Annotated in this window: 191 protein-coding genes, 3 pseudogenes and 1 riboswitch (1 of these 195 running past the window's edge); of the genes and pseudogenes, 125 read left to right on the forward strand and 69 right to left on the reverse strand. The window is 37.9% G+C overall.

Annotated elements, in window-relative coordinates; genetic code table 11:
• The first annotated feature begins 1 nt into the window (after position 1).
• A complete protein-coding gene (locus AC2G3J_RS06050; RefSeq protein ID WP_483770802.1) occupies positions 2–256 on the forward strand; it encodes an SMI1/KNR4 family protein in 255 nt (84 codons plus the stop codon).
• A 290-nt stretch (positions 257–546) separates the two neighbouring features.
• Here AC2G3J_RS06050 and AC2G3J_RS06055 read toward each other — a convergent pair whose 3' ends face one another.
• On the reverse strand, positions 547–1,083 hold the full coding sequence (locus AC2G3J_RS06055) for a DUF4189 domain-containing protein (RefSeq protein ID WP_336951620.1): 537 nt from the start codon (positions 1,081–1,083) through the stop codon (positions 547–549).
• Positions 1,084–1,564: 481 nt separating this feature from the next.
• Between AC2G3J_RS06055 and AC2G3J_RS06060 the strand changes: the two genes are divergently transcribed.
• From AC2G3J_RS06060 to phnX, 8 genes are all read left to right on the forward strand, one after another.
• A complete protein-coding gene (locus tag AC2G3J_RS06060; protein ID WP_419328575.1) occupies positions 1,565–1,840 on the forward strand; it encodes a hypothetical protein in 276 nt (91 codons plus the stop codon).
• A gap of 178 nt (positions 1,841–2,018) precedes the next feature.
• The gene (locus AC2G3J_RS06065; RefSeq protein WP_410549091.1) at positions 2,019–2,753 is read left to right on the forward strand and encodes a UTRA domain-containing protein; all 735 of its coding nucleotides are present in this window, start codon (positions 2,019–2,021) and stop codon (positions 2,751–2,753) included.
• Between the two features lie 149 nt (positions 2,754–2,902).
• The gene (locus AC2G3J_RS06070; protein WP_483771064.1) at positions 2,903–3,904 is read left to right on the forward strand and encodes a putative 2-aminoethylphosphonate ABC transporter substrate-binding protein; all 1,002 of its coding nucleotides are present in this window, start codon (positions 2,903–2,905) and stop codon (positions 3,902–3,904) included.
• A gap of 72 nt (positions 3,905–3,976) precedes the next feature.
• Positions 3,977–5,170 carry an ABC transporter ATP-binding protein gene (locus tag AC2G3J_RS06075; protein ID WP_483770803.1) on the forward strand — a complete coding sequence of 398 codons (1,194 nt, stop codon included), beginning with the start codon at positions 3,977–3,979 and terminating at the stop codon, positions 5,168–5,170.
• Positions 5,164–6,879: a putative 2-aminoethylphosphonate ABC transporter permease subunit gene (locus tag AC2G3J_RS06080; RefSeq protein ID WP_483770804.1), complete on the forward strand. Its 1,716-nt coding sequence runs from the start codon at positions 5,164–5,166 to the stop codon at positions 6,877–6,879. The genes AC2G3J_RS06075 and AC2G3J_RS06080 overlap by 7 nt, the downstream gene beginning before the upstream one ends.
• 114 nt (positions 6,880–6,993) lie before the next feature.
• Entirely contained in the window at positions 6,994–8,148 is a 1,155-nt protein-coding gene (locus tag AC2G3J_RS06085; RefSeq protein WP_483770805.1) for a TIGR03364 family FAD-dependent oxidoreductase, read from the forward strand.
• Between the two features lie 55 nt (positions 8,149–8,203).
• Positions 8,204–9,337 carry a 2-aminoethylphosphonate--pyruvate transaminase gene (phnW, locus tag AC2G3J_RS06090; RefSeq protein WP_483770806.1) on the forward strand — a complete coding sequence of 378 codons (1,134 nt, stop codon included), beginning with the start codon at positions 8,204–8,206 and terminating at the stop codon, positions 9,335–9,337.
• 195 nt (positions 9,338–9,532) lie between these two features.
• Entirely contained in the window at positions 9,533–10,348 is an 816-nt protein-coding gene (gene phnX, locus AC2G3J_RS06095) for a phosphonoacetaldehyde hydrolase (RefSeq protein WP_483770807.1), read from the forward strand.
• 293 nt (positions 10,349–10,641) lie between these two features.
• Here phnX and AC2G3J_RS06100 read toward each other — a convergent pair.
• Both AC2G3J_RS06100 and sbmA read right to left on the reverse strand, forming a co-directional pair.
• Positions 10,642–10,822, reverse strand: a pseudogene (locus AC2G3J_RS06100) (3-oxoadipate CoA-transferase); the annotation flags it as partial.
• Between the two features lies 1 nt (position 10,823).
• Complete coding sequence (sbmA, locus tag AC2G3J_RS06105) at positions 10,824–12,020, reverse strand: peptide antibiotic transporter SbmA (RefSeq protein WP_419328584.1); 1,197 nt, start codon at positions 12,018–12,020, stop codon at positions 10,824–10,826.
• 1,173 nt (positions 12,021–13,193) lie between these two features.
• Between sbmA and AC2G3J_RS06110 the strand changes: the two genes are divergently transcribed.
• Positions 13,194–14,162: an esterase/lipase family protein gene (locus AC2G3J_RS06110; protein ID WP_483770808.1), complete on the forward strand. Its 969-nt coding sequence runs from the start codon at positions 13,194–13,196 to the stop codon at positions 14,160–14,162.
• Between the two features lie 304 nt (positions 14,163–14,466).
• Here the strand turns inward: AC2G3J_RS06110 and AC2G3J_RS06115 are convergent, their stop codons facing one another.
• The gene (locus AC2G3J_RS06115) at positions 14,467–16,650 is read right to left on the reverse strand and encodes a solute carrier family 23 protein (RefSeq protein ID WP_336951602.1); all 2,184 of its coding nucleotides are present in this window, start codon (positions 16,648–16,650) and stop codon (positions 14,467–14,469) included.
• A gap of 983 nt (positions 16,651–17,633) precedes the next feature.
• Here AC2G3J_RS06115 and AC2G3J_RS06120 point away from each other — a divergent pair.
• The 8 genes from AC2G3J_RS06120 (at position 17,634) to AC2G3J_RS06155 (ending at position 25,938) form a co-directional block, all read left to right on the forward strand.
• The gene (locus tag AC2G3J_RS06120) at positions 17,634–18,977 is read left to right on the forward strand and encodes a putative bifunctional diguanylate cyclase/phosphodiesterase (RefSeq protein WP_483770809.1); all 1,344 of its coding nucleotides are present in this window, start codon (positions 17,634–17,636) and stop codon (positions 18,975–18,977) included.
• Between the two features lie 560 nt (positions 18,978–19,537).
• The gene (locus AC2G3J_RS06125; RefSeq protein ID WP_419820207.1) at positions 19,538–20,518 is read left to right on the forward strand and encodes a quinone oxidoreductase family protein; all 981 of its coding nucleotides are present in this window, start codon (positions 19,538–19,540) and stop codon (positions 20,516–20,518) included.
• 11 nt (positions 20,519–20,529) lie between these two features.
• Positions 20,530–21,378: a TauD/TfdA dioxygenase family protein gene (locus tag AC2G3J_RS06130; protein ID WP_483770810.1), complete on the forward strand. Its 849-nt coding sequence runs from the start codon at positions 20,530–20,532 to the stop codon at positions 21,376–21,378.
• A 64-nt stretch (positions 21,379–21,442) separates the two neighbouring features.
• Positions 21,443–22,495, forward strand: coding sequence for a beta-keto acid cleavage family enzyme (locus AC2G3J_RS06135; protein ID WP_483770811.1), 1,053 nt, complete (start codon positions 21,443–21,445; stop codon positions 22,493–22,495).
• A 117-nt stretch (positions 22,496–22,612) separates the two neighbouring features.
• Entirely contained in the window at positions 22,613–23,956 is a 1,344-nt protein-coding gene (locus AC2G3J_RS06140) for an MFS transporter (RefSeq protein WP_483770812.1), read from the forward strand.
• Positions 23,956–24,609, forward strand: coding sequence for a DsbA family oxidoreductase (locus tag AC2G3J_RS06145; protein WP_483770813.1), 654 nt, complete (start codon positions 23,956–23,958; stop codon positions 24,607–24,609). The genes AC2G3J_RS06140 and AC2G3J_RS06145 overlap by 1 nt, the downstream gene beginning before the upstream one ends.
• Complete coding sequence (locus AC2G3J_RS06150) at positions 24,606–24,935, forward strand: Rieske (2Fe-2S) protein (protein ID WP_336951588.1); 330 nt, start codon at positions 24,606–24,608, stop codon at positions 24,933–24,935. The genes AC2G3J_RS06145 and AC2G3J_RS06150 overlap by 4 nt, the downstream gene beginning before the upstream one ends.
• Positions 24,928–25,938 carry a YeiH family protein gene (locus AC2G3J_RS06155; protein WP_336951586.1) on the forward strand — a complete coding sequence of 337 codons (1,011 nt, stop codon included), beginning with the start codon at positions 24,928–24,930 and terminating at the stop codon, positions 25,936–25,938. The genes AC2G3J_RS06150 and AC2G3J_RS06155 overlap by 8 nt, the downstream gene beginning before the upstream one ends.
• A 112-nt stretch (positions 25,939–26,050) precedes the next feature.
• On the opposite strand, the gene AC2G3J_RS06160 is transcribed toward AC2G3J_RS06155, so the two are convergent.
• Positions 26,051–27,103, reverse strand: a complete 1,053-nt coding sequence (locus AC2G3J_RS06160; protein WP_336951584.1) for an AraC family transcriptional regulator — start codon at positions 27,101–27,103, stop codon at positions 26,051–26,053.
• A gap of 641 nt (positions 27,104–27,744) precedes the next feature.
• On the opposite strand from AC2G3J_RS06160, the gene AC2G3J_RS06165 reads away from it, so the two are divergent.
• The 11 genes from AC2G3J_RS06165 to AC2G3J_RS06215 all read left to right on the forward strand — a co-directional run bounded on the left by AC2G3J_RS06165 (position 27,745) and on the right by AC2G3J_RS06215 (position 39,615).
• Positions 27,745–28,335, forward strand: a complete 591-nt coding sequence (locus AC2G3J_RS06165) for an RBBP9/YdeN family alpha/beta hydrolase (RefSeq protein WP_483770814.1) — start codon at positions 27,745–27,747, stop codon at positions 28,333–28,335.
• A 192-nt stretch (positions 28,336–28,527) separates the two neighbouring features.
• Positions 28,528–30,354 (forward strand): DUF1302 domain-containing protein, encoded by a 1,827-nt coding sequence (locus AC2G3J_RS06170; RefSeq protein ID WP_419328597.1) that lies wholly within the window; start codon positions 28,528–28,530, stop codon positions 30,352–30,354.
• A 732-nt stretch (positions 30,355–31,086) separates the two neighbouring features.
• Positions 31,087–31,422, forward strand: a complete 336-nt coding sequence (locus tag AC2G3J_RS06175) for a hypothetical protein (protein WP_336951578.1) — start codon at positions 31,087–31,089, stop codon at positions 31,420–31,422.
• 886 nt (positions 31,423–32,308) lie between these two features.
• Positions 32,309–32,845: a Csu type fimbrial protein gene (locus AC2G3J_RS06180; RefSeq protein ID WP_336951576.1), complete on the forward strand. Its 537-nt coding sequence runs from the start codon at positions 32,309–32,311 to the stop codon at positions 32,843–32,845.
• Between the two features lie 60 nt (positions 32,846–32,905).
• Positions 32,906–33,460 (forward strand): spore coat protein U domain-containing protein, encoded by a 555-nt coding sequence (locus AC2G3J_RS06185; RefSeq protein ID WP_336951574.1) that lies wholly within the window; start codon positions 32,906–32,908, stop codon positions 33,458–33,460.
• An 11-nt stretch (positions 33,461–33,471) separates the two neighbouring features.
• Positions 33,472–33,978, forward strand: coding sequence for a Csu type fimbrial protein (locus AC2G3J_RS06190; RefSeq protein ID WP_483770815.1), 507 nt, complete (start codon positions 33,472–33,474; stop codon positions 33,976–33,978).
• Positions 33,979–33,997: 19 nt separating this feature from the next.
• On the forward strand, positions 33,998–34,798 hold the full coding sequence (locus AC2G3J_RS06195) for a fimbrial biogenesis chaperone (protein ID WP_336952127.1): 801 nt from the start codon (positions 33,998–34,000) through the stop codon (positions 34,796–34,798).
• Complete coding sequence (locus AC2G3J_RS06200) at positions 34,799–37,309, forward strand: fimbria/pilus outer membrane usher protein (protein ID WP_483770816.1); 2,511 nt, start codon at positions 34,799–34,801, stop codon at positions 37,307–37,309. It begins immediately after the preceding gene.
• Entirely contained in the window at positions 37,306–38,340 is a 1,035-nt protein-coding gene (locus tag AC2G3J_RS06205) for a Csu type fimbrial protein (RefSeq protein WP_336951568.1), read from the forward strand. Before AC2G3J_RS06200 ends, AC2G3J_RS06205 begins: the two co-directional genes overlap by 4 nt.
• 399 nt (positions 38,341–38,739) lie before the next feature.
• Positions 38,740–39,330, forward strand: a complete 591-nt coding sequence (locus AC2G3J_RS06210) for a recombinase family protein (protein ID WP_336951566.1) — start codon at positions 38,740–38,742, stop codon at positions 39,328–39,330.
• The gene (locus tag AC2G3J_RS06215) at positions 39,331–39,615 is read left to right on the forward strand and encodes a hypothetical protein (RefSeq protein ID WP_336951564.1); all 285 of its coding nucleotides are present in this window, start codon (positions 39,331–39,333) and stop codon (positions 39,613–39,615) included. It begins immediately after the preceding gene.
• A 529-nt stretch (positions 39,616–40,144) separates the two neighbouring features.
• On the opposite strand, the gene AC2G3J_RS06220 is transcribed toward AC2G3J_RS06215, so the two are convergent.
• Complete coding sequence (locus AC2G3J_RS06220) at positions 40,145–41,641, reverse strand: CoA-acylating methylmalonate-semialdehyde dehydrogenase (RefSeq protein ID WP_419820212.1); 1,497 nt, start codon at positions 41,639–41,641, stop codon at positions 40,145–40,147.
• Positions 41,642–41,672: 31 nt separating this feature from the next.
• Positions 41,673–42,833 carry an iron-containing alcohol dehydrogenase gene (locus AC2G3J_RS06225; protein ID WP_336951561.1) on the reverse strand — a complete coding sequence of 387 codons (1,161 nt, stop codon included), beginning with the start codon at positions 42,831–42,833 and terminating at the stop codon, positions 41,673–41,675.
• Between the two features lie 304 nt (positions 42,834–43,137).
• On the opposite strand from AC2G3J_RS06225, the gene AC2G3J_RS06230 reads away from it, so the two are divergent.
• On the forward strand, positions 43,138–44,526 hold the full coding sequence (locus AC2G3J_RS06230) for a GntP family permease (RefSeq protein WP_336951558.1): 1,389 nt from the start codon (positions 43,138–43,140) through the stop codon (positions 44,524–44,526).
• Between the two features lie 401 nt (positions 44,527–44,927).
• Here the strand turns inward: AC2G3J_RS06230 and AC2G3J_RS06235 are convergent, their stop codons facing one another.
• Together AC2G3J_RS06235 and AC2G3J_RS06240 are read right to left on the reverse strand one after the other, a co-directional pair.
• A complete protein-coding gene (locus tag AC2G3J_RS06235; protein WP_336951556.1) occupies positions 44,928–45,704 on the reverse strand; it encodes an IclR family transcriptional regulator in 777 nt (258 codons plus the stop codon).
• A 258-nt stretch (positions 45,705–45,962) separates the two neighbouring features.
• Entirely contained in the window at positions 45,963–47,321 is a 1,359-nt protein-coding gene (locus AC2G3J_RS06240) for an amino acid permease (protein WP_483770817.1), read from the reverse strand.
• A 631-nt stretch (positions 47,322–47,952) separates the two neighbouring features.
• On the opposite strand from AC2G3J_RS06240, the gene AC2G3J_RS06245 reads away from it, so the two are divergent.
• The 3 genes from AC2G3J_RS06245 (at position 47,953) to AC2G3J_RS06255 (ending at position 51,924) form a co-directional block, all read left to right on the forward strand.
• Positions 47,953–49,377 (forward strand): APC family permease, encoded by a 1,425-nt coding sequence (locus tag AC2G3J_RS06245; RefSeq protein ID WP_336951552.1) that lies wholly within the window; start codon positions 47,953–47,955, stop codon positions 49,375–49,377.
• Positions 49,378–49,404: 27 nt separating this feature from the next.
• Positions 49,405–50,760, forward strand: coding sequence for an aminotransferase class III-fold pyridoxal phosphate-dependent enzyme (locus tag AC2G3J_RS06250; RefSeq protein WP_336951550.1), 1,356 nt, complete (start codon positions 49,405–49,407; stop codon positions 50,758–50,760).
• 219 nt (positions 50,761–50,979) lie between these two features.
• On the forward strand, positions 50,980–51,924 hold the full coding sequence (locus tag AC2G3J_RS06255; RefSeq protein ID WP_336951548.1) for a helix-turn-helix domain-containing protein: 945 nt from the start codon (positions 50,980–50,982) through the stop codon (positions 51,922–51,924).
• Between the two features lie 163 nt (positions 51,925–52,087).
• Here AC2G3J_RS06255 and AC2G3J_RS06260 read toward each other — a convergent pair whose 3' ends face one another.
• Genes AC2G3J_RS06260 through AC2G3J_RS06270 form a run of 3 tightly spaced genes read right to left on the reverse strand, consistent with a single transcriptional unit; the run spans position 52,088 to position 54,595 of the window.
• Positions 52,088–53,278 (reverse strand): MFS transporter, encoded by a 1,191-nt coding sequence (locus tag AC2G3J_RS06260; protein WP_483770818.1) that lies wholly within the window; start codon positions 53,276–53,278, stop codon positions 52,088–52,090.
• Complete coding sequence (locus AC2G3J_RS06265; RefSeq protein WP_336951544.1) at positions 53,275–53,427, reverse strand: hypothetical protein; 153 nt, start codon at positions 53,425–53,427, stop codon at positions 53,275–53,277. The genes AC2G3J_RS06260 and AC2G3J_RS06265 overlap by 4 nt, the downstream gene beginning before the upstream one ends.
• A gap of 46 nt (positions 53,428–53,473) precedes the next feature.
• Positions 53,474–54,595 (reverse strand): histone deacetylase-like amidohydrolase, encoded by a 1,122-nt coding sequence (locus AC2G3J_RS06270; RefSeq protein WP_336951542.1) that lies wholly within the window; start codon positions 54,593–54,595, stop codon positions 53,474–53,476.
• A 358-nt stretch (positions 54,596–54,953) separates the two neighbouring features.
• Between AC2G3J_RS06270 and AC2G3J_RS06275 the strand changes: the two genes are divergently transcribed.
• Positions 54,954–55,721, forward strand: a complete 768-nt coding sequence (locus AC2G3J_RS06275) for a TorF family putative porin (protein ID WP_483770819.1) — start codon at positions 54,954–54,956, stop codon at positions 55,719–55,721.
• A 103-nt stretch (positions 55,722–55,824) separates the two neighbouring features.
• Positions 55,825–57,426, forward strand: a complete 1,602-nt coding sequence (locus AC2G3J_RS06280; RefSeq protein WP_483770820.1) for a GMC family oxidoreductase — start codon at positions 55,825–55,827, stop codon at positions 57,424–57,426.
• A gap of 104 nt (positions 57,427–57,530) precedes the next feature.
• Here AC2G3J_RS06280 and AC2G3J_RS06285 read toward each other — a convergent pair whose 3' ends face one another.
• A complete protein-coding gene (locus AC2G3J_RS06285; protein ID WP_483770821.1) occupies positions 57,531–58,349 on the reverse strand; it encodes an IclR family transcriptional regulator in 819 nt (272 codons plus the stop codon).
• Positions 58,350–58,528: 179 nt separating this feature from the next.
• On the opposite strand from AC2G3J_RS06285, the gene AC2G3J_RS06290 reads away from it, so the two are divergent.
• The 11 genes from AC2G3J_RS06290 to AC2G3J_RS06340 all read left to right on the forward strand — a co-directional run bounded on the left by AC2G3J_RS06290 (position 58,529) and on the right by AC2G3J_RS06340 (position 69,820).
• On the forward strand, positions 58,529–60,073 hold the full coding sequence (locus tag AC2G3J_RS06290; protein WP_483770822.1) for an acetolactate synthase large subunit: 1,545 nt from the start codon (positions 58,529–58,531) through the stop codon (positions 60,071–60,073).
• Between the two features lie 10 nt (positions 60,074–60,083).
• Positions 60,084–61,571: an aldehyde dehydrogenase family protein gene (locus AC2G3J_RS06295; RefSeq protein ID WP_336951532.1), complete on the forward strand. Its 1,488-nt coding sequence runs from the start codon at positions 60,084–60,086 to the stop codon at positions 61,569–61,571.
• Positions 61,572–61,663: 92 nt separating this feature from the next.
• Positions 61,664–62,458: an SDR family NAD(P)-dependent oxidoreductase gene (locus AC2G3J_RS06300; protein ID WP_336951530.1), complete on the forward strand. Its 795-nt coding sequence runs from the start codon at positions 61,664–61,666 to the stop codon at positions 62,456–62,458.
• Positions 62,459–62,470: 12 nt separating this feature from the next.
• On the forward strand, positions 62,471–63,508 hold the full coding sequence (locus AC2G3J_RS06305) for a WD40/YVTN/BNR-like repeat-containing protein (RefSeq protein WP_336951528.1): 1,038 nt from the start codon (positions 62,471–62,473) through the stop codon (positions 63,506–63,508).
• A 13-nt stretch (positions 63,509–63,521) separates the two neighbouring features.
• Positions 63,522–63,974, forward strand: a complete 453-nt coding sequence (locus AC2G3J_RS06310; RefSeq protein WP_336951526.1) for a VOC family protein — start codon at positions 63,522–63,524, stop codon at positions 63,972–63,974.
• A gap of 11 nt (positions 63,975–63,985) precedes the next feature.
• Entirely contained in the window at positions 63,986–64,588 is a 603-nt protein-coding gene (locus AC2G3J_RS06315; RefSeq protein WP_336951524.1) for an amino acid synthesis family protein, read from the forward strand.
• A gap of 57 nt (positions 64,589–64,645) precedes the next feature.
• Positions 64,646–65,485 carry an alpha/beta fold hydrolase gene (locus AC2G3J_RS06320; protein WP_419820220.1) on the forward strand — a complete coding sequence of 280 codons (840 nt, stop codon included), beginning with the start codon at positions 64,646–64,648 and terminating at the stop codon, positions 65,483–65,485.
• Positions 65,486–65,518: 33 nt separating this feature from the next.
• Complete coding sequence (locus AC2G3J_RS06325; protein ID WP_483770823.1) at positions 65,519–67,132, forward strand: bifunctional 3-(3-hydroxy-phenyl)propionate/3-hydroxycinnamic acid hydroxylase; 1,614 nt, start codon at positions 65,519–65,521, stop codon at positions 67,130–67,132.
• A complete protein-coding gene (locus tag AC2G3J_RS06330) occupies positions 67,114–67,875 on the forward strand; it encodes a 2-keto-4-pentenoate hydratase (RefSeq protein WP_483770824.1) in 762 nt (253 codons plus the stop codon). Before AC2G3J_RS06325 ends, AC2G3J_RS06330 begins: the two co-directional genes overlap by 19 nt.
• A gap of 76 nt (positions 67,876–67,951) precedes the next feature.
• The gene (locus AC2G3J_RS06335) at positions 67,952–69,412 is read left to right on the forward strand and encodes an NAD-dependent succinate-semialdehyde dehydrogenase (RefSeq protein ID WP_336951516.1); all 1,461 of its coding nucleotides are present in this window, start codon (positions 67,952–67,954) and stop codon (positions 69,410–69,412) included.
• A gap of 21 nt (positions 69,413–69,433) precedes the next feature.
• Positions 69,434–69,820, forward strand: coding sequence for a carboxymuconolactone decarboxylase family protein (locus AC2G3J_RS06340; protein WP_336951515.1), 387 nt, complete (start codon positions 69,434–69,436; stop codon positions 69,818–69,820).
• 73 nt (positions 69,821–69,893) lie between these two features.
• Here the strand turns inward: AC2G3J_RS06340 and AC2G3J_RS06345 are convergent.
• A pseudogene (locus tag AC2G3J_RS06345) lies at positions 69,894–70,811 on the reverse strand (IS5 family transposase); the annotation flags it as partial.
• A 127-nt stretch (positions 70,812–70,938) separates the two neighbouring features.
• Here AC2G3J_RS06345 and AC2G3J_RS06350 point away from each other — a divergent pair.
• From AC2G3J_RS06350 to AC2G3J_RS06365, 4 genes are all read left to right on the forward strand, one after another.
• On the forward strand, positions 70,939–71,391 hold the full coding sequence (locus AC2G3J_RS06350) for a hypothetical protein (RefSeq protein WP_336951511.1): 453 nt from the start codon (positions 70,939–70,941) through the stop codon (positions 71,389–71,391).
• A 514-nt stretch (positions 71,392–71,905) separates the two neighbouring features.
• Positions 71,906–73,279 carry a hypothetical protein gene (locus AC2G3J_RS06355; RefSeq protein WP_336951509.1) on the forward strand — a complete coding sequence of 458 codons (1,374 nt, stop codon included), beginning with the start codon at positions 71,906–71,908 and terminating at the stop codon, positions 73,277–73,279.
• 98 nt (positions 73,280–73,377) lie between these two features.
• Entirely contained in the window at positions 73,378–73,995 is a 618-nt protein-coding gene (locus tag AC2G3J_RS06360) for a TetR/AcrR family transcriptional regulator (protein ID WP_483770825.1), read from the forward strand.
• A gap of 151 nt (positions 73,996–74,146) precedes the next feature.
• A complete protein-coding gene (locus tag AC2G3J_RS06365; protein ID WP_483770826.1) occupies positions 74,147–76,102 on the forward strand; it encodes an alkyl/aryl-sulfatase in 1,956 nt (651 codons plus the stop codon).
• A gap of 674 nt (positions 76,103–76,776) precedes the next feature.
• On the opposite strand, the gene AC2G3J_RS06370 is transcribed toward AC2G3J_RS06365, so the two are convergent.
• On the reverse strand, positions 76,777–77,016 hold the full coding sequence (locus AC2G3J_RS06370) for a DUF2171 domain-containing protein (protein WP_336951503.1): 240 nt from the start codon (positions 77,014–77,016) through the stop codon (positions 76,777–76,779).
• Positions 77,017–77,291: 275 nt separating this feature from the next.
• Here AC2G3J_RS06370 and AC2G3J_RS06375 point away from each other — a divergent pair, with 275 nt between their 5' ends.
• The 5 genes from AC2G3J_RS06375 to AC2G3J_RS06395 all read left to right on the forward strand — a co-directional run bounded on the left by AC2G3J_RS06375 (position 77,292) and on the right by AC2G3J_RS06395 (position 81,918).
• Entirely contained in the window at positions 77,292–78,308 is a 1,017-nt protein-coding gene (locus AC2G3J_RS06375) for an acyl-CoA dehydrogenase family protein (protein WP_483770827.1), read from the forward strand.
• Positions 78,296–79,072, forward strand: coding sequence for a PIG-L deacetylase family protein (locus AC2G3J_RS06380; RefSeq protein WP_483770828.1), 777 nt, complete (start codon positions 78,296–78,298; stop codon positions 79,070–79,072). The genes AC2G3J_RS06375 and AC2G3J_RS06380 overlap by 13 nt, the downstream gene beginning before the upstream one ends.
• Positions 79,050–79,664 (forward strand): class I SAM-dependent methyltransferase, encoded by a 615-nt coding sequence (locus AC2G3J_RS06385; protein WP_483770829.1) that lies wholly within the window; start codon positions 79,050–79,052, stop codon positions 79,662–79,664. Before AC2G3J_RS06380 ends, AC2G3J_RS06385 begins: the two co-directional genes overlap by 23 nt.
• Entirely contained in the window at positions 79,661–80,320 is a 660-nt protein-coding gene (locus AC2G3J_RS06390) for a glycosyltransferase family 2 protein (RefSeq protein WP_336951495.1), read from the forward strand. The genes AC2G3J_RS06385 and AC2G3J_RS06390 overlap by 4 nt, the downstream gene beginning before the upstream one ends.
• 398 nt (positions 80,321–80,718) lie before the next feature.
• On the forward strand, positions 80,719–81,918 hold the full coding sequence (locus AC2G3J_RS06395; RefSeq protein WP_336951493.1) for an MFS transporter: 1,200 nt from the start codon (positions 80,719–80,721) through the stop codon (positions 81,916–81,918).
• A gap of 86 nt (positions 81,919–82,004) precedes the next feature.
• Here AC2G3J_RS06395 and AC2G3J_RS06400 read toward each other — a convergent pair whose 3' ends face one another.
• Both AC2G3J_RS06400 and otsB read right to left on the reverse strand, forming a co-directional pair.
• A complete protein-coding gene (locus AC2G3J_RS06400; protein ID WP_336951491.1) occupies positions 82,005–83,441 on the reverse strand; it encodes an alpha,alpha-trehalose-phosphate synthase (UDP-forming) in 1,437 nt (478 codons plus the stop codon).
• Positions 83,434–84,294, reverse strand: a complete 861-nt coding sequence (gene otsB / locus AC2G3J_RS06405) for a trehalose-phosphatase (protein WP_336951489.1) — start codon at positions 84,292–84,294, stop codon at positions 83,434–83,436. Before otsB ends, AC2G3J_RS06400 begins: the two co-directional genes overlap by 8 nt.
• 767 nt (positions 84,295–85,061) lie before the next feature.
• Between otsB and AC2G3J_RS06410 the strand changes: the two genes are divergently transcribed.
• From AC2G3J_RS06410 to AC2G3J_RS06420, 3 genes are all read left to right on the forward strand, one after another.
• On the forward strand, positions 85,062–85,679 hold the full coding sequence (locus tag AC2G3J_RS06410; protein ID WP_419361528.1) for a TetR/AcrR family transcriptional regulator: 618 nt from the start codon (positions 85,062–85,064) through the stop codon (positions 85,677–85,679).
• 213 nt (positions 85,680–85,892) lie between these two features.
• Complete coding sequence (locus AC2G3J_RS06415) at positions 85,893–87,278, forward strand: MFS transporter (RefSeq protein ID WP_336951485.1); 1,386 nt, start codon at positions 85,893–85,895, stop codon at positions 87,276–87,278.
• Positions 87,279–87,785: 507 nt separating this feature from the next.
• Positions 87,786–88,766, forward strand: a complete 981-nt coding sequence (locus AC2G3J_RS06420) for an IS110 family RNA-guided transposase (RefSeq protein WP_483770084.1) — start codon at positions 87,786–87,788, stop codon at positions 88,764–88,766.
• Between the two features lie 479 nt (positions 88,767–89,245).
• Here AC2G3J_RS06420 and AC2G3J_RS06425 read toward each other — a convergent pair whose 3' ends face one another.
• Positions 89,246–89,854, reverse strand: a complete 609-nt coding sequence (locus AC2G3J_RS06425; protein ID WP_336954068.1) for a biliverdin-producing heme oxygenase — start codon at positions 89,852–89,854, stop codon at positions 89,246–89,248.
• Between the two features lie 157 nt (positions 89,855–90,011).
• On the opposite strand from AC2G3J_RS06425, the gene AC2G3J_RS06430 reads away from it, so the two are divergent.
• From AC2G3J_RS06430 to AC2G3J_RS06460, 7 genes are all read left to right on the forward strand, one after another.
• Complete coding sequence (locus AC2G3J_RS06430) at positions 90,012–90,560, forward strand: sigma-70 family RNA polymerase sigma factor (RefSeq protein ID WP_336954066.1); 549 nt, start codon at positions 90,012–90,014, stop codon at positions 90,558–90,560.
• Positions 90,550–91,533: a FecR family protein gene (locus AC2G3J_RS06435; RefSeq protein WP_336954065.1), complete on the forward strand. Its 984-nt coding sequence runs from the start codon at positions 90,550–90,552 to the stop codon at positions 91,531–91,533. The genes AC2G3J_RS06430 and AC2G3J_RS06435 overlap by 11 nt, the downstream gene beginning before the upstream one ends.
• Before the next feature lie 466 nt (positions 91,534–91,999).
• Positions 92,000–92,602: a fimbrial protein gene (locus tag AC2G3J_RS06440; RefSeq protein ID WP_336954064.1), complete on the forward strand. Its 603-nt coding sequence runs from the start codon at positions 92,000–92,002 to the stop codon at positions 92,600–92,602.
• Between the two features lie 88 nt (positions 92,603–92,690).
• On the forward strand, positions 92,691–93,287 hold the full coding sequence (locus AC2G3J_RS06445; protein WP_483770830.1) for a fimbrial protein: 597 nt from the start codon (positions 92,691–92,693) through the stop codon (positions 93,285–93,287).
• Positions 93,288–93,373: 86 nt separating this feature from the next.
• Entirely contained in the window at positions 93,374–93,970 is a 597-nt protein-coding gene (locus AC2G3J_RS06450) for a fimbrial protein (RefSeq protein ID WP_336954062.1), read from the forward strand.
• An 89-nt stretch (positions 93,971–94,059) separates the two neighbouring features.
• The gene (locus tag AC2G3J_RS06455) at positions 94,060–94,656 is read left to right on the forward strand and encodes a fimbrial protein (protein WP_483770831.1); all 597 of its coding nucleotides are present in this window, start codon (positions 94,060–94,062) and stop codon (positions 94,654–94,656) included.
• A gap of 184 nt (positions 94,657–94,840) precedes the next feature.
• On the forward strand, positions 94,841–97,429 hold the full coding sequence (locus tag AC2G3J_RS06460; RefSeq protein WP_419360534.1) for a TonB-dependent hemoglobin/transferrin/lactoferrin family receptor: 2,589 nt from the start codon (positions 94,841–94,843) through the stop codon (positions 97,427–97,429).
• 261 nt (positions 97,430–97,690) lie between these two features.
• Here the strand turns inward: AC2G3J_RS06460 and AC2G3J_RS06465 are convergent, their stop codons facing one another.
• Positions 97,691–98,509, reverse strand: a complete 819-nt coding sequence (locus AC2G3J_RS06465) for a sulfite exporter TauE/SafE family protein (protein WP_419327823.1) — start codon at positions 98,507–98,509, stop codon at positions 97,691–97,693.
• 96 nt (positions 98,510–98,605) lie between these two features.
• On the opposite strand from AC2G3J_RS06465, the gene AC2G3J_RS06470 reads away from it, so the two are divergent.
• From AC2G3J_RS06470 to AC2G3J_RS06480, 3 genes are all read left to right on the forward strand, one after another.
• On the forward strand, positions 98,606–99,385 hold the full coding sequence (locus tag AC2G3J_RS06470) for an AraC family transcriptional regulator (RefSeq protein ID WP_483770832.1): 780 nt from the start codon (positions 98,606–98,608) through the stop codon (positions 99,383–99,385).
• A gap of 211 nt (positions 99,386–99,596) precedes the next feature.
• Positions 99,597–101,699 (forward strand): TonB-dependent siderophore receptor, encoded by a 2,103-nt coding sequence (locus AC2G3J_RS06475; protein WP_336954058.1) that lies wholly within the window; start codon positions 99,597–99,599, stop codon positions 101,697–101,699.
• Positions 101,700–102,079: 380 nt separating this feature from the next.
• Positions 102,080–103,468: a methylenetetrahydrofolate reductase C-terminal domain-containing protein gene (locus tag AC2G3J_RS06480; RefSeq protein ID WP_483770833.1), complete on the forward strand. Its 1,389-nt coding sequence runs from the start codon at positions 102,080–102,082 to the stop codon at positions 103,466–103,468.
• Between the two features lie 22 nt (positions 103,469–103,490).
• Here AC2G3J_RS06480 and AC2G3J_RS06485 read toward each other — a convergent pair whose 3' ends face one another.
• Entirely contained in the window at positions 103,491–104,153 is a 663-nt protein-coding gene (locus AC2G3J_RS06485; RefSeq protein ID WP_483770834.1) for an epoxyqueuosine reductase QueH, read from the reverse strand.
• 377 nt (positions 104,154–104,530) lie between these two features.
• On the opposite strand from AC2G3J_RS06485, the gene AC2G3J_RS06490 reads away from it, so the two are divergent.
• From AC2G3J_RS06490 to AC2G3J_RS06525, 8 genes are all read left to right on the forward strand, one after another.
• Positions 104,531–105,445, forward strand: a complete 915-nt coding sequence (locus AC2G3J_RS06490; protein ID WP_336954055.1) for a LysR family transcriptional regulator — start codon at positions 104,531–104,533, stop codon at positions 105,443–105,445.
• A gap of 465 nt (positions 105,446–105,910) precedes the next feature.
• A riboswitch (guanidine-I (ykkC/yxkD leader) is annotated at positions 105,911–106,012 on the forward strand.
• Positions 106,013–106,042: 30 nt separating this feature from the next.
• Entirely contained in the window at positions 106,043–106,798 is a 756-nt protein-coding gene (locus tag AC2G3J_RS06495) for an urea amidolyase associated protein UAAP1 (protein ID WP_483770835.1), read from the forward strand.
• Positions 106,799–106,809: 11 nt separating this feature from the next.
• Positions 106,810–107,478, forward strand: a complete 669-nt coding sequence (locus AC2G3J_RS06500; RefSeq protein ID WP_483770836.1) for an urea amidolyase associated protein UAAP2 — start codon at positions 106,810–106,812, stop codon at positions 107,476–107,478.
• 2 nt (positions 107,479–107,480) lie between these two features.
• Positions 107,481–111,086 carry an urea carboxylase gene (uca, locus tag AC2G3J_RS06505; protein WP_419820237.1) on the forward strand — a complete coding sequence of 1,202 codons (3,606 nt, stop codon included), beginning with the start codon at positions 107,481–107,483 and terminating at the stop codon, positions 111,084–111,086.
• Between the two features lie 320 nt (positions 111,087–111,406).
• Complete coding sequence (locus AC2G3J_RS06510) at positions 111,407–111,532, forward strand: hypothetical protein (protein ID WP_419360523.1); 126 nt, start codon at positions 111,407–111,409, stop codon at positions 111,530–111,532.
• A 4-nt stretch (positions 111,533–111,536) separates the two neighbouring features.
• The gene (locus AC2G3J_RS06515) at positions 111,537–111,971 is read left to right on the forward strand and encodes a CopG family ribbon-helix-helix protein (RefSeq protein WP_336954051.1); all 435 of its coding nucleotides are present in this window, start codon (positions 111,537–111,539) and stop codon (positions 111,969–111,971) included.
• Positions 111,972–111,983: 12 nt separating this feature from the next.
• Positions 111,984–113,795 carry an allophanate hydrolase gene (atzF, locus tag AC2G3J_RS06520; RefSeq protein WP_483770837.1) on the forward strand — a complete coding sequence of 604 codons (1,812 nt, stop codon included), beginning with the start codon at positions 111,984–111,986 and terminating at the stop codon, positions 113,793–113,795.
• On the forward strand, positions 113,792–114,814 hold the full coding sequence (locus tag AC2G3J_RS06525) for an ABC transporter substrate-binding protein (RefSeq protein ID WP_336954049.1): 1,023 nt from the start codon (positions 113,792–113,794) through the stop codon (positions 114,812–114,814). Before atzF ends, AC2G3J_RS06525 begins: the two co-directional genes overlap by 4 nt.
• Before the next feature lie 610 nt (positions 114,815–115,424).
• On the opposite strand, the gene AC2G3J_RS06530 is transcribed toward AC2G3J_RS06525, so the two are convergent.
• From AC2G3J_RS06530 to AC2G3J_RS06555, 6 genes are all read right to left on the reverse strand, one after another.
• The gene (locus tag AC2G3J_RS06530) at positions 115,425–115,757 is read right to left on the reverse strand and encodes a DMT family transporter (RefSeq protein ID WP_336954048.1); all 333 of its coding nucleotides are present in this window, start codon (positions 115,755–115,757) and stop codon (positions 115,425–115,427) included.
• A gap of 16 nt (positions 115,758–115,773) precedes the next feature.
• The gene (locus AC2G3J_RS06535) at positions 115,774–116,661 is read right to left on the reverse strand and encodes a hypothetical protein (RefSeq protein WP_483770838.1); all 888 of its coding nucleotides are present in this window, start codon (positions 116,659–116,661) and stop codon (positions 115,774–115,776) included.
• Entirely contained in the window at positions 116,658–117,662 is a 1,005-nt protein-coding gene (locus AC2G3J_RS06540; protein ID WP_483770839.1) for an isopenicillin N synthase family dioxygenase, read from the reverse strand. The genes AC2G3J_RS06535 and AC2G3J_RS06540 overlap by 4 nt, the downstream gene beginning before the upstream one ends.
• A 78-nt stretch (positions 117,663–117,740) precedes the next feature.
• Complete coding sequence (locus AC2G3J_RS06545; RefSeq protein ID WP_483770840.1) at positions 117,741–118,622, reverse strand: ABC transporter ATP-binding protein; 882 nt, start codon at positions 118,620–118,622, stop codon at positions 117,741–117,743.
• The gene (locus tag AC2G3J_RS06550) at positions 118,622–119,566 is read right to left on the reverse strand and encodes an ABC transporter permease (RefSeq protein ID WP_336954044.1); all 945 of its coding nucleotides are present in this window, start codon (positions 119,564–119,566) and stop codon (positions 118,622–118,624) included. The genes AC2G3J_RS06545 and AC2G3J_RS06550 overlap by 1 nt, the downstream gene beginning before the upstream one ends.
• 444 nt (positions 119,567–120,010) lie before the next feature.
• Entirely contained in the window at positions 120,011–120,244 is a 234-nt protein-coding gene (locus AC2G3J_RS06555) for a hypothetical protein (protein WP_004724652.1), read from the reverse strand.
• 277 nt (positions 120,245–120,521) lie between these two features.
• Between AC2G3J_RS06555 and AC2G3J_RS06560 the strand changes: the two genes are divergently transcribed.
• From AC2G3J_RS06560 to AC2G3J_RS06605, 10 genes and pseudogenes are all read left to right on the forward strand, one after another.
• On the forward strand, positions 120,522–121,133 hold the full coding sequence (locus AC2G3J_RS06560; RefSeq protein ID WP_336954043.1) for a LexA family protein: 612 nt from the start codon (positions 120,522–120,524) through the stop codon (positions 121,131–121,133).
• A gap of 348 nt (positions 121,134–121,481) precedes the next feature.
• Positions 121,482–122,282, forward strand: a complete 801-nt coding sequence (gene rutD, locus AC2G3J_RS06565) for a pyrimidine utilization protein D (RefSeq protein WP_336954042.1) — start codon at positions 121,482–121,484, stop codon at positions 122,280–122,282.
• A pseudogene (locus tag AC2G3J_RS06570) lies at positions 122,279–122,866 on the forward strand (malonic semialdehyde reductase). Before rutD ends, AC2G3J_RS06570 begins: the two are co-directional and overlap by 4 nt.
• A 371-nt stretch (positions 122,867–123,237) precedes the next feature.
• A complete protein-coding gene (gene rutA, locus AC2G3J_RS06575) occupies positions 123,238–124,353 on the forward strand; it encodes a pyrimidine utilization protein A (protein ID WP_483770841.1) in 1,116 nt (371 codons plus the stop codon).
• Between the two features lie 20 nt (positions 124,354–124,373).
• A complete protein-coding gene (rutB, locus tag AC2G3J_RS06580) occupies positions 124,374–125,135 on the forward strand; it encodes a pyrimidine utilization protein B (RefSeq protein ID WP_483771065.1) in 762 nt (253 codons plus the stop codon).
• 82 nt (positions 125,136–125,217) lie between these two features.
• Positions 125,218–125,601, forward strand: coding sequence for a pyrimidine utilization protein C (gene rutC, locus AC2G3J_RS06585; RefSeq protein ID WP_336954038.1), 384 nt, complete (start codon positions 125,218–125,220; stop codon positions 125,599–125,601).
• Positions 125,602–125,692: 91 nt separating this feature from the next.
• The gene (gene rutF / locus AC2G3J_RS06590) at positions 125,693–126,262 is read left to right on the forward strand and encodes an NADH-dependent FMN reductase RutF (RefSeq protein ID WP_483770842.1); all 570 of its coding nucleotides are present in this window, start codon (positions 125,693–125,695) and stop codon (positions 126,260–126,262) included.
• A 24-nt stretch (positions 126,263–126,286) separates the two neighbouring features.
• Positions 126,287–127,645, forward strand: coding sequence for a pyrimidine utilization transport protein G (gene rutG, locus AC2G3J_RS06595; protein WP_336954035.1), 1,359 nt, complete (start codon positions 126,287–126,289; stop codon positions 127,643–127,645).
• A 471-nt stretch (positions 127,646–128,116) separates the two neighbouring features.
• On the forward strand, positions 128,117–128,356 hold the full coding sequence (locus AC2G3J_RS06600; protein WP_336954034.1) for a hypothetical protein: 240 nt from the start codon (positions 128,117–128,119) through the stop codon (positions 128,354–128,356).
• Positions 128,357–128,682: 326 nt separating this feature from the next.
• Positions 128,683–129,435, forward strand: coding sequence for a class II aldolase/adducin family protein (locus AC2G3J_RS06605; protein ID WP_483770843.1), 753 nt, complete (start codon positions 128,683–128,685; stop codon positions 129,433–129,435).
• An 80-nt stretch (positions 129,436–129,515) separates the two neighbouring features.
• On the opposite strand, the gene AC2G3J_RS06610 is transcribed toward AC2G3J_RS06605, so the two are convergent.
• Both AC2G3J_RS06610 and AC2G3J_RS06615 read right to left on the reverse strand, forming a co-directional pair.
• The gene (locus tag AC2G3J_RS06610; protein WP_483770844.1) at positions 129,516–130,205 is read right to left on the reverse strand and encodes a pirin family protein; all 690 of its coding nucleotides are present in this window, start codon (positions 130,203–130,205) and stop codon (positions 129,516–129,518) included.
• Positions 130,206–130,377: 172 nt separating this feature from the next.
• A complete protein-coding gene (locus AC2G3J_RS06615; protein WP_336954031.1) occupies positions 130,378–131,607 on the reverse strand; it encodes a L,D-transpeptidase family protein in 1,230 nt (409 codons plus the stop codon).
• Positions 131,608–132,216: 609 nt separating this feature from the next.
• On the opposite strand from AC2G3J_RS06615, the gene hemE reads away from it, so the two are divergent.
• From hemE to AC2G3J_RS06635, 4 genes are all read left to right on the forward strand, one after another.
• Complete coding sequence (gene hemE, locus AC2G3J_RS06620) at positions 132,217–133,290, forward strand: uroporphyrinogen decarboxylase (protein WP_336954030.1); 1,074 nt, start codon at positions 132,217–132,219, stop codon at positions 133,288–133,290.
• A gap of 21 nt (positions 133,291–133,311) precedes the next feature.
• Positions 133,312–134,118 carry a DUF817 domain-containing protein gene (locus AC2G3J_RS06625; RefSeq protein ID WP_419327836.1) on the forward strand — a complete coding sequence of 269 codons (807 nt, stop codon included), beginning with the start codon at positions 133,312–133,314 and terminating at the stop codon, positions 134,116–134,118.
• A gap of 143 nt (positions 134,119–134,261) precedes the next feature.
• Positions 134,262–134,732 (forward strand): DUF3015 family protein, encoded by a 471-nt coding sequence (locus AC2G3J_RS06630; RefSeq protein WP_336954027.1) that lies wholly within the window; start codon positions 134,262–134,264, stop codon positions 134,730–134,732.
• Positions 134,733–134,899: 167 nt separating this feature from the next.
• Positions 134,900–136,816, forward strand: a complete 1,917-nt coding sequence (locus AC2G3J_RS06635; RefSeq protein WP_483770845.1) for an Lnb N-terminal periplasmic domain-containing protein — start codon at positions 134,900–134,902, stop codon at positions 136,814–136,816.
• Positions 136,817–136,890: 74 nt separating this feature from the next.
• Here the strand turns inward: AC2G3J_RS06635 and AC2G3J_RS06640 are convergent, their stop codons facing one another.
• Both AC2G3J_RS06640 and AC2G3J_RS06645 read right to left on the reverse strand, forming a co-directional pair.
• Positions 136,891–137,283 (reverse strand): hypothetical protein, encoded by a 393-nt coding sequence (locus AC2G3J_RS06640; protein ID WP_483770846.1) that lies wholly within the window; start codon positions 137,281–137,283, stop codon positions 136,891–136,893.
• 172 nt (positions 137,284–137,455) lie between these two features.
• Positions 137,456–137,725 (reverse strand): hypothetical protein, encoded by a 270-nt coding sequence (locus AC2G3J_RS06645; RefSeq protein WP_336954023.1) that lies wholly within the window; start codon positions 137,723–137,725, stop codon positions 137,456–137,458.
• A gap of 304 nt (positions 137,726–138,029) precedes the next feature.
• Here AC2G3J_RS06645 and eat point away from each other — a divergent pair, with 304 nt between their 5' ends.
• From eat to AC2G3J_RS06665, 4 genes are all read left to right on the forward strand, one after another.
• Positions 138,030–139,460, forward strand: a complete 1,431-nt coding sequence (gene eat / locus AC2G3J_RS06650; protein WP_336954022.1) for an ethanolamine permease — start codon at positions 138,030–138,032, stop codon at positions 139,458–139,460.
• A gap of 2 nt (positions 139,461–139,462) precedes the next feature.
• Positions 139,463–140,845 (forward strand): ethanolamine ammonia-lyase subunit EutB, encoded by a 1,383-nt coding sequence (locus AC2G3J_RS06655; protein WP_419327840.1) that lies wholly within the window; start codon positions 139,463–139,465, stop codon positions 140,843–140,845.
• 15 nt (positions 140,846–140,860) lie between these two features.
• The gene (gene eutC, locus AC2G3J_RS06660; protein ID WP_483770847.1) at positions 140,861–141,676 is read left to right on the forward strand and encodes an ethanolamine ammonia-lyase subunit EutC; all 816 of its coding nucleotides are present in this window, start codon (positions 140,861–140,863) and stop codon (positions 141,674–141,676) included.
• 473 nt (positions 141,677–142,149) lie between these two features.
• A complete protein-coding gene (locus tag AC2G3J_RS06665; protein WP_419327841.1) occupies positions 142,150–143,019 on the forward strand; it encodes a metal-dependent hydrolase in 870 nt (289 codons plus the stop codon).
• Between the two features lie 174 nt (positions 143,020–143,193).
• Here AC2G3J_RS06665 and AC2G3J_RS06670 read toward each other — a convergent pair whose 3' ends face one another.
• From AC2G3J_RS06670 to AC2G3J_RS06710, 9 genes are all read right to left on the reverse strand, one after another.
• The gene (locus AC2G3J_RS06670) at positions 143,194–143,940 is read right to left on the reverse strand and encodes a hypothetical protein (RefSeq protein WP_336954017.1); all 747 of its coding nucleotides are present in this window, start codon (positions 143,938–143,940) and stop codon (positions 143,194–143,196) included.
• A gap of 158 nt (positions 143,941–144,098) precedes the next feature.
• Positions 144,099–144,458, reverse strand: coding sequence for a cupin domain-containing protein (locus AC2G3J_RS06675; RefSeq protein WP_336954016.1), 360 nt, complete (start codon positions 144,456–144,458; stop codon positions 144,099–144,101).
• A 76-nt stretch (positions 144,459–144,534) separates the two neighbouring features.
• Entirely contained in the window at positions 144,535–145,083 is a 549-nt protein-coding gene (folE, locus tag AC2G3J_RS06680; protein WP_171064926.1) for a GTP cyclohydrolase I FolE, read from the reverse strand.
• 126 nt (positions 145,084–145,209) lie between these two features.
• Positions 145,210–145,911, reverse strand: coding sequence for a Smr/MutS family protein (locus AC2G3J_RS06685; protein WP_419327842.1), 702 nt, complete (start codon positions 145,909–145,911; stop codon positions 145,210–145,212).
• Positions 145,912–146,103: 192 nt separating this feature from the next.
• Positions 146,104–146,910 carry an indole-3-glycerol phosphate synthase TrpC gene (trpC, locus tag AC2G3J_RS06690; RefSeq protein WP_336954013.1) on the reverse strand — a complete coding sequence of 269 codons (807 nt, stop codon included), beginning with the start codon at positions 146,908–146,910 and terminating at the stop codon, positions 146,104–146,106.
• An 18-nt stretch (positions 146,911–146,928) separates the two neighbouring features.
• Positions 146,929–147,975 (reverse strand): anthranilate phosphoribosyltransferase, encoded by a 1,047-nt coding sequence (trpD, locus tag AC2G3J_RS06695; protein WP_336954012.1) that lies wholly within the window; start codon positions 147,973–147,975, stop codon positions 146,929–146,931.
• Between the two features lie 18 nt (positions 147,976–147,993).
• A complete protein-coding gene (locus AC2G3J_RS06700; RefSeq protein ID WP_004724599.1) occupies positions 147,994–148,578 on the reverse strand; it encodes an anthranilate synthase component II in 585 nt (194 codons plus the stop codon).
• Positions 148,579–149,122: 544 nt separating this feature from the next.
• On the reverse strand, positions 149,123–150,028 hold the full coding sequence (locus AC2G3J_RS06705; RefSeq protein ID WP_336954011.1) for a DMT family transporter: 906 nt from the start codon (positions 150,026–150,028) through the stop codon (positions 149,123–149,125).
• Positions 150,025–150,603: a TetR/AcrR family transcriptional regulator gene (locus tag AC2G3J_RS06710; RefSeq protein WP_336954010.1), complete on the reverse strand. Its 579-nt coding sequence runs from the start codon at positions 150,601–150,603 to the stop codon at positions 150,025–150,027. Before AC2G3J_RS06710 ends, AC2G3J_RS06705 begins: the two co-directional genes overlap by 4 nt.
• 395 nt (positions 150,604–150,998) lie before the next feature.
• On the opposite strand from AC2G3J_RS06710, the gene AC2G3J_RS06715 reads away from it, so the two are divergent.
• Entirely contained in the window at positions 150,999–151,481 is a 483-nt protein-coding gene (locus tag AC2G3J_RS06715; protein ID WP_483770848.1) for a hemerythrin domain-containing protein, read from the forward strand.
• Positions 151,482–151,903: 422 nt separating this feature from the next.
• Here the strand turns inward: AC2G3J_RS06715 and AC2G3J_RS06720 are convergent, their stop codons facing one another.
• Entirely contained in the window at positions 151,904–152,170 is a 267-nt protein-coding gene (locus AC2G3J_RS06720) for a hypothetical protein (protein WP_483770849.1), read from the reverse strand.
• Positions 152,171–154,231: 2,061 nt separating this feature from the next.
• Between AC2G3J_RS06720 and AC2G3J_RS06725 the strand changes: the two genes are divergently transcribed.
• The 3 genes from AC2G3J_RS06725 to glnA all read left to right on the forward strand — a co-directional run bounded on the left by AC2G3J_RS06725 (position 154,232) and on the right by glnA (position 157,690).
• Positions 154,232–155,173 carry a hypothetical protein gene (locus AC2G3J_RS06725; RefSeq protein WP_483770850.1) on the forward strand — a complete coding sequence of 314 codons (942 nt, stop codon included), beginning with the start codon at positions 154,232–154,234 and terminating at the stop codon, positions 155,171–155,173.
• Positions 155,174–155,307: 134 nt separating this feature from the next.
• Positions 155,308–155,841, forward strand: coding sequence for a GTP-binding protein (locus AC2G3J_RS06730; protein ID WP_336954005.1), 534 nt, complete (start codon positions 155,308–155,310; stop codon positions 155,839–155,841).
• Positions 155,842–156,274: 433 nt separating this feature from the next.
• A complete protein-coding gene (glnA, locus tag AC2G3J_RS06735; protein ID WP_336954004.1) occupies positions 156,275–157,690 on the forward strand; it encodes a type I glutamate--ammonia ligase in 1,416 nt (471 codons plus the stop codon).
• Positions 157,691–158,032: 342 nt separating this feature from the next.
• On the opposite strand, the gene AC2G3J_RS06740 is transcribed toward glnA, so the two are convergent.
• The 5 genes from AC2G3J_RS06740 to AC2G3J_RS06760 all read right to left on the reverse strand — a co-directional run bounded on the left by AC2G3J_RS06740 (position 158,033) and on the right by AC2G3J_RS06760 (position 161,380).
• The gene (locus tag AC2G3J_RS06740) at positions 158,033–158,440 is read right to left on the reverse strand and encodes a DUF3106 domain-containing protein (protein ID WP_336954003.1); all 408 of its coding nucleotides are present in this window, start codon (positions 158,438–158,440) and stop codon (positions 158,033–158,035) included.
• Positions 158,430–158,756 (reverse strand): hypothetical protein, encoded by a 327-nt coding sequence (locus AC2G3J_RS06745; RefSeq protein WP_336954001.1) that lies wholly within the window; start codon positions 158,754–158,756, stop codon positions 158,430–158,432. Before AC2G3J_RS06745 ends, AC2G3J_RS06740 begins: the two co-directional genes overlap by 11 nt.
• Positions 158,749–159,363: an RNA polymerase sigma factor gene (locus AC2G3J_RS06750; RefSeq protein WP_336954070.1), complete on the reverse strand. Its 615-nt coding sequence runs from the start codon at positions 159,361–159,363 to the stop codon at positions 158,749–158,751. The genes AC2G3J_RS06745 and AC2G3J_RS06750 overlap by 8 nt, the downstream gene beginning before the upstream one ends.
• 155 nt (positions 159,364–159,518) lie before the next feature.
• Positions 159,519–160,295: a TrmH family RNA methyltransferase gene (locus AC2G3J_RS06755; RefSeq protein WP_483770851.1), complete on the reverse strand. Its 777-nt coding sequence runs from the start codon at positions 160,293–160,295 to the stop codon at positions 159,519–159,521.
• A gap of 110 nt (positions 160,296–160,405) precedes the next feature.
• Positions 160,406–161,380 (reverse strand): class 1 fructose-bisphosphatase, encoded by a 975-nt coding sequence (locus AC2G3J_RS06760; protein ID WP_314338101.1) that lies wholly within the window; start codon positions 161,378–161,380, stop codon positions 160,406–160,408.
• A gap of 175 nt (positions 161,381–161,555) precedes the next feature.
• On the opposite strand from AC2G3J_RS06760, the gene AC2G3J_RS06765 reads away from it, so the two are divergent.
• The 3 genes from AC2G3J_RS06765 (at position 161,556) to AC2G3J_RS06775 (ending at position 162,422) form a co-directional block, all read left to right on the forward strand.
• The gene (locus AC2G3J_RS06765) at positions 161,556–161,741 is read left to right on the forward strand and encodes an NF038105 family protein (RefSeq protein WP_483770852.1); all 186 of its coding nucleotides are present in this window, start codon (positions 161,556–161,558) and stop codon (positions 161,739–161,741) included.
• A 75-nt stretch (positions 161,742–161,816) separates the two neighbouring features.
• Positions 161,817–162,005 (forward strand): hypothetical protein, encoded by a 189-nt coding sequence (locus AC2G3J_RS06770; protein ID WP_483770853.1) that lies wholly within the window; start codon positions 161,817–161,819, stop codon positions 162,003–162,005.
• Between the two features lie 51 nt (positions 162,006–162,056).
• Positions 162,057–162,422, forward strand: a complete 366-nt coding sequence (locus tag AC2G3J_RS06775; RefSeq protein ID WP_483770854.1) for a hypothetical protein — start codon at positions 162,057–162,059, stop codon at positions 162,420–162,422.
• Between the two features lie 163 nt (positions 162,423–162,585).
• Here AC2G3J_RS06775 and pal read toward each other — a convergent pair whose 3' ends face one another.
• The 8 genes from pal to AC2G3J_RS06815 form a co-directional block, all read right to left on the reverse strand.
• Positions 162,586–163,155 (reverse strand): peptidoglycan-associated lipoprotein Pal, encoded by a 570-nt coding sequence (gene pal / locus AC2G3J_RS06780; RefSeq protein ID WP_004822680.1) that lies wholly within the window; start codon positions 163,153–163,155, stop codon positions 162,586–162,588.
• A 51-nt stretch (positions 163,156–163,206) separates the two neighbouring features.
• A complete protein-coding gene (gene tolB / locus AC2G3J_RS06785) occupies positions 163,207–164,490 on the reverse strand; it encodes a Tol-Pal system beta propeller repeat protein TolB (protein WP_483770855.1) in 1,284 nt (427 codons plus the stop codon).
• Between the two features lie 276 nt (positions 164,491–164,766).
• Positions 164,767–165,213 (reverse strand): hypothetical protein, encoded by a 447-nt coding sequence (locus AC2G3J_RS06790; protein ID WP_483770856.1) that lies wholly within the window; start codon positions 165,211–165,213, stop codon positions 164,767–164,769.
• 66 nt (positions 165,214–165,279) lie between these two features.
• Entirely contained in the window at positions 165,280–166,728 is a 1,449-nt protein-coding gene (tolA, locus tag AC2G3J_RS06795) for a cell envelope integrity protein TolA (RefSeq protein WP_483770857.1), read from the reverse strand.
• A gap of 3 nt (positions 166,729–166,731) precedes the next feature.
• Entirely contained in the window at positions 166,732–167,181 is a 450-nt protein-coding gene (gene tolR, locus AC2G3J_RS06800; RefSeq protein ID WP_336953996.1) for a protein TolR, read from the reverse strand.
• Positions 167,181–167,879: a protein TolQ gene (gene tolQ / locus AC2G3J_RS06805; protein WP_336953995.1), complete on the reverse strand. Its 699-nt coding sequence runs from the start codon at positions 167,877–167,879 to the stop codon at positions 167,181–167,183. The genes tolR and tolQ overlap by 1 nt, the downstream gene beginning before the upstream one ends.
• Positions 167,880–167,903: 24 nt before the next feature.
• A complete protein-coding gene (ybgC, locus tag AC2G3J_RS06810) occupies positions 167,904–168,311 on the reverse strand; it encodes a tol-pal system-associated acyl-CoA thioesterase (RefSeq protein ID WP_004724526.1) in 408 nt (135 codons plus the stop codon).
• An 853-nt stretch (positions 168,312–169,164) separates the two neighbouring features.
• The gene (locus AC2G3J_RS06815; protein ID WP_419327933.1) at positions 169,165–170,574 is read right to left on the reverse strand and encodes a short-chain fatty acid transporter; all 1,410 of its coding nucleotides are present in this window, start codon (positions 170,572–170,574) and stop codon (positions 169,165–169,167) included.
• A 920-nt stretch (positions 170,575–171,494) separates the two neighbouring features.
• Between AC2G3J_RS06815 and AC2G3J_RS06820 the strand changes: the two genes are divergently transcribed.
• Positions 171,495–173,684 (forward strand): TonB-dependent receptor domain-containing protein, encoded by a 2,190-nt coding sequence (locus AC2G3J_RS06820; protein WP_483770858.1) that lies wholly within the window; start codon positions 171,495–171,497, stop codon positions 173,682–173,684.
• Between the two features lie 224 nt (positions 173,685–173,908).
• On the opposite strand, the gene ruvB is transcribed toward AC2G3J_RS06820, so the two are convergent.
• The 4 genes from ruvB to AC2G3J_RS06840 are packed head-to-tail and all read right to left on the reverse strand — an operon-like array spanning position 173,909 to position 177,542.
• A complete protein-coding gene (gene ruvB / locus AC2G3J_RS06825; RefSeq protein WP_262086242.1) occupies positions 173,909–174,910 on the reverse strand; it encodes a Holliday junction branch migration DNA helicase RuvB in 1,002 nt (333 codons plus the stop codon).
• A gap of 17 nt (positions 174,911–174,927) precedes the next feature.
• Positions 174,928–175,530, reverse strand: a complete 603-nt coding sequence (gene ruvA, locus AC2G3J_RS06830; RefSeq protein WP_154130120.1) for a Holliday junction branch migration protein RuvA — start codon at positions 175,528–175,530, stop codon at positions 174,928–174,930.
• Positions 175,531–175,539: 9 nt separating this feature from the next.
• Positions 175,540–176,202, reverse strand: a complete 663-nt coding sequence (locus AC2G3J_RS06835) for a hypothetical protein (protein ID WP_483770859.1) — start codon at positions 176,200–176,202, stop codon at positions 175,540–175,542.
• Positions 176,202–177,542 carry a deoxyguanosinetriphosphate triphosphohydrolase gene (locus tag AC2G3J_RS06840; RefSeq protein ID WP_004724400.1) on the reverse strand — a complete coding sequence of 447 codons (1,341 nt, stop codon included), beginning with the start codon at positions 177,540–177,542 and terminating at the stop codon, positions 176,202–176,204. The genes AC2G3J_RS06835 and AC2G3J_RS06840 overlap by 1 nt, the downstream gene beginning before the upstream one ends.
• A gap of 491 nt (positions 177,543–178,033) precedes the next feature.
• On the opposite strand from AC2G3J_RS06840, the gene AC2G3J_RS06845 reads away from it, so the two are divergent.
• The 3 genes from AC2G3J_RS06845 (at position 178,034) to AC2G3J_RS06855 (ending at position 183,620) form a co-directional block, all read left to right on the forward strand.
• The gene (locus AC2G3J_RS06845; protein ID WP_419360493.1) at positions 178,034–178,774 is read left to right on the forward strand and encodes a hypothetical protein; all 741 of its coding nucleotides are present in this window, start codon (positions 178,034–178,036) and stop codon (positions 178,772–178,774) included.
• A 185-nt stretch (positions 178,775–178,959) separates the two neighbouring features.
• On the forward strand, positions 178,960–182,793 hold the full coding sequence (purL, locus tag AC2G3J_RS06850) for a phosphoribosylformylglycinamidine synthase (RefSeq protein ID WP_483770860.1): 3,834 nt from the start codon (positions 178,960–178,962) through the stop codon (positions 182,791–182,793).
• Positions 182,794–183,494: 701 nt separating this feature from the next.
• On the forward strand, positions 183,495–183,620 hold the full coding sequence (locus tag AC2G3J_RS06855) for a KGW motif small protein (protein ID WP_336953986.1): 126 nt from the start codon (positions 183,495–183,497) through the stop codon (positions 183,618–183,620).
• A gap of 152 nt (positions 183,621–183,772) precedes the next feature.
• On the opposite strand, the gene AC2G3J_RS06860 is transcribed toward AC2G3J_RS06855, so the two are convergent.
• Positions 183,773–184,222 (reverse strand): hypothetical protein, encoded by a 450-nt coding sequence (locus AC2G3J_RS06860; RefSeq protein WP_483770861.1) that lies wholly within the window; start codon positions 184,220–184,222, stop codon positions 183,773–183,775.
• 23 nt (positions 184,223–184,245) lie between these two features.
• Here AC2G3J_RS06860 and AC2G3J_RS06865 point away from each other — a divergent pair, with 23 nt between their 5' ends.
• Positions 184,246–184,653, forward strand: coding sequence for a hypothetical protein (locus tag AC2G3J_RS06865; protein WP_483770862.1), 408 nt, complete (start codon positions 184,246–184,248; stop codon positions 184,651–184,653).
• Between the two features lie 137 nt (positions 184,654–184,790).
• On the opposite strand, the gene gltP is transcribed toward AC2G3J_RS06865, so the two are convergent.
• The 5 genes from gltP to AC2G3J_RS06890 form a co-directional block, all read right to left on the reverse strand.
• On the reverse strand, positions 184,791–186,080 hold the full coding sequence (gene gltP, locus AC2G3J_RS06870; protein WP_262086234.1) for a glutamate/aspartate:proton symporter GltP: 1,290 nt from the start codon (positions 186,078–186,080) through the stop codon (positions 184,791–184,793).
• Between the two features lie 277 nt (positions 186,081–186,357).
• On the reverse strand, positions 186,358–187,467 hold the full coding sequence (locus AC2G3J_RS06875; protein ID WP_419327941.1) for an ABC transporter permease: 1,110 nt from the start codon (positions 187,465–187,467) through the stop codon (positions 186,358–186,360).
• Positions 187,460–188,593 (reverse strand): ABC transporter permease, encoded by a 1,134-nt coding sequence (locus tag AC2G3J_RS06880; protein WP_419327942.1) that lies wholly within the window; start codon positions 188,591–188,593, stop codon positions 187,460–187,462. The genes AC2G3J_RS06875 and AC2G3J_RS06880 overlap by 8 nt, the downstream gene beginning before the upstream one ends.
• Before the next feature lie 2 nt (positions 188,594–188,595).
• Positions 188,596–189,852 (reverse strand): HlyD family secretion protein, encoded by a 1,257-nt coding sequence (locus tag AC2G3J_RS06885; RefSeq protein WP_483770863.1) that lies wholly within the window; start codon positions 189,850–189,852, stop codon positions 188,596–188,598.
• Positions 189,853–189,865: 13 nt separating this feature from the next.
• Complete coding sequence (locus AC2G3J_RS06890; RefSeq protein WP_483770864.1) at positions 189,866–191,359, reverse strand: TolC family protein; 1,494 nt, start codon at positions 191,357–191,359, stop codon at positions 189,866–189,868.
• 196 nt (positions 191,360–191,555) lie between these two features.
• Between AC2G3J_RS06890 and AC2G3J_RS06895 the strand changes: the two genes are divergently transcribed.
• The gene (locus AC2G3J_RS06895; protein WP_483770865.1) at positions 191,556–191,861 is read left to right on the forward strand and encodes an SRPBCC domain-containing protein; all 306 of its coding nucleotides are present in this window, start codon (positions 191,556–191,558) and stop codon (positions 191,859–191,861) included.
• A 189-nt stretch (positions 191,862–192,050) separates the two neighbouring features.
• The gene (locus AC2G3J_RS06900) at positions 192,051–192,647 is read left to right on the forward strand and encodes a LysE family translocator (RefSeq protein WP_483770866.1); all 597 of its coding nucleotides are present in this window, start codon (positions 192,051–192,053) and stop codon (positions 192,645–192,647) included.
• 40 nt (positions 192,648–192,687) lie between these two features.
• Here the strand turns inward: AC2G3J_RS06900 and AC2G3J_RS06905 are convergent, their stop codons facing one another.
• Positions 192,688–193,500 carry an AraC family transcriptional regulator gene (locus AC2G3J_RS06905; RefSeq protein WP_336953977.1) on the reverse strand — a complete coding sequence of 271 codons (813 nt, stop codon included), beginning with the start codon at positions 193,498–193,500 and terminating at the stop codon, positions 192,688–192,690.
• 349 nt (positions 193,501–193,849) lie between these two features.
• On the opposite strand from AC2G3J_RS06905, the gene serC reads away from it, so the two are divergent.
• Positions 193,850–194,929 carry a 3-phosphoserine/phosphohydroxythreonine transaminase gene (serC, locus tag AC2G3J_RS06910; protein WP_336953976.1) on the forward strand — a complete coding sequence of 360 codons (1,080 nt, stop codon included), beginning with the start codon at positions 193,850–193,852 and terminating at the stop codon, positions 194,927–194,929.
• Between the two features lie 869 nt (positions 194,930–195,798).
• Here serC and AC2G3J_RS06915 read toward each other — a convergent pair.
• On the reverse strand, positions 195,799–196,728 hold the full coding sequence (locus AC2G3J_RS06915) for a hypothetical protein (protein WP_483770867.1): 930 nt from the start codon (positions 196,726–196,728) through the stop codon (positions 195,799–195,801).
• Between the two features lie 245 nt (positions 196,729–196,973).
• Here AC2G3J_RS06915 and AC2G3J_RS06920 point away from each other — a divergent pair, with 245 nt between their 5' ends.
• From AC2G3J_RS06920 to AC2G3J_RS06950, 7 genes are all read left to right on the forward strand, one after another.
• A complete protein-coding gene (locus AC2G3J_RS06920; protein ID WP_336953975.1) occupies positions 196,974–197,474 on the forward strand; it encodes a YaiI/YqxD family protein in 501 nt (166 codons plus the stop codon).
• Between the two features lie 203 nt (positions 197,475–197,677).
• Positions 197,678–198,586 (forward strand): DMT family transporter, encoded by a 909-nt coding sequence (locus tag AC2G3J_RS06925; RefSeq protein ID WP_483770868.1) that lies wholly within the window; start codon positions 197,678–197,680, stop codon positions 198,584–198,586.
• A 717-nt stretch (positions 198,587–199,303) separates the two neighbouring features.
• Entirely contained in the window at positions 199,304–200,695 is a 1,392-nt protein-coding gene (locus AC2G3J_RS06930; protein WP_336953973.1) for an LLM class flavin-dependent oxidoreductase, read from the forward strand.
• Between the two features lie 329 nt (positions 200,696–201,024).
• A complete protein-coding gene (locus AC2G3J_RS06935) occupies positions 201,025–202,275 on the forward strand; it encodes an SfnB family sulfur acquisition oxidoreductase (RefSeq protein WP_483770869.1) in 1,251 nt (416 codons plus the stop codon).
• A gap of 32 nt (positions 202,276–202,307) precedes the next feature.
• Positions 202,308–203,564, forward strand: coding sequence for an acyl-CoA dehydrogenase family protein (locus AC2G3J_RS06940; RefSeq protein ID WP_419327951.1), 1,257 nt, complete (start codon positions 202,308–202,310; stop codon positions 203,562–203,564).
• A gap of 182 nt (positions 203,565–203,746) precedes the next feature.
• Positions 203,747–204,574, forward strand: a complete 828-nt coding sequence (locus tag AC2G3J_RS06945; RefSeq protein WP_336953969.1) for an SDR family oxidoreductase — start codon at positions 203,747–203,749, stop codon at positions 204,572–204,574.
• Positions 204,575–204,720: 146 nt separating this feature from the next.
• Positions 204,721–205,671, forward strand: coding sequence for a LysR family transcriptional regulator (locus AC2G3J_RS06950; RefSeq protein ID WP_336953968.1), 951 nt, complete (start codon positions 204,721–204,723; stop codon positions 205,669–205,671).
• Positions 205,672–206,128: 457 nt separating this feature from the next.
• Here the strand turns inward: AC2G3J_RS06950 and AC2G3J_RS06955 are convergent, their stop codons facing one another.
• Entirely contained in the window at positions 206,129–206,749 is a 621-nt protein-coding gene (locus tag AC2G3J_RS06955; protein ID WP_004822589.1) for a TetR/AcrR family transcriptional regulator, read from the reverse strand.
• A gap of 322 nt (positions 206,750–207,071) precedes the next feature.
• On the reverse strand, positions 207,072–208,493 hold the full coding sequence (gene cysS / locus AC2G3J_RS06960; protein ID WP_419360475.1) for a cysteine--tRNA ligase: 1,422 nt from the start codon (positions 208,491–208,493) through the stop codon (positions 207,072–207,074).
• A gap of 197 nt (positions 208,494–208,690) precedes the next feature.
• Here cysS and AC2G3J_RS06965 point away from each other — a divergent pair, with 197 nt between their 5' ends.
• From AC2G3J_RS06965 to AC2G3J_RS07005, 9 genes are all read left to right on the forward strand, one after another.
• The gene (locus AC2G3J_RS06965; RefSeq protein WP_483770870.1) at positions 208,691–209,683 is read left to right on the forward strand and encodes a KpsF/GutQ family sugar-phosphate isomerase; all 993 of its coding nucleotides are present in this window, start codon (positions 208,691–208,693) and stop codon (positions 209,681–209,683) included.
• A 3-nt stretch (positions 209,684–209,686) separates the two neighbouring features.
• Positions 209,687–210,226, forward strand: a complete 540-nt coding sequence (locus AC2G3J_RS06970) for a KdsC family phosphatase (protein ID WP_004822583.1) — start codon at positions 209,687–209,689, stop codon at positions 210,224–210,226.
• Positions 210,227–210,265: 39 nt separating this feature from the next.
• Positions 210,266–210,811 (forward strand): LPS export ABC transporter periplasmic protein LptC, encoded by a 546-nt coding sequence (gene lptC, locus AC2G3J_RS06975; protein WP_336953964.1) that lies wholly within the window; start codon positions 210,266–210,268, stop codon positions 210,809–210,811.
• 10 nt (positions 210,812–210,821) lie between these two features.
• The gene (gene lptA, locus AC2G3J_RS06980) at positions 210,822–211,364 is read left to right on the forward strand and encodes a lipopolysaccharide transport periplasmic protein LptA (protein ID WP_336953963.1); all 543 of its coding nucleotides are present in this window, start codon (positions 210,822–210,824) and stop codon (positions 211,362–211,364) included.
• Complete coding sequence (lptB, locus tag AC2G3J_RS06985; RefSeq protein WP_336953962.1) at positions 211,364–212,107, forward strand: LPS export ABC transporter ATP-binding protein; 744 nt, start codon at positions 211,364–211,366, stop codon at positions 212,105–212,107. The genes lptA and lptB overlap by 1 nt, the downstream gene beginning before the upstream one ends.
• Positions 212,108–212,717: 610 nt before the next feature.
• Positions 212,718–226,844 carry a BapA/Bap/LapF family large adhesin gene (locus tag AC2G3J_RS06990; protein ID WP_483770871.1) on the forward strand — a complete coding sequence of 4,709 codons (14,127 nt, stop codon included), beginning with the start codon at positions 212,718–212,720 and terminating at the stop codon, positions 226,842–226,844.
• Positions 226,845–226,957: 113 nt separating this feature from the next.
• Complete coding sequence (locus tag AC2G3J_RS06995) at positions 226,958–227,554, forward strand: IMPACT family protein (RefSeq protein ID WP_419327734.1); 597 nt, start codon at positions 226,958–226,960, stop codon at positions 227,552–227,554.
• Positions 227,547–228,164, forward strand: a complete 618-nt coding sequence (locus tag AC2G3J_RS07000; RefSeq protein ID WP_336954403.1) for an acyltransferase — start codon at positions 227,547–227,549, stop codon at positions 228,162–228,164. The genes AC2G3J_RS06995 and AC2G3J_RS07000 overlap by 8 nt, the downstream gene beginning before the upstream one ends.
• A gap of 127 nt (positions 228,165–228,291) precedes the next feature.
• Positions 228,292–229,134: a universal stress protein gene (locus AC2G3J_RS07005; protein ID WP_336954404.1), complete on the forward strand. Its 843-nt coding sequence runs from the start codon at positions 228,292–228,294 to the stop codon at positions 229,132–229,134.
• Between the two features lie 378 nt (positions 229,135–229,512).
• On the opposite strand, the gene AC2G3J_RS07010 is transcribed toward AC2G3J_RS07005, so the two are convergent.
• Both AC2G3J_RS07010 and AC2G3J_RS07015 read right to left on the reverse strand, forming a co-directional pair.
• Positions 229,513–230,178 carry an O-methyltransferase gene (locus tag AC2G3J_RS07010; RefSeq protein WP_336954405.1) on the reverse strand — a complete coding sequence of 222 codons (666 nt, stop codon included), beginning with the start codon at positions 230,176–230,178 and terminating at the stop codon, positions 229,513–229,515.
• 199 nt (positions 230,179–230,377) lie between these two features.
• Positions 230,378–230,686 carry the end of a Rieske 2Fe-2S domain-containing protein gene (locus tag AC2G3J_RS07015; RefSeq protein WP_483770872.1) on the reverse strand. Its footprint extends 744 nt past the window's final position, so only the last 309 of its 1,053 coding nucleotides appear in the window; its start codon lies beyond the right edge, outside the window; the stop codon is at positions 230,378–230,380.

A 230,686-nucleotide genomic window follows, 5' to 3' on the forward strand; every position in this document is an offset into this window, starting at 1 on the left:
ATTGACTGCTGGACTTTCAGCCGTAGCGCCAGTCTTATCAAACTTCTTATATGGTTACGAATATGGTCAGCCTGAAAATAAGCAAGCAAAAGAAAAGGAGAAAATAATGCGAGTTTATGATGATAACGGACAAGTATCCTTAGATATAATACATGAAGTTGAGAGTAGTTTAGGATATAACTTTCCGATGAGTTATATTAATTTAATAAAAGATCATGATGCTTTAGCCCCAGTTGAAAATGTTTTTTATTTTTAAAATATTTATAAAAAGAAGATGAGCGAGATTTAAATTTTTTAAGTTTTAAAACTGATCGGTTGGATTGGTTTTTATTTTAAGTTGTTAAAAAATAATTTTATGTTAGACAGTATGAAGCGCTTCCGCCAAATATTTAAAAAGCCCTTTTGATACAAGGGCTTATTTTAATTTATTCAGAAATTTGTCTAAAAGAGATGAGGTAATTGTGTGATTCATCGAGATCGTTTTAATCTGGCGATTTCTAAATCTATTTCATAATTTGTATTTTGAATACGTTCATTTTTTAGTATCTAATCTCCAATACTACAACCAGAATATACAATACGACAAGGCTGTAAATTTTCACTTAAACAAAACACTAATGCACCTTTTTTAGCACCATCCTCTGAAAAATCAAGTAAAATTTTTGATTTTTGACCATCATTAATTGGATCAGCTATAGCAACACAGCGATTAGAATAAGTTTTAGATACTTCACATTTTTGTCCGCCATCCTGTTGACACGCTTTTAATGCTTTTGCTTGTGCCTCATCTTTAGATTTAAAATTTCTTGTAAAACCAATTGGACGCCCTTTTAAGCCTTTACTTTTATCCTCTGCAATCGCACCCCATAATGTTTCAATCTGAGGATACAACGTTGGATTTTGATTTGTATATCCACCACTTCCTCCGCCTGAAATAGGTGCGCAACCTTGAACACCTTGTCCACCTATAGGATAATAGCCTGAAGGACAATTCCCTTCAGCATGTGCATTCTCAATAGTTAAATAAATGATAAGAATAAAGAAAATGGATAAATAAAAAAACTGATTATTTGTCAATATCATTCTTTAAGCCCTTTTAAAATCAGAAATTAATGATAAAAATACTATGAATTTTTTTGTATGAGTTTTATATTTTAAAATAATACTAGGTTCTCTTGTGTTTTTAAATGTCAGTGTATTCTCGGTAGAAAGTATAGTACCTAAAATTTTTAGTTCCGTCTTTTAATGCAATAATTTAGCGAATTGATGTGGCATTAAAATGAACATTGGCTTTCTTTTTTATAGAAAAAACAAATCGTTCGGAAAACCCCCATTTTGAGTTGATTGAATGAGTAGAACACCAAAGTACTTATACTGTGATCATATGCTGCAGATTGTTTTATAAAAGCTCATATAGTTTTGGCTGACTAAAATATCATTTTCATGTCACTTTAAAGTTTGGCAAATTATTTTATTGTAAAAGTGAACAAACTTAATCTGAGAGAAACTCATGAGAAATGTACTTAGTCGAAGTGTAAAAGCTTTAATCTGTATGGGTGCTTTAATGACCACAGTTCAAACATGGGCACATGAGGATGAAGACAAAGTATTGACTAGAACAGTCGATGAACAGCCAATAGACAAAAAACAAAAGAAATGTGAAAAAAATTGTAAAACAAACAATGATCCTAAAACTCAAACAAATAACTCAACGCAACATCAGCATGGAAACGCTTCAGAAATGTCACAAATGGATCATTCAAAAATGACCAATATGCCTTCTTCGATGAGGGATATGAATCATTCAAATATGGAGATGCCAAACAAAACAAATAAGTAATTCTTTGAGAAAAATCATGAGTCTTTTTGACTCAACACATTTCATTGTGATCTCCAAAAGCTCATCAAAAGATGAGCTTTTTAAAACATAAAATTTGTGTATGAACTATGCTTATTTTAAAAATGTCATCGCTTAGACACGATATTTGAGTATATTAGAAGAAATTTTCACAAAATAAATGTGTATGCCTGTTCAAGAAACGACTTCTCCACGTATTCCCAAATATATTGCCATTCGAGATGCTATTGCCCATGAGATTGAGTCTGGGCAATGGAGTGCCAATACCAAACTCGCTTCAGAGCGTGTGTTGATGGAACAATTTGCTACTACACGTGTCGCAGTTCGAGAAGCATTATTGGCTTTGGAAATGGATGGTCTGATTTATCGTTTAGATCGCCGTGGTTGGTTTGTTCGTGCGCCACGAATTATTTACCGGCCGCAATCGACTAAAAGTTTTAACCAATATGTGACTGAGCAAGGGGGTGTACCAAGTACGGAATTGATTTCTGCGGAATTGCTGCAAGCGACCTCTTGGGATGCAGCACATTTAAAAATTTCGGTGGGTGATGATATTTATTCGATGTGGCGACGTCGTAGTATCAATGGTCGTCCTGCGGTAGTTGAACATTTACGTATCAATGCAAGTTTATTTCCTCAATTCTTAGAACAACAATTAGAAGGTTCTATTACGACTCTGATGGCAGAGCATTATCAACGGCAATTGACCCGAGCGCATATTAATCTTTATCCAACGGTATTGTCAGAACAACAAGCCAAAGCTTTGCATGTCAATGTTGGTAGTATGGGGTTATATATTTGCCGTACCAACTGCGATCAAAATGGAGTGATTACCGATGTTGACCAAGAATATTGGTTACATGATGTACTCGATTTACATTTTGAAGCGTCATAATATAGAATTAAAATAATTAATCTGGTTTAAACCAGATTAATTAAATTGTCATAAACTTTTGTTGAAATACAGGCTATCAAGAAGCAGCATTCGTTAGGAATGTCATAATGAGCCCGTATCTGAAACAGCAGCAAAAAAAGCTCTTCGCCATGGGCACAAGTATTCTCTTTGCTTGTGTCAGCACAGCATGCACCATGTCTTCAACCTCGAATGATGTTGAGCAAATCACAGTCTATACCGCGGTTGAAGCGGATCAATTAAAGCGTTATCAATGGGAATTACGCAAAGTACATCCTGAATTAAAAGTAAAATGGGTGCGTGATTCGACAGGTGTGATCACCGCAAAATTATTAGCAGAACAAAAGAATCCACAAGCCGATGTAGTGATGGGACTTGCTTTGACCAGTTTATTGGTCATGGAAAAAAAAGACTTATTGCAACCGTATCGTCCGAAGCATATCGAACAACTTAAAACTGATTTTTATAGCCAAAACGACATTCCAACATGGACAGGCATGACTGCTTGGGAGTCAGCTGTTTGTGTCAATACTGTTGAATTGGAAAAGAAAAAACTTCCGATTCCGCAAACATGGCAAGACCTGACTAAACCAATTTATAAAGGGTTAATCGTGATGCCAAATCCGGCATCGAGTGGCACAGGCTATTTGGATGTGACTGCATGGATGCAAATTTTTGGTGAAAAACAAGCTTGGCAATATATGCAGGCACTCGATAAAAACATTTCTCAGTATGTACATTCAGGCTCGAAGCCTTGCAAGTTGGCGGCTCAAGGTGAAACGGTCATCGGAATTTCGTTTGGTTATCCGGGCTTTAAGCTGAAATCACGTGGTGCACCTTTAGAAATTGTCTATCCGAAAGAGGGGCTAGGTTGGGAAATGGAAGCCTCAGCCATTGTCAAAGGTTCGAAAAAACTCAGCAGTGCAGAGAAGTTTATTGATTGGAGTGTTAGCCAAGCTGCCAATGAAGCTTATGCACAAAACTTTTCAATGGTGGCACATCAAAATGTTCATAGCAAAAACCAAGACTTCCCAAAAAATCTCGCGCAGCAATTGGTGAAGAATGATTTTTATTGGGCAGCTGAACAGCGTGAATCAATTCTAAAACAATGGTCAGCAAAATTTGAAAAGTAATTGAATCATATACACACAAAAAGCTATTCAGAATCAGTTATTCAAAATTAACGATTAAAAACTAGGTGCAGTATGCAAATTCCATCGCATTTACAAAATAGTAGGACAGGGCAAGACATGCCAAACTCGGCAGGGCATCTGCTCTCAACTTTAAGAACGTTTAAAATGGCAGAATCAAAAACAGTGCTTGAAGTGATGGATATTCAAAAATCTTTTGGTTCAAGCCGTGTCTTGGAACACATTAACCTTGACTTGAAAGCAGGTGAATTTGTTAGTTTTTTAGGTCCATCAGGTTGTGGTAAAACAACATTGCTACGCATCATTGCTGGGCTTGAACAGCCTGATTATGGCAAAGTGATTAAACAACAAATTGATATTACCCATTTTAATACTGCAAAACGTAAATGTGGCATTGTTTTCCAAAACTATGCACTCTTTCCAAACTTAACTGTGGCGGAAAATATTGCATTTGGTTTGCATAAAAAACACTGGTCAGCGCAAGAGATTCAATTTCGTATCAATGAATTATTAAACTTAATTGAATTGCCCAATATCTCAGAAAAATATCCCAATCAATTGTCAGGTGGTCAGCAACAGCGTGTGGCTTTAGCCCGTGCAATTGCGCCCAATCCTGATGTTTTATTGTTGGATGAACCTTTGTCCGCTTTGGATGCTTTGGTACGTTTAAACCTCCGCCAAAAAATTCGTACCATTCAATGTCAATTAAATTTGCCTGCGATCATGGTTACGCATGATCAGGAAGAGGCGTTAAGTATTTCTGACCGTGTGGCGGTGATGAATAAAGGTGTGATTGAACAACTCGATACGCCACATAATATTTATTACAAACCGCAAACTCGTTTTGTAGCACAGTTTATTGGTTCGATGAATTTTATACAGACAGTAGTGGTCGATACGCATCATTTAAAAATCAATGAGCAATCTTTTATTGAATTTCCACATTTAAGCTTTGCCCAAGATGAACATTATGAAATCGCTTTTCGACCTGAAAATGTCAAATTAGTTGCTGGAAATGAACCTTCTACTGAATATTTAAATTTAGCTGTACATATTGTCAATACTGAGTTTTTAGGTGCTAAACATCGTCTATTTTGCGTGATGCAAAACCAAGATCAGGCAGATGACAATATGTTGCAAGTTGATGTGGATCATCAACATATGGCGGTGGTGCAAGATGGAATGTATCTGCAAGTGCCGATTCGTGACTTACATGTGTTTGATTCACGAGGGCATGCGAGATGTTAAATCAGTCTGCCGCAGATGCTTTATTAAGTAGTCAAACAGCACATCGTTTTCGTTATTCATTGCGTTCAAGTGCAGTGTTGTTTGTCGCAGCAATTCTATTCACCATGAGTTTGATTGCACCCTTAATCGTATTGATGCAAAGCGCATTTTTAAATGAACAGCATCAATTTGTCGGGTTGGATAACTTTACAGCTTATTTTTCCAATCCGGCCTTAATCTCATCGATTTTTAATTCGATGTGGATTGCCATTACAGCCATGTTGATTACGGTGAGCTTGGCAAGTGTTTATGCTTTTGCATTGATCAATTGCAATATTCGAGGCAAAGCTTTCTTTAAAACCGTGGCATTTTTACCGATTCTTGCGCCTTCACTTCTGCCTTCATTGGCTTTGGTATATTTATTTGGTCAGCAAGGTGTTTTTAAGGGCATGCTGGGAGAGGTGGAAATTTATGGTCCACTAGGCATTTTGATCAGTTATTGCTTTTGGCTATTTCCTGCCATGGTCATGTTGATGATGGGTGCATTTCGCCATATTGATCAACATTTGATTGAGGCTTCTCATGCTTTAGGAAAAAATACACTACAAACTCATTGGGCTGTGACTTTTCCTGCGATTCGCTATGGTTTAGTCAGTGCCTGTCTAGTGGCATTTACTTATGTCATTACCGATTTCGGGATTCCCAAAGTGATTGGAGGGTCATTCAATATGATGGCGTTGGATGTATATAAGCAGATCATTGGTCAACAAAATATGAACATGGGTGCCGTCATTTCGATTCTGTTACTCTGTCCTGCGGTGTTGGCATTCATTTTTGATCGATACCAAAGTCGCCATCAGGAACGCTATCAAAATTTCCAAATTCAGCCTTATCGTTTGCGTGCCAATCCTCGAATTGAAAAAGCATTAACTGTATTTTGTGGGGTGATTTCAGGCGGTATTTTACTGATTATTGTGACTGCGATTCTCGCATCATTCATTCGCTATTGGCCCTATGATTTGTCAATGACCTTAAATCATTATCGTTTTGACTATGTTGATGGTGGTGGTTGGTCAAGTTATTTTAACTCAATAAAATTGGCATTGTTTAGTACAGTTTTCGGTACGATGATAATTTTCATCATTGCCTTATTTAGTACCCGTTTTAAAGCACATCCTTTGCTAAAAAACTATGTAAAAGCCTTGGTGTTATTGCCTTTGGCTGTGCCGGGCTTGGTGTTGGGTATTGCTTATATCTTGTTCTTTAACGCACCGCAAAATCCTGTATCTTTCGTTTACGGTACGATGACGCTGTTGGTGATTTCAACCATTATTCATTATTACACCGTGCCACATTTGACCTTAACGCATGCGATTCAACAGATCCCGAATCAACTTGATCATGCTGCACAAAGTTTAGGATCTTCACATTGGACAATGTTCCGCAAAGTATATTTGCCTTTAACCTTTCCTGCGCTGTGTGATGTGTTGGTGTATTTATTTGTCAATGCTATGACAACTGTTTCAGCTGCGATTTTCCTTTATTCTCCTGATACCAATTTGGCATCGGTGGCGGTGCTGAATATGGATGATGCAGGTGATACCGTGGCAGCTGTGGCGATGAGTATTTTGATTTTACTCACCTCATGTGCAGTCGAGTTGCTGCATTGGTTATTCACTCGGAAAATGATGGTATCGACACAACGTTGGCGTGAGCAAACACATTCATAACAAATTGATCTTTCAGTCAATCTTTTTAATTAACTAAATCATTTGAATTGAACGCTTTCTTTTAGGCGCTGGGGATTTTGCGTCCTAAAAAAGGTAGATAAGGTGGAAAAGACAATGAATACAGCACAATTTGACTTAATTATTGTCGGTGCAGGCATTTTAGGATTATCGGCTGCAATCCAAGCGGCAGAGCAAGGTTTAAAGGTGCAAGTCTTTGAAAAATATGCACAACCTATAGGTGCGACTCGCCGTAACTTTGGCATGGTTGGGACTTCGACTCTAAGCCGTCCTGATGCGAAATGGCGTGAATATGCTTTGGCGACCCGTGAATTTTATCAACGGATTCAGGCACAAACCGATATTTCGTTTCAACAGCGAAACGGCTTGTATCTCGCCAATACTGAACTTGAATGGCAAGTATTAAACGAGTTTGCTCAAGCTGCAGCTGATTATCAGATTCCTGTAAGTCTATTGTCTAAGCAGCAACTGTTTGATCAATATGCTTATTTAAACCCAGAAACTGCGCTACGTGGCGGTATGGTGTTTCATGAAGATTATTCAGTTGAGCCACATTTGGTGGGATTGCGTTTGTTGCAATATGCCGAAAAACTTGGTGTACACATTCATTGCAATGCTTCTGTGGTACTGACGAACTTTGATCAAGGCATGGCGCATATTCGCTTGGCATCAGGTCAAACATTTACCGCAAATAAAGTCATGATTTGTCATGGTGAAGAGACACAATCGTTGTATCCCGAGCTCTTACAACAAAAAGGTTTATTACGTTGTACTTTACAAATGGCATTAACCAAACCGCTAAAAGTCAATCTTAAAGCTTCGATTTATTCAGGATTGTCGATCTCTCGTTATCCCGCTTTTGAGATTTGCCCTAGTCATCAAGATTTACGCAATGAATCACAAATCGGTTTAGTTGAAAAATACGGTATTCACATCCTGATTAAACAAAATGAATTCGGACAAATTATTTTGGGCGATAGCCATGAATATTATCCGATTGAAGACATACCACAATTTAATCAACGTGAAGAAATTAACCAATTCATTTTGCAATATTGCAAAGAAAATATTGGCTTAGAACTACCTGAAATTGAATCTCGTTGGAATGGTTACTATCTGACTCATCCTACGGAATTGGCATGTGTGATAGAAGCTGAAACCAATATTTTCCTTGTTAGTGCGATTGCAGGCAAAGGCATGACCACAGGCGCAGGATTTATGAAAGAAATGTTAGAAAATTATATTTTGTAATCTGGTTTAAACCAGATTTGTTTATACTGTATGAAATTGAACAAGGTTAGGCGAAATGAACGCACAAATTGAACTTGCAAACACAATTGAAAACGATGTTGAAAATAAATACTTACTGTTGACACCGGGACCATTGTCTACCTCGAAAAGTGTGCGTCGTGTGATGCAACGTGATTGGTGTACTTGGGACAAAGAATATAACGCATTGGTTCAGGAGATCCGCAGTCGTTTGGTGGCGTTGGCAACTGCAAAACCTGAACAATATAGTGCTGTGTTGATGCAAGGCAGTGGGAGTTTCTCTGTAGAAGCAGTGTTAGGTTCGGCGATTCCAAAGGATGGTAAAATTTTAATTATCAATAACGGGGCATATGGTGCACGCATGGTGCAAATGGCTCGATGTTTAAAAATTGACGTGGTGGAATTACGCTACCCTGAAATGCAAATCCCTCAACTGGCTGATATCGAAAAAGCACTTGAAGATGACAATATCTCTCATGTGTCATGTGTGCATTGCGAAACCACCACAGGTTTATTAAATCCAATTCAAGCGATTGGACGCATTGTCAAAGCCAAAAACAAAGTGTGGATTGTCGATGCGATGAGTTCTTTTGGTGGTGTACCAATGGACATTGCAGAGCTTGAAATTGATTTCTTGATTTCAAGTGCCAATAAATGCATCCAAGGTGTACCAGGCTTTAGTTTTATTTTGGCAAAACGTGAGCAATTACAAGCGTGCAAAGGTTTGGCTTGTTCAGTCAGTTTAGACCTATATGACCAATGGAACACCATGGAACAGCATAATGGTAAATGGCGTTTTACTTCACCCACTCATGTGGTGCGTGCTTTTTATCAAGCACTTTTAGAATTAGAACAAGAAGGTGGAGTAACCGCTCGTTATCAGCGTTATTTCCATAATCAACAACGTTTAGCTGCAGGTATGCAAGCGCTTGGTTTTGAAATGGTCTTAGATCAAGACGCACCACAATCTCCAATTATCACTACATTTTTATATCCAAATGAAGTCGATTTTAGCTTTCAAGCCTTGTATGAAAATCTGAAACAAGCAGGGTTTGTGATCTATCCCGGCAAAGTCACCGATTTAAATTGCTTCCGTATCGGCAATATCGGAGAGATTTATTTAGATGATATTGAACGACTTTTAACAGCGATTGAGCACTATCGAATTTGATTGGAATTCACAACTTCATTTTTTGCGCCATTTATGGCTCAGGAAGGAGGTTTGGATGGGGGGAGATTATAAATCCTCTCCCTAGCTATCTCTTTTGAAAGGAGCGGGCGCTTCCATTTGAAATTAAATATTACGCAAAACTCAACTTACGCAAGATAGCTATTTTTAACTTTGAGAAATGAATAGGACAAACTTATGAACACTTCAACTTCAGCATTACAAGCCGTGGTTTTTGATTGGGCAGGTACAACAGTAGATTTTGGTTCACGTGCACCAATTTTAGCATTTATGGCCTTATTTTCAGATAATGAAGTTGAAATTTCAATTGAAGAAGCACGTGCGCCAATGGGTTTGGAAAAACGCGATCACATTGCGGCAGTTTTGAAAATGCCACGTGTTGCAGATGCGTGGAAACAGGCACATGGTGCTGAAGTGACTGTGGCGGATATTGACCGTTTATATCAGGACTTTATTCCATACCAATTGAAAAGCATCCCAAGCTGCTCAAAATTGATTCCGGGGGCATTAGAGGCATTTGCTGATATTCGTGCCCGTGGTGCAAAAATTGGCAGTAATACTGGTTATGCTTCGATGATGATTGGTCAATTGATGCAAGATGCAGCTGATCAAGGCTATGTGCCTGACTGTACTATCACAGCCAGTGATGTGAAACATGGTCGTCCATATCCTGAAATGTTGTGGAAAAACTTAATCGAACTTGATGTGTTAGATGTTAAAAATGTGGTGAAAGTGGATGACACAGTGGTCGGCATCGAAGAAGGTTTAAACGCTGGTTGTTGGACTGTGGGTTTGGCCGTTAGTGGGAATGAAGTGGGGCTAAGCTTCGAAGAATGGTCTGCACTTTCAGCGTCTGAACAACTAAGTTTAAAAGAAAAAGCATACGCAAAAATGAATGCTTCAGGTACACATTATGTGATTGATAGTATTGCTGACTTACCTGCGGTATTGGATGCGATTGAACAGCGTTTAGCAAATGGTGAAAAGCCTTAACAGATGATGAATACCAGTCTTTATGACTGGTATTTTTTTAGTGCTGAAGTATCAATTCTTTTTTTAATTTCCTCATGCTGCATGAAAATGATGAATCCATGAGAAATTGTTTAATTAACTTGAGTGTTTGCTTGGTTGTTTGTGGTAGACCAAGCTATGAGTTAAATCGATTTTATAAGGAAGTGAGTACGGTTTTCCAAAATTATGCTTATAAAACTTATGTTGCCTAATAGCTTCCATCCAATGTTTTGCAATTTAAGTTACCCCCCTTTCATGAGGGACGAAGGGAGGTTTTATATAGTTACATCAATCAACTTCGCATCCAGTTATCGACTGCAATTCGTCAAAGCTTAAACCGTCTACATTTTCAATGACTTTCACACTTTTTTCAGCCACATCAATCACACAAAGATCAGTATAAATACGATCAACACATTTCAAAGCTGTTACAGGAGAAGATAATTTAGTCTTAATGTTATTTATCTAAAATTGATTCAAAAGCTTTTAAGCGTTTGTGAATGGAAAGTAACTCTATAATTGTTTTCCAAGAGTTAATCAAATATTGAAAAGATTGACGTACTTGATCAAAAACGTTGGTAATTTGGGTAATGAGTCCTAATGTCATTTTTCCAGCTGCAATGGATGGAAATAAAACGAATAAGCTAAACAAAATATCTAATTGAATATACCAGATGCTTGCTAGGTTAAAATAGGTGTAATGAAAGTACAATCGGAAATAGTTTTGCCGAACACTTCCAAATAGTGCTTTTAATGTTTTAGGTTGTGCCCGTTGCTCATGATCCTCTCCATAAACCAATTCTTTGCGATAAGCCGCTTCAACCTTTTGATTATTAAATTGTAGACCGGGTAATTTAATCCCGACCAGCATAAGTAAAACTGTACCGAATATTGCCCATATGATTGCTGCCCAGACTAAAGAATGATCAATATTTCCAACCAGTGGTAATTCTGTTACTTGTTTAGAAAGTTCAAATAAAATAGGCAGGAAAGCAATTAGGACCATGATCGCCTTAATAAAATTTACACCAAGGTCTTCTAAAATTGTTGCAAAACGCATGGTATCTTCTTGAACACGTTGGGAAGCACCTTCTACATGACGTAGTTCTTGCCAGTGCTTGGTATAATATTCATTCATAGCTGTGCGCCAACGAAATACATAATGGCTGGTAAAAAAAGAATTGATTACAGCTAAAGTAACTGCAACTAGAGCAATCAATAAGAAAGTAATTGTTCCCATATAGAGTTCTTTAATATCACCTCCACCATTTTCTAACATGTTTTGAATAAGGTTATAGAATGGTTGATACCAAGCATTGATTACGACGCTTACTTGAACGCCAAACCAGATATTAAATAGAATAAATGATGACCCCCATACGGACCATCTTTGCCAACGGTTATCTGATTTTAAATGCCAAAAACCTGCAAAAATAGATGTTGAGATGAAGAACCATAAATAAAACCATATAAAAGAGAGTGACCAGAAGCGACTAACGCCTATGGGAAGTTCTAAATTTGCATAACCTTTGGGTAAACCTAAAAACTCACCCCAATGGCTTCCACCAGAGTTCCACAAAAATAAATTAATAATGAACCAAGTAATTAAAGATAAAAAAAACCACTTTGGATTGGGAAAAAACGACCTAAACATGTAAAAAATGCCCTGTGACTTAAAGGAACGCAGTTAATGAGATTATTTAAATGTTATGTTATAACATAACAATAAGTGGCATTCAAGTGCATTTCTAATGTTGAGTTTTCATTTCATCTGAAATTTAAAAAATAAAAGCTGAATGTGAACTTATCGTTCTGTACTAAATGACTTTTTGGGATAGTTACAATCGAAATTGGCCAACAAAATTAGCAGTTATCATTTAACCAATGTACTTTAAATCATAAGAGAAATCTGAGTTTTGCCTTGTATCGTTTGAGGTGTATTTTCAGTAAAATTTTGATTTATAGAAAAATTTTTAAAAATAATGAATTTAAAACGGACAAGTTAAATCAATATTTAAGTAATGGAATTGTTTTTTGTAAAAGTATTTAAGCAGGTTGCAAGGGAATGCAGTGGTAATTTTTGAAAAATGTAAGGTTTTTATAGTTAAGTAATTAAATGCCATACTAATAAACAATGATGACTATTCACATCTATCTGTTTAGGTGGTATTTAGCCAACTGGACGATTTTCTTGGCTTTACACAACATCTCTAAAGTGATATCTCAGTTTTTTCAGTAAAATGAACTGATGAGTTACTTTTCGTTCTGTTCATATCCTAAGCAACGAAGTCATCAACGCCCCGTAATATAATTCAGGAATATTTTAAATATTATCAATGGGCTTCTTTAAATTTAAGCCAGCTACAAAACCTTTTCCTTCTAGCTGAGGAGCTTAGTGATCTAACTAGAACAGTAGGCGACTTACAATATTTAAACAGTCAAGTAAATAAACGTGATAGATCATAAAAATCTTTCAACTATTGAGCAAGCTGAAAACTGGAAAATAATTTAATGTACTTTTAGAAAGGCAGAAAAGAAGAAACTCAGTGACAGTCAAAACTAAAAGATATTAGGACACTGCGTGATTTAGCCAAACAAATCCAGTCACCTCATTTATGCAATCAACTAAAATAAATGGGTCTGCAGAATTTTAAATATATCCATGATTAAGGAGGGTTAATAGCATTCAGTAAATAAGGATTGTAGATGGCAACCTTATTTAAACAGGAATACTATGCAAAAAACAAAAAATGCAAGGTTATAGAGGATTTATAACGTGAATGATGCTTATTTCTTAATAAAAGAAATCAAGATAGCAGGGAAATATATGAAACAGACTTTACTCACCGCTAGTATTGTGGCTTTGGCCACATTGGCTATGCCAGTTTTTGCTTCTGGTTTAAACAGCGTCAGCAGCGACTATGTGGCTTCTGATTATGCAAAAACCAAATATCCTGTTGTATTTAACCATGGGATGTTTGGTTTTACTCGACTCGGTCCGACAGCTTTTGGGATGGATTATTTTTATCAGGTGCTTCCTGATTTGGCACGTAATGGTGCGACGGTTTATGCAACCCAGGTTTCTCCACTAGAATCCACCGAAGTTCGTGGCGAGCAGTTGCTACAACAAGTAGATGAAGTTTTGGCACTCTCGGGAAAGTCAAAAGTTAATCTGATTGGTCATAGTCATGGTGGACCGACCATTCGTTATATTGAAGCGATTGCACCTGAAAAAGTTGCTTCACTCACTGCTGTTGCTGGAACGTTTAAAGGGTCCAAAGTGGGAGATGACATGTTGGATAATCCTGCTGAGAAATTTTTATTTACCGTCTTAGGACAGTATATCGTTGCTCCAGTGGAATTACTCCTACAAGGTAATCCTGATTTGCCGATGAGTCTAGATCGCTCATTAAAATCATTAAGTGAAAAGGGTTCTGCAGAATTCAATGCAAGATTCCCAACTGCAGCAATCCCATCTGATTGTGGTAACGGTCAGAAGATTACCAGTAATGGGGTATATCATTACTCGTGGACAGGTAAAGCTCAAGCAACCAATCTACTTGATGTCATTGACGTTGCCATTTCCACCATGGCACCAAGATCTTATAAAAATAATGACAATGATGGCTTGGTTAACCGTTGCAATGCACATTTTGGACAAGTGATTAGAGACGACTATAATCAAACGCACCTAGACGAAATCAATCAGATTTTGGGCTTAAAAGCATGGTTTGGACCAGATCCTGTGTCACTTTATCGTCAACAGGTCAATCGTCTTAAACTTGAAGGGCTATAAGCAAATATTTAAAGAAATAGACCTAATATTTTCAAAATTAATATCAAGCGCATCATAAGGGAAGGGAGTCTGAATATTCAGGCTTCTTTTGTTTTGTTGAGAGTATAGTGATGGGCTTTCAGTTTAATTTTTACTAAAGATTTAGATTCTTTCATTTATGAATAGAAAGCTGATAAAGATTTATTAGAGATCCTTGCAAAAGGGGCGAAGATGACATCCATGTCGATCACTACACTTGCCTTTAAGATCAGCTTTATGCTGATATCCTTATACAGATCACAATGAGATTATACTGGTATCGACTTTATAAAAAATCTACTTTTCCAGTTTTTACATCATAAATACCACCTGCAATGCCAATTTCACCTTCTTCGACCATCTTTTTCAGTACTGGGCTATTTCTTAAGATATAGGCAATATTATTTTGTACATTTGCAATAGTCACCGCTTGAATGAAATTACTGGTGAGTTGGTAATCAGTCATTTCTTTATGTACGTTTTCAGCTGCCTGCATAATCGGTTTCAGGAAATATTGTACATGTGGGGTTTCGCTCAGTTGAGTGATATCCTTTTTTTGTTCATACATCTGACAAGCAGCAGTCACAGCACCACAGTCTGTATGTCCCAATACTAAAATTAATTTTGAGCCCTTACTCTTACAGGCAAACTCTAAAGAACCTAATACTTTTTCACCCGCAATATTTCCAGCGATTCGTAAACTAAATAGGTCACCAATTCCGACATCAAAAATCCGTTCAGTTGGCGCACGTGAATCCATACAACCTAAAACAGTTGCAAATGGATGCTGTCCAGATTGTGCAGTGACCTGAATTTGACGAGCAATATTATGATAAATACGTTCATGGTTAACGAATCTTTGATTACCTTCTTTGAGTAGCTCAAATACTTGCGAAGGCGTAAGTTGTCGTTGAATTTCCTGAGTACTGACATCAATATCCAGTTCTTCTTCTTTAATTTCAGGATAATGTATTTTAAATCCAATAAGTTTTACATCAATCCCATTTTCTGTAGCAGTTTCATCTCTAAAGTCTTTAATCACTTGATATACATCAGGATCGATGTAGTAGGTATTTGATGCATCGATCACTACGGTATCACCACTGACTATTTTCTCGAGAGCAGAAACCAAAGCCGAACGATTTAAAAAACTAATATTGGGTGCTAGTTCAATACGGGTAATATTTCCATGCAAATGTGCTTCATGAATGATACGAACTCCACGGAATAAATTATTTTTTAATACAATAATAAAGCTAATCAACAACCCCAACAAAATACCGATCAGCAGATCAGTCGCAATAATTGCAATAACCGTTACAATGAAAGGTAGAAATTGTTTCCATCCTTGACCATAGATCCGTTTAAAAAGTGAAGGACTTGCTAATTTCACGCCAGTTAAAATTAAAATGGCGGCAAGGGAAGATAATGGAACAACATTGATTAATGGTGTTAGAAATAAAACTGCAATAATCAATAAAATACCGTGAAAAATTGCAGAGAATTTAGTCTTTGCGCCACTTGCTGCATTGACTGAACTTCGAACAATCACTGAAGTAATCGGCATACCTCCAATTAAACCAGACATGGTATTTCCGATACCCTGAGCAACCAACTCTTTGTTCGGCGGAGAGGCCCGCTTTTGCGGATCCATTTTGTCCGCTGCTTCAAGATTTAATAGCGTTTCAAGCGAGGCGACGATTGCGAGTGTAATGGCGCCTGTATAAATAATAGGATTATTCCATTGAGTGAAGTCAGGGAAACTGATAATTGATTCAACACCTGAAAAGATATTGGGAAGATTGACTAAATGTTCAGTGCTGACTGCGAGGCTGGAATTTGTATTGATAAAAAAATAATTTAATAACCCAGCAAAAATAACCGCAATAAGCGCAGAGGGGATCACCATTTTTTTTAAAGGTGTTTTATCCCACAATAAAATAATGAATACACTAGAAATACCAATGATTGCCGCACCATAATCAAGGTGTTGTAGTAGGCCTATCCCTTCGTTCCAACGTTGTTGAAGAATTTCAGTTTTGATCCCAAAGAGCAGAGGAAGCTGATTGATGATCAATATTAACCCGATGGCAACAAGAAGCCCCATAATCACATTGGTTGGGATAAAATTTGAATATGTTCCTAAGCGAAATAATCCAAAAAATAATTGGAGGAGACCTGCTAAAACCAAACAAAATAAGAAAGCTTGATAATTGCCTTCAAGCTTATCCAATTGCGTTAAAACAATAGCAGTAAGTCCAGCAGCAGGACCTGAGACACTGATATGAGAACCACTCAAATAACCTATAACGATTCCACCAATAACACCTGCAATAATGCCAGAAATTAATGGTGCACCTGAGGCACTGGCTATACCTAAACAGAGCGGTAGAGCGACTAAAAAAACAACTAAACCTGAGAGCAAATCATTTGTATAAAACTTTCTTTTGGGCACTAATTCCTGTTGCATAAATATTCTCGGCAAATTTATAAGTTTGATATGCATCTGGAGACAGTCTATTTCATGCTGTACACCAAACTTGCCTAAGTTAGATGAGAATGTGTCCTTAGACTTTGATAAAGACCAAATGACAACAGATTATGAAAGAAACTCTATATCAGCTTTACAAATGATAAATTTTTCTGAATATTAAAGAAATTCTTAAACATTAATTCGAAAAATTAGCTAAATTATAAATATTTTAATACGTTAATTTTAATTTGATTTTTAAAGTTATAGGCTAAAAAGTGCTGATTCAGTCTATATAAATTATTGCTTGAGTAATAGAGAATGGTGATGTATTTGTTTTAAATAGGTAAGTTTTACTTGGGGACATGATATGTTTTTCCAAAAAATTATTCAGATGTAAAACTTATATTTTTTTTATATTGGGTTTTGTAGGGTTTATGAAATATTTTAGAAAATATGTTTTTTCACGTGAATTTGGTTGTTTATTTGAGTGGGTGAAAATGAGTATTGCGTTGTTTTAACTACACAATGCTTGTGGATATTTATTTTATCTACTCATCTGTTGGCGCCGTAACATGTGAAAAAACATGGTATATTCTGTTTTTGTCTAAGATAGTTTTTCAATTAAAGCTATCTTTTTAATACAACTCACTTAGCAGGATGCTGGAGCATATACAATTTCATTAAAAAATACTTTTTACCTTTATGACTATTTTTAATATTATTCACAATATTGATTTTGAACACTTTTGAGCTATAAATGTCAAAAAATATAAATTGATCGATTACTAGACGGATAATTATTTAAAGGACTAAATTGAAAACGACAGTCGTTTTTTAAAGCTAATCAAGCATGTTAACAAGTCAGATATTTATAATTTATAAGTATTTTTAATAGCTTAGTGTTTATTGATGTGATTCTGAAATTGTATATAAAAACAATGTGGATACTTGATCAATAAATATTTGTAATGGAGTGATTTATGGTCGTTTTATCCTATTTAAAAAACCAAAATAAATATTTCAATGCCATAAAAAACCAGCAAATAACGATTGCGGCTAAAGCAAATATTGCTATTTGTATCGCTTTTTGCCTATTTTGGACCATATATTTCAGCTTTGCAAAGATGTGGTTCATTGTTTGTATTGATATTTTTTTTACAACAATGTCTATCTTCAGTTTATTTTTGATTTATATACATCGGATTTCAGCGGGTATATTGCTTTCACAAGTCGTCCTCTTTATTTTTCCTGTAGTTTTTTGCTTAATATTTGATGTGGCCACACTAGACCATCCTAGAGTTTCACATTTATTTCTTCCAGCAGGAGCAATATTGGGATATTTGAATTATCGAAGAGATCCCAATGCTTTACAGTTGATTTTAATTATCTTATCGATAGCTGCTTTTATCTTTTTTGGTGGAAGTGCTTTTACTTTGGATGCGGCAATACCTTTATCTGAAAGTATTCGGGCTTATGGTGGTTGGATTGCAATATCTGTTGCCACGCTTATGATGTGTATATCAATTTTTGTCATGCAATTGGAATTGCAGATAGAAAGTAAGCTGGTACATGATCTACGCTTGGCACTTTCAAAACAACAGTTTGAGCTCTTTTATCAACCTCAAGTAAATTCTTCTGAAAAAATTATAGGTGCTGAAATTTTGCTACGTTGGCATCACCCGACGCTTGGATATATCCCAGCAAACGACTTTATTCCTGTCGCAGAAACTTTGGAGTTAATGCCTAAAATTGGAGATTGGATACTGATTCAGGCAACTAAAGTATTACAACAATGGAGTAAAAATGAATCTACAAAAGGTCTTACACTTTCAGTCAATATAAGTGCTGATCATTTCATGCAAGAGAATTTTGAGCAAATCATTACGTCCATGGTGCAGAAAAATGGAGTTTTTCCATCCCAACTCATATTAGAAGTAACTGAAAGGGTTGCGTTAAATAATATTGAAAGTGTTATAGAAAAAATGAGTTTGCTGAATAAAAATGGAATTCAGCTTTCTTTAGATGATTTTGGTACAGGTTATTCATCATTAAGCTATTTGCAGAAAATGCCCATTAGCCAGATCAAAATTGATCAGAGTTTTGTACAAGCGGCTTTAGATGATGAACGCTGTAATAAATTGGTCTATGGAATTGTTAAAATTGGCCTTGATTTAAACTTGCGTGTTTTAGCTGAGGGGATTGAGACCTATGAGCAATTTAATCGCTTTCAAGAAAATGGCTGTACTGAATTTCAAGGCTACCTATGGGGATGTCCTATGCCTTTAACGGATTTTATGCATAAAGTAGCTGAGGAAAAGCATTAATGTTTCCGAGAAAAATCATAAGAATAAGAAATAGGCTGTTTTAGATCTATCTTTGATTCAATGGTTGTATTGTGAAAGCCTTTAAGAATTAAATGGGTTTAAATTAAATATTTTCTAAGTTAGCTAAGTTTTGTGATAAGTCGTTAGAGGTGGATCATTCTAGTTTTATTGAAAGTTAAAAATGAATTTTAAATTGTTCAGAAGTCTCAACCTGTTTAAAAATTAAAACAATAAGTGAAATGATTTATTTACTCTAAAGACTGATTCAATTCTAGAATTTCCAAGAAATAGGCTTACAGCTAAAATTTCCCATACCAATTGGGTGGTCACAGATATACAAGTATAAGTTTTAAAAAAACAACATAGGTGATCTGTTTTTAAAATCATAAAATAATTTAAAAACAGTGCCTTACTCAACTAGCTTACAATTTTAAAAACAAGCGTGTCGTAAAATGCTAAGTCAGTGTCGTGTTATGTAAAGTGAGCTGCATCTGCTGTGTTGTAGTTTTAATCATGATTTTTAAATATTGATAAAAATACGGCATGGATAGGGAAATGGCATGAATAAAGCAATACGGTTTTATGAAACAGGAACACCAGATGTTTTGCAATATGAAGACATTGATGTTGGTGAACCAGCAGCAGGGCAAGTGCGTCTGCGTCATGTGGCAGTTGGATTAAATTATGCTGACACTTATTTTCGCGATGGTACATATAAAATTCCACTGCCAAATGGTATGGGCGTAGAAGCGTCTGGTGTAGTCGAAGCTGTGGGTGAGGGGGTAGATCATATTCAAGTGGGTGATCGAGTCACTTATACCGGCTTTTTAAATACTTTAGGTGCTTATAGCACTGCACGTTTAATCTCGGCTGATGTATTAATCAAACTACCTGAAGAAATCTCTTGTGAAACAGCCGCAGCAATGACCATGCGTGGTTTAACCTCGGCTTATTTAATGCGTCGTATTTATGACTTTAAAAAAGGGGACAGCATTTTATTACATGCCGCCGCTGGTGGTGTGGGCTTGATTGTTTCTCAATGGGCAAAGTTACTCGGATTGATAGTGATTGGTACAACCTCTTCAGAAGAAAAAGCACAAATCGCCCGTACATATGGCTGTGACCATGTCATTAATTATAGTTATGAAAATGTTGCAGAACGAGTACGAGAATTAACCGATGGGGTCGGTGTAAATGTGGTCTTTGATAGTGTCGGTAAAGACACGTTTATGGCATCGCTTGATTCGTTAAAACGCCGTGGCTTATTGGTTTGTGTAGGGACTGCTTCAGGTGCAATTCCAGAATTTAATCCGGTCTTATTGGCAATGAAAGGCTCTTTATATATGACCCGCCCAGCACTAGCAGATTTCATTGTCGATCCTTTAGAAAAACAAGAACTTGCCAATGAGTTATTTGATCATGTCCGACATGGACGCATCAAAATTGAAATCAATCAACGCTATGAACTCAAGGATGCAGTTCAAGCTCACCGTGATCTAGAAGCACGTAAAACCACGGGATCATCAATTTTTGTAATTTGAAGGGATGTCTTATGCAAGTTGAACAATTAAGTTGCAATATCGGTGCAGAATTGTTAGGTGTAAATCTGGCTGATGCGATTTGCGATGATGGGTTATTTACTGAAATTCATCAGAATTTGTTAAAGCATCGGGTTTTATTTTTAAGAGACCAAGACCTAAGCCGAGCAGAACATGTGGCATTTGCTGAGCGTTTTGGACAACTAGAAAGTCATCCTGCTGTCGGAAGCCATCCAGAGCATCCTGGACTGGTACAAATTTATAAAAGCCCAGAGAGTCCAATTGATCGTTATGAAAATGCTTGGCATAGCGATGCAAGCTGGCGCAAAGTTCCGCCAATGGGGTGTGTGCTACGTTGTATTGAATGTCCGACAGTGGGTGGCGATACCATGTGGACAAATATGGTGATGGCCTATGAAAATTTACCTATAGAAATCAAAACAAAAATTGCAAATTTACGTGCCTATCACAGTATTGAAGCCAGTTTTGGCGCAATGATGCCGATTGAAAAACGTTTGGCATTAAAAGTACAGTTTCCTGATGCAGAACATCCTGTGGTACGTACTCATCCAGAAACGGGTGAGAAGATTCTTTATGTCAACGCGTTTACCACTCATTTTAGTAACTACCATACCAAAGAACACGTTCGTTTTGGACAAGACGCCAATCCTGGTGCAACCGATTTACTGCGTTATTTAATTACCCAAGCCTATATTCCAGAGTACCAAGTTCGTTGGAGTTGGAAACCGAATAGTATCGCAATTTGGGACAATCGCAGTACCCAACATTATGCCGTAATGGACTATCCACCATGTCATCGAAAAATGGAACGGGCAGGCATTATTGGCGATGCAACTTACTAAGCGTAGCAGTAGCAGTTAAAGATTTTATCCAAACCCTAATTCTAAAATACATATGGAGATGTTTATGCAATTCTTTGATGACTCATTACACCCTGAAAACATGGACAAAGTGGTGATTACGGTAGCGCCTTATGGGCCTGAATGGATGCCTGAGGATTTTCCTGAAGATATCCCCTTGACCATGCAAGAACAAATTCAAAAAGCGGTAGAGTGTTATGAAGCAGGTGCCTCAGTCCTCCATTTGCATGTTCGAGAACTAGATGGGAAAGGTTCGAAACGTCTGTCTAAGTTCAATGAACTCATTGCCGGTGTGCGTGAAGCGGTGCCTGATATGATTATTCAAGTGGGTGGATCAATTTCTTTTGCTCCAGAAAGTGAAGGTGAGGCTGCAATTTGGTTAAGCGATGATACGCGTCATATGCTGGCTGAATTAATGCCAAAACCAGACCAAGTAACCGTGGCAATCAACACCACTCAAATGAATATTATGGAGTTGCTCTATCCTGAATATTTAGAAGGCACTTCTTTGTCTCATCCAGCAATTCAGGCTGCTTATGCTGAAATGACTGTACCAGCAGGCCCAGCATGGGTAGCAGAGCATTTAAAGCGTTTAACTCAAAATGGCATTCAACCGCATTTCCAGTTAACTGGGATGCATGGTTTAGAAACGCTGGAACGTATGGTGCGTAAAGGGCTGTATAAAGGTCCGTTGAATTTAACATGGATTGGAATTGGGGGCGGTTTTGATGGGCCAAATCCTTTTAACTTCTTTAACTTTATTCATCGCGTACCTGATGGCTGTACTTTAACTTCAGAGTCTTTACTTAAAAATGTTTTGCCGTTTAACACCATGTCAATGGCAATGGGCTTACATGCACGTGTCGGAAATGAAGACACCATTATCGATCATCAAGGGCAACGTTTTTCTTCAGTACAGCAAATTCAACAGACTGTGCGTATTGCCCATGAATTAGGTCGTGAAGTCGCATCAGGTAAAGAAGCACGTGAAATTTATCGTATTGGCGTGCAATACGACACGATTGAAGAAACCTTGTTGGAAAATGGTATGGCGCCCAATCGTAAAGCTGGTCAAAAGGGTGTTCCACAGCGTAAATAATGTTTTGAGTCTAAAGGATTTTTGATTCAAACAGTGAGAACAAGAGGATTACGTTACGGTGAAGTCGCGTAGTCATCAAAAAAATCAATGATAAATTATAAAACACAAGGAGAACGTATGGATGCGCATCAATATTCAAGTCCTACGGGCGGTGTAGATACTTCGGTTGGCATACCACGTAAATATGCATGGTTGGTTTTTGCACTCACATTTGGTTTGTTGATTTCTGACTATATGTCACGGCAAGTCTTAAATGCAGTGTTTCCATTGGTCAAAAGTGAATGGGCTTTAACAGACAGCCAACTCGGATTATTAAGTGGGATTGTGGCGTTGATGGTGGGTTTATTAACTTTACCTTTATCGATCTTGGCAGATCGTTTTGGCAAAGTAAAAAGCTTAACTTTGATGGCCGTATTATGGAGTATGGCAACCTTAGGCTGTGCAATTGCTGAAAGTTATCAACATATGTTTATTGCCCGATTTATGGTGGGTGTTGGCGAAGCTGCCTATGGTAGTGTCGGGATAGCTGTTGTTGTAGCAGTTTTCCCCCGTGATATGCGTGCAACTTTAGCAAGTGCTTTTATGGCAGGTGGTGTATTTGGTTCATTCTTAGGCATGGCTTTAGGTGGTGTCATGGCTGAGCATTTTGGTTGGCGTTGGGCATTTGGTGGAATGGCTGTTTTTGGGCTGATTCTGGCATTTTTATACCCTATTGTGGTTAAAGAAAACAAGATAGGAAGCATTCAGCGAAAAATTAAGATCCAACAGAAACAGGATAAGTCGATAAGTCCTTTGAGATCGATTTATTCAAGTCGGTCTGTGATCGCCACTTATATTGGCAGTGGCTTGCAATTGTTTGTGGGTGGCACGGTCATCGTTTGGCTTCCCAGTTATCTCAATCGATATTACGGATTGGGGACAGATAAAGCTGGGTTGGTCGCAGCAATGGTTGTACTCAGTAGTGCAGTTGGTACGATTTTATGTGGGATGTTATGTGATCGTTTAGGACGAGATCGATCAGACCGAAAAGTCAGTTTGGCGATTGCATTTTGTTTGATCGGTTGTGTGTTGCTATTCATCGCTTTTGCCATGTCTGTCGGAAATGCTCAATTGATCATGATTTGTATTGGGATGTTTATCGCTTTGGGTACCAATGGACCATCCAGCGCAATGGTTGCCAACCTGACACATCATTCTGTACATAGCACAGCATTTGCAACTTTAACTCTAGCAAATAATTTTCTCGGCTTAGCTTTAGGACCTTTAGTGATTGGGAAGCTATCTGATCTAATCGGTTTACATCACGCTTTTCAATTGATGCCACTGATGAGCATTGTGGCTGCTGCCGTATTCTTCTATGCAAAACGCCATTATGCCAATGATATTAAAAACTTTAATGTACAAACAGCACGACAAGGTCAAACAGTACAAGCACAGTCATGCAATATGGGTAATCAATAATGACGCGTAAAATGAATATTGAAGTTTTTTTTGATTTTATCTGTCCATGGTGTGTGATTGGAAAACGTCATTTACACACTGCGATTCAAAAATTAAAACAAAGTGATCCAGATGTTGTGGTCAATATCCAATGGCGTGGTGTACAGCTTTTACCCCATATTCCGTTGTTGGGGGTTCCTTTTGGTGCCTTTTATTTACAAAGATTAGGCAGTTCAACAGCGGTTCGAATGCGCCAAACTCAAGTTCGTCAAGCCGCGAAAGCGGTCAATGTCGATATTGATTTTGATCAGATTCGGCGTATGCCAAACACAGCTATGGCGCATCATTTTTTTGCAAATATTTCAAAAGTATATCATTCAGATCAAAGTGAGCGATTTTTAGATGCGCTATTCACAGCCTATTTTCATCATTCGGAAAATATAGGTGAGTTAGCAACATTGCAGAAAATAGCCATGTATTGTGGTTTTGCGGATGAGGTAGTTGAAAGTATTTTAGCCAAGCCATTTGTTCCTTTTATCTCAGCAGATACAGGGGGTAAAGGGGTGCCGTATTTTGTTTTTGATGGAAGTTTTGCAATGGCTGGGGCACAACCTGCAAGTGCACTTTATCAAGCAATGTTGGATACGCTTCAAGCACAAGGACAAATGGTATGACCTTGCGTTTTCAAGTTCCTCAAGAAAAAATCCCAACTGTAGGCAATCGATCCTTTTTGATGATTGGTGACCAATCCCTGATTTTATTTAATATTGCTGAACAATTTTATGCGATTGAAGACAGTTGCCCACATCAAGGTGCTTCTCTCCTCAATGGAAAATTGGAAGGCAAAGTGATTCAGTGTTGTGCACATGGTTTACGTTTTGACGTAGTAAATGGTTATTTACTCAATTCAACACAGCTGAAAGTACAAATATACCCAGTAGAGGTGATTGGAGAAAATATCTTTATTGGTTTAGATTCGGGAGCCGCGTTTGATGAGTAAATTAGCTCCTATTGTTTGGCGACAACGTCTAAGTGAACTCATGCCAGGATTTATTGTCAGTACTGTTGTTGCCGCAGCGGCCTGTTTTTTATCTGAGCATTATGGTGCGCCAGTGATGTTATTCGCTTTGTTGCTCGGGATGGGTGTGAACTTTCTTGCAACAGAAGGAAAGTGTAAAGCGGGTATCGAATTTACTGCGCGAGAAGTACTGCGTTTTGGGATCGCTTTACTCGGAATGCGAATTACCCTTGAGCAAATGACTGCGCTAGGTTGGCAACCCCTTGTTTTGGTGATTTCATTAGTTGTTATTACCATTCTAGCTTCAGTCATTACAGCCAAAGTGCTTGGATTTAATAAGTTTTTCGGTATGCTGACAGGAGGAGCGACGGCCATTTGTGGGGCTTCCGCAGCATTGGCCTTATCTGCTGCTTTACCAAGTCATCCTCAAAAAGAAAAAGCAACCTTATTCACGGTGATTGGGGTGTCCGCACTATCAACTTTGGCAATGATCGTTTATCCGATGATTGCGCGATGGTTAGAATTAACCCCTCAACATGCTGGAATTTTTTTAGGTGCAACTATCCATGATGTCGCCCAAGTGGTAGGGGCAGGCTATAGCATGTCTACAGAAGCAGGTGATACTGCAACAGTGGTGAAATTGATGCGCGTTGCCATGCTTTTACCCGTCATCATTTGTGCAGCCATGATTACTCGTAGGCAAGGTTCGCCGTCTACTGGGAAAAGACCACCATTGTTGCCATGGTTTGCAGTGGGATTTTTGATTCTCGCATGTATTAATAGTACTGGATGGGTGCCAACACTCGTTCAAGGTGGAATAAATGAATTATCTCGTTGGTGTTTGATTATTTCGATCAGTGCTTTAGGGATGAAAACACAATTAAAAGAGTTAGCAACAGTCGGTATAAAACCGATACTGCTGATGATTGGAGAAAGTATTTTTCTGGTATTGTTGGTATTAAGCCTGATGCATTGGTTGTTTTAATTGGTCATTCATTGAATAAAAGTTTTGCAAGGCGCAATAAAAAAATTTGCTAGGTGCAAAACTTTTGTTTTGATTCGTTTTTAAGTTATTGTTTTGAAATAAATACCAAACGTCAGTAGCTCATTGGTTTAATTTTTATCATATTCGCATCGATGATCTCGGTTTTATTGTGGGTACGCCAAGCATTCGGTGTTATGCCAAATTGACCAATAAACCATCGGGTAAAAGAGCTTGGCATAGAGTAACCAAGAATATCTGAAACTTGTGCCAATGAGTAATTGATATTTCTTAAATAGCGAAAGACCAAATTTTTGCGTACATCATTCATTAATTCACTAAAATTTGTTTGTGCGGCTTCTAGACGACGTTGCAACGTTCTAACATTGACCTCATGCGTTTGAGCAACTTGATCAATTGTAGCTCGTCCCATCGGTAAAAGCAGATAGATACTTTTACGGATATCAAAAATAAGTGATGACTCATTATCTTTTTGTAAGATGTCGAGATCTAAATAGCGCTGTGCATGGTCTGCCATTGCTGTATTTGCTTGTGGATTGATTTTATCAAGTTCAGATGATGAGCAGACAATACCATTAAACTCACTACCAAACTCAAATGAACTCCCAAAGATACGTTGATGCACAGATAAGTCATGTGGTGCATCATGCGTAAAATGAATGCTTAATGGTTGCCATTTTTGAGCTGACAATGTAGCACAGAATCGCTGAATAATCCCCAAAGCTAACTCAATTGCTTGGCGACTATATTTTACTGAAGCGGAAATAACTTCCACGCGAATAATCACTGTTTTTCCAACTTCTTCAATATATATTTCAAGCGCGTTATTGATGATATTTCTGTATTTTACAATTGTTTTTAAGGCATCACCTAAGGTTTGCTGATAACTTAACAATAGGCTAAGTTTGCCAAAATCAGCAATTTGTCGTTGTTCTGCCATATGTAGACCAAATACTTCGCAGCCACTGATTTGAGCAGAATGTTCTAACAATGTAATGACTTTATCGACCGAAATACGTTGTTTTGAATCATTTAATTGAGCAGAATAAATTCCAGCATCAGATAATAAATGGTATGGATTGAGGTCTAACTGTCGACTAACATCTAGATAATTTTTGAGTACGGCTGTATGTGCAAGAGGAATCAATTTCCAATCTCCTTATTTTTTTATTAACCATCCTGGTCAATACATTATTGTTTACAAACTTTGCTAATAAGCACTATAAAAATTTCTAGCATTTTTGCAATCTCGACAATTTTATCAAAATATCTTAAAAAAAGTATCTCAATTGAGTACATATTCAGGTGATAGAAATAAATTATCAAATTTGCTTAGAAACATGAGTGTTTTAAAAGGACTGAACTTTCTTGAGTAATCAGCAGCTTTATAAGCTAAGTTGGCTGTGCAAAGTCATTCGAATAGTACATCAACTCTATAAATCTGATTCATTAAAATTTCCCTGTAGTTCACTTTTTATGGTTTCAGTGGAATCTTTCTGAAACACGACACCATTATTCAAGCAGGTCTTCTTTAAAGCAATCTCAAGTACGTTATAAACAACATTTAGAATTTATTAACAGATATTTAAATTTTAAAATATAAAAATAAAATCAATACCTTATGTTTTTGATTGCTTATGTTTGAAGGATTTTTTGATAGGTAATTTGTCATCAAATGAAAAGAAGTTGTCATGAAATGTGCATCAGCAAAATCAACTAAATCGTATTGTGAATAAGCAATTTATAGAATTCACATTCATTCATTCACTCATAATTTAAGGTAGATCAATGGAAAAAATACAAACAAAGGCAACTGTTTTAATTGTCCCAGGTTTACGTGACCATGTCGCTGAACATTGGCAAACCTTATTGGAAGAAAGCCTGGTCAAGGTACGATCTGTCCCTCCGCTGGAAACAGACAAAATCAACTGCATAAAAAGAGTTAAAGCGATCCAAGCACAACTAGAAGAAATCGATGGTCCTGTGATTTTAGTTGCACATAGTGCAGGGGTATTAATGATCGTTCATTGGGCAGCTAAATATCAATACAAGATTCAAGGAGCTTTGTTGGTGACACCACCTGATTTATCAGCCAAATGGCCTGAAAATTATCCAAATTCTGCAATGCTAAAAAAACTAGGATGGGATCCTTTACCCAACAAAATTTTGCCATTTCCAAGCATTGTGGTTGCAAGTACCAATGACCATTTAGCCAGTTACAGTGCAGTTACGACAATGGCAAAAACATGGGGCAGCCGATTGGTGAATTTAGGCGAAGTGGGGCATCTTAATCCAGCTGCTGGCTATGGCTATTGGGCACAAGCTGAACAATTTATTCAACAATTAGACCGAGTGGATGAGTCTATATGTATCGCTTAGTTTTAGATATTTATAGTGGAATGGTTTTAGAGATTGCTTGTTTAGTATACACGCCGTTTTAAGACAGCATTGCTCATAGGCTAGTAGTATTCGTAACAGATTAAACAATTAAAAAAAATGCATATTTCAAAACAGTCAACATGGCTACTTATGAAATTAAATCAAATTAAATCATGTCGATATGGAGATCGAATGATGAAAAATTATTTATATAATAAACACACTGTTATTTTTACTCAAAAATTTGGTGTCTTTTTAATATTGTGCTTAAGCCTTTCAAAAGTATCTGCGACAAGTGTTGAGATTAATGATGATTGGAAATTTGAAACCAATACGATGTTCAGCTTAGGTGCAAATTGGAGTATTCAAGATGCTTCAAATCAGTTGGTGTATAAGCCTGATGCAAATCATATCGGTAAGAATGGTTTAAGCATAGATGTGAATGGCGACGATGGACATTTGAATTTCAGTAAAAACGATAATATTTCTCAAATTGCAAAAGGGCTGACCGAGTTTCGTTTAAAAGGAAAACAACAAGGTGCAGTACTCAGTGCTAAATATTGGTATGACCATGCTTATGAAACTGGTCGTGGAGATTTAAAAGCCTTTGATGATTCTAGATGGCCTATATTAGCCAAATTTAAGGGTATTGATCTTTGGGATACCTATATCTGGAAAAACTTTACTTTACAAAATGGTCAAAATGCCAATCTAAAATTAGGTAAACATAGCTTAAATTGGGGGAAATCGCTGTTTTTCCAAAATGGTTTAAATTCAGTCAGTGCCTTGGATTATGCTGCAATCAATCGGCCGGGAGGGGAAGCAAAAGAACGAATAATTCCTGTCGAAATGTTTTCATTCGAGGCTGGAATAACGCCAAACCTTAAATTAGGTGGTTTTTATCAGTTTAAGTTTAGACCTTCTATTGTGGACGGTTGCGGAACATTTTTTGCAATTTCTGACTTTGTTCCAGAAAATTGTGGGCCAATTATTTTGACCGTTACACCAGGAGATAAGTTGTCTGAAAGTGCTTTAGATGCAAAGACCTATATTCCACGTTCAGAAAGTCGGTATGCTGGAAATAGCGGACAATATGGATTCTCTTTAAAGCAAAGCTTATTGGGTTGGAACAATGCTGAACTTGGCTTATATTTCGCAAATTATCACAGTCGTAATGCTAATTTTGACGGTACAGCAGTGACAGCCTCCGGACCTGCACATTTTAATACAGCCAGATTTTTTTCAGTTTATCCAGAAAATATCCAAATGTATGGATTAAGTCTTGCGGGAAAATTGGGTACTACGTCTGTTTTTAGCGAATTAACACATAAAGCAAATCAACCTTTGCAATTAAATGGTACAGATATTGTCTATGCACAAGTTCTAGATAAAGATACTCCGCTCACTCCACCTGGGGTTGCAGCTGAATTTGGACAATATCTTGAAGGTTATGTACGAACACCAGTAACGCAATTTTCAGTAGGTGCAAGTGATCATCTGAATAATATATTGGGTGCAACTACGCTGAATTGGGCGGTAGAAATTGCAGTCAATCATATTGCAAATATCGGTAATCATCGCTTTGGGCGAGTAGGGGCTTTTGGGCGGAGTGAGCTTTCATCTGGTGCCTATAATCCTGAAACTGAGGAATACAAATGTACGCTTTATGGCACAGCACACCTTGCAAATGATGTAGTTGATCGTATGAATGAGCGCTTTTGTAATAAAGATGGTTTCTTTACTGAATGGTCTTACGGCTATCGTTTACGTGGAGTGTTAAGCTATCAAGATATTTTACCAGCAGTTGTCATTACACCTAGTTTTATCTTTCGCCATGACATAACAGGATCTAGCCAAAATTTTCAAGAAGGTCAAATGAGTATCGCAGCTACTATTTCAGTAAGCTATCAGCAAAAATATACTGCTGAACTTGCATATACCAATTTTTTTGGTTCGAATGATTTTAGTACAATCGATGACCGAGATTTTGCTTCATTGATATTTAAAGCTAATTTTTGAAGTTGGGAATTTAAAAATTGGATGCTATGTTTATTGGATCGTTGGTGTCAAAAAAAGCTCATCTTTTAATCATAAATATTTAACTTATTTATAGATCAAACGGCTATATAGCTTTGGGAAAAACTGATTTTTCTATTGTTGAAGGTATTAAATTATTCAAACTTATTGATATGGAAGCTGTTAGATTCTCTAAGGATATTGATTGTGATATGCTTTTTAATCATTATAAGAATGGGCATATCCCTCTCAATATTTAATCATATTTGCCAAGGCGAGGTGATCAGAATAAATGCTCAATAACTTTATAATTAGTAAGCTCACCGAAAATAAAAAATATAGATTTAATAATTAACGTCATATTAATTCACTTCCAATCAAAACTAAAATTAAGCAATACAGAAGATAGAATAAGGATAAAAATTATTATCAATAGTATCTGTTAAATTGGCCTAAAATTAACCTGTTGTTTGGTGGTGAATTACATGAAATATGCATTAAATTATAATAATATGAACACTATTACAAGCTGTATTTTAAAAATAATATAAATTTAAATATTTGTTTTTAAATTATATTTTTAATAAGCTATGTATTTAATTATAATATAAAGAAGTGTGAAAGTTTGCAAAACAAGGTAGGTGGTGTTAAAAAATGTGCATTATCTGAATAGCTTAAAGTGTTCTAGCAGATATATTGAAGAATAGAAATATGAATGTTGGATATAAATAAATAATGAAAATTTATGAAATGGTGTTTCATAAAGGTATAGATGAAAGCACTCATTTTTTTTATAGTGAAAATACCTATGCTTCACGTCAGCATTTTATTGAATTAATACGTTTAGATATTGATGCTGAACTGAGTAATTTTAAATTGGCATGTCTAAGTGATGATCAATATGATTTAAAAGCATTATTTGAAGAAGTTCATAAAGAAAGCCATTTCCATGTAGATAGAATGGAAGCTGAATTTCTTCGTGATGCAATCGCTACAATTGACCAATGCATTTGTTTAAGAGTTAAAGAACGAGATGTTCTTCAGCCAAGTGGAAATACTTATCATCTTTAGTCACCCTCTAAATTTTATAGACATTCGTATAAATTTTTGATTTTCGGTCGACATGTTAAAGTGTCATATCGGATCCCATTCTTCACCCCAGAACGAATGGGATTTTTTTTGATGAATAGATAAAATAACGTTTAAGTCTTAATATTTATTGATAAAATCGTAGTTTAACGAGGTCTCTATGACTAATTTGTAGTCTCTTAATAATGATGGTTCTATCCATACAAAACAAATACGAGCAACGATTGGAAAGGTTAATATTAGTTGCTTTTCTTTGGATAATATCAGGGTTACTCTGTCCTCATATTTTTAATACATAAAATCAGATGCAAGAATATTTATTTTTTGTAAATGTAAGTGTTGAAAATAAAAGATATTCTAAAATTTTTTAGGTGTAAAACTTAAAAGAAAGATGGGAGTAATAAAGTATCCTAAAAAAGAATATTTAATATTATAGAAAATAAAGAGATGTTTAAGCTTGTAGTTATTGTGCTAAATTAGATTTAATGTATAGATTTTTACTTATTAATATTTTAAGTATATAATTTAATTATGTTTTTTGAAATGAGACCCACATATAATCCGACATGCATAAGCGGAATTTGAGCTCTGAGATCGGCATATTAATCTTTATGTTATTTGAACAATAATTAAATTAATTTTAACTTTATTAATCTATCAAATGAAATGTATTTATTTATGTTTTAAATGTAATAATAATTTAATTCCAATGTCTAAACATAATCTAAAGTAAAAACAATTTGATAGTGTGGTTTTGTGCTGTTAATTAGGGTCATTATTGAACACTTATTCGTCACATGTGATTATGTAAATGCTTTCACACTTCTTGTGTAAAAGTTAATAAATAATGCATATCACTGGACATAATATGAATATTTTAACAAAACTAACGCTAACTGTATTGTTAGGTACAGGATATATCGCGACTGCACAAGCTGCTGTTACTGGTCAAGTTGATGTCAAGCTGAATGTTTCAACAGGTTGTTCTGTTGAAGGTTCTGAAGTTGCTGGAGCTATGAACCAATTTGGTAGTTTGGATTTTGGTAAAACTTCTGGTACTTGGACCAACGTTCTAACTGCTCAGGTTGCTTCAGCAGGTACAGGTAGTCACCTCGCTGTAAAATGTGACAGTACAGATCCTGTTGCGTTTACTGTTGCAATTGATGGTGGTCAGCGTGCTGATCGTAGTCTTAAACATACCACTGCTGCAGACGTGGTTAGCTATAACGTCTATCGTGATGCAGCACGTACCAATCTCTACGCAATCAATACACCTCAAGCTTTCACAGCTGCGAGTGGTGAATCTCAAGAAGTCCCAATCTTTGGTGCAATTGCTGCAAACAGTGGAACTGCAAAAGCACAGGGTGACTATAAAGACACTTTGTTGGTAACAGTTAATTTCTAATCAGTATACGTAACAGTAAACAGGTTTGTTGTTGAACAAGCCTGTTTTAAGGAGGAACGTATGCACCTGTTACTTAAACAAAGCGTTGGATTACTACTTTGTAGCCTTTTTTCGTCACTCTGTAGTGCTGGGCAGTTAGCCGCTAAGTTAAATATCCAACTTGAATTAGAGCCATCCTGCAAGATTAACAATCAGTCTGTAAATAACGAAACAACTGGCTTGAATTTTGGTCAGTTAGATTTCGGGGAAACTACTGCTGCATTTAATCGTGTGATTGAGACGAGTTTAAGTAATGCTTCTGCATCGGGTTTGACCATTCAATGTCCTGGCAATTCTCCGATAAAAGTTACTTTTGGTGCAGGACAGAATGACAGCAAGGTTCCAGCCCCTTTTAGTGCAAATTATTTCCGTGCTATCAGTAATGGTACCGATTTCCTTGCCTACAACATCTTATATGGCACTGCTCGGGAAGCATTAAAACCGAATCAAACCATCACTTTGACCAACAATGGTCAGCCACAGACGCTTAATATCATAGGTCAAACTGTTAATAATGGTCGGTCAGTCTCGCTTGGACAATATACCGACACTATTCCAATTACCATTGAATTTTAAAGAACAAAATCATGAAAAAAATAGGTTTAAGTGTTCTGCTTATGTTGGCTGGGCCGTGCGTATTTGCTGGAACAACAGCGAATTTTAAAGTGCAGGCAACCATTGAAAATGGCTGCAAACTCAGCAATGTTGAGCAGCGACTTGATTTTGGTCGTCATCCTGTTGTGGGACAGGGAAAGTTAACTGGGTCAGTCGTCAATACTGCACAAAGCTGGAATATCCAGTGCACTGCACGGTTACCAGTAAAGGTCATGTTGAATGGTGGAGATCACTTCTCAAATAATTCTCGACGGATGAAACATGCGCAACAGAATGAATTTGTGTCCTATCAGCTTTATCAGAACAGTAATTTGCAGAATGAATATACCAGTGGGAATAGTTACTCACTGACGTCAACCACTACATCGAATACTCTACTGGGTTTTTCAGTTTATGGTGTTGCAGATTTGAATAATAACAATCAACCACGATCAGCAGGCCTTTATAAAGATACGGTCGCAATTACGATTACATGGTGATTCTATGAGCTTAAATAAAATGAACATATGGTCGGGCAGGACTTTCTTTGCAGCCGCAATATTGATGATGACCTCACCTGTATTCGCACAGGCTACTTTTTTAATCTGGCCAATTTACCCTAAAATTGAAGAAAACGAAAAAGCCACTGCGGTATGGCTACAAAATACTGGTAACTCTGATGCCATGGTACAGATTCGGGTATTTAAATGGGATCAGAATCATCAGCAAGATGCTTTTGAGGAGCAAACTGAGATTATCCCAAGTCCGCCGGTGGCAAAGATCAAAGCCGGTGAAAAGCATATGTTGCGTTTAACTCGGGCAACCTCAGTACCAGATACAAAAGAACTTGCCTATCGAATTATTGTTGATGAACTGCCGATCAAGCTCAATCCAGAAAACGATAAAGAAGCCTCGACAGTCAGTTTTCAGATGCGTTATTCAATTCCCTTGTTTAGCTATGGCAAAGGACTTGGCAGTGGCTTGACTGAGCTTTCACAAAAAACCAATGCGAAAAATCCTTTGGCTAAACCGATATTAAGCTGGTGGGTCAAAAATAATGAACAGGGGAAACCTGAACTTTATATTCAAAATACCGGTTCAAAATTTTCACGACTTTCAGGAATTAAATTGACTCCAACTTCAGAACAAATGGCTTTTGGCAAAACTGCCTTTGGTTATGTGTTGGCAAACAGCACCATGAAGTTTGATCTGGACAGCAAGATACTCAACAGCCTAAGTGGTCAAACAAGCTTGTATGGAATCGACAGTTCAGGGGTACAACAGGAGTTGATTGAGATTAAAAAACAAGGAGGGAGATAAATGGGTTATTTATCTGGTTTAAATTCACCTTCTTTTTTATGCAAAAGCCTGACCTTTATATTGATCTCGAATATCCCAATGTTGAGCTGCAATGTGTATGCAAATGGCTTACCTCCACCACCGAGAGATGTTTCAGAAGTGAATAGCTTATTTAAGCTCTATCTGGACTTGGTGATCAATCAATATTCGACGCGACAAGTGATCCCCGTCATTGTCAAAGGAGATCATTATTTTATCCAGCAATCAAAACTGGATGAATTACAGATTAAGCTACCTGCAGATGCCCTACAGCAACAGACCGAAAAAAACCTGACTGATCTGGATGTATTTACTCTAGGCTTTTCGGGCAAGGCCTTGGATTGGGTCAGCCTCAATCAGATTCCCGAATTGAAGTATGAATATAATTCAGCACAACAGTATTTTAGTCTAGATCTTCCAGCCAGCTGGATGCCGGTGCAAATACGTGGATTAGACTCCTGGTATCAACCTGAAACAGCACAGTCGGGTATTGGTTTATTAAATAACTATGACTTTTATACCTACCGCCCAGAGAATGGTGGCTATAGCAGTACGCTATTTACAGAACAACGCTTTTTCTCACCTTATGGGGTACTGAGAAACTCTGGGGTCTATAGCAAAACAGATTTTAATTCTGTTGGAAAAGACTCAAATCAAAATAATGATGGCTACCGTCGCTATGACACCACTTGGCAATATGATGACCCAGTCAGGGTATTTTCATTTTTAGCGGGTGATGTAATTACCGGAAGTAAAAACGCATGGGGAAGTTCAGTGCGTTTAGGTGGATTACAACTCCAGCGTAATTTTGGTACTCGCCCAGATTTGATTACTTATCCTTTACCGCAGTTTAAAGGACAAGCGACCTTACCAAGCACCGTAGATTTATTGATCAATGGACAGAAAGCCAATTCAACCGATGTACAGTCAGGCCCCTTTATTCTTAATAATGTTCCGTTTATCAATGGTAAAGGCGAGGCGGTGATTGTCACCACGGACAGCGTGGGTCGTCAGGTGGCCACCTCAGTGCCATTTTATATTTCGAATACTTTGCTTAAACCTGGATTATTGGATTATTCGGTGTCGATGGGGCAAATCCGCGAAGATTATGGAATCAAAAACTTTTCATACGGCAAGTTTGCTGGTTCAGCGGATGCACGTTATGGGATCAATGATTGGCTCACCGCTGAAGGGCGGGTTGAACTTTCAGATTCAATTCAGTTGGCTGGACTGGGTTCAGTACTCAAGCTGAATCAGTTTGGTGTGTTAAGTGGTTCGGCAACTCAAAGCTGGGCAGACCGTGAATTTAATCGGATCAATAGTCAAAACATGAAGGGAAATCAATATACTTTAGGCTATAGCTATAACCAGCAACGCTTTGGATTTAGTCTCAATCATACCCAACGCGATCAGGACTATTATGATCTTTCGCGTTTACAATATAGCAATTTGATTTCAGCCAACAGTCATAAAAGTTCGGTTGCCAATACTTATTTTGCCACAGATAAGTCAGGTACTTTTGGGGTGGCCTATATTCAGACCCAGAACCGCGACATTAAAAATAAACTGATGAACTTGTCTTGGGCACCAATACTACCGTCCTATCTACGTGGTGCAACAGTGTCTTTAAGCGCTAATCGAGATTTTATTGAAAAAGAGTGGAGTGCTGCATTTCAGTTGTCAGTTCCATTTTCCAAGAGCAGATCTACAGCCAGTCTAGGCTACAGTCAAGAATCAAGTGGTGATTATGGTTATGTTAATTATAACCGTAGTGCTCCATTGGATGGTGGTGTTGGTGTTGATTTAACTCGACGTTTTAATGAAAAAAGTGATGATTTTAATCAAGCACGAATAAGCTACCGTAACCAATATTTTAATACCGATATCGGCATGTCGGGTAGCAATGACTATAACTACTGGTTTGGACTTTCTGGTTCAGTAGTGTTGATGTCAGGCAATGTCTTTGCTGCCAATCGATTGGGTGAGTCTTTTGCCTTGATTGATACTAACAAAGTTGCAGATGTTCCTGTGCATTATGAAAACAGCCTTGTGGGGCGGAGTAATGCCAAGGGTTATGTTTTTGTACCGTCAGTGACCCCGTATTACGCAGCCAAATACAGCATCAACCCGATAGATTTACCTTCTAACTTTAATGCAACTCAAGTTGAAAATCGGATTGCGGCAAAACGCGGTTCAGGTGTAGTGATTGGTTTCCCAATTAAACAATCTTATGCGGCAAATGTGTCTTTGGTACAGAGTAATGGGCAAGCGGTTCCAGTGGGTGCGGTGGTACATCGTACAGATCAAGAATCGAGTTATGTAGGGATGGATGGAATTGCTTATCTTGAAGATCTGGCGGCAGAAAATACAATTCGAGTGCAACTGCCAGATCAGCACCTATGTGAAGCAAATTTTTCGTTAGATTTAAAAAAAGCGCAACAACAGATCGCAGTGATTAAATCGGTTGTTTGTCATGAGGTGGTTAAACCATGATTACTTTGAAAAAAATAATACCCACAGGCCTTTTATTCTCTGGGTTGATATTGATTACTGCTCAGAGTTATGCAGATTGTGAAGTTAGCACCAGTGGCAATACTTCGATTGGGAAGATTCCTTCAATTACATTAGCCGAAACGGGGATACAATCTACAAAGTTTAATTCAGGGATGAGTTGTCAGGCATTTTTGACTGTATTAACAACGAATTATTTATATTATCGAATAGATCAAATGCCAGTCAACTATATAAATAATGCGACAGGTGAGCGCATTACAGTAAATTATTTAGATACGAATAACAATGTAATTAAAGTCGGATCTGAAAGAGATTTAGGTGGATTTTCACTTGTGAACTTATTTAGTGGACCCGGTGGTTCCTTACAATTTATTGCAAATGTTAATCCAGGCCAAGCCGTATCACCTGGGATATATCAAGCTGAACAGCCATTCAAACTAAAATGGTGGTATTCAGTAGCAGGTTTTGGGATTGGAGCATTTTCTACCAAATTTGAAAGCCCTGGTTTTAGTCGAGGATATTTAGGATTTGGTCCTGATACTTGGGGAGGTTCTTGGGGGAGTGGTAGAGATTCTGCTTTTGACTTAAGCCTTGAGGTTCTACCTGATTGTCGCATATCAACTAGAGATGTTAATTTTGGAACGGCTGCTTTTGCGACAGCCTTTGAGCCTGTTCAAACTTCAATGGGAGTACGCTGTTCTGTAAAAACGCCTTATAATGTGGGATTAAACAATGGGTTATATCCACAAAGTGGTAATCAACGTGCGATGAAGGCGGTCAATAGCAATAACTTTCTACGTTATGAAATATATAAAAATTCAACTACTGATCGTTGGGGCAGCAACGGAGCTGAGAAATGGTCAAGCAGTAATGCAACCACAAATGCTGGTATTTATGATGCAAAAACTCAACAGGGTTATACCTTCACAACAAAAATTCTTGAAAATAATCCTGACAATTTACCGGCTGATAAATACAGTGATACTGTGACTGTACAGGTTGAATTCTAGTAATACTGATAATGACATCATGATAAAAAATTATGATGTCATAAAAATAAACATATAAATAAATTATAAGACTTAATGTAAATCATAAATTTATCTTTAATATAAATTACCGTTCATCGTTTTTCTTAATTGAAAGTATTATTTTAAATTTTTTGTTTGTAAACATTTTGTTTTTTGAAGTGAGAATATAGAGTGTTTTATAAATTTAAAATTTAAAATGTAAAAGAAAAAATTCAAATTAAGATATTATTTTTTTATACGCTTGTATTTTTATTTATTTTTATGGGTGTGTTATTTGAAACGTTTGTAGTGTTTAAAACATAAATATAATTTTCAACAGGTGTTTTTTTTGTGAATTAAATATTATAATATTTTTTTTAAATGAAAAGGTTATCTGTTGTGCGTGTCTATGCATATTGTAGAGTTGACAATATATCTATAAATAAAAATATTTGTGTTGATTTTATTTCAAATGCGGGTTATGAAATACCAGTTAAGAGAATCATTGTGGAAGAAGTAGAAGTTGGTATATCATTAAAGCACAGAAATAAATTTATTAATTTAGTTAATTATTCTATGGAAAGTGGAGATATATTATTAGTTAATGGAATTGATTCATTAGGTGGGAATTTTAATGAAGTTTTTTCAAGTGCTAATTTAATATTTAAAAAAAAAATTAAATTAATTTGTTTAGAGTTTTCAAAGAACGAAATCTCAGGAGACCTTAAGAAATTTTTTATACACTTTTTGAAGCTATGTGCTGATTTTGAAGGAAAAGCTAATATTTCAAAAAAAAGTGTCCTCAATAAAGCAAAAAAGCGTGTTGGTCGTCCTGAAATTTTAAGCGATAAACAAAAAAAAGAAGCTTTGGAGAATTTTAAAAAAGGTCACAGCATTTATTCAATCGCTAAGCATTATTCAGTTACTCGAACTGTAATCCAACGCTTAATACTAAAATCCTCTGATGTCATTAATAGTGACGACCAATAGATGAGGAATAAAAAACTTGATAAGAATCATATAAGCAGGTTTGCAATTGCTCAAAAAAAAACTGATGTTAAGAAAACAATTATTGTGCAATTGGTTTATGTGTTACGACAAGCAAATCATAAAAAAGCAAAAAATTTGATCAGTCAGTATAGTATTGAAATTAAGTCGCTAAATGGTTTGGTCAACTATAGAGTTCAAGGAATTAAGCATGGAGGAAAAACCATTATATTTTTATATGGATCAAGTCTATATGTTGTGGATTTAACAAAATCATTATTTAAATAGATTTTATAATTTTTTAATGCAGGTATGGGTTTTTGCTATTAACTTTATAAGTTTAATAGTAAGTTAAATGATTGAGTTAAATCAAAAATATACATCTATTTATATTTTTAAGTTATGTTTTTAATTTTTTTAATGTTGGTTATTTGAAAGTATGGCGATGGTAATTAATATATTATGCAAATAAAAATTTTTATAAAAAATAGAATTTTATAGTATTATTTTATGCTAATTTACTCATGTAAATAATATGATTGATTTAAATAGTATAAATAACAAGTATTTAATTTTGTTTTTTAATTAATGTTTTGATCTAAGAGACTATTTTTTTTGAATTATGTGATCTTAAGAAACATTCAATTAAAATTATTTGTAAAGAGAGAATTTATATGTGATTTTATTAAGAGAAATTATAAATTTATTTTAAGGAAGCCGATATCGAAGAATTTGGGAAATATCAAAAAAATGTTAGATACTTCCCAAATCGCAATAGTAAATCGATAAATAAATAAACTGTGTTAATTTAAAAATCTTAATTTAAAGTGGGCATTGAAAATTGTTTATTTTCACGGATGTTCGCAGAAGGCCAGCGTTGAGTAATCGTTTTTCTGCGTGTATAAAAACGGACACCATCTGGACCATATGCATATAAATCACCAAATAGTGAGCGCTTCCACCCCCCAAAACTATGATAAGCGACAGGTACAGGCAAAGGAACATTGATGCCAACCATCCCCACTTTAATATGATCAGAGAAATAACGTGCTGCTTCTCCATCACGAGTATAGATACATGTACCATTACCATATTCGTGATTATCAATCAGATCCATAGCTTCTTGCATAGTCTCTACCCGCATGATTTGTAAGACTGGACCAAAAATTTCCTGCTGATAACTATGCATGTTTGGTGTAACTTGATCAATTAAGGTCGGTCCCACAAAGAAGCCATTTTTATAGTCACCAACGGTTGCTTGTCTACCATCCACGACAATTTTTGCACCTTGTTGCTCAGCACTGTCGATAAAACCAACCACTTTAGCTTTATGGTCTGCTGTGATTACAGGCCCAAAATCATTATTTTTATTGGAAAAATGTCCAAATTTTAATTTACTGATTTCATTTTGAAGTTTTGCAATCACGGTATCCGCAATCTCATCACCGACTGCAACAGCAACAGAAAGTGCCATACAACGTTCACCTGATGAACCAAAAGCTGCACCAAGTAGAGAATTAACCACATTATCTACATCAGCATCTGGCATGATAATCGCGTGATTTTTTGCACCACCTAAAGCTTGACAACGTTTACCCGCAGCTGTTGCCGTTTTATAAATATATTCAGCGATTGGAGTTGAGCCGACAAAGCTTATGGCTTGGATACGTGGATCGTTTAAAAGTGTATCTACAGCAACTTTATCCCCATTGACCAAATTGAAGACACCATCGGGAAGACCTGCTTCTTTTAATAATTGTGCGATATATAATGTTGAGGATGGATCACGCTCGGATGGTTTTAAAATAAAGCAGTTACCACAGACAATTGCCATTGGGAACATCCAAAGCGGCACCATCACTGGGAAGTTAAAAGGGGTAATCCCTGCAACGACACCTAAAGGCTGAAATTCACTCCAAGAGTCAATATTGGGGCCTACATTTTTTGAAAATTCACCTTTTAAAAACTCAGGGGCACCACAAGCATATTCAACATTTTCTATACCGCGCTGTAATTCTCCTGCAGCATCATGACAAATTTTTCCGTGCTCTAAACCAATTAGCTCACAGATTTTATCTGCATTCTTTTCAAGTAACTCTTTAAACTTAAACATGACTCGCGCACGTTTGATGACGGGTGTGTCGCGCCATGCAGGAAATGCATTTTCTGCTGCTACTATTGCTTCAAGTACCGTTTTTTGGCTAGCAATGGCAACTTCGGAATTTGATTCACCTGTTGCTGGGTTAAATACTTTTTGAGTGCGGCTTGCTTCAGTTGAGAGTTGTCCATTAATGAAATGCCCGATGGTATTCATTGATATCTCCTTGTTTATTTTCGTTGAAAAATTAAGACCATAATTGTTGATAAAGTTTTACGATTTCTTCTTTCGTCGGTAGACGAGGGTTATTACTGGGTGAGCCTGAAGCAAGTGCCTGTTCTGCCATAGTATTTACAACTTCATCAAAATATCTTTTATCTGCTCCAAAAGCTTCCAAGGTTGGCACTTGCAGTGATGAATTAATGTCTTTTAATGCTTCAATTAACTTAGCATTGGCAGATTCAACAGAATCAGTTTGCTGCGCTGCGCCAATGGCTTTTGCGCAATCAGCATATTTTTCAGGTTCGGCCGGAATTGAATATTCGATGATCATGGGCAATAACATGGCATTCGATAAACCATGTGGGACATGGAAAAATGCGCCAATAGGTCGGCTCATACCATGAACTAAAGCGACCGAAGCATTATTAAAAGCCACACCTGCCAATGTTGCACCAAGCATTAAAGCTTCTCTGGCACCTTTATCACTTGGATCTAGATAGACTTTTTTTAGATTGGGTCCAATTAAGCGCATTGCTTCCAATGCTTGGGTATCACTATATAAATTGGCTTTTTTACTGGTATAGGCTTCAATCGCATGTGTTAAGGCATCAATCCCAGTATCCGCTGTGGTACGAGCAGGCAAGCTTAAAGTAAGTTCATAATCCACAATTGCAGCGATCGGCATAAAACCAGCACCAACACAAAGCATTTTTTCATTGCTTTCATCATCGGTAATGATGGTGAATTTGGTTGCTTCGGAACCTGTCCCTGCAGTTGTTGGAACAGCAATAATCGGTAAGCCTTGTTCATTGACTTGCCGAGGAAATTTGTAATCTCTGATTTTTCCACCATAGCGACCTAAGATACCAATCGCTTTTGCGCTGTCAATTGGACTCCCACCACCAATGGCAATAATTGAATCATATTGTTTTGTTTGAATAAATTTGACTCCAGCCTCAATAGAACTTGATGTTGGTTCTGGAATAGTTTGATCAAAATAGTCTGCTTCAATATGCTCATTTTTGAGAATATTTTGAATATCAGCGATATAGCCCAATTTCACCATCATTTGATCGGTAATGATCAATGGTTTATGGCAGCCTAAGCTTTTTAAAATTTCAGGGATTTTTTTTCTAGCATTTTTTCCAACTTCAATAAATCGGGGCAATAAAATTGTATGTGACATAAGCGAACTCCATTTTAGTTTCATTCCATTTACATGCATTTTTCATTTGAAAATGATGAGTTTGCATGCTGTAGATTAGTTTTATAATACTTGTATATTGATATGTATCGTATCAATATAAATTAATATGTAAATAGGCGTTTTATGATTTTTACTCAAATAAAAATATTTATATTTAAATAACAATATCTTGAGTAATTTTTTAAAGTGGAAAATATTTTTATCTAGCTTCATCATTAAAAATTGGATATACATGTATATCGATACAATATGTATCATAATAATTAAATAAATGGAGTTTAAGATGTTAGGACTATTTGGAATAGTAGTTTCTTTGATTTTGCTGATGTATTTAGCTTATAGAGGCTTTAGTGTCATTATTTTGGCGCCTGTACTTGCACTGTTTGCAGTCATTTGGAGTGGAATGACACATGAATTATTAGGATTTTATTCGCAAGTATTTATGAGTGGTTTAGGTGGTTATATTATCAAATATTTTCCACTTTTCCTTTTAGGTGCAGTCTTCGGAAAGCTCATGGACGATAGTGGTTCGGCCCGTACGATTGCAATTTTTTTTGTTGAACGTTTAGGGCATCACCGCGCGATGTTATCGATCGTTATTTCCTGTGCGATATTAACTTATGGTGGTGTTTCACTTTTTGTAGTGGGTTTTGCAGTATTTCCCATTGCTTCGGCATTATTTAAAGAATTGGGTATTCCTAAACGATTCATTCCAGCTGCAATTATGCTTGGTGCATTAACCTTTACCATGACTGCTTTACCTGGAACTCCCGCGATTCAAAACGCAATCCCAATGCCGTATTTTAAAACGGATCTATATGCGGCTCCTGTTCTTGGCATCATTGCATCAATTTTTATGTTAATTACGGGGATGTGGTGGCTAAATAGAAGAGTCAAGCATTCAATAAAACAAGGTGAAGGGTATGGTAATCACATCGAAAATCATAAAGAAATTTTAACCCACTCAGATCCGAGTTTGCTGATTGCAATGATCCCGATTGTATTGGTTATTTTATCTAATTTAATGTTATCTAAAGTAATTTTTCCAAATATGGATACTTCATATTTGGCAACTGCTCAATTTGGTAATACAAGTTTGAATTCAGTGATTGGCCTTTGGTCTATTATTACGGCATTGGTCATCGCATGTATTGCCATTATTGGTCTAAATTGGAAGCGAATTAACGATATTCGAGACAGCATTCAAAATGGTGTTTCTTCTTCTTTTTTACCGATTTTTAATACTGCCTCAGAAGTTGGATATGGGTCAGTTATTGCTTCCTTAGCTGGTTTTGTCATTTTAAAAGATTTTTTAGTCAGTTTAGCACCCAGTAATCCGCTGGTTTCAGAAGCAATTTTGGTCAATGTACTGGCTGGCATCACCGGCTCTGCTTCTGGTGGCTTGAGTATCGCATTAAATACGATGGGCGAAACCTATATGAACCTAGCGCAAGATTTTGGTATTTCACCAGAATTAATGCACAGAGTCGCTTCTATGGCTTCAGGTTCTTTAGACTCACTTCCACATAACGGTGCGGTGATTACTATTATTGCACTTTGCGGTCTTACACATAAACAGTCCTATTATGACATGTTTGTTGTCGCAGTTATTTTCCCCCTGATGGCACTGATCGGAGTGATAACGCTTGGAACATATTTTGGATCATTTTAACGACTGAATTGTTGAGACTAGATGCTTGTGCATGTTGAGTAGTTCTTATGCCTCAGTAAACTTTATAAATTATGCAACTTATACTCTTCCATAGAAATGAATATGTTGGATTTAAAAGCTTGTAATACACTCTTTACAGTTAAAGTTTACATAGGGGATGCCAAACCTTGCGCTGCAAACCAAGCTATGCTTTTTTTGCTCATATTAGTTGAGAGGTACGTCCTGTACCTCCACATGTACACGCGTTTAGGGGCGAATTCTAAGTCGCAACATTATAAACGATTACGTGTAATTCATTAAATTATCAGCAAGCCATTGAATAGACAGGCTAAAATAGGGATCGGTATTCAATGCTCAATTTTTTGACTAAAACAACAAGTGTAATCACGAGCTCTCATCTTTTAATGGATAGAGTTTTTGATATAAGTATTTAAATCTGTGGCTGCATCTCTTAATGCATCTTGATAACTGATTAAGTCATCTAAAGATTTTCGAATGCTTGGTGCATGGGTATATAAGCAAGCAATGATTTCACCGTTGGGGTGGAGTATAGGAACTGAGCAAGCCACCATACCTGCTATAAACTCTTCATTGTCTGTACCTAAATTTGTTACGCCAATGCGCTGAATTTCAGATTCAAGCAAATTAGGATCTGTAATGGTGTTTTTTGTGTACTGTGTAATTGGGATATTTTTTAAAATATTTTTCCTTTTCTCTGCTGATAAATGGCTTAGAAAAAGCTTACCACTTGATGTACACCAAACAGGTACTGTTGAACCGACAGGTAAATATACCTGTAATGGCCAGTTCGTCTGTATACGGTCCACGTATAGCATATGATTATCTTGTAGTATGGCAATACCACAGGTTTCGCCAATCTTATTTGACAGCTTTTCTAAAATAGAAAATCGCTCAATTCTAAATTTTTCATTTTCCCAAACATTGAATAATAAGTGTTTGACTCTTCCACCCACCAACAAGCCACCGTGTAAATCTACTTTGACATAACCCTCTTTTTCTAATAATTGAATGAGTCGATGAATACTGGGTTTTGGAATATCAAGTGCTAAAGAGAGATCAAGTGGAGAAGGGGGATGTTTTGCTTCACCAATGGCTTCTAAAATCTCAAGTACTCGTGTGATCGATGAACCTTTATTTCGTTTTGTATCTTGCGTCATAAAATTTTCCAAAAGAACATGCTTCATTCATAGCAACTTGAGTTTATGAATATTATCACTTGAAAGTTGTAGATATGAAATTTTTATCAATGCTTTATCGTTGTAGATTTGGACTTCTCAATGTAAGAAATTCTACGTCAATCATTCGAGCTTTTGTGAAAAAAAGTTTTTAGATACTTTAACCAAATTCTGGTTATGGAACGCTGAGCATATCAGAATCATTAAAGGCCTATTCGGTTCAATAAGCCTTTTTAAATATTAGCGTGACTTGTTCCAGCTTAAAATTTTAAATAATCCAAACATCACCATAATCCAGATAGGAATCAAGATGACAGACTCCTTAAAGTTTTGTTTCCACATGATATATAGAATCATACTAATAAAAACTAAAACAATATAATTACTAATAGGTGAAAAAATTGAAGGGAATTTTACGGTTTTGCCTTCCAATTTCATGGCTTGCTTAAATTTTAAATGAGTAAAGCTAATAATTGCCCAGTTTAAAACCAAAGCAGCAACAGCCAAATACATCAGGTGACTTAATGCTTCTTCAGGCACAAAATAGTTCAGTAACACACAGCCAAAAATTAGAATAGAAGAAAATACCACAGCAGATATTGGAACACCTTGTTTGCTCACTTTTGCAAAAATCTTCGGTGCATTGCCTTGTACTGCAAGCCCATACAGCATACGGCTATTGGCATACATACCACTGTTATATACTGAAAGTGCCGCAGTCAAAATAATAAAATTGAGTAAATGTGCTGCCCAGCCTAAGCCCAGTTGGCTGAAAATCATTACAAAGGGACTTTTATCTAAACCACCCAGATCAAGTTGATTCCATGGGATTAATGACATAATAATGGCAAGAGAAGCAATATAAAAAACTAAAATGCGGAAAATCACGCGATTGACTGCTTGTGGTATGCTTTTTTCAGGATTTTCTGCTTCAGCAGCGGTCATCCCAATCAATTCAATGCCGCCAAATGCAAACATTAAAAAGGCCAGCATATAAAACAGCCCTGAAAAACCATGTGGGAAAAATCCACCATGTTGCCATAGGTTTGCCATAGTTGCAGTTGAATCAGCACCAGCTGTGAGCAAAAGATATAAACCAAATACAATCATCGAAATCACAGCAACAACTTTGATAATGGCTAACCAAAATTCTGATTCACCATAAAATTTAACATTGCCCAGATTAAAACCAGTCACGATGACAAAGAAAAATAAAGCAGAGACCCAAGCGGGGATATGCGGCCACCAATAATGCACATATTTAGCTACCGCTGTAAGCTCAGTCATGGCGACTAAAATATACATGACCCAGTAATTCCAGCCAGATAAAAAGCCAGGAAATTTTCCCCAATATTTTTGTGAAAAATAACTGAATGAACCTGCAACAGGTTCTTCTACAATCATTTCACCCATTTGGCGCATGATTAAAAAGGCAATCAAACCGACGATGGCATAGCCTAAAATAATCGAAGGGCCAGCAGATTGGATGACTTGTGCAGAACCTAGAAATAATCCTGTACCCACAGCGCCACCCATAGCGATCAATTGGATATGACGATTTTTAAGTCCACGTTTTAATTGGGAAGATGAGCGATTCAAAATATGCTGTGCTGAATAAAAGAAGCTATTGTAATTGATTGGTTATAGATAACCTAGTTTGAAAATGATATTGCAGCTGGAATTTTAAAAGATATTGAACTCTGGAATATTAGAGCGATTTTATCAATCAATAAAGCTCATGTTGAGTACATCATATCGCTATTGAATGAGGCTTCTCCCAACGGGAGAAGGCTAGCATGAGAGGGATATTAATCTGTACTTTAAAAAAGGCTTATGAAAAAAGCCGATTAAGATTGTTTCAAAGTGCACAATGGATGTTTGCCCTCAAACATACCGATGAATGGGGGGAAATGAGTAACGAACCAAGGCTTGAAGTTCAGGAGAAATCGACCTGACCGTATCTTTTTTTTGAGCGGGTATTATAGGCGCGCTTGGTCTACTGCCCTTTATGAGCTCTATAAGAAATTAAGTTAGATTAGAAATGATCAGATCTCACATTTACTCTTACTTATCTTTCTAATCATTAGTTTTATCTACTATGTTTTCAAGAATAGGGCTTATCCCTTCCTAGTATCTCTATCAGGATTGATCGCTAAAATTGCCATATTTTGATAACACTCAATAGTTCTTCCTTTATAGACTCAAGAGATGATCAAGGAAGGAGATCAGCATGTCAAAAGAATATAAATTAAAAAAAGGAAGTTTAGGGCTATGGTACGTTGTATTTTTTGTGGTCGCCGCAGCTTCACCCTTAACTGGTGTGGTTGGAGCATTGCCTGTCGCTTTTATGGCTGGTAATGGAGCTGGGGTAGCAGGTACTTTTATTATTGCAGGTGCGCTATTACTCATTTTTAGTTTCGGTCTTGTAGCAATGAGCCGTCATGTTGTCAATGCAGGCGCATTCTATTCTTATATTGTGCAAGGACTGGGGCTTACCTGTGGTTTAGCGGGATTCAATGTTGCTTTACTTGCTTATGCTGCGATGCAACTTTCATGCAGTGCAATGTTTGGTTTCTTTACTGAACTCTTTGTTACGAGACACTTGGGTAGCAGTTTGCCTTGGTGGGCATATGCAGCATTGATGCAAATGGTGGTCATCGGACTGGGGATTGCCAAAGTTGAAATTGGCGGAAAAGTCCTTGGTGTACTCATGCTACTTGAGATTGCAATTGTTTTGCTGATGGATGCAGTCTTTATGGCTCGACCAGTGACTTGGGAGTTTAGCTCTTTTCAACCCAGTACGGTTTTAAATGGTAATTTTGGGATTGCCATGGTTTTTGCGATTTGTTCTTTTATCGGTTTTGAAGCAACAGCAATTTATGCTGAAGAATGTAAAGAACCCAAAAAAGTTGTGGCTAAAGCAACTTTTACTGCTGTGATTTTAATTACGCTTTTTTATGCCTTAACTGCATGGGTGTTGGTGCAATATACAGGTGCTAGCCAAATAGCTACTGAGGCAGCGAAAGATCCAGGTGTCTATGTTTACAGTGTCGCTGAACAATTGCTAGGGGGGTGGGCTGTTGAAGTCATTTCAATTCTATTGATCACCAGTTTATTTGCAGCAACTCAAGCGTTCCATAATTCGTTGTCACGTTACTTATTTACCATTAGCCGTGATGGTTTGTTATGGTCCAAATTGGCCAAGACACATGCTGTTTATAAAACTCCTTATATTGCCAGTATCGTCCAAGGCATTTTTATGATTGTCGCTTTAGTAACTTTCGGGCTGTTTAAACTTGATCCAATGATTAATATTTTTGCATGGGCATCTGTACTCGGAAGTATGGCAATTTTGGTATTACAGATCGGCGTTTCTTTCGCAGTAATAAAATATTTTCGACAACGCAAAGCGTTACCTGTCTCGATCTGGAGCCGTTTGATTGCACCGATTATTTCAGCACTCGGTATGTTGGTCATACTGTATGTGGTGATTGCAAATCTGGAAATGTTGAGTGGGTCATCTTCTCCAGTCGTGCTGTTTTTACCTTGGCTACTGCTGGCTTGTATGGTCATTGGCATGATCACAGCCCGTGTGTTGAAACATATCAATCCACAAAAATATGAAGATGTCACAAATATTGTTATTCATTCTTAACATCAAAATATACAAGGAGCTTATTCTATGAATAGCCAAATGGTTGCAAAAAAAGATTATCAATTCTGGCATCCTATGACTCATCCCAATAATTGGGTGGATAAGACCCCGTTGCGAATCGTCAAAGGAGATGGGCTTTTTATCTGGGATGATAAAGGTCGTAAAATGCTGGATGGCTTTGCGGGTTTATGGTGTGTCAATGTTGGGCATAATCGTGCTGAAGTTAAACAAGCGATTAATCAACAAATGGACGAGCTGGCTTACTATCAGTTATTTGATGGTGTGAGCCATCCAAAAGCAGAAGCTTTGTCAAACAAACTCATTGAAATGACTGCTCAGGAAAATATGGCACGAGTGCTATATGGGACAGGAGGCTCGGATGGTGTTGAAACAGCTCTAAAAGTAGCACGTCAATATTGGATTTTAAAGGGACAATCTCAACGGACTCGCTTTATTTCATTGAAAAATGCTTATCATGGTGTGCATTTTGGCGGGACTTCAGTGGGTGGTTTGTCTATTTATCGAATGAACTATGGTCCTGTTTTGGAGGGCTGTTCACAAATTGAATCGCCATGGTTGTATCGCAATCCTTGGAACTGTGATGATCCTGAGCAATTAGGACAGTTAGTTGCTGAACAGCTGGAACGAGACATTTTATATTATGGTCCCGACAGTGTGGCCGCATTTATTGCAGAACCCATTCAAGGTGCAGGGGGGGTGATTGTTCCTCCTGCCAATTTCTGGCCTTTAGTCCGTCAGATTTGTGATAAATATGGAATACTCTTGATCGCGGATGAAGTGGTGACCGGTTTTGGTCGTAGTGGTCATATGTTTGGTTCACGAGGCTGGGGGGTAAAACCTGACATTATGGTGTTTGCCAAGGCTTTAACCTCTGGTTATATCCCGCTTTCAGCAACATTGATCAATCATCGAATTGAAGAAGCCTTTTTACAAAACAAAGATCATCGAGGTATTTTGATGCAGGGTTATACCTATGGTGGGCATCCATTAGGCTGTGCAGCAGGGTTAGCCGTCCTTGATATTGTCGAAAAAGAAGACTTGCCTGGCAATGCAGCCAAAATGGGTGATACTTTACTGAACCAATTAAAAACCTTTGAAGAAAGATTTCCATCTGTTGGTAATGTACGTGGTAAAGGTTTGATGTTAGCAATTGATCTGGTTTCAGATAAGAAAACCCGTGAATCGATTATGCCTGATAATAATTTAGCTTGGCGTATTACCGAAGCTTGTCGTGATGCAGGTGCAGTGGTTCGCCCTGTCGGACCAAAAATTGTAATAGCCCCACCGTTGGTGATTGATCAGGCGGGTTGTGAGTTATTGGTCAATGCATTACAGACAGCATTTGAACAGGTCGATGTATAACTCGACAAATTTGTGTTAAAAACAGGATCAAGTGTCTGCGCTATGCGGCACTTTGATCCTGTTTTATTTGTTAAAAAGCTTGTAAAGATAATATTGGAATATTTACACTTAAGGGCTTGTGAAATAAAGGATTAGTTTTACAATAAAAGGTGAGTTTTATTTTTCATTTAAATCTAAGTGTAAGATTTTTTTTGTATTTTTAGGTAAAGCGAGGCACGGATGTTAGTCGTTGAACCAAGTGTAAATACAGGTTTGTTGCATGCCTTTCAAATACGTGAGTCTTTACAACATACCCAAATTTTAAAAGATTGGTCTTTATCCTATGACCAACTTTCTTCAGGTCATTTTGAAAGTCATTTAAATGAACTTTGGCTAGATGATATTCAAATTTATGAAGAACAAATCAGTCCTGCAATTTTTCAAAGTGGAGAAGGAAAGGCGGACTCACTGTGTTTAGGTGTTTTTTCAAATTTATCTAACTCCGCACTGTGGATGGGACAAGTATTACAAGGCGCAGAAATTATCTCATTATGCCAAGGTGGTGAAATTATGATGCGAACCCCAGAGCAATCGTCCTTTTTATCTTTAAGTTTACCCATTTCTTTATTGGGGGAGGCGGGAGAGATTCCACAAGGTGCAAGTATGTTAATTGATCAACACTTAGCACAAGAAATTTATTCTAAGCTCTCAACTTTATTAAATAACCTCTCTAAACTTCCTGACAGCGTAAATTTAGTTAGTATGCAGCAGGCAAAATCTGAGATTTTGGATCTAGGTTTTCAATATATTCAAGCTTTACAGCAACAACGACATGTGATTCGTGTATCAACCATTAAAGCAAGAAAAGTAGTCCAACGCGCATTAGATGCGATGTACTCTTGTCAGAATAATCCTTTGACGATGGACGAGTTGTGCCAGTTAACCTTTACCTCACGCCGTACCCTACAGAACTGTTTTGAATTGATCACTGGAGAAAGTCCCGCACAGTTTTTAAAACATCTACGTTTAAATGGTGTAAGGCGTAGTTTTATTCAAAATGCTGCATCCACTTCAGTAAGTGAAGTGGCCAGCGATTGGGGCTTTTGGCACTTATCGCAATTTGCGACAGACTATAAGAAACTGTTTGGTGAATCACCATCGCAAACATTGGCAAAGTGCAAATAAATGCTGATGAGTCATGGATGATAAAATTTATCGGATTGTATAATTACGAGTGATTCATTATGAAAAGATGAGGTAATTTTTGCTCAAAACTTTCATTCAAAGGGGTTGCACTAAAACATCAAAGCCAGTCTTTTGACTGGCTTTGATGTTTATGGGGATAAAATCAATGTACTAAAGTTTGCGATTGATCCTTATTTTTGTGTTTATGGTATTTGCTATTTAATAAAGTCACTAAAATTAAAGAAATGATGAACATCGACATGGCATACATTACAAGTGTATTAAAACTTGCTGTATGTTCGATAATTTGACCTGAAACACTAGGGCCCACCCCCATACCAATTGCAATCATCAAGCTGACATACTTCATAATACTGCCTGTGTGATCCATGATCGCTAAACTGGCGAGTATAAATGGGAAAGTAAACATCCATGCAAATTTAAAAACAATAATTGCTGTCATAAAGGTTGAAGCCGCAATTGTGCCTAATAATAAGTAAAGTGAAACAAAGAACAGCCCAAAGCCAATGAACACAACAATCATTCGACTGATCTTATGTCCAATGAGCGTCGCAATAAAGCAGCCAATAATTCCAAATAAAGTGGCGAAGGATAAATAGCCATTTATAGATGCTTCAGGAATTTTTGAGTTGAGACCAATGCTGGTGAGAAAGGTCCAGATACTACTGATGGACATAAAAAAGGATAGAACCGACGCAACTCCGATGATACCCCATATGATGGATTGGTTTGAAGAATTATGGGCATTTGGTTCAATTTGCTGTGATGCTTGAGGTATTTCATTGCTGAGTTTTTTATAAAAAGGTGCTGCAATTAGCATGAGGGCAATTAAAAGCACAAAGAATGCTTTTAAACCAAACTGTGCAAACAAGTGGGGTAAAATCAAGATGGCTAAGGCACCAAAAAGTGTTTGTCCGAGTAACCATAAGGCAAACGTGCGAGCAGGCTTGGAGGTCATACTGCATGACGCCATGGTGACAATCATGATACTGCCTGCGGCAAAGGCTGCGGATGAGCGTGTAAGCACCAGTGTAGTCAGACTATCTGCAAATAAAGATAGAAAATTTCCCAAAATAAACAAGCCAATAAAAAATTTCATCACTTTCTGTGGTGAATAGCGTTTCGCCCAATAAATTGCAGGCAATGCCGCAATGCCCATAAATATTTGCTCATAAAAGAAAAATGTTCCGACCTGTGAGGGCGCAAACTGCCATTCAGTTGAAAGTTGATAAGCGAGCACTGGGGTGGTCATCATCACCAAGGGACCAATAGCTGCAAAGAAACACAGCGCAAAAATATGTCCTTTTGAATCAAAAAAAGCCTGAGTATTCATTCTTGTTCTCCCATGGTTTTTATTTTTTTGTTAAGCCAATTCAGTTTGAATTCTCTGTAATGAACACTCGCTAAAAAATATAGCCATGCAATACCGTATTGAAAATGTTCATCTGAAATCTTCCATCCAGCCCATATCCGATCTAACATAATCTTCTCCTTGAAGTCATTTTCTTCCATGCAATGAATTGTTGAGTTATGAGTTTGAGTTTATTTTTTGAGCGAGTTGATCAATTAATTGCTTCTGAAACTGATTAAAGTGTTCACTGGGTTGTTGTAATTTGAGTAGTTCTATACACGGATCTTGTACCTTAGTTCGAATATCACAAAGTGTTTCAACGACAGCTAAACCACAAAACGGAACATAAGATTCGGCATAACCACCCTCATGAACCATAACTAATTTGCCTTGACATAACCGCTCTGCTGCCTGTTTGGTGAGTTGTGTTAGACGTCGAAAGGTTTCACTATGTAGTAGAAGACGAGCCAATGGATCGAAAGCATTAGCATCATAACCGCAGGCCACAATGATCATGTCTGGTTTAAACTTGTCCAAAGCTGGCAGTACAATGCTTTCAAAGGCATAAAGGTAAGCTTCATCACCACAGCCCGCCAATAGAGGGATATTGATGTTATAACCGTGCCCCTGATTTTCTCCTACATCTTCAGCACCACGATAGCCTGGCGGGAAACAATGCTCCTGATGTAAGGAGATGGTGAGCACATCATTGTGTTGATAGTAGATTTGCTGCGTACCATTACCGTGATGAACATCCCAATCAATCACTGCAACTTTATTTAAGCCCAATTTAGCTTTAGCTCGTTCAATGGCAATGGGAATATTGGCAAGAAAACAAAAGCCCATTGGTTTATCTGGCAAACAATGATGACCTGGTGGACGTGATAGTGCATATGCATTGTTTAATTCACCTAGAAATACTTTTTCGACTGCTTCACAAGCAAGCCCAGCTGAAATTTTGGCAATTTCATAACTACCTGGGCCAATGGGAGCATGCTCATCGAGCAATCCGCCTCCTTGATCACTTAAATTTTTAAATTTATTCAGATAATGTTCGGGATGAATACGGAGTAAGTCTTCCTCTGTGACCGGAGAGGCTGAACGGTTATCTAGGTGTTTGGTTAAACCAGATACATCCAATAAATTTTTAAAACGGCGCTTTGATTCAGGTGATTCAGCATGCGCTGCACTTGCAGGGGGTTGCACCCATCCGCCTACAGGTAATACTGTGGCGTGTAGCCCTGTAGTGTGCCAGAAACACCATTCATCTGAGAAAAAGCCTGTTTGTTTGAGTATCATAATTAAATTCCATTTACAATAAAATCCCTTAATATGGGATATATATTACTTTTTTAAGCGATAAACAAGAGTTAAATTATAAAAAATCTTTTATTTTGAGAAAATCTTAAAAAATACATTTTTTAAATTTGATGAAATTATGCAGTATCCTTTTGTATTTTATTTAAAATTAAATAATAAAAAATACCGTAATGTGAAAATATTTTAAAAAATATGTTGTATTTATTCTATTTTGAATATATAAATCCCGTAATAAGGGATAAAAACACTAAATAATGCCTATTTAGGCATCATCTCATCTACATTCAAGTTGAATGTTGTGGTGGGCAAAACAACAAGGACGAAAGGAGAGAACAATATGAAACATTCAGTTTTAGCGACTATGCTGCTGATCGGATGTGGACAGGCAGTACAAGCAGATACATCAACCTCAAAGCCAGCAACATTTATGGATCAATTTTCAGTGCATGGAACCTTAACTTTATCCTCAGATTATCGTAGTCGTGGTTTTTCCAAGTCAGATCAAAAACCATCAGTTCAAGGCGGCTTGATTTTAGCTCATCAGTCGGGTGCTTACTTGATGTTATGGGGAGCAAGTGCTACTACACCGAATGGTGGAAGCATGGAGGCAGACGCAATCTTAGGTTATACATGGCGGATTGATGACAAAAACAGTATGGATTTCTTTTATGCAGATGTAAATTATCCAGGAGGAAATTTTAGTCCAAATGGAAAATCTGCTGATTTTGGTGAGTATGGTGTGATGTACAAACGCACTGGCACATTGGTTGCTCAGGATAATTTTAATGCCGCCGTTTACTATTCACCGGATTATGTTTTTGGTTCAGGCAATGAGTATTACTTTAGTAGTGAATATAGCTTCCCAGTTATTGAAAATGTACAACTCTTTGGTTCAGCTGGCTATACCAAACAAGACAGTATTGGTGAATTTCAGCTAGGTTCTGTTCCAGATGGTAAAAAAGACAGTTACGTTGATTATAAAGTCGGTGTTCGCGGTGACTATAAAGGGGTAACCACTGAATTTGCGTGGGTTGGTAATAATATTGATAGCCAATTCGATATGTATGATGACCGTTTGTATTTCAGTATAACCAAAAACTTTTAAACGATCGCATTCGTCTTGCTGAAGTGGGTCTTGTGGTGTTCAACTTGACTATTTTAGAAGGTGAAATATGGTTTAAAATTCTTATGTTATCAAAGGAGTGACCATGCAAGTTAAGGAATTTGACTATATTATTTGTGGTGCAGGGTCGGCAGGCTGTGTGGTTGCAACACGTTTGATTGAGGAGAACAAAGGCTCTGTTTTATTGGTTGAGGCAGGTGGTAGTGATCAGGGTTTTAATTATAAGATTCCTGCGGGTATTCCAGTGGTGATCAATGCCACCTGGAGTTATACCACTGAGGCTGATGTAAGAACTAAGCAACGAGAAATGTCTTGTGCACAAGGAAAAGTCTTAGGGGGGAGTAGTTCTGTTAACGGTATGATTTATTTAAGGGGGCAGGCGGAAGATTATGATGAATGGGCTAGCCATTATGGCTGTATAGGTTGGGATTTTCAGTCTATATTGCCTTATTTTAAAAAAGCAGAAAATAATGAAAGTCTGTCAGGTGAATACCATGGAGGTCATGGGCATTTGTCGGTCAGTGATACCCGCCTTAAACATCCTTTAACTCGTGCCTTTATTAAAGCAGGGCAAGAGTTTGGCTTAGCCTATGTAACTGATTTTAATGCGCAGTCTCAACAAGGCGTAGGTTTTTATCAACATACGATCAAGAATGGTGAAAGAGGAAGCACGTCAAGAACTTATCTAGCCTCAGTGCGGCAAAGTCACCAATTAACAGTGCAATTGAATACTGAGGTAGATCGAGTTTTGATTGAGCATGGAAAAGCAACGGGTATCGAATGTCGGATAAAGGGTGTAAGTACTCGTATTAAAGCAAAAAAAGGAGTGATATTAAGTTCTGGCTCTATTGGGTCAGCAAAAATCCTATTACTTTCTGGTATTGGGCCTAAAACGCATCTTGAAGATATTGGTATCGAAGTACAAAAAGATCTTCCTGTTGGAAGAAACTATCACGATCACTTACATACCTCTATTAATGCCACGATTAAAAACCCGATCTCTTTATATGGCGAAGATAAAGGAATCAGACGTTACAAGCATGGTTTGCAATGGCTGTTATTTCGAGAGGGTGTGGTTGCCTCAAGCGTATTAGAAGGCGGGGCATTTAAGGATACCAACCATGAGGGCCGTCCAGATGTGCAGGCAATGTTTTTACCTGTTTTAGATGTATTTGATGATCCAAGTGGTCAAGGTAAAAATTATATGCATGGTATTACCCTAAAGATGTGTCATTTACGGCCAAAGTCTAGGGGACAATTATATCTTCAGAGTAAAAATCCAGAAGACCAAGTCAGAATTGAAGCCAATTTTTTGGAGCACCCTGATGATCTACAAGGTTTAATTCGAGCAACTCAATTTGGTCTGGACTTACTTCAGCAACCCGCATTGTTCAATGAGATTGATGAAATTTTTGCACCAGATCACGCCGTAAAACGGGATGATGTGGTCGCATTAGAGGCCTTTGTAAGAGAATACTGTAAAACCACCTATCACCCTGTTGGAACTTGTCGGATGGGACTAAATCCACAAAACTCAGTGGTTGATTTAAATTTAAAGGTGCATGGTATTGATCGGTTAAGTGTTATTGATTGTTCAGTGATGCCATCTATACCCAGTGGTAATACCAACGCACCTACCATTGCTATCGCTGAAAAAGGGGCAGATCTATTGATTCAGTCTCGCTAGATCCTAAATATTTGTGATTCATTTAAAATTTGAATGTACGGTCATTATGCTGTTATAGCGATAATGCCGTATATTAAAATGAATGATTATTTCACATTCTTTGCTTATTCTAGATGTTCAACCTCTTCTCTTTGAATTTGGACTTCATCAATTTCAATTGGTGTATGGATTGATTTTGGGGATGACACAATCGATTGAGTCAAGTTTTTGGCAGTTTCTAATAAAATCTCAATGATGGTTTCTTGTCGTAATAAATTAAATTGTTGATCGGAGCCCACTACACAGACGCTATGTGTCACTTCTTTTGAATCAAAGTCTGAAAAAATTGGGGCTGCGATCCCGATATTGCCTACATTTAATTCATTGTTCGTCGCACAATAGCCATTTTTACGGATATTCTTGGAAATTTTTAATACGTCTTCAAGTGAATAAATATTTTGTGGGTCTTTGGATATTTGATTTTCATAAAGCTGTTTAATTTTTTTTATGCTTCTATAGGAAGTCAACACTTTGGCTTGAGCCCCTCTAAATAGGGGTAAAGGTCTTCCACGTCCAAAACTGAAATGCATTTCGTTGTTTGGACTTAAAATAAAGGTGTTGATAATTTTACTATCATAAAAAGCACTGACAAAAACAGTGAGCCCAGTAATTTGGCTTAAGTTTTCTAGATACGGGCGACCTGTACTTAAAACTGGATCATATTTTCTCATCATCCAGTCCAGCTCAATAACACGAGGACCTAGGGCATAACCACCGGGTCCCCGCTTTACAATGAGTCCAGCATCACATAATTCTTTGATATAGCGATAAGAAGAAGTTCTAGATAAATCAAACTTTTGTGCGATAAGTTCCGCATCAATTTCTAATTGTTCAGGACCAAATAGGTTGAGTACATTGAGTATTCTGGCCAAGCTGCTATTCATATTTTCTCGATTAAAACTGCAAATTACTTTTCATATCTTTCACGAGTTATGCATTCTGGTCAATTGAAATATTAAAAATGTAAAAAATCCCGTATTATGAAAATAACTCTTGAAATAATAAATTTAATGTTCTATAAATCTCTTAATAAGGGAATAATTTAATTTTTCTGGTGAAAAATATGATCGGTGCGGAATATTTTGTAAAAACAGCAGCTCAACTTGGTTTTGAATATTGTTTTGCTAACCCTGGAACAACAGAAATTCCTATGGTTGCAGTGATGGATGCTGAAACAACAATCAAGCCCATACTTTCTCTGTTTGAGGGAGTCTGTTCTGGAGCTGCTGATGGATATGGTCGTGTAGCTGCAAAACCAGCTTTAACCCTGACGCATTTGGGGCCTGGCTTTGCCAATAGTATGGCAAATTTGCACAATGCTCGCCGTGCCAATACGCCAATCGTTAACATTGTTGGTGATCATGCGTCATGGCATGTGAACTATGATCCACCATTGGCCAGTGATATCGAAAGTATGGCGAAAACGGTATCTGGTTGGGTGCGTATGACACGTAATGCCAACAGTATTGGTGATGATTTACAGGATGCAATGAAAGCGGCTTGGCAAGCAAAAGGACAAATTGCCACGCTGATTTTACCCATGGATTTTCAAGCACAACAAATTCAGGATGTAGGGCAGCATTTTCAAGCCACAGCACCACAACGTCACTTTATTGCGAGTAAGGTTGAACGGATTGCTCGCCAGTATCAGCAAGGTAAATCTCTGGTGTTTATTGTGGGAGACACTGGTGTAAATGACGAAGGATTAAAAGCAGCAGGGCGTTTGGCACAACTACCCCATGTACATATGTTTGCTGAGACATTCCCACGGATCAGTCATCGTGGTGGTGGCTTGCCGGATTTGGATCGTTTGCCCTATTTTCCAGAAAAGGCGATTGCGGTGTTGGAGCAATATGATTATGTGGTGTGTGCAGGCGTCATTGATCCGATTAGCTATTTTGGCTATGAAGGGTTGCCATCGCGTTTGGCTGAATCAGATCGTTTGCTTTATCTGGCTGAGGTAGGTGAGGATGTTCCTGCGGCACTCAATGCACTGGCGGATGAACTGAATGCACCAGCCTTTGTGCCTGTTGTAAGCAAAGCGATAGAACTACCACCAGCTCAAGCAGTATTAAGTCCAGCATCTATTGCTAAAGTTCTCTCTGCAAGCCTGACTGAGGACTGTATTGTTTCTATTGAGGGTGGTACTTGTGGTTATCCATTTTTTACCGCTTCGAATGATGGACTAAAACATCGGGTCATGACCAATACAGGGGGAGCAATCGGGCAAGGGATTCCAGCAGGTTTTGGTGCGGCATTGGCTGAAAAAGGCACACGGGTATTTTGTTTACAGTCTGATGGTAGTGCTCAGTACACCATTCAAACCTTGTGGAGCATTGCGCGTGAAAGTTTACCAATTACGATTTTAATTGCTGCTAATCACCGCTATGCCATTTTACAAAATGAATTAAGGCGTTTTGGTGTAGAGAAGCTTAGTGAAACAGCATTGTCCTTAACCGAAATCAATCAACCCAAAATAGATTGGACTGCTTTGGCAAAGGCATATGGATTAGAGTCTACAGTCACTCGAACCAATCAAGAATTACAAACTGCATTGACCCGAACCAATCAATCAATGCAACCCCATCTAATCATAATGGAAATATGAGGTGTATCACATGGCTTTAAATGCGATTTTTCCAGAAGTACGCAGCTTTTTAGCTCAACCAAAACAATTGTTTATTGGCGGTCAATGGATAGATGCAGTCAGTAAACAGACATTTAATGTTGAAAATCCAGCAACCCAAGAAGTTATTGCCCAAGTAGCAAAAGGTAGTGCTGCAGATGTTGATTTAGCAGTTAATGCTGCCAATTTAGCATTTAAGACATGGCGTTACGAGATTCCTGCAACCCGTGCCAGATTGCTGTATCAATTGGCAGATTTAGTTGAAAAACACACTGAAGAACTGGCGCAAATTCTAACTTTGGATAATGGTAAGCCTTTATTGTATTCACGCCATGAGTGTGGCGGAGCTGCTCATATTTTGCGTTATTTTGCGGGTTTCGCCACAAAAGTTGAAGGTCGTCAGGTGCCTATTTCAGGTGCACCTCATGGCACATTTTTAAACTATACCTTGCGTGATCCTGTGGGTGTTTGTGGCTTGATTGTACCTTGGAATTTTCCGCTTACCATGTGTATCTGGAAACTTGCACCAGCAATGGCAGTAGGATGTACAGCAGTATTAAAGCCTGCTGAACAAACACCTTTAATTGCTGTGCGTTTAATGCAACTTTTTGAACAAGCAGGTTTCCCAGCTGGAGTGGTAAATTTAGTGACAGGTACAGGGCGTGAAGTGGGTGAGCCGCTGAGTGCACATATGCAAGTCAATAAAGTGGCGTTTACGGGTTCAACAGCAGTGGGTAAAGCCATTGCTCAGCAAGCAACATCGAATATGAAGCGTGTCACTTTAGAGTTAGGTGGTAAATCACCCAATATTATTTTACCTGATGCTGATTTGAGCAAAGCTATCCCTGGCGCCGCACAAGCAATTTTTTATAACCAAGGGCAAGTCTGTACAGCGGGTTCCCGTTTGTATGTTCATGAAAAAGTCCTTGATGAAGTGTTAGATAAATTATCTAAAGAAGCACAAGGCATGAAGATTGCAAATGGTTTAGATGAAACGTCTACGATGGGACCATTGGTGTCGGAGCGTCAGTATGCAACGGTCAATCGTTATATTGAGCAGGCATTAGCTGACGGTGCGGAATTGTTGACTGGCGGTAAGCGTCCAGACGGTTTTGATCACGGATATTTTATCGAGCCGACCATTTTCCTTGATCGTGAAGAAAAAGCATGTATTGCCAAAGAGGAAGTTTTTGGGCCTGTATTAACCGTGATGAGTTGGTCAGATACAGATGAGTTGATTGAGCGTGCCAATAACTCAATTTATGGTTTAGCTGCTGGTATCTGGACACAAGATCTATCTCAGGCGCATCAGATTGCAGCCAAGTTAGAAGCCGGATCTGTTTGGGTGAATTGCTATAACGTGGTTGACCCAGTTTCTCCATTTGGTGGCTATAAACAATCAGGTTGGGGCCGTGAAATGAGCCACGATGTGATTGAGGCCTATACTGAAACCAAAAATGTTTGCGTGAATTTATATTAATAAAATTCCTCCGAACTTCTCTTGATGAAACAGAGAGCTTTCCCGCTACAGGCGGGGATGAGGGGGATTTCTAACTCAAAAAGGACTAAAAAATGGATTTGGAATTAAAAGATCGAGTTGCAATCGTTACAGGCGGTGGGATGGGAATAGGTAAAGATGTTGCCCGTCTTTTATCTCAAGAAGGCTGCAAAGTCGTGATCTGCGCGCGTCGTATGAGTTACTTGGAGGAAACAGCCAGAGAGATTTTTGCTGAAACCGGAAATGAGGTTTTGCCATTATTTTGTGATACCACGGATATGAAAGCGGTACAGTTTATGGTTGATCAAGCCATGCAGCATTTTGGACGAATTGATATTTTAGTGAATGGTGCGGCAGCGCCTTCAGGTGTAGTCCGTAATGATATTGAACATGCAGAAGACCACGAGCTATTGGGGGATTTAGATACCAAGGTTATTGGATATTTTCGTTGCATCAAAGCTGTCACCCCCCATATGAAAAAGGCTGGTTTTGGGCGAGTGATTAATATTGGTGGTTTAACAGGTCGTGGCAGTAAGGTTATGTCAGGGATGCGTAATCTTGCGATTGCCCATCTGACCAAGACCTTATCAGACCAACTTGGTCCATCGGGTATTACTGTAAATCTGATTCATCCTGGCGTTGTTGATACACCACATATTCAGGAGCTTTATGAACGTGAAGGCGTGAAGCAGGACAAAACTCCTGAGCAAGTGCGTCAGGGTTATATCGACAGCACACCAATTCGTAGAACACTTGCGCCTATCGAAATGGGTTACTTAATCGGTTTTCTTGCCTCCCCTAAAGCAGGTGCGATTACAGGTGAGTCGATTGGGATTGATGGTGGTTTGACCCGTGGCATCTTTATCTAAGGAGTAAGCATCATGTCAAATGGAACATTATTAGTAGCTACAGTTGGGCAAGCGGTAATTCGTAGTGGTGATGATGGCAAGTTATGGCACCGTTTAGGGGTTGGGCAAGATATAGAGTTTGATGCGATAACCCGTTCTTTATCGCAAGATCCTGAACAACCTAATGTGATCTATGTGGGAACTGATATTGGATTATGTGTCAGCCATGATTGTGGTGGCACGTGGCAACGTTTGGATACACCTTTTAATGGGCAAACGGTTTGGAAAGTTGCTGTTGACCCTCAAAATCGTCAAAGAATTTTTGTTGGAACAGGAGCCCCGTCACGTGCTGTGCTTTGGCGTAGCTTAGATGGTGGTCAGACTTGGGATGCTGCACCTGTTGAAATTCCAGAGTTTTGTGCAGGGGTAAGTCGCCCACGATTGCTGGCTTTTGCTTATGATCCAACGGATGCCAATAAAATTTGGTTTGGTTTAGAAGAAGGTGGACTATTCCACTCACAGGATGGCGGTGAGACTTGGCAGCGACTAGATGATCGCTTGCTTTGGGATTTTAATTCGGATGTTCACGCGATTACCGTCTTGCCAAACCATGGTCAGAAAGTGGTGGTGGTGGTTTGTGTCAATGCCGTTTATCGCAGTTTTGATGACGGGCAGACATGGACAGGAATTATTGCTAAAGAAACATTTGGTTTGTATTACGTGCGTGCGATGTCAGCACATCATCAGACTCAGGATACAGTCTATATCAGTATTTCAGATGGGACACCGGGTACGACCAGCAAGATTCTGGTATCGAAGAATGCTGCTGCAACATGGGAAATCTTGCCTTTACCACAACAACCAAATTCATGCATTTGGGCGATTCAGCAAAACTTCAATAATCCTGATCAGATGATCGCTGGAACTAAGTATGGTCATCTGTTTACCAGTGAGAATGGCGGAAATAGCTGGATTAAACATTGGCGTGAATTTAGTGAAATTGCAGATGTTCTGTGGAGTTCAGCCATTACTGAAATTAAGGCATTACATCAATCTGTGATTGAAAAATAAAGCGAGGAAAAAGATGAAAGTTAAAATATTGCGTACCCATCTTTCACTCTTCGTCAGAGATCCCGAGCTGTCTGCTCAATGGTATACCGATGTTTTGGGGATGGTAGAACATGCACGAGGCCCTGCATGGATCATGATGAGTTTTGGTGTAAAACATCATGATATTGCTCTGATCAAAGCCGCACCTGATGCACAGCAAGGTGGGCTTGGCTTGCAGCACTATGGTTTGGAAATTGAGGGAACATTTGAAACCCTGCAAAAATTACATGGCATGCTGATTCAAAAAGGCGTAGAAGTGGTCAAAACCACAGATCATACCGTAGGCAATGGCCTATATTTCAATGACCCTGATGGTAATCGTCTAGAATTTTTTTTAGAAACGATTCATGACGATAGCGAGGCAATTAAAGCTTTTCATGATACAGGTGCGCCAAGTAATCCTATTGAAATTAAACCTATTTTTTAAATGGTTCTGATATGAAAAAAGCAAATTTTGAACATTACCATATTCGTAAATGGTACAGCTTTGTAGAGGAAACACTTGCTAATGAAAGCGGTGTGTTGGCAGATGGTGAGCCAATTTATAAATATGCGGTTGCTGTTGCGATCCATAATCCATTTGCTGGTCAGTTTCAGCAAGATCTCAATGCGCTGATTGAAAAATCACCTGAACTGGGGAGTGAGTTTGGTCGCCGTATACAGGCTTTGGCTCAAGGACGTGTTATTGAAAGTTATGGCAAAGCCATTTTGGTAGGAATGAATAGTGAATATGAACATGGCAACGCATTTCTCACCAATCCAGCAGCGAACCCTGTACGTGAAGCGATTGGAGGCGGTAAATCATGGGTACCCTCTACAGGTAAACGTGGCGTTGCCGGGACGATTATTGATGTTCCTCTAGCTCACAAAGATGCGCTTTATGTACGTTCACACTATGACACCTTTTCTTTATCGTTTAATGATGCACCGAATAGTGATGAAATTATCGTGATTTGGGCTTTTGCAACCCGTGGACGCTTACATGCCCGTTTAGGTGGTTTAAAGGCTTCTGAAATTAAAGGTCAGGATGGTTTGAATTAAGTTAGCGATAACGCACTCAATTTTAAGCATCGCAGATAAATACAAGGATAGGACATTATGCGCATAGGGAGCCATTTTTTTAAAAACCGCAGTGGCCTTGGACTACATTATTTAAGTTGGGGCGATCCGGAGCAACCCGTCATAATCATGCTGCATGGACTACGTTCCTATGCTGCAACATGGCACATGCTTGCACCACTGCTTGCAGAGCATTTTTATGTAGTCGCATTAGATCAGCGTGGTCGCGGACAAAGTGAATGGGCGGAATATTCAAGTTATCAAACTGAATATTATGTGCATGATCTTGAAGATCTGATTGCTGAATTAAGGGTAAGTGAAGTTATCTTATTAGGTCACTCTTTAGGCGGAGCCAATGCACTTGAATTTACCCGTTTACATCCTGAACAGGTCCGAGCATTGATTGTTGAGGATATTGGGCCAGGTTCATCAATCCAAGGTGATGGCGCATTGCGTATTCGACATGAAATGCAAACCACACCTTTGTCCTTTGCTTCATGGGATGAGGCCACAGCATTTTGGCAAAAGCTTCGCCCATTGATTGATGAGCAAGGTATTCAATCGCGTTTGAAACATACCTTGGTGGAAAAAAATGGGCAGATTTATTGGCGACATGATCAAGAAGGTATTGCTAAAGCGCGTTTGAGTTTTCCATCGATAGATCTGTGGCCTGCGGTTGAAAGTTTGATTTGTCCTACGCTATTTATAAAAGGTGGTTTGTCAGATTTTTTAACCACTGAAATGCTCAAACACATCAAGATCAAAAAAAATGATGTGAAAACTGTGGAAATTGCGGATGCATCACATTATGTCCATGATGATCAAAGTGAGCAGTTTAATCAGACTGTACAGGATTTTTTAAATCAGTTTGTTGAGTGAGATAAGAAAGTAACAAGGAAGGGAGCAATAGGCATGAAGCAAGAACACACACAAGTTGTGATTGTAGGTGGTGGCCCAAATGGAATTGCATTGGCACACTATATGGGAATGTATGGGGTTCAAGCCATTGTTCTAGAAAAAAATCTTGATATTTTACCATACCCTCGTGCAGTGGGAATGGATGATGAGGCATTGCGTGTCTTGCAAACCATTGGTGTGGCTGATGAAGTTGTGAAAGACATGATCCACAATGTGCCATTGCGTTATTACAATGCACGTGGAATTTGTTTTGCTGAAGTAAAACCATCTGTTGCCGACTATGGTTGGCCGATGCGTAATATCTTTATGCAACAACTTTTAGAAAAATCCATGCGGGAAATGTTGCAACATTATTCGCAGATTGAATTACGTTCTGGGCATGAAATGCTTGATATCACTCAGAGCAATGAGTTGGCAAAGGTTGAAGTCAAAGATCCTGATGGGAAAACGTACCAAATCACAGCCAAATATATCATTGGTGCAGATGGTGGGCGTTCTTGTGTACGTAAGAACGCTGGGATTCAGCTTGAAGGCTTAACTCATCCACATAAATGGATTGTTGTGGATACTGCACATGATTCTCTAGATGCGCCGTATACAGCTTTACATGCTGACCCAAACCGTCCATTTGTTTGTATATATTTACCTTATCAGCAACGCCGTTGGGAGTTTATGTTGTTTGATGGTGAGGATGAAGAAAGCATGTGTAAGGAAGATAGCATTCGCCAACTGATCCGTAACCATATTGGTGATAGCGTTGATGAACTGGAAATCATTCGAATTCGTGCCTATACCCATAATTCACGGGTTGCCAACCGATTTATTGATGGACGGATCATCTTGATTGGAGATGCGGCACATATTACTCCACCTTGGGCGGGGCAAGGTCTAAATTCAGGTATTCGTGATGTTGGGAATGTTGCATGGAAATTGGCTGCAATATTAAAAGGTTATGCTTCAGAAAAAATTATGGACAGCTATGATGATGAGCGTCGTACGCATGCTACAGAATTAGTCGCCTTAGCTGACAATATGGGCATGGTATTGGGTTTGACCAATCCACTGATGGCTGGAGTGCGCGATTGGCTATTTCAAGCTTTTAATAATGTCGATGCCTTACGCAGCCATTTAGTTGAATTTAAATTTAAACCTAAACCCTTTATTCATAAGGGGTTGGTCTATCATCCACGTCCTCACATTAAAGAAAGTGATGTTGTTGGAAAAATATTTATTCAGCCTTACGTCGAAGATCTTCAAGCCAACAAGGTGAAATTTGATGAGATTCTTGGTCAATGGTATGCCGTAATTGCATTCCGAAAAGACCCACTTCAGCATTTATCAGAGCAGACTCGTGAATTTTGGCAAAGTCGGGAAACTCGTTTTATTCAGATCAATCGCGCTAAAAGTGGTCTAAATCGTAAGCAACCTTTAAATGCTTCTGAGCAGGTGATTTGTGTAGAGGATGTGGAGCGTAAACTAGAAGACTGGTTTGATCTTGCCCGTGATGAGGTGGTGATTGTACGTCCTGACCGTTTTATTGCAGCCACATGTGCTTTGGAAAAGCTTGAAGAAACATTGGAGAAATTGGCATGTCAGTTGATCAACTAACCGAATTACAACATCGCTTATTAGATGCTCGTATTGCGCGACATGTACTGGATGCCAATGAGTTTGACTTTATTGAACACGATCAGGCTTATCTCAGTCAGGCTAAAATAATCCAACACTATTGTCAGGAAACAGAAAGCAAACTCTCGGGCTGGAAAGTGGCACTTTCGGGTGCACCTGCTCAAGCAAAATATGCTTTGCAACATCCTGTTTATGGGCATCTTTGTGTAGATATGCAATTGGAAAATGGTAGTTGTATTGAGCTCAGCCAATTGTATCAACCTAAACTGGAAGTTGAATTGGCCTTTACTTTAAAAGAAGCCATTTCGAGCAGGGATTTAACAGATGCTGAATTGTTGGCGAAAGTAGGAAAAATTCGTCCAGCAATTGAAATTGCAGATACACGCTGGCAAAACTGGCATTTTAATCTAGATCAATTTTTGGTCGATAATGCGGCAGCGCAATTTTATCTACTTGGCAATGAGGTGGAGATATCTATAGAGGATTTAGATATCCACCGACTCATTGAGCATAGCAATATAGATGTAACAGTGACAACACAGCCACAAGATCAGCCAATTCGTAATTATCTATGGTTGGTACGGACTGTCATGGAGCAGGCTAAAAGTTTGCAAGCAGATGATGTGATTTTAACAGGTTCAATCATTCGGCCCATGGATTTAAAAGTGGGGGAATATCAATTTAAGGTACTTGGTCAAAACCTTTCACTACAAGTAATTTAAATCGACAAATACATTGCTAAATATGTGAAGCATTTGATGTTTCGCAAAAGATTTTAAAAAATAGGAAAACAATAAAATGGCACAGCTTAATGATGTTGGTTTATTAAAGTCTCAAGCATTGATCAATGGGCAGTGGCGAGCTGCTTACTCTCAACAAACCTTCAATGTAACTAATCCTGCCACGGGTGAAATCATTACCAGCGTGCCAAAAATGGCGAAGCAAGAGGCTTTGGATGCAGTTGCAGCAGCTGAGCAAGCATTACCCTTATGGCGTAAGAAGAGTGCCAAAGAACGAAGTCTGATTTTACGCTCATGGTTTGATTTAATCATGCAGCATCAGGATGATCTTGCATATATTTTAACATTAGAGCAAGGGAAACCGTTCAGTGAGGCCAAGGGAGAAATTGCTTATGGTGCAGCTTACATTGAATGGTTTGCAGAAGAAGCCAAACGGATTTATGGCGACATTATTCCGTCAAATGCTACTGATCAAAAAATTTTAGTCAACAAACAACCCATCGGCGTTTGTGCTGCAATTACTCCATGGAATTTTCCCAATGCCATGATTACCCGTAAAGTTGCACCTGCATTGGCGGCAGGTTGTACCATCATTGTCCGTCCAGCCTCACAAACTCCATTATCTGCCTTTGCGATTGCAGAGTTGGCACAACGCGCAGGTATTCCAGCAGGTGTATTCAATGTCATCACAGGGAGTTCTAGCGAAATTGGTCAAGTATTGACTACTGATGAGCGTGTGCAGAAGTTTAGTTTTACGGGTTCAACTGAGGTGGGTAAAAAATTGATTGCACAGTGTGCATCAACAGTGAAAAAGGTATCGATGGAGTTGGGTGGGAATGCGCCTTTTATCGTATTTAATGATGCTGATCTTGATGCTGCTGTGAAAGGTGTGATTGCAAGTAAATTTCGTAATGCCGGACAGACTTGTGTATGTGCCAATCGTATTTATGTGCAATCAGCGATCTATGATTCATTTATTGAAAAATTATCGGTGGCGGTAAAACAGCTTAAGGTCGGCAATGGAATGGATGCTGGCGTAGATTTTGGACCCGTCATTGACAGTATGGCGATCCGTAAAGTGGCAGAACATATCGAAGATGCAGTAAGTAAAGGTGCCCAGATTGTATTGGGTGGAAACCCACATCCATGCGGAGAACTGTTCTTTGAACCAACTATTGTCAAAGATGTTACTGCTGAAATGAAAGTTGCTAAAGAAGAAACTTTTGGCCCTTTAGCACCTATATTCAAGTTTGAAACTGAAGACGAGGTCATTGGCTATGCCAACGATACTGAGTTTGGTTTAGCATCTTATTTTTATACGCGTGATTTAGCTAGAGCAATGCGTGTTTCTGATGCTCTTGCATATGGCATGGTGGCACTAAATACTGGAATATTGTCCAACGAAGTGGCGCCGTTTGGTGGGATAAAGCAATCTGGATTAGGACGTGAAGGATCTAAATATGGAGTAGAAGATTATTTGGAAATTAAATATGTATTGTTGGGTGGATTAAGCACCTGATTAATGATGAGGATCAAGCAAATGAGTAATGAAATATTTGAAAAAGGACTGGCGATCCGTAAACAAGTACTCGGCGAAGAATATGTTAATCAATCTATGAAAAATGCTGATGATTTTAATTTGCCATTACTAGAATTAGCCACTGAGTATTGTTGGGGTGCAGTTTGGGGACGTGATGGATTGACTAAGCCTGAACGAAGTCTGATTAATCTGGCTATGATTTCAGCACTTAACCGCCCAAATGAGCTGAAACTACATGTGAAAGGTGCTTTACGTAATGGAGTTCCCAAAGAAAAAATCAGAGAAGTCCTGTTACAAGTCACAATTTATTGTGGAGTGCCTGCTGGTGTGGATAGTTTTCGTATTGCGAAAGAAGCGATTGCGGAATATGAAAGAGAAAATGGTTAGTGTTTATTTTGATCTATAAACGGCTTTGTTGCATAAAGAGCTGAGAGATAGAGTTCCCCTAATGGACTTAAATTTAGGATGCAACTTGGGTATGAGGTCGGCCTAATTCTGTAAATTTATTGAGTACGGCTACGCATGCATGAATCTCATTCACCTGACTAGGAAAGTTCCTTGCCGTTAATTTATCGCCTAATAATTTGATGCAATGCATCTTGGCCTTGACTAAACTGCGTCGATGGTACCCAGACCACTTTTTCCAAATTGATCTTCCTAAACGTTTGACTGTTTTCAATAATTCATTTCTTTCTAAAGATCATAGTTTTTTGTCACGCCATAGTTTTGCATTTTTTCTTGGCGGAATCACCGCATGTGCTTGACGATCTGAAATAAACTGTCGGCACCATTTCGTGTCATATGCTCCATCGGTATACACTGACTCTGTGTGTTCGTCTTGTGGGATCTGATTCAATAAGTCGCTAAGCACTTGTGAATCACCACGTTATTTGTTGTTATCTGAACTGCGCGTATTTTTAGGCTTTAGCATCCATTGCAATATGTAATTTACGCCATGGTCTACGATATTCAGGCTAATGTTTCTTACATTTCCATTCCTCCTTCGCCTAAAAATTTCAAACCTGTAGAATCAACTAATAGGTGACGTCCATCACTGCTTTTTTGAGAGCCAATGGCAATATTAAGATATTTTGTCGCCTACAAATCGTCGTATAGTCTGGGGCGCAGTCAAACTCAAACCACAAAGTTTAATCAGACTTTGTACGAAGCCAGTGAGCATACGTAGAGATAAACGAAAGAGAGATTTAATCATTAAAGAGCACTGAATCGCTGTATCTGAGTAGATTTGATTTCTCCTTTGTTTGTCTTTTGACTCGGCATACGATTGAATTTTAGGATTAAACCATATCATGATGTTTCCACGATTGATTAAAGCTTGGTTATAAGAAGACCAATTCGTTGTACGATAGGTTTTAGGTGCAAGCTATATTACTGAATAAGCCTTTAGAGATAGGTTTGTGCAACAAAGCCTAAAGGAGATAAGTGTATAGATAGTGCACCGGTAATACTATTGTTTCATTTGGGAAAAGAGGATACTAAAACTAATGGCAAAGAAAATCAGAAATATTAACTTTAAAGTAAAAAAAAATGATGGTTTGTGTGGAGGGCTTTGTATGCAAATTATTCCTTCAAGTATTGAAAATAATAGGAGTTATTTAAATTCTATTGTGATTGGCGAAACTGCTTTTTCTTTAATCGAGAGGTTCTTTTTTGAAGACGAAGATAAATGGGCGCATTGGAGAGATATTTATCTTGATTCAAAAAAGGTAGAAGTGATAATTGGGAGATTAGAAGCTTATAGAATGTATTTGGATTCTAAAACAGTAATAAATGAAAATGATGATATTCGTTTAATTTTTAATGAAAGTAAGTTGAATTTTATTGAAAATTTTGAATTATATAAAAATTATGCTATTGAAATGATTGATCAAATTGTTAATTTTTTAAAAAAAATTTTAGAAAACAAAGTAGATGGAATAACTGTGATAGGCGTATGACTTTGTTGACTTCGAATAAAAATAAAGTTTCCCCTTCTTGAAGGCTTTGTTGCAATGGATTTTATATCAAAAAAATTCCGCTTGAACTTGAGGGAATGCTATATCCGGAATCATTACCAAAGCAGCATAATTCAACAGAGTATAATGACTACTCGTTTGTCAAAAACAAGACTGCTGGAAGGAACGATGCTGTAGCAGATATTTGTTAAATACATCTATAAACTTAAAATGTGAAAAATGAGAATTATAATAATTTTATTAATATAATTCATGTATTTATGTTGGTTATCCTTATTTTTAATAGGTTGAATCCCAGACCATAATAATGACTAAAGGATATGGGGAAGTACTATTTTTTCCCATCAAAAAAAAACGCTTGAAAATTAATCTAAGTGGATTATTATATTTAATCTAAGTGGATTAAAAAACAATCCATTTAAATGATCAATTAAAATTAAAATGAAGTCGCCATCGTTCTAGGATCGAAGTACATGGTGTAAAGGAAAAGTAAGTTATGGAAAAAATGAATAAATTAAAAGTAGGGATACTGCTGACGACGGTTATGGGTTCAATCACTTTAAGTGCTTGTAACGACAATGATGATGAGGAATATCTAACCCAACCGCCTAAAGCAGAACTGACAGATTGTATGTGGCAAAATGCGGTTTCAAGTAAGGATGGAACCGGTGGTGCCAATCCTATGAATTATGCGCTTCCAGACTCCAATGTAAATTATTGGTCGAGTGAATTTACAGTGCCAGAAGGTGCAAAAGTTTTTATCGATGGTGATTATCCTTATGCTCGTCACACTTCTCTGGTTAGCTATACAGCTAAAGGAGAACGCGTTAACTCTTTGGTAGATGTCAATATTAAACCCAATCACGGTGTGACCAATCCCTTTATTGTGGGGAATAACCGCTTAAATAAAGAAAGAGGATTTAAAGCTGAGTTGGTCTTGGGGGATCTACCTGCATTGCCTCAAGAAAATACTTTATATGCACCTAAAACAGACAGTAATGAAGTGGCGTTAATCTATCGTGTTTATGTGCCGAATAAAGGCTTTAATGAGAAAGGAGGGGTTAATTTTCCTCGCTTTAAAGTGCAGTTAGCCAATGGTGAAATCAAAACAGGTGCAGAAGTTTGTACGGTCCTTAAAGTGAAAGAAAAAGCTTTGGATAATGTGCAAACGCCTTTGAACTTAATTTTAAGTTTGTATAATAAACAGCCTTACACGGGTTTCCCTGCGCAATTGACCCCAACATGGTATACCGCCTATAACGGGCCTGCGAATATTAGTTGTATTTATAAATATAACTTAGCTCAGTGTGAAGGATTTAAAACTGAACGTAAGCTGAATCAATGGGCTACACCAGATAATGAATATACCTTTTCTGTGATTAGCCGTAAGCTCGGTAAGGTGGTTGTGGTGAAAGGTAAACTGCCACAAATCGCAGCAACTTCTGGTAACGAAACCACTTTAGGGAAAGGTGATATTCGATATTGGTCAATTTGTAGCAATGAGCTGATCTCGACAGCAACTAACTTTTGTATCTATGATGAGCAAATAAAGCATACAGACAAAAATGGCTTTTATACTCTCGTTGTATCTCTACCAGAAGATCGACCAAAGAATGCAACAGAAGAATGTGGAATTGCGTACTTGCCTTTAAGTCCACGTGGTGATGGGTATACTGGTCCAGATGCGGTGGAAAAAGGGCATAACGATGTTGGTTTCCTGATCATGAGAAATTTATTACCGTATTCAAACTTTAGTCAAGCAATCCAGAACACCAAAGTTTGGGGAGATGAAAAGACAGTCATGGGTGATTATTTACCAGACTTGAACTACAGCTCTAAAGAGGAATTTGAAGCCAAAGGTTGTTCATAGTTCATCTGTCAAAAATAAGCCAGTCGATTGGACTGGTTTATTTTTTATCATTTTTGATATAAAAAGACCTCTCTTTTTATTTTTCTCTATGGAATGTGATGAGTAATCAAACCAAAGAAAAGCTTATCGAGGCTGCGATTGTTCTCTTTTCACAGAACAATATTGAAACTTTGTCTGTACAGAAAATTAATGAAACTGCAAAAGTAGCAAATAAATCAGCTTTATATTACCACTTCAAATCTAAATGGGGATTGGTAGAAGCTGCGCTTGATCATGTCATGACACCTTATGTTACAGACAGCCTCACGCTCTTAAATGCGATTCAACCTGAACATGTACAAGTTTCTGATGTTGTAGATGCCTTGATGAAACCGATGGTGAAGATTCTTTTACAGGAAAATGGGATTCATTATATAAAATTCTTTTCTAAGACGATTAGCGCAGGAGACGAAGGGCGGATCATTGTTGTAAAGACACTGGTACCTATTTCAGATAAAGCAGTCTCTTTATTACAACTGGCTTTACCAGATTCTGAACCTGACGCGATTGCATTAAAAGTACTTTTTACCTTCAATACGATACTCAATGTGGTCAGTGATATTGGTCTTGAACACTTTTGGCCGACCAAGGTAAAAGATCACAAACTGTTGGGTAAATACTTAAAAGACTATATTGAAGGTGGCATTCGATTCAAGGTAAATCAAAGTTATGATTGATCAATAAAATCACCAATTGAAAGCGGGGATGAATCAAATTGTAGAAGGAAGAGGATTTTATAGCGGGATATAAGACAGGGTTGAATGCCAGATGAAAATAATGCACAAATCATAAAACCCAAAAATATGGATGTTTTTAAAAGGAAAGACAATGAAAATTAAATTTTTGACGGTCTCATTGATGTTTATTTTACCATTTTCTGTTTTTGCAGCAAATGCAGCGGTAGAAAAAGCAGTCATTGAGTCAAATAATACCTATAAGAATAAATATAATTTAGATGATATGACTGAGTTTAATTATGCGCAAAAAGGCTTTATTGCCAAGCCGACGGGTCAAATTAAAAGTGAGAAAGGCAATGTTATCTGGGATTTTGATGCGTTTAATTTTTTAAACGATCAAGCTCCAAATACTGTTAATCCGAGTCTATGGCGACAAGCAAAGTTAAACAACAATGTCGGTCTTTTTAAAGTTACAGATCGAGTTTGGCAAATTCGTGGTTTCGATTTGGCAAATATGACTATTATACAGGGTGATACTGGCTGGATTATTGTTGATACATTAACTTCTAAAGAAACAGCTGAAGCTGCACTCAAATTTGCTAGACAGCATTTAGGTGAGCAAAAAATTTCAGCCATTATCTTTACCCATAGCCATATCGATCATTTTGGTGGGGCATTAGGTGTTATTTCTACCGAAGAAATTAACGCAAGAAAAACGCCAATTATAGCGCCACAAGGCTTTATGGAAGAAGCGACCAGTGAAAATGTGATGGCAGGTTCAGCCATGCTACGTCGTGCCAGTTACATGTATGGAACTTTTCTACCGAAGAATGCACAAGGGCTGGTAGATACAGGTTTAGGTAAGGCAGTTGCTGTTGGGAAAATGGGAATCCTTGAGCCTACACAACTGATTACTCAGGCGGAACAGAAAATGACCGTTGATGGTCTAGATTTTGTGTTTTATAACGTGCCGGGTTCAGAAGCGCCCGCAGAGTTAACCTTCTCTATCCCATCACTCAAACTTTATAATGGCGCGGAAATTCTTTCGCATACCATGCATAATCTTTATACCCTTCGAGGTGCTAAAGTACGAGATGCCTTAAAATGGGTGGGTTATTTAGATCAGGCAATGCAACATGCCAAAACATCGGATGTGTTGATTGCACAGCATCATTGGCCAGTATGGGGCAATGACAATATTCAAGATTTTATTAAAACGCAGCGAGATGTATATAAGTTTACCCATGACCAGACGGTGAGATATATGAACTCTGGTTTAAATGGCGCTGAAATTGCTGAGAAAATTCAGCTTCCAGCGGCACTTGATCAAAAACTATATGCTCATGGCTATTATGGAACCCTAAAGCATAATGTAAAAGCGGTATACCAATATTATATGGGATGGTTCGATGCCCATCCTTCCAATTTAGATCCATTGCCACCTAAAGCTGTTGCAAAAAAATATATTGAATTAGCAGGTGGGGAGAGCAAAGCGTTGAAAAATGCGCAAGATGCCTATGATCAAGCTGATTATAGATGGGCTGCTGAGATTTTAAAGCATATTGTGTTGAATAACCCTCAAAACCAACAAGCGAAAAACTTATTGGCAAATACTTATCGTCAATTGGGCTATGCTGCTGAGGCTTCAACTTGGCGTAATTTCTTTTTAGTCGGTGCCCAAGAGCTACAAAATAATCTACCTTTGCAAAATACATCTGATCCAAGTGACTTATTGATTCACACGCCAACAGAAAGATTTCTTGAAGCCATGGCAACCAATTTAGATGTAGAAAATTTAAAAAGTGAAAACCAGTGTCTCAATCTGGTTTTATCGGATACCAAAGAGAATTTTTCATTGTGGGTTGAAAACTCAGTCATGCAATTCAAGCGTTATGATGACAGTAGCGCTTTGGCATCGGATTGCCCAACATTAACCTTAACCAAACCCTTATATCTAAAAATGATTACAGGACAAATAGAAGGGGTAAAAGTCCTCCTTTCTAGAGACAGTAAAGTCAAAGGCAATCCACTGAAAATTGGAAAATTCTTTGCAATGTTTAAACGGCCAGATTCAATTTTCCCAATTGTGACTCGACCAAATGGCTAAAGTTACAAGGCTAGGCTCAAATAAATAGAGCCATAAGCTTAAATCAGTAGATCTAAATATAGATGGGCGAACTTATCAACTTAGTTGTCCCACTCTTATCGCAGGCAATAAAAGAAATCATTTCTTGTAACGGTATTCAAAATTAAAAGTAAACGATAAGGATTTTAACCCTGTTGCTACTTTGTTAAATATTTTTTGAATTTTATAGCGTATTTTCTAGGGAGGGATTTTAATTGGTAACTTGTTTAAAAAAATGTTTATTTTTATATTAATTTACTCATAAATAATAGCTTTAAGCGATATTTTTAACTAAAAGGTAGATAAAATATTGTGAAATATTTTTTATTAAAAATAAGATTTTATTAAAGATGACTTGATTGTGTCATTTTTTTAATATATTGAGTAAATATATAGGTCATGTTGATCGTATCAATATTCGATAGTTTAAGAGCTTAATCTTGATTTTATCAACCTTATATTTTTATATAGTCAGCATAATTAAGAAACTTATTTTGTAATACCTACGGGTTGATTTTCCTTTTTGAGAGCCTATATTTACATAATGCACTTGTTACGCTGTTGTAGGTGTTGGTGAGTTCGATTAGCTTGCACTTTGTAAATATCTACAAATAGCTTAAAGCGCAGCCAAATAAGTATGACTGCGCTAGGTTTATTTATATAGCTTTCCACTGATCACGGACTTCTTCTGAGTTTTTATTCAGGATAACTTGATCACCCTTAACATCACTAATCCAAGACGTTGGAATTAAATGATGTTGACCATTCGGATCATCATCACGAGTTAATTTTAGCTGACTATCGCCTTCGAGATGATCAACTGTTCCAACTTGTGTGCCACAAGATGCAATAACATTCGCGTGCTTTTTAATATCTTGAATATTGAAAGTAGTCATTTCAGCCTCTTCTTTATTAAAAATAAAACGATTTAGAGTATTTAGATTACCGTGTATTTTGGATTTATTATTTAATTTATAATAATAGTTACAGAACAGTCTTTTAAAATAACTTAACTCACGTTATTCAATAACAACGTCACAAAATGAAATGATATTTTATCTGCTTAATGTGAGTTGTTTGGCAATTTCCTGTTTTTTTACAAAACTTAAATTTAATATATTAATTTTAAACGATAGATTAAATTTTAAAGCTTATGAAAAACTAAATTAAAATGAATCTTCAAATCCAAATAAATAAGTCCATGAAACAGGTATTAGCAGATTTTGATTCGGCAACTTTCGAATATAAAAATCAGCAGCGTATATCTGTATTTCGCCAATTAACCCTTTTATCTGAGAATTTACCCTTTCCCGCACAAGGGCAAACCTATGCACGTTGGCAGTGTTTTGCTGAAATAGCGGGAATTGATCTAAGTTTGGCAAAACTATTTGAATCACATTGTGATGCACTTAGTATCTTGTACGAATTAGGCGATTCGACAAACATACGTTCTTCAGAGATATGGGCTGTATGGGCTGCTGAAGGCGGTCCAGCGCCTCTACAGGTGGCAAATAACCATTGTACTGGAACTAAGTTATGGTGTTCTGGGGCTGCCTTTGTACAACGAGCATTAATGAGTTATAAGAATGAACAAGGTCAATCTCAGTTGTGCATGGTTCAATTAGATCAGCCTAAGATTTCTATAGATTTTAGTCAGTGGCAAGCAGTGGGTATGCAACATACCCAAACAGCGAAAGTTCATTTTCACAACTGCTTAATTCGGCTTATCGGGCAACCTGATCAATATTTACAACGTCCAGGTTTCTGGCATGGTGCAGCAGGCATAGCAGCGTGTTGGTATGGAGCTGCTGCACGTTTGATGCATTTTTTACAACAGAGTTGTCAAGATAGTCCAAATTCATTTAAGTCTATGTATATGGGTGAGCTGGCTCAGCAGTTGGCAGTGACAAAAGCATTTTTTCAATATACAGCCAAACTTATAGACACACAGCCTCATGAGAATCATGAACGTGTGATTCGAATTTTGCGTGCGCAAACTGAGCAATGCTGTCAAGCTGTCATGGATTTGGCTGGTAAAGCTTTAGGGGCAAGACCATATTGTGAAGAGGGTGTTTTTGCTCAATTAATGGCTGATCTACCTGTATTTATTCGGCAAAGCCATGCCGCATTTGATGATGTGCAAATTGCTGAACGATGTTTACAGGAGCATATGTCATGGGAACTTTAAGACATCCTCTCGTTGAAGATCGGATGATTCAGGGTGAGGGCACTCAAAAGAGTCAATGGTTACAGGTATTTGAAAAACAGCCGTTGCCACCACTCGATCTTGAGCAATTTCGTTCCAAAAGGGTGGTGATAATATCACCGCATCCTGATGATGAGATACTGGGTTGTGCTGGCTTAATGCAACAGCTTATGCAATTAGATTGCAACATTGTTGTATTGGCAGTTACAAATGGTACCCAGAGCCATCCACAATCGAAAAAATACACACCCGAACAGTTAAATCAATTGCGTCCACTAGAAAGTTTGGCTGCCCTAGAGTGTTTAGCGATTGCTAAACATACCCAACGTATCGGATTGAATTTGACTGATGGACAAGTTCATTTACAAATCAATCAACTTTGGTCTGGATTAGATCAGACCATTCACCCAGAAGATTTTTTAATTTGCACCTATAAATACGATGGTCATCCAGATCATGAAGCAGTAGGTAAGACCGTTCAGTCATTCGCAAAAGTACACCAATTGCCCTGTTTGCAAGTTCTGATCTGGGCTTGGCATTGGGCAATTCCTCAGGATCCCCGAATCCCATGGCATCAAGCCTACGCTTATTGCTTGACTGATGAGCAAATTAGCCAAAAACGTCAAGCCATTTTACAGTTCAATTCTCAAACCCAAGCAGATGAGAGTACGGGACAGAATGCTGTTCTTTCGCCATCAATCATTGAGCGTCTGCTCATGCCTTATGAGGTCTATCTCTGTGAATGACTATATCGATGTATTTGAAGAATTGTATTCAAAAAGTGAGGATCCATGGGGGTATGATCACCGTTGGTATGAAGCTAGAAAAAAGCAAATTTGTCTGGCGTTATTGACGCGACCACACTACATAAATCTTTTAGAAATAGGTTGTTCTAATGGCCATCTAAGCGAACATTTGGCACAGCGCGCTGATCGAGTCTTATCAATAGATGCTTCCGAAAATGCTATTCAATTGGCTTCCAAACGTTTGCACGGCTATAAACATGTTAAGGTAGAACAGAGAAGAATACCCAACGCTTATCCTTCTGGACATTTTGATCTCATTGTAATGAGTGAGGTCGCATATTATTTGACCTCACAAGAATTACATCAATTAATTCATCATTTAACGCATAGTTTAACGCCACATGGAGAAATTCTGTGCTGCCATTGGCGCCATGAGATAGAAGGTTTTGAGCTAGATGCGCAACGGGTTCATGAAAGCTTGAGGAATCAATTGCCATTTCATCATTATTTAACGCTGAGTGATCCCGATTTTATCATCGATCTTTGGACAGTTGGCGCTTCTTCACTGGCACAACAGGAGGGAAGTATTTGAAAATAGGTATCGTTATTCCGGCCCATAATGAAGAACAGTACTTATCGGCATGCTTGCAAGCTGTTCAAAAAGCAATTGAACAAATTAAGCACCATCAAGTTGAAGTTTTAGTGGTATTAGATCAGTGTAATGATCAATCCTTAAATATCGTAAAAAACAATCATATACGTTGGCTTACATGTAGCTATCAATGCGTAGGGCAAGCACGTGATTTAGGAATTCGGCATTTAATCGCGCAGGGTGCGACTTGGATTGCATGCACAGATGCGGACAGTTGTGTAGATTTAGATTGGTTATATGCTCAAATACAGCATCAACCCACTGATGTCATTTGCGGCGTGGTGCAGCTTGATGATTTTAGCCATTTGTCCCTAAATGCTCAGCAAAACTATTTGATCCATTACAAAGATCGTATGAACCATCAGCATATTCATGGAGCTAATTTAAGCTTTAGTGCGCAAGTATATCTACAAGTGGGTGGTTTTGAAGCGATTTGCTGCCATGAAGATGTTGGATTGGTACAAAAATTTATTCAACACGGATATCAAATTACTTGGACTAATCAAGTACGCGTGAGTACAAGTAGCCGTTTGGATGCACGTGCGCCAGAGGGCTTATCTTATTTTCTCAGTCGGTTGGAAAATGCTGAGCTATAAATAATCATGGATGAACCTATCTTTCTTAACAGTCATCATAAAGATATAAAACGTAAAGCGTTCAACTCAATATAAGATTTAAAATAGTTTATGCTTTGGCAACTGGAGATAGGATAATTCAACCCCATGTTTGCGAATTACTATAAAGTTAATTAAATCTAAAAATAAAAAAACGATATATATTAGTTATATAGATTTAAGTGGGAACTGCATTGTCTATGTTACAAATTTCTAGAGAAAACTCAAAAATAAACAATGACAGCATTTAAAATCTGAGTATAATTTCGCCAAATACCCCTTGTTCATTTGTCAGTTTTACATGGCAAAAGACAAGGGGTTTTTCTATGGATTGTGGTTTTGTAAGGAAATGCCTAAATTTTTTGTGAGTGGCATCGTAAATGTTCATTTTTAAAACAGCTGTATGGGATCGTACGAACCCCATCCATAGTCAAATTTTAGCAACTCAGCTTAGTTTTTTTAGCTTGGGTTTTGCGACAGCAGCATGGGCGCCATTAATTCCATTTGCCCAGCAACGCTTGTATCTGAATCATGCAGATTTTGGTTTACTTCTGCTTTGCGCAGGTATTGGCTCATTTTTATCTATGCCTGCCACGGGTGCTTTAATCCAAAAGTTGGGGTGTAAGTCAATTATTGGTTTTACGCTATTGGCTATGCTATGTATTTTGCCCTTTCTAAGTATATGCAATACTGCTTTATCTATGGCCATTTTATTGTTTGTGTTTGGCACGATGGTAGGAAGCTTGGGCGTTGCTATTAATATGCAAGCAGTCATTGTTGAGAAAAATAGCCTAAGCAATAGAATGTCCAGTTTTCACGGCATGTGTAGTTTAGGGGGCTTAATGGGTGTGGCATTGGTCAGCATCTTATTGGCTTTAGGTGTTACACCATTACTTGCCGCACTGAGTATCAGTTGTATATTGTTAAGCATTGCATTTTTTGCCATACCGCTATGTTTGACTCGAATAGAGAACATAGAGCAAGGCACAGTAGTAGAAAATAAGCCAGAAAAATTAAAGTTAAAAGAATTGATGCATCCCACTTTACTTCTGATCGGTTTGGTATGTTTTATCAGTTTTTTATCTGAAGGGGCAGCAATGGACTGGAGTGGGATATATCTGGTAAAGCAATACCACTTAGATCCTACTTACGCTGGTTTTGCCTATACTTTTTTTGCAATCGCTATGACAGTAGGGCGGTTTTCAGGCAGTGCTTTGTTACGATGGTTTGGTGCCAAGCAGGTAGTATTGTATGGCGCCATTTTGGCTGCTTTGGGCTTAATGATTATCGTATTTGCTCCTCACTGGTCGGTAGTATTGTTAGGATATTGCTGTTTAGGTTTGGGGAGTTCTAACATTGTACCAGTGATGTTTTCTCGGGTAGGAGAGCAAAATTTAATTCCCAAAGCAGCTGCATTATCATTGGTTTCAACAATTGCTTATAGTGGGGCTTTACTTGGCCCTGCACTGGTAGGCTTTTTAAGTGAAGTGATTGGATTAGGCTCGGTATTTATTATCATTGCACTGCTGTTGGCAATGATTGGCATCGTCAACAGATACACCCAGATACAAGCAAAATAGAATCACACGGGGTTACAGCAATTTGCTGTAACCCTTGCTGGGCAGATTAAAATTGAAAGCAGCACATTCAAGTGAATAGGAGCAAACTAGACCTTAAATATTGAAGCCCGAGATGAAATCCCTGCCTTGTGCATATAAATTGGTTCATCTATGGGTTGCTGTAAGTCATGTAAAAATGCATTACGCCAGTCATTGATATCAAACTGCTCGATGCCCAGCATCAGTTGTTGATAACGTTCAATACGTTCTTCTTTCGACATAAACAAAGCAGTTTCAAGGGATTTAACCATCTGCTTTTCATTATTTGGATCGACCAGCACCGCTTCGGTCATTTGCTCTGCTGCACCTGCATATTTAGAGAGAATCAACACCCCAGGGTTATCAGGATCCTGTGCTGCAATATATTCTTTGGCAACTAAATTCATCCCATCTTTTAACGAACTAACCCAGCAAATGTCGGCATACTGATAAATCTGCATTAATTCATCATGCTCTACCACGTCCTGAGTGCAGTTAATGGGCGTCCAGTCAGCAGTAGCGTAGTCTTGATTGATTTGCTTAATTTTGTCCATGAAAGATAGATAAAAATCTTGATATGTCGTAATGTCCATGCGAGATGGGCCCGCAACCTGTAAATCCACAATATGCTGATGATACTCAGGATGCTGTTGTAAAAAGCATTCAAAAGCTCCAAAACGCTCAAGTAAACCTTTTGAGTAATCAATACGGTCAACACCGATAATAGTTTTATACAAAGGATTATCTTCAAAATCGAATATCGATTTCATGGTTTGATTCTGACGTTGTGCTGCCTGTTGTATCACTTCAGGATTAATACCAATAGGGTAGCATTTAATGCGGGTTTGTTGATCAGGTTGAATCAAAAGATCATCTTGTACGCGGCTAAATTTCAAACTATTTTGGCAAAGCTGCATACATTTTTGTTGGTCTAATTGAGTCTGTAAGCCTAATACATCATATTGAGTTAAATCTTGCAGTAAGGTGCGAGCCTCCGGTAATTTTTCCCATATTGAAGCACTGGCAAATGGGATATGTAAGAAAAAACCGATACGATTACGCATTCCAAGTTTTCGACAATAATGCGCTATACTGAAAAAATGATAGTCATGTACCCAAATTAAATCATCAGGTTGAGCAATCTCATACAGCTTTTCGGCAAAAAATTGGTTAACTTGTTGATATGAAGCATATTCTTCGGATTTAAACTCAATTAAATCGGCACGCTCATGCATAGCAGGCCATAAGGTGTTATTGGCAAAGCCACAGTAATATTGTTGGTATTGACTCTGCTGTAGTGGGCAGGTAATAAATTCAATATTATCTTGCTGTATATGTTCAAACTTTACCGACTTATGATTGTCAATTTGTTGACCATTCCACCCCAACCATATTCCACCAATATCATGTAGTGCATCTTGCACAGCCACTGCTAGACCACCTGCTGAGTTATTCGAGGGATCGGGTAAGCTGACACGATTTGATAAAACAATTAATCTAGACATGAGTATTCTCCAAGCGTTTTACCGAAGATTTAATCTTTTCTTGTTGGATATGTTGAGCAAATAATTCGAGAAAATCGGTCACAGCCATTGTATTTTCTAATCTAAATCTAGCTTGGGTATCGCCTGCACCAACCTTGATACTGATACCACCAACCTGATTAATGACTTCAAAACCTGCTTCATCAGTAAAATCGTCGCCAATAAATAATGCAATACTATTTTCTAGTTTGCATTGTTGGATTATTCTGTGAATTGCATTTCCTTTATTGGCCTGTGTAGGAATTAATTCAAATACGTACTTACCCTGAATAATTTTAAAATTTAAATTTTTCGCTTGCACTTGTTCTAAAAAATGCAACGCTTGGTTTTTATATTGAGGGTGTTCTCTATAATGTAGCGCAATAGAATAAGGTTTATGTTCTATTCGAATATGGGGTTGAGATAAGCAAAGTTGATTAATCTCATGTTTAATTTGAATTAAATCTTCTGGATTATAATGAGTATGGGGCATAGAAATATGCGTATCGATATTTTTTAATTGCATTTCTAGACCATGGGTTCCTGCAATATTTAAGGCTAGATTTGGGAAAAAGGTTTTTGCTTGATCTAAAGGTCTACCCGTAACAATACTGATAATTATAGAATTGTTGACAAGTTTTTGAATAATATTAAAATTTCTTTGATTCAAAGTTGTTTGGCTTGGATCTGAAGTGAAATCAGCCAGTGTGCCATCAATATCTAAAAATAAACTGTAGTTCGGATGCGTTAGATCATTTTTCTCATGATGTATATTTTGGATGAGTGCTTTGGGTGAAATAATCCTCGCTTTTTTTAATGCTAAAGAATCATTCATTCTTTTACCTTTAAATAATTTAATTAATTTATTATTACTTTAATTATTGCTTTTAAGGTGATTATTTATGTTATATAGACAAAAAACATACAGAGATTACAAATATATATTTTGTTAAATTATTTCAAAATATTAAAGATATCGTTATTTATAAGTAAAATATGAATAGAATTAATGAGTTTGTCTTTATGTTAGTAAATATTTATTTTAATTTGAGTTGTAATTATTTATTTGTACATTGGATTAATTTAAGCTGAAATTTTCAATGATTTAGATTTTTTATCTCATTTAAATTGGTTTGTCTCATTTAAATAGTTTAAAGATGATGCCAGATTATTTTATGCTCTTGATGCTTATACGGCTAGATTAGCATTTATCAATCTGGTTATTATCCGGAAATAACTAGTTTTTTTAAGGTGAATGAATATTATACTTCTTTTGTAAGTCATTTTTTAAAACGATAGAACAATTTTAAATTCCTCCCTGATCCTACTCCCCCCAAAGAGAGATGGAACTTTCAGTACCTATATGATTCACTCAACATGATGAGTTATGAAGCAACTCTATGGAGAGATTGAATAAACGCCTCAGGAAGTCAAAAACTGTCTAAGCTGGCTTTGATATTCTGTCAGATATGCTCAATCTAAAATCAGTAGTCTGTATATCTTCATGATGTTAAAGTGATTAGAGAACTGAGCTTGGCTTCAATTGTGAATTGGGAAGGTCTCATTTATAATTAAATTCTTATGTGTAGAAAATAGAGAAGTATGTCATCACAATCTCAAGTCGCTTCTACTCAGGTGACAAAAAGGCAAACCAAGCCAGCAGAAGTCCGAATTGATGAGCTGATGAATGCTGCACAAACGCTTTTTTTAGAAAAAGGGGTGGAAGCAACCACGATTAGCGAAATTATCGCCAGCGTGGGTGTGGCTAAAGGCACGTTCTATCATTATTTTGAATCAAAACAGCATATTGTTGAAGCATTAAAAAAACGTTATATCGATTTTTTTATTAAGGCTCTAGATACAGCAGTTGCAAAATGTGATGCAGAAGATTGGGTCAGTCAATTTAAAGTTTGGGTCGCTGCAAATATTCACACCTATCTCAACAGTTATCCTATACATGATATTGTTTTTGGCGCACATCATCATGAGCGTCAAAATAAAGAAAAAAATATGATAGTTGAACAATTACTGCATATCTTAAAGGGTGGTCAGAAAGCAGGCATTTGGCATTTAGAACAGCCAAAATTAACCGCTTTGTTGATTTATTCGGGGGTGCATGGGGTAACGGATGAAGCAATTGCCAATCAACTGCAAGATAGTACAGATTTCTCGCGACAAATTGCGATGCAATATTTAAAAATGCTAGGTCATGATGAGTGATCTTTCTATATTTATTTCAGCTTATATTTTAGATAAAAAATGATTATGTGATCTAAGAGCAAGTCATTTAGTTATATCTCGTTGGTGATCTTCAAAAAGATAGTTGAGTCATGTCTACCAAAATGAGGTGTTTATTTTTCGGTGGTTTTCAATTGACTGACGGTCGGTCAGTATATAGTATAATGATTCTCATTTATCTGTCTTAGGTGATGTATGAACGCATCTCGCCAACCGATTTATCTCATTTTAGCGCTCTATATCAGCACATTTCTTTGTTTGGTGGATTTAAGTAGTGTCAATCTGGCACTTGGAAGCATTCAAAAAGAATTTGATAGCGATATGGCTGATCTACAGTGGGTAATTGATAGTTATGCTTTAAGCCTATCGAGTTTGATGTTAGCAGTGGGGGCATTAAGCCAGCGTTTAGGGCGTAAAAAATTATGGCTGTTGGGTGTCATCATTTTTATAGTGGGTTCAATGATTTGTGCAATGGCAAGCAATTTTAGTTTGTTGATCATTGGCCGTATGATTCAAGGGGTGGCTGGCGCAGTTTTAATCCCTCTGGCTTTGGCGATTTTGGTACATCATTTTCATCAACCACAAGACAAAGCACGTGAAATTGGTCGCTGGAGTTCTTTTAGTGCTTTTTCATTGATTGTTGGCCCGCTAATCGGTGGTTTGATGGTGCATCATTTTGGTTGGCAAAGCATATTCTGGCTTAACCTTCCAGTTGGGGTTGTGACGATTTACTTGGGATATAAGGGAATTGACCCAGACCAGAAATCTCAATCTCTACCGTTTGATTATCTTGGTTTGTTATATAGCGCTGTTGCCATTGTCACATTAACCTATAGTATTATTGCCCTACAACACGACTATTTAAAGCATTGGTTGATGCTGAGTATTGTTTTGTTTGGTGTGGCGAGTATGGCATTTGCATGGCAGCAAAAACATACAGTTCATCCCTTGATCCCCAATCATTTATTTAAGAACAAACATTTTTTAGCTTATAACGCAATTTCATTTATCTTGGGTTTTGCAGGATATAGTTCGTTATTTATATTTGCTTTATTTTATCAAAATCAGATCGAGTTGAGTGCAGCACAGACTGGCTGGTTGATTGCACCACAGTTTTTAACTCAAGCATTTGTTTCAATAGCCTTTGCCAAATTACATCAACGATTTACAGTGGCAAGCTTATTGATACTGGGCTTGGCAATTGCAGGCGTTGCGTTGTTGGCCATGATGAGTTTTCAACTCGATTCATCTTTGCTGCTATTTGTCTTATGTGGTGGACTGATGGGAATCGGGATGGGACTGATCGTGCCAGGTTCAAGTACATTGATTATGGGAAGTGTGCAAGTTCAAGATGCAAATTTTGCGGCAGCAATCTTAAATACCCTACGCCAACTTGGAATGACACTCGGAATTGCAGTATTGGGTACGACGATGACTTTTATGACGGCTTTTTCTCAACAGCAAGGCAATAGCCTAGAATCTGCTGAACTGATGGCTTTTCATGTTACTGTTATGTTGATGGGGGGACTATTTCTATTGTCTATTTTGGTTATGCTGTATAGCCAAAAACAAGCGAAATAGTTGATATAGTTAACCTGTCAAAAAACTCATACACAAGAATATAATTTCTCCTAATTAATATTCTTTAATTCAATCATTTGCTTTATGAAAGATCTATTGTTTACACCAATGAGCTAAAACTTTGCAACCTAGGTTGGGCAGTGTAAGTACCTTTTCTTCATTGAATCCTAGATGGTGTAGCTATCGCATGGCGACATGGATGTCGCTGTTGGGCGGGGGTATATGAGCAAAAATAAAGCACTGCTTTGTTTGCAGCGCAAGAGCCCTGTTAAACGGAAGATTTTTGTCATCTTGTATCTTGTTCTTTGTAGTGATTAGCTATCACTACACGTAAATTGTAGAGTTTGGTTTGTCATCAAAACTTCGAGTTTCCTGAAAAGATTAAACCTACAATTTACACCTAACCACTGACATAAATCTGGACGGTAACTAAGCACTTTGATGCTGCATTCACAAGAAAAGACTGTGGTTTTTTAATATTAATTCAATCAATAATTAGGTGAAGCTATGTTTTATCTTGGCATTGATGTTTCTAAAGCTAAATTCGATTGTTGTTTATTTCTTGATGACTCTAGTGGAAAAATAAAAACTAAATGCTTTTCCAATAGCAATAAAGGATTTCATCAATTATTATCATGGTTAAATCGTTTTGGTCTTGTTGCTGAAGAAACTAGAGCCTTAATGGAAGCAACATCCGTCTATCATGAAATGTTAGCTCAATTTTTATTTGATTTAAAATTTCAAGTTTGTGTGGCTAACCCAGCCCGTACTCGATATTTTGCTCAAAGTATCTCTAAGCTTAATAAAACTGACAAAATCGATAGTGAAGTATTGGCGCGATTTGCAATGACTGTAGATTTACATTTATGGCAACCCACTCCTGATAATATCCGATTGCTCAATGCTTTATTAGATAGAAGGTCAAGTCTTGCGAACGACTTAAAACGTGAACAAAATCGTTTGGAAAAAGCAAACTCCACTCTAATAGTTGTACCAATTTTAAAGTCTATTAAGACTAATATTAAATCATTAACTCGGCAAATTCAGAATCTAGATACACAAATTCAAAACCATATTGATCAAGACCATGAGCTTAAACGTGATCAAAAGCTTCTTGAAAGCATTCCAGCAATTGCTGAGCGTACCAGTTTATTAATGCTTGTTTTTTTACGTGCTCATTCTTTTGAAAAAGCAAGCCAAGCTGCTGCATTTGTGGGTTTAGTTCCCATTCATAGACAATCTGGTAGTTCTGTGCTTGGAAAAAGTCGCTTATCTAAAGCCGGTTCACCTAAAATTCGATCGGGTTTATATATGGCTGCCATTGTTGCAACTCGGTACAATCCTCACATTAAAGAGTTGAGCGAACGGCTCTTAGCGAAAGGGAAAACTAAAATGGTAGCGATTGCTGCTGCTATGCGAAAGTTAATTCATCTTTGCTATGGTGTTCTTAAAAACCAACAACCTTATCAGGCAAATTATAAGGCATGAATCCTTAAATAATTTGCTTGACAGTTAAGACGGTATCTTTTCATCTCTGAAAAGTGAGGCATCGCCTTCGCAAATTAAATTTAAACTTCTCACTGTAATATATGGCTGTGCAAGCACCTTTGCGTCATTGAATTCTACATGGTGTAGATATCGTGGGCGTATAGGACGTACCCCTTGCTCAACATAAGCAAGAACAAAGCATGACTTTTTTGTAGCGCAAGGATGAGACAGTACAAGAGTGAGATATTAGGCTTCTTTCATTAGTCCTTTTAAAACCGTAAATCAACATAAAAGCCCCTCATCCTAGCCTTCTCTCGAAGGGAGAAGGGACTTTCAATACCAATACGATTCACGCCATATAATCATATTTTTATTTATGAAAAATCTATTGTTTATGCCAATCAAATTTAAACTTTTCACTGTAATAGGTGGCTGTACAAGCTTCTACCATCAGATCAATTCACTGTTCTGCAACAGAACTAATGAAGTTGTTCTAAATTGATTAACGCATTGCCAAAATATTCAAATGCATCAAGCGCACCTTGAATAACTTCATCTTTCTGGCTTGGGCTGAGTCGAGCTTGATCTAGAGCTTGAACAAATCGTTTCCAAACCTTAGCTCGCCCTTCAGGATAAGCAGACAAATTGCGAGCGCCTTTTTCCGCACTGAGCCCTAAATGTTGCTGAGCTTGTTTAAATAAAAATGCAGCTCCCAATGTTGATCCTTCTGAAACGTAAATCCAACCTAGGGCAGCAGGGAAAGTCACATTTAAGCTTTCTAAAGTTTGACCTTGAGGCTGAATACCTAAATCTTGCAGATCGAGTAACGCCTGAGCAGAGCGACCACGAATATCAATATCAGTTATATATGAAGCTACTTGATCTTGTTGAAATAAATGTTCGATTTCTAATTGAAAATAATACTGAGACAATGTGAATAAAGCATATTTTTCTAAACTTGAAAATACATCTGCTTGTGCCATCAGCTTATGCATTCTTTCATGCTCATCTGCAGTTTGTAATTTTAGACGCATTGACAAACTAAGTTGTTGCTGAGCGTTTGGTTCATTGATCAGTGCTTGATTCATTCCATTCTCTGATTTAAAAGGCGGTATATAAGAGATGACGAATGGAAGGAGAAAAACATGCAAAAGACCTTACAAAAAAAGTTCCTTCAGAGAGCATTTACAAATCATGGAATGTAAACGATAATTATTATTGTTTAGGGTTTTTAAATTTAATTTTATGGTTCCAATTCTCCCCACACCCTCACGGCAGCAGATATTGCAAGACATGTATTTGGATCATCATGATTGGTTGAGACACTGGTTGAACTCGCGAGTCCGCTATCCCTTTACTGCAGCGGATTTGGTTCAAGATACTTTTGTAAAATTGCTACAAACTCAACAGCTTTTTTCTATTCAAGAACCGCGTGCATATTTGGTGAATGTTGCTAAACACTTACTTATTGATAAACATCGTCGTTATATTTTAGAGCAGAATTATTTAGAAACCCTAAAACAGCATGCTGATGATCAGGATATTTTATTATCTTCAAATCAAATTGAAGAAGCAGTACTCATCTTAGATTTTCTCACTGTTGCTTTGCAGGGTACGACAGCCCTGACTCGAAAAGCTTTTATTATGTATTACTTTGAAGGTTATAGTCAGAGTGAAATTGCGACTGAGATTGGTAAATCTTTACGCACGACACAGCTATATTTAGCTGACTGTTTACAGTTATGTTATGAGGCGAAAAACAATCTGCTTGAGCTAGAGCAAGATGAACGCTAAACAACTACAAAAAGAGATGGCTTTATGGATTGTTCGTTTAAATACCGATAATTTACATGAACGTCAACAAGCTCAAATCGAGTTTGAAGCGTGGAGAAACAAGTACCCTGAACATCATGATCAACTCGATCAAATGCTTAGTTTCTCACAAACGATGCAGCAATTTTCAACAACACATGGCATATCTAGCCAAAATGTTCGAAATTCAATGAAACTCAGCCAGCAAAGTAAAAAAAATATTTTACAAATGCTGAGTAAAACCTTGCTGTTCTTTGTAGGGGTAGGCGGTGTAATCTATTTAGCCAGTGATTCAACGATGCTGTCGTACCATACTGCTGATTTTAAAACTGAAGTTGGCCAAATACATTCAATCACCTTGCAAGATGGTTCCAAAGTGACTTTAGGTGCAAAATCTGCAATTAAACTAGATTTTAGTTCTGAAAAACGACAAATCAATTTAGTTCAAGGGGACATGTATATTGATGTTGCCAAAGACCCTCAACGACCGTTAATCATTCATACACCTCAAGCAGATTTTAAAGCGCTCGGTACTCGATTTATCGTTTATCAATACTCAAACAGCAGCGTGGTAAATATGCTGCATTCTAAAGTTGAAACTCGTTCCTTGGGCAAGGATCATCAATCAAAAGTAGTCAAGCAGGGTGAAAAAATTACCGCTAATCCACTTGGTTTGAGTCCAATATCTAAACTTGATATTGCATCGACAGAGTTTGCTTGGGATAAGCATCAGATATTGGCAGATCAACTTCCTTTGCCTGATTTACTCACAAACTTAAGTCGTTATCATCATCAATATTTAATTTTTAATCACTCTACTTTAAAAGATTATAAAGTCAGTGGTGTGATTAATGCGCAACAGGATTTAGATCAAACCCTGCGTTTATTGGTTAGTCATTATCCAATTAAAATTACTAAACTTGGTAATTATGTGATTTATATTACTTCAAAATAACAAAAATGTTATTTTAGCCTAATTTAATAGAGTTTTTTTAAAATAATTTATTTATTTTTGGTTATATTTTTAGATCATTAAATTCTGTTTTAAAATACAATATTGATTATAAATTTATTGATTTAATTTATAAGTTATTGAATAAAAACAATTAAAATAATTTATTTATTTTTTCAATGTATGTGCATGATAAAGAGTTAACTTGGGAGATATTGTGGTGAGAATATATTGTTGTGGGGGTGGTGGTTTTTTTTAAATTGGTTGAAATTTAAAATAAAAATAAATTTTGAATAGCTGGATTTTAAAACAAGTTTATGCTTAAAATAAACAGATTTTAAAATAAATAGGCAATTTAAATAAATGGAAGCAGGGGGTGTATATATTTAAATGTGTTTGTTTATGTGGGGTTTATTTTTTTGTAATTTGGATAAAGTAATATTGTTTTAAACTTCATGAGGTTAATTCTATGAAGAGACTTATTCTCCCCATATTGAGTGTTTGGACTTTAAGTTTGGGAAGTAATAGTGTGTTTGCTGTCAACGGGAAAATTACGGTAAATGGTGCTGTGACTAACGGAACGTGTACGATCCAACCTCAACTTGGTGTGGGATCTGGCATTAAGGATATTATTATTCCGTTGAAGGCTATCACTAAATCAAGCTTTACACCTACAAATACAAGTCAAGGCTCCACAAATTTTTTTCTGTTCTTGGTAAATGGTACGGGCGCGTACTGTGATGTGGCACATAATAAATCCTTTAAGGGTATCCATCTCACTCCAATTTCTGCAACTGACTTGGATGCAATGGATAAGACTTTATTGGTCAATAAAGCTACAGGTGCAAGCGGTGCTTCTGTTAAAAATCCTGTTTTTATTCAAATGTTCGCGGATCATAGAAATGTTGTGGATTTTACTGCACCGTGGGGAGTTCAGGCAAAAAGTATGATTTATGGCGATAAGGAAGATTTCTCTTTCGTAAGTTATCAAGTTGAGTATGTTTCTAAAACTGGAATTGTCGATGCTCAAAATGTCACAGCGACTGTAAATTATAACATTCACTATAATTAATTTTTGTCTGATGATTTCAACAGGGAACAATATGTTTGTTGTTGATTAAGCCAGTTAAAAATAATTATAACTTCGTAAGGTTAATTCAATGAAGAAACTTACTCTACCCCCGTTGGCTATTTGGGCTTTACTTTTGGTAAGTGGTCATGTGTTTGCTGTAGATGGAAAAATTACAGTGAATGGTGTCGTGGTTGACCAAACCTGTACATTACAAGCTTACAATGTAATGGCAAGTGGTAAGAAAGATCTAACAATGCACTTACAAAATGTACCTAAATCTGGGTTTGCTCCCAGTACCCCACAGCAAGCTGGTGCATATTTTTTTGCAAAGTTAACAAATTCTGCGGGTGGTAAATGTGATGCAGCAACAACTAAAGCTTTTAAAGGTATCCATCTCAGTGCAATTTCAGCAACAGACTTAGATGAAACGGATAAGACCTTATTGGTCAATCAAGCTATAGGCGCCTCTGCTACAAATCCTATATTTATTCGACTAACCACTTGGCAGGGAGTAGCTGTCGACCTTTCTGCACCTTGGGGAACTCAGGCGTACTCTCCAGCAACCACGCCTATTCCGCAGCAAGATACAATTATAAATTATCTTGTTACGTATGTTTCCAAGACTGGGATTGTCGATGCTCAAAGTGTCACAGCGACTGTAAATTATAACATTCATTATAATTAATTTTTGTCTGATGGTTTCAACAGGGAACAGTATGTTTGTTGTTGATAAAGCAGTTAAAAATAATACAACTTCGTAAGGTGAATTCAATGAAGAAATTTACTCTACCTACATTGGCTATGTGGGCTTTACTTTTGGCAAGTAGTCATGTGTTTGCTGTAGATGGAAAAATTACAGTGAATGGTGCTGTGACTGATGGAACATGTACTTTACGACCTACTAAAATTCATCCAGGAACTGGCATGAAGAATATAATTATTCCGATGGCCGCTGTGCCTAAATCAAGCTTTACTGCTACAAATACGTTACAAGGGCGCACAAATATTTTTCTGGACTTAGTAAATGGTGCGGGTGATTACTGTGATGAGGCACAAAATATAGCCTTTAAAGGTATTCATCTCAGTCCAATTTCAGCAACTGACTTAGATGAATCGGATAAGACTTTGTTGATCAATAAAGCCACAGGTGCTTCTGTTAAAAACCCTGTTTTTATTCAATTAAGTGTTTCGGGTGGCAATGTACCTGTGAATCTTTCTCAGCCCTGGAATACTCAGGGAAGAAACGCTGTTTATGGCCATAGTCAGGCCGTCCACGTAAGTTATCAAGTCAACTATATTTCCAAAACAGGGATTGTCGATGCTCAGAATGTCACAGCGAGAGTAAATTATACATTGCACTATAATTAATTTTTGTCTGATGGTTTCAATTGGGAACAATATGTTTGTTGTTGATTAAGCCAATTAAAAAATAATTAAAACTTCGTAAGGTGAATTCAATGAAGAAACTTACTCTACCTACATTGGCTATTTGGGCTTTACTTTTGGCAAGTAGTCATGTGTTTGCTGTAGATGGAAAAATTACAGTGAATGGTGCTGTGACTGATGGAACATGTACTTTACGACCTACTAAAATTCATCCAGGAACTGGCATGAAGAATATAATGATTCCGATGGCCGCTGTGCCTAATTCAAGCTTTACCCCTACAAATACGATACAAGGGACCACAAACATTTTTCTGGACTTAGTAAATGGCTTGGGTGATTACTGTGATGTGGCACAAAATATAGCCTTTAAAGGTATTCATCTCAGTCCAATTTCAGCAACTGACTTAGATGAATCGGATAAGACTTTGTTGATCAATAAAGCCACAGGTGCTTCTGTTAAACACCCTGTTTTTATTCAAATAAGTACTCCAGGTGGCTGGAATATTGTTGATCTTTCTGCGCCTTGGGATACCCAAGCAAGAAGTATTGTTTATGGGACTAGTAATGTCGCCCGAGTAGGTTTTCGAGTAAGCTATTTTTCCAAAACAGGGATTGTCGATGCTCAGGATGTCACAGCGAGAGTAAATTATACATTGCACTATAATTAATTTTCGTCTGATGGTTTCAACAGGGAATAGTTTGTTTGTTGCAGATTGAGAAAATTAAATAAAACTGCAGTTCATTGCGGTTTTTTTCTGTCTGCTTCGTCATATAACTTAGAACGCATGAAAACACAGATTATTTTAACTGAATGAAGTTAATGATTATCATTTAACCTTGGGTGAGTAAAGAATGTCTCAATCTTTATATCAGACAGCAATAAAGCCTGTTGCTTTGGCTGTTGCAATCGCACTTTCTATGGGTGCAATGAGTATGCAAACGCATGCAAATAACACTTTACCTGTAACTTTTTATCAAGTGCAAAGCGGTTCACTTACCCAAGCTTTAAATAGTTTGGCACAGCAAGCCAACGTATCTTTATTATTAGATCCAGAAAAAACTAATCGTTATCGGGTGAAGACGATTCAGGGTAAATATAGCTTAGACCAGTTTTTTGCGTTATTGGTGCAAAATACGCCATTTCAGATTCAAAAAACCTCAGCAGGTTATCTGTTAGTTGAAAAGCCCGTTACTGTACAAATCCCAGTAGTTAATACAGCGAATACAACAACAGGAAAAACAACAAGTTCAAATGCCCGTACTGATGAAAACCAAATTTATCAGATGACACCGATTGTGGTAGAAGCCATAAAAAAAGACACTATACAATTTGGCCAAAGCGTACTGAATCAAAAGGCGATTGATCGATATCAGGCAAATAATGTTGCACAATTACTGGATCATATGCCCAGTGTTGGTTCAGCCGGATCTCCACGCCCGGGGGGGCAAACGATTAATATTTTGGGGATGGGTGGTGTAGCAGATGTTCCCATTACCTTAGACGATTCTGTTAAAACGTTTGACAAATATCGACAGGGTTCAGTCTTTATTGAGCCAGAAATTTTAAAGAAAATCACGGTGGATAAAGGACCGCATAATGTTGAAGTCGGAAATGGCGGTTTTGGCGGTAAGGTCACACTTGAAACCAAAGATGCCACTGATCTACTGGACGCTGATAAAAATATTGGTGCATTTTTAAAATATTCACGTTTTTCCAATAACAGCCAAAATACTTATACTGGTGCAGTATATGGTAAAGCAGAGAATGGATTGGTCGATGGTCTGTTTTACTATACCAATCGCGATAGTGGAAATGTAAAGCGCCCAGATGGCAGTCAGTTTTTATATTCTGGGCAAGAGCAAGAAACCTATTTAGCCAAACTGAATTTTTATCCAGCAGATGGTCATAAAATTTCTTTAAATGCGATGCAAAGTGGGCATGAGGGCTGGGAACCTTTTGCTGCTATGCGTGATCAGGATGCAGTACCAACTGAAGCAGATATTGCCAAATATGGCTATGAAGAGGCTTGGAAGCGCCGTTTGGTGGATCGTGATCAAGAAGATACCAGTTACTCAGCAAGTTATGAGTTCAACCCTGACGCTAATCCATATCTAAATTTAAAAGCGGTCGCATCCTATTCAAAGACTTATCAGCATGATCAACGCTTGCCAAGTGTAAACGGTTCAGCGGCACTGTTAGGCAACGAAAGTTGGGTGACTTATACCAATACTGCATTGAAAATAAATAATATCAGCGACATTCCAACAAATTTGGGGACGCATAAATTAAAAGTTGGCGCGCAATATCAGAAAATGGAACAAAATTCGCTGATATATGACAAGAACAATGCCAAAAAGCCAGATTATAATTTTGGTTATTACGAACCGAACTATATGCCTGCTGGCGATCAACAAATGCTCAGTGCATTTGTTGAAGATCAATATCAGATTAATAATTTCGTCATTACACCATCGCTACGCTATGATCATATCGAAAATAACGGCAAGCCAAATCGTGCATCACGATTTAATGATCCAACTGCTGGACATGATTATTCTAGTAAAACTTATACTGGCTGGTCTCCACGTTTAGCGATGTCTTGGAAACAGGCGGACTATATGACTTGGTTTGCAAATGTGAGTAAAACTTGGCGTGCGCCTCGTGTTGATGAACAATATTATGTGCAATCCGCAGCGACCACTGTTCCCTCGACTAGTCGTTATCTACTGCCTGAAAAAATGTTGGCGATTCGTGTCGGAAATGAGATGAATTTTGATGATGTGTTTAGCAATGAAGATCATCTGCAAGTTCGTTTAACTTATCATCATAATCGGGGTAGTGATGAGATATTTCGTAATCGTTCAACATTCTGTCGAGCACAAGCAGAAAACAATACCAACAATGGCTCGGGTAGCGTAGCGGATTGTAAAGGCAACTATGATCATGGTTTTTATCGTAATGTGACTGATTACACCATCAAAGCCTATGAAGCCGAAGCCTTTTATAACCAGCCAACTTGGTTCGCAGGTTTAACTTATTCCTATATTCGCGGGCAACGTGATAATTCCCCGGTAAATCCATGGTTTGATCAAAAAACATGGATGACCAATATCCCACCGAAAAAAGCCACGGCGACTTTAGGGGTAAACGTGCCTGAACATTACTTAACTATGGGGTGGAGAGGGATATTTGTAGCTGCGCAAGACCGAAGCCTTTCTGACAATGATAAGTCAATTGCGGCATCTTCATTTTCATTACCTAAAACCAAAGGCTATTCACTACATAGTGTTTATGCAGACTGGCAGCCAATCGGTGCAAAAGGGCCTACGCTGAATTTCTCGATTGATAATTTATTTAATCGTGATTACAAAATGTATTTGGGTGAATATATGACAGGTACAGGTCGAGATTATAAGGTAAGTATTTCTCAGAAATTCTAATGTATCTGCACCAACCATACAAAATGAAAGAATGACATGGCGAAAAGTAAATTTAATTTAACCATTAAATTCACTTTTCGCTTTTTTTAATTAACTCATCAGCATAAATTTAAATCTCTAAAATCATATAATTTTGAGCACGAGGCGTTCGATTGCAACATCTATCAAATTTAACAGTTGCAGTGTTAAAACGATATATGGCTTGGTTTTCAGTTGGATTGTTAACAGGTAAGCATTAAGTCTTTAAGCTGCCAGTCTTGGTTATTGAAATAAAATACTGATCAAAACCAGCGTGAGTAATAGGATATAACCACGTTCATGCAGCTGATTAGACAATTTCCCTATCCACTTTATCGAAAGTTTCATGCCTAAAAAGCCCCCTATAATCAACGCAATTAAAGCAGGGTAATAAAAATAACCAATAAAATGCGTGCCTAAATGTTGGGGTTGAATGAATTGTCCAATGATCAAGGTGAAGCAACCTGCAAGCGCAACTGGCATACTCAAAGGATTGGCAAGGGCAACCGATGAAGACATATCCAAACCACAACGACGGAACAGGGGAACAGTCATCACACTGCCTCCGACACCCAAAGCAGCAGCTATCCCACCGATGAATATTCCGCCTAAGCCTTGCTCTGTTTTGGTGAGTAATCTTACTGTTTGAGCATTTGAGTGGGGCTGTCTGAATTGACGAATCAGACAATCAAAAATTGTAAAACACAAATAGAGTGCAAAAGCCCATTTTAACAGATGTGATGAAGTATTCAGGGCGATCAAAGTGCCTAAAATTGCACCAGCAGCAATCCAATAAGCGATGGGGAATAAGTACTGCGTGTGTATTTTTCGCTGTTTATATTGCTGATAGCTTGCCAATCCTGAGTTGATCACCATCAATAACAATGAGGTGGCAACAGCACTTTTAAAAGCTAAATCATAGGCGGTAGAATGAATTGGATATTGCATACGGATTGTCGAATAAACCAAGGGAACCACCACAAAGCCCCCAGCAAAACCAAATAATATGGTGAGTATGCCACTGACAAATCCTGCAACCAATAAAATAAGATAGAGTTCCATAAGCATAGATCTTTGAAAATAAATACCAGTTTAAGGATTTCCCAATCAGTAAAATTTGTTATATTCCGCATTTAATTACTCAAATCAGACACAGATATGAAACAAATCTCGATTCATAGTGTTGAGCATTTAAAACATAAAATGATTGCGATAGAAACGCAGTACGCTGAGTACTATGTGTTGAAGATGCACAGCCATAAACGAGCACAATTACTCTGTGCAGCTCAGGGCGTGATGCATGTTGAAACACCACAAGGAAACTGGATCATTCCTCCAGAAAGGGCAGTTTGGATTCCACCACAAGTTCCGCATCAATTGACTTTGTTTAATGTTAAAACCTGTAGTTTGTATATTCTTCCTGAATACGTCCCTAGGCAGATTGAATGCTGTGAAGTTCTGTCAATTTCGCCTTTGCTTCGACAATTACTCTTAAAAGCACCAGAGTTAAATGAACCGCTTTCAAGACATGATGAGCTGATTCAAGAATTGATTTTAACCGAGCTGGAAATTTCTGAAACAATTGAACTGCATTTACCTTTACCAGAAGATAAAGCCATGTTAGAAATTTGCCAAAAGTTCTTAAAGCAGCCAAATATTCATTTATCACCTGAGGAAATTGCGATACAACTTTATATCAGCGAACGGCATTTTAGTCGGCTGTTTAAAAGTGAAGTCGGGATGTCTTTTTCAAAATGGCGACAACATGCTTGTGTACTGTTAAGTCTTGAAAAATTGCTCCAAAATCAGCCGATCCAGAAAATTGCTTATGATTTTGGCTTTAAAAATCCTGCTGCATTCACCACCATGTTTCACCGAGTTCTAGGTTTAAGCCCGACTCAATATATGGGGCATCTGCAAAATAAAACATCTAGATAAACTGTATTTTTGATTTTTGACTGAACGTTATAAAAATAAGCCTAACTTATCAGTGACCTGATTGATACAGTCGAATCATTAGAAAAAACACGTTTTATTTAAAGCATGTTGCTTTTCAAACATATATCAGTGAAAGGAAAGTGTAAAAAATAGTGATAAATATAAATGAAAATGATTATAATTATTCTTCAAGTTTTTAGGTCATTGTTTAATGCAGTTTAATAAATCCTCCCTCGCATTTTCAGTTTTTGCCATCATGCTATCCACCGCTCATGCTGAGTCAGAATCAGAGATAACGCAAAATGCTGTAAGCAATAAATTGCCAACGATTACCGTACAAGCAGACAGTGATAAAAAAGCCTATGCAGCAAAAACAGCAAGCGCGGTATTGCGATCTAAAGCACCTTTATTTGAAACAGCTCAGTCGATTAGTGCGATCACCAATCAGCAAATTGAACAAAAGCAAGCAAAAACAGTAGCAGAAGCTTTAGAAGGTGTGGCAGGCGTGACCTCTGGTCAATATGGACGAAGAGGCTGGGATGACTTTATTATTCGTGGACAAATATCCAGTTCACAAACTTATATTGATGGGTTGCGTATCCAAGCATCGGATAATGTTTTACGAGCGGAAGATATTTCAGGCTTGGAGTCTATTGAAGTGGTCAAAGGGCCAACCTCAGTTGGTTTTGGTTTGGCGCTGCCAGGGGGCTTAGTCAATTTAACCACCAAACGACCACAAGCAGAAACCGCTTACAAAGGCACATTAAGTTATGGAAGCTATGCTTTAAAAGAAGGTACATTTGACCTAAATTATGCCCCTGACAATCGTGCAAAAGGCGCTTTTCGTATTGTAGGACGGGTCTCTGATCAAGATGACCCGACTGACCATGTTTATTTTAAAAATCAATATATTGCTCCATCTTACAATTTTGATCTAGGCGATAAAGATGATTTATCCGTCATTGCCAGTTATCAACACCGTGAATACATCCGTCAACAGGGCATTCCTTATAGCAAAGGCGATTATAAAAAATACCCTTCAAGTCTATTCTTTGGTGAACCTGATCATGGTTATGATATCGATGTTTATCGTCTTGGTGCAAATTATGCGCACTACTTTGACAATAATTGGGTATTTAAACAAAACTTTGCGGTTACCAAAACTGATACCCAAGGCAATCCGATATTGGCATCAGGTACAAACACACTGCCAATCATTAAACGCGCTGTAAATAATCAAGATAAGCAAGATACCAACTATACCTTGGACAGCAACCTGCAACGTAATTTTGATTTTGGAAAGATCAATTACGATGTGATGGTGGGTATCGATATGATGCGAGAGCGCAGTGATTACTATCGTAGAAACGATACCATCAATTCTTTTAATTCTGACCATCCAGCCTATGGAATTACCAGTACCAAATTGGGGACGCCAACACAACAATTGACCTATAGCCAATTTACGGGTCTCTATCTACGCAATACAATTAAAGTAGATGACCACTGGATTATCGGATTGTCTGGTCGACATGATTGGACTCAGGTTGAAATTGACGATGTATTAAAAAATAGCAACAGCAAAAACTCTGACAATGCTTTTACGGGCAGTGCATCTGTGATGTATCGTATCAATGATATGTTTGCACCATATATCAGTTATTCGACCTCATTTATGCCTGTAACAGATGCTGGAGAAAATGGTCAATTGCTGAATCCTGAAGAGGGTAAACAGACCGAAGTCGGGGTTAAGTTACAAGCACTGGATCAGCGTCTACAAGGTTATATTGCCTATTATGATCTAACCCGTAAAAATGTAACTGAAACAGATATCTCTCAAAAATTTTCAATCCAAACAGGTGAGCAAGTTACCAAAGGTTTTGAAGCAGAAATCGCAGCGGCATTAACCGATCAATGGAATGCCACAGCAACCTATAGCTATATCCCAACAGCAAAAGTCACTGAAAGTGTGATTGCCAGTGATATTGGCAAACGTACCAATCATGTAGCTAAAAATGCCAGTTCGTTATCCACCCAGTATTATTTTAGCCCAGATAAATTAGGTTGGAACATCGGTGCTGGAATTCGTTATCAAGGTTCTAGAACAGCACAGCGCAATACGGATTTTGTCTATTTACCAAGTTATACCTTATTTGATGTAAATGCGGGTTACGAAGCCAAGAATTGGGGCGCAGGTTTAACAATTAAAAACTTATTTGATCGAGAGTATCTGGCAGGGACCACACCCAATGCACAATTGGTCAATTGGGGAGATCCTATGATGGTTCGTCTGAATGTAAAATTTAAATATTAACAGTAGCTTAGTTTAGATGTTGTTTTCACTATTTGAATTTAATGCTCAGACCTAAGTTTTATGGGTATTGGAAACAATACCCGCTTTTTTCAGTATAAAAAAGTTGGAATTAAAGATACTCGGATTTATTAGAATAATGGCTAATCGAGTGAAAACCTTAAGATATTCAATTTAGAACAACACTATGTCTAATTTCTACCATCGTAATAAAAACCATTGCTCCTATAGAGAAGTGATAAAAAAGCTTAAATTAAGATGCAATGAATGATGTCGATTATGCAGAGATCTGCTTGAAAAGCATTTTATGATTACAGCAATTCGATTTAAAACATTCTATAATTCAGGCCTATTTATTTTGCTGTATTTATCTAAATTTTTTTATGTCTCAGCTTTCCCAATACTTTGCTCAAAACAAATTTTGCTGTTTAGTAGAATATTTACCTTCGATGCAAGAGGTATTGCCTGTAGCAACACAACTGGCGGGCTTTCCTGTATGTATGACTTTGTCAGATCGAGTACGTTCAGATGACGATATTGCGCCTTTAATCGCTGCACAATCTTATCCGCAACAGATTGAAAAAGTATTACATTATGCAGGTAAAGGTCGAGATATACATGATTTCAATCTTTTTTTAGTGCAAGCCAAACAACACGGACAGCAAAATTTATTGTTACTGACTGGCGATAAGTTAAAACGACATCATGATGGACAAGGTAGCCACGCTCGAACACGCTATTTAGAATCGGTGAATGCGGTCATCGCTGCCAAACAACAGGGCGGCTTTCATATTGGCGTTGCTTTGAATCCGTTTAAATATAGCCAAGCAGAGAAACAAGCGCAGTATTTAAAATTACATAAAAAACTACAAGCAGGCGCTGATTATATTATTACCCAGTTGGGCTTTGACCTCGTGGCACTTAAACAAGCACATGAGTTTTTAATTGAAGAAAACTATACACAAAAAATTCTTGCTTGTGTGATGCCACTGACTTTAGCACGAGCGAAATTTATGCTTAAACATAATGTCGCAGGTATTGTGATTACACCACATATGCTTGAAGTATTGGCTCAAGAACATGATTCTGATCAAACTGAAAATACTTATTTACGTTGTGCTTTACAAATTTTGATTTGTCAGCATATTGGTTATGCTGGTGTGCATCTTTCTGCGTGCCATAAAGCCGATGAGCAAGCGATTTTAACTAGTTATATTGAACAGTATCGACATCTTGATCTTAAACAATGTGAACAATTATGGACTCAATTATGGCAGCTTAAAACGGGCAATGAATTACGCCCAGCTGCTGTAGAAAAGTCTAAGCTGAGTAATTTGCATCAGAAAGTGAAATATCAATTTTTAGATACTATTCACAGTACCATGTTTAATTCTAGTTTGATCAAAGGGCTGGGTGCTTATATTTTTAGTGCGGGTTTTTGGAATAAAGCCCTTGCAGCAAAATTACTATTACAAGCGGAATATTTGAGTAAGCACTTTATTGTCGGGTGTGAGAGCTGTGGACAGTGTCGGCTGGCTGAAACCTTATATATTTGCCCTGAAACTTGCCCTAAAGGTTTAGCAAATGGGCCATGCGGTGGCACACATTTAGACCGTTGTGAGTTTGGGGATCGAGAGTGTATACACTCTGTCAAAGCTCGATTGGCTGAAGAGGTCGATCAAATTCAGATATTAAAAAAACAGCTGATTCCAACAGTACCGATAGAAGTACGTGGAACCAGCTCTTGGAAAAACTGGTATGTGAAGCAGTGATAAAGGGACGAGTCTGAATAAATTAATTTTCCTCGTCCATCACGTTGGTATAAAACTTTTCACCTAATTTGATTCGGTCACGACCGTTTTTCATACGCCAGCGATTGGTATCTCGCAGTGAATAAACACAGCCACAGTATTCTTGTTGGTAAAATTCTTCACGTTTGCTGATTTCGATCATACGATGTGCACCGCCACTTTTACGCCAGTTATAATCCCAATATTCAATGTGTGGATAATGTGCGGCAGCTCGGATTCCACAGCCGTTAATTTGTTGCATATCTTTCCAACGCGATATGCCCAATGAACTGCTGATTAAACTAAATCCATGTTCGTGTGCGTAGAGTGCGGTTCTCTCAAAACGCATATCGAAACACATGGTACAGCGGATGCCTTTTTCAGGCTCATTTTCCATACCTTTGGCACGTTCAAACCAATTATCTGTATCGTAGTCACAGTCAATAAATGGAATATTATGCTTCTCAGCAAATCGAATATTTTCTTCCTTACGAATTAAATATTCTTTGACTGGATGAATATTCGGATTATAGAAAAAAATTGAAAAGTCGATGCCTGATTCAATTAAGCTTTCCATGACTTCACCTGAGCACGGCGCGCAACATGAATGCAGTAACAATTTGTCGTGGCCTTGTGGGAGTGTGAGCTTTTGGCGTTCCAGAGTCATGTTAAACAATATAAAAAATGAATAATCTTCTATTGTAAAAGTTTTAAAGTCTTGTGGTGTTTGAATTCAATGAAATGTTTTCAGTCTATGCTGAAAGTTTTTAAGGATGATATTTTAAATCACCAGATTTAGTTCATTCACAAAGAAACTTATATAGCTGTATAGATGAAGTATGCAACTGTACAATTTATTCATTCCAAAAATGGAGCGATTTAATCGTATGGATGAGTAGAAGTATCCTCATGTTTTACGTATCATTTAAAAATGAATAAAAATAACAAATTTGAAATTTAAGTGAAAATAATTAAACATAAACATCATCAATCCGTTATGCTATAGCCAGATCACCTTTAACATATTAATTTGGTAATGATGGAATGTTAGAACTTCGACATCTAAAAACACTGACTGCTTTACGTGAACATGGTTCATTGGTTGCAGCAGCAGGAGATTTGTGTTTAACGCCTTCGGCTTTATCACACCAGCTTCGAGAGTTAGATCAATGGTTTGGTGTCGAAGTGGTGAATCGCCGCTCACGTCCTGTGAGTTTTTCTAATGTTGGTCAACGCTTACTGAAACTTGCTGATGATATCTTACCACAAGTGCAAATTGCCCAGTCTGATATTACCCGTATTGTGCATGGGCAAACGGGACGAATCGTTTTCTCTTCTGAATGCCACAGTTGTTTTGATTGGCTTATGCCGTTGCTGAATCAGTATCGTCAGCAATACCCAGATGTAGATTTGGATTTTGCCTCAGGATTTGAAGCCAATCCACACGAGTTATTACAAACTGGTGAATTTGATTTATTAATTACAGCAGATCCAATTGCGCTAAAAGGGGTAGAGTATTTTCCAATTTTTGAATATGAATCGAGATTGGTGCTCTCAATCACGCATCCTTTAGCACGAATGAAACAAATTACGGTGCAAGAGTTGGCGGAAGAAACCTTGGTGACCTATCCAGTGGATAAGCATCGGCTGGATATCATGTCGAGATTATTTATTCCTGCCAATATTCAGCCAAAACATATTCGCACCACAGACTTAACTCAAATGTTGATTCAACTTGTGGCAAGTGGTCATGGTATCGCAGCACTGCCTGATTGGGTGGTTAATGAATATGAGCAAAAGGGCTGGGTGGTTTCTCGCCGTTTAGATTGTGTTGCGCCTGAAGGTTTACGACGTACCTTATATGCCGGTTATCGTGTAGAAGAAAAAGAAAAAGATTATTTTGATGGCTTTCTTAAGCAACTGGATAAATTCTCGAAAAAAAGAGCAACGTATTATTAATGATTCATCCTGTAGACCTGCTTGCTGAGTACGATGAATCATTTTAACACGCGCTGACTCAGGCTGGTTTTGGCCTAAATGAGCGCGTGTTTTTTATCGGGTGTTTTCGCTATATCCCTAAATTAACTTCTTAAGCAGAATATGAGCAAAACAAAGCTTGGCTTTGTTTGCAGCGTAAGGTTTGCCATGCCCTAAGTCAACCTATCGACGAACCTAAATATTTTTGCGCCGTGTTGTTTCTATGACACGTTTTTTTAAAAAGGATTTTATTAGAGGTGGCTTTCAATTAGAGACCGTTTTAATTTAGAACGGGTTTTTATTTAGCACATCGCCATTTTTTAGATCATTAATAACTCATTTTTGCTTTCTATGTCCTGAAATGCACTCTTATTGCACAAATTTGGTATTACTAAAGCCTAAAATCGTAATACCAAATTGGCACATCCTTTGCATCAAATAAAATTATAAAAAGTGATCTAGGGTTCCGATACTTGTCTAAAAGAGTATGTCTGGACCGAGAGTTCGCGGTTCGAAAGAACTACACGGAGGGATAAAAGCCCGGGAGGAAGTCAATAAACTATCCGAACAGGAGTGGCTATGCATACGACAAATTATCATGATCAACAGGTCATTTGGTCTGAAAAATTACCCGGTGGACATCATTGGTCAGGTCGCATTCCCAAAGGAAGTGTACTTCAATTTAAAGCTTTATCTGCCGATGCCAATGTTACATTATTTTGTGTGAATGCCGATGACAGACTTGAGCGTTTTAATATGCCAGATAGTTTAAAAGGGCAACATACTGCTTTTTTAACTCAAGGTCATGTGCTGTATTCAGATTTGGGGCGGGTCATGGCTTCAATTATTTATGATGATCATGGTTGGAATGACGCTTTGTGTGGACCAAGTCGACCAGAACAAATCCAAGCTACTTTTGGAATAAAGACCTTTCAAGATGCTCGAAATCAAATGATTCAAAATGGTTTAGATGGTTTGCTGGTTGAAATGAGCAAATACTCACTTGGGCAAATCGACCTCAGCGCAACTGTGAATTTATTTTCAAAAGTGACCCCTGATGATGTGGGTGCTTTGTCTTATATCCGCTCAGACAATACTGGGCAATTCATTGAGCTGCGTTTTGAAATGGATTGCTTGGTATTCTTATCGGCTGCACCGCATGGCTTAGATCATTCAGCGCTATATTCCCCTGCTGATATAGAAATGAGACTTTTTACTGCATTGCCCTTAACGGAAAACGATATTTGTCGAGACTCATGTCCGCAAAATCAACGTGCATTTGACAATAACCAGCGTTATTACGCGCTGAGTTCATCTAATAACACACGCATTTAAGGACAATCATCATGAGCATTTTAACGTCAATCGAAAAACCTATTTTAGATCAAGCCTTGTTAAATGAAGTTTGTCCTGCGGGTGAAGCATGGATGGGCGAAGTAAAAAAAGGCCAATATTTCCGTATTGTTGATTTAGAAGGCAATCAAGCCGTTGATACCTTATTTATGTCAGCAGAAAACCCAGCAGAACGTTATAGCGCAACAGATACTTTGGCCATTAATCAGCATGTTTACCTTGAAAAAGGGACAACCTTATACAGTAATTTAGGCCGCCCAATTGCAGTGATTGTCGATGATAACTGCGGTCGTCATGACACCTTAGGCGGTGCTTGTTCATGTGAAAGTAATACGATTCGCTATGCACATGACACCTATCCGATGCACAGTTGCCGTAATAATTTTATGTATGCATTAGCCAAACATCCCATTGCACAAAAACATCAGTTAAACGTTCGGCACATCGGCCCCAATATTAATTTCTTTATGAATGTGCCTGTCAGCTCGGACGGACATTTAACCTTTGCTGATGGTATCTCTGCCGCTGGTAAATATGTCGAAATTCAAGCTGAGATGGATTTAATTGTACTGATTTCAAATTGCCCACAATTAAATAATCCGTGTAATGGCTATAACCCAACGAAAATTCAATTGCTGATACATAATGGTATGGGAGCATAATTATGTTTAAAAAAGTTCTCATTGCCAATCGTGGTGCAATTGCATGTCGCGTGATTCGTACGCTAAAAAAACTTGGGATTGGTTCAGTTGCGGTTTATTCAGAAGCTGATCAAGATTCTTTACATGTGACTTTAGCCGACGAAGCATTTTGCATTGGTGCTGCACCAGCACAACAAAGTTATCTAAACATTGCAAAAATTCTTGAAATTGCCAAGCAAACAGGTGCTGAAGCAATCCATCCAGGTTATGGATTTTTATCTGAAAATGCGGAGTTTTGTGATCTCTGTGAAAATCAGGGTATTGCTTTTATTGGACCAACCTCTAGTCAAATGCTGGATTTTGGTCTAAAACATACTGCCCGTGAGCTGGCGATTAAAAGCCAAGTGCCGTTGTTGCCGGGGAGTTCTTTGCTTTCTGGTGAGCAAGAAGCAGTCACGGAAGCTGCACGTATTGGCTATCCTGTGATGTTAAAAAGTACTGCGGGTGGTGGTGGTATTGGTATGCGTTTAGTTTGGAACGAATCTGAACTCAAAGACGCTTATCAAACCGTTTCGTATTTGGCTCAAGCCAACTTTAAAGATGCAGGGTTATATTTAGAAAAATTTGTGCAGCATGCTCGACATATTGAAGTACAAATTTTTGGTGATGGAAAAGGGCAGGTGTTGGCTTTAGGGGAACGCGATTGTTCTGTACAACGTCGTAATCAAAAAGTCATAGAAGAAACACCCGCACCGCATATAACCGATGAGCAACGTGACTATATTCAAACTGTCGCAATTCAACTTATGCAATCTGTGAATTATCGTTCAGCAGGTACAGTTGAGTTTGTGATGGATACTGAAACTGAGCAATTCTATTTCTTGGAGGTGAATACCCGTCTGCAAGTTGAGCATGGTGTGACAGAACAAGTCTATGCCGTGGATCTGGTTGAATGGATGGTGACTTTGGCCAGTGGAGATTGGACAGCACCCATTGAAAAATTAGTGTCAAAAGGACATTCAATTCAAGTTCGTTTATATGCGGAAGATCCGATTAAACAATTTCAACCCAGCGCAGGCTTACTCACCTATGTGCAATTTGATCAAAATGCACGGGTCGAAACATGGGTCGAAACTGGTTCAAATGTGTCTTCATTTTATGATCCCATGCTTGCCAAAATCATCGTGACAGCATCTGATCGAGGTTCAGCAATTCAAGCCATGCAATCAAGTCTGGCAGATACACAGATTGCAGGCATCGAAACCAATTTGGAATATCTACAAAATATTATTGCGGGTGAGGTGTTTAATTCAGGGACACAAACCACACGCTTCTTAAATACATTTGTATGGAAAACCCAAAAAATTGAGGTTTTACAATCGGGCATTCAAACCGCAATTCAGGATATTACAGGTCGTTTAGGTTACTGGGATGTGGGTGTTCCACCATCAGGAGCGATTGATCCTTTGAGTTTAAATGTCGCCAACCAACTTTTAGGTAATCCTTATAATACTTCTGGATTGGAATGTACGCTGCAAGGCCCGAGTTTAAAGTTTCATTGTGATAGTCAAATTGTGATTACCGGCGGCGATATGCCATCTAAGCTGGATGGCGTACTGGTTCCAATGTGGCAAACCGTGAATGTTAAAAAAGGTCAGGTGTTAAAGTGTGGAACAATGAGTACGGGATGTCGAAGCTATATTGGGATCAAAGGTGGCTTTCATGTTCCCGAATATTTAGGATCAAAAGCAACCTTTACTCTGGGGCAGTTTGGTGGGCATGCAGGGCGTAATTTATTAATTGGAGATATGCTTGCGATTACTGAATATTCATCTGATCAAAGCAAAAGTTTAGCCACAGATCAAATCCCTAAATTTGCGCGTCATTGGGAAATTGCGGTGATGTATGGTCCGCATGGCGCACCAGATTTCTTTACCAAAAACGATATAGATAACTTCTTTAGTAACCAGTTTGAGATTCACTATAATTCCAGTCGTACAGGCATTCGCTTGATTGGCCCAAAACCAGAGTGGGCACGTGAAGATGGCGGTGAAGCAGGTCTACATCCTTCAAATATTCATGACAATGCTTACGCAATTGGTGCGATTGATTTTACAGGCGACATGCCGATCATCTTAGGGCCTGATGGTCCAAGCTTAGGTGGCTTTGTTTGTCCAGCTGTGGTGATTCATTCAGAACTTTGGAAAATTGGTCAGCTTAAAGCAGGGGATAAAGTTAAATTTATTCCTGTGAGTTATGCCCAAGCAAAAGCCTTGGATCAAACATATCATCAAAGTATTATCGCTTCTGACACAGATGCAGTGAATTTTAATCCTGTATTCCACGCAGAAAATGACACATTAGAAAATGCTGTTTTAGCCACACGCGTAGGACAAGCACATTTACCCAGTGTGACTTACCGACCTGCGGGAAATAGCTATGTATTAGTTGAATATGGTGATCTGGTTTTAGACTTAAATCTACGTTTCCGTATTCATGCTTTAATGCAATGGGTAAAAGACCAGAATATCCACGGAATTATTGATCTTACACCGGGGATTCGTTCATTACAGATTCATTTTGATTCAATTCAAATTGATCAACTTGAGCTCTTGGAAAAACTTCAACACGCGGAAGCGGAACTGCTAGATATACACAATATGCAAGTCCCTTCACGGACGGTGTATTTACCACTGGCATGGGAAGATTCACAAACCCAATTGGCGACTGAGCGCTATACGCAAATCGTCCGTCCTGATGCACCGTGGTGCCCTGATAATATCGAGTTTATTCGTCGTATCAATGGCCTAGCATCCAAGCAAGCGGTAAAAGATGTGGTTTATAGTGCCAATTATCTGGTCATGGGATTGGGTGATGTGTATTTAGGCGCACCCGTTGCCACACCACTTGATCCGAGACAGCGTTTGGTCACAACAAAATATAACCCTGCACGGACTTGGACACCGGAAAATGCTGTTGGTATCGGTGGGGCATATATGTGTGTTTATGGTATGGAAGGTCCCGGGGGCTATCAATTTGTGGGCCGTACTACACAAATGTGGAGCCGTTATCGTAAAAACGCCAATTTTGAAGCTGGCAAGCCGTGGTTATTACGCTTCTTTGATCAGGTTAAATTCTATGAGGTTTCAGAAGCAGAATTGCTACAGATGCGCGAAGATTTTAAAGCAGGGCGGTTGCAACTACGTATTGAAGACGGGGTGCTTAATCTAAAAGAATACAATGATTTCCTTGCTGCAAATCAGGACAGTATTCATGCTTTTAAACAGAGGCAACAAGCCAATTTTGAAGCAGAGCGCCTTCGTTGGCATGCTGCAGGTTTACAAGAGTATGTCTCTGAAAGTTTAGATACTGTAGAGGATGGTGAAGCAGTCAGTATCCCAGAAGGTGGTTGTGCTGTTGAATCACATATGCCAGGTTCAATTTGGAAAATCGAATGTGCTTCTGGAGATATTGTTGAAGAAGGTGCAACCCTTGCAGTGATTGAAGCGATGAAAATTGAAATTCCGATTGTTGCACCTGAACGGATGAAGGTGGAAGCCATCTCCATTGAAAAAGGTCAGACCGTCAAGACTGGACAGGTATTGTTTACTTTGGCACCTGTAGCCTGATAAAAGTCAGCAAAGGAGCATCAATGATGATGCTCCTTTTTTTGTAAGTATGGTTTGTTTTATTTTATAAGCAGAACTCTATGGATTGTAATAATTTACAAATACTTAGCCAACTAAAATAAAATTAGTAAAAACTTTGGATTTTAAGCGCATATAACCCTACGCGCTATGCTTGTGCATTTACACTGTTTTTGCCCACAAATCGTCCATAAATACACGTTAAAACCAGCAAAAACTTGGTTAAAAACTGGCACATTTTCTGCATTGTTATATTGGTAATACAAAAACCTAATTTGGTAATACTGAGATGGAGTTGTGCTATGAATCAGGTCAAAACAACAGTCAAAAAAACACATTCGATTAAAAGATTTTTTGTTGATTTATTCACTGTACGAGCAGGTGTGTATATCAAACAAAACACTCCTGTAAATAAGATAAAAGGATAACTGTGTGGCTAAACAAAAGTTGGCTCGGATCAGCATTACTGTACCAGAAGCAACGTTGAATGCACTCGATCAGAAAATTGTCGATCAGCACTATGAAAGTCGATCTCAAGCCATTGTCGACATGATCAATAAACATCTGATTGCGGAACAGGCACAGGCCAATGAGGTTATGGTGGGTACTCTGACCCTACTTTATGATGCAGGACAAATGCCACTTCGAAACCAACTGATTGATTTGCAACAAAAGTTTTTAACTCAAGTGATTAGCTCACTGCATATCCAGCTAGATCAACAAAAAATATTACAAGTCATGCTGATGCAGGGCGCAAGTTCTGAGCTTCGACATATTAGCCAACAATTTACAGCACTCAAGGGTGTGATCAAAGGGCATCTAGAGCTGATGGATGCTGTAATGCCACCAATTCTGCAAAATGATTAAATCGGGAGTAGGGTGATGCAAGACTTATGGACAATTCAAGACTGGCGAGAGGCGTATACCAGCCAGAAAATCAAGATTGAGGGGTTAATCGATTATGTTAAAACCATTCACAATGATGATCATGCTTGGATTGAAATCGCATCTGAAACGCAAATTCAAGCCCAAATTGAAGCCTTAAAACTACAAGATAGAGATGATTTACCTTTATACGGTGTGCCATTTGCCGTCAAAGATAATATCGATGTCGCAGGGTTCCATACCACCGCTGCTTGTAAAGACGTTGAATATTTAGCAACCAATGATGCTGTGGTGATTGCCAAGTTAAAAAAAGCTGGTGCTGTGGTGATTGGAAAAACTAACCTTGATCAGTTTGCAACGGGATTGGTCGGGGTACGTTCACCTTATGGCGCGGTCAAAAATAGTTTTAATCCAGAATATATCAGCGGTGGTTCCAGCTCTGGTTCATCCGTTGCAGTTGCAAATGGTATGGTGCCCTTTAGCTTAGGGACCGATACAGCAGGTTCGGGTCGTGTGCCAGCAGGGCATAACAATATTGTTGGTCTTAAACCGACCAAAGGCTGGTTTTCAACCACAGGCTTGATGCCTGCTTGTAGAACGATTGATGTCATTTCTATCTTTGCATTGAGCAGTGACGATGCTTGGACGGTTGCCAGTGTTATGCAAGGCTATGATGAAAAAGATGAATATTCACGTATTCATCCCGCCAATGTTCCCTCTCAGTTTTCTAAAGGCAAAATTGCCATACCTGCACAGCTTGAGTTTTATGGTGACACAGAAACTGAAAAAGCTTTTGCGACCGCAGTAGAACGAGTCAAATTACTTGGTTATAAAGTTGAAAGTATTGATTTCACAGATTTTAATGAACTTGCCAAAGCCCTCTATAACGAGGCTTGGGTAGCGGAACGGACTGTTGCTGTGGAAAAAGTTGTAACACGTGACCAAGCGCATCCGGTCATTGCTGAAATCATAGCTCAAGCAGATAAATTTACAGCCACGGATGCACTTCAAGCTGAATATAAACGTGCTGTGCTGGCACGAAAAATTAATCTGGCTTTACAAGCCTATGATGCATTAATGGTACCGACTTCACCCACGATTTATCGTATTGCCGATGTTGAAGTAGATCCAATCGTAAAGAACTCACATATGGGAGCTTATACCAACTTTGTCAATTTTGCCGATTTAGCAGCCATAGCATTACCCAATACAATTCGCTCAGATGGGTTGCCGAGCGGAGTAACATTTATTGCACCTGCTTGGCATGATCAAGCTTTGGCAAATTTTGCTCAAAAATGGCAAACACTAACAGCCCTTACATTAGGCAAATCTCAGCAGCACTATCAAAAAATGCTTGAGATTGCTTCAAAAAATTCAGTCAAGTTGGCGGTTGTGGGAGCGCATTTAACAGCGATGCCACTTAATTTTCAGCTCACTACACGCCAAGGGACTTTATTAAAGAAAACCTATACCGCTAAAAATTACAAATTATTTGCTTTAAAAAATACCAGTCCACCAAAACCTGGTCTGCAATGTGATGCAACAGGAACGTCTATTGAAGTTGAAGTTTGGGAAATTCCATTGGCAAACTTTGGCGCAATCGTTGCTGAGGTTCCAGCACCGTTGGGAATCGGCAATTTACAACTTGAAGATGGCAGTTGGGTAAAAGGTTTTATTTGCGAAGCTTATGCAATTAAAGACGCTATAGATATCAGCCATTTAGGTGGTTGGCGTGCATATATACAGTCGCTGAATCAAACCAATACACAATTTAAAAGCGAGAAAATCGGGGGAGTATCTGTATGATCTATAAATCTTTTTTATCCGTATCATTATTATCAGCAATGCTGTTATCTGGTTGTGACAACACGGCAAAAATTCCTCAAGCAAAAGAGGGTGCGCAAGCTTCAGCAGATGCTAAACCTATTACCATTGGCTATAGTGATTGGCCCGGATTTGTGGCATGGCAAGTTGCAATTGAAAAAGGTTGGCTAAAAGAAGCAGGTCTCAATGTTGATTTTAAATGGTTTGATTATTCAGCATCACTCTCAGCATTTTCTGCCAATCAATTAGATGCAGTATTTGTTACCAATGGTGATAACTTGGTGACGGCCTCGGGTGGTACTCAAGGCATGATGATCATGGCGACTGACTACTCTGCGGGCAATGATGTGATTATTGCCAAAGAGGGGATCAATCGTATTGAAGATTTAAAAGGTAAATCTGTCGGTGTTGAAAAAGGTCTAGTAGATCATTTGCTTCTAGCAACGGCAATGTCAGATCAAAAGATTCCCATCAATGAAATAAAATTGGTTAATTCAGCTACCAATCAATTACCACAAGTATTCTCGAGCCCAGATGTTTCAGCTATTGCGGTATGGCAACCTGTTGCCAGTCAAGCATTGAAAACTGTTGCAGGATCAAAAATCATTTATACCTCCAAGGATAAACCGGGGTTAATTTATGACACCTTAACTGTGAATATGAGTCATTTAACTGCCCATAAAGATGAATGGAAAAAGATCCTTCAAGTGTGGGACAAGACAGTGAAATATATTAATGATCCTGCAACACATGCAGATGCTGTAAAAATTATGGCAATCCGTTCAGGGGTAGATCCAAAACAATACGAAACGATGGTGAATGGCACCCATTTACTTGATCTAGACGCCAATCAAAAAGTCTTTAGCAAAGGCAATGGTTTTGATTCGATCTATGGCTCGTCCTATCACGTGAATAAATTTAACGTGGAAAATGGCATCTATAAAACTGAACAAAATGTCGATGGTCTGATTTATCCGACATTGTTGCAAGAGTTGAAATAGCGGTTTTAAAAGAATTAGATCGTTGGGGAAAATAGCCTAAGCATGTCTTGGGCTATTTTATTTTAGGTGCAAAAGCTTTATATTGAGCCTAGACGCAATTTTTGAACAGATTTGAATGCAGGAAAATTAACCAAATCAGTGAAATTTTTATGGTGGTAGATCTGTTTTAAAGATTAACAAATTAAACTTAAATTGATTACAAAGGCGTCACTTTAATCACATTAAAAGAGGATTTTCTATTCACTAGAGCTCTTGCCAAAATAAACTTAGAGATGATATTTAAATGTGGTTAAGCTTTATGAATCATGAAAATTTTACTATTACATAAAAATTAAGTGTATGAAGATCAAATTTGCAATGCCGCGCTTTACATTTAAAGTTTAAATCGCTTTGTGTAGGCGATGTATCACTTTTCATAGGGGATTCTAAACCCCGCGTTGCAATCAAAGCGGTACTTTGTTTTTGCTCATGTTGAGTGAGGGGCACGTTCTGTATCCCCACCCAATAAGGCGACATCCATGTCGCATCACGATTGAAACACCATCTATGTTTCATCAAAATTTAAAAGTTTACACGTATCGAGTGCTTATTTTTGACTAACACAAGAAGTCTATGATATTTCAGTGCTCGTTGAAAAAAGATGAATAATTAAAATCCCAATAATCATAAAAGCCAAACCGATGATTGCAGCTAAATCTAAGTGTTGTTTATAGTAAAAGAAGCCGACCAAGGACACCAAAATAATGCCTGCGCCAGACCAAAGCGCATAAGTAATACCGACAGGAATCGTTTTCATGGTCAGTGATAAAAAATAAATGGCAACCGCATATCCAATCACGGTAATAATCGATGCAAATAACTGGCTAAAACCATCTGAAGCCTTCATTGCAGAAGTCGCGATGACTTCTGCAACAATGGCAATCATTAAATATAAAAAAGACATTGATTGAGAATATCCCTTATAACGCTATTTTTGCATGATGAAAAAGATGATTTTCTTCATGATCAAACCAATTTTGACTTTCAGTTGAAGTGCCCGTAAGCGTTGTAAAGCAAAAATCTTTTTGAAATACATCTAGTGTAAAAAATAAACGACAATGTTCACCATTGATCAGTTGCTGTTGGACAAGTGTGTTGTGATCGAGTTGTTGGAAATTTTCAAGATCAATCATAGTTCCAACTTTGTTGCTGATGGTGCTAAGATCGATGATCTGCTTATCAAAACTGATCGAAACCTCATAGTCCTGAATTGCTTCTAGACTGATCTGTTGTTGAGAAATAGCATCTTTTAAAGCATTAGTGGAGTGAAAAGCCTGTTGTATATCTGGATGTCGAGATTTGGCAAAGGCAATAAAATGATCACAAAGGATGAAGCCACCATCTGCAGGATAACTGATACTTGAATCGATATTTTCAACTTTAAATAAACGTAGGCCAAGATATAGCCCACGGGTAGCTTGTTGCCGCCAATCTTCAACATAAGCATGGCTTGGTGAAAACTCTAATATGGCATTGCCAATTGAATACAATTTTGCGGGTTCGGGCCATTGCACATGATTTTGATAATTACTGCTGACATTCCATGAAAGTAATTGATTTTGAGCATCCCAAATTGTATCGCCAACCCAGCCCTGTCGTTCTAAAACGGGCGTTGAAATGGGGTCTTTTAAGCGTAAATCAATGGTAAAGGTTTTAGATTGAAACCAATAGACCAGCGTATTTTCATCCGTTAAACCATTGGAAAAAGTAATACTCTTACGGCGAAAAGCACCCAATAAATACCGAGGTAATACGCAGGCTGAATCATCACTCGGTTTAAGTTGTGCACAGAGATCTAATAAGTTCATAGTGACTCCTCGTTTTGACTTAAACCAAATGAATAAAGCGGGCGAGCATTTTCAAGTTGAATTTCACCCCGGGCTACTTTTTCTTTTAGATACTGGAAAGTTTGTGCGGTTTGATTAAAAAGATGCTCACCGCCTTTTAAAGGGGAATATTTTGCAGGCTGATCTTTAAGCAAAGGTTGAATCAGATAGTCATAATCACAAGAGAAGAAGAAGGGAAATGAAAAACGTTCTTCGGAAACTTTTTTAACACGATGTTTGGTTGCCAAATATCGCCCATTAGACAGAATTTCCATCATATCGCCAATATTCATAACCAATGTATTTTCAAGCAGTGGAATATCGATCCATTGCCCCGTTTTATCGAGGACTTGTAATCCAGGTGCTGTGGGTAAGAGCAAAGTAAAACACTCATAATCGGTATGTGCACCAATACCATCTTTATCCTGAATTTCAGGATGATAAGGATAATGAATAAGGCGAAGTTGACTGGGTGCTTTGGAATTATGTGCATCAAAATAATGCTCATCTAAGCCAAGTGCTAGCGCAAAACTTTGGAAAATTGTGTGCCCAATATTTTTAATATGTTGATAATAATCTGAAACATGCTGTTTAAAAATGGGGTCATCTGGCCACTGGGTTGGACCAATCAAAGGGCGGCGATCTGCGGGGCTTTGATGATCATAATTGACATCATAGGCCTCTTTAAGATCATAACTCGTTTCTACAAAACGTTCTTCACCGATCGGTACATAACCACTGTGATTTTCAGATAAGCCAATATAATTCCTCATCTTAATTGCAGTATCTTGGGCGAAGTATTGCTGTGCGGTTTGATAAAGATTGTTGAATAACGCAGGTTTAAATTGTTCTCCCTTTAGATATAAGAAACCCACATCTTTACATGCCTGATCTAAAGCGTGTGCCACGACTAGACGATCTTCGAGGTCAGGACTGGATAATAGGGAAATGTCCACAATTGGTAAAACATATGTGTTTGACATGAATATCACCAAGGTTGGCCGTCCAACAATGAACTAAGCGATTTGGGTCGTCCCAAAGGCTATAAGAAATCTGTTTGTTTATTTATCCGTGCTGACTTGGGTCATCCTCGGTATTTTGGGTAAGTCTTGAAGTGATGGATCAAGCTCATCTTCCTGAGCGTGTACCAACTGATCAACACGTGCCCTTAATTGTTGAAAAGCAGGAGTTGCCATGAGAGCTAATGAACGTGGGCGAGGTAAATCCACTTCAATAATTTCTTTAATTTCACCGGGATTGGCTTTTAGCGCAATAATACGATCAGCCAATAAAATGGCTTCATCCATATCATGGGTAACAAAAATAATGGTGATATCAATGTTTTGCCATAAATCCATTAAATGTTTTTGCATCTTTTGACGGGTATGAGGGTCGAGCGCGCCGAAAGGTTCATCCATCAGTAAAATTTTAGGTTCATTGACTAAAGCTCGAGCAATCGCAACACGCTGTTTCATTCCACCAGAAAGTTGATGTGGATATTGATTTTCATATTTGTCCAAGCCAATAATATTGATCCATTCTCGTGCATGGGCTTCCGCAGTCATTTGACTGGCACCTTTCATCCGTGGCCCGAACATGACATTTTCTTTAACCGTTTTCCATGGAAACAGGGTATACCCTTGGAACACCATGCCCCGTTCAGGGCTAGGTCCTGTGATGCGTTGGCCATCGACTAAGATTTCACCACTATGATAAGGATCTAAACCTGAAATTACGCGACTTAACGTTGATTTACCACAACCTGATGGGCCAATCACACAAATAAATTCACGCTTATGGATTTTAAGATCCAGTTGATTTAAAACAGTTCGTTCGTTTTTACCATGCTTAAATACTTGGCTCAGTTGTTTGGCTTCTAAGATGACAGGACGTGCATAAATTTTTTGAAAATATTCATGTGAATTAAAAGTTGAGTCATTCATTATTTGGCCCCTGCTTTCCATGCGAACATACGTTCGCCTAATTTCATTAATAACACATCACAAACCAGTCCAATCACCCCGATAATCAAAATCGCAGCATAGACATTGTCAAAGTTTTGATAGCGTGCTTGTTGGGTAATAAACCATGTAATACCAGAAGTAGTACCAATTAATTCAGAGACAATTAAATAGGTCCAAGCCCAACCTAGTAGCACGCGTAAATCACGATAAATATCTGGAAAAGCAGCAGGAATAACCACATTGAATAGGCTTTTGAGCTTATTGGTTCCTAGGGTATAGCCGGCTTCAATTAAGCCTTTATCGACCATACGTGTTGTATTGGCAATTATTAGAATTTGTTGAAAAAGCGTACCAATCACAATAATTGCAATTTTAGGTGCATCATTGATTCCCAAAATGGCAACAGCAAGCGCGCCAAAAGCAGGGGCTGGTAAGTAACGGAAAAATTCAACAAAAGGTTCTGTGAGCAGTGATATTTTTTGTGAGAAACCACAGAGAATACCCAATGGAATACCAAAAATTGAAGAAATTAAAAAAGCTGAAAATACGATTTTAATACTGTGCCATAAGCTTTGATGAAACCATGGGGTATCTGGTTGTTCTGGCGGTGTGGTAAATGCAGTGACCAAGGCCTTAGCCACTTCATGTGGTGCAGGTAAGTAAATGGGATTGACTAAAATACCTTGTGGTGGTGCAGAATCATGAGCAACCGCATTTTGTGCCTCACTATAGAACACACTTTTTTCGATACGGCTACCGACTTGTAAATATGAGACACTGCCTGAATCTGTGATTTGGACTTGAGGATGCCAAATAAAAGGTAAATAACTGACAGCGCACCAGAGCAATATAGGGATCAGAAAAGAACACAAGCTCAGTAATAGCTTATTCTTTTGACCAATTTCCTTTACAACATAACCCATATTTACCGCCCTCATTTTAGCTTGAGTATTACGATTGTTGAAAAACGTAATATTTGTTAAGCAAAATAAGTGCCATGAATAAATATAATAAGGCGAGGCTAATTCGAATTTATCATTAACGCTCGAGTCGTCGGTGATAAATGATCTGCAGGAGCTCATCGAGCTAAAGCATGCTGAAAATACCCAAACAGGAAGAGAACTACAAGGAAATAAAAAATATGAAAGGAATAAAAGTAAAGTAATCGTGCAAGATTAGGTGCTGATTTAATAAAATTCTGAATGCTTAGCTCTGCCATTCAAACCTATTGATCTGATGATTAATTGAAATTAAATCGTCGTTGTATCGAGGGGAATACAACGACATTTTAATTATTAAATACATATCAAATCATAAACTTCAGTTGAATATTTAAGCATATTCAATTTTATCAGGTGAGCATCTCTTTAAAGGGGAAGAGGTTCTAAACCTTTTACAATATCACTAAATTCAGAGCCATTTAGCCAAAATGATTTCTTTAAAAATAATGTAGTCATTATACTTTCAGCGATATCACTATTGGTATTTTCACAAAATAAACCATATTGGCTGCCTAACACATTATTGTCTTCAATCAAACGAATATAGTAAGCATGTTGTTCGTCTGCATAACCAAGAATTGCATCACGTTGAGTCGCCATTTTTATGTCTCCACATAGAAAATCAATCAATTAAGTGCTTAAGTGAGATCAGAGAACTTATTCAAAATTATCAATAAATTAACAAGATATCTGTATTCTAAATTATTGATTTATGATAAGTATATTGATTATCTTTGTCGTCCTTGTTCAAATAGATGTATCAAAACTGATCGATAGAGTTATTGTTATTCAAAAAAAACTTGCCGTCAACTTGAATTTGTAACTTTTTCAAGCTATATTGATTTTACAGGCTTTTATGAAGCATATAGGATAAATAATGTCTAAGAAAGTAGAATTTGAACACGGAGGTGCTAGAGCAAATGCTGGGCGTAAGGCACAGTTTAGTGAGCCAACCAAAGTCATCCGTGTACCAGAGTCACAAGTCGATTTTATCAAAAACTGGTTACTGAAAAATTTCAAAAATGGTCAGCTCAGTGATTTAACAGCGAGCATGAAGATCCAGACCATACAGCCTAAGAATGATAAGGTCTATCAGATTCCACTTGCGACTGAAAGGGTCGCTGCTGGTGTACCATTTTCAGTTCAAGATAGTATAGAACAATCTTTAGATATGAATGAATATTTAATCAGAAATGAGAGTTCTACATTTATTGTTAAAGCAAATTCGCTTTCAATGCAAGATGTGGGGATTGATATCGAAGACCCTTTGATTGTAGATCGTAGCATTTCTGCAAAATCTGGTGATATTGTCATCGCCCGTATTGATAATGATTTTACGGTGAAACGCTTGATGATTGATAAACAATTTGATCCACCGAAAGTCTGGTTAAAAGCTGAGAATCCAGAGTTTAAAAATATTTATATTGAAGAAGGGCAAGAATTCGAAATATGGGGAGTTGTGACTTATAACTTAAAGCGGATGCGTTGATTGATAGAGAAGATATTTGAGGATAACGCTTTAAGTCTGTCGTGTTTTTAAGCAACATTTTTGTTGCTTTTTTTATGATCAATTTAAGAATGCTAAGGACACATCAAAATTTGAGCGTGTAGTTTTCTAGTTGTGAAATCAGATTATTTTGAATATAAACTCGCTTTATTACAAAAGCTCATTGTGTGTTTTATCAATAATAGACCTATATCTACTGAGCAAGTAGCCAATAACATAACAATCCTCATATTCACATTCGCCATCAAAAACCCTTCAAAACTAAATATAAATATTATTCGGCATATTTTTTGCTGTCATCAAAGTGATTAATTTATCAAATGGTCAAAAATGAGCTATCAAATTTTCCCGTGTGTAGCGCAACCAGATGCTGAAACTGTAGTTCTATCTTCTGGTTTAGGTGGGCATGCATCTTTTTGGCAACCACAAATTAAAACTTTAACTCAATATTTTCAGGTGCTTGTTTATGACCAAGAAGGTTGTCATGCAGACTCTGAAGCATTACCCACAGCATATTCAATAAAGAATATGGCAAAGCAAGTATTAGACATACTTCAACAGCAACAAATCAAACAATGCCATTTTATTGGGCATGCCTTAGGTGCGGTAATTGGAGCTGAATTGGCTGTTTTGATCTACAACACCGAAATTTCACTGTCGAGTCTAACCTTTATTAATGCTTGGGATGCTCTTGATCCACATACAGATAAATGTTTCAAAACCCGTATTGCCTTGTTAGAAAATGCTGGTGCTGAAGCTTATATACGTGCACAAGCTTTATTTCTATATCCACCTGCCTATATTTCAAAGCATATTCAACAAATTCAAGAGATCGAAAGCAAGGGATTTAAAGATTTCCCACCGATTAATAACGTGTTGCTACGCTTAAATGCATTGATGAATTTTAAAATTTTACCGCAACATATCGCTGCTTTGGCGAACACTGATGTGTATTACATTGCCAACAAAGATGATTTTTTAGTGCCTTATCAAAAGAGTATAGACCTTAAAGCAATATTGGGGCATGGCGAATTAACACTATTGGAAACCGGTGCGCATGCTTCATCTGTAACAGAAAGTAATACAGTCAATCAGATTTTAATTCAAAATTTAGTAGAAGAAACCCTATGAACCAGAGCCTCAACATAGATTTAAACCAATTGTTTCCAGATGCCAGAACGCACAATACTTGGTTGGATAAGGCAGTCAGCACTGAATAGATTCAGCAAATTTATGATTTAGTGAGAATGGGACCTACCTCTGCCAATTGTTGCCCTGCTCGATTTATATTTTTAATGACATCTGAGTCCAAAGAACAACTAAAGCCTGCGCTATCCTCGGGAAATATAGAGAAAACCATGACAGCGCCTTTGACAGTGTTGGTAGCAACGGATCAGAAATTTTATAATCAATTTGCTAAACTTTTTCCGCATACAGACGCTAAATCTTGGTTTACCTCAAATCCCAAACTTGCCAATGAAACAGCTTTAAGAAATAGCTCGATGCAAGCTGCGTATTTGATTATGGCATGTCGAAGTTTAGTTTTGGACACAGGGCCAATGTCTGGATTTGATGATATGCAAGTGAATGAGACTTTCTTTAAAGAGACTGATTATTCGATTAATATGATTATCAACATAGGATATGGGGATCATAAAAAAATATATACAAGATTACCAAGATTAGATTTTGATGATGCTTGTAAAATATTATAAAGATTTATTTTAATAACTATTTTATTAGATTACTAATTTTATTGAACCAGTGTTGTATTTCGTCAGAATTTTATCTTAGTGAACCGCATACCATATGCGGTTTTTTATTTATAGTGTCGGTTAATTTTAAAATTATAAATGATCTAAAATGATGCATTTATGCACTATTTTAGTTTATTTTGTATGACTTAAAAATTCATAAATTTTACCAAAAGGTAAAATAAAAAATAAACATAAAAAAATTAATAATAAAAACAACTAATTAAATTTAGTGGCATGTTGTATGCATTATTTATAATTACAAGGTGGTTTTGGTTTTTAGTTTTATATCAAATATTTTTAGAATATTTTTTGTACAGTGAGGTTTAGCTATGAAAATTGGTGTATTTTGTCCGATTGGAAATAATGGCTGGTTGCTTTCAGAAAATGCACCGCAATATAAGCCAACATTTGAATTGAATAAACAGATTGTACAACGTGCAGAACATTATGGTTTTGATTTTGCATTGTCGATGATTAAACTGCGTGGTTTTGGGGGTAAAACTGAATTCTGGGATTATAACTTAGAAAGCTTTACATTAATGGCGGGTTTAGCGGCAGTGACCAGTAAAATAAAAATTTTTGCTACGGCAGCGACTTTGGTGATGCCACCAGCCATTGTGGCACGTATGGCATCAACGATTGACTCGATTTCAAATGGACGTTTTGGGCTAAATGTTGTGACTGGATGGCAACCACCAGAATATACCCAAATGGGGTTGTGGCCAGGGGATGATTATTTCTCTAAACGTTATGATTACTTATCTGAATATGTCGAAATTTTACGTGAGCTTTGGGCAACGGGAACATCTGATTTCAAAGGTGGTTTCTTCCAAATGGATGATTGCCAAGTAAAGCCAATACCACAATCCGACATGAAAATTATTTGTGCTGGTCAATCTGATGCGGGCTTAGCATTCTCTGCAAAATATGCAGATTATAATTTTGTTTTTGGAAAAGGTTTCAATACACCAACGGCCTATGCTGAAATCAATGAACGTCTAAAAGTACATACTGATCAGACAGGAAGAGATGTTCAAACCTATGTTTTGTTTATGGTGATTGCAGCTGAAACAGATCAAGAAGCAATGGCGAAATGGGAGAACTATAACCAAGGCGCAGACCTAGCAGCAATTAACTGGTTAATGAATCAAGGCGGTAAAGATCAAACATCAGGTACAGATACCAATATTCGTCAAATGGCATCTAGTGTTTCACCCGTCAATATTAATATGGGCACAATCGTCGGTTCTTATGAAAATGTTGCCATGATGCTGGATGAAATTTCTACCATTAAAGGCACTGAAGGAATTCTTTTAACATTTGATGATTTTATCCAAGGGGTTGAGGATTTTGGACAGCGCGTCCAACCGTTGATGGCTTGTCGTGAGGAGGTTGTTGCAAGTTATCAACAGCTAGCTCAACCCGTTTTGGAGAAAAGCGCATGAGTATAGTTGAAAACTCGAAAATGATAGAAAATCTGGTTTGTACAGATTTCACGACTCATGCAGGAACAGGCAAAATTTTAAAAGCGGAGCCAGAATCGATTCAGCTCGCACCTGAACAAACGGCGCTTATCGTCATTGATATGCAAAATGCCTATACCTCAATTGGTGGCTATTTGGATTTGGCTGGTTTTGATGTTTCCACTACTCAACCTGTGGTTGCTAATATTAAAAAAAGCATTGATGCAGCACATATAGCCGGTATCCAAGTGATCTATTTTCAAAATGGATGGGATGAACAATATGTAGAAGCCGGTGGCATAGGTTCTCCTAACTTTCATAAATCCAATGCTTTAAAAACCATGCGTAAAAATCCTGATTTACAAGGCAAATTATTGGCAAAAGGTGGTTGGGATTTTGCATTAATTGAAGAACTAAAGCCTCAACCTCAAGACATTGTGATCGAGAAATCACGCTATAGCGGTTTTTTTAATACAGCATTGGACAGTAGTTTACGTACTCGTGGCATCCGAAATTTAGTTTTCGTTGGGATTGCCACCAATGTTTGTGTGGAATCAACCCTTAGAGATGGTTTTTTCTTGGAATATTTTGGTATAGCGCTAAAAGATGCATGTTATCAAGCTGGCCCTCAATCAGCACAAGAGGCAGCCTTATATAATATTAAAACCTTTTTTGGATGGGTATCTGATACGGAATCATTTGTACAGACATTCAAAACCCAACAAGAGCAGCCAAATTCAGTCACTTTTAGTAAATCAGCTTAATGCTTTTAACCAGATCAAGTGTCTTTTCTAGAGTTTAAGTCTATGGCGAAGATGCTTTAAGGAAAAAATAAAGGAATTTAAAATGTCCAAACAAGTTGTGATCCCAGTAGGTACAGCTAAACCCCTTGCACCTTATGTGCCTGCAACCAAAGCAGACAATATTGTCTATGTTTCTGGGACTTTAGCATTTGATGAAAATAATGAGGTGGTCTGTGTCGGTGATGCCGCAGGCCAAACCCGACATATTTTAGAAACCATTAAAAACGTCATCGAAACTGCAGGTGGCACGATGGATGATGTGACGTTTAACTCAATATTCGTCAAACATTGGGCAGATTATGCCGCAATAAATGTGGTCTATGCTGAATATTTTCCCAATGACAAACCCGCTCGTTATTGTGTACAGGTCGGATTGGTTAAACCTGAAGCCCTTGTTGAAATTGCATCAATAGCACATGTGGGATAATGCATGTCTAAATTTGTCTATGTGTTTAAGTCATTTTTTTAAAAATGAATTTTAACCTCGATGAACATTTGCGCATTGGGGTGGGAGAGTTATGATGCAAATGGTCAAACAGGAAAGTACAGTTAGTGGTGAAATTATTGAATTTACCAAGCCTTGTGAGACTAAAGTCCATTTAGAAATTGATCAAGATATCTTTAGACAAGGTATGTCTAATTTGGGTGCAGCAGTCAATGTGATCACTACTAAAGGTGATGCAGGACAGGCAGGTTTTACCGCATCTGCAGTGTGTAGTGTAACGGATTCACCTCCAACCTTATTGGTATGCCTTAATCGCGCCGCATCGGTATATCGCGTTTTTTCTGAAAATAAAGTTTTGTGTGTCAATACATTAGGTTCAAATCAAGCCGCATTGTCTAATTTATTTGGTGGCAAAACACCCATGCAACACAGATTTGCACAAGGTGAATGGAGTGAACTCGTGACAGGTTCTCCGGTGTTAGATAACGCCCTAATTTCATTTGATTGTGAAGTGGTATCAAGTCAGGTGGTCGGTAGTCATGATGTATTGTTTTGTCGGGTCAAAGCAATTCGTCACAACCCAAGTTTAAATGCGCTTCTATATTTCAAACGCAGTTATTGTGAACCTCAAAATGTATGTTGATCTCTAAATATGGGGAATTAGAAAATGGCGACAAAAGAACCATGGTTTACATCATTCAAACCATACACAGGTAATTTAGATCAAAACCCTGTGCAAATTGATGAATATTTACCTGTTGGAAAAAGTATCGTTTTGGGCTTGCAACATGCATTTGCAATGTTTGGTGCAACGGTTCTCGCACCTTTGCTGATGGGCTTTGATCCCAATTTGACTATATTTATCACGGGTATCGGCACGATTTTATTTTTCCTGATGACGGGTGGAAGAATGCCGAGTTACCTCGGATCTAGTTTTGCATTTATTGGCGCTGTCGCTGCTGCAACGGGCTATGCAGGTGTGGGGTCAAATCCAAATATTGCCTTGGCTTTAGGGGGGACCATCGCTTGTGGTTTGGTGTATGCAGGAATTGGTTTAATTGTCATGAAGACGGGAACTGGTTGGATTGAAAAGTTGATGCCACCGATTGTTACGGGTGCAATCGTGATGATTATTGGTCTAAACTTAGCACCTGTCACCATTAAAAGTGTTTCTGCAAACCCATTTGATACTTGGATGGCAATTCTGACAATCCTTTGTATCAGTGCGATTGCTGTATTTACCCGAGGCATGATGCGTCGCTTATTGCTCTTACTGGGGTTGGTGTGTGCATATGTTCTATATTTTATCCTTGCCAATTTAATGGGCTTTGGCAAAGCGATCGATTTTGCAGTCATTAGCAATGCGGCGTGGTTTGGTCTCCCGCATTTTGTTGCACCCTCGTTTAATGCAAACGCCATGTTGTTAATTGCGCCAGTAGCAATAATTCTGGTCGCTGAAAACTTAGGTCACTTTAAAGCTGTATCTGCAATGACGGGTCGTGATTTATCACCTTATATGGGTCGTGCATTTTTTGCAGATGGGGTATGTACCAGCTTGTCGGCTTCTGTTGGGGGAACAGGTATGACCACATATGCTGAAAATATTGGGGTTATGGCCGTCACTAAAATTTATTCAACCACAGTTTTCGTAATCGCTGGGATCTTTGCAATTTTGTTGGGCTTATCACCTAAATTCGGTGCTGTGATTAGTACTATTCCTATTGCTCTTTTAGGTGGTGCCTCAATTGTGGTGTTTGGTTTAATCACAGTGGCTGGTGCAAAGATTTGGATTGATAATAAAATTGATTTCACTAAAAACAGTAGCTTAATTATTGCTGCGGTCAGCTTGATCATGGGCGCAGGTAATTTTAGTGTACATATTGGTTCATTTGATCTTGGTGGAATTGGTACAGCAACTTTGGCTGCAATTTTATTGAATCTAGTTTTAAATCGTAGAGAAAAACAGCCCGATGAGATCAAGCTAGAATCAAGTGATGCTGCAAAGTCCTTATCGCAGTCCTCTTAAGCTAAAGGCGCAGATTGAGATTTTAAGTGATTGAACAGTAGATTTTATAGTGAACGGTGTGGCATTTAGTAGGTTAGGGACAATGAGATGATATACGGCATGTCCTTGAGCAAAGTTTGTACCTGAGTGAAAGTATGGAATCAAGATTTTGCAAAGATTAATCACATGCACAAAAATTTGCGACGCTTGCAGTGAGTTTGTAAAAAGCGTTACAGCATAGGTGATTTTTCCTTGTTTGACTATAAGCAAGAGAATTGAATATAGGTTATGAATTCAAGCTTTAGTATTGCAATTTTAAAGCGATTATCGGGGAAATTCGTATCCATATTGGTGGCTGAAATTTTTACAGATATTTGGTTTTTTAGGGTGCTGCCCTGTGCGACAAATTTTGTCGCACAGGGCATTTCTCTATCTAGTATTTAATTCTCCAATAAATATAATAGAACCTGTAAGCAAGATGAGATTTAAAATATGAAAGACTGGATTAAGATACGCGAAATTTTAAAAAATATTCAAAATCGGCAAAATAAAAAACAGACTATTTACTTAGTCGGTATGGTTGATTTAAATGAATTGGATATTTCATGGTTGATTGATGAAGACTACATTGAAATTGATGATGCTATTTCTTATTTAGATAATAGAGATATTGTTTTTATTAAGAATTTAACTTTTAAAGGAAAGAAATTACTTTATCAGTTAAGTATTTAAATCTACTATTTATAATAGATAATGAGGGTGTTTTATAATAATAATGAATAATTAAAATAAATAATAATTTAATTTTTATTTTAATAAAAATAAACAAAAAATGAAAACTTATTATAATAATTTAATAAATATAAATAATAGTATGAAATATGATAATTAATAATTTAAATCCAAATCAATATTCAATTATTGGTTTGGATTTTTTATATTATGCAACCCAAAAAATAATTTTTTAGTCTTCATTCACGAATTAAGACTTGTTTATTTGCTGAACTCTCGCTAAAACTATGGATGTTTTATACATAGGCAATAAAAAGGATTTTATGATGAAACGCCCAAAGTATATTGATAAGACTGAATGGGAAGCGCGTTGCCAGTTGGCAGCATTCTATCGTTTAATTGCACATTATAGAATGACTGATTTGATAGATACCCATATCAGTTTACGTGTCCCGCATGAGCCTGATCATTTTCTGATTAACCGCTATGGTGTAACATTTGATCAGATGAAAGCTTCAGATTTGGTGAAAATTGATCATGAAGGGAATATTGTGGCAGATTATGATCAAGGCAAAATGGTTAATGTTGCAGGCTTCGTCATTCATTCTGCCTTACATCATGCTAAAGATGATATTCACTGTGTCATTCATACCCATACGGCGGATGGCATAGCTGTTTCTGCACAAGAAAAAGGTTTATTGCCTTTGTCACAACATGCGCTGAAATTTTATAACAATATTGCTTATCATGAATATGAGGGTATCGCTTTTTCTACAGCTGAAAGAGAACGTTTGGTTCAGGATTTGGGAAATTATCGTTGCATGATTTTACGCAATCATGGTTTGTTAGCCACTGGAAACAGTATTGCAAGAGCATTTCATGAAATTTATTTTTTAGAGCGAGCTTGTCAGGTTCAAATTAAAGCCATGAGCAGCTCAAAACTTCATTATCCGAGTAAGCAAATATGCGAATATACGGTGAAGCAATTTGAAAGTGATGCTGCTGAACCGATTGTTCAGGCTGCTTGGAATGCTGCTTTATCATTGATTAAAGATCAGAAAAAAGATTTTTGTGCTTAAACACGGCTTCTAACTTGTTCAATAAGCTCGACATAAAAAACCTCCATCTATACATGCGGAGGTTTTTTATTGCATATGAATTAGCTGTTTAAATCAAACCAAATAAATTGGCTATCTTCATGTGCAGTGAGTGTCGAATCTTCGTCAAATAAATAACCATCACCTGCTTTAACGACTTGACCCGCAATATCAATCTCACCATCGATTACATGTACATAGTTAAATTTTTGGGTTGCTTTAACTTCAAGGGTATGACCTTTTTCCAGATATGCCGCTTTAATTTCAGCATCTTGACGAATATGCATCAGCGCATTGTTATTTGGGCCAACAATCAATTGCCATTCATTGGGTGATTTTTTAGGATCACGTTCAATTTGTTGATAATTCGGTTCGGCATCTTGAACATTTGGAATTACCCAAATTTGTAGCATATGAACCGCTTCATCACCTTGGTTGATTTCACTGTGTTGTACACCTGTACCCGCACTCATCAATTGCCATTCACCCGCATGGATATGACGTTCATTTCCCATGCTGTCTTTGTGTGAGATAGTACCTTTAAGCACACAAGTTAAAATTTCCATGTTGTCATGTGGGTGAGTACCAAAACCTTTATGTGCTGCAATGGTATCGTCATTGATTACACGTAAAGAACCAACACCCATATATTTAGGGTCATACCAACTACCAAAAGAGAAACTATGTTTGGTATCTAACCACCCCATTTTTACGTGACCACGGTTTTCACTGTGATGTAAAAAAGTATTCATCTCAAATCTCCAATTCTTTATTTTTTAACATGAATGAATTTTAATATTTAAGTAATTGGGATGAAATAGCAAAAAAGCAACATATTGTTTTATTTTTGGAACGATAAATTTTTATCTTTGCAATAAAAAACCAGTGTATGCACACTGGTTTTTTATTTCATCAAGTATAAGATTATTCTAAGAATTTAACTGTTACACCTGATTTAACTTTTTTACCTAAGTCATTGGCATCCCAGTTGGTCAAACGAATACAACCATGTGAAGCTGTTTTCGAAATTGCAGATGGATTTGGTGTACCATGAATACCAAATGATTTTTTACTCAATCCAATCCAGATATTCCCTACAGGAGCATTTGGACCAGGTGGTAATGATAATGGTTTTAAGTTTTTACCTTGTACAAAGTTACTAGGTGAATAGCTATACCATGGGTTTCGTGCAACTCCAGTAACTTTATAAGTTCCTTTTGGAGATGGTGTATCAGAACTACCAATTGTTGCAGGGAAAGAGCCAACCATTTGGTTTTGTGCATTAAACAAATATAATTGCTTCGCACCTTTATGCGCGACAATCAAATGAATATTTTCAGGTAATTCATTGCGAATATTCGTCACAACGATTTTTTCACCAACTTTATTAAATGTCGCTTTAGGATTCAGTTTCTTTAAAAACTCTTCGTCCATGTGAAATTTTTCACCTAGCATTTCTGTTACACGAGTGTAATACAGGCCTGGCATTTTTGCTTGTAATGCATAATCATGCGGAATCGATTTTGCATAAGGACCTTTTAGGTCTTCAGCTGTTATCGTATATTCCACAAAAGCAGGCTTATTGCCTTGTTGAGAAACTAAAGCATCCCAAGTTTCTTGAGTCAATTCACCAGTAGGTTTAATACCATTCATTTGTTGGAATGAAGCGATTGCTTTAAGCGTATTCATACCGCTTGAACCATCAATGGCACCAGGTGAAGCATGGGCATTATTTAACATGACATGGGCACGGGCATAGACAGGGAATTGACCCTTACCAATATTTTCGTACCATTGTGCATTGTTTATTCCATCTAAAGTCCATGACGCTTTAGGTGCATTAGGATTGCTTGCCGTTTTTGCAGTCGTGGTCTGTGGTGAAGATGGAGAGATAGCAGTACCTGAGTTTTTATCCTCAGTTTTTTCTAAATTTTGTAGCGTATTTGCAGCTTTGTCTAAGTCTTGTTGCTCTTGCTGACTTATCTGTGTTTCTACACTTGAAGCAGAATCATCAATAGCAAGTGGATCAATAGGATCTTCAACAGGAGCAGCAACTTTTTTAGGCGTTAGAGGTTGCTCAGCTGTAGATGCAGCAAAAGCTGTACCTGTTAATAAACAGCTTAAACTCAAAGCAAGAATTGAGCGAACGAACATGTAGATCAACCTTAAGAATTATTCATAATTTATAACTAAAAATCTGTGTAAGTATTGCAGAAATTATAAGGTGTTGCAGTATTTGTTTTGTGTTAATCATTTTTTTCTATAGACATTTTCCTAGTCTGCAAGTTTTGTTTTATTTTCGTATACCCGTGGGAATTTAAATCTAAGTAATCAAATCGGGTCAGTTGACAATTCGTCTACGTTTGCGACTACGTGTATTTTTTAGGCGATACTAGGAGCGGAGTATGAAATTTAGTCATTCTAAGTGATGAGGAACATTGTTTCGCAAGGTAACGACGTAGCGTCAAAAAACACGCTAGCCCTCTGCTGCGCCTTGCGCTGCAAACAAAGCAGTGCTTTGTTCTTGCTTAGGGTAGTGGCTAAATTTATCTCAGCCTTCGTTATGAAACTCGAAAATAGTCTCGCTATTCTCTTCATGCTTTACGACGTATACGTCTCATGCTCAATTTTAATCTACAACGCAAGCCATTTATGAAATATCAACAGACCCTAAACTTTATTGAGAAAAATTTTCTAGAAATGGTTATGGAGCAAACCTTTTTGCTATGATGGGGCGAATTTAATTTTTGATTGGGAAAGTAAATGACGACCTTAAAAAATGATCGTTTTCTACGTGCCTTATTGCGTGAACCTGTAGATACGACTCCAGTTTGGATGATGCGTCAGGCTGGGCGTTATTTACCAGAATATCGTGAAACACGTGCGAAAGCAGGTGATTTTCTTTCTCTTTGTAAAAATACAGAATTTGCTTGTGAAGTGACTTTACAACCTTTGCGCCGTTATGAGCTTGATGCTGCCATTCTATTTTCAGACATTTTGACTGTTCCCGATGCTTTAGGTTTAGGACTTTATTTTGAAACTGGAGAAGGTCCTAAATTCCATAAAACAGTTCGTACAGAACAAGATGTGGCTAATTTACCGAAATTCAATGCCAAATCTGATCTGGCTTACGTAATGAACGCTGTTTCAACCATTCGTTCAGCTTTGGCTGGTCAAGTGCCTTTGATTGGTTTTTCAGGTAGTCCATGGACCTTGGCAACATACATGGTGGAAGGCGGTTCAAGCAAAGACTTCCGTTTTACGAAACACATGATGTATGCACAACCTGAAGTTTTACATGCTTTATTAGATCGTTTAGCCGATGCTGTAATTGACTATTTAAATGCCCAAATTGAGGCGGGTGCTCAAGCCGTACAAATTTTCGATAGTTGGGGTGGCGCATTGGCGCACCGTGAATATCTAGAATTTTCGCTCAAATATATGCAGAAAATTGTTGCTGGGTTAAAACGAGAGCATGAAGGACGTAAAGTGCCTGTGATCTTATTTACCAAAGGTGGTGGTCAATGGTTAGAGCCAATGATTGCAACTGGTGCAGATGGATTTGGCTTAGATTGGACTACGCCAATAAACGTGGCTCGTCAAACAGTTAATGGACGTGCAGCATTACAAGGGAACTTAGATCCAGCAACCTTGTATGGTTCAGCTGATTCTATTGAAAAAGCAACCAAAGCTATGCTTGATGATGCTTATGCTAATGGAGAGAAAACAGGTTATATTGCCAACTTAGGTCATGGAATTACGCAGTGGGTTGATCCTGAAAAACCTAAAGCATTTATTGATACTGTACACCAATACAGTGCCAAATATTTAGGTTAACTTATTGTTGTAAATGTATTTATGATCTATTTTAAATCATTATTTGAATTTCTACTTAAGGCAGCATCGGCTGCCTTATTTGGTATTTTATTGTTGATTGCATTTATTACTACGGCGAATATGGGCAGCCATGAATTTTATGGTTTATTCCGTTATGACTATTTATTATTATATGCGCTGATCATTCAAGCCTGTTTATTGTTTTTAAAACTTGAATCTTGGGCAGAAGCTAAAGTCATTGCTTTATTTCATATTATGGCTATGGGTATGGAAATTTTTTTAACCCACCCACAGATTGCTTCTTGGCAATATCCACAACCTGCCGTTTTTAAACTTTTGACTGTGCCTTTATTTGCAGGATTCATGTATTCTGCAGTTGGCAGTTTTTTTGCCCGTTCTTTACGTTTGTATCAGGTTTCTTTTTTAAATTTGCCCAATTTTGCCAATATGTTGTGTCTAGCAGTTTTGTCTTATCTCAATTTTATGAGCAAATTTTTTATTCCAGATTTTCGGAATGCACTATTTATTTGGAGTGTGGTAATTTTTTGGAAAACAAAAGTTCGTTTTAAGTTACAGCAGCATGAATTTCAGCTTCCGATGTTACCAGTACTGGTCGTTTTGGCATTTTTAATTTGGGTTGCTGAAAATATTAGCACTTTTAATAAAATTTGGTTGTACCCAAGTCAAGTAGATGCATGGCATATGGTGGGATGGGGGAAGCTAGGCTCTTGGTATTTACTCTTACTTTTAAGTCTAGTTTTGGTCCTTAAAATTCTTGGAGTACGTAATAAAGAAGGTGAATGGTCACTAAAAAAGTACAATAAATAATTTCGTAATTGTCACATTTAGATTTGCATATCTGAATTTATGTGATAAATCTAAATAGGTGTAATCAAACTTACACATAATGGAAAATAACAATTTACATATGTTGAATTAAAACAATGCATATGAAAATTCTGGAGAATTATATGTTAAAAAAAATCGCTTTAGCTGCTGTATTGGCTGCGGGTTCAAGTGTTGCTATGGCTGATCCAGATGTGGGTTGTGGTGTCGGCTCGCAAGTTTGGGCTGGTCAGTCTGGAAAAGTACCTAAGATTTTAGCGGCAACCACTAATGGTCTTTTCACTAACCAATTATTAGGTATTACATTTGGTACTTTAGGATGTAATGGTAATGGCAAAGTAACTGCTCAAGTCGTGACATTTACCAATGAAAACTCAGAATCTCTTGCACGTGATATGGCTGTAGGACAAGGTGAAAGCCTAAATGTACTTGCTTCATTATTAAATGTTAAAGATGCAGATAAAGCACGTTTCAATGCTGTGGCGAAGTCAAACTTTGCCAGTATCTATTCAGCAGAAAATCAAAATTCTCTACAAGTATTAGCATCACTTCAGCAAGTGATGGCAAAAGACGAAGTGTTAAAAGCATACGTTTAATGCGCCAAAACCCTGCCTTGTTGCAGGGTTTTTTTATTTAAATTTTATCGAATACCCATTATTGAGAAATGAATTTTGCATGAGTAAATCTTAAGTTAACTCCTGTATTGAACCGACATTTTTTAATTGCACAGTTTTATAATATATCTATATAAATTGATGATTGAATGAAATATTTAGTATTTAGCTTAAGCTTACTCAGTTCATTTTTTACAACTCATTTGCATGCAGAATCATCTTTAGAGAAATCGCATGTATTAGAAAATGCATTAAAACTGGCACAACAAAAACAACTAGCCAGCAATATCACATGGAAACGTTTACTTTATGCAGAAGATGCCTCTGTCAAAAATGTAAATCAAAGTGAAGTCAGTTATTTGGGTTATTTTTTTGCTCAAGATGGCCGTCAGAATATTCAAAATGAAATGAATGCGGATATCACTGCACTGTTTCAACTCGCCGATGCCAATCAATCTATTCGTTGTAAATTTCCTGCGCGTAGCCAATGGCTGATGCAACAATTGAATATTTCACAACAACAATTACCAGTTGTATCTTGTCCTGAATTTGATCAATGGTATGCACAGATCAAACCTTATCAAGTGACGTTGATTTATGCGACTGATTTTATGGGTAATCCAAGCTCAATGTTTGGGCATACTTTGCTACGTCTTGATCCTAAAGATCAAAAGCAGCTCAATTTAGTCTCTTATGCAGTGAATTACGCAGCCACAGTAAACAGTGATGATAATTGGTCTTATGCATGGAAAGGGGTGGTTGGCAAATATCCTGGTGAATACTCTTTAATGCCTTATTATCGCAAAGTGAAAGAGTATGGTGATTTTGAAAGCCGTGATCTTTGGGAGTATGAACTGAATTTAGATCCTGAAGAGACTGCATTTTTGGTAAAACACATTTGGGAAATGCAAAAAGTCAGTTTTCCTTATTATTTTGTCAGTGATAATTGTGCCTATCGTTTATTGGGATTGATTGATTTAGTCCGCCCAAGCTCGAATTTACGCAAGCAATTTACGTATGCAGCGATCCCGATTGAAACCATTAAAGCCGTAGAGCAACAGGGATTAGTACGAGAAGCGGTATATCGTCCAGCGTTAGAAACACAATTAAATTCGCAGGCCAAACAACATGGTCATGCTTTGGCAAAAAAAGCCCATGCAATTACGGTGTTAGAACCGCAGCAGATGCAAGAGGCTTTAATTAATTACGATGATCAAGATCGCGCAAAAATATTAGAAATGGCCTATGACGATTTATATTTACAATTTGTTGCTCGTCAGGTCGATGCAAGTTTTACCCAACCGCGCTTTAGACAACTCTTAGGCTTACGTAGTCAAATTCCTATAGAGAAACAACGTTTAGCACCTGTACGTCCGAAAGTTGATCCACTCAATGGACATGATTCGCGTAAGTGGTCCATGGAAGCGGGTGAGGTTCAAGGTGAAAAATATGTACAAATTGGTCATCGTCAGGCCTATCACGAACTAAAAGATCCGCAGGGCGGCTTCCGTACAGGCACACAATTGATGTTTCTAGATGGTGCCGCGCAATGGCGTGATGATCGACTGAAATTGGAACATCTTGATTTATTAACGGTAAACTCTTATAACCCCATCACCCCATTTAAAATGCCAATCACCTGGGGTTTTACTTTGGGCTGGCAGCAGGAAGCCATTCAAAATGGACAATTCAGCGATCAGCAACAACATGGGGTGGTCAGTGCAAAAGCCCAATCTGGTTATACTCTTGCAGATGATGATCGTAAGCATCTTTGTTATGCAGAGCTGCAAACACAGCTTCAAGCAGGTACGTCATTGGATAAAGGCTGGCGTGTTGGTCTAGGACCAACACTGGGCTGTCAAAATGTATGGTCAGATCGTTTAAACAGTATTGTTCAAGTTGAATTACCTTATTGGCAAGATTCAAGTAAGTGGAATTTACGGATCCAGAGCACACTGCAATATTCACTCAATCGTCAAAATTCATTAAACGTCAATTGGGAATACCAACAACAAAACCAACTCGATTGGCAAAAAATTGGTTTAGGCTTTGTACATTATTTTTAAAGAGGGATCTGACAAATCGGATTTTGAGAATGACATACTGCGATAAGTATTAATCAATCGCAAGCCAAGGTTCTTTATATAAGTAGATTATTGATTCTCAAACTTAGAATTTGTTGCCAATTGTTTAGAAAAGGACTTTTGGTTTTAATGAATGAACCACCTTGATACAATTGTTTCACTGTATCAAGATAATCCGCATCGACAGCTTCTTCCAACTCTTTAAAATCTGCGTGAATTTCTGCCTGTATCTGATAGGTCCTTGCACAAATTAATTCGCTCACCTTATTTTTTAAATATGAAATCTCAGATTTAAGTGTATTTAAGCTGATTTGTTCATCACTGTAGAGATAAATATGTAGTAGCTTTAGGGTCAAGCCCATAGGATTCAGAATCAAAATACATATGATTTCAAACTGCCGAGGTGTTAAAAGAATTGATTGATCATTGATTATTATTTTCTGTGGCACTGAAAATGCATGGATGGTTAAATGATTGAAGGGTTGTGCATATAATTTTTGTGCAATGATCTCAGCGCATTGTGTAACGGCCAATTGTCCAAAAATATTTGCTTGATTTAAGCTGTGAAATAAAACTACTTCACCACATGCTTCCCCTGATGTTAAATCAAGAATAGGTGCACTATAAATATACTGATCTGGCTTTGTTTTTAAATCTTGATCTTGCTGGAATCCTGCGAATTGATCTGTATTGGCTGAACACCAGAGTTGATTTTTTTTGCATATCCTTGATCTGTACCACGACAGATGCTAGGTGGGCCGTGTTGAGTAAATCCTGCTGACATTGAATCAGTGCGGATTGTAAAGCTTGTTGGAAAATTGAGTTTGGTTGAGTGGAGTTTAATTTTTCTTTTTTGATTCTTGTTTTTTTAGCATGTGGTTTTGAATGCATCACATAATCCATTTATGCATATATACTAAATAATATCTTAAATTAAATAAACAAATAACAAAGTAAAAAAATATATTAATTTCATTACTTTTCTTTTAATTATTCATTTTTCATAAATTTTTCGATTTCCTATTATAAGCTATTCAACTTTTCTCCTACCTTTGTTTGATAGATTTATCTAAAAGCAGTTTTATACGACTAAGAAGGCGTTATGTTCATAGGATTGAACAAAAAATATTGACGTCATCCAAGGAAAGGCACTTTTTTTGCTTATACAAAAAAAGGCAAATTTAAAGGTACGATGATGGACGCTCGAAATGAACAATCAACTATCGTAAAAACAGAAGATTCCAAAGAATATTTTGCTCAACGAGAATTAAAAAAGGGTGCAGTTGGCTGGCTACTATTGGTCGGTTTAGGGGTTGCCTATGTGATTTCAGGTGACTTTGCTGGATGGAACTTTGGTATTGCACAAGGTGGTTGGGGCGGTATGTTTGTCGCTGTCATTTTTGCTGCGATTATGTATCTATGTTTATGCCTTTCAATGTCAGAAATGTCGACTATGCTTCCTACAGCAGGCGGTGGATACAGTTTTGCGCGTATGGCTTTTGGACCATTTGGAGGTTATTTAACAGGAACAGCGATTCTGATCGAATACGCCATCGCTCCGGCAGCAATCGCGACCTTTATTGGTGCATATTGCGAATCATTATTTGGAGTGGGCGGATGGCTAATTTATTTAATCTGTTATTTGGTCTTTATGGGAATTCACTTAAAAGGTGCAGGTGAAGCACTTAAAATCATGTTTGTGATCACAGCTATTGCTGTTGTTGCAGTTGTGGTTTTCCTTGTCGCGATGGTTCCTCACTTTAACAGCGCCAATTTATTTGATATTGCACCAGATTTAGCTAAAGCAGGCGCGAGTAGTTTTTTACCACAAGGTTATATAGGAATCTGGGCAGCAGTTCCGTACGCAATTTGGTTCTTCCTTGCAGTGGAAGGCGTTCCTTTGGCCGCGGAAGAGGCAAAAGATCCAGCACAATCTTTACCACGCGGTTTGATGGGTGCAATGTTGATTTTGGCTGCTTTCGCCATTTTAATTTTAATACTGAGTGCGGGTGCCGCAGGTGCAAGTGTACTCAAAGATTCAGGTGCCCCTTTGGTGGATGCCTTGGTTAAAGTATATGGGCATGGCATGTTAGCAAACTTTGTAAATTTTGTTGGTTTGGCAGGCTTAATCGCAAGTTTCTTCTCGATTATCTATGCATATTCGCGTCAAATTTTTGCCCTCTCTCGTGCGGGTTATTTGCCAACATCATTGTCGCTGACCAACAAAAATAAATCGCCGTATTTAGCCGTGATTATTCCAGGGATTATTGGCTTCATATTATCATTGACTAAACAGGGTGACTTACTGATTTTGATTGCGGTATTTGGTGCGACGATTTCTTATGTTTTAATGATGATGGCACATATCAAATTACGTATTTCACAGCCTGATGTATATCGTCCATATCGAACACCAGGTGGTATTTTTACCTCAAGTATTGCGTTGATCTTATCAATTGTCGCGGTGGTTGCAGGTTTTCTTGTCGATCCTAAAGTCTGGTTTATTGCTTTGGGTATTTATGTGGTCTTCATTGTTTATTTTCTTGTTTATAGTCGTCATCATCTGATTTCAGGTACACCTGAAGCAGAATTTGCCAGCATTAAGGCAGCAGAACAGGAATTATAATTATGAGTTATCGTTATAGCGTTGCTCAGCAACAATATATTTTCCAAGATTTAAAAACCCTAATGGCAAAGGCAACGCCATTACGTTCTGGAGATGAATTGGCTGGTGTTGCTGCCAGTAATGCAACAGAACGTGTGGCAGCGCAGATGGCCTTGGCAGAAGTCCCTTTAAAAAATTTTTTAAATGAAACGGTTATTGACTATGACAAAGATGATATTACGCGTTTAATTATTGATGAACATTGTGATGATTTATTTGCACCGATTTCACACTTTACTGTGGGTGATTTTCGAAATTGGTTGCTGAGTGAAGATGCAACTTCCGAAAAATTGACCAATTTAGCTAAGGGTTTAACCCCTGAAATGGTTGCTGCTGTGAGTAAAATTATGCGTAATCAAGATTTAATTCTGGTTGCGAGTAAATGCGAAGTGGTCACCCAATTTCGTAATACAATTGGTTTAAAAGGTCATTTATCTACTCGTTTGCAACCGAATCATCCAACGGATGATATATTGGGTATTTCAGCCAGCTTATTGGATGGTCTGATGTATGGCAATGGTGATGCTGTCATTGGGATTAATCCTGCCACAGACAATCTCCATAATTTGTCAGAGTTGTTAAAGTTACTTGACCATATTATTCAAGAATATGAAATTCCGACGCAATCTTGCGTGTTAACCCATATCAGTTCAGGGATTCAACTTGCAGAACGTAATATTCCAATTGATTTGATGTTCCAATCTATTGCGGGTACGCAACTGGCTAATGAAGGTTTTGGAGTTACTTTAGATTTACTTCAGGAAGGTTATGAGGCCACTTTAGCACTCAATCGAGGCACAATTGGTCAAAATGTGATGTACTTTGAGACTGGACAAGGTAGTGCTTTATCCAGTAACGCGCATCATGGTGTTGACCAGCAAACTATCGAAGCGCGAGCCTATGCAGTCGCACGTAAGTACAATCCATTATTGGTTAATACTGTGGTCGGGTTTATTGGACCAGAGTATTTGTATGATGGTAAGCAGATTATTCGTGCTGGATTAGAAGATCACTTCTGTGGCAAATTACTGGGTGTACCTATGGGTTGTGATATTTGTTATACCAACCATGCTGATGCAGATCAAAATGACATGGACGTACTACTCACCTTGTTTGGCGCTGCGGGAATTAACTTTATCATGGGAATTCCAGGTTCGGATGATGTGATGTTGAATTATCAAACCACATCTTTTCATGATGCATTATATTTACGTCAGTTAATGGGATTAAAACCTGCCCCTGAGTTTTCGGCTTGGTTAGATCAGCAAGGAATTTTGCACCAAGAACAACGGCAAATTCATTGGCCTAGTAGCATGCCAAAAAACTTTGCTAAATTATTATCATAAAAAGGAGAGTAAATCATGAAGCTCTCAAAACTTGAAACTTTTCCAAATGGTTTTCACGAAGATCCTTGGCATAAGTTAAAACAATATACTGATGCCCGAATTGCGATGGGAAGAGTAGGATGTAGCATTCCAACCCAAGAATTGCTTAAGTTTCAACTCTCTCACGCACAGGCCAAAGATGCTGTTTTTCACCAATTAGATACTAAAAACATGCAAGCTCGGCTTAGAGATTTAAAATTTGAAAGTCTCATTGTGGAAAGTAAAGCAACTGACAAAGAAGTATATTTAAAACGTCCCGATTTGGGACGTGAGTTATCGGAACAGGCTCAAACTCAGCTCAAGACTTATGTGCAGCAGCACCCACAGCAATGTGATGTATGTATCGTGGTTGGTGATGGCTTATCTGCGCGAGCAATAGAGGAGAATGCGATTGCTTATATCAATTCTTTACGTGAACATATTGATACTGAGGGTTGGAAACTTGCCCCTATTGTGATTGCGACAGGTAGCCGTGTGGCATTAGGTGATGAAGTGGCACAAAGTTTTAATGCGCCGTTGCTAATTATGTTAATTGGTGAACGGCCTGGTTTAAGTTCACCTGATAGTATGGGTATCTATTATACGTGGAAAGCGAGAAAAGGTTGTTTGGATTCCAGCCGAAACTGTATTTCCAATGTAAGACCTGCGGGGTTGAGTATTCAAATTGCCACACAGCGTTTAATGGCATTGATGCGTAATTCATTCAAATTACAACTTTCGGGTGTAGATTTAAAAGATGACCATGTGGTTCCATTACAAAGCGATGAGCATCTAAAAAAATTATTATTTTAATTGCTAAATTCTTTATACCTTCAGGAAAGCAATGTTTTAGTTTTATAAGGCATGGCTTTCTTAATGCACAAATTTATTCAAGAGTGAGCTTCTTGGACATGGCCAAATTTAGAAAAATAAACTGAATAATGGCAAGCATCTCACTTAAATGTTGCATAACTAATCCACGTTATAACTCAGTATTTTTATTAAATATGCTTGATGTGGCATTTTAGCAAAGTCTATTTTTGAACAGAAAAAGGCATTTGGACGATCAACTTTTTACACAATTTAGATCATGCTGTTGATGGTATCGCAAGCATATATCGACATACTTCGAGAGACTTATTCGATCGAAATATCAGAAAAAAAGAGATGCAATGACATGTAAATGAGTCGAAATGACCTATGGAATTATACCCAGTTAAGTAAAATTCTAATAAGCGCACCAGCTAAATTAAAAAAATGATAATCAGCCAGAGGCAGGATCAACCATGGGCATTTTAAAAAAATTTATTAAATCGAGTGTATATCATGAGCCATTACCTATTCGCCGTGATGTCAGATTTAACTTACCTGCGGAGCGAATCGCAGATTGGCATACCGCCGCAGGTCCAATTTTTACCGCATTGCTAAATACGTTTTCTATCGTCTTGCCGATTGGAGAGCGTTTCTTTATTGATGCGGTAAGGGCACATCGTGATTTAGTCCAAGACCCTGAATTACAAAAAGCAGTGACTGCATTTATTGGTCAAGAAGCGATGCATGGACGTGAGCATGAAGAATATAACCAAGCCTTATTTGCACGCTCACCGATTGCACCAAAATTTGAAGCATTGGTTTTAGAGATTTTTGGTCTGCTTAAACAGCATTTACCTGCATATTTTTGGCTCAGTGGAACAATTGCATTAGAACATTTTACCGCTTTATTGGCAGATTCTGTATTACGCACACCTGAGTTATTTGAAGGCGCTGAAGAACATTATGCCAATATTTGGCGTTGGCATGCTTTTGAAGAAACCGAACATAAAGCTGTAGCTTTTGATGTATGGAATACTGCAATGGGGCATGGTTCTTATGCCTATGCTGTTCGTAGTTTTGGATTGGTGGTCGCAACGATTGTGTTCTGGGGCTTAGTGATTCCTGTATTTTTAACCATTGTTAAAGGAGAAGGGAAGTTAAGCGATTTATCCAGCTGGAAAAAGACCTATCATTATACCTTTGGCGGTATAGGCGTATTAAGAAAGCAATTGGGAAATTATATCGATTATTTCCGTCCAAACTTCCATCCGTGGGACCATGAGAATCGTCAATACATGCAACAAATGGAGCAATTGATTTATCAATTGGCTGAAAAAAAATAATCAAATATCATATTTAAAGGATTGGCTGTGTGTTTGTGATATATCGCACAGCAAATGATTTTGAACAGCTTATCGAGCAGTTCATTTCATTATGGTGATTTGCTCGATAAGCTTTAAATCTGTATGAATTAAAAAAACTTGCGAAAAATGATTCAGCTCAATCATTGATACAAACTATTTAAATAATTTGCCTGCTTGAGAAAGGATCTTTTTGCCTTTTTGAGTGACTTCTAATGTGACATCTGGTGTTTCACTTGTACCTAAAACATTACGATAAACTACATATTGATATGTACCACTGTTAAAAATGTAGTGATGATCGCCGCCTGAACCATCCATTTCAACACGACCTTGATTTAAAATCAGATCAGGTTTTGTCGCTTGCGACTGTTTTGTTCCCCAAGATGCATAACGGTATTTACCATTGGGCATGGCATCTATACGCACTTGAAATTTGGCTGTTTTAAACTGTAATTCAGGTGTTTTAAAATTTTTAAGTGATGAATGTAATTGATTTTTTTGTTGTGAAATCAGCTGTGCTTTATATTTTTGTTCAGCATCACTACTGTAGTTAATGGCTTTAATTTTATGACCATCTAACCATAGTGTGCCACCATTGAGCATCACACCACGCCAACCCATACTTTCCCATTGTGATGGTTTTGAGTTGGCGATCTCTTGAATAAGTTGAGTATCAAACACTTGGTTAAAGCGTTGTTTCATCTGAGTTGCATTGGCAATACTTGGGATGGGTTCTTCACGATGTAAGGGATAGGTAATGTTATTTGAAATCGCGGTGATATTTTTATTTTTAAATAATTTAATGACACTTTGCACATCTTTTAATTCGTTGGCATTTAGATTGTCGGCAAAGGCGCTAGTGGCAGTTAACGCTGAAATAAAGATCAGTAAATTTTTCATTTAAAATATGGCATAAGGCTAAGATAATTTAAATCATATAGTTTTAAGTGGACAATAAGCGAATGTTTTACAAATATAAGTTATAGGAAAGCAAAAAATATAAAAAAGCTTATATTTGAACGCACTGATCATCAAAAAAAGTCACCAGTTTTACTGACTCAAACTTCAACCACAACAAAATATTTTTTAACTACCTCAATAACTTCAAATGTACCGATAAATGAAGGCGGGATAATTCCTGCTTCACCAGCTTTAATTTCTACAAATGATGAGGTGTTTTTATCGTGCAAACGAACAATACCTTCAATTAGCTGAAAAAATTCCTGTTTATTGTCTGCAAATTGAATATCCCATGCACCAACCTCGCATTGCCAAATACCACAATTCATATTGGGATGTTCATACAAACTTTGCGTGAGTCGTTTGGGATTTCCTTTAACCAACCGTTCTGCACGAGGATAGTCGATACTGGTTTCACTGTGCGTTAAACCATGACCTGCCAACCAAATTAAAGACATTGTAAAACCCTATCGTAAAATAAAGCCTCAATAAAATGAGGCTTTGATATTTATATTGCTTACTGAATGATCCGTCTTAATGTGCTTCAGGCACGGCAGATAAAAATTCACGACGTGCTTCTTTATCTGTTTTAAAATCACCAACAAATGACACAGTACGTGTGGTCGATTCTTGTTTACTGACACCACGCATCATCATACACATGTGCGCTGAATCAATGACCACAGCAACACCACGTGCTTGGGTAACTTCAGCCACGGCATCTGCGATTTGTTTGGTCAACTGTTCTTGAATTTGTAAACGGCGAGCAAACATTTCTGTGATACGGGCAAATTTAGACAGTCCTAAAACATTGCCAGAAGGGAGATAGGCAATATGTACACGACCATGAAAAGGCAATAAATGATGCTCACATAAAGAATAAAATTCAATATTCTTTACCAAGACCATTTCATCATTATCAGAAGGGAAGACCGCATTATTGGTCACTTCTTCTAGCGTTTTGCTATAGCCAGACGTCAAGTACGAAAAAGCTTTAGCCGCACGCATAGGCGTATCTTTCAGACCAGGACGGTCTAAGTCCTCGCCAACGGCAGTTAAAATATTCGCGTAGGATTGCTGCATAGACATAAAACGTGTTCACTTATACGGTTTGAACAAGGACGGCATTGTATCAGAAAAATGAATAATATTTTCTAATTACAAGATAAACCGACACTTATGAGAGTTTTGATCATTTAAAACGAATGATCATGGATTTCCATTTAATTTTGGATTTCTTTCAGCACGTTTCAGTAAAACTAAAACTGCGCCTGTGCCACCTTGTTTTTCAGGAGCACTTACAAAAGCTAAAACATCACGATGTTGACGAAGCCAGCCGTTCACATAAGTTTTGAGTATGGCTTCTGGGCCTTTGCCATGGACAATTTTAATGACATTTTGGTTTTCATCTTTTGCCATTTGTATGATTTGCAATACAGCAGAGCGCGCTTCTTCAACAGTACAACCATGTAAATCAACAGCTTCAAACCAGCGTAGATTACCAGCTTTTAAGTCTTCAAAAACTTTATGTTGTAGTGTTGCGATGCGATAGCTTAAAGCCGCCTGACTTGCAACAGGATTTAAAATCGCTTGAGTATCTGACAATTCTGCATCATTAATTTCAAATGCACCTTCAGCCGCCGCGCGTTTGGCAAGGGTTTTTGCATCAGGTTTTTTGCGCAAATCACTACGCTCGATTTTGGCAATATTGCCGTTATCAAGTTTGGTTACACCGCCAAGTGCGGTTTTAAACAAATCAGCATCATCTAACTCCTCAGGTACTGTTACTTGGGCATTCTTACTTTCAGGTTGCACTGCAACTTTTGAAGAGTGAGGAGGAGTGATTTGTTTTTTGAATTGTTTTAATAAATCAAGCTGTGATTTAGAGAATGTGGAATCAGATTTACTCATAATTGCAAAAAACAGTAAATGGACGGTATTAGGCGCTCAGTATAGTCTGAATCTTGTCAAATTTGAACTGAATTGAATTCACACAGTTATATCTGCTTTGATCATGACCTGAATGTTGGGAGTTGAAAAATTTATAGGGGGAGTGGGAGAAATATGAAAACAGGGTGAGCGAACTCACCCTTTGACTTTTAATTACACTGTTTCAGGCAGACCAAACAAAGCATTAAATGCATGATCAGGGCGTGGTTGTTTCATAAAGCTTTCACCCACAAGGAACGAATGAATATCGTGTTCTTGCATCATGCGCACATCATCTGGTGTTGCAATACCACTTTCAGTAATCAGTAAACGTGAAGGTGGTAGTAACTTCTTCAAGCGCAATGAGGTATTTAAATCGACATCAAAGGTCTTTAAATTACGGTTATTTACACCCAGTAAACAATGCTCTGAAAGTTGCAATGCACGTTCTAGTTCTGCTTCATCATGAACTTCGACCAAAACATCAAGGTTCTGCTCAAATGCGGTCTTTGACATTTCTTCAAGTTGTTGATCTGACAAACAAGCCACAATCAATAAAATACAGTCGGCATGTAAAGCACGCGCTTCGATAACGCCGTAAGGATTAATCAGAAAATCTTTACGTAGCGCAGGTAATTCACAGTGACTACGTGCGATCTGAATATTTTCATCAGCACCTTGAAAGAAATCTAAATCTGTTAAAACAGATAAGCAGGCTGCACCAGCTTGCTGGTATTGTTGAGCAATTTCAGCAGGGTTAAAATTTTCACGAATTATTCCTTTTGATGGTGAGGCTTTCTTAATTTCAGCAATCACACCTGGGCGTTTACTGTATAAAGATTTCGCAAAACCTCGCACAGGTGTTGCAGCTTGGGCAAGCACTTCTACATCGTTTAAACTACGTTGCTTTAAACGTTGAGCAAATTCTTCGTATTTACGATCAACAATTTTACCCAACATTGTATTGGCAATATCCACCATGATAACGTCCTCTAATCCTTAAGCTTCATACTCTTTGAGTGTTTTGGTAAATTCAGACAAAATGCCCATTTTTTCTAAAGCTTGCCCACCATAGATAATATCATGCGCTAAAGCGACACCTTGTTTATAACTCTTGGTCAGACCTGAAACATAGATTCCAGCACCTGCATTTAATGCCAGCATACTGGCTGCTTTTTCACCTTTTGCTGATTTCTTCTTACCGAGCGCATCTTTGATTAATGCTAGGCTCTCAGCAGCACTATCAACAGAAAGACCAGTTAAGGTCTGAGACTCAATATCTACATCTTCAGGTTGAATCATCCATTCCGTGATTTCATCATTTTTTAGTTCGGCAACATAGGTTGATGAAGCTAAACTGATTTCATCTAATCCATCTTTTGAATGAACCACCATGACATGTTCAGCACCCAATTGTTTTAGAACTTCCGCTAAAGGACGGCACAATTCTGTAGAAAATACACCAATCACATAGCGTCGTACCCCAGCCGGATTCGTAAGCGGGCCAAGGAGATTAAAAATACTGCGGAATCCCAATTCTTTACGTGGACCAGCAGCATATTTCATTGCTTTGTGATGATTTGGGGCAAATAAGAAACCAACCCCCATTTCGCGGATGCATCGTTCTGTCTGGTGCATATTTAAATCAAGGTTAATCCCGGCCTGTTCTAAAAGATCAGACGAGCCTGATTTAGAGGAAACACCACGATTTCCATGTTTTGCAATAGTTGCACCTGCTGCCGCAATAACAAATGAAGAGGCAGTAGAGACGTTAAATAGGTTCTGTCCATCACCACCCGTACCAACAATATCAATTAAATGCGGGATATCACCCACATCAATTTTAATTGCAAACTCACGCATTACACGTGCTGCAGCGGTGATTTCGTCAATACTTTCACCTTTTAAACGAAGTCCCATCATAAATGCACCAATTTGGGCATCTGTGGCTTCACCACGCATGATGGTCCGCATCACTTCTTCCATTTGAGGTTGAGTGAGTTCGATATTTTTAGTGATGTTATTTAAAGCTTGTTGAATATTCATTATCTTGTACTACACACATTAAGCATAAATTTCTAAAAAGTTTTTAAAGATCTGATGACCATGTTGACTCAGAATGGATTCTGGATGGAACTGCACGCCTTCAATTGGCAATGTCTTATGTTTGACACCCATAATTTCTTCAATAGAGCCATCTGCTTCATTGGTCCAGCAAGTGACTTCAAGACATTCAGGCACACTGGCTTGATCAATCACAAGTGAATGATAACGTGTTGCTGAAAATGGAGAAGGTAAGTTGCTGAAGATCCCTTGGTCACTATGGTACATGTCAGATAAACGACCATGCATCACTGTTTTGGCACGCACAATTTCGCCGCCAAAAGCCTGACCAATCGCTTGGTGACCTAGGCATACACCGAGTGTTGGAATTTTTCCTGCAAAATGCTGAATTGCAGGGATAGAAATTCCTGCTTCAGATGGTGAGCAAGGACCGGGACCAATCACTAAGTACTTTGGTTGCCATCGTTCGATATCCTCTAAGGTCACGGCATCATTGCGAACAACTTTAACGTCTTGGTTTAACTCGCCAAAATATTGGACAATGTTATACGTAAAGCTATCGTAATTATCGATCATTAGAAGCATATTGATATTAACCTATAGAAATTTATCAATTTATTTTGTTTGATGAATTTGGATACCCATTAGGTTACCCATTTTGAAAAAAGTACCTAGTTACAGCACAAAATAAAAAAAGCCTGCTAGGTGCAGGCTATGATATCAGATTCTTGTTTAAATTCTTCCACTTTTTACTTTGCATAGGAGTCATATCCGAACACATCTTTTCCGAAATTCGATTGGGTTGTTTGATATTTACTTGCTTAATTTCAGAGTAGAACTTTTTGCGACCATATCCAAGTAATCAATAAAAACCTTTTCTCGGACACGACGATCAATTTCCATTAACCTTCCTTCTTTACCATCCAGATATTCAGTCCATATACATTGTTTAGTTTGATTTACACCACTTCTCCCAAACTATTAACCACTTCACTTGGCAAATCATTCGATTCAGCTGGCTGATCACTGATTACATAAAGAGATATACAAAAGTGGCAGAACGAAACGAGCTGATACAGAGCGAATTGATAAAGAAAAATTAGATGAAGCATGGCTCTTAGATTGAGGGCTACTTAGTTTTAGAAAGAAGCGCTAAGCACAATGAAATAAAAATCATGCCAATCCAACCAATGGGTGCCAATTTTTCCCCAACTAAAACAATAGCTAATATGGCAGCAACTAATGGCTCAAATAACGTTAAGGTAATCGCTTTACTTGCTGGGACAGTTTTTAATCCATATCCGAATAAGACATAACCTAAAAACATTGGAATGAGCATCATATAGCCAACCACATAAATATTTATATTTTCCTCAAACAAATTTGCACCAGTAAAAAATAATGTTGGCAGTAAAAATAGAGATCCAATACCAAATATTAGGCCCATAGAGGCTTTTGAATCTATACCTCTATCTATCAGTTTTTTGGCAATCCAAGAATATAACGCATAGGTAAGTCCTGCCAGAGCTCCTAAAAATATTCCTAGAATTTGTCTATCATTTGTAATCTGTTTTGACGAAATCGATGAATGACTTTCTCCAATTGATAATAAAATTACACCACTAATACCCAACACAAAACAAATAAACCACTTAATAGAAAGCTTTTTATGATCAAAAAATCTTTCTAAAAGAGCTGTAAATAGTGGTGCTGTGCCAATCGAAACGACTGTCCCGACTGTAATTCCCGCTAGATGCATTGAAGAATAAAATGCTAATGGGTAAATGAAAACAGAAATGACACCTATGGAAAGAATGATTAAATTAGAATTTATCTGAGTTATGTTATTTTTAATGTTCTTTCGAGCTAAAATTGCCTGTAAAAGGCCACCACCGCCCATTGCTGCTGCACCAATAGCAAGAGGACTAAGATTTGGGGCAAAAGTAGCTATTGTACCTGTAGTTCCCCAAAGAAATGCCGCTAAAAGAACTGCAATAAAACCATAACTAGAAGAATTCGAAATTGAATGATTCATTGAATGGCCTCTTGTTCTAGAATGCTAATTACAATTTTTTTGGCTGCTTTAATTTTTTGACTAGAACCTTCCAAACCAGCTCTCGCAATTGAACCCTCTAAAATAAAAGAAAACATTAATGCTATTTCATGAGCTTTTTCGTGATTTGAAATAAGCAGTGAGAGTTGATTTAAAATAATATTTTCAATTTCATCTTTATGTGATTTTATTGCCTTTCTTTCAACACTATTAGCAGGAAATTCAGCAGCTGCATTCAGTAATCCACATCCTCTAAATCCTTTTTCATAAGCAAACTCAGCATGATCTTGATATGCATCGAAAACAGCTAAAATACTTTCGAGGGGAGATTTAGCTTGAGCATTCCTTTTCTGATACAGATCCAGCCATTCTTGATGCCTAAATTCAACGTATGAAGAGATTAGAGCGGATTTAGTTGGGAAGTTGTTATACAGTGACATTTTCGCAACACCAGCCCTATCAGTAATTGTATTTATTCCTGTGTTAGCAATTCCATCGTTATAAAACAATGTAGCTGCAGCTTCTAAGATTTTTTCTTTAGCAGATTTAGTTTTCATATTAAAAAATTAGGTAGACCGATATACCTAATATAAACTTGTCGCAATTAATTTCAACATTTTTATTTTGGGAATATGACCTAGGGAGCAGAGCGAAGCGGTTTTTAAGGCAGGCTTGCTCTAAACTCTTAAAATTAGAATTAGGGTAGGGTAACGAAATCACGCTATGGCTCATTGATACTGTTTGAACATACAATGAGTGTAGTACTTTGAATGATGAGCAGAATAAAGCCTTAAGTCGATGTTTTTTTAATTGATTTTTAAATTTTATAGATCATACTATATAATTAGTAATTACAATTAAAATACTATTGAAACAAGAATCAAATAATAAATATAAGTTTATCCATTAAGATTGAATATGAAATTAATTTTTCCATCAATAGGATAAAAGTATGAGCCATAGTAAGCAACTCACCATATTTGATGTCTTAAAATTTAGTCATGAAAAACAAAGAGAGTTATCTGATAAGTTAATTGAAACCACTGGTAACTCAGAAGAAAGAAAACATTATTTTTCATTATTAAAAAATGAATTATTTGCACATGCTGTGGCTGAAGACAGGTATTTTTACATACCTCTTATGATGACAGATGCAGGTTTAAATATAACAAGGCATGCTTTGTCTGAGCATCATGAAATAGATGAGCTACTTGAACAACTGACTGAAAAAGAATTCAATAACCCCAGTTGGTTACGTATAGCAAAACAGCTACGTAAGCTGGTACATCATCATTTAGATGAAGAAGAGCATAAATTTTTCCAGCAATCTGGCAAAATTTTAAAAGATGATGATAAAGTAAGCTTAGCGAAAAAGTATCAACATGAATACGATAAATATATTGATAAAGACAAAATGAGTTTAGTAAACCAATGATTTGAACGTATTAAATTTAGATAGGGCAGATTTGAAAATGGAAAATCAAATTAATTGGTTTAGCTCTTTTCTCAGTTGCTTCGGTTCACGGGTACATAGGCAGTTTAGAAATAGATTTAATAAACTTTAATCGTCCAATTTTTAGTAAATTAATTTCTTAGACAGCTTATCTCGGCTCATAGATCACTTTCGATCTTTGAAATCACTTGGATTCACATAAATTTTTGATTTACAACTGATGAACACGTACCTGATCTTGAAAGATTGAGTAAAGCATGATCCTTTAAGTGAGGGACGTTTCATTTAACACTGATTATATTGAATTAGAAGCAAGTAAAGGATTAGTTTTTTCAAAAATGCTTTGCTTTGGCATTATTTGGGAGAAATAACCCTCAAATACTAGTTGAATTCTTTCCCTAAATTCATGCTAGTTCCAAACTCCTTATTTTAAAGGAGTCATTCTTATCTAAATGAGAGCTTAGGGAAAGCATAATACAGCTATAAATCCTAAAAACTTCCCAATCTAATTTTTCAGATGAATTTTTTTTAAGATTATAAATCCCCCATTCTAAAAGCCAATATTCCTCCATATCCCATATTTTTTCTTCATGCAACATTCCTATAAATGATAATTTATCATAAAAGTCATTATTAGGAAAATTGCACAGTATAATTATTTTTACATTCATAATTTATGTTCTTTAAACTTTTTCTAAAATTAATATAATATGATTTATGCGAAACTATAAAATAATGATGTGTTTTGTTAAAAAATAAAGACTTTAACTTGATAAGCTAAACACACTTATCAGGAGTTTACCATAAGCAAAACAAAAGTTTTATACAGCGGAGTTTAAGCTGAAACCATAAAATTAATCGAAAAAATGAGGGCAATGCTTCAGAAATCGCAAGACAGCTTGATATATTCATGCAAACTCTTTCAAATTGGTACAATAAAGTCAAATATGTAACACTGGTTGCTATATATCAGTACTGGGAATGTGTCACATCTCAATTATACAAGATCAAATTAATCCAAACAGATTTAATGTTTCATAAGTGCAGTGAACAATTTCATTGAGTGTTTTTTTGTCTATTTTTCTTTTCTTAAGCTTTTTTGATTCAGTCATCTATGTAGTATTTTATTAAATTCTTATGGGAAATGACGAATGTTAAATTATCTTAAGAGCTTTAATACTATTAATACCTATTTGATTCTCTCCTCTATTTTATTGGTCATTGTGTTAGGTTTAAATTATTTCTGATCAGTTCTCTCGATTGGTCGAATCATTACTTATCAGCAATTATAGTTTCGCATTTACAGAGACTCTGAATTAAATTTAGGGAATTATTTTGTTACGTTATAACGTATTTGTTTTTGATTTCTGCCTATGAAATTCAGCTATAGTATATATGTGTATGACTCACACACTTCATGCTTTATCTCCGAGAACCCACTGAAAGGTGGGTTTTTTATATCAGCCTACGACAATTCATAAATGTTAAATTGTTGTTGAAGATTAGGAAAGATGAACAGTTAGTGCTTGAAAATTCGGTCAACTTATAGAAAAAAGCCCACGTGATGGCTATTTTTCGAATTCAATCTTAATTAATGTAAAGAAGCATAAATTTTAGCTTTCAGGACGTATAGGGTAAGGTTGATAAGCTGACAAGTTAAATGAAAATAGTTTTAAAGGGGGATTAGACATCTTTTTACTACTAAATTTTAAAGGTGCTCGTTATAATTAGTATATGAAAATCGATAAAGTTCAATATATAAGATTTACTGATTAGCTATATACTTTTTTATAACTATGCTTAAAACCTATTTCTTAAATTTGATTAAGTTTATTTTACTCATTTTAATACTTAAAAATTTGAAAATTCTCTGTTTGTCATATATTGTTAAATTATAGAAAATTTTTAATTAATTGAAGAAGATTTAATTGATATTTTCTAAAGTTGAAATATTCAAACATATTATTTTCAATTATTTATTAAAAATAAGGTAAGAGCAAAATTATAAAAAGGTAAATAAGTGAAAATATAATAGGTGCTTTAATGTTGTTATTTGTATCTAATCAAATTCATGCAGCCATAACATGTGGGATAACTGCATCGTCACATTCAAATCTTAACAGTATTTATAAATCTAGTATTTACACGCTTCCAATCCGACTAACACTGATTATATTTCTGATCAATCTGATATTAAAAATAATAATAATCATGATTATATTGAAAATCTAGCAATTCAAGCAATTACAACGACTGAAGCCCTAACGAGTCTAGGCTTTATTAACCCGTTAAATAGTGTGAGATATGTTGGTGCTGCTGAATGCATTGATATTCATTTAACTGCTCTTTTTGGAAATGGGGTAGCTTAAGAAATAAGGTTAACTTATTAAAACACAATTTATGCATGAGTCCGATATTAATATACAAATGTAATTAATATTTTTAAATAAAATATTAAGTTTTATTAAAAATGATCGGAATTTTTTCTAACCCGTGACGTCAATTTTTAGCTATTTTAAAATTAAGTTATTGAAATTTAATACTATATATTATCTTGACTGCTTGAGTTTCGTGATTACTGCAAATGTTTTTAATAACTATTCTTGTAATTTATACGCTTAATAGTATATTAAATTTGTAGATATTTTTTACCGCATCTATAGTGTTTTATATTTTATTTTTTAATAAAAATGATAAACTGTTCACACTTTATATAAGGCCGTGAGGGCTAAATGAAAGAAGAAGTAAAAATCGCTATATTCGGTTTAAGTTTAAATGTGCTTGATGCAATTAAGCAAAAGATACGATCTATGTATGATGACTCACTTCAAGTAAGTTGGGCGAATATTGCTGATCCTCATTTAGATATTCTTCTTGTGAATGATATGTTTTTTAGTTCGCCAACAATTCAGAATTTGATTGGTGTTAAGAAAGTCCCATACTTGCGTCTGATTAATAAGAACGAAAAATCAGGGCAAATCGAAGGAGATAAACTATATCTACCTTTTTTAGCTTCAGATGAAATTCGAAAATGGTTTAAAGACCGTTATTTACACGTACCTGTCAGTGAAAAAACCGTCAAAATTGTCAATCAAATTTCAAAAAAAGCTGATTTAAACAAGGTGGTAGCTGAGCTTTCTAATGAACGGAATGGTAACGTTCAAGTATTCGACTCAAAAGGCAACATCGCATTAGTCAATATTCGTACACAACAAGTTTGGGTAGACGCGCTACGAAAAGTTCAAGGGACGGATGTTTCTTTAAATTTTACTTATGCCACTATGCAAATGGCGCAGTCTGTCAGTATTTTCCAAGGGGTAGAGCTAAAATCATGGTTATGGAATTTATTGTGGTATTCAGATGATGTCAATATTCAAATCAGTTCTAGTGATTATTATAAACTCGTAGATTGGCCACAACCGAATCATCAAAATGAACGCCAAATGGTTTTTAAAATTGCAGCGTGTTTTGAATTGGGGGCAAGTATTGCTCAGGTGGCTCAGAAAACAGGCTATAGCAAAGCGCAATTAGCTAAATTTGTTTCAATTGGCATAATGACCAATGCGTTGAAAAAAATAGCAGTGGAAGATGCAAAATTACTTACTGAAGAAAAACCATCTTCAGGCATTTTAGGTGGCTTTTTTGGTAAGTTAAGAAAAAAATTAGGGCTTTAACTGTGTAAAGAGTATGCGAACCCAATAAGGCTTCTAAAAATTAACCTTTTAATCAAGTTTGTTTATACTGACACGATAAGTAAATGTATAACCAGTTTATATGATGCCGTGATCAGTTCCAAATAGGTGATGATGTGATCTTACAAAAGTATAAAATTGTTTTTGGCGGTAAAATGGGCGCAGGTAAAACAGAAGCAATAAAATCATTATCTGAAATTTCAGTCTTATCTACAGAAGCACAAAATACAGATGAGCAAGCACATAATAAGGCATTGACCACTGTCGGGATTGACTATGGTGAAATTAAATTAGATGAAGGCGTTATTGTTGGATTATATGGAACGCCAGGGCAGAATCGCTTTGATTTTGTTTGGTCAGTGATATGTAAAGGTGCAATCGGAGCAGTTGTGCTGATTGACCATACGCAAAAAGATGCACTTGAAGATTTAAAATTTTATTTTCAAAGTTTTAAGGAACATTTAAACAATATTGTGGTTGGTATAACCCATATAGATGAAAATCCTCAATATCTGTTAAAACCTTATAAAGATTGGATGCAATTAAATCAATTAACCATGCCAATTTTTGCGGTGGATGCCAGAAAAAAAGATGATGTATTGGTAATGGTTGAAGCACTCATTGCAAGAGCTGAAGTAGAATTTGGCTAATTGTAGATCGTAGGTAATATAATTACATCGCTGTATAGAGGGAGATATAGATAAATGTTAAAGGCGTATTGCTACCTTATATGCCTTATTTTAATGCTTTTGAAATAAAAAATTGTCATCATCTTAAAAAATAGTCGATAAAAAGCGTTGTTCGCGCAATATAAGCACCAAGATAAAACATTTTATTTAGTTTGCACGAAAATAGTGCGTTTAAATTGTGCGTAATAATTTTAAAATGAGAAGTATGTTTGAATATGGTGCAATTCTATTTGCACTCAGTATAATAGACGGAATTTAAGTATTGCTAAGCTTATTTTCTGATAAGAAATTCAATATTTTAGCAATTATTTTAAAAGTTGGTATGCTACTTGCTATATAAATACCAACTACTAACACGCACTTCACAAGTGCAACAAAAATTCATTGGAGCAAAATGAGCATGGCGAACAAGGTCCTTCAACTCATACAAGAAAGTGGCGCAAAATGGGTCGATTTTCGCTTTACTGATACTAAGGGTAAAGAGCAGCACGTAAGCTACCCATCAGATACTATCGATGAAGATACTTTTGAAGATGGTAAAATGTTTGATGGTTCTTCAATTGCTGGTTGGAAAGGCATTGAAGCATCTGACATGATTTTACGTCCAGATCCTGAAACTGCTTTCCTTGATCCGTTCTTTGCTGAAGCAACCATCGTCGTTACTTGTGATGTTATTGAACCGTCTACTGGTCAAGGTTATGACCGTGATCCACGTTCGATTGCTCGTCGTGCGGAAGAATACCTAAAATCAACAGGTATTGGTGATACTGCATTCTTTGGTCCAGAGCCAGAATTCTTCGTTTTTGATGAAGTTAAATGGGACATCGATATGTCTGGCGCTCGCCATACATTAATCGCTGAAGAGGCTGCTTGGTCTACAGGTAAAGACTACGAAGCAGGTAACTCAGGTCACCGTCCTCGTGTTAAAGGTGGTTACTTCCCAGTTCCTCCAGTAGATTCTTCACAAGATATGCGTGCAGAAATGTGTGCTCGTATTGAAGATATCATGGGCCCTGGCCGTGTAGAAGTACACCATCACGAAGTTGCATCTTGCCAATTAGAAATTGGTGTAAGCTTCAATACTATGGTGCGTAAAGCTGACGAAGTTCAACAGTTCAAATATGCTGTTTGGAACGTTGCGCATCAATATGCAAAAACTGCGACGTTTATGCCTAAACCAATGGTTGGTGATAACGGTTCAGGTATGCATGTTCATATGTCTATCTCTAAAGATGGCAAGAACTTGTTTGCTGGTGATGAATATGCTGGTCTTTCAGAAATGGCGCTTTACTTTATCGGTGGTATCATCAAGCATGCTCGTGCATTGAATGCGATCACAAACCCTTCTACTAACTCGTATAAGCGATTGGTTCCTCACTTCGAAGCTCCAATTATGCTTGCTTATTCTGCACGTAACCGTTCTGCTTCGATTCGTATTCCATACGTTTCTAGCCCTAAAGGTAAACGTATTGAAGCACGTTTCCCAGATCCAATGATGAACCCATACTTAGGTTTTGCGGCATTATTGATGGCTGGTCTTGATGGTATTCAAAACAAGATCCACCCAGGGGAAGCAGCTGATAAAAACTTATATGATCTTCCTCCTGAAGAAGAAGCTAAAATCCCAACAGTTGCACATAGTCTTGATATGGCCCTTGAAGCACTTCAAGCGGATCATGAGTTCCTTCTTAAAGGTGGTGTATTCACAAAAGAAATGTTGGATGCATACATCGAACTTAAAACTGAAGATGTACGTCGTTTAAATACAACCACTCACCCAGTTGAATTTGATATGTACTATAGCTTGTAATTCGTTTTCGAATTTAAGTGATGAAAAACCTGCCTTGTGCAGGTTTTTTTATGCCTGAAAATTAGAAATAGGAGTGTTTTTAGTAAACAGATAATAGTCAACCTGTTAAAAAACACATACATAAGAATATAATTTCTCTTAATGAATATTTTTTTAATTAAATCGATTGGTGAAGAAATTAAATTATTTGATTATAAAAAGTTTGCAATGCCATATTTGCTTAGAAAGTTTGAATAAATTTGCGAAGGTGATGCCTCTCTTTTCAGAGATTGAGGATGATTTTAAAGGGTAAAAAGCCAGTTAAACTTTAACTGGCGATGAATAAAATATAAAAAAGAATGCTTAATGTGAACCCGTTATACTTTGTTGATACTTCACCATATATTGTTCACGAATTTCATTGCGCTCATCAGTGGTCGATGCTTTTTGCATTTTTTTGCGCATCTCATTACGTTCAGATGTACTCATTTGCTGCCATACTTCACGCATTTTTTGTTTTTCTTGTTCAGGAAGCTGAGTAAACCAATCCATGCGCTGTTGCAGTGCTGCACTTTGATCAGTGGGAATTTCTTTTAAATTTTGATAGCGCTTAATCAATGCCTTTTGTTCTTCCTCAGAAAGGGCATCCCATGTTTCGTTAACTTGACTAGTTGCATCTTTAGAAAATATCCAAAAACGTTCAAATCCAGCAAAACTTGTTTGTAGAAAACCAATAGCACAAAATGCCAAAGCTAATTTTCTAGCTGCCATGAGAATTTTTATCCTCACCAAATACAGACAACATATCTAAATCTTCCATCATTTGGGGTGAAAGTTTAGGACTAATAACCACTTGTTGTGGGGCTTGCGATTCTGGTGATATATCAAAAGCGTTTGGAATCACAACAAAACCAGTAATAGCTGCAGCAAGTGCAAAGCCTGTCATTTTCCAGTGACCAAAACGTGACGTTTGCTTGTCTTGAATATGGTCAAGCACATTATTCATCACCACTGCTTTATTGCGGTGATTACGTGCAACCTCATCCAATTTTGCCGTCACTTGTTTGGTGAAATCATCATTATTCATGTGATGAACCTCCATACGGATTTAAATGTGAGAGCGAAGTTCTTAGTCCTTGAATAGCTCTGTGATAATGAGTTTTTACACTACCTTCTGTACAGTTCATAATAGATGCAGTGGTTTGAGTATCAAATCCTTCCCAAGCGCGTAACATAAATGCTTGTTGCTGGCGTACCGGGAGGCGGCTAATGGCTTCTTGAATTTCCTCAACGGTGACATCTTGATCTAGAAATTGAAGTGGATTGGGTGTGGATTCATCCACAATTTCCATGGCCTCTTCATCATCAGAATCTAAATCAATTTTTCGAAATAACGAAAATGGAGAAGCACGTCGTGCTTCCTTACGTCGCCAATCTTGTAATTTGTTATTTAAAATTGTATAGAACAGTGGATACCATTCTTCAGTAGATTTATCTGCATAAGCTTTATGTAAGGAAATAAACGCTTCCTGGACCAAATCCATCGCAATCCCATTGTGACCTTGGGTTGCATTTTCCATCATCACTAAGGCACGACCCGTCACGTCCTGCATGAAAAAACGCAGGCGCTGTTCACTCGTACTCGTTTGAGCACTTGCTGTTTCAGACTGTGACTTCTTTGGTGCTAAGTCCATAGAGATGGAAAATCCCGTCATGGGTACCCACCATTATTTTAACTTCATACCTATATAACGTTAAAAAAATGGTTTGGGTTGACATGTAAATCAATTATTTTTTTCAGTTTAAATGATTTTTTCCAATAACGGGCAATATTTAAAATAAATTAACCTTATAGTCGTTGTCTAACCATTTCAAAGAAACAAATCGATCCAGCAACGGCAACATTGAGTGATTCTTGACCACCAGGTTGTGGAATAGATACGGCTTCTGCGCGTTTAAGGGCGAAATCTGAAACGCCTTGACCTTCGTTACCTAAAATCCAAACACATTGTTTGCGTAGGTTTTTAGTGTAAAGACTCTCTGCCTGATGTGAACTGGTGACATACACAGGAATTTTAAATTGCTTGAGTAAGTCTTCAAGGATCACGTTTTCATAAGTTTGTAATGAAAAATGAGCCCCCATACCAGCACGTAATACCCGTGGTGACCATAATGATGCGGAACCTTTGGTACAGACAATTTGTTCAATACCCGCAGCGGCCGCTGATCTGAGTAATGTACCTACATTGCCTGGGTCTTGGACATTTTCAAGAATTAGCGTGTCTTCAGTAAAGTTCAATGCCTGAGTTGAACTCGGTAAATCCACAATGGCTAGACATGCAAGGCTGGTTCCAAGGGTACTTAAATCCTTGTATAAAGATTCACCGACCACAAACACAATACCTTGATATTGGTCAAGGATACTACCTAAATCTTCATGATCTAAGGCATGTTCAGTGGTGAAAATTGAATTAATTTTTCGACCTTTTTCTAACCATGCAAGCGTAAGGTGCGTTCCCTCAAGTACAGTTTGTCCTTGTTTTTTACGGTAAGTATTTTGTTCAATTAAACCTCTGAGATTTTTAATTTTGGGATTATCTTTTGATTCAAGGAAAATTGTAGGCATGGGAGAGTACGTCCAAAAAATTAAGTAGGGTCTGTGATCATTCTATAAAGAAATTGCAACAGACCCTAGCTGGCGTTACTCCCTAAATAGAGAGTAAGAAAAGAGAAGAATTAGTTGTGGTAGCTGGTAACAAGCTCAACTTCATTCTTAGAACCAATGATAACAGGAACACGTTGATGTAACTCAGTCGGTTGAATCTCTAAAATACGTGTACGACCAGTAGTCGATGCGCCGCCAGCTTGTTCCATTAACATACTCATTGGGTTGGCTTCATACATTAAACGTAGACGACCTGCTTTTTTAGGATCTTTAGTATCGTATGGATATAAGAAAATACCGCTACGACATAAAATACGATGAATATCACCCACCATACATGCCACCCAACGCATATTGAAATCTTTTTCACGTATAGATGTTTTACCTGCTTGTAGTTCATCGATATAACGTTTTACAGGCGCTTCCCAATGACGTTGGTTTGAAGAGTTAATCGCAAACTCTTTGGTATCCGCAGCCACTTGAATATTTTCAGAAGTGAGTAAGAATTGCTTTTCTTCAGGGTCGTAAGTGAAGAACACAACGCCCGCACCAACGGTCAAAGCCATCATTGTCGATGGGCCATAAAGTACATAACCTGCTGAAACTTGTTGAATCCCTGCTTGCATGAAGTCTTCAGCTTGCGTTACGGCATTTTGCGCAGGAAGGATAGAAAAAATTGTTCCTACACACATGTTAATGTCAATATTGCTTGAACCATCTAATGGATCAAATAAAACCAAATATTTACCATTTTCTTGAGCTGGGGTAAATTCATCTAATTCTTCAGATGCGAGTCCACCTACATTTGGATTGGCTTTTAAAGCATCAATCAAATAATCATTTGAAATCACATCAAGTTTTTTTTGCTCTTCACCTTGTACATTTTCATGTTGTGCACTCCCCAAGACACCAGCTAAAGCACCTTTCTGTAAAGCCTGATCGATGGTTTTGCAGGTATTGGCAATTGTTTCAATCACATTGGCAAGTTCAGGTGTTAAGTTCCCTTGTTGTTGTTCTAAATATTGGGATAGGGTGCGATATGACATATCAGAGGTGCTCCAAAAGCGATAAATTTTTACAAACCAAATAATGGAGGCTATTTTAGATGAGTTCAGCTCAAAATAGAAATTATCCTGTGTTATTTGTCGTGAAATTACCCTTGAAAGTATTTTAGAAAGTGTTATGTTGAATATACGTACAATAGCGTATAGGAGCACTGACATGACAACGACAAAGTTTGAAGCGACTCCGACTCCAAATGAAAGCATTGATTTAAAAGATATTAGTGCTGAAAAAGTGAAAGAAGCATGGAAGAATTACGAAGCTAAGCCTGAATTCAAGGAATTCAATAAGCATGACATGATTGAATCTATGCAAAGCCCCAAGCCAAATGAGTCAAAGGCTTAATCAATAAAAAGCGTTCATCGCGATATGAGCGCTTTTTTCTATTTATTTCATATTCATTCCGAACAATAAATCTTCATGATAGAGATTGATCACAAAATAGACATTATCATTCCGTTTAATAAAATTGGTGAACCGGGGTGGGATGTTAAAACTCACCTAATTTTAGAATCTCTTGCTGATTTAAATAATGATGAGATTGCATCTGCAATTGATGATGAGAAAATTTTAAAACTTGAACAGCGTTTAAATTGTCGCTTACCTTAATCTTTAAATATCTTCTATCAACACTTTGGGATTGCTGATATTGGTGAACAATTGCAGCAATTTGATGATATTGGCTACTTAAAAGATATTTGGGCAAATGCGCCGCAATATGTGCCTGAATTTAGTCAGGTTGATTTAGCAGTTTTACCTCATCTGATTACATTTAGTGATTATCTTGGTAATGACAATATGTTTTGCTTTCATGATATCAGCAAAGAAATCTATTACTTTGATCATGATGACATGCCTTATTTAAGTAGAATACTGGACTGTGTGGATGACTATATTAAAGGTTGTTTGATTTTAGTGCAGTCTGAGTTTTTTGCTGAAGCGCATCCAGATGAAGTGGATGAATGGGCAGAAGAAAGGTTTATTGCGTTATTTAATGAGAAAATACTCAAGAAATGGCGTTATTAATATAAATTACCATTGAACATGCTAAGCAGTTTCTTATTTTACTTTACTAAATCAAGACTTTATCTTGAAATGGGAAAGCGCTGAATAAGAAGAACTTATAATAAAAAATGCCCAATTGAATTGGGCATTTTTTATGGGCTATTTTAATAATGCAACTTTGGCATTATTTTAAAAGAGGAGGAACGGCTTCGTAGTTGATTTCAACACGGCGGTTTTCTTTCCAAGCAGCTTCATCATGACCAGCATTGATTGGCATTTCTTTACCGTAGCTTACCGCTTCTAATTGGTTTGCTTTAACACCATTGGTGATCAGGTAGCTTTCAACGGCTTTAGCACGACGCTCACCTAAAGCCATGTTGTACTCACGCGTACCACGTTCATCTGTATGACCTGTTAATGCCACTTTAGAGTTGGCATTGGCAATCAAGAACTGCGCATGTGCTTGTAGTGTTTGGTAGTCATCATTGGAAAGATCACTACTGTCATAATCAAAATGTACCACACGTTTCGCTAAAAATGCTTTATTGGCTTCAGTCACGCCTTTAGATGAAGCACCATTTAAGTTTTGTGCATTTAAAGCAGCATCTTCACTTAAACCACTAGTATTTACTGTAGTCGCACTATTTGGATTAGTTCCTGATTCTACAGTGGCAGCAGGTTTACGGCTTGCACAACCTGTCATCACCAAGCTTGCTGCTAATAAGGGTAAAGCTAGATATTGAATTGACTTCATGTTGATCTCCGGTATTTCAATTTTAAATAAGTGATTTACATCTTGATTAAATTATTTAGGTGCCCAAGCAGGTTCACGTACTTCACCTTGTTCGCTTGGTAAGTTCATGCGGAAGCGACCATCTGTAGACATGATTGCCAATAAGCCACGATTACCCTCACGTGTTGCATAAACCACCATTTGCCCATTTGGAGAAAAGCTTGGTGATTCATCTAAACTTGTTGGTGTCAAAATATTGGTGATACCTGTAGAAATTTCCTGAATGGCAACTTTGTAATTACTACCAGAAGGGCGGTGTACCAATGCCACATATTTACCATCGGCACTTAATGTACCGCGTGCATTAAATGCACCACGGAAAGTTAAACGCTTGGTTGAGCCATCATCAAAACTATAACGGTAAATTTGTGCTGATCCACCACGGTCAGATGTGAAAATAAATGATTTTCCATCTGGAGCATAACGTGCTTCAGTGTCAATTGCGCTATCGTTGGTCATGCGCTTCACTTGACGTGAATCTAAATCCATTTGATAAACTTCAGGATTTCCATGCATAGATGCAGTAAACAGCATTGATTTCCCATCAGGAGAGAAACTTGGTGCACCATTTAAACCGCGAAATGCAGCGAGTTTTTCTCGTGCACCAGTGGCTAAATCTTGGATATAAATAGCAGGGCGCTTGGTTTCAAATGAAACATATGCAATTTTTTTCGCATCTGGCGTCCAAGCAGGTGAGAGAATCGGGTCTCTTGAACTTAATACTGTTTTAGGTTGCTCACCATCAGTATCTGCAATTTGTAAGGTATAACGAGTCTCTGGTGTTGCAGGGTTACGTAACACATAAGCAATACGTCCTGTGAAGTCACCTTGAATCCCTGTAAGCGCTTGATAAATTGCGTCACTGATCATATGTGCCGCAGAACGTACACGTGATGCTGGGATTGAGAGCAATTCATTTAATAGGAATTTCTGCTTTTCAACATCATAGAGTTGGTAATGTACTGCCAATGAATCATCTGCATTGGTTTTAGAGTCACCTAAAACCACATAAGGAACCCCAGCCGCTTTCCATGCTTCTGCATTTATATTGTTTATGTTTGCAGTTGCAGGAAGATTTTTTGATGAACTGGTAAAGCGCCCAGAGCGATTTAAATCTTGTTCAACAATAGGGTAGATAGATTGATCATTACTAAATGGAATGATGGCAATTTTAGGTGCAGATTCAGGTGCTTTGGCAATTTCTAATTGCAATTGTGCATATGATGTTGTGATCAATGCTGGACTAAATGCAACAATAATTGCGAATCCTAATAGATGTTTAGGCATGATTTTCATTGGACTTCATGTACTCAAATATCAATTTTTAACTATGCTTAGCTTTGTAGCACAAAGACATGATTTTAATCTATATAAAGCATGTAATTGTGAACAAAAGATTATCATTGAACAGATTTACTAAAAAATTAAATTCAAATTTATTACACTAATGAATTTCAGCTTGATCTTTGGGCATTGTAAATGTTGCAGCTTTAAAAATTACTTTTTTATAGATTTGACAACAATGTCATTGTTGCTGCCATTAAAATATATTATCTCGTGTTGAATAGAGACTTATTCAACACGGAATTTGATGCGAATCACTTTTAATAGTTGATTGAGCGATGACTGTTTAGACACTTCAAAAGGCGCTGCTTGTTGAATCGCTGTTTTGATTGCGTTTGAAAAAGCTTCGCTGTACTGTCCTGTGATTAAAATATCTTTTACATTTCCGCTGTCATCTAAGTAAATAATAACATTGGCATTTTCTTGGATAATTGTTAAATTTCTTAACTTTTTAACAATTCGATTGACTCTAGCGGTATTTATCCGCTGAGCCATTTGACTTTGTTGAAGTAATGCTTCCGTTGTTGGTACAGACGGTTTTTTTTCGTATGACGCAGAAGGTGGGTGTTGTTGCGTATTTACTTCAAGTATTTTTTGTTGTTCTATTTTATTTGCAAATAAAAATGCAGTTGGAATAAATAATGAAATTGCTAGAAGTATGGATTTAACTCGCATTTGATTTTTCCAAGTGATTGTTCTTGCATTAAATTACACCCTGCCAAGACAGGGTGTAATTTAAGATTATTTCACTGTAAAATTTGCACTAAAACTTCGAGCTTCGCGTCTTGCATCTGGATCAGATGGCATTGGGAAAGGTGCAGCATTGCGAACTGCTTGTTCCACACTTGCTTTTACATCTGGGTCTGATGCATTGACAATAATCGAGGCCACAGAACCGCTATCCGTTAGTGTGACACGAGCTGATGCCTTTTGACCTGTTGAGCCAGCCGGCATACGCCAAGCATTCCGAACTTTACTTTCGAAGTCCTTTTTCGCAGAAGATGCAACTTTTCTCGCTTCTGCCTTTTTATTTGCAGCAGCTTCTTTTGCTTTTTCAGCAGCAGAAGCTTTTTCTTCATCTAATTCACGTGCTAGATCAGCTTTACGTTTTGCGTCCGCATCTGCTTTGGCTTTTGCAGCAGCATCTGCCTTGGCTTTTGCAGCAGCATCTGCCTTGGCTTTTGCATTAGCATCCGCTTTGGCTTTTGCAGCGGCATCTGCTTTAGCTTTTGCATCCGCTTTGGCTTTTTCAGCAGCATCTGCCTTGGCTTTTGCATTAGCATCCGCTTTGGCTTTTGCAGCGGCATCTGCTTTAGCTTTTGCATCCGCTTTGGCTTTTTCAGCAGCATCTGCCTTGGCTTTTGCATTAGCCTCCGCTTTGGCTTTTGCATTAGCATCCGCTTTAGCCTTTGCAGCAGCGTCTGCTTTAGCTTTTGCATTAGCATCCGCTCTGGTTTTTTCAGCAGCATCTGCCTTGGCTTTTGCAGCAGCATCGACTTTAGCCTGTTGGGCCTTATCTGCGGCTTCTTTTCTGACTTTTTCAGCGGCTTCTGCTTTGCTTTTTGCTTCGGCATTGAGTCTTGCGAGTCTGGCTTTTTCAGCAGCATCGGCTTTGGCTTTTTGAAGCGCCTCTTGCTTGGCCTTAGCTGCTGCATCTGCTTTAGATCTTGCTTCAGCCTCAGCCTTAGCTTTCTCAGCAGCATTTTTAGCCTGCTTTACTTTTTCAGCTGCCTCATGTTTGGCTTTTTCCGCAGCATCTGCTTTAGCTTGAGAAAGTTTTAAGGCTTTTTCTTGTGCTGCTTTAGCCGCTACCATAGCCAATTGCTGTTCTAATGCAGCTGCCTTGGCCTGTTCGGCAGCTTTTTGTGCTTCTATAGCCTTTGTATCAGGGGGATTATTTGCTTCAGTTGGAATTTCTGGTGCTGTTTGATCAGGTTCTGCTGTTTGCTGAGTATTTTCTGCAACCTTGCTATCTGCCGTTTCAGTGGCATCAGTTTCGACTAAGGGCTTGGGCTCAGGTGGTGGTAAATCTTCAGGCTTAATTAAAATGGTTTTAATTTGCTTGGGTGGCTCAGGTGGTTGACTTAAACCGAGAAAAAGTAAGCCAGTAATCGCCACCACATGAATACCTAGGGTAAATCCAAGTGCAATCGCTTTTTCTTTAGATTGTGGCTTTTGAATATTTTTCATAACTTACTTTACAGACTCTGTCAGTAAACCCACTTGGCTTAAACCAGCATCTTGCAGTGTAGACATGAGTTTCATGACTTCACCATAAGGGCGTGATTCACTACCATTGATCAAGACACTCAATTGCTTGTTATTTGCTTGAGCTTGTTGCTGATTTTCTGTAAGTACGGTTTTCAACTCATCTAAAGTTAAAACCTCATTTTTATGGTTTTTGTCTTCAAGTTTAATCGAACCATCTGCTTCTAAAGTTACGATGGCTGGTCGGTCTTCAGATTGAATCGGATTATTGTTTGCTTGAGGTAGGTCAACTTTAACACCCGTGGTAATCATGGGTGCTGTCACCATAAAAATAACCAATAAAACCAACATGACATCGATATATGGAACGACATTCATATCACTTTTTAAAGGTTTTTTGACGCGTTCAAAACGCCCAGAACGTTGGATTGTCATTATTCATCTTCCTGTGTAGTTCCCACAGACTGACGTTGTAATAGCGCCACCATTTCTTCTGCAAATAATGCTCGATCTGAATAAATTTCTTCGCCTTTTGCTGTGTAATGGTTAAATGCTAATACCGCTGGTATTGCAGCGAATAAACCAATCGCAGTTGCAATTAATGCTTCAGCAATACCTGGTGCAACAGTGGCTAAGGTAACTTGTTCAACCTGAGCTAAGCCAATGAATGCACTCATAATGCCCCAAACAGTACCAAATAAACCAATATAAGGTGCGACAGAGCCGATACTGGCGAGAGAGCTTAAGCCTTGCTCTAAACGGCCTTGATCACGACTGAGTCCTACACGCAAGATACGTTCAGTACCTTCAATCATCGATGCAGTTTCTGCATGGCGTTTTTTAAGTTTTAAAAACTCACTTAAACCTTGATAGAAAATATCTTCTAAACCGTTTCGCTTAGAATTAAGCTGAGCATTGTTATATAAGGTATTGAGTTCAGCACCAGACCAGAAGATTTTTTGGAAATGCTCATCGCCTTGATGTGCTTTCTTATAGCCCATATGCAACTTGGCAATCAAATACCAACTAAAAACGGATGCGAGTACTAAGATTAGCATCACCAATTGAACCACAGGGCTCGCTTGTAAAATTAAATCAGAGATGTGTAAAGAAGATTCTAGTTGTGTTGCCATAGTTACATGTGCCAAAAGTATTTTTTATTCGTGAGCTAATTCTCGAAGAATTAAATCACGGATTTCGTCAGGAATTCTACGAGGTTTCATATCTGTACTTAAACATGCCAACTCTACCTCGCCAGAAGCAAGCATGATTTCACCACGATATATATTCTGTTGCAACACAAATGACGAAGCTTTACATGAAACTACACTTGCTGTAACAGTAATAAGATCGTCCATGAGTATAGGGCGAGAATATTTCAATGCAATTTTATGCACGACAAAATTGTAATCTTTTTGATGCCAATAGTGGTCAATACCAGATGCACGTAGCCATTCTGTCCGTGCACGTTCCATAAAGCGGATATGATTGGCATGGTATACGATACCGCCAGCATCTGTATCTTCGATATATACACGGATTTGGAATTCGAATTTATTACTCATGTTGCTATGCATTCCTGTGTTGTTTATTGCATATCTATCAATTGCTTGCCAGTATTCACTTGTGCTGTTTCAATTTAAAATGATTCAGTTGGAAGAAGATGAGCTTTATATCGCTGATCTGATTGCTTCATTGAATTTTACAATACTTATAAGGGAACCTATCAACTATGCCAAAAGCATCTGTGAGATCTTTTGAGAGAAACGGAAATCTACATGAACAGAGGCCTGGTTGATTAAACAGTACGTGTATATAGCCTTTAGAGGCTATATAGTAGAAAAATTAAATCGATTTGACCCACTTATAAATTTGCACAAGAGTTTAACACTGACTTTGGCGCGAATTTTAGCACAAGGCATGCTTTCTCAAATGGCACAAGATTACAATCCGAATGTGCTAAGAAGGGCTGACAGAGATTAGCTTGAGGATTCTTTGAATGAAGTGGCATCAGTGAGTACTGTATTACCCTCACTGTCATACTCAAAAGTTAAATTATAGAATATCACGCAATGATAAAGTAGTTGATGCAGAAAGATTGAGTGAGAAGTATTTCATATAATGACCATTATATTAAATCGAATAGAGAGAACTTTAGTGTTTTAGCTCATCTAAATAAAATTTATATTAAATAAGAGAGCGATACGAAATTATCCATTATAATTTGGAGCTTAAATTTAAACATGAATAATAAATATAGAGGGCAAATTTATGAAAATAATAAGTAATCTATAATATTCCCTGAAATTAACATACTACAACTATACGCAATTTTAGATTATTTATATCAATAGCTTAGTGATATCCTTGCCCTAAACGCTTAAAGTTAGAAGGAGGGCAAGGAAAAGATATTACATTCTAAAAAGTAGGTGGCATATAGGTTAAAGTACGACCAAGAATCCACAATAAGAATAAAACTAAGGGTAAATGGAAGACAAGCTGAGTAACTGTAAATCCAATAACATCTTTGGCTTTTAATTTTAAAATTCCCAGCATGGGTAACATAAAAAAGGGATTAATTAAGTTAGGTAAAGCTTCTGCTGCATTATAAATCTGAACAGACCAGCCCAAATGTACTTTCAGATCGTGTGCAGCCTGCATGACATAAGGTGCTTCAATAATCCACTTACCACCACCAGACGGAATGAAGAAACCTAAAATAGCTGAATACAGCCCCATGACAATTGCGAAAGTTTCCTTAGATGCAATTGATACAAAAAATTCAGCAATATAATGAGATAGAGATAAATCTTGTGCGTTCATTGCACTTGTCATAATAAAAGCAATACTTCCATAGAGTGGAAACTGAATCAGTACGCCAGAAACAGCAGGGACAGCTTTAGATACTGCATTTAAAAAATTTCGAGGAGTTCCGTGTAAAGCAATACCCAGCATTAAGAAGATAAAGTTATAAGTATTTAAACTGGAAATCGCAATAATCGGATTGCTTTTTGTAAACTCATTAAACATCCAGATCAGGCCTAAAACTACAATTAAGATACTGAGAATTGGAGAGTTTTCCAGCCAGTCACCTGGGCGTTTTTTGCTTTGAACTTCGGTCTCTTTATCTTCAAAATGAATATCAAATTCATCAATGGTTTTTATACTATTGCCTTTAGGTGCAGACCAGAATGCAATGGCAATTGACACAATAATCAATACTGCAGTCATAATCATAGACTGTGGTAAAAAGATCGTTTCAGTAAAAGGAATAATACCAGTTAAGTTATAAAGTGGTTCTGGTAAGCTCGCCTTGTTTGCCTGTAACTGAGCAGCGGAAGAACTAATGCCAAGTGCCCAAGTTGCTCCCATACCAATAATAGCGGCTGCGGCAGCTGCACGATAATCCATATTCAGCTCTTTACGCTTGGATAGTGCAATCACCAAAAGGGCAGTTAAAACTGTACTCATGGCCCAATTAACCAGTGAAATAAAGAGGCTGACCGTCGCTACAAAAACAATAGCATTCCTTCCAGATGTTGGAATCTGAGCCATTTTTTGAATGAGCATTTCGACGGGTTTAGATACTGAAACCACATAACCAACGACAATCAACATACACATTTGCATCGTAAATGGAATCAAGCTCCAGAAACCATTGCCAAATGAAATTGCGACATCTTGAACAGATGCTCCTATTCCAATCGCAGCTATGGCGACAATGATGACACCTAACAGGGCAAAGATATAGGAATCAGGAAACCATTTTTCTGACCAATCACTGACTTTTATTGCAAATTTTTGTAATATATTCTGGGTGTTATCCATATTTAAATATCCTATTTATTTGATTATGAAACGAGCACATCCATGTTGAAAATATTGATTTTCGGGCGATAACCATCACTATCAGTGAGTTTGAATATTTGTATAAAAGACTCTCGGATGAGCTTTAGATATATGCACTGTTAAAATTTTTCTAAACTTACATTCCATGCAAGTTCACTTAATTTGATTCCCTTTTTGTGTTACTCAGTCAAAATCTTCAACTATCCTTTTATTAAATTATTAACATTGAATTAGCTTTTTTATAAATTTAAAGTTTTAAACATACAATAAGAAAAACTCATTAATCAAAATGGCTTGCTTATATTTATTTGTAATAGCGGGTTATAGGCAGTAACGTTTGAGCACCTAATGTATATGCCATATTTTCCAACTATCAACACTGTCAGCTCATTCCTGAAATATTTTTTCTGATTGTTTAAAAAAAGTTATATATATGATCCTTTATTTTTGCCTACTTATAAGTGCCTAATATTAAGATACACTATATTTTTCTAAAAATATTAATAAGAAGTTCTTTAAAATAACCAATAAGTATATATTTAAATCATTAAAGTTTTTGATAAGCCTTACAACATGTTATGGAAATTAAGAAAAGACTTGTTTGAAGATTTAATCTGACAGTAGAAGTTTATATTTAGCGCTGTGTAAAAATGACTTATCGAAGATGAATTTTATAAAATAGTAAAATTTTTAATTGGATCTGTGTCGTTAAATCGCTTTGTGAAAACCAATAAATATTTTATTAAGTTTTAGTTAATTTTAAGTGTAATAAGTCTTTACTGGGAAGGTTATTTTTTGTATGCTTTTTATTACTAATGATAATTCTTATCATTAGTATTTGTGTTATTTGTTTTTATTTTGTCAATTATTTATCTCGTCCATCTATTGGAATTCTATTTATGAGTAAGTTTAACCTTTATCCAATCTCAATTGCATTTTTAGGAATTACAACAACTTCAGCTTTCGCTGAACGCAATACTGAATCTGCAGATGCACAACAACTTGCTACAATTGTTGTTTCTGCTGCGGGTTATGAGCAAAAACTTAAAGATGCACCAGCAAGTATTACTGTGATTACAGAAAAAGACTTAAAAGACAAACGAATAAACTCAATTGCAGACGCTTTAACTGATGTTGAGGGTGTCGATATTAGCCCTAGCGCTGGGAAAACAGGTGGTTTAAATATACGTATTCGAGGGATGGACTCTGAATACTCTCTGGTTTTGATTGATGGTCGTCGTCAGAACAGCACAGGAGACATCACACCAAATGGTTTTGGTGAATCAAATAACAGTTTTATTCCTCCAATTTCAGCAATTGAACGAATTGAGATTATTCGTGGACCAGCTTCTACATTGTACGGTTCTGATGCAATGGGTGGCGTCGTCAATATCATTACAAAAAAAGTTTCAAATGAATGGACAGGCTCAATAACATTAGAAGGTACTTTACTCCCTAGTAGCTCAAGTTTTGGCAATCAACGTGCTGCTGATGCATTTATTACCGGTCCGATTGTTCAAGATTTGTTGGGAGTACAACTTCGTGCTCGAAAAGCGCAACGTAGTCAATCCAATGTAGGCTATCTTGATAACAATAATAATTCAGTAGAACTGAGTATGGGAAATAATCCAACCAAATCGGATTTAGAAACTATAGGGGCTCGCATAACATTCACACCAACTAAGCAACATGATCTCTCCGTAGAGTATGAAAAAACTGAGCAATGGTATGACAATAGTAAAGGGCAACTTGGTACGCTTGGGGCCAATGGTGGCTATGATAATGCACAAGAATATAATAGAGATCGACTCACGCTTGCACATACATGGCGTAATAAATTAGGAAGCTTGGAATCCAGTATTAGTAATACTCAAACTGAAACAGTTGGTCGCCTTATTCCATCACGTGCTCAAGCTGGTTTAAATGTGATGACTCCCCGTCGTTTAGAAAGCGAAGACACGATTTTTGATACTAAATTCGCAACCCAATATCTTGATGGGCACAATATTACCTTTGGTGGACAATGGTGGGATGCGAGCATTAAAGATGGATTAAGAGTGAATAAAGAAGTTTCGTTTAAGCAATTGGGTCTTTTCGCTGAAGACACATGGGCGCTTAGCCCTGATTTAGCTTTAACGGTGGGTTTACGATTTGATGATCATGATACATTTGGTACGTTTTGGACCCCTAGAGCATATCTAGTTTGGAACGCAAATGACAATTGGACGTTTAAAGGTGGCTATAGTGAAGGCTATAAAGCACCTCGCTTAGAACGCCTGACCCATGGAATTTATAACGTAGGTGGGCAAGGACGAACCCCTCTTTTTGGTAACCCAGATTTAAAACCTGAAACAAGTAATAACTTTGAATTAGGTACTTATTTTAATAATGATTCTAATTTTGATGCTAATATCACAGCATTTTATAGTCAGGTGAAGGATAAAATAGTCACTGGCCCAATTGAAAGAACATGTGATGCCAAGGATTCTAAAGACAAAAAAGCTTGTGAAGATTTTATGGCAAGTGTGGGTACGCCTTGGTTAATGCAACCTGGAGATACTGGCTCCCGTGCCTGGAGTGTAAGACGTCCGACCAATGCTCAAAAAGCAAATATCTATGGTATTGAAACAGGCTTAAATTGGGAATTTATACCGACTTGGAAATTTGGTTTGAACTATACGTGGACCGAAACAGAAATTCAGGATAATGCACTGGGTAATCCGCCTTTAAACGATACGCCTAAACATATTGTTAACGCGTCGTTAAAATGGCAAGCTGATGATAATATTCAATTATGGGCTCGTGGTGAATATCGTAGTGAACGTGCTCGTTACGCCGCCACATATAATAATTTGTCTGCAATAGAAAAAGGGGTCTATGATGCATTGGGTGATTTTAAGGCATATAGTTTGATGCATATAGGGTCAAATTTTAATGTGAATGATGCGTGGGATATTGGCGTTGCTTTATATAATATTTTTGATAAAAACTTTATTGATTATGAGAAAGTAGGTTCACTTTATTACAATCAATATAGCAATACTCAAGAGGGGCGTCGTGTTCAATTGAGTACAACATTTAAATTCTAATAAATCTCAGCTTAGAGTAGCAATACAAAAGCCCTATTTTTATAGGGTTTTTGTATGTAGCTTCTTTTATGTATTTAATTTTTATAAAAATATTTACATAAATCGACACAGATTGTTAGGGGTTAGATGCTAAAAATATACGAGAAGAGATTTCTCTATAAAACTTAAAGCCTTTTAGAAAAAATAAGAAGAACATGGGAATATTGAATATTCCCATTTATTGATTATTTTGGCTCAGGTGGTGTCATCCCAAACTGTAAATAGGCTTGGTTGGTTGCAATACGCCCACGAGCGGTACGCATAGCATAACCCTGCTGAATCAAATAAGGTTCAATCACATCTTCTAAGGTGCCTGAATCTTCAGCCATTGCTGCGGCTAAAGCTTCAACACCAGCAGGGCCGCCATCAAAACGTTCTAATAACATCGATAAATAACGACGGTCTAAAGTATCTAAACCATCTTTATCAACATTTAACATATCCAATGCACGTTGTGCCATGTGTTGAGTGACTTCACCAGTACCTTTAACTTGTGCATAGTCACGGACACGACGTAACAAACGGTTAGCAATACGGGGAGTACCACGTGCACGACGAGCTATTTCTTTTGCCCCATCTGCTGTTGTGGGAACATTCATTAATGTTGCTGAACGCGCCACAATATGAGTTAAATCTTCTACTGAATAAAACTCTAAACGTTGCACAATTCCAAAGCGATCACGCAAAGGTGAGGTGAGTAGACCTGCACGCGTTGTCGCAGCAACCAAGGTAAATGGTGGTAAGTCTAATTTTATCGAACGTGCACCAGGGCCTTCACCAATCATGATGTCGAGTTGGTAATCTTCCATCGCGGGATAAAGAATTTCTTCAATTACTGGAGAGAGGCGATGAATTTCATCGATAAATAACACATCCCCTTCTTCAAGATTGGTCAGCATTGCAGCTAAATCACCTGCGCGTTCTAGGACAGGACCAGAGGTAGATTTAAGGTTCCCCCCCATTTCACGGGCAATAATATTGGCCAATGTGGTTTTACCTAAACCGGGTGGGCCAAAGATCAAGGTATGATCAAGTGCTTCACCACGACCACGAGCAGCACCAATGAAGATTTCCATTTGCTCTCGTACAACAGGTTGGCCTATATAATCATCCAAAGAGGTTGGACGAATGGCACGATCAAAATGATCTTCGGGTTTTTCAGCCCCACTGATTAAACGGTCTTGCATGAGTGTCTTAATCTGTCTTATTTATTCATGGATTTAAGTGCAGCACGGATAATGTCGCTTGCTTCAGTATAGTCTGCTTTCACGGCATTAATCAGTTTTTGTGCTTCCAAAGGTTTATAACCTAAAGATTGCAATGCCGCTTCAGCTTCTGCAACAGCAGAATTGCCCGTAAATTGTATTTGAGTTGAAGTCGAATTACTCGGTGTGGTACCTGTAGCAAAGACTTTAAAGCGATCACGAAGTTCAATCATTAAACGTTCGGCTGTTTTCGCACCAACGCCAGGGACTTTAACTAAGGTTTTAACATCACCATTCTCAACAGTATGTACCAACATTTCGACACTGAGTGTAGATAGAATACCTAAAGCCATTTTAGGACCGACACCATTCACTTTTAGCAGGGTGCGAAAGATGGTTTTTTCTTGAGCATTAGAGAAGCCATACAGCAATTGAGCATCTTCACGGACGGCTAAATGTGTCCATAAGGTAACTTTTTGACCTTTTTGTAATTGGCAAAATGTTGAGAGTGGTGTGTCGATCTCATAACCCACGCCATTTACATTTAAAAGTACGGTAGGTGCTTCTAAAGCTAAGACTTCACCAATAAGACATCCGATCATTGAGTTTGTTCACTTATTTGTTAATGGTTGAATAGTAGATGCCATTTGCTCTAAACGCAAAATTGCTTTAAGAATTTCTTTGCGATTTCGGGCAGATTTTATCCAAGCAGGTAAACGATTAAAATAGGTTTTATTGGTATTGAAATAAGTTCTTTGTCTAAGGTTTGCAGAAATATAATCTTTTAAACAGTTAATATGTTCTTGATTATAGGCGAAAACAAGTCCATTTCTTGTTGCTACACATAGTGTTAGGCAATAACCAAAATAAGGATCTGTATTGAAGCCGCGATTAAATTGTTTGCGTATATCAAATTGGTTAGGATAGATCCGTTTGGAAATTGGGCAAAAGTTGCAATTCAATTCAATAAATTGAGGAACAAAACTCTTTTTTGCATAGTATTGATGAAACTGAAATTTTCCACGTTTACAACGACAAGTTTCTTCAATATCTAAATAAACCCCAGAGAAATAGCCTAAGTTATTTTCTTGTTTGGCTTTTTGGTCAAATGATTTACAACAATTTTGGCAACTAAAAAAGGGTTGCTCAAAATCAACATCATCAATTTTTTTCGTATAGACGGTGGCATTTTTTAAACAAAATGGACATTCTACTAAAATAGGTTGCCGAGAAAATCTATTCAATGTGATTCCATCATCTACAAACCGTTTCATCAGAAAAAACCAACCTTATTACCTTGGAGTTCTTGCGCTAAGTTATAGGCTTGATGGTCTGAAAATTTACTCACAATATCTAAGACTTGCATAATATTGTCATAGTGATGATCACTAAAGCGTGCACCAAAGCGTTCTAAAATAGACAGTAAACGACCATCTTTAAAACTTAATGTTTTATTCGGTGTCGTAAGGGGAATAAAGGCATCTAAAATATGCTGTAAACTCTGATGGGCAATAATTTCCAAACCTGATTTTTGCGGGTGTTCAAATATTTTTTCACGGGCAAGGTTTTTTGCTCGATCAATCCCAATCTCGATATCCTCAGCACAGTATTGCAGTAACGAACCTTTTAGCTGTCCTGACAAAATTTGATAATGTTGTTTTGCGAAAGCAGTGGTTACTTCATCTACCAGCCGTTTCATGACACGACCGCGTAAGGCTGCAATTTTTTGTTGCCAAGTCATATACGGCATACTAAGTTCAGCGGGAACGCCATAATCTCCTAACAAATCAAGAAAAATAGGTTCAACTTCTTCATAGCTGAGCATATTGAGAATAATACCATCTTCTAAATCAATTAAGGCATAACAAATGTCATCAGCAGCTTCTAGTAAATACGTCAGCGGATGACGACACCAATGATACTCACCCAATTGAATTAAACCGAGTTGATCTGCAATCTGTTTAAGAATTTCTTTTTCAGCTTGATAACAGCCAAATTTAGCCCGTTTGCTTGCAGGAGTATTCCCTTGAGATTCGATGGTCTTAGAGAGCCAAGGATACTTTAAGTAAGCTCCTAACGTTGCGTAAGTAAGACGCATACCTCCATCATGAGGATGATAGTCAATTTTAGTAAGCAGTCTTAAACCTTGGGCATTACCTTCGAACTGTCGTACATCTGCTTGTTGTTCAGGGCTCAGGTCTTGTAAAAAATTTGTATGTGCAGCATCATCAAACCATTCACGAATCGCATATTCACCAGCATGCCCAAAGGGTGGATTACCAATATCATGTGCCAAACATGCAGCTTGAATAATTGCCCCTACATCTGCTGGGGAGATCCAAACGGGGAGTTCATTTTTGATTTTTTCAGCAGCGAGCATTCCCAAAGAACGGCCAATACATGACACCTCTAAAGAGTGCGTGAGCCGTGTATGAATACCATCATGTTGGGTCAGTGGATGAACTTGAGTTTTACGATTGAGTTGTCTAAAACTTTGCGAAAATATAATGCGGTCATAATCTTTATGAAATGGACTTCGTGCCTGTTCTGTACTTTGCTTTTTACTACCTAAACGAACTGTTGAAAGGAGTTCTAACCAACGCATTTGAGTCATTTATCATTATTCATTCTTTCGTTAATCGTATGATGCCAAATTTATTGAAAATGTACTAGGGGCGGGCGACATAAGTTGTCTTGGTCGGTTTATATTTGAGAAATATTTTCCCAGTATTTTTCACCCTTATATCCAAAATAATTCATAATGAAGTTATAAAAGTTGGCTTCAACACTAAACCAATCATCTCTCGCTGTAATTGGATTCACGACAGCAACAGAGCCATAATCAGGTGTTTCAGAATCAAGGCGAATTAAAAGCTGTTCACCATCATCTAAAAATTATCCAATAATACAATCGCCTGTTAATTTTTGATCTTTTCAATCCACTAAATATTGAGCAGTAAATTTTTGAATGATCTGTAAAGCAATTTATAATCTAGATAGTCCAAACATTAGGAAAATTTCCATGATTAAAGTTAATATGTTTATCCCTATAAACAATTAAAATGAATAAACATTATCCTTGTATCATTAAAAAAAGAGTAAAGCATGAATAAAAATTTCTTCTTATTAACTATGATTATTCTATTTGCAGGGTGTAGCCCAACTGATAAAAATCTATCTAATCAAAACAAAGAAATCGAAACTCAGAAAAAAAATGAAGCGAGCAAAGCTGAAATCGAAGAAAGCATTCCTGCCAAGCCTGAACCAGTAGATCAAGCTTTCGCGACTTTTGCTTTTCAAGAAACGCCAGATGGTCATCTGACAAATAATTGTATTTGGACAGATGATCCAAATGCTCAAAATAAACAGTATTGGAGTATCTTACCGAGCAGTATGTTGAATGGAAAAGCTAAATTTACAATAGAGGATCTTACACCTAGCAAGGTAAAGATTGGGCAACCAACTAAAAACTGCAACGAAGCTTATAAAAATGATACGGCAAACTACGCGTATGCGATTAATAAAAGTGGCGATTTGGTTAATGCGGTGGCCCTCAAGCTTGATCGAATGACTCAAAATGCGGATCATACCTATACAATTGATCTGAATAAAAACTCGCATCCTGAAAAAATCTATGTGTGCTATAACATGGAAAGTTTAGATGTATTTTTCATTGACTCTGCATCCCAAAACTCATATTTAGAACATATCAATGTCCGATTATCCTATGATATTGATGGTGAAATCGATCCTGAGATTTCTTGTGGGAAAGTCTTTTATCAAAAAAGCGGAATCATTGCGAAAGAAGATCCTAAAACGGCTGAGTTTCATTATACAGCTCAATAATTCAATTGTTACGAATCATGTTTAAAGACGAAAGTCAAAGTAAATCTGATATTTAAAACCAAGATTTCAGCGTTTTTTAAGTGGGATATGACTAGCTGAAATCTTGCTTTCACAGTAGAATATGCGCTCTCTTCAAGTCACATTGAGGTGGGTTGCCAAAACCTGCCCGTGGAGCCAAAAACAGCATGTTTATCGTTGCCGGTGCACCTGCACACTCTTCTTTTAAGCAAACACAACTATTAACACGCCTTGCGTCGATCAGTTCTGTTCAATCAATAGAAAGCCAATGGGTTTACCTTTTCGACCAAACGCTCAACGAGCAACAACAGCAATCTGCTTTACAGCTTTTAAACGATGGCGCATCGTTTGAAGTTCGTCAGGCTGCAAGTGACGAAGTCCAGATTTTAGTCACGCCACGTGTCGGTACAATTTCACCGTGGTCATCTAAGGCAACCGATATTTTTGCCAACTGTAATACACCTGTACACCGCTTAGAACGCGGTGTTTTGTTTACTTTAAAGGGAATTTCTGAAATTTCTGATGAAGTAAAACAAATTTTACATGACCGTATGACAGAAAGCGTTTTCAATAAAATTGATGACGCAACAGCTTTATTCTCTGAAACTGAGCCTAAACCTTTAAACTCAATTGATATTTTGGGGCAAGGTAAAGATGCACTGGTTAAAGCAAACTCTGAGTTTGGCTTTGCATTGTCAGATGAAGAAATTGATTATTTAACTGCAGCATTTAATAAGATGGGGCGTAACCCACATGACATCGAGTTGATGATGTTTGCTCAAGCAAACTCAGAACATTGTCGTCATAAAATCTTTGGTTCAGAGTGGACAATTGATGGTGAAAAACAACCATTATCATTGTTCCAAATGATTAAAAATACCTATAAAGAATCACCTACAGATGTTTTGTCAGCATATAAAGATAATGCTTCTGTAATTGTTGGTTTTGACACACAGCGTTTCTATCCGAAAAAAGATGAAGCCACGGGTCACCATATTTATAAATATAAGAGCCAAGCTGCCCACATTCTTATGAAAGTGGAAACCCACAACCATCCAACCGCAATTGCTCCATTTGCAGGTGCTGCGACAGGTTCTGGTGGTGAAATTCGTGATGAAGGTGCAACAGGCCGTGGTGGTAAACCAAAAGCAGGTTTAACAGGCTTTACGGTTTCTAACCTTAATATTCCAGGTTTTGAACAGCCTTGGGAAGAAAACTACGGTAAACCATCTCGTATGGCATCACCACTTCAGATCATGATTGATGGTCCTTTAGGCGGTGCAGCATTTAACAACGAGTTTGGTCGCCCTGCGTTAAATGGTTACTTCCGTACTTTTGAGCAAAATGTTAATGGCGAAGTAAAAGGTTTCCATAAACCGATTATGATTGCGGGTGGTTACGGAAATATTCGTCCTGACCATGTTGAAAAAGATGCAATTCAGCCCGGCGATTTACTGATTGTACTGGGTGGTCCTGCGATGCTCATTGGTTTGGGCGGTGGTGCAGCTTCTTCTGTAGATAGCGGTAAATTAGGTGAAAACCTAGATTTTGCTTCTGTACAACGTGAAAACCCAGAAATGGAGCGTCGTTGTCAGGAAGTGATTGATGCATGTTGGAGAATGGAAGACTTTAACCCGATCGTATCTGTACATGATGTGGGGGCGGGTGGTGTTTCCAATGCAATGCCTGAACTTGTGAATGATCACGAATTGGGTGCAACTCTTGATCTTCGTAAAATCCCATCGCTTGAACCAGGCATGTCACCAATGGAAATCTGGTCAAATGAAGCACAAGAACGTTATGTGCTTGCCATTAAACCAGAATCATTAGAGTTATTTGAATCGATTTGTGCCCGTGAACGTTGCCCATTTGCGGTATTGGGAGAAGCGACTGAAGCACGTCAATTGACTGTAAACGATCCATTGTTTGAAAACAAAGCAGTGGATATGCCAATGCAAGTCATGCTTGGTGGCACGCCACGTATGAGTCGTACATACGAAACGATTCAACGTAAAGGTGATGAGTTTGATGCATCTAAAGTCGATTTAAAAGATGCAATCTTCCGTGTATTGAAAAACCCGACAGTGGCTTCAAAATCATTCCTAATCACCATTGGTGACCGTTCAATCACGGGTATGGTATCGCGTGATCAGATGGTGGGCCGTTGGCAAGTTCCAGTTGCGGATGCTGCGGTAACCACAACAAGCTTACAAGGCTATACCGGTGAAGCAATGGCAATGGGTGAGCGTCCTCCTGTTGCATTGTTAAATCCTGCTGCTTCTGCACGTTTGGCCGTGGCTGAGTCCATCACCAATATCATGTGTGCCAATATTGAACAGATCAGTGATATTAAACTGTCTGCTAACTGGATGGCGGCCGCAGGTCAAAAAGGTGAAGATCAAGCATTATTCGAAGGTGTAAAAGCCATCGGTATGGAAATGTGTCCTGCATTGGGTATCGCAATTCCAGTGGGTAAAGACTCATTGTCGATGCGTACGACTTGGAATGACGAAGGCGAAGATAAATCTGTGACTTCACCAATGTCTGGTGTCATCACTGCATTTGCACCTGTGTTGGATGTTCGTAAAACATTGACACCTGAATTGAAAAATGAAGATTCAGTTCTAGTACGTATTGATTTATCTAAAGGTCAGTTCCGTTTAGGCGGTTCGATCTTTGCACAAGTGTATAAGGCAATTGGTTCTGTTACACCTGATGTTGATAACTTTGATGAGTTCAAAGCATTCTTTGCATTGGTTCAAGATTGGAATAATCGCGGTTTGATCAAGGCGTATCATGACATTGGTGATGGTGGCTTATTGGCAACTGTTGCTGAAATGATGTTTGCTTCACGTTTAGGGGTATCACTTGAAGATCAATCTACTGAAAGCTTATTTGCCGAAGAAATTGGTGCAGTATTGCAAATTTCTAAAGCAGACTGGGCAAGTTTGACAGATGAAGTTGCAACTTCAAGTTTAAAAGAAGCGATTAGCGTTGTTGGTACTGTCAATGATTCTGATAAATTGTCAGTGAACGGTTTGATACTTGATCGCGCTGAATTGCAACAAGCTTGGACTGAAGTTTCTCATCAAATTCAACGTTTACGTGATAATGTAGAAACAGCTGATTCAGAATTTGCATTAATTGGTGATAAAAATCATAAAGGTATAATTGCATTACCAACATTTGATTTAAATGAGCCTGTTGAAGCTCCTTATATCAATGAACGCCGTCCAAACATGATGATTTTACGTGAACAAGGCGTGAATGGTCATGTTGAAATGGCTGCGGCATTCGATAAAGTTGGTTTTAATACTGTTGATGTTCACATGAGTGATTTACTTTCAGGTCGTGTAGATTTAGACGACTTTGAAGGTCTGGTTGCTTGTGGTGGATTCTCTTATGGTGATGTTTTAGGTGCTGGTGGTGGTTGGGCTAAGTCTGTGCTGTTTAATCCTAAACTTCGTGATCAATTTGAGAAATTCTTTAACCGGGACAATACTTTCTCTGTAGGTATTTGTAATGGTTGTCAAATGTTGGCTCAGCTTGCGCCACTCATTCCGGGTGCAGACAACTGGCCACGTTTCCGCCGTAATACTTCAGAAGTATTTGAAGCCCGTGTTGTGAATGTGAAAGTTGAGAAATCTCCATCGATTCTTTTAGAAGGTATGGAAGGCTCTATTTTACCAATCGCTGTTGCACATGGTGAAGGTCGTGCAGAAACTTCTGCTGAAAACTTTGCTGCGTTAAATGCAGGTAATCAAGTGATTTTACGCTATGTAGACAGCTTGGGTAATGCGACTCAACAATATCCACTGAACCCAAATGGCTCTCCTGAAGCAATTTCTGGGGTGACTTCAAAAGATGGTCGTGCAACGATTATGATGCCGCATCCTGAACGTAATTTCCGTGCAATTCAGCATTCTTGGAAGCCTGAAGAGTGGACGGAAGATGGTGCATGGTTACGTATGTTCCGTAATGCGCGTAAGTTTATTGGTTAATTAAATCCTAGACCAATGAATTGTAAAAGCCCCGTAAGGGGCTTTTTTAATCTATGATGGTTGAAAATATTGAATACTTACTAAAAATGAAAAAAAGATTATTGGATGTGACAAGAGTTATTTTGGATAAGTTTAGCAATCGCTATCATGATTATTATGGCTTTTGGGTATAGGCGTACTGTATACGCATGCAAGACATTTAAATACCTTTAGTTTTACTTTTAGATTATTGAATCAGCACCATGACATTAACGATAATTTTTTAGAGAAAGTCCATCAAAGATTTTCTAAATATTTAGTTGATTACTTAAGTGTCCATCATAAATTTCTGACTGATTTAAGTTTAGCCATGGTTAAAATTGACTTCGATCACGGTCATCTTTTAAAGCCCTCGACGTTATATGGGAATTATTTTTGTGTGCAAGTCGAGTTGATAGATCAAAAAGGTCAGCGTTTTTTTGCTGAATCGGATGGTTATTGTTTTCCTCATATTGAGTGGATTCAACAAAGAAAATTGATTAACTCATTGTCATTCGGAAAAAAATTTTACTGGGAAGCCTCGAATGAACATCAATGAAGGTATTGGAAATTTGTTACACTTTTAGGGTTGGTTTATTTTTTGCATGTTATAAATTGTCTATTAAAAGACCGATGTTTTGCCCCAAAGATGTTCCATGATGTAGCAAGAATGAGGTGATAAAATGATAAGAACAGTCAATTATTCAACAGCAGATAAGGTCATCCTTCGCCAAAAAGGCTGGAAATGGTTTAGTGTTATTTTAGCTATACAAATGCTGATTATTCTCAGTGCATATTTAATCGCGTAGCTAACGAAATGAGTACGTTCTCTGATTGAGAGTTTTTAGTTGCTAATGACAAAAGGCACTTTATTGTGGTTTTTATCTCTGATAAAGATATGTTCATGAGATAAACACAAGAGCAAGCTATTTGCATGTTTACTGCAAATAGCACTTTCTATTCATTTTGATTTAGATGGTTTTTCTGTTGCTTGTGCTTCTCGTTCAGCAGCTTCTGCAGCATCAGCGGCTGCAGCCGCCGCATCTGAAGCAGCTGTACTTGTTGATATGTCAAAATCAACATTTTCAGCTTCCAAAGCTGCTTCCTGTATAGCATCAATAGATACAATTCCAGCCTCTGCGCCACTAGAAATATATTCAGAAGATTGTGCTACATCATCGTTTTTAGCATGTGCTTGACTTAAAAATATGTTTGATAGCATGACTGCAATTAAATAGCTGTTTCTCATTGGTCTTTCTTCTATGAAATCTAAAATATAAAGGTAACTATTTAATAATTTAAAGTAAATATAAGCCGCCTTATTTGGATAGCTTATATGGGAATACAAAAATGTCAGATGATGAAAATAAAAAAAATTATTAATATGAGAGAATTGATTTAGAAAAATCAAAATTTTTTTAAATAGATGAGATCATGAAAAGAAGCATATTTCTAGTACCAATACTGATTTCTTTAACTAGCTGTTATCCAATATATAAAACACAGAAGCCTCAAGTGACTGTGACTGTTGTAAATGAGCAGGGAGTAGCAATTCCTGATGTAAAAATCGTGTTAGTAACATCAGTACATCCTGCAAAAATAGATGATCAATATGATGAAAAATTCACAAATAAATTGGGGATAGTGAATTTTGAAAAACAGGCCGAATGGAAAGTTGAAAGCTTAGTAATTCATGGGGTGCAAGTTTATGATTGGAATTTATGCCTTGAAAAAGATGGTTATATCATCCAAGAATTTGTCAAAGTAGGTAAAAAAGCGCAGATTAAAATCATTTTAAAGAAGGGTAAAACGCCATTAAAACAGTATCTTGATCAATGCTAGAAAGTTAATTATTCTGCATATCATATATTCAATCTTTTGGAGCGATTAGTGGAATTGAAAGTAGTCTAAAAGGTAGGTAATCTCAGTCAAGCATGTACAAAAAACCACCCGAAGGTGGTTTTTCTGATCTTAAAAAATTAATGTGTGGCATCAAAATTATAAGATTTTTGTTTCTCAGTATCGAATTTGCCTTCCCATTTACTAATTACAAGAACAGCAAGTGCATTACCAATCACATTTAATACAGTACGAGCCATATCTAAAATACGGTCAATACCCGCAATAAATGCTAAGCCTTCTAGTGGGATACCCACGCTGCCTAAAGTTGCCAATAGAACCACGAAAGACACACCAGGAACGCCTGCGATACCCTTAGAGGTAATCATCAGGGTCAAGACCAAAACAAGCTGTTGAGTGATGGTTAAATCAATACCGTAAAGTTGTGCAATAAAGATAGCAGCAATACTTTGATAGAGTGTTGAACCATCTAAGTTAAATGAATAACCGATAGGAACAACAAAACTGGTAATTGATTTTGGCGCACCATAAGCTTCCATTTTTTCCATCATACGTGGTAAAACGGTTTCAGAGCTTGCAGTGGAGTAAGCAAGAATAAGTTCATCTTTTAAGATTTTGATAATTGTCCAGATACTAAAACCACAGAATCTAGCCACAAAACCAAGCACAATAAAGATAAAGAACAGGATTGCCCCATAAACTAAAACAGCAAGTTTAATTAATGGTAATAATGAACTAAAACCAAAGTTTGCTACAGTCGCAGCGATCAAGCCGAATACACCAAATGGTGCAAACATCATGATCATGTGAGTTACTTTGAACATTGTTTCAGAAACAGCTTTTAACACGTCAATCAACGGTTGCTTGGTTTCTTTAGACAATGAACCTAGACCAATACCGAAAATGACTGCAAAGAAAATAATCGGCAACATGTGCCCATCACCCATTGCAGCAAAAATATTCGGTGGGATAAGTGAAAGAACAGTATTTACTAAGCCATGAGCTTCATGGCTGACTTCCTGTGTCGTTTCTTTATATTGCGAAATATCAGAGGTTGTCAGTGTAGACATATCAATGCCTGCACCAGGTTGGAATACATTGGCAGCAACTAAGCCTACAATAATTGCAACTGTCGTAATAATCTCAAAATAAACAATGGTTTTAAAGCCAAGTTTACCGACACTTTTACTGTCACCCGCATTGGCAATTCCTAAAATCAGCATGGAAAGCACAAGTGGAATTACAATCATTTTGATCAGATTGATGAAAATCTTACCCAATGGTTGTAAAAAGTTTGCAATGATGTCACCGCGAATTTCAGGTGCGTTGTGCAAAAAAGCACCAACAAGAATACCTAAGAAGAGCGCAATAACAATTTGCCAAGCAAGGCTAATTCTCATTTTCTTCATACTGAGCCCTTAAAATTCAGATTTTGGCGAAAAGGAAAACTCTATCAAAAAAACACAAAAGAAATCCCGCTAAAGCATGTGGGCGCCTTAGGGTGGGAGATTCTGAGTATTCAGAGTATTTCGAAAATGGCCTATTCTGACGCTATTTGCGTCAGCAGTACTAACTTTTTTATCAAAAATGCGTTCAAATGATTAAAAATAGTTCAGTTTGATTAAAGGATTCGATTTTATTGTTAATTTTAATTCATTATATAAATTAAATTTCACACAACTATTTTTATTTTTTATATGTTTGCATTAGGCGTATATATGCCCATATCATCAAAATTCCTGTTAAGCATACGAGATAAATTAACTTTGGAATAACCACCTGAATCGGCACACCCATTTGATTTAACTGAATAAATAAATTAATTCCTTGAGTGGATGGGAAGAGATGAGCAAAATACTGCATCCAAGTTGGCATTGCTTGCAAGGGCCAAGCTGCACCTGACAGTAAAAACAATGGAATTGAGGTGAAAACGATCAGATGTCCAGCACGTTCTGAAATATCTAGATAGCTGGCTAAAAGCATTGCCATTGCAATCACGCAACTAATAAAAATCGGAACGGAAAACAACATGCCCCAAAAATTGCCGCCTCTCGGATAGTCATTGATCCAGTAAGTGAAACCAAATAGATAATAGCAGCCGAGGCAACCAATCGTGAGTGCTGCTAAATAGATTCCCAAAAACTCAGTAGTTGTGGCTCGCCATCGTCTTTCACGATACCCCGCAATCAACATGCACAATCCTAGAACAATAGTCTGGTGAATGATCAGAGGCGCAATTGCAGGAAAGATATAACTGCCATATCCTGAAAGTGTGTTAAACAGCGGAATTTGATGGATCGGAAGCGCGACTTGGAAATGTGAAATTTTGCCAAACCTTTCGGCTTGTTCTGCAACGGCATTTTCAATTGCAGTGGCTAAGCCTAAACCAATCTGTTTGGTTTTAAGAAAATAAGCACTACTGAGATATAGACCAATACCACCAGCCTCACCTCGAACCACACTATTGGATAGGTTCTCAGGTAATAACAAAATACCATCGGCTTTTTGCTCTTGAACCATCCGTTTTGCTTGTTCAAAATTTCCAGTGATTTCAGTAATTTTTATATTGGGACTTTTGGCAACTTCAGTAATGATGGTATTGCTCAGATAGCTTTGTTCTTCATCAACAATAATAATCGGCAAACTTTCAGCAGTTTGCGCTTTATAGGCTGTAGGATAAAAAATGCTATAAAAAAATACTGAAAGCACCATAGTGGTCAAAATAGACGAGTTTTTCCCAATATTTTTAAAAGTGTCTACATAGTATCGAGCGAGCTCTTTAAAGAATTTAATCATGTTTTACTCCCCTTAAATTTTTATTGAGGAGTAAACTTGATAATGCAAAATAGAAAATACAATATGCAGCAAGGATGGCTAAAGGAACCATCGAAATAAAACTAGGACTGCCAACAACCCATTGCTCAGTTTGTAATTTCGCATAAGGTGTATAGGGAATAATGTTGGCCCAAAATTTGGTAAAAATTGGTGCATTATTTAAGGGAAGCGTGACACCTGCAAAACTTAGCGAAGAGCCACCATAGACTGCAATAAATCCAAAAGTTTTAGATAAATTTTTAGTTGCGAGAACGACGCTACTACTGATCAGTGCATAGGCTGAATAAAGTAAGAACTGTCCAAGTAAAATCATCCATAGACTACCAGCAATGAACCAACCTCGGATTACCACCAGCCAAAACAGCCATACCCAAGTCCAAAAACAGAAAATTAACACATAGACCATATTTTTTGCCAGAAGTGCATTTAATACAGATTTGTCTTGAACCCATTGATTTAAGGTACCGTATTTCAATTCTTGACCCACTGCAAAAGCCACACAACAACACAGCAATAAGTGCAAAATTGCTGGAATCATAAAGGGTTCTAAATAGAACTCATAACTGAGATTGGGATTGAACAGGGGAGAAATTTTTATATTTGCTGTGGAAAGTTCAGCATAAGGAATTTTATTTTCAAAATATGAATTCTTTGCAAAATCAGCAATCGCTTCAACTGTAGAGAGAAGCATCGCTGAAGAAATCCCATTGCCAATACTAAAATAAGACTGATTAAAAGCAATACTGATCTGTGAATCTTGTGCTTGAACCAGACGTTGTTCAGCACCTGCTGGAATATGCACATATCCCCAAATCTTGGTCTGATTGAGCAGATACTCAACTTCATTGGGATTATCTGATACAGTGTAGATTGAAACCGTATGATTATGACTAAGATACTTTTCTATATTGCGACTAAGTTCACTTTGATCTTGATCAATAATTGCAATCGGTAAATGTTCAGCTTTTCCTGCATAAAACATACTACTGAATAAAATAATCACAAAGAGCGGGGCAAGTGTGACTAAGCATAAATCCCATTTATGCTTGAGCAAATATTGAAGCTCTCTTAACATGCCCGTCCACATGCTTATTGGCTCTCTTTTAATTTAAAGATCACACTCATGCCTACTTTTAATTCAGGTACGGCTTCAGCGGGTGTAAGCTTAACTTTAAAACTACGAATATCATAACCACCTGTCTGACGTGTGGTTTTAATGGTTGCAAACTCACCTTCAGCATCTATATTTTTGATGTTAAATGACACTGTTTTATTGAGTGCGGGTATAAAACCATCTAAGCTTTTTGCTTGATAAACTTGGGTGTATTGATCTTCACGGACATTTAAACTGACCCAATTTTCTTCATCTTGAATAATACTCACAACAGGAACACCAATAGCCACCAGTTCTGAGGGTTTACCGTAAGTTTTAGATACAGTGCCGTTTACAGGAGAGTATAGTTTGGTTTCTGCATCTAAAGCATTGGCTTCCGCAACAGCGGCTTTCGCGATCTCGACTTGTGCATCAGCCCCAGATTTTTGTTCAGCGGTACTGCCGCGTTTTGCACGTGCATATTGCTGATAAGCAGCTTCACTCATTTGAGTGGCTGATTGTGCAGCGGCATGCATTTCATCACGTCGTTGACGCGAGATAACCCCTTGTGCAAACAGGTTAGCCCCACGTTGGTAGGTCATTTTTGCAAGATTTTCTTGCGCTTTTACACTTTGCCAATTGGCATATAAGGTATCAATATTTTCTTGTTGAGAACCTCTGTCTGCTGTCGATTGTAAGGCTAAGGCGGATTGTAAACTTGCCAGGGCTTGTTGTTTTTTTGCAGCAATTTCTGGACTACTTAGAGTAACTAACAGTTGTCCTTTTTTAATTTTTTGACCATCGCTGACAAAGATGCCTTCTATCCGACTCGGAACTTTAGTGCTGACATGTAATGTTTCAGCTTCAACACGTCCTTGAACATCTACTGTTTTAGGCTGATAACTTTTCCATAGACCAAACGCAATCAATCCCAATAATAGAATAAAAATTATTGCGCCAATGACCAGAATAGTTTTCTTTTTAGAAGGTTTTTGATCGTTATCGATGTTTGTCGCAGCACTTTGTTCCTGTGCCGAATCTTTGATTGGTGTGTCTTTTTCAGATTCAATTTGGTCGGCTGTAGGTTGTTGCGCTACAGTTGCATCAGATAAAGCGGTCGGATCTGTATTGTTTTGTGTATTCATTTCTGGATGAACTAAATTTTCATTTAATGAAATATCTGAGTTTGCATCAGCTTGCGAAGTTGAAGATGAATCATTTTGTCCATTGTGATGGTCATGCTGTTTTGTCATTTTATGCTCCATCTTAACGAATATAATCTGTATTAGTTTGATTGACGTAGTCTTTGAATTGTTCAATAGAACCATGGCTTTGTAGCAAAGTTGCTAGGGAGAGCACGTATTTATAGGCATTGAGTGCTTTTTCGGTTTTGAGTAGGCTGAGTTGATTCTGTGCATCGATGACTTGAGTGGCGGTGCCCATATCTTCTTTAAATGATAATTGTTGAATTCTTAAATTCTCTAACACTGCTTGTTCATTTTGTTGTAGTAATTGATTGGACTGCTGTGCTGTGGCGAGCTCACTATAGGATTTGTAGATAATATTCTCAATCTCTTGTTGGGTGCGCGCTGTCATAAGCTCTGTTGCATATCTCTGTAATTCAGCGGCTTGGACATTTTTGTTCTTATCAATCCCTGAAAATAGGTTGTAGCGAGCAGCAACACCCACAATCCAATTTTGGTTTTGATCTAAACTATATTCTCCAAACGCAAAAAGGGTTGGTTTTTTTGCGGCGCTCTGGATTTTGACATTCTGATTGGCAAGCTGTGTATCCATTTGCATTTTTCGAACTAGGCTTGAAGTTTCAGGATAAGAAGCAAGGAGTTGGTTGAGTGATTGGCTTTGCTGACGATTGACAAATAAAGGTGTCGTCAATTGATCAATTTTGGATTTATGCAATAAATTTTGAAGTTGGAACTGACTGGCTTGTAAATTTGCCGAAGCATTTTGTTCTGAACGCTGGGCATTATTGCGCGCAACTTCAAATTGCATGCGTTGTCCTTTGCTAATAAATCCCTGTTTTTCAAGTTTGAGTGAATTGTCATAGTGTTGTTGCATTGCACTCAGATTGAATTGACTGGCATTGAATAGCTGTTGTTGTAATTGCACATTAAAATACGCCTGAATCACTTCAAAACGTTGTGTATCTTGCTGTTGTTTAGCATCGAGTTGACTACGTTCAACTTTTAAATTGGCAATCTGCTTTGTTGTCGATGTAATCCCGCCAGTATAAATTGGCATCATCACAGAAACTGTAGGGCGAACAACTTGATCTTCAAGGACAACATTGGCTGTATCTGGAATTAAGCCAATACCACTATGAATTCCTTGGTTTAGTCCTTGTTTTAAAGGATCTGTGATATTCGATGGAATGTTCTGTTCAGATTGCCATTGATCAACCCGATCATTCACCCCTTGTGAAAGCGTCTGTTCCAGATTATTTTTGACCCCATTTAGTGGAATATCTGTTTCAGTATGAAACTTATAGGCACGTACGTTTAAATCGATGCGAGGTAGACCAATATTTTTGACGGCTTCTGCTTGAAGTTTAGAAGCTTGATTGAGTGCTTGATTGGCTTGGGTGGTATAAGAGTTTTCAAGTAAATATTGTTCTGCTTGTACATAGCTTAGATTTTCAGCAAACGTGACGGATACAAAGGCCGTATTTAAGGCTGCAAAGCTGCTTACTTGTATCAATTTTGATAATGCTTTAAGTGAATAGCAAGTTCTAAATTTCATCTGAAAAATCATCAGCATTTGTTTAAATTTGAGACTATTCTAACCTTGAATGACTAGAATAAATAATCTAAATGTATACTTTAATATGTGTGGTTTTTGTAGTTTCGATAATGAGTATAGATGTGATTAAATTATAATCAAAACCATGATAATTCAATCAATAAATTGAATCTCAAAATAGATCTAAGGAAAAAAAATGGCAAGAATTACCGTTGAGTCTGTGGTGACAGCACCAATCGAATTAGTTTGGGATATTTATAATAATCCAGAGGATATACAACAATGGAATACCGCTTCAGCAGATTGGCACACAGTCAATTCTAAAAATGATCTACGTGTGGATGGTCAATTTTCAAATCGTATGGAAGCTAAAGATGGCAGTATGGGCTTTGATTTTTCGGGTACATATACTGAAATTATTCCCCTTAAAAAATTGCTTATTCTTTTGGCGAACGAAATGCTGAAGTTCACTTTGAACAGAAAAATGATGCTGTTGTGGTGAGGATTAGTTTTGATCCTGAAACGGTATATCCAATTGAACAACAGCAAGCAGGTTGGCAAGCAATTTTAGATAATTTTGCACGCTATGTAGAAAATAAAAGCTAGTTCTGCACAAACGTACAATACAAAATATTTCCACAGACTTACTTTGATCTTTTGAAATTCGTCTAGATCAAAGTTGAGTGTTGTTGTGGAAATCTTTCTTTATACCTTGAGTGTGATGTATAGCCCTGGTCCTGTAAATTTCATTGGATTGAATTCAGGACTGCTTGGGCAGCTTAAACAATCCATTGGTTTTTTCATTGGGGTGGGTTGTGCAATGTTATTTCTATTTTTGACCTTGGGCTATGTTGGTGAGGCTGTTATTCCTCACAATTGGCTAGACTATATTTCTTTGGTCGGGGCGGTATATACCTTTTATATCGCTGTTAAAATGTTGACAGTATATTTAGAAACAACTGAAAAAGCCGAATACCAACTGACTTTCTTAAATGGTTTCTTAATTCAATTATTTAATCCTAAAGGAATTCTGGTGATTTTACCCGTCACGACAATTATGTATCCTGCGGCTAAAATTACTGGCGTGATGATTTTCGTTGTATCTTTAATCATTTCTATTGGTGCTGCTGGAGCGCCGTTCGTATATGCTTTGGCGGGTAAATTTTTAGGGGATAAAATTTCTGATCCTAAATGGTTTAATTATTTAAATAAAATTATGGCAATCATGCTGATTATTACAGGACTTGGAATGCTTCGAGATTTTATTATAGGAATGCATTTGTTGTGATAAATCAAAATCTTGAACTGAATCTGTATGTGTTTTACACCTAAGGCAAATGATTGATCTTTTTCCAATGCGCAGGGCTGAGTCCAAATGCTTGTTTAAAATGTCGAGTCATATGGCTTTGATCATAAAAGCCTGCATCTGTTGCAGCTGCAACTAAAGAAGCCCCTTTGATTAAATTGATTTTAACTTTTTCCAGCCTGCGCATGGTTAAATAACGATGTGGGCTGGTTCCAAACAATAAACGGAAGTCGCGTGATAAACTCCACCGGTCGCGACCAATATTTTTTTCTAAATCATCCAAACTGATATTTCGTTCAGATAATGTATGAATAAATTCTCTGGCTTTTTCTGCTGCACGATAATCAAAACTTAGCCGTTGTGATAATGGTTGAAAAGAAATTTCATTTAAAGCCATGGCCAGATCATACAGCGCATCTTCTTCTTCCAAAACTTCCATATGATTTTCAATACTTTGTAGAAAAGTATTGGTGGCTTTAAATAATCGAGGATCTGTGCTAATCCCATGTTCGATAAAGGGTAGAGGTTTACCCTTTAAAATAGATTGAATTTTTGCAGGTTCTATATACACCATACGATAGCGGAAACCTTCTTGTGTACCTGATTCGCCATCATGTTTTTCATCAGGATGCAGCACCATCGTCATACCTTGCTGGCTATGTTGCATGACACCTTGATAATGAAAACTTTGAACGCCTGAAAGGGTGCGACCAATGGCATAGGTATCATGCCGATGCGGCTCATAGGCATGATCATTAAAAAATGCTTCGATACGTTCAAATCGATCTGTTTCCGATGCTGTCCGAATCCAATCCTGATGATTTGAGGCTGGCATTTACCATCTACCAATGAATAAAGTTTAAGCTGGATAAATTATAACTGAGTTAAGCTTATAAATTGAGTTTTTATCCGTATATGGATATGAGCAACGGATATTCTAGCCTTGTGCAGTCAGCTATAAAATCAGAGTGGCAATAAATCATTGTTTCAGGATGATGATTAAAATATCAATGCGCAGTCTAGCTACAATATTTTGCTTCTCTAATTGTCTATAGTTAATTGAATTATCAACTCTAAATCTTTAAACATATTGAAATATTGACTGACAAAGCTACTGCAAGAAAGGTCGATTTGTGGTTAAATGCGCCTATTTCATTCGTTTCACTTTTAAAAAGGGAAAAATCATGCGCGCGTACAATTTCTGTGCTGGTCCTGCTGCATTACCTACTGCCGTTTTAGAAAAAGCTCAGGCTGAGTTATTGGATTGGCATGGTAAAGGCTTATCCATCATGGAAATGAGCCATCGTAGCAAAGACTATGTGGCTGTCGCTGAAAAAGCAGAAGCTGATTTACGTAAATTGATGAACATTCCAGAGAATTATAAAGTATTGTTCTTACAAGGTGGTGCATCACTTCAGTTTTCTGCAATTCCGCTCAATTTATTGGGTAAAAATTCCAAAGCTGATTATATCCATACGGGAATTTGGTCAGAAAAAGCCACTAAAGAAGCGCAACGCTACGGCGATATCAATATCGTTGAGGCGGCAACAAGCATAAATGGAAAGCTTGCAATTTCTGAGCAAAGTACCTGGAACTTGTCAGACGACGCGGCTTATGTCCATTATGCTGAAAATGAAACAATTGGCGGTATTCAATTTGCCAATATTCCAGAAACAGATAAACCTTTAGTCTCTGATTTTTCATCAAGTATTTTATCTGCGCCACTAGATGTATCTAAGTTTGGTTTGATCTATGCTGGAGCGCAAAAGAATATTGGTCCTGCAGGTTTAACCCTTGTGATCGTGCGTGATGATTTATTGGATCAAGCAAAACCTGAAATTCCAAGCTTGTTAAAATATGGTTCGCAAGCGAAGAATGATTCTATGGTGAATACACCCGCTACTTATGCTTGGTATTTGTCTGGTTTGGTTTTTGAATGGTTGCTTGAGCAGGGCGGTGTAAACGCAATGTATAGAACCAACCTTGAAAAATCTAAATTACTATATGGTTATATTGATTCTAGTGATTTTTATAACAATCCGATCGCACTTCCAAACCGTTCAATCATGAATGTGCCGTTTACTTTGGCAGATGAAGCGCTGGATAAATTATTCTTGAAAGAAGCTGAAGAAAATCATTTACTCAATCTTGCCGGCCATCGTTCAGTAGGCGGTATGCGAGCTAGTATTTATAACGCTGTACCTGTAGAAGGTGTACAAGCGCTTGTCAACTTTATGGATGACTTTGCTCAACGTAATGGCTAATCATACTTCAAAACATTTAAATGTTTTGTTGTGCGATCAGAACCTTAATTTCCCCCCCTTGATTGAGTAAACAGAGGAGGAGGGAATTAAAGCCCTAGACTTAAAAAAAATCCCTCCAGAGTGAGGGATTTTTTTATGAGATAAATGCGGTAAAACATTAAGTCGTCGGGAATATGCCTAATATATGGATCATCATTGCAGCTAAAAACATACCTAGAACAAAAAAGCAGCAGGCTCCTTTATCCAAGCGTAAGTGAAAACCACTCACTTGATTGATTAGACTAGTCGATTGTTCAGGTATAATTTTCATTACTGAGCCTAGATTTTTAAATTATTGTTTAAATCCTATTGGTTCGTCGTATTTTTAACATAATTGACTGGTTAAATAAAGTGCTAAATTACATTATTAATATGTTGAGGTATTTATTATCTCGCGATCAATAAAAATATTATGAATTTATAATTATGATTTTGTGGGTACATTGTGGATAACTTGCCTATTTTTTAGTCTTTATATGAAAAATAATCCGAATTAAGTATAAAAATAGAGTCTATTTTTTAACAAGATCATGATATTTATTGGTTTAATTTTTATGTTTAAGCTTCTGTTTTTAAATTTATTTTCTGGGGATTCTTTAAATAGGGGGAATGTATTTATTATTTAAATAAACAGTCAATATTCTTCAGCTTAAATAGTTTTAAACAGACCTGATTATTTGATTTTGAATTTAAACTGTGGATAAGTAGTAAATTTGAATTCAAAAACATAAAAAATGCAGGGATGTATTTAGATATAATAGAAATGTTACAAAACATGTAATAAAAAAGCATGATGGGTTTTCCATCATGCTGATCAATCTGTTTTTGAATCAAGCAGCTGAATAAATGTTTGCTTGAATCCAAATATTGCCACGAATATATTGTCCAATTTCAAAATCTTTGAAAGCAGGATCTTTAGTTGCAATACGGACTAAGATTGCTGGTTGGTTCTCTTCAAGAATTAAAGTGACATCATAAAGTGTGTAGTTTTGTTGCATAAATTGCATTTCAGTTTTGCCAACAACTTTTCCTTGAAACCAAGCTTCATCCTCTTGTCCTAAAGTTTCTCCGTATAGGTATGCCACCATTTTAGAAAAATCAACAGTAACAGGAGCTTTGTCATCTTCTGACTTCGCTTCCCATGCATCAATTTGTTCTTGAAGATTTTCAGGCGTAATACCATTATTTTGTGAAAGGATATCGTTTAATGCACGGTGGTGTTTGATTGAAGCAGGATCATCAACAATGATTTGTTCATGGTCTGAAACTTTTTCGAGCTCATAAGCCCATGCATTCAGTTGAACTTTATACTGTTGATCTTGAGAATATTGGTGTCCATTTACACTGTATAAACTGTCAAATGCATAGACCACACTATTTTCACCTACTTTTAAGCTAAGCACTGCTTGAGTGTTGGTTTTGCAGGTAATGATACGGTCGATAGAAGCATTTAATTGATACGGACTTTCAAAACTGGGGAAAGCCGTTTTTACAGCTTTAGGTTTGTTATTCTCAACATCAATCACTTGACAGAGCTGTACAGAAGAACCGTTTGGACCTTGGATTAACCAAGTTGATACATCCATATCACATTCTTTTGAACAAAGCCCCATGGGCATCACTGGTGCATCCAAAGCCAAACCTAACCATTTGGGTACTTCGGACGTTGGGTTTTCTGTCAATAGACTCCAATGTTCGACATGGCTACCAAAATTCTGATCTTCTATGATAATTGTTTCAGGTCTGTTTTGATTGTTCATTTTCACGATTTTAAATGCCTCTCTTATGCTATTAAATCGAGGATGATTGCTAGATTTCAAGTCCTGAAATGTAAAATCATAAGAAAAACCAGAATATTAAACTCAATTGCCATCAACCACGCCTTAAATTGTACTTTTAATCACCAAAATACAGATGAAAAGTTTGATTGGATTTCGAAGTCGTTAAAGATTTGCGCAATAAATAAAAGAATATGCATAGGACAGCGTAACGGCATTTTGCTAAAATGTTTAAAAATCTTTATCAGAGATGTTGTGTGCTGCCATTTAAACTTTGGGTCGATGCAGATGCTTTACCTAAAATTCTTCGTGAAGTGATCTTACGTGCATCAGACCGTTATCAATTAGAAGTTACTTTTGTTGCAAACCAGCCTGTGGGTATTACACCGTCTGTACGGATCAACTCAATTCAAGCAATGTCGGGTGCAGATCAAGCTGATCAAGAAATTGTTGATCGTATGAGTGAGCATGATATTGTGATTACTCAGGATATTCCTTTGGCAGCACAGGTCATTGAAAAGGGTGGTGTAGCAATTCACCCACGTGGAGAGGTTTATACATCAGCCAATGTCAAAGCTCGTTTACATTTGCGTGATTTTATGGATACCTTGCGTGGTGCTGGTGTACAAACGGGTGGGCCGCCACCGATTTCTGAGCGTGATAAACGTGAGTTTTCGAGTAGCTTAGACCAGACGATTCTCAAGCAGAAACGTAAGACTTCGATATAAGTCTAATGCTTGATTTAAAAATCATCTGCAACTGAATTTTTTCGACCTTTTGAATTAATCGAACTTGCTTTTCAATAGATATTTATATCAATAGAGCTTCCCGTTGCTTGATTAAGATTTAATTGAATTTGCAAAGATCAATGTAAAATTCATTTTTGAATCCAACAATTTAATTCACACCCAGCAGTCATTTAGGAATCTATATGCCCTCTAAATCCAACCTGATGACGACCTATATTTTATTGGTCTTCATTTGGGCAAGTACGCCTTTGGCAATTGTATGGAGTGTGGCAGATTTACATATGATGTGGGCTTTGGTTTTGCGGTTTTTTATCGCCTTGCCGATTGCTTTATTTTTGTTGCTGATTTTAAAAGTTAAATTACCGTGTAATAAAATTGCTTTACATAGTTATTTAGCTGGTTCATTTAGTCTGATTGGTTCACAAATTTTTACCTATGCCGCAACCAGTTATTTAAGTTCAGGTATTATTGCTTTGATGTTTGGATTAGCCCCGATTATGGCAGGACTTATTGGTCGTTTTGGCTTTGGTCAGAGATTACATGGGATTCAATGGCTTGGCATGCTGCTTGCTGTTGTCGGTTTAGCCATTATTTGTACCAGTAGCGGGGCCAGCCAACATGTGCATCCCGTTGGAATTATGCTGATGTTGATGAGTGTATTTACTTATGCTTTTTCCATCTTTTGGGTAAAAAAAGTGAATGCAGATGTCATGCCAATGGCGCAAGCAACAGGTTCAATCTTGGTTTCTACGTTGGCTGCAATGTGTATTATTCCTTTTATTTGGCAGTATGCGCCTACGCATATTCCAGAAACTAAATCACTATTGGCATTGATTTATACCGTATTTATGGCTTCATTGCTGGCGATGTTTTGTTATTTTAAATTGGTTCAAAATATTAAAGCCACAACTTTATCATTGACTACAGTGATGACCCCAATGATTGCCATGTTTTTAGGCGCGATGCTCAATAATGAAAAACCAACTATGAATGTGTTTATCGGCGCGGCAGTTTTGATTTTCGGGTTATTTTTATACTTCTACAAAGATTTTAAAGCACGTCAATTGCTAGCCAAAAAGATTAAAAATTAGCATCGATTTTTTCTTTAGATTTTATGCTAAGTGATTAACCTTCAACTAAGCTTAGATTCAGGCTTTTGCATAGTTTATTTGTACAGCTCATTGAAGCTATGTAGATGCTTTTTAAAGAAGATGTGTTTTTAATTTTTTAAAATGTTAATCGATGCTTACAGATTGATGAAAGCCAATATATAGCCAACTTATCAAAAAACTTAAACACAAGAATATAATTTCCCTCAAATAATATTTTAAATTAAATCAACTACATGGCGGATAAGTTATTTGGTTATAAAAAGTTGGCAATGCCACACATTTCGTAGGGGGATGCCAAACTTTGCGCTGCAAACAAAACTCTGCTTTATTTTTGCTCATGTAGAGCGAGGGGGACGTCCTCTACCCCCGCCTAATGGCGGCTTCTCTGTCGCCTCACGGTAGGATCACCATCTTTGATTCAAAAATACAAAAAATGAATTGATAACCAGCAGTTCCATAAAGCGCATACAAAAAGATAGGCTTCATTTATGATCAGGAATTTGATGAAAATCACTTATATGAATAATTAGTTAGTTTGACGATAATTATGGTGAATAAACCAATTTGTATAAAAAAGTATATTTATTTCATTATTTTAGATAAAAGCAATCATGATAATAATTGAAGATATTGAGATAAAAGAATAAAGATAAATGGCATAGGATAAAAATAATATTCAAGATGAGTTGAAGAGAAATGACTAAGCAGATCCGCTTTAATGCCTTTGAAATGAATTGTATTGCACATCAATCTCCTGGTTTATGGCGTCATCCTTCAGATCGCTCAACAGAATATAAAGATATTGAATATTGGACTGACCTCGCTAAAATCTTGGAAAACGGGCTATTTGATGGCATTTTTATTGCCGATGTACTTGGGATATATGATGTTTACCACCAAAGTGCAGAACATGCATTGACTGGTGCAGTGCAAGTCCCAGTCAATGATCCTTTGCAAATTATCCCAGCGATGGCTGCGGTGACCCGACATTTAGGTTTTGGTGTGACAACATCAATATCTTTTGAACATCCTTATCCTTTTGCGCGAAGAATCAGTACATTAGATCATCTCACCAAAGGTCGAGTGGGGTGGAATATTGTCACCTCCTATTTGGAAAGTGGTTCTAAAAACTTAGGACTAAATACGCAATTAAATCATGATGATCGCTATGATATTGCCGATGAGTATTTAGAGGTGCTATATAAGTTGTGGGAAGGATCTTGGGAAAATGATGCGGTTTTAAGAGATAAACAGGCTGGAATCTTTGCAGATCATACAAAAGTGCATCCCATTTTACATGAAGGGAAATACTTTAAAGTTCCTGGTATTCATATTTGTGAACCTTCACCACAGCGCACACCTGTACTCTATCAAGCAGGTGCTTCTGCTCGAGGGCAAACATTTGCAAGCCAAAATGCTGAATGTATTTTTATTGCACCACCATCAAAAATAGCAGCCAAGAAAATTGTTCAAAGTATTCGTGAAAAATTAAAACAGGAAGGACGTGACCCTTATTCTGTTAAAATTTACACCTTATTGTCAATTGTAACTGATGAAACGGATAAAAGAGCTCAGGAAAAATTTAAAGAATATCAGTCGTATGGAAGTTATAACGGTGCTTTGACCTTAGTGTCTGGTTGGTCTGGTGTAGATTTTTCACAGTATCAACCTCATGATAAGGTTGAGTATATTGAAACCAATGCGATTCAATCGATGTTAGATGCTTATGTCAATGCGGACCCTAACCGTATTTGGACAATTGAAGAAATTGCCCATTGGAATAGTGTGGGGGGAAATGGTCCTGTGTTGGTCGGTTCAGCACAAACGGTTGCTGATGAGTTACAACAATGGGCAGAAGATACAGATGTTGATGGCTTTAATTTAGCCTATATTTTGGCACATCAAACTTTTATAGATATTGTAGATTTTATTGTACCTGAGCTACAACGTCGTGGTGCTTATCAAACAGAATATCGTCAGGGTACTTTACGAGAAAAACTATTTGAACAAGGTGCTTATTTATCAAAGAATCATCGAGGCTCACAATATCGCAAAGCGAATACGGATAGATTGGCACAAGCCAGTTAATCTTAAAATTATACTCTGAGATAAAATATTAATTCATCTGATTGTGGAGCATACATTGCCATTATCTAGCAATATGAGTTGTATTGATTGATATTGTTTTAATATTGATCTTTAAATGGTTTTTAAATTAGTCATTTATTTCATAATCATTTAGCTCGTTAGTCAGAACGTAGCCCACATAATGTGGGCTTTTTTTATGGTTTTAATGGATATGAATTTTAGTGATAAATTTATAATTTTGTTTTGAATAATAAATGCATTTATTCGTATAAATAGCATAAAAAAATAATGCTAGTTTAAATCCATGCTTATTTAAAAGAGTAACAACAATGACTGATTTAAACCAAAAAAACTTTTCTTCTCAGACGGCCGTTCCTTTGCAATTTTTTGAATTGAATCATGAAGCACATGTTATTCAATCGGATGAAGAAGCTATTCAAGTAGCGAAAAATTTAGCCAAAGAGTTTGCCAAAGAAGCATCACAACGTGATTATGAACGACGTTTGCCACTTGAGGAGATACAGCTCTACTCACAAAGTGGTTTATGGGGGATTAATATTCCACATGCTTTTGGTGGGGCTGAAGTGAAATATCGTACATTAGCAGATGTGGTTAAAACTATTTCTAGTGTAGATCCTTCACTTGGACAAATTGCGCAAAATCATTGGGCTTTTATAGAGCATCTCCGTTTAGATGCCAGTCTTGAACAGCAACAATTTTTCTTTGCTGAAATTTTAAAAGGTCGACGTCTGGGTAATGCCTTTTCAGAAAAAGGTAGCAAGACCGTTGCTGACTTAGAAACCAAAATACATAAAACAACTCAAGGTTATGAAATTAATGGTCAAAAATTCTTTGCTACAGGGGCTCTATTGGCACATTGGGTACCTGTCGTTGCAGTGAATGAAGATGGGCTACCTGTGGTTGCCTTAACGCCACGAACAAGTACAGGTCTGGAAATTGTCAATGATTGGTCTGGATTTGGACAGAGAACTACAGCGAGTGGAACTGTAGTACTAAAACAAGTTCAAGTTGATGAAAAATATATTGTGCCGATCCATAAAGCCTTTGAAAGACCTACAGCAGCAGGTGCGATTTCTCAATTCATTCAAGCCGCTGTGGATGCTGGTATTGCGCGTGGTGCAATTGATGAAACGATTCAATATGTACGCTTACATTCACGCCCTTGGATTGACTCAGGTTTAGAAAAAGCGAGCGATGATCCGTATACCATTGCAAGTATAGGGGAGTTAAAAATTAAATTACGTGCAGCCGAAGCCGTTTTAGACTTGGCTGGTGATGCAATTGATCAAGCAATTGCCGATCCATCTGAAGAGAATGCTAATCAGGCGGCATTACTGGTTGCAGAAGCCAAGGTATTAACAACTGAAATTGCCATTCTGGCTTCTAACAAATTATTTGAATTATCAGGTACTCGTTCAACATTGTCTGAATTAAATTTAGATCGCCATTGGCGTAATGCACGTACCCATACTTTGCATGATCCTGTACGTTGGAAATTTAATTTAGTCGGTAATTATTATCTCAATAACATTCACTTACCACGCCATGCGTGGAGCTAAGAATAAAAATAAGCAAATGATGGAGAGAAAAAATGGGTAACTTAGATATTCAAAACCGTTTTATTGAAGATTTATCAATCTCAGCAGACTATGAGACGGTTGCGTCAAAATATCGTGCAATTTTTGAAAAAATTTCACAGGGTGTCGTTGAACGCGAGCAACAGCGTATATTGCCGTATGAGCAAATAGATTGGCTAAAAAATGCAGGTTTTGGTGCATTACGTGTGCCAGTCAAGTTTGGTGGAGATGGGGTGTCTTTACCTCAGTTATTTCAATTGCTCACTGAACTTGCAAAGGCCGATTCAAATATTGTGCAAGCATTGCGGGGGCATTTCGCTTTTGTTGAAGATCGATTAAATGCACATAAGTTTAAGAATCAAGAATTATGGTTTAAACGCTTTGTTCAAGGTGATTTGGTGGGGAATGCATGGACTGAAATCGGTCATGTAAAAATTGGTGATGTGATTACCCGTGTAACTCAAAATAATAATCAATTGCTGGTCAATGGGAAGAAGTACTATTCAACAGGCACAATCTTTGCGGATTGGGTTGATTTATTTGCCTATGATGAACGTACGGATCAGCATGTTATTGCTGCGATTTCTCGACATGCTTCTGGTGTTGAAGTACTGGATGATTGGGATGGTTTTGGTCAAAAAACCACGGGAAGTGGCACTCTAACGTTAAGCAATGTTGCAATCGAAGCAGACCATATTTTGCCTTTTGAGCAACGTTTTAAATATCAGACTGCGTTCTACCAAGTCATTCATTTGGCAACCTTATCGGGTATTGCACAGTCAGCAGTTGCAACATTTATTCATGAAGTACAAAAGCGTGATCGTATTTTTAGTCATGGCAATGCTGACTTAGTACGTAATGATCCACAGATTTTACAGGTGATTGGTAAAGCTTCCGCACAAGCCTATGCAAGTCAAAGTATCACCACGCAAACAGCAGAAGCTTTGCAGCGTGCATATATTAGTCACTTTAGTGAATCCGAAGTAAAAAATATTCAAGCAAATAATGATGCTGAATTAGAGGCAGCACAAGGGCAGGTGGTTATTTCTGATTTAGTCTTGGAGTTAACCAGTAAGTTATTTAATGCGCTTGGTGCATCTGCAAGTACCACCACAAAACAACTTGATCGCTTCTGGCGCAATGCACGGGTCGTATCTTCACATAATCCAGTCGTATATAAGGAAAAAGTGATTGGTGATTGGGAAGTTAATCGTGAACCATTGCCTTTTGTTTGGCAAATTGGAACAAGTCCAAAAGTTGGTGCTGCCTAGAATTTAAATTTTCACCACCTTTAGTCCAAGGCTTGCTTATGCAAGCTTTTGATTTTTATAAAGACTATAAAGAATAATAATTATTGTACTCATGAGTATACAAAATGGTAGATTTGGTACTATGAGGTGAAAACAAAGTTAAGTAGATTAGTACAGCAAAAAACAAATACAACGAGGAAATCATGTCGCTTAAAGGAAAAACACTTTTTATTACCGGTGCAAGCCGAGGAATAGGGCGAGAGATTGCACTAAAAGCTGCACAAGATGGTGCGAACATTGTGATTGCTGCAAAATCTACACAAGAGCATCCTAAATTAGGGGGCTCGATTTTTACTGTTGCTCAAGAAGTTGAGGCGGTAGGTGGTCAAGCTTTAGCACTTCAACTGGATGTACGTGATCAAGATGCGGTTGCGCTTGCCATGAAACAAGCAGCAAAGCATTTCGGTGGAATTGATATTTTAATTAACAATGCTGGTGCGATTAAACTGTCTGGCGTAGAGACGCTTGACCCAAACCGTTTCGATTTAATGTATCAGATCAATACACGTGCTGTGATGGTATGTAGTCAAGCTGTACTACCTTATTTAAAAAACAGTGACAATCCGCATATTTTAAATCTTTCACCGCCGTTAAACTTGGATGAAAAATGGTTTGCTAGCTATGCACCGTATACCATTACTAAATATGGCATGAGTATGTTGACTTTAGGGATGAATCAAGAGTTTTCCGGTTATGGGGTGAGTGTAAATTCACTATGGCCGAGAACGATTATTGCCACAGCTGCAATTGAGTTTTCTTTAGGCGGTAAGCAATTATTTAGCAGAGCTCGTAAACCGAACATCATGGCAGATGCCGCTTATCGTATTTTAAACAGTGAAAAACGCGCCTTAACAGGACGCTTATTGATTGATGAAGAAATCCTCCGAGAGTATGGTATTACAGATTTTAATGAATATCGCTATGCTGATTCAGAGGATGAGTTAATGGTTGATTTGTTTGTTAAAGAATAATTGCTGAGCTGATCACGCCAATAATCCGTGCCGATTTTAAAATCCTGAGTTGATTGTTTAAAATCGGTACATTAAAACATTGGAAATTTTTATAAAAAAGCAGAAGATATAATATTGAATCTAGAAAATGAGTGAGATGTAATTTCGTGTATGAGTTAGATTGTAAGTTGCTCAGTATTTTTTACTATATCTACAAGTTTAAAAGTGTTTCTGTTGCCGCAGATCATTTAGCGATGAGCCAACCTACAGTAAGCAATATTCTAAATAAAATTCGTGTTCATTATAACGATCCGTTATTTTTACGGATTGGTAATGAAATGGTGCCTACAGAATTATCTAAACAACTTTATCCCTTGATCAGTGAAGCGCTGAGCAAAGTTGAAATTATTAATAATTTTAGTGTGGATTTTGATGAAACAGCATCTCAGCAACAGTTTACTGTCGCGATGACAGATGTTTCTCACTTAGTTTTATTGCCTAAAATTTCTCAATATCTCAAAGCACATGCACCACATGTTAAATTAAATGTTCGCGCCATCACCTCTGAAACCAGTTATCAGATGGCAAATGGTGAAATTGATTTGGCGATTGGGTTTTTACCGCAATTAGAAAATGGTTTCTATCAACAAAAATTATTCGAACAATTTTATGTGGTGATTGCATCAAAAGATCATCCACGATTAACTCAACAAAGCATGACCGTTGAACAGTATTTGAGTGAATCACACATCGATATTGATGCAGGTGTTGGGCATTACCACATCGCCAATGAGCTGTTAAATTTAGATTTAAAACGTAATGTGTTGATGCGTATCCCGAGTTATCTAGGCGTTGGATTGGTGGTGCAAGATACTGACTCGATTGCAACCGTTCCTTATTATTTGAGTGAAGTCTTGTTGTCACGAGGAAACTTACAAATTTTCCCAGCACCCATTTCGTTTCCGACTTATTCGATTAAGCAGTATTGGCATATGTCATGTCATCATAAAACTAGCCATCAGTGGTTAAGACATATGTGTTATGAGATTTTTAGTCAGGTGAATTCAATGCCTTTACCCAGTCAGTTATTGAACTATGCTGATCAGCCAGAAGTTTAAGGGTTTCTCGAATTGATACATCCAGAATGATTGGTATCAACAACTTGATAAAATATTATTGATGAAAAAGCTTAATATTTTTGATTCAGAAAGTTTAAACGAGATTTATACGCAGGTCAGCAGTTGAATGGATGTGTGAATAAACAATATGCACAGGAAAGCGGAATATCTTTTGCAATTAGGTCATTTTTCCCATCAAGTTGTTCAAGCTTATCTTGATGTATTGAACTCGAGTTATATGACGAAAGTGTATGACGTATATCATTTTTTAAACAGCTATATTGTGACTTAGAAGAGCTATCACCAGTTCAACAGTATCAACTTAAAAGTGTAATTAATTGTTGTTTAACGGTCTTTAGATAATAATTTAGAACTGTAGCTTTTAGAAAAAAATCAAAATAAATTTTAAAAGGACTTTTTAAAACTAAATAGCTTAAGAACAGTTATCCTTTTAACATTAATTTGCTTGGTGCTCTGAATCGGTTAGCTTATCAGGTGTCATCAATGCTTGATTGACATAGAGTTTGATTAAGCGTTCACGTGAACCAATGGATTTTTGATAGTGCGTAGAATTTAACAATAATGATGCGCCATAAGTCACTGTCCAGATATAGGACAAGTAATCACGGATAGACATACTACTGTTTAAGGCTTTGAGATGTGCTCCGAAAAGATCTTTAATTTCTAAAATACGTTGTTCACGTATGCTATAAAGTTCTTCGAATAAGTCTTTGAGTTTACGTTCATTATTGGTTAGACGCTCTTCAATCACATGCAGTAAAATTGTTCGATTCGAATTTAACATGTTATATAACATGTATTCAGATACATAGATTTTAATATCGTGATGGTAGGCTTTAGAAATATCTAAAAGTCGTTTTTCATTCAAAATAATCAGTTCAAGATACAGTTGGTTTTTACTTTTAAAATGTTTATAGATCGTTCCTTTTGCGATATCAAGTTCAGCAGCAAGCTCACTTAACGTAATATCCTGATTATTATCAAGCAATAAGGTTTCTGCCATTGCTAAAATTTTCTCTTTGCGAAGAAGAAAATTCTGTTGGCGCACTGAACTCATTCTATTGATCCAAAACTGCTGATGAAGAACTGGACTCAGAGTATATCAGCTATTTCGCTGATTCAATAAAACTATAGTCCATCATATTCAATAAAATATTTATTTTTTCAATATATTTAATAATTTAGATTTTATATAAGCAAATTAGCGATGTTAAAAATTTTAATGAACCATTTATAAAACTAAACTTAAGTAAGGTCACACTACGACTAAAAAAATGGCAAGAGATATACCGTTTAAAACATATTTAGTTAGCAACGACTTTAAAAAGAAAAACCTGATCGTTTGATCAGGTTTTTCTTTTTAATAAAGCTCTTAGAGATTAATCTGCGCGGCGCCAAATGGTACCTTGACGTGTATCTTCCAGTACTACACCTTGAGCAAGCAAAGACTGACGGATTTCATCTGCACGGGCAAAGTCTTTATTTTTCTTGGCATCAACACGTTGTTGAATGAAATCCTCAATATCCGTTTGAGATAAGCCAAGTGCTTCTTGACCAATATCTGATTTTAAAAAGTCATCTACATTGTATTGAACCAAGCCAAGGATATTGGTCAAGTGGCGTAACGTAGAATAATAAAGCGTAGATTGCGCTGCATTCTCTTCTTTAACCGCACGATTCAATTCTTTAATAATTTCGAATAAAACTGCAATTGCTTCAGATGTATTGAAGTCATCACGCATTGCTGAATTAAAGCGCTCGACTAGCGTTTCATCTAACAGGTCTGTGGTTTTATCGCCATAGACTTGTTGATACGCTTTAAATGCATGATAAAAACGAGAAAGCGTAGTTTTTGCTTCTTTTAGTGCAAAATCCGAAAAGTTTACAGGGCTACGATAGTGTGATGACACAATAAAATAACGAATCACTTCAGGATGAAATTTCTCCATCACATCACGAATGGTAAAAAAGTTGCCTAAAGATTTAGACATTTTTTCGCCATCGACATTGATAAAGCCAACATGCATCCAGTAGTTTACATATTGTTCATCTGTTGCAGCTTCTGATTGCGCGATTTCATTTTCATGATGTGGGAATAAAAGATCTGAACCGCCCCCATGAATATCGAAATGATTGCCTAAGCAGCAAGTTGACATTGCTGAGCATTCAATATGCCAACCTGGACGGCCATTGCCCCAAGGTGAAGCCCATGAAGGCTCATTTTCTTTAGCATGTTTCCATAGCACAAAGTCAAATGGATGTTTCTTCTCAACTTCAACATCAACACGTTCAGAAGCGCCAGCTTGCATATCGGCAAGTTTACGTCCTGAAAGTCGGCCATAGTTCTTAAATTTTTCAACTTCAAAATAGACATCGCCATTTGCAGAAGGGTAAGCCGTGCCTTTATTGACAAGGTTGCCAATCATATTCTGCATTTGATCGATATAATCTGTTGCGCGGGGTGCCTCATCGGGTGCTAAGCATCCTAAATTTTCGGCATCATCATTCATCGCCTTGATAAAACGATCGGTCAAAGCTGTAATGCTTTCACTATTTTCATTGGCACGCGCAATAATTTTGTCATCGATATCTGTGATGTTACGAACGTATTTAACATTCCAACCTTGACTACGTAAAAAACGAATAATGTAGTCAAAAGCAACCATCACCCGAGCATGGCCTATATGACAGTAATCATAAACTGTCATACCGCACACATACATGTCGATATGTCCTTCTTTACGGGGAACAAATTCAACTTTTTTTCGTTGCTCAGAGTTGTAAAGAACAAATGGTTGCATAGGTTTTCTAAAGGCTTCAACAAAATGATGATTAATCTTAACCTAAGCTCCATATTTCATAAAGTTTTATACGTTATTTTTCTAAGAAAATGAAATTTATACATTTAGGAAAGCAGCCTATTGTATTGCTATGCTAAAATAGCAAAAATATTCCATTCGATATTCAAAACTCTTTATAGAGTTAAGGTTAGCCCATTTTGAATCCTGAAAATAAATCAAATCAAGTTGATTTTCAAAAAGTTGCACTTGAAACTTTACGCATTGAAGAACATGCCATAGAGATTTTAGCGACTCAAATTGATGAGCGTTTTACGCGCGCATGTGAAATTATTTTACAGTGCCAAGGTCGTTTAGTGATTACGGGTATGGGGAAATCTGGGCATATTGGGCGAAAAATGGCAGCAACTTTCGCATCAACAGGCACACCATCATTCTTTATGCATCCTGGTGAAGCAGGGCATGGCGATTTAGGTATGTTGGTCAAAGGTGACGTGTTGATTGCAATTTCAAACTCAGGAAAGAGTGATGAGATTATGATGTTGATGCCACTGATTAAGTATTTGGAAGTACCTTTGATCACCATCAGTGGTGATGACAAAGGACCTATGCCACAAAATGCAGAAGTTGCGTTGACACTTGGAAATATTAAAGAAGCATGTCCATTAGGTTTGGCGCCAACCTCAAGTACTACTGCAACATTGGTATTGGGCGATGCACTGGCTGTGGCGCTATTAGATGCACGTGGTTTTACTGCGGATGATTTTGCAATGTCACATCCTGCAGGTGCATTAGGCAAACGTCTGTTGTTACATGTAAAACATTTGATGCGTACAGGCACTGATTTACCAAAAGTATTTCCTGATACGCCAATGAATAAAGTTTTGTACGAAATTTCCAATAAGCGTTTAGGTTTAACCACGGTTGTCGATGAAAATGACAGCTTATTGGGCATATTTACTGATGGTGATTTACGCCGTTTAATTGACAGACAGCAAGGTTTTGATGTGAACTTGCCTGTTTCCGCGGTCATGGTTCAAAACCCTTCAACCATTTCAAAAGAAGCACGTGCAGTTGAAGCTTTAGAAAAAATGAATGAAAAGAAAATTAGTCAATTTATCGTCGTTGATGATGCCAATAAAGTGATTGGTGTAATTAGTATGCATGACCTGATTCAAGCTGGAGTAAATTAATCAATGGCTTCTTATGTTTTACTGGAACAAGCGCGTCATATTGAAGCATTGGTTTTAGATGTAGATGGTATTTTGAGTGATGGTTTTGTGACATTGACCAATACAGGGGATGAAATTAAATCCTTTGATATTCGCGACGGATTAGGTATGAAACTGGTGCAAAAATCTGGAATTAAAGTCATCATTATCACAGGACGTAAAAGCAATATTGTTGAAAAACGTATGGCTGATCTTGGCGTGGATTTGGTCTTTCAAGGTCGTGAAGACAAAGGTGCTGCACTTAAAGAAGCTTGTGCTCAATTCAATTTAGATCCTGAAGACTGTTTATATATGGGTGATGATTGGCCAGATCTTTCAGCCTTTGCAATTGCAGGGATGAAAGTCACTGTACCCAACGGGCATGTTGAAGTGCGTCGTCGAGCAGATTTAGTCACTCAGGCGATGGGTGGGCGTGGAGCTGTGCGTGAAGTCTGTGATATGTTGCTGATGGCAAAAGGCACTTACCAAGAATTACTTGAAAAATATACAGCTATACCGCATTAATAGCGTAAATTCAGATTGATCAAATGTTGAATGTAATTTATGGATACTAAGGTTTTATATGTGACTGCAGTTGTCATCGCGGCAATCAGTGGTGGCTATTACTATTACAGTGGGAAAAGCAAAAAGTTGGATGCGAATTCAGCAAAAAGCATGACGTATACTGCTGAGGGTATCCAGTTGGTCCAAACAGATGAAAAGGGCAATCTTTATGTTCGTGCTCAAGTGGATCGTTTAGAACAAGATTTACAAAGAAAAACTTCAACACTGAGTAACCTCAATGCTTCGATGTTTCATCAAAATAAAGTTGATTCAACTTTTTTTGCAAAACAAGCACGAGGATTTAATGACAATGAAAAAGTCGTTTTATCTGGACAAGTTAAAGCGACCAAGATTGGTGAACGAGGGACCATGGAATTTCAGACAGACGAGTTAACGGGGTATCCTAAAATACGTCAGTTTGAAACGACTCACCAAGTGACTGTTAATGCACCTGATGCAGAATTTATTAGTCAGGGTTTAAAAGCTGATTTAAACCAAGGTCAATATGAATTTGCACATATTCGAGGAAAGTATGTACCTAACTAAGCCTTTTTTAATGAAACAATCTTTCCTAATAAAAGCGATCTGCACTGCCGGTTTAATGGGCTTGTCTGCAGCAGCATTTGCATTACCATCAGATCGTAATCAACCAATCTCATTGGTTGCAGATAAAGCAACCTATAATGAAGCTGCGGGTGTAACGACATATACTGGTAATGTCATCATTGAGCAAGGTACAATGAAGCTTCAAGCTGCTTCAATTGTGGCTCAATTAAATAAAAATAAGCAAATTAGCACCATTACTGCCACTGGGGGCCCAGCAAAGTTTCAACAACAAGTTGATACGGCAAAGGGTGTTGCTCGTGGGGAAGCACAAAAAATTATTTATAATGCTGAAACAGGTATTATTAATTTAATTGGTAATGCTTATTTATATCAAGATGGAGCAAGTATTCGCAGTAGTTCATTAAAATATAGTATGAACAAAGGCGATATTGAAGCTTCCGGTAGTTCAAATAGCACAGGTTCACCGAAAGGACGTGTACAAATTATTATCCCGCCAAATAGTACCAAGTCTTTTCCTGGAGCGCGTGATTAATGACAGCATCAAATCAGCCTCAAGTACTTTGTATTAAACATTTAGCTAAAGTTTATAGTAAACGCTGGGTGGTTAAAGACGTTTCATTTAGTATGCAAAGTGGACAGATTGTGGGTTTGCTTGGGCCGAATGGTGCAGGGAAAACTACCAGCTTTTATATGGTCGTTGGTTTGGTGCGAATGGATAAGGGAGAAATTCATCTAGATAATGAAGATATTTCTGATTTAGCTATGCATCAGCGAGCACGTAAAGGAATTGGTTATCTTCCTCAGGAAGCTTCAATTTTCAGAAAGTTAACGATTGCTGAAAATATCATGGCGATTCTTGAAACACGAAAAGACTTAGATAAACAGCAGCGCCAGCAACGTCTTAAAGAATTATTGGAAGATTTTAAAATCACCCATATTAAAGATTCACTTGGAATGAGCGTATCGGGTGGTGAGCGTCGCCGTGCTGAGATCGCACGTGCGCTTGCAGCAGATCCAAAATTCATGCTTTTGGATGAACCTTTTGCAGGTGTCGATCCAATCTCTGTAGGTGATATTAAAGATATAATTCGCCAGTTAAAAGATCGTGGGATCGGTGTTTTGATTACTGACCATAATGTTCGAGAAACTTTAGCGATTTGTGAGCATGCTTATATTGTGAGCGAAGGCGCTGTGATTGCGGAAGGTACACCAGAAGATGTTTTGGCAGATGAAACCGTGCGCCAAGTATATTTAGGTGATGATTTTACCGTCTAACTACTCAGCCTTTTTAAAAAGATGAAGGAACTCCTTCATTTTTTTTTTGCTTTTTGTGCGGTATATTTGAAAAAAGATCAGTTTTGATTGAATATTTTATTAATTATTATTTCATTAAAATTTAACAACATAGTTTTAATGTGACATCTATCACTAATTAAGAAATGTGTTACATGTTTTGTTTAAAAATTAATCTAAGCTAAATTCTTAAGTTTCTATAATACCCATAAAATTTAAATGGGAATTACATACTTTTAAATACTATGAGTGGTATGAAAATAATAGTTTATTGTTTTTAAAATAGGCAAGATTATTAATCAAATTTAAATAAATTTATAAAATTGATCATTATGAATATTAATAATGAATATAAAGTGATAATTAAATTGAATCGAAATAATTTAGTAAAATAAACAAGTATGATTTTAATTAAATGATAATTACATCACAAATTAATGGTTTTAAAAAGACCAATCATTTAGCCATTATAGACAAGTGCTGTTTTTTATATGCTTATCTGATTTTAATATCAAAAATATACACTTGTGAAATTTATCTCACTTATTTATCTTTTTTGCATAACAGTAAATTATAAGACGGAAAAAATATTATGAAAAATATCACTATTTATGAAAAAGGAACGGCTAAGGTTCTTACTCAGGATTTAGTTAATAAACACTACTCAGTGTATAAAGTAAATCTTGATAGCGCAGAAATAGCCAAAATTGTAAAAGTTAATAATAATTTGGAGGTTTATTTACAAAATGGAGAAAAAGTCGTTATTGAGGATTTCTTTATTGGTGAAAAACCAAAAGAATTTACAATAGAAACTTCAGATGGAAAGCATTATTTACTTAACTTTCTTGAGTTTGATGCAAGTGGTACAGTAACTAAAATTGATTATTTGGGGATTGCTGATTTTCATGAATACCTTGTTGGTGAACACTCTGCTGTGCCAGCATGGGCTTGGGTCGCAGCTGCAGCTGGAGTAATCGGTATTGCAGCCGCATCAGGGAGCAGTGGTAGTTCAAGTCATTCGGGAAGTGGTGATAAAACAGGACCAAAACTAAGCTATGATATTTTAGATAATCAGAAAATCAAAATCACTGCAGATGAAGCAAGTAAAATTACAATAGTGGATGCGAGTGGTAAAATAATTGGATCAGGACAACTAAATCAAGCAGGTGGGCTTGAAGTTAGTTTAACAAGACCTTTAGTTGATAATGAAAAAATTACAATTACAGCAACAGATAATGCGGGAAATAAAACAACTGAAACAATAAATGTTGGGGATGTTACAAAACCTGATGTTGAAGTAAATATTGTTGATAATGACACCATTCAAGTCACTTCAAATGAACCTGGTAGTAAAGTTATAATTAAAAATGAAGCTGGACAAACAATTGCTGAGGGTGTAATTGGTGCTGATGGAAAATTAACAGTTGATTTAAACACACCTTTAAATGACGGTAGTAAGGTTATTGTTGATGTTATTGATGCAGCAGGTAATCAAACAGAAAAAGTAATTACAGTAGGTGATGTGACACCGCCTATTATTACGACAACTATTCAAAATGCAACTCATATTGAAGTTACTTCAAATGAAGTTGGTCAAGTTAAAATCACAGATGGAAATGGTAATGTAATTGGTACGGGTACCGTCACTGGTAATAACACTGTTGATAATATTCAGTTAACTCGCCCACTTACAGATGGTGAAAAAGTTACGGTTACTGTGACAGATGGCGCGGGTAATTCAAAAACAGTTGAAATTACAGCAGGTGATGTAACTGCACCAGTGATTACTACAAGCATTCAAGACGCGACACATGTTGAAGTTACTTCAAATGAAGCAGGTCAAGTTAAAATTACGGATACTAATGGCAATGTAATTGGAACAGGGACAGCAACGGGAAATGGTATTGTTAATAATGTCCAGTTAACCCGACCACTTACAGATGGTGAAAAAATTACGGTCACTGTGACAGATGGTGCTGGTAATCCAAAAGCGCTTGAAATTACTGCAGGTGACGTTACAAACCCACAATTCCAATCTTCACATGTAGATAGTACAGGAACACAATTAACCCTTACCTACAGTGAAGCACTTGATCCATTACATCCACCTGTTGCTGGCGACTTTGCAGTGACCGCAGATGGTCAGGTGGTACCTGTAACAGCTGTTACAGTGAATGGTTCTAGTGTGGTGTTGACCTTAGGTACAGCAGTCACATCAGGTCAAGCGGTTGAAGTGGGCTATACCGACCCAACTACGGGTAATGATCCAAATGCGATTCAAGATGCAGCAGGCAATGATGCAGCAACACTTCCAGCAACAACGGTGGACAATGGTTCAACTGTGCCTGGCGGTGGAGATAGCACAGCACCGACATTTGTCAGTGCAGCACTCGATACAACAGGCACATCATTGACGTTGACCTATAGCGAAGCGCTAGACGGCACCAACTTACCGCCATTGAACAGTTTCGTGGTGACCGCAGATGGTCAGGTGGTACCTGTAACAGCAGTTACAGTGAATGGTTCTAGTGTGGTGTTGACCTTAGGTACAGCAGTCACAGCAGGTCAAGCGGTTGAGGTGGGTTATACCGACCCAACTACGGGTAATGATCCAAATGCGATTCAAGATGCAGCAGGCAATGATGCAGCAACACTTCCAGCAACAACGGTGGACAATGGTTCAACTGTGCCTGGCGGTGGAGATAGCACAGCACCGACATTTGTCAGTGCAGCACTCGATACAACAGGCACATCATTGACGTTAACCTATAGCGAAGCGCTAGACGGCACCAACTTACCGCCATTGAACAGTTTCGTGGTGACCGCAGATGGTCAGGTGGTACCTGTAACAGCAGTTACAGTGAATGGTTCTAGTGTGGTGTTGACCTTAGGTACAGCAGTCACAGCAGGTCAAGCGGTTGAGGTGGGTTATACCGACCCAACTACGGGTAATGATCCAAATGCGATCCAAGATGCAGCAGGCAATGATGCAGCAACACTTCCAGCAACAACGGTGGACAATGGTTCAACTGTGCCTGGCGGTGGAGATAGCACAGCACCGACATTTGTCAGTGCAGCACTCGATACAACAGGCACATCATTGACGTTGACCTATAGCGAAGCGCTAGACGGCACCAACTTACCGCCATTGAACAGTTTCGTGGTGACCGCAGATGGTCAGGTGGTACCTGTAACAGCGGTTACAGTGAATGGTTCTAGTGTGGTGCTGACCTTGGGTGCTCCAGTGACCTTAGGTCAAGCGGTGCAAGTGGGTTATACCGATCCAACAGCAGGTAATGATCCAAATGCGATTCAAGACATTGCGGGCAATGATGCAGTAACCCTTCCACCAACTTCAGTGACCAATGGTTCGGTTATTCCGAGCGATACTACAGCACCAACATTTGTCAATGCGACAGTTGATCCATTGGGTACGACCTTAACGCTGAACTACAATGAAGCACTTGATCCATTAAATCCACCAGTTGCAGGCGACTTCGCAGTGACAGCGGATGGTCAAGTGGTTGCGATCACGAGTGTGTTAGTGGTGGGTAGTAGCGTGGTGTTAACCTTGGGTGCTCCAGTGACCTTAGGTCAAGCGGTGCAAGTGGGTTATACCGATCCAACAGCAGGTAATGATCCAAATGCGATTCAAGACATTGCGGGCAATGATGCAGTAACTCTTCCACCAACTTCAGTGACCAATGGTTCGGTTATTCCGAGCGATACTACAGCACCAACATTTGTCAATGCGACAGTTGATCCATTGGGTACGACCTTAACGCTGAACTACAATGAAGCACTTGATCCATTAAATCCACCAGTTGCAGGCGACTTCGCAGTGACAGCGGATGGTCAAGTGGTTGCGATCACGAGTGTGTTAGTGGTGGGTAGTAGCGTGGTGTTAACCTTGGGTGCTCCAGTGACCTTAGGTCAAGCGGTGCAAGTGGGTTATACCGATCCAACAGCAGGTAATGATCCAAATGCGATTCAAGACATTGCGGGCAATGATGCAGTAACCCTTCCACCAACTTCAGTGACCAATGGTTCGGTTATTCCGAGCGATACTACAGCACCAACATTTGTCAATGCGACAGTTGATCCATTGGGTACGACCTTAACGCTGAACTACAATGAAGCACTTGATCCATTAAATCCACCTGTTGCAGGCGACTTCGCAGTGACAGCGGATGGTCAAGTGGTTGCGATCACGGGTGTGTTAGTGGTGGGTAGTAGCGTGGTGTTAACCTTGGGTGCTCCAGTGACCTTAGGTCAAGCGGTGCAAGTGGGTTATACCGATCCAACAGCAGGTAATGATCCAAATGCGATTCAAGACATTGCGGGCAATGATGCAGTAACCCTTCCACCAACTTCAGTGACCAATGGTTCGGTTATTCCGAGCGATACTACAGCACCAACATTTGTCAATGCGACAGTTGATCCATTGGGTACGACCTTAACGCTGAACTACAATGAAGCACTTGATCCATTAAATCCACCAGTTGCAGGCGACTTCGCAGTGACAGCGGATGGTCAAGTGGTTGCGATCACGGGTGTGTTAGTGGTGGGTAGTAGCGTGGTGTTAACCTTGGGTGCTCCAGTGACCTTAGGTCAAGCGGTGCAAGTGGGTTATACCGATCCAACAGCAGGTAATGATCCAAATGCGATTCAAGACATTGCGGGCAATGATGCAGTAACCCTTCCACCAACTTCAGTGACCAATGGTTCGGTTATTCCGAGCGATACTACAGCACCAACATTTGTCAATGCGACAGTTGATCCATTGGGTACGACCTTAACGCTGAACTACAATGAAGCACTTGATCCATTAAATCCACCTGTTGCAGGCGACTTCGCAGTGACAGCGGATGGTCAAGTGGTTGCGATCACGGGTGTGTTAGTGGTGGGTAGTAGCGTGGTGTTAACCTTGGGTGCTCCAGTGACCTTAGGTCAAGCGGTGCAAGTGGGTTATACCGATCCAACAGCAGGTAATGATCCAAATGCGATTCAAGACATTGCGGGCAATGATGCAGTAACCCTTCCACCAACTTCAGTGACCAATGGTTCGGTTATTCCGAGCGATACTACAGCACCAACATTTGTCAATGCGACAGTTGATCCATTGGGTACGACCTTAACGCTGAACTACAATGAAGCACTTGATCCATTAAATCCACCAGTTGCAGGCGACTTCGCAGTGACAGCGGATGGTCAAGTGGTTGCGATCACGGGTGTGTTAGTGGTGGGTAGTAGCGTGGTGTTAACCTTGGGTGCTCCAGTGACCTTAGGTCAAGCGGTGCAAGTGGGTTATACCGATCCAACAGCAGGTAATGATCCAAATGCGATTCAAGACATTGCGGGCAATGATGCAGTAACCCTTCCACCAACTTCAGTGACCAATGGTTCGGTTATTCCGAGCGATACTACAGCACCAACATTTGTCAATGCGACAGTTGATCCATTGGGTACGACCTTAACGCTGAACTACAATGAAGCACTTGATCCATTAAATCCACCAGTTGCAGGCGACTTCGCAGTGACAGCGGATGGTCAAGTGGTTGCGATCACGGGTGTGTTAGTGGTGGGTAGTAGCGTGGTGTTAACCTTGGGTGCTCCAGTGACCTTAGGTCAAGCGGTGCAAGTGGGTTATACCGATCCAACAGCAGGTAATGATCCAAATGCGATTCAAGACATTGCGGGCAATGATGCAGTAACCCTTCCACCAACTTCAGTGACCAATGGTTCGGTTATTCCGAGCGATACTACAGCACCAACATTTGTCAATGCGACAGTTGATCCATTGGGTACGACCTTAACGCTGAACTACAATGAAGCACTTGATCCATTAAATCCACCTGTTGCAGGCGACTTCGCAGTGACAGCGGATGGTCAAGTGGTTGCGATCACGGGTGTGTTAGTGGTGGGTAGTAGCGTGGTGTTAACCTTGGGTGCTCCAGTGACCTTAGGTCAAGCGGTGCAAGTGGGTTATACCGATCCAACAGCAGGTAATGATCCAAATGCGATTCAAGACATTGCGGGCAATGATGCAGTAACCCTTCCACCAACTTCAGTGACCAATGGTTCGGTTATTCCGAGCGATACTACAGCACCAACATTTGTCAATGCGACAGTTGATCCATTGGGTACGACCTTAACGCTGAACTACAATGAAGCACTTGATCCATTAAATCCACCAGTTGCAGGCGACTTCGCAGTGACAGCGGATGGTCAAGTGGTTGCGATCACGGGTGTGTTAGTGGTGGGTAGTAGCGTGGTGTTAACCTTGGGTGCTCCAGTGACCTTAGGTCAAGCGGTGCAAGTGGGTTATACCGATCCAACAGCAGGTAATGATCCAAATGCGATTCAAGACATTGCGGGCAATGATGCAGTAACCCTTCCACCAACTTCAGTGACCAATGGTTCGGTTATTCCGAGCGATACTACAGCACCAACATTTGTCAATGCGACAGTTGATCCATTGGGTACGACCTTAACGCTGAACTACAATGAAGCACTTGATCCATTAAATCCACCAGTTGCAGGCGACTTCGCAGTGACAGCGGATGGTCAAGTGGTTGCGATCACGAGTGTGTTAGTGGTGGGTAGTAGCGTGGTGTTAACCTTGGGTGCTCCAGTGACCTTAGGTCAAGCGGTGCAAGTGGGTTATACCGATCCAACAGCAGGTAATGATCCAAATGCGATTCAAGACATTGCGGGCAATGATGCAGTAACCCTTCCACCAACTTCAGTGACCAATGGTTCGGTTATTCCGAGCGATACTACAGCACCAACATTTGTCAATGCGACAGTTGATCCATTGGGTACGACCTTAACGCTGAACTACAATGAAGCACTTGATCCATTAAATCCACCTGTTGCAGGCGACTTCGCAGTGACAGCGGATGGTCAAGTGGTTGCGATCACGGGTGTGTTAGTGGTGGGTAGTAGCGTGGTGTTAACCTTGGGTGCTCCAGTGACCTTAGGTCAAGCGGTGCAAGTGGGTTATACCGATCCAACAGCAGGTAATGATCCAAATGCGATTCAAGACATTGCGGGCAATGATGCAGTAACCCTTCCACCAACTTCAGTGACCAATGGTTCGGTTATTCCGAGCGATACTACAGCACCAACATTTGTCAATGCGACAGTTGATCCATTGGGTACGACCTTAACGCTGAACTACAATGAAGCACTTGATCCATTAAATCCACCAGTTGCAGGCGACTTCGCAGTGACAGCGGATGGTCAAGTGGTTGCGATCACGGGTGTGTTAGTGGTGGGTAGTAGCGTGGTGTTAACCTTGGGTGCTCCAGTGACCTTAGGTCAAGCGGTGCAAGTGGGTTATACCGATCCAACAGCAGGTAATGATCCAAATGCGATTCAAGACATTGCGGGCAATGATGCAGTAACCCTTCCACCAACTTCAGTGACCAATGGTTCGGTTATTCCGAGCGATACTACAGCACCAACATTTGTCAATGCGACAGTTGATCCATTGGGTACGACCTTAACGCTGAACTACAATGAAGCACTTGATCCATTAAATCCACCAGTTGCAGGCGACTTCGCAGTGACAGCGGATGGTCAAGTGGTTGCGATCACGAGTGTGTTAGTGGTGGGTAGTAGCGTGGTGTTAACCTTGGGTGCTCCAGTGACCTTAGGTCAAGCGGTGCAAGTGGGTTATACCGATCCAACAGCAGGTAATGATCCAAATGCGATTCAAGACATTGCGGGCAATGATGCAGTAACCCTTCCACCAACTTCAGTGACCAATGGTTCGGTTATTCCGAGCGATACTACAGCACCAACATTTGTCAATGCGACAGTTGATCCATTGGGTACGACCTTAACGCTGAACTACAATGAAGCACTTGATCCATTAAATCCACCAGTTGCAGGCGACTTCGCAGTGACAGCGGATGGTCAAGTGGTTGCGATCACGGGTGTGTTAGTGGTGGGTAGTAGCGTGGTGTTAACCTTGGGTGCTCCAGTGACCTTAGGTCAAGCGGTGCAAGTGGGTTATACCGATCCAACAGCAGGTAATGATCCAAATGCGATTCAAGACATTGCGGGCAATGATGCAGTAACCCTTCCACCAACTTCAGTGACCAATGGTTCGGTTATTCCGAGCGATACTACAGCACCAACATTTGTCAATGCGACAGTTGATCCATTGGGTACGACCTTAACGCTGAACTACAATGAAGCACTTGATCCATTAAATCCACCAGTTGCAGGCGACTTCGCAGTGACAGCGGATGGTCAAGTGGTTGCGATCACGGGTGTGTTAGTGGTGGGTAGTAGCGTGGTGTTAACCTTGGGTGCTCCAGTGACCTTAGGTCAAGCGGTGCAAGTGGGTTATACCGATCCAACAGCAGGTAATGATCCAAATGCGATTCAAGACATTGCGGGCAATGATGCAGTAACCCTTCCACCAACTTCAGTGACCAATGGTTCGGTTATTCCGAGCGATACTACAGCACCAACATTTGTCAATGCGACAGTTGATCCATTGGGTACGACCTTAACGCTGAACTACAATGAAGCACTTGATCCATTAAATCCACCAGTTGCAGGCGACTTCGCAGTGACAGCGGATGGTCAAGTGGTTGCGATCACGAGTGTGTTAGTGGTGGGTAGTAGCGTGGTGTTAACCTTGGGTGCTCCAGTGACCTTAGGTCAAGCGGTGCAAGTGGGTTATACCGATCCAACAGCAGGTAATGATCCAAATGCGATTCAAGACATTGCGGGCAATGATGCAGTAACCCTTCCACCAACTTCAGTGACCAATGGTTCGGTTATTCCGAGCGATACTACAGCACCAACATTTGTCAATGCGACAGTTGATCCATTGGGTACGACCTTAACGCTGAACTACAATGAAGCACTTGATCCATTAAATCCACCAGTTGCAGGCGACTTCGCAGTGACAGCGGATGGTCAAGTGGTTGCGATCACGAGTGTGTTAGTGGTGGGTAGTAGCGTGGTGTTAACCTTGGGTGCTCCAGTGACCTTAGGTCAAGCGGTGCAAGTGGGTTATACCGATCCAACAGCAGGTAATGATCCAAATGCGATTCAAGACATTGCGGGCAATGATGCAGTAACCCTTCCACCAACTTCAGTGACCAATGGTTCGGTTATTCCGAGCGATACTACAGCACCAACATTTGTCAATGCGACAGTTGATCCATTGGGTACGACCTTAACGCTGAACTACAATGAAGCACTTGATCCATTAAATCCACCAGTTGCAGGCGACTTCGCAGTGACAGCGGATGGTCAAGTGGTTGCGATCACGGGTGTGTTAGTGGTGGGTAGTAGCGTGGTGTTAACCTTGGGTGCTCCAGTGACCTTAGGTCAAGCGGTGCAAGTGGGTTATACCGATCCAACAGCAGGTAATGATCCAAATGCGATTCAAGACATTGCGGGCAATGATGCAGTAACCCTTCCACCAACTTCAGTGACCAATGGTTCGGTTATTCCGAGCGATACTACAGCACCAACATTTGTCAATGCGACAGTTGATCCATTGGGTACGACCTTAACGCTGAACTACAATGAAGCACTTGATCCATTAAATCCACCAGTTGCAGGCGACTTCGCAGTGACAGCGGATGGTCAAGTGGTTGCGATCACGAGTGTGTTAGTGGTGGGTAGTAGCGTGGTGTTAACCTTGGGTGCTCCAGTGACCTTAGGTCAAGCGGTGCAAGTGGGTTATACCGATCCAACAGCAGGTAATGATCCAAATGCGATTCAAGACATTGCGGGCAATGATGCAGTAACCCTTCCACCAACTTCAGTGACCAATGGTTCGGTTATTCCGAGCGATACTACAGCACCAACATTTGTCAATGCGACAGTTGATCCATTGGGTACGACCTTAACGCTGAACTACAATGAAGCACTTGATCCATTAAATCCACCAGTTGCAGGCGACTTCGCAGTGACAGCGGATGGTCAAGTGGTTGCGATCACGGGTGTGTTAGTGGTGGGTAGTAGCGTGGTGTTAACCTTGGGTGCTCCAGTGACCTTAGGTCAAGCGGTGCAAGTGGGTTATACCGATCCAACAGCAGGTAATGATCCAAATGCGATTCAAGACATTGCGGGCAATGATGCAGTAACCCTTCCACCAACTTCAGTGACCAATGGTTCGGTTATTCCGAGCGATACTACAGCACCAACATTTGTCAATGCGACAGTTGATCCATTGGGTACGACCTTAACGCTGAACTACAATGAAGCACTTGATCCATTAAATCCACCAGTTGCAGGCGACTTCGCAGTGACAGCGGATGGTCAAGTGGTTGCGATCACGGGTGTGTTAGTGGTGGGTAGTAGCGTGGTGTTAACCTTGGGTGCTCCAGTGACCTTAGGTCAAGCGGTGCAAGTGGGTTATACCGATCCAACAGCAGGTAATGATCCAAATGCGATTCAAGACATTGCGGGCAATGATGCAGTAACTCTTCCACCAACTTCAGTGACCAATGGTTCGGTTATTCCGAGCGATACTACAGCACCAACATTTGTCAATGCGACAGTTGATCCATTGGGTACGACCTTAACGCTGAACTACAATGAAGCACTTGATCCATTAAATCCACCAGTTGCAGGCGACTTCGCAGTGACAGCGGATGGTCAAGTGGTTGCGATCACGAGTGTGTTAGTGGTGGGTAGTAGCGTGGTGTTAACCTTGGGTGCTCCAGTGACCTTAGGTCAAGCGGTGCAAGTGGGTTATACCGATCCAACAGCAGGTAATGATCCAAATGCGATTCAAGACATTGCGGGCAATGATGCAGTAACCCTTCCACCAACTTCAGTGACCAATGGTTCGGTTATTCCGAGCGATACTACAGCACCAACATTTGTCAATGCGACAGTTGATCCATTGGGTACGACCTTAACGCTGAACTACAATGAAGCACTTGATCCATTAAATCCACCAGTTGCAGGCGACTTCGCAGTGACAGCGGATGGTCAAGTGGTTGCGATCACGAGTGTGTTAGTGGTGGGTAGTAGCGTGGTGTTAACCTTGGGTGCTCCAGTGACCTTAGGTCAAGCGGTGCAAGTGGGTTATACCGATCCAACAGCAGGTAATGATCCAAATGCGATTCAAGACATTGCGGGCAATGATGCAGTAACCCTTCCACCAACTTCAGTGACCAATGGTTCGGTTATTCCGAGCGATACTACAGCACCAACATTTGTCAATGCGACAGTTGATCCATTGGGTACGACCTTAACGCTGAACTACAATGAAGCACTTGATCCATTAAATCCACCAGTTGCAGGCGACTTCGCAGTGACAGCGGATGGTCAAGTGGTTGCGATCACGGGTGTGTTAGTGGTGGGTAGTAGCGTGGTGTTAACCTTGGGTGCTCCAGTGACCTTAGGTCAAGCGGTGCAAGTGGGTTATACCGATCCAACAGCAGGTAATGATCCAAATGCGATTCAAGACATTGCGGGCAATGATGCAGTAACCCTTCCACCAACTTCAGTGACCAATGGTTCGGTTATTATTCCGCCACTTAATGCTGTAAATGATGAATTTGCATTGGATCTAGGTCAGGAAACTCGTATTGATCGTACAGAAGTTGCTGGTTCAGATATCGCAGTGGTTGATATCTTGGGGAATAATGCTACCGGTCTAGATTTTTCAATTCCACAAACAACAGGCAATGCAGGTAAGGGGTCGACTGGTAATATTTCTGTCACGGTTTCGCAACAAGATCTGATTTCGGTCGGTGAGGCTGTTCAGATTGTTATTTATCAGCAAACTACCAATGGACCAGTGGAGGTTGCACGTGGTACGAGTCAAGGTGGTATTGTCACTGTTGGTGGTATTGGAATCATTGGTGTCGTAAATAGCAACGATTCAATTAAGCTTGATTTTACTAATTTACCAGAAGGTAATTATACGGTAGCCGTTCAGGCAGATGATAGTGCTCTAACAACCTTACTCAAAGATGTTGCTATTAGTGATCTTGGTGGTGAAGGGGAAATTCTGGGGGCTTCAAATGCTGCAGCTATCGGGGCAGCAATTACTGCAGTACTCGGCCCGGTTTTGGGTGCTCCAATACTTGCTTTAGTCAATACAATTTTAATCCCTGTTAATACAATTGGCTTACCACTTTCAAGCGTAGTTAACCAGCTACTGGACGTATTACCAATTGGAGTAATTGATTACATTGTTGATGCTGCTGTTGCTCCTCTATTGTCAAACTTGTTAACGATTTATGAAAAAACAAATATCAGTGTAACTGGAACTGAAGAAGTTTTTGCTAACTATGAATTAACAGGTAATGTTTTTGCTGATAATGGCAATGGGCAAGATGTAGTCAGTGGTGGTTCGATTATTGAAATAGATGGTTCATCTGTTGCATCAGGTACTGTTACGATTCAAGGAGAGTATGGCAGCCTTGAAATTAATACTCTAACAGGAGTCTTTACTTATACTGTGACAGCTGGAGAGGCGGCTTTAGGAAAAACTGAAATATTTGATTATAAACTGTCCAATGGAACAACATCTGATATTGCTCAAATCATTATTAATATTGCAGGAACACCAGCAGATCCTGGAGAGTTGACTCCACCAGATCATGTAGATCAAGTTGTGGCAAATGATGACCTTGCAACTGTTAAAAATTATCATGAATCTGTGGGTGATGATGTTGGTGAACAAGGACGAGCTTCTCAATTATTAGGTGTAAATTTACTCGGACTAAATATCTCTTTAGGTAATACCGTACCATTTAATTTTGAAGTTGAAGAAAACAGCACATCGAGTATTCATGTCAATGTGAGCGGTAGCGTTGTAAGTGCTGCGATAGGTGGACTTATTGGTGCTTTATTAGGAACAGCTGATAAGTTTTTCAATGCTGTACTTGAACGTCAATATGTAGATGAAAACGGCGTTATACAAAAAGAGCACTTCATTGTGGAAGATGCTGTAAAACTAACGCCACCTGGATTGTTGGGCATTATCTTTAATTATTCTGGTCAGATTAATATAGATAATTTACCACCCGGCGTTTATACAATCGCGCTACAAGAGAAACCAACGGATTCTGGTTTATTACAACAAATTTTGAATTTATTGGATTCGACAGCATCTGCCCAGTTATTTGGTGGTGTTGAATTAACCATGCAAGACCAAACCAATAAATATTTGGGTTCAAGTACCATTGAAGGAAATGTAATTTCAAGTGTGGATGGTGCAGATGAAGTAAATACAACAACATTTGTTACTAAAGTGGCCAATGAAGTGGGTGATCCTGCAGTCACATTATCAGGTGCAAACACGGTTGTTGTAGGTGCTTACGGAACACTTTATATTTCTCCAAACGGTCATTATAAATATGTGAGTAATGGTGATGCTGCAGATATTGGCAAGGTAGATACATTTACTTACACGATCAGGGACTTTAATGGCAGTGAAGCAACAGCGAATTTAAATATTCGTATTGATGGTGATAACTCTGGCGTGGTTTGGGATAATGCAAACCCTCAAAATGATATATCTCTTCCAGCTCCAATTATTTTAGACAATGCAGAGCATGTCGCTATTGGTGCTGTAACGAATGTGGTACAAACAGTAAGTGAAGCGAATCAAGGTGCTAGTTTTGCAGTGGCAGGTTCATTAGGTGGTGGTGCTGGTACTTATACTCCGACGACATTTAGTGTGGCGAATACAGACTCTTCTCATGTTGTAGTTAAAGTAAATATCCCAGCACTTTCAGTTTCTCTATTGCCAACGATTGTTCTTACAATCAAAGATCAAAATGGTACAGTTGTTGGGACGATAACCGGTAAGCCTCTTCTCAATGCACTTGGAAGTTCAATAACTGTCGACATGCCTAATTTAGGGCCAGGAACCTATACAATTACAGCATCTGCATCGGGTAATATAGGTTTAGGATTTAATGCTACAGTGAGCTTAGCGCAAGATATTACTCACTATAATGAAATTGGCCCAGTAACCGCAGCTCCAATTATTGGCAACATGTTGACAGACGATACCTATAATCCATCTTATGCTAAATTTAGTATTGATACGGGTAATGGTCAGTTTGTAGAGGTTGGATATAATGGTGTGACAGTGCAAGGTGAGTATGGCAGTCTGTTCGTGAAAAGTGATGGAAGCTATGTTTATACACCAAGTGCGGGAGTAATCGGTCGTCAAGAAGTATTCGATTATAAACTCTCTGTTTTTGGTCAAGATCATACAGCATCTCTTACAGTAACAGTTGATGCACTAACCACTGGTGATGCTCTCCGCAATACACTGATTAGTGGTGAACTGAATGATACCTTTACGGGTAATGGAGGTTCAGATGTGCTTGTATATCATGTATTAGAAAGTGCGAGTGCAAGTGGTGGAAATGGCGTCGATCATTGGACAGACTTCCATTCAGGAAATGTGAACACTGATACGAATGCAGACATCATAGATATTTCTGATTTACTGATTGGTTTTAATAGTGCAAATATCACAACCGATTTAACAGCATCGGCAAACTATCTGAAAAACTATCTTGGAGTAAGAGTTGATGGTAATAATGTCACTCTCACCCTAGATCGTGATGGTGCAGGAACTACGTACACTGGCAAAACCGATTTACTCCAATTGGATAATTTAGCGCAATCAGGTGCTGCATTTAATGGCAAAACTGAAGATGATATCTTGAAACTCTTGCTTCAAAATCATCAGCTTGTTCTATAATTTAGTCAGTAAATTGAAAAACCCTAAGTTCGCTTAGGGTTTTTTATTGTCCCATGTATTTTAAAAGCACGTTATAATGACAATATATTGAGTTTGAATGCTTTATTTTCATTATGGTTTATACACTTGTATCTGAAACGATTTTTGAGGAAGACATTAAAAAGAGTCGATTTCAAGCCATTGCAGCATCTGTTGAAAATGAGCAGCAAGTTAAAATATTTCTGGAAAAACATTTAGATCTAACAACAACACATCAATGCTGGGCATGGAAAATAGGTCATAATGTTCGTTTTAATGACGATGGTGAACCTTCAGGTACAGCAGGCCGACCAATCCTTGCAACCATTGAGGGTAATGATTTAACCAACACAATTGTATTGGTCAATCGCTGGTATGGTGGCATCAAATTAGGTACAGGTGGTTTAGTTCGGGCTTATGGCGGCTGTTCAGGGCAATGTTTGCTTTTGGCTGAGAAAATAGAACTGATTGAAAAGAAGAAAATTTATTTTCAATGCCACTTCAGCGAATGGTCGATTTTTCAGTATGAATTAAATACCCAAGACATTGAGTATAAAGAACAATATACCGCTGATGGTGTTGAAGTTGAAGCATTATTACAAATACATCAAATTGATCCACTTAAGTTAAAAGTTCAAGATGTAACGCGTGGGCGTGAGCAACTTAAATTGTTGGAAGACATTGATGAATGAGCAAGATCCATTACTAAAATATCGTGAACAACATAAGCATCGCTTAAATTATATGCCATGGCTGTATTATTCACTTAAACCGAAAAATCGAGTTTGGGCGGAGCAGTGGCAGCAGCAGTACCAAGCGTATTTGATGGCAATGGAAACTGTTGAAATAGGTAAAAATTGTTTTATTTCACCTTTGGCTCATATTTTTGCTGAGCCTGGTCGGAAAATTCTCATTGGGGATAATACTTTTATTGCAGCGGATTGTACGTTGCATGGGCCGTTAGAGATTGGTAATGAAGTTGCGATCAACCATCATTGTATTTTAGATGGGGGTAAAGTCGGTATTAAATTACATGATCAAGTCCGTATAGCCGCCTATTGTCATCTTTATGCTTTTGATCATGGTATGGATTTGAGTATTCCTGTTTATCAACAAGCTGTGACTTCCCAAGGCATTGAAATTGGTCAAGATGTTTGGTTGGGGGCACACGTTGGTGTAAAAGATGGGGTAAAAATTGCTTCACATGCCATAATTGGAATGAATAGTATGGTCACTAAAAATGTGGCTGAAAGAGAAATTGTGGCTGGAAACCCAGCACGTTTTATTCGTTATCGTGAATGAATGCACAGTTTGTACAAATACATAATTAAATTATGGAATTAATTACATAAAGTTGTCCAAACTTATAAAAACTTGTGCTAATTTAAATAATATAGACCCAAAGCTGTAAAGCTAAAGCGAGGTTAAAATGAACAGAGTAGTGGCTTGTATTGACTCTTCTCCGTGCATCAATGCATTGGCAGAAGCAGCCGCATGGATTGCTCAAAAAACTGGTCGTGAACTGGTTTTATTGCAAGTATTGGATTATTACCCTGCAAGTTATCATTTAGGGGAAATTAGTGGGGTAATTGGCTTCGAAAGTAATGCGATGTTGCTTAAAGAGCTGGCTGAGCTTGAACAAAAGCAAAGTGAATTAGCACTGGATTACAGCAATAATTTACTTAAGCATATTTCAGAAATGATTCAAGAAAAATACAATATCAGACCTATTCAAATTCAAGCCAAAGGTGATTTTCTAGAACAAAGCTTTAATGAGTTGACTGAAGATGATATCGCTGTAATCGGTCGAGTTGGTGAGCGTTCAGCTGAGAAGAATAAAATATTGGGCAGTAATGTTGAAAACTTTATTCGTGGAACGAAAAGTACTGTATTAACTGTTGGGCAAACATTTAAACCACCAACCCGTTTTATTTTTGCTTATGAGCTTTCTGAAACATGTCAAAAAATGCTAAAACGTGTTGAAAAAAGTGATTTACTTAAACTTTTACAATGTCATTTACTTTATGTCGGTGATCATCCTGAAATTCTCAATGAGCCTGCGCAACGTTTAAAAGATGCGGGTCTGGATGTAGTAGTAGAATATCGTTATGGTGATGTTGCTGAAAATATTTTGGATTATCAAAATCAACATCAAATTCAATTGATTGTGCTAGGTGCTTTTAGTCATAGTAAGATTCACCAGTTCTTTTTAGGTAGTGTGACAACCTCAATCTTTAGAAATGCCTCTGTTCCATTGTTAGTCGCAAAATAAGTTTTATCTTAGGAAAAAAAAGCAACTTCACCGTCGATATTAAGTCAAAAGATGGATGAAACAGAAGAAATGGAATGCCACAAATAATGGGATTTGTGGCATTTTTTTTGATTAAAAAATTTAATAAAAATATTGCATTTTGAAATGCAATAGCTTTTTAATGAACTATGAATTTAACTGGTTGAAAATTAATCGACAATTAAAAATATTTTATTTTCATAGGCTTATTAAATCATTATTGAGTTATCCACAATTCTACAAACAAGTTCAGGGGATAACTCTAAGGAAGATGATCTAAGCTTGAATAGATTTGTTAAAATCATAGCTACAAAAAAGCTGCTACATAAATAGCAGCTTTTAAATTTAGGTTACAATGGTTTATTTCACAATTGCAATGGCAAAACCATCATGTCCTTTGCTGCCAACTGTTTGTAAAGCAGTACATGACAGAATTTTAGGATGGTTTTGCATAGCTTTATACATGTCACGAATCCCTTCAATACTTGGTTTAATATTCGCTGGGTCAAGAATATCACCAGCACGAATCACGTTGTCCAAAACAATGACTGTTCCAGAATGTGAAAGGTTTAAGCTTAGCTCTAAATATTCAGGATAACTTTGTTTATCTGCATCGACAAAAATAAAGTCGAAAGCTTTAGTACTTTCAGGCAAATTCTTTAAAATATCAGCTGCGCGACCACATTTTAATTCAACGGTTTGCTTTAGATTAGCACGATCTATATTTTCTTGACCTAAAGCAGCATGTGTATCACGACCTTCAATCGTTAAAATATAGCCATCTTCAGGTAACGCACGGGCTAACCACATGGTGCTATACGCTGCAAAAGTACCTAATTCTAAAACACGTTTGCACTTGTTCATTTGAATCAACATTTGCAATAACATGCCCTGATTTGCGGCAACAGCAAGGTGGTCTGGAAATCCTTTATCCTCAGTGTTTTTTAATGTTTGTATGAGGATTGGGTCTTCAGGAATTAAATGTGATTCGATATAGGTATCGATGTCTGACCACATTTGTTGCATGTTATACCACCTAATTGGAGTCACTTCGTTTATGTAATTTGCATTTTAATCTTTTAAACGAAGAGTGCAATTTTAATAGAAACTTTTGAGTTAAATTTAATCAACTTGAAAAATAATAAATATATAGAACGATACATTCAGGTTTTATTGTTTTAAAGAAGCCAGATCAACTTCTATAAAACATGGTGATGAAACTGATTTATGCAGCGAAGAATGGGCTAAATCCAATTTTTTTTAATAAACGGCGATACATACTTGAACTGCGATCAGCAGGGAAGTGCGTCTCAATGGATAAATCTAAAGGTAGATATTCTGGTTTTTGTGTCTCAACGATCAAACGGTCTTCTTCAAAGATTTTAAGGTTGTATTCATAAGCATCTTCTATTGGTAAATCTTGATCATAGTTACGACAAATGGGGGCAAATAATCGAGTACTACGTGCTGTCATGGGCGAGGCAGCATTCATAATGACCTGTTTCGCTTGATTGGGGAAATGAATGGTTAATGT

The organism is Acinetobacter legionensis (assembly GCF_057165765.1).

Excerpts from the sequence above, each read along its gene's own strand:
- AC2G3J_RS06055 (WP_336951620.1), bottom strand. The coding sequence starts at position 1,083 with ATGATATTGACAAATAATCAGTTTTTTTATTTATCCATTTTCTTTATT.
- AC2G3J_RS06060 (WP_419328575.1), top strand. The coding sequence starts at position 1,565 with ATGACCACAGTTCAAACATGGGCACATGAGGATGAAGACAAAGTATTG.
- AC2G3J_RS06065 (WP_410549091.1), top strand. The coding sequence starts at position 2,019 with ATGTGTATGCCTGTTCAAGAAACGACTTCTCCACGTATTCCCAAATAT.
- AC2G3J_RS06070 (WP_483771064.1), top strand. The coding sequence starts at position 2,903 with ATGGGCACAAGTATTCTCTTTGCTTGTGTCAGCACAGCATGCACCATG.
- AC2G3J_RS06075 (WP_483770803.1), top strand. The coding sequence starts at position 3,977 with ATGCAAATTCCATCGCATTTACAAAATAGTAGGACAGGGCAAGACATG.
- AC2G3J_RS06080 (WP_483770804.1), top strand. The coding sequence starts at position 5,164 with ATGTTAAATCAGTCTGCCGCAGATGCTTTATTAAGTAGTCAAACAGCA.
- AC2G3J_RS06085 (WP_483770805.1), top strand. The coding sequence starts at position 6,994 with ATGAATACAGCACAATTTGACTTAATTATTGTCGGTGCAGGCATTTTA.
- phnW (WP_483770806.1), top strand. The coding sequence starts at position 8,204 with ATGAACGCACAAATTGAACTTGCAAACACAATTGAAAACGATGTTGAA.
- phnX (WP_483770807.1), top strand. The coding sequence starts at position 9,533 with ATGAACACTTCAACTTCAGCATTACAAGCCGTGGTTTTTGATTGGGCA.
- sbmA (WP_419328584.1), bottom strand. The coding sequence starts at position 12,020 with ATGTTTAGGTCGTTTTTTCCCAATCCAAAGTGGTTTTTTTTATCTTTA.
- AC2G3J_RS06110 (WP_483770808.1), top strand. The coding sequence starts at position 13,194 with ATGAAACAGACTTTACTCACCGCTAGTATTGTGGCTTTGGCCACATTG.
- AC2G3J_RS06115 (WP_336951602.1), bottom strand. The coding sequence starts at position 16,650 with ATGCAACAGGAATTAGTGCCCAAAAGAAAGTTTTATACAAATGATTTG.
- AC2G3J_RS06120 (WP_483770809.1), top strand. The coding sequence starts at position 17,634 with ATGGTCGTTTTATCCTATTTAAAAAACCAAAATAAATATTTCAATGCC.
- AC2G3J_RS06125 (WP_419820207.1), top strand. The coding sequence starts at position 19,538 with ATGAATAAAGCAATACGGTTTTATGAAACAGGAACACCAGATGTTTTG.
- AC2G3J_RS06130 (WP_483770810.1), top strand. The coding sequence starts at position 20,530 with ATGCAAGTTGAACAATTAAGTTGCAATATCGGTGCAGAATTGTTAGGT.
- AC2G3J_RS06135 (WP_483770811.1), top strand. The coding sequence starts at position 21,443 with ATGCAATTCTTTGATGACTCATTACACCCTGAAAACATGGACAAAGTG.
- AC2G3J_RS06140 (WP_483770812.1), top strand. The coding sequence starts at position 22,613 with ATGGATGCGCATCAATATTCAAGTCCTACGGGCGGTGTAGATACTTCG.
- AC2G3J_RS06145 (WP_483770813.1), top strand. The coding sequence starts at position 23,956 with ATGACGCGTAAAATGAATATTGAAGTTTTTTTTGATTTTATCTGTCCA.
- AC2G3J_RS06150 (WP_336951588.1), top strand. The coding sequence starts at position 24,606 with ATGACCTTGCGTTTTCAAGTTCCTCAAGAAAAAATCCCAACTGTAGGC.
- AC2G3J_RS06155 (WP_336951586.1), top strand. The coding sequence starts at position 24,928 with ATGAGTAAATTAGCTCCTATTGTTTGGCGACAACGTCTAAGTGAACTC.
- AC2G3J_RS06165 (WP_483770814.1), top strand. The coding sequence starts at position 27,745 with ATGGAAAAAATACAAACAAAGGCAACTGTTTTAATTGTCCCAGGTTTA.
- AC2G3J_RS06170 (WP_419328597.1), top strand. The coding sequence starts at position 28,528 with ATGATGAAAAATTATTTATATAATAAACACACTGTTATTTTTACTCAA.
- AC2G3J_RS06175 (WP_336951578.1), top strand. The coding sequence starts at position 31,087 with ATGAAAATTTATGAAATGGTGTTTCATAAAGGTATAGATGAAAGCACT.
- AC2G3J_RS06180 (WP_336951576.1), top strand. The coding sequence starts at position 32,309 with ATGAATATTTTAACAAAACTAACGCTAACTGTATTGTTAGGTACAGGA.
- AC2G3J_RS06185 (WP_336951574.1), top strand. The coding sequence starts at position 32,906 with ATGCACCTGTTACTTAAACAAAGCGTTGGATTACTACTTTGTAGCCTT.
- AC2G3J_RS06190 (WP_483770815.1), top strand. The coding sequence starts at position 33,472 with ATGAAAAAAATAGGTTTAAGTGTTCTGCTTATGTTGGCTGGGCCGTGC.
- AC2G3J_RS06195 (WP_336952127.1), top strand. The coding sequence starts at position 33,998 with ATGAACATATGGTCGGGCAGGACTTTCTTTGCAGCCGCAATATTGATG.
- AC2G3J_RS06200 (WP_483770816.1), top strand. The coding sequence starts at position 34,799 with ATGGGTTATTTATCTGGTTTAAATTCACCTTCTTTTTTATGCAAAAGC.
- AC2G3J_RS06205 (WP_336951568.1), top strand. The coding sequence starts at position 37,306 with ATGATTACTTTGAAAAAAATAATACCCACAGGCCTTTTATTCTCTGGG.
- AC2G3J_RS06215 (WP_336951564.1), top strand. The coding sequence starts at position 39,331 with ATGAGGAATAAAAAACTTGATAAGAATCATATAAGCAGGTTTGCAATT.
- AC2G3J_RS06220 (WP_419820212.1), bottom strand. The coding sequence starts at position 41,641 with ATGAATACCATCGGGCATTTCATTAATGGACAACTCTCAACTGAAGCA.
- AC2G3J_RS06225 (WP_336951561.1), bottom strand. The coding sequence starts at position 42,833 with ATGTCACATACAATTTTATTGCCCCGATTTATTGAAGTTGGAAAAAAT.
- AC2G3J_RS06230 (WP_336951558.1), top strand. The coding sequence starts at position 43,138 with ATGTTAGGACTATTTGGAATAGTAGTTTCTTTGATTTTGCTGATGTAT.
- AC2G3J_RS06235 (WP_336951556.1), bottom strand. The coding sequence starts at position 45,704 with ATGACGCAAGATACAAAACGAAATAAAGGTTCATCGATCACACGAGTA.
- AC2G3J_RS06245 (WP_336951552.1), top strand. The coding sequence starts at position 47,953 with ATGTCAAAAGAATATAAATTAAAAAAAGGAAGTTTAGGGCTATGGTAC.
- AC2G3J_RS06250 (WP_336951550.1), top strand. The coding sequence starts at position 49,405 with ATGAATAGCCAAATGGTTGCAAAAAAAGATTATCAATTCTGGCATCCT.
- AC2G3J_RS06255 (WP_336951548.1), top strand. The coding sequence starts at position 50,980 with ATGTTAGTCGTTGAACCAAGTGTAAATACAGGTTTGTTGCATGCCTTT.
- AC2G3J_RS06260 (WP_483770818.1), bottom strand. The coding sequence starts at position 53,278 with ATGAATACTCAGGCTTTTTTTGATTCAAAAGGACATATTTTTGCGCTG.
- AC2G3J_RS06265 (WP_336951544.1), bottom strand. The coding sequence starts at position 53,427 with ATGTTAGATCGGATATGGGCTGGATGGAAGATTTCAGATGAACATTTT.
- AC2G3J_RS06270 (WP_336951542.1), bottom strand. The coding sequence starts at position 54,595 with ATGATACTCAAACAAACAGGCTTTTTCTCAGATGAATGGTGTTTCTGG.
- AC2G3J_RS06275 (WP_483770819.1), top strand. The coding sequence starts at position 54,954 with ATGAAACATTCAGTTTTAGCGACTATGCTGCTGATCGGATGTGGACAG.
- AC2G3J_RS06280 (WP_483770820.1), top strand. The coding sequence starts at position 55,825 with ATGCAAGTTAAGGAATTTGACTATATTATTTGTGGTGCAGGGTCGGCA.
- AC2G3J_RS06285 (WP_483770821.1), bottom strand. The coding sequence starts at position 58,349 with ATGAATAGCAGCTTGGCCAGAATACTCAATGTACTCAACCTATTTGGT.
- AC2G3J_RS06290 (WP_483770822.1), top strand. The coding sequence starts at position 58,529 with ATGATCGGTGCGGAATATTTTGTAAAAACAGCAGCTCAACTTGGTTTT.
- AC2G3J_RS06295 (WP_336951532.1), top strand. The coding sequence starts at position 60,084 with ATGGCTTTAAATGCGATTTTTCCAGAAGTACGCAGCTTTTTAGCTCAA.
- AC2G3J_RS06300 (WP_336951530.1), top strand. The coding sequence starts at position 61,664 with ATGGATTTGGAATTAAAAGATCGAGTTGCAATCGTTACAGGCGGTGGG.
- AC2G3J_RS06305 (WP_336951528.1), top strand. The coding sequence starts at position 62,471 with ATGTCAAATGGAACATTATTAGTAGCTACAGTTGGGCAAGCGGTAATT.
- AC2G3J_RS06310 (WP_336951526.1), top strand. The coding sequence starts at position 63,522 with ATGAAAGTTAAAATATTGCGTACCCATCTTTCACTCTTCGTCAGAGAT.
- AC2G3J_RS06315 (WP_336951524.1), top strand. The coding sequence starts at position 63,986 with ATGAAAAAAGCAAATTTTGAACATTACCATATTCGTAAATGGTACAGC.
- AC2G3J_RS06320 (WP_419820220.1), top strand. The coding sequence starts at position 64,646 with ATGCGCATAGGGAGCCATTTTTTTAAAAACCGCAGTGGCCTTGGACTA.
- AC2G3J_RS06325 (WP_483770823.1), top strand. The coding sequence starts at position 65,519 with ATGAAGCAAGAACACACACAAGTTGTGATTGTAGGTGGTGGCCCAAAT.
- AC2G3J_RS06330 (WP_483770824.1), top strand. The coding sequence starts at position 67,114 with ATGTCAGTTGATCAACTAACCGAATTACAACATCGCTTATTAGATGCT.
- AC2G3J_RS06335 (WP_336951516.1), top strand. The coding sequence starts at position 67,952 with ATGGCACAGCTTAATGATGTTGGTTTATTAAAGTCTCAAGCATTGATC.
- AC2G3J_RS06340 (WP_336951515.1), top strand. The coding sequence starts at position 69,434 with ATGAGTAATGAAATATTTGAAAAAGGACTGGCGATCCGTAAACAAGTA.
- AC2G3J_RS06350 (WP_336951511.1), top strand. The coding sequence starts at position 70,939 with ATGGCAAAGAAAATCAGAAATATTAACTTTAAAGTAAAAAAAAATGAT.
- AC2G3J_RS06355 (WP_336951509.1), top strand. The coding sequence starts at position 71,906 with ATGGAAAAAATGAATAAATTAAAAGTAGGGATACTGCTGACGACGGTT.
- AC2G3J_RS06360 (WP_483770825.1), top strand. The coding sequence starts at position 73,378 with ATGAGTAATCAAACCAAAGAAAAGCTTATCGAGGCTGCGATTGTTCTC.
- AC2G3J_RS06365 (WP_483770826.1), top strand. The coding sequence starts at position 74,147 with ATGAAAATTAAATTTTTGACGGTCTCATTGATGTTTATTTTACCATTT.
- AC2G3J_RS06370 (WP_336951503.1), bottom strand. The coding sequence starts at position 77,016 with ATGACTACTTTCAATATTCAAGATATTAAAAAGCACGCGAATGTTATT.
- AC2G3J_RS06375 (WP_483770827.1), top strand. The coding sequence starts at position 77,292 with ATGAATCTTCAAATCCAAATAAATAAGTCCATGAAACAGGTATTAGCA.
- AC2G3J_RS06380 (WP_483770828.1), top strand. The coding sequence starts at position 78,296 with ATGGGAACTTTAAGACATCCTCTCGTTGAAGATCGGATGATTCAGGGT.
- AC2G3J_RS06385 (WP_483770829.1), top strand. The coding sequence starts at position 79,050 with ATGAGGTCTATCTCTGTGAATGACTATATCGATGTATTTGAAGAATTG.
- AC2G3J_RS06395 (WP_336951493.1), top strand. The coding sequence starts at position 80,719 with ATGTTCATTTTTAAAACAGCTGTATGGGATCGTACGAACCCCATCCAT.
- AC2G3J_RS06400 (WP_336951491.1), bottom strand. The coding sequence starts at position 83,441 with ATGTCTAGATTAATTGTTTTATCAAATCGTGTCAGCTTACCCGATCCC.
- otsB (WP_336951489.1), bottom strand. The coding sequence starts at position 84,294 with ATGAATGATTCTTTAGCATTAAAAAAAGCGAGGATTATTTCACCCAAA.
- AC2G3J_RS06410 (WP_419361528.1), top strand. The coding sequence starts at position 85,062 with ATGTCATCACAATCTCAAGTCGCTTCTACTCAGGTGACAAAAAGGCAA.
- AC2G3J_RS06415 (WP_336951485.1), top strand. The coding sequence starts at position 85,893 with ATGAACGCATCTCGCCAACCGATTTATCTCATTTTAGCGCTCTATATC.
- AC2G3J_RS06420 (WP_483770084.1), top strand. The coding sequence starts at position 87,786 with ATGTTTTATCTTGGCATTGATGTTTCTAAAGCTAAATTCGATTGTTGT.
- AC2G3J_RS06425 (WP_336954068.1), bottom strand. The coding sequence starts at position 89,854 with ATGAATCAAGCACTGATCAATGAACCAAACGCTCAGCAACAACTTAGT.
- AC2G3J_RS06430 (WP_336954066.1), top strand. The coding sequence starts at position 90,012 with ATGGTTCCAATTCTCCCCACACCCTCACGGCAGCAGATATTGCAAGAC.
- AC2G3J_RS06435 (WP_336954065.1), top strand. The coding sequence starts at position 90,550 with ATGAACGCTAAACAACTACAAAAAGAGATGGCTTTATGGATTGTTCGT.
- AC2G3J_RS06440 (WP_336954064.1), top strand. The coding sequence starts at position 92,000 with ATGAAGAGACTTATTCTCCCCATATTGAGTGTTTGGACTTTAAGTTTG.
- AC2G3J_RS06445 (WP_483770830.1), top strand. The coding sequence starts at position 92,691 with ATGAAGAAACTTACTCTACCCCCGTTGGCTATTTGGGCTTTACTTTTG.
- AC2G3J_RS06450 (WP_336954062.1), top strand. The coding sequence starts at position 93,374 with ATGAAGAAATTTACTCTACCTACATTGGCTATGTGGGCTTTACTTTTG.
- AC2G3J_RS06455 (WP_483770831.1), top strand. The coding sequence starts at position 94,060 with ATGAAGAAACTTACTCTACCTACATTGGCTATTTGGGCTTTACTTTTG.
- AC2G3J_RS06460 (WP_419360534.1), top strand. The coding sequence starts at position 94,841 with ATGTCTCAATCTTTATATCAGACAGCAATAAAGCCTGTTGCTTTGGCT.
- AC2G3J_RS06465 (WP_419327823.1), bottom strand. The coding sequence starts at position 98,509 with ATGGAACTCTATCTTATTTTATTGGTTGCAGGATTTGTCAGTGGCATA.
- AC2G3J_RS06470 (WP_483770832.1), top strand. The coding sequence starts at position 98,606 with ATGAAACAAATCTCGATTCATAGTGTTGAGCATTTAAAACATAAAATG.
- AC2G3J_RS06475 (WP_336954058.1), top strand. The coding sequence starts at position 99,597 with ATGCAGTTTAATAAATCCTCCCTCGCATTTTCAGTTTTTGCCATCATG.
- AC2G3J_RS06480 (WP_483770833.1), top strand. The coding sequence starts at position 102,080 with ATGTCTCAGCTTTCCCAATACTTTGCTCAAAACAAATTTTGCTGTTTA.
- AC2G3J_RS06485 (WP_483770834.1), bottom strand. The coding sequence starts at position 104,153 with ATGACTCTGGAACGCCAAAAGCTCACACTCCCACAAGGCCACGACAAA.
- AC2G3J_RS06490 (WP_336954055.1), top strand. The coding sequence starts at position 104,531 with ATGTTAGAACTTCGACATCTAAAAACACTGACTGCTTTACGTGAACAT.
- AC2G3J_RS06495 (WP_483770835.1), top strand. The coding sequence starts at position 106,043 with ATGCATACGACAAATTATCATGATCAACAGGTCATTTGGTCTGAAAAA.
- AC2G3J_RS06500 (WP_483770836.1), top strand. The coding sequence starts at position 106,810 with ATGAGCATTTTAACGTCAATCGAAAAACCTATTTTAGATCAAGCCTTG.
- uca (WP_419820237.1), top strand. The coding sequence starts at position 107,481 with ATGTTTAAAAAAGTTCTCATTGCCAATCGTGGTGCAATTGCATGTCGC.
- AC2G3J_RS06510 (WP_419360523.1), top strand. The coding sequence starts at position 111,407 with ATGAATCAGGTCAAAACAACAGTCAAAAAAACACATTCGATTAAAAGA.
- AC2G3J_RS06525 (WP_336954049.1), top strand. The coding sequence starts at position 113,792 with ATGATCTATAAATCTTTTTTATCCGTATCATTATTATCAGCAATGCTG.
- AC2G3J_RS06530 (WP_336954048.1), bottom strand. The coding sequence starts at position 115,757 with ATGTCTTTTTTATATTTAATGATTGCCATTGTTGCAGAAGTCATCGCG.
- AC2G3J_RS06535 (WP_483770838.1), bottom strand. The coding sequence starts at position 116,661 with ATGAACTTATTAGATCTCTGTGCACAACTTAAACCGAGTGATGATTCA.
- AC2G3J_RS06540 (WP_483770839.1), bottom strand. The coding sequence starts at position 117,662 with ATGTCAAACACATATGTTTTACCAATTGTGGACATTTCCCTATTATCC.
- AC2G3J_RS06545 (WP_483770840.1), bottom strand. The coding sequence starts at position 118,622 with ATGAATGACTCAACTTTTAATTCACATGAATATTTTCAAAAAATTTAT.
- AC2G3J_RS06550 (WP_336954044.1), bottom strand. The coding sequence starts at position 119,566 with ATGGGTTATGTTGTAAAGGAAATTGGTCAAAAGAATAAGCTATTACTG.
- AC2G3J_RS06555 (WP_004724652.1), bottom strand. The coding sequence starts at position 120,244 with ATGGCGACTCAACGTGATGCAATTCTTGGTTATGCAGACGAACAACAT.
- AC2G3J_RS06560 (WP_336954043.1), top strand. The coding sequence starts at position 120,522 with ATGTCTAAGAAAGTAGAATTTGAACACGGAGGTGCTAGAGCAAATGCT.
- rutD (WP_336954042.1), top strand. The coding sequence starts at position 121,482 with ATGAGCTATCAAATTTTCCCGTGTGTAGCGCAACCAGATGCTGAAACT.
- rutA (WP_483770841.1), top strand. The coding sequence starts at position 123,238 with ATGAAAATTGGTGTATTTTGTCCGATTGGAAATAATGGCTGGTTGCTT.
- rutB (WP_483771065.1), top strand. The coding sequence starts at position 124,374 with ATGATAGAAAATCTGGTTTGTACAGATTTCACGACTCATGCAGGAACA.
- rutC (WP_336954038.1), top strand. The coding sequence starts at position 125,218 with ATGTCCAAACAAGTTGTGATCCCAGTAGGTACAGCTAAACCCCTTGCA.
- rutF (WP_483770842.1), top strand. The coding sequence starts at position 125,693 with ATGATGCAAATGGTCAAACAGGAAAGTACAGTTAGTGGTGAAATTATT.
- rutG (WP_336954035.1), top strand. The coding sequence starts at position 126,287 with ATGGCGACAAAAGAACCATGGTTTACATCATTCAAACCATACACAGGT.
- AC2G3J_RS06600 (WP_336954034.1), top strand. The coding sequence starts at position 128,117 with ATGAAAGACTGGATTAAGATACGCGAAATTTTAAAAAATATTCAAAAT.
- AC2G3J_RS06605 (WP_483770843.1), top strand. The coding sequence starts at position 128,683 with ATGAAACGCCCAAAGTATATTGATAAGACTGAATGGGAAGCGCGTTGC.
- AC2G3J_RS06610 (WP_483770844.1), bottom strand. The coding sequence starts at position 130,205 with ATGAATACTTTTTTACATCACAGTGAAAACCGTGGTCACGTAAAAATG.
- AC2G3J_RS06615 (WP_336954031.1), bottom strand. The coding sequence starts at position 131,607 with ATGTTCGTTCGCTCAATTCTTGCTTTGAGTTTAAGCTGTTTATTAACA.
- hemE (WP_336954030.1), top strand. The coding sequence starts at position 132,217 with ATGACGACCTTAAAAAATGATCGTTTTCTACGTGCCTTATTGCGTGAA.
- AC2G3J_RS06625 (WP_419327836.1), top strand. The coding sequence starts at position 133,312 with ATGATCTATTTTAAATCATTATTTGAATTTCTACTTAAGGCAGCATCG.
- AC2G3J_RS06630 (WP_336954027.1), top strand. The coding sequence starts at position 134,262 with ATGTTAAAAAAAATCGCTTTAGCTGCTGTATTGGCTGCGGGTTCAAGT.
- AC2G3J_RS06635 (WP_483770845.1), top strand. The coding sequence starts at position 134,900 with ATGAAATATTTAGTATTTAGCTTAAGCTTACTCAGTTCATTTTTTACA.
- AC2G3J_RS06645 (WP_336954023.1), bottom strand. The coding sequence starts at position 137,725 with ATGCATTCAAAACCACATGCTAAAAAAACAAGAATCAAAAAAGAAAAA.
- eat (WP_336954022.1), top strand. The coding sequence starts at position 138,030 with ATGGACGCTCGAAATGAACAATCAACTATCGTAAAAACAGAAGATTCC.
- AC2G3J_RS06655 (WP_419327840.1), top strand. The coding sequence starts at position 139,463 with ATGAGTTATCGTTATAGCGTTGCTCAGCAACAATATATTTTCCAAGAT.
- eutC (WP_483770847.1), top strand. The coding sequence starts at position 140,861 with ATGAAGCTCTCAAAACTTGAAACTTTTCCAAATGGTTTTCACGAAGAT.
- AC2G3J_RS06665 (WP_419327841.1), top strand. The coding sequence starts at position 142,150 with ATGGGCATTTTAAAAAAATTTATTAAATCGAGTGTATATCATGAGCCA.
- AC2G3J_RS06670 (WP_336954017.1), bottom strand. The coding sequence starts at position 143,940 with ATGAAAAATTTACTGATCTTTATTTCAGCGTTAACTGCCACTAGCGCC.
- AC2G3J_RS06675 (WP_336954016.1), bottom strand. The coding sequence starts at position 144,458 with ATGTCTTTAATTTGGTTGGCAGGTCATGGTTTAACGCACAGTGAAACC.
- folE (WP_171064926.1), bottom strand. The coding sequence starts at position 145,083 with ATGCAGCAATCCTACGCGAATATTTTAACTGCCGTTGGCGAGGACTTA.
- AC2G3J_RS06685 (WP_419327842.1), bottom strand. The coding sequence starts at position 145,911 with ATGAGTAAATCTGATTCCACATTCTCTAAATCACAGCTTGATTTATTA.
- trpC (WP_336954013.1), bottom strand. The coding sequence starts at position 146,910 with ATGGTGGATATTGCCAATACAATGTTGGGTAAAATTGTTGATCGTAAA.
- trpD (WP_336954012.1), bottom strand. The coding sequence starts at position 147,975 with ATGAATATTCAACAAGCTTTAAATAACATCACTAAAAATATCGAACTC.
- AC2G3J_RS06700 (WP_004724599.1), bottom strand. The coding sequence starts at position 148,578 with ATGCTTCTAATGATCGATAATTACGATAGCTTTACGTATAACATTGTC.
- AC2G3J_RS06705 (WP_336954011.1), bottom strand. The coding sequence starts at position 150,028 with ATGAATCATTCAATTTCGAATTCTTCTAGTTATGGTTTTATTGCAGTT.
- AC2G3J_RS06710 (WP_336954010.1), bottom strand. The coding sequence starts at position 150,603 with ATGAAAACTAAATCTGCTAAAGAAAAAATCTTAGAAGCTGCAGCTACA.
- AC2G3J_RS06715 (WP_483770848.1), top strand. The coding sequence starts at position 150,999 with ATGAGCCATAGTAAGCAACTCACCATATTTGATGTCTTAAAATTTAGT.
- AC2G3J_RS06720 (WP_483770849.1), bottom strand. The coding sequence starts at position 152,170 with ATGAATGTAAAAATAATTATACTGTGCAATTTTCCTAATAATGACTTT.
- AC2G3J_RS06725 (WP_483770850.1), top strand. The coding sequence starts at position 154,232 with ATGAAAGAAGAAGTAAAAATCGCTATATTCGGTTTAAGTTTAAATGTG.
- glnA (WP_336954004.1), top strand. The coding sequence starts at position 156,275 with ATGAGCATGGCGAACAAGGTCCTTCAACTCATACAAGAAAGTGGCGCA.
- AC2G3J_RS06740 (WP_336954003.1), bottom strand. The coding sequence starts at position 158,440 with ATGGCAGCTAGAAAATTAGCTTTGGCATTTTGTGCTATTGGTTTTCTA.
- AC2G3J_RS06745 (WP_336954001.1), bottom strand. The coding sequence starts at position 158,756 with ATGAATAATGATGATTTCACCAAACAAGTGACGGCAAAATTGGATGAG.
- AC2G3J_RS06750 (WP_336954070.1), bottom strand. The coding sequence starts at position 159,363 with ATGGACTTAGCACCAAAGAAGTCACAGTCTGAAACAGCAAGTGCTCAA.
- AC2G3J_RS06755 (WP_483770851.1), bottom strand. The coding sequence starts at position 160,295 with ATGCCTACAATTTTCCTTGAATCAAAAGATAATCCCAAAATTAAAAAT.
- AC2G3J_RS06760 (WP_314338101.1), bottom strand. The coding sequence starts at position 161,380 with ATGTCATATCGCACCCTATCCCAATATTTAGAACAACAACAAGGGAAC.
- AC2G3J_RS06765 (WP_483770852.1), top strand. The coding sequence starts at position 161,556 with ATGACAACGACAAAGTTTGAAGCGACTCCGACTCCAAATGAAAGCATT.
- AC2G3J_RS06770 (WP_483770853.1), top strand. The coding sequence starts at position 161,817 with ATGATAGAGATTGATCACAAAATAGACATTATCATTCCGTTTAATAAA.
- pal (WP_004822680.1), bottom strand. The coding sequence starts at position 163,155 with ATGAAGTCAATTCAATATCTAGCTTTACCCTTATTAGCAGCAAGCTTG.
- tolB (WP_483770855.1), bottom strand. The coding sequence starts at position 164,490 with ATGAAAATCATGCCTAAACATCTATTAGGATTCGCAATTATTGTTGCA.
- AC2G3J_RS06790 (WP_483770856.1), bottom strand. The coding sequence starts at position 165,213 with ATGCGAGTTAAATCCATACTTCTAGCAATTTCATTATTTATTCCAACT.
- tolA (WP_483770857.1), bottom strand. The coding sequence starts at position 166,728 with ATGAAAAATATTCAAAAGCCACAATCTAAAGAAAAAGCGATTGCACTT.
- tolR (WP_336953996.1), bottom strand. The coding sequence starts at position 167,181 with ATGACAATCCAACGTTCTGGGCGTTTTGAACGCGTCAAAAAACCTTTA.
- tolQ (WP_336953995.1), bottom strand. The coding sequence starts at position 167,879 with ATGGCAACACAACTAGAATCTTCTTTACACATCTCTGATTTAATTTTA.
- ybgC (WP_004724526.1), bottom strand. The coding sequence starts at position 168,311 with ATGAGTAATAAATTCGAATTCCAAATCCGTGTATATATCGAAGATACA.
- AC2G3J_RS06815 (WP_419327933.1), bottom strand. The coding sequence starts at position 170,574 with ATGGATAACACCCAGAATATATTACAAAAATTTGCAATAAAAGTCAGT.
- AC2G3J_RS06820 (WP_483770858.1), top strand. The coding sequence starts at position 171,495 with ATGAGTAAGTTTAACCTTTATCCAATCTCAATTGCATTTTTAGGAATT.
- ruvB (WP_262086242.1), bottom strand. The coding sequence starts at position 174,910 with ATGCAAGACCGTTTAATCAGTGGGGCTGAAAAACCCGAAGATCATTTT.
- ruvA (WP_154130120.1), bottom strand. The coding sequence starts at position 175,530 with ATGATCGGATGTCTTATTGGTGAAGTCTTAGCTTTAGAAGCACCTACC.
- AC2G3J_RS06835 (WP_483770859.1), bottom strand. The coding sequence starts at position 176,202 with ATGAAACGGTTTGTAGATGATGGAATCACATTGAATAGATTTTCTCGG.
- AC2G3J_RS06840 (WP_004724400.1), bottom strand. The coding sequence starts at position 177,542 with ATGACTCAAATGCGTTGGTTAGAACTCCTTTCAACAGTTCGTTTAGGT.
- AC2G3J_RS06845 (WP_419360493.1), top strand. The coding sequence starts at position 178,034 with ATGAATAAAAATTTCTTCTTATTAACTATGATTATTCTATTTGCAGGG.
- purL (WP_483770860.1), top strand. The coding sequence starts at position 178,960 with ATGTTTATCGTTGCCGGTGCACCTGCACACTCTTCTTTTAAGCAAACA.
- AC2G3J_RS06855 (WP_336953986.1), top strand. The coding sequence starts at position 183,495 with ATGATAAGAACAGTCAATTATTCAACAGCAGATAAGGTCATCCTTCGC.
- AC2G3J_RS06865 (WP_483770862.1), top strand. The coding sequence starts at position 184,246 with ATGAAAAGAAGCATATTTCTAGTACCAATACTGATTTCTTTAACTAGC.
- gltP (WP_262086234.1), bottom strand. The coding sequence starts at position 186,080 with ATGAAGAAAATGAGAATTAGCCTTGCTTGGCAAATTGTTATTGCGCTC.
- AC2G3J_RS06875 (WP_419327941.1), bottom strand. The coding sequence starts at position 187,467 with ATGATTAAATTCTTTAAAGAGCTCGCTCGATACTATGTAGACACTTTT.
- AC2G3J_RS06880 (WP_419327942.1), bottom strand. The coding sequence starts at position 188,593 with ATGTGGACGGGCATGTTAAGAGAGCTTCAATATTTGCTCAAGCATAAA.
- AC2G3J_RS06885 (WP_483770863.1), bottom strand. The coding sequence starts at position 189,852 with ATGACAAAACAGCATGACCATCACAATGGACAAAATGATTCATCTTCA.
- AC2G3J_RS06890 (WP_483770864.1), bottom strand. The coding sequence starts at position 191,359 with ATGAAATTTAGAACTTGCTATTCACTTAAAGCATTATCAAAATTGATA.
- AC2G3J_RS06895 (WP_483770865.1), top strand. The coding sequence starts at position 191,556 with ATGGCAAGAATTACCGTTGAGTCTGTGGTGACAGCACCAATCGAATTA.
- AC2G3J_RS06905 (WP_336953977.1), bottom strand. The coding sequence starts at position 193,500 with ATGCCAGCCTCAAATCATCAGGATTGGATTCGGACAGCATCGGAAACA.
- serC (WP_336953976.1), top strand. The coding sequence starts at position 193,850 with ATGCGCGCGTACAATTTCTGTGCTGGTCCTGCTGCATTACCTACTGCC.
- AC2G3J_RS06915 (WP_483770867.1), bottom strand. The coding sequence starts at position 196,728 with ATGAACAATCAAAACAGACCTGAAACAATTATCATAGAAGATCAGAAT.
- AC2G3J_RS06920 (WP_336953975.1), top strand. The coding sequence starts at position 196,974 with ATGTTTAAAAATCTTTATCAGAGATGTTGTGTGCTGCCATTTAAACTT.
- AC2G3J_RS06925 (WP_483770868.1), top strand. The coding sequence starts at position 197,678 with ATGCCCTCTAAATCCAACCTGATGACGACCTATATTTTATTGGTCTTC.
- AC2G3J_RS06930 (WP_336953973.1), top strand. The coding sequence starts at position 199,304 with ATGACTAAGCAGATCCGCTTTAATGCCTTTGAAATGAATTGTATTGCA.
- AC2G3J_RS06935 (WP_483770869.1), top strand. The coding sequence starts at position 201,025 with ATGACTGATTTAAACCAAAAAAACTTTTCTTCTCAGACGGCCGTTCCT.
- AC2G3J_RS06940 (WP_419327951.1), top strand. The coding sequence starts at position 202,308 with ATGGGTAACTTAGATATTCAAAACCGTTTTATTGAAGATTTATCAATC.
- AC2G3J_RS06945 (WP_336953969.1), top strand. The coding sequence starts at position 203,747 with ATGTCGCTTAAAGGAAAAACACTTTTTATTACCGGTGCAAGCCGAGGA.
- AC2G3J_RS06955 (WP_004822589.1), bottom strand. The coding sequence starts at position 206,749 with ATGAGTTCAGTGCGCCAACAGAATTTTCTTCTTCGCAAAGAGAAAATT.
- cysS (WP_419360475.1), bottom strand. The coding sequence starts at position 208,493 with ATGCAACCATTTGTTCTTTACAACTCTGAGCAACGAAAAAAAGTTGAA.
- AC2G3J_RS06970 (WP_004822583.1), top strand. The coding sequence starts at position 209,687 with ATGGCTTCTTATGTTTTACTGGAACAAGCGCGTCATATTGAAGCATTG.
- lptC (WP_336953964.1), top strand. The coding sequence starts at position 210,266 with ATGGATACTAAGGTTTTATATGTGACTGCAGTTGTCATCGCGGCAATC.
- lptA (WP_336953963.1), top strand. The coding sequence starts at position 210,822 with ATGAAACAATCTTTCCTAATAAAAGCGATCTGCACTGCCGGTTTAATG.
- lptB (WP_336953962.1), top strand. The coding sequence starts at position 211,364 with ATGACAGCATCAAATCAGCCTCAAGTACTTTGTATTAAACATTTAGCT.
- AC2G3J_RS06990 (WP_483770871.1), top strand. The coding sequence starts at position 212,718 with ATGAAAAATATCACTATTTATGAAAAAGGAACGGCTAAGGTTCTTACT.
- AC2G3J_RS06995 (WP_419327734.1), top strand. The coding sequence starts at position 226,958 with ATGGTTTATACACTTGTATCTGAAACGATTTTTGAGGAAGACATTAAA.
- AC2G3J_RS07000 (WP_336954403.1), top strand. The coding sequence starts at position 227,547 with ATGAATGAGCAAGATCCATTACTAAAATATCGTGAACAACATAAGCAT.
- AC2G3J_RS07005 (WP_336954404.1), top strand. The coding sequence starts at position 228,292 with ATGAACAGAGTAGTGGCTTGTATTGACTCTTCTCCGTGCATCAATGCA.
- AC2G3J_RS07010 (WP_336954405.1), bottom strand. The coding sequence starts at position 230,178 with ATGCAACAAATGTGGTCAGACATCGATACCTATATCGAATCACATTTA.